Source organism: Streptomyces sp. SCA2-17, from assembly GCF_044336695.1.
In genome coordinates this window covers 1-227,922 of the sequence record NZ_CP117521.1, presented here as the reverse complement: position 1 = coordinate 227,922, position 227,922 = coordinate 1, and the positions used below count along the sequence as shown (strand labels likewise).

The 227,922-nt window shown below is 73.2% G+C and carries 197 protein-coding genes, 8 pseudogenes and 1 riboswitch (1 of these 206 only partly in view); of the genes and pseudogenes, 97 read left to right on the top strand and 108 right to left on the bottom strand.

All coding sequences use genetic code 11. The features are described from left to right. A protein-coding gene (locus PS271_RS01020; RefSeq protein ID WP_398379202.1) for an NACHT domain-containing protein crosses the window boundary here: on the top strand, positions 1-2,818 show its 3' portion. It extends 536 nt beyond the left edge of the window; only the last 2,818 of its 3,354 coding nucleotides appear in the window; its start codon lies beyond the left edge, outside the window; it ends in the stop codon at positions 2,816-2,818. 23 nt (positions 2,819-2,841) lie between these two features. Here PS271_RS01020 and PS271_RS01015 read toward each other — a convergent pair whose 3' ends face one another. From PS271_RS01015 to PS271_RS01005, 3 genes are all read right to left on the bottom strand, one after another. Further along, positions 2,842-4,182, bottom strand: coding sequence for a SpoIIE family protein phosphatase (locus tag PS271_RS01015; RefSeq protein ID WP_398379200.1), 1,341 nt, complete (start codon positions 4,180-4,182; stop codon positions 2,842-2,844). An 88-nt stretch (positions 4,183-4,270) separates the two neighbouring features. Then, positions 4,271-4,699, bottom strand: coding sequence for a hypothetical protein (locus PS271_RS01010; RefSeq protein ID WP_398379198.1), 429 nt, complete (start codon positions 4,697-4,699; stop codon positions 4,271-4,273). 167 nt (positions 4,700-4,866) lie between these two features. Then, entirely contained in the window at positions 4,867-5,793 is a 927-nt protein-coding gene (locus tag PS271_RS01005; protein ID WP_398379196.1) for a LysR family transcriptional regulator, read from the bottom strand. A gap of 71 nt (positions 5,794-5,864) precedes the next feature. Between PS271_RS01005 and PS271_RS01000 the strand changes: the two genes are divergently transcribed. Next, positions 5,865-6,611: an SDR family oxidoreductase gene (locus PS271_RS01000; protein WP_398379194.1), complete on the top strand. Its 747-nt coding sequence runs from the start codon at positions 5,865-5,867 to the stop codon at positions 6,609-6,611. Between the two features lie 162 nt (positions 6,612-6,773). Here the strand turns inward: PS271_RS01000 and PS271_RS00995 are convergent, their stop codons facing one another. From PS271_RS00995 to PS271_RS00970, 6 genes are all read right to left on the bottom strand, one after another. Beyond that, positions 6,774-9,431: a condensation domain-containing protein gene (locus PS271_RS00995; RefSeq protein ID WP_398379192.1), complete on the bottom strand. Its 2,658-nt coding sequence runs from the start codon at positions 9,429-9,431 to the stop codon at positions 6,774-6,776. Beyond that, positions 9,428-13,246, bottom strand: a complete 3,819-nt coding sequence (locus tag PS271_RS00990) for an amino acid adenylation domain-containing protein (protein ID WP_398379190.1) — start codon at positions 13,244-13,246, stop codon at positions 9,428-9,430. Before PS271_RS00990 ends, PS271_RS00995 begins: the two co-directional genes overlap by 4 nt. Positions 13,247-13,319: 73 nt before the next feature. Then, positions 13,320-14,501 carry an acyl-CoA dehydrogenase family protein gene (locus PS271_RS00985; RefSeq protein ID WP_398379188.1) on the bottom strand — a complete coding sequence of 394 codons (1,182 nt, stop codon included), beginning with the start codon at positions 14,499-14,501 and terminating at the stop codon, positions 13,320-13,322. Further along, positions 14,498-17,656 (bottom strand): non-ribosomal peptide synthetase, encoded by a 3,159-nt coding sequence (locus tag PS271_RS00980; protein ID WP_398379186.1) that lies wholly within the window; start codon positions 17,654-17,656, stop codon positions 14,498-14,500. Before PS271_RS00980 ends, PS271_RS00985 begins: the two co-directional genes overlap by 4 nt. A 146-nt stretch (positions 17,657-17,802) precedes the next feature. Beyond that, complete coding sequence (locus tag PS271_RS00975; protein WP_398379184.1) at positions 17,803-19,173, bottom strand: amino acid adenylation domain-containing protein; 1,371 nt, start codon at positions 19,171-19,173, stop codon at positions 17,803-17,805. A gap of 383 nt (positions 19,174-19,556) precedes the next feature. After that, the gene (locus tag PS271_RS00970) at positions 19,557-20,741 is read right to left on the bottom strand and encodes an MFS transporter (RefSeq protein WP_398379182.1); all 1,185 of its coding nucleotides are present in this window, start codon (positions 20,739-20,741) and stop codon (positions 19,557-19,559) included. Between the two features lie 348 nt (positions 20,742-21,089). Here PS271_RS00970 and PS271_RS00965 point away from each other — a divergent pair, with 348 nt between their 5' ends. From PS271_RS00965 to PS271_RS00950, 4 genes are all read left to right on the top strand, one after another. Beyond that, positions 21,090-21,785 (top strand): ribonuclease H family protein, encoded by a 696-nt coding sequence (locus PS271_RS00965; protein ID WP_398379180.1) that lies wholly within the window; start codon positions 21,090-21,092, stop codon positions 21,783-21,785. A 299-nt stretch (positions 21,786-22,084) separates the two neighbouring features. Continuing rightward, positions 22,085-22,567: a GNAT family N-acetyltransferase gene (locus PS271_RS00960; RefSeq protein ID WP_398379178.1), complete on the top strand. Its 483-nt coding sequence runs from the start codon at positions 22,085-22,087 to the stop codon at positions 22,565-22,567. Between the two features lie 159 nt (positions 22,568-22,726). Beyond that, positions 22,727-23,374, top strand: coding sequence for a DUF4360 domain-containing protein (locus PS271_RS00955; RefSeq protein ID WP_398379177.1), 648 nt, complete (start codon positions 22,727-22,729; stop codon positions 23,372-23,374). Positions 23,375-23,441: 67 nt separating this feature from the next. Beyond that, positions 23,442-24,092, top strand: a complete 651-nt coding sequence (locus PS271_RS00950) for a DUF4360 domain-containing protein (RefSeq protein WP_398379175.1) — start codon at positions 23,442-23,444, stop codon at positions 24,090-24,092. Between the two features lie 24 nt (positions 24,093-24,116). Here PS271_RS00950 and PS271_RS00945 read toward each other — a convergent pair whose 3' ends face one another. From PS271_RS00945 to PS271_RS00930, 4 genes are all read right to left on the bottom strand, one after another. Continuing rightward, entirely contained in the window at positions 24,117-24,797 is a 681-nt protein-coding gene (locus tag PS271_RS00945; RefSeq protein ID WP_398379174.1) for a response regulator, read from the bottom strand. Beyond that, a complete protein-coding gene (locus PS271_RS00940) occupies positions 24,794-26,074 on the bottom strand; it encodes a sensor histidine kinase (protein WP_398379172.1) in 1,281 nt (426 codons plus the stop codon). The genes PS271_RS00945 and PS271_RS00940 overlap by 4 nt, the downstream gene beginning before the upstream one ends. A gap of 53 nt (positions 26,075-26,127) precedes the next feature. Beyond that, positions 26,128-27,330: an acyltransferase family protein gene (locus tag PS271_RS00935; protein ID WP_398379170.1), complete on the bottom strand. Its 1,203-nt coding sequence runs from the start codon at positions 27,328-27,330 to the stop codon at positions 26,128-26,130. 182 nt (positions 27,331-27,512) lie between these two features. Then, the gene (locus PS271_RS00930) at positions 27,513-28,517 is read right to left on the bottom strand and encodes a TetR/AcrR family transcriptional regulator C-terminal domain-containing protein (RefSeq protein ID WP_398379169.1); all 1,005 of its coding nucleotides are present in this window, start codon (positions 28,515-28,517) and stop codon (positions 27,513-27,515) included. 209 nt (positions 28,518-28,726) lie between these two features. On the opposite strand from PS271_RS00930, the gene PS271_RS00925 reads away from it, so the two are divergent. The 6 genes from PS271_RS00925 (at position 28,727) to PS271_RS00900 (ending at position 34,794) form a co-directional block, all read left to right on the top strand. After that, on the top strand, positions 28,727-29,854 hold the full coding sequence (locus PS271_RS00925; RefSeq protein ID WP_398379167.1) for an FAD-dependent monooxygenase: 1,128 nt from the start codon (positions 28,727-28,729) through the stop codon (positions 29,852-29,854). 71 nt (positions 29,855-29,925) lie between these two features. Then, positions 29,926-30,318, top strand: coding sequence for a thiol-disulfide oxidoreductase DCC family protein (locus PS271_RS00920; protein ID WP_398379166.1), 393 nt, complete (start codon positions 29,926-29,928; stop codon positions 30,316-30,318). 183 nt (positions 30,319-30,501) lie between these two features. Next, the gene (locus PS271_RS00915; RefSeq protein ID WP_398386614.1) at positions 30,502-32,916 is read left to right on the top strand and encodes a SpoIIE family protein phosphatase; all 2,415 of its coding nucleotides are present in this window, start codon (positions 30,502-30,504) and stop codon (positions 32,914-32,916) included. 133 nt (positions 32,917-33,049) lie between these two features. Beyond that, positions 33,050-33,637 (top strand): carbonic anhydrase, encoded by a 588-nt coding sequence (locus PS271_RS00910; RefSeq protein WP_398379165.1) that lies wholly within the window; start codon positions 33,050-33,052, stop codon positions 33,635-33,637. A gap of 81 nt (positions 33,638-33,718) precedes the next feature. Further along, on the top strand, positions 33,719-34,189 hold the full coding sequence (gene cynS, locus PS271_RS00905) for a cyanase (RefSeq protein WP_398379163.1): 471 nt from the start codon (positions 33,719-33,721) through the stop codon (positions 34,187-34,189). Between the two features lie 107 nt (positions 34,190-34,296). Beyond that, on the top strand, positions 34,297-34,794 hold the full coding sequence (locus PS271_RS00900; RefSeq protein ID WP_398379161.1) for a nucleoside deaminase: 498 nt from the start codon (positions 34,297-34,299) through the stop codon (positions 34,792-34,794). Between the two features lie 2 nt (positions 34,795-34,796). On the opposite strand, the gene PS271_RS00895 is transcribed toward PS271_RS00900, so the two are convergent. From PS271_RS00895 to PS271_RS00865, 7 genes are all read right to left on the bottom strand, one after another. Continuing rightward, entirely contained in the window at positions 34,797-36,086 is a 1,290-nt protein-coding gene (locus PS271_RS00895; protein ID WP_398379160.1) for a benzoate/H(+) symporter BenE family transporter, read from the bottom strand. Between the two features lie 586 nt (positions 36,087-36,672). Next, entirely contained in the window at positions 36,673-37,335 is a 663-nt protein-coding gene (locus PS271_RS00890; protein WP_398379158.1) for a lysophospholipid acyltransferase family protein, read from the bottom strand. Positions 37,336-37,340: 5 nt separating this feature from the next. Continuing rightward, the gene (locus tag PS271_RS00885) at positions 37,341-38,018 is read right to left on the bottom strand and encodes an AIM24 family protein (protein ID WP_398379157.1); all 678 of its coding nucleotides are present in this window, start codon (positions 38,016-38,018) and stop codon (positions 37,341-37,343) included. An 11-nt stretch (positions 38,019-38,029) separates the two neighbouring features. Beyond that, a complete protein-coding gene (locus tag PS271_RS00880; protein ID WP_398379155.1) occupies positions 38,030-38,254 on the bottom strand; it encodes a hypothetical protein in 225 nt (74 codons plus the stop codon). A gap of 56 nt (positions 38,255-38,310) precedes the next feature. After that, positions 38,311-39,075: a CHAP domain-containing protein gene (locus PS271_RS00875; protein WP_398379153.1), complete on the bottom strand. Its 765-nt coding sequence runs from the start codon at positions 39,073-39,075 to the stop codon at positions 38,311-38,313. A gap of 207 nt (positions 39,076-39,282) precedes the next feature. Continuing rightward, the gene (locus tag PS271_RS00870) at positions 39,283-43,173 is read right to left on the bottom strand and encodes an nSTAND1 domain-containing NTPase (protein ID WP_398379151.1); all 3,891 of its coding nucleotides are present in this window, start codon (positions 43,171-43,173) and stop codon (positions 39,283-39,285) included. Between the two features lie 232 nt (positions 43,174-43,405). Continuing rightward, a complete protein-coding gene (locus PS271_RS00865; protein WP_398379149.1) occupies positions 43,406-43,846 on the bottom strand; it encodes a MarR family winged helix-turn-helix transcriptional regulator in 441 nt (146 codons plus the stop codon). Positions 43,847-43,934: 88 nt separating this feature from the next. Here PS271_RS00865 and PS271_RS00860 point away from each other — a divergent pair, with 88 nt between their 5' ends. Further along, entirely contained in the window at positions 43,935-44,972 is a 1,038-nt protein-coding gene (locus PS271_RS00860) for a hypothetical protein (RefSeq protein WP_398379147.1), read from the top strand. 51 nt (positions 44,973-45,023) lie between these two features. Here PS271_RS00860 and PS271_RS00855 read toward each other — a convergent pair whose 3' ends face one another. Continuing rightward, entirely contained in the window at positions 45,024-45,314 is a 291-nt protein-coding gene (locus PS271_RS00855; protein ID WP_356289626.1) for a dsRBD fold-containing protein, read from the bottom strand. A 132-nt stretch (positions 45,315-45,446) separates the two neighbouring features. Between PS271_RS00855 and PS271_RS00850 the strand changes: the two genes are divergently transcribed. The 4 genes from PS271_RS00850 to PS271_RS00835 all read left to right on the top strand — a co-directional run bounded on the left by PS271_RS00850 (position 45,447) and on the right by PS271_RS00835 (position 48,308). Then, the gene (locus PS271_RS00850; protein WP_398379144.1) at positions 45,447-46,376 is read left to right on the top strand and encodes an ABC transporter ATP-binding protein; all 930 of its coding nucleotides are present in this window, start codon (positions 45,447-45,449) and stop codon (positions 46,374-46,376) included. Beyond that, complete coding sequence (locus tag PS271_RS00845; RefSeq protein ID WP_398379142.1) at positions 46,373-47,212, top strand: ABC transporter permease subunit; 840 nt, start codon at positions 46,373-46,375, stop codon at positions 47,210-47,212. The genes PS271_RS00850 and PS271_RS00845 overlap by 4 nt, the downstream gene beginning before the upstream one ends. 43 nt (positions 47,213-47,255) lie before the next feature. Beyond that, positions 47,256-48,053, top strand: coding sequence for an alpha/beta fold hydrolase (locus tag PS271_RS00840; RefSeq protein WP_398379140.1), 798 nt, complete (start codon positions 47,256-47,258; stop codon positions 48,051-48,053). A 129-nt stretch (positions 48,054-48,182) separates the two neighbouring features. After that, positions 48,183-48,308, top strand: a complete 126-nt coding sequence (locus PS271_RS00835; protein ID WP_398379139.1) for a DUF6126 family protein — start codon at positions 48,183-48,185, stop codon at positions 48,306-48,308. 93 nt (positions 48,309-48,401) lie between these two features. Here PS271_RS00835 and PS271_RS00830 read toward each other — a convergent pair whose 3' ends face one another. The 4 genes from PS271_RS00830 to PS271_RS00815 form a co-directional block, all read right to left on the bottom strand. Beyond that, entirely contained in the window at positions 48,402-50,483 is a 2,082-nt protein-coding gene (locus tag PS271_RS00830; protein WP_398379137.1) for a xanthine dehydrogenase family protein molybdopterin-binding subunit, read from the bottom strand. Continuing rightward, positions 50,480-51,481, bottom strand: coding sequence for an FAD binding domain-containing protein (locus PS271_RS00825; RefSeq protein WP_398379135.1), 1,002 nt, complete (start codon positions 51,479-51,481; stop codon positions 50,480-50,482). Before PS271_RS00825 ends, PS271_RS00830 begins: the two co-directional genes overlap by 4 nt. Further along, positions 51,478-52,011 carry a 2Fe-2S iron-sulfur cluster-binding protein gene (locus tag PS271_RS00820; protein WP_398379133.1) on the bottom strand — a complete coding sequence of 178 codons (534 nt, stop codon included), beginning with the start codon at positions 52,009-52,011 and terminating at the stop codon, positions 51,478-51,480. The genes PS271_RS00825 and PS271_RS00820 overlap by 4 nt, the downstream gene beginning before the upstream one ends. Positions 52,012-52,185: 174 nt before the next feature. Then, positions 52,186-52,704 (bottom strand): hypothetical protein, encoded by a 519-nt coding sequence (locus PS271_RS00815; protein ID WP_398379131.1) that lies wholly within the window; start codon positions 52,702-52,704, stop codon positions 52,186-52,188. Positions 52,705-52,853: 149 nt separating this feature from the next. On the opposite strand from PS271_RS00815, the gene PS271_RS00810 reads away from it, so the two are divergent. The 3 genes from PS271_RS00810 to PS271_RS00800 all read left to right on the top strand — a co-directional run bounded on the left by PS271_RS00810 (position 52,854) and on the right by PS271_RS00800 (position 57,275). Then, complete coding sequence (locus tag PS271_RS00810) at positions 52,854-53,606, top strand: HAD family hydrolase (protein ID WP_398379129.1); 753 nt, start codon at positions 52,854-52,856, stop codon at positions 53,604-53,606. Next, positions 53,603-55,987: a glycoside hydrolase family 65 protein gene (locus PS271_RS00805; RefSeq protein ID WP_398379127.1), complete on the top strand. Its 2,385-nt coding sequence runs from the start codon at positions 53,603-53,605 to the stop codon at positions 55,985-55,987. Before PS271_RS00810 ends, PS271_RS00805 begins: the two co-directional genes overlap by 4 nt. Before the next feature lie 103 nt (positions 55,988-56,090). Next, on the top strand, positions 56,091-57,275 hold the full coding sequence (locus PS271_RS00800; RefSeq protein WP_398379125.1) for a MalY/PatB family protein: 1,185 nt from the start codon (positions 56,091-56,093) through the stop codon (positions 57,273-57,275). Positions 57,276-57,312: 37 nt separating this feature from the next. Here PS271_RS00800 and PS271_RS00795 read toward each other — a convergent pair whose 3' ends face one another. Continuing rightward, complete coding sequence (locus PS271_RS00795; protein ID WP_398379123.1) at positions 57,313-57,519, bottom strand: cold-shock protein; 207 nt, start codon at positions 57,517-57,519, stop codon at positions 57,313-57,315. 250 nt (positions 57,520-57,769) lie between these two features. Here PS271_RS00795 and PS271_RS00790 point away from each other — a divergent pair, with 250 nt between their 5' ends. The 3 genes from PS271_RS00790 to PS271_RS00780 are packed head-to-tail and all read left to right on the top strand — an operon-like array spanning position 57,770 to position 59,949. Further along, positions 57,770-58,888 carry a GNAT family N-acetyltransferase gene (locus tag PS271_RS00790; RefSeq protein ID WP_398379121.1) on the top strand — a complete coding sequence of 373 codons (1,119 nt, stop codon included), beginning with the start codon at positions 57,770-57,772 and terminating at the stop codon, positions 58,886-58,888. A 38-nt stretch (positions 58,889-58,926) separates the two neighbouring features. Continuing rightward, entirely contained in the window at positions 58,927-59,166 is a 240-nt protein-coding gene (locus PS271_RS00785) for a DUF6372 family protein (RefSeq protein ID WP_398379119.1), read from the top strand. 39 nt (positions 59,167-59,205) lie between these two features. Beyond that, complete coding sequence (locus PS271_RS00780; RefSeq protein WP_398379117.1) at positions 59,206-59,949, top strand: dienelactone hydrolase family protein; 744 nt, start codon at positions 59,206-59,208, stop codon at positions 59,947-59,949. An 88-nt stretch (positions 59,950-60,037) separates the two neighbouring features. On the opposite strand, the gene PS271_RS00775 is transcribed toward PS271_RS00780, so the two are convergent. After that, the gene (locus PS271_RS00775; protein WP_398379115.1) at positions 60,038-60,589 is read right to left on the bottom strand and encodes a hypothetical protein; all 552 of its coding nucleotides are present in this window, start codon (positions 60,587-60,589) and stop codon (positions 60,038-60,040) included. A 312-nt stretch (positions 60,590-60,901) separates the two neighbouring features. Between PS271_RS00775 and PS271_RS00770 the strand changes: the two genes are divergently transcribed. The 4 genes from PS271_RS00770 (at position 60,902) to PS271_RS00755 (ending at position 64,153) form a co-directional block, all read left to right on the top strand. After that, positions 60,902-61,783, top strand: a complete 882-nt coding sequence (locus tag PS271_RS00770; RefSeq protein WP_398379113.1) for a LysR family transcriptional regulator — start codon at positions 60,902-60,904, stop codon at positions 61,781-61,783. A 115-nt stretch (positions 61,784-61,898) separates the two neighbouring features. Continuing rightward, a complete protein-coding gene (locus tag PS271_RS00765) occupies positions 61,899-62,984 on the top strand; it encodes an S-(hydroxymethyl)mycothiol dehydrogenase (RefSeq protein ID WP_398379111.1) in 1,086 nt (361 codons plus the stop codon). Beyond that, the gene (locus PS271_RS00760; protein ID WP_398379109.1) at positions 62,981-63,610 is read left to right on the top strand and encodes an MBL fold metallo-hydrolase; all 630 of its coding nucleotides are present in this window, start codon (positions 62,981-62,983) and stop codon (positions 63,608-63,610) included. The genes PS271_RS00765 and PS271_RS00760 overlap by 4 nt, the downstream gene beginning before the upstream one ends. A 153-nt stretch (positions 63,611-63,763) precedes the next feature. Continuing rightward, on the top strand, positions 63,764-64,153 hold the full coding sequence (locus PS271_RS00755) for a VOC family protein (RefSeq protein ID WP_356289184.1): 390 nt from the start codon (positions 63,764-63,766) through the stop codon (positions 64,151-64,153). 59 nt (positions 64,154-64,212) lie between these two features. Here the strand turns inward: PS271_RS00755 and PS271_RS00750 are convergent, their stop codons facing one another. From PS271_RS00750 to PS271_RS00715, 9 genes and pseudogenes are all read right to left on the bottom strand, one after another. Then, positions 64,213-64,983 (bottom strand): SDR family oxidoreductase, encoded by a 771-nt coding sequence (locus PS271_RS00750; protein WP_398379107.1) that lies wholly within the window; start codon positions 64,981-64,983, stop codon positions 64,213-64,215. A gap of 78 nt (positions 64,984-65,061) precedes the next feature. Next, positions 65,062-67,296 carry a HelD family protein gene (locus PS271_RS00745; RefSeq protein WP_398379105.1) on the bottom strand — a complete coding sequence of 745 codons (2,235 nt, stop codon included), beginning with the start codon at positions 67,294-67,296 and terminating at the stop codon, positions 65,062-65,064. A gap of 176 nt (positions 67,297-67,472) precedes the next feature. Beyond that, entirely contained in the window at positions 67,473-67,559 is an 87-nt protein-coding gene (locus PS271_RS31340) for an MFS transporter small subunit (protein ID WP_495656768.1), read from the bottom strand. 23 nt (positions 67,560-67,582) lie between these two features. Further along, positions 67,583-68,959, bottom strand: coding sequence for an OFA family MFS transporter (locus PS271_RS00740; protein ID WP_398379103.1), 1,377 nt, complete (start codon positions 68,957-68,959; stop codon positions 67,583-67,585). 78 nt (positions 68,960-69,037) lie between these two features. Further along, a complete protein-coding gene (locus tag PS271_RS00735) occupies positions 69,038-70,195 on the bottom strand; it encodes a thioredoxin family protein (RefSeq protein ID WP_398379102.1) in 1,158 nt (385 codons plus the stop codon). A 61-nt stretch (positions 70,196-70,256) separates the two neighbouring features. Further along, on the bottom strand, positions 70,257-71,141 hold the full coding sequence (locus tag PS271_RS00730) for a hypothetical protein (protein ID WP_398379101.1): 885 nt from the start codon (positions 71,139-71,141) through the stop codon (positions 70,257-70,259). Continuing rightward, positions 71,138-71,752 (bottom strand): RNA polymerase sigma factor, encoded by a 615-nt coding sequence (locus PS271_RS00725; protein WP_398379099.1) that lies wholly within the window; start codon positions 71,750-71,752, stop codon positions 71,138-71,140. The genes PS271_RS00730 and PS271_RS00725 overlap by 4 nt, the downstream gene beginning before the upstream one ends. A 226-nt stretch (positions 71,753-71,978) precedes the next feature. Beyond that, positions 71,979-72,974, bottom strand: a pseudogene (locus PS271_RS00720) (chitinase); the annotation flags it as partial. 315 nt (positions 72,975-73,289) lie between these two features. Next, positions 73,290-73,715 (bottom strand): hypothetical protein, encoded by a 426-nt coding sequence (locus tag PS271_RS00715; protein ID WP_398379097.1) that lies wholly within the window; start codon positions 73,713-73,715, stop codon positions 73,290-73,292. A gap of 315 nt (positions 73,716-74,030) precedes the next feature. On the opposite strand from PS271_RS00715, the gene PS271_RS00710 reads away from it, so the two are divergent. After that, positions 74,031-74,456, top strand: coding sequence for a DUF6542 domain-containing protein (locus tag PS271_RS00710; protein WP_398379096.1), 426 nt, complete (start codon positions 74,031-74,033; stop codon positions 74,454-74,456). After that, positions 74,449-75,909: an LCP family protein gene (locus tag PS271_RS00705; protein WP_398379094.1), complete on the top strand. Its 1,461-nt coding sequence runs from the start codon at positions 74,449-74,451 to the stop codon at positions 75,907-75,909. Before PS271_RS00710 ends, PS271_RS00705 begins: the two co-directional genes overlap by 8 nt. 21 nt (positions 75,910-75,930) lie before the next feature. On the opposite strand, the gene PS271_RS00700 is transcribed toward PS271_RS00705, so the two are convergent. Both PS271_RS00700 and PS271_RS00695 read right to left on the bottom strand, forming a co-directional pair. Beyond that, positions 75,931-76,245 carry a putative quinol monooxygenase gene (locus PS271_RS00700; protein WP_398379092.1) on the bottom strand — a complete coding sequence of 105 codons (315 nt, stop codon included), beginning with the start codon at positions 76,243-76,245 and terminating at the stop codon, positions 75,931-75,933. A gap of 32 nt (positions 76,246-76,277) precedes the next feature. Continuing rightward, positions 76,278-77,297 (bottom strand): hypothetical protein, encoded by a 1,020-nt coding sequence (locus tag PS271_RS00695; protein ID WP_398379090.1) that lies wholly within the window; start codon positions 77,295-77,297, stop codon positions 76,278-76,280. Between the two features lie 456 nt (positions 77,298-77,753). Between PS271_RS00695 and PS271_RS00690 the strand changes: the two genes are divergently transcribed. The 12 genes from PS271_RS00690 to PS271_RS00635 all read left to right on the top strand — a co-directional run bounded on the left by PS271_RS00690 (position 77,754) and on the right by PS271_RS00635 (position 91,561). Next, a complete protein-coding gene (locus PS271_RS00690) occupies positions 77,754-78,725 on the top strand; it encodes a glycosyltransferase family 2 protein (protein WP_398379089.1) in 972 nt (323 codons plus the stop codon). After that, positions 78,725-80,134: an NAD(P)/FAD-dependent oxidoreductase gene (locus tag PS271_RS00685; protein WP_398379087.1), complete on the top strand. Its 1,410-nt coding sequence runs from the start codon at positions 78,725-78,727 to the stop codon at positions 80,132-80,134. The genes PS271_RS00690 and PS271_RS00685 overlap by 1 nt, the downstream gene beginning before the upstream one ends. Positions 80,135-80,244: 110 nt before the next feature. After that, positions 80,245-81,660 (top strand): aspartate aminotransferase family protein, encoded by a 1,416-nt coding sequence (locus PS271_RS00680; protein ID WP_398379085.1) that lies wholly within the window; start codon positions 80,245-80,247, stop codon positions 81,658-81,660. 22 nt (positions 81,661-81,682) lie between these two features. Further along, complete coding sequence (locus tag PS271_RS00675; protein WP_398379083.1) at positions 81,683-82,066, top strand: hypothetical protein; 384 nt, start codon at positions 81,683-81,685, stop codon at positions 82,064-82,066. After that, complete coding sequence (locus PS271_RS00670) at positions 82,063-83,592, top strand: FAD-dependent oxidoreductase (protein WP_398379081.1); 1,530 nt, start codon at positions 82,063-82,065, stop codon at positions 83,590-83,592. The genes PS271_RS00675 and PS271_RS00670 overlap by 4 nt, the downstream gene beginning before the upstream one ends. Then, positions 83,589-84,836 (top strand): MFS transporter, encoded by a 1,248-nt coding sequence (locus tag PS271_RS00665; protein ID WP_398379079.1) that lies wholly within the window; start codon positions 83,589-83,591, stop codon positions 84,834-84,836. Before PS271_RS00670 ends, PS271_RS00665 begins: the two co-directional genes overlap by 4 nt. Positions 84,837-84,960: 124 nt before the next feature. Further along, positions 84,961-85,377: a hypothetical protein gene (locus tag PS271_RS00660; protein ID WP_120757409.1), complete on the top strand. Its 417-nt coding sequence runs from the start codon at positions 84,961-84,963 to the stop codon at positions 85,375-85,377. A gap of 187 nt (positions 85,378-85,564) precedes the next feature. Beyond that, complete coding sequence (locus tag PS271_RS00655; RefSeq protein WP_398379076.1) at positions 85,565-87,172, top strand: M48 family metalloprotease; 1,608 nt, start codon at positions 85,565-85,567, stop codon at positions 87,170-87,172. Positions 87,173-87,223: 51 nt separating this feature from the next. Continuing rightward, entirely contained in the window at positions 87,224-88,312 is a 1,089-nt protein-coding gene (locus PS271_RS00650; RefSeq protein ID WP_398379074.1) for a hypothetical protein, read from the top strand. Positions 88,313-88,535: 223 nt separating this feature from the next. Further along, positions 88,536-89,054: a cupin domain-containing protein gene (locus PS271_RS00645; protein WP_398379072.1), complete on the top strand. Its 519-nt coding sequence runs from the start codon at positions 88,536-88,538 to the stop codon at positions 89,052-89,054. A 34-nt stretch (positions 89,055-89,088) separates the two neighbouring features. Continuing rightward, a complete protein-coding gene (locus PS271_RS00640; protein ID WP_398379070.1) occupies positions 89,089-90,777 on the top strand; it encodes an FAD-binding oxidoreductase in 1,689 nt (562 codons plus the stop codon). A 22-nt stretch (positions 90,778-90,799) separates the two neighbouring features. Then, positions 90,800-91,561, top strand: a complete 762-nt coding sequence (locus PS271_RS00635; protein WP_120757507.1) for an SDR family NAD(P)-dependent oxidoreductase — start codon at positions 90,800-90,802, stop codon at positions 91,559-91,561. Positions 91,562-91,613: 52 nt separating this feature from the next. Here PS271_RS00635 and PS271_RS00630 read toward each other — a convergent pair whose 3' ends face one another. The 5 genes from PS271_RS00630 to PS271_RS00610 all read right to left on the bottom strand — a co-directional run bounded on the left by PS271_RS00630 (position 91,614) and on the right by PS271_RS00610 (position 96,723). Then, complete coding sequence (locus tag PS271_RS00630) at positions 91,614-92,762, bottom strand: ferritin-like domain-containing protein (RefSeq protein WP_398379068.1); 1,149 nt, start codon at positions 92,760-92,762, stop codon at positions 91,614-91,616. Next, positions 92,759-94,657 (bottom strand): GMC family oxidoreductase, encoded by a 1,899-nt coding sequence (locus PS271_RS00625; protein WP_398379066.1) that lies wholly within the window; start codon positions 94,655-94,657, stop codon positions 92,759-92,761. The genes PS271_RS00630 and PS271_RS00625 overlap by 4 nt, the downstream gene beginning before the upstream one ends. Further along, positions 94,654-95,160, bottom strand: a complete 507-nt coding sequence (locus tag PS271_RS00620) for a hypothetical protein (RefSeq protein WP_398379064.1) — start codon at positions 95,158-95,160, stop codon at positions 94,654-94,656. Before PS271_RS00620 ends, PS271_RS00625 begins: the two co-directional genes overlap by 4 nt. Before the next feature lie 191 nt (positions 95,161-95,351). Continuing rightward, on the bottom strand, positions 95,352-96,065 hold the full coding sequence (locus PS271_RS00615) for a L,D-transpeptidase family protein (RefSeq protein ID WP_398379062.1): 714 nt from the start codon (positions 96,063-96,065) through the stop codon (positions 95,352-95,354). A gap of 151 nt (positions 96,066-96,216) precedes the next feature. After that, a complete protein-coding gene (locus PS271_RS00610) occupies positions 96,217-96,723 on the bottom strand; it encodes a hypothetical protein (RefSeq protein ID WP_398379060.1) in 507 nt (168 codons plus the stop codon). A gap of 279 nt (positions 96,724-97,002) precedes the next feature. Here PS271_RS00610 and PS271_RS00605 point away from each other — a divergent pair, with 279 nt between their 5' ends. Then, positions 97,003-97,887, top strand: a complete 885-nt coding sequence (locus PS271_RS00605) for a DMT family transporter (RefSeq protein WP_398379058.1) — start codon at positions 97,003-97,005, stop codon at positions 97,885-97,887. A gap of 72 nt (positions 97,888-97,959) precedes the next feature. Here the strand turns inward: PS271_RS00605 and PS271_RS00600 are convergent, their stop codons facing one another. Both PS271_RS00600 and PS271_RS00595 read right to left on the bottom strand, forming a co-directional pair. After that, complete coding sequence (locus PS271_RS00600) at positions 97,960-98,289, bottom strand: putative quinol monooxygenase (protein ID WP_398379057.1); 330 nt, start codon at positions 98,287-98,289, stop codon at positions 97,960-97,962. Between the two features lie 250 nt (positions 98,290-98,539). After that, positions 98,540-99,418: an ATP nucleotide 3'-pyrophosphokinase gene (locus tag PS271_RS00595; protein WP_398379055.1), complete on the bottom strand. Its 879-nt coding sequence runs from the start codon at positions 99,416-99,418 to the stop codon at positions 98,540-98,542. A 232-nt stretch (positions 99,419-99,650) separates the two neighbouring features. Here PS271_RS00595 and PS271_RS00590 point away from each other — a divergent pair, with 232 nt between their 5' ends. Both PS271_RS00590 and PS271_RS00585 read left to right on the top strand, forming a co-directional pair. Further along, positions 99,651-101,579 (top strand): glycosyltransferase family 2 protein, encoded by a 1,929-nt coding sequence (locus PS271_RS00590; protein ID WP_398379054.1) that lies wholly within the window; start codon positions 99,651-99,653, stop codon positions 101,577-101,579. A 1-nt stretch (position 101,580) separates the two neighbouring features. Continuing rightward, positions 101,581-102,243: an NADPH-dependent FMN reductase gene (locus tag PS271_RS00585; RefSeq protein ID WP_398379053.1), complete on the top strand. Its 663-nt coding sequence runs from the start codon at positions 101,581-101,583 to the stop codon at positions 102,241-102,243. Here the strand turns inward: PS271_RS00585 and PS271_RS00580 are convergent. After that, a complete protein-coding gene (locus PS271_RS00580; protein WP_398379051.1) occupies positions 102,221-103,216 on the bottom strand; it encodes an FAD-dependent oxidoreductase in 996 nt (331 codons plus the stop codon). The two genes, PS271_RS00585 and PS271_RS00580, sit on opposite strands and share 23 nt — an antisense overlap. A 144-nt stretch (positions 103,217-103,360) precedes the next feature. On the opposite strand from PS271_RS00580, the gene PS271_RS00575 reads away from it, so the two are divergent. The 4 genes from PS271_RS00575 (at position 103,361) to PS271_RS00560 (ending at position 107,126) form a co-directional block, all read left to right on the top strand. Further along, positions 103,361-104,026 (top strand): DUF4360 domain-containing protein, encoded by a 666-nt coding sequence (locus PS271_RS00575; protein WP_398379050.1) that lies wholly within the window; start codon positions 103,361-103,363, stop codon positions 104,024-104,026. Between the two features lie 96 nt (positions 104,027-104,122). After that, positions 104,123-105,379, top strand: coding sequence for a cytochrome P450 family protein (locus PS271_RS00570; protein WP_398379048.1), 1,257 nt, complete (start codon positions 104,123-104,125; stop codon positions 105,377-105,379). Between the two features lie 123 nt (positions 105,380-105,502). Further along, positions 105,503-106,780 carry a hypothetical protein gene (locus PS271_RS00565; protein ID WP_398379047.1) on the top strand — a complete coding sequence of 426 codons (1,278 nt, stop codon included), beginning with the start codon at positions 105,503-105,505 and terminating at the stop codon, positions 106,778-106,780. Positions 106,781-106,916: 136 nt separating this feature from the next. Then, positions 106,917-107,126, top strand: a complete 210-nt coding sequence (locus tag PS271_RS00560; protein ID WP_398379045.1) for a hypothetical protein — start codon at positions 106,917-106,919, stop codon at positions 107,124-107,126. 4 nt (positions 107,127-107,130) lie between these two features. Here PS271_RS00560 and PS271_RS00555 read toward each other — a convergent pair whose 3' ends face one another. The 3 genes from PS271_RS00555 to PS271_RS00545 form a co-directional block, all read right to left on the bottom strand. Next, positions 107,131-108,249 carry an amidohydrolase family protein gene (locus PS271_RS00555; protein WP_398379043.1) on the bottom strand — a complete coding sequence of 373 codons (1,119 nt, stop codon included), beginning with the start codon at positions 108,247-108,249 and terminating at the stop codon, positions 107,131-107,133. A 73-nt stretch (positions 108,250-108,322) separates the two neighbouring features. Continuing rightward, complete coding sequence (locus PS271_RS00550) at positions 108,323-109,732, bottom strand: glutamine synthetase family protein (protein ID WP_398379041.1); 1,410 nt, start codon at positions 109,730-109,732, stop codon at positions 108,323-108,325. A 137-nt stretch (positions 109,733-109,869) separates the two neighbouring features. Further along, entirely contained in the window at positions 109,870-110,025 is a 156-nt protein-coding gene (locus PS271_RS00545; protein WP_398379039.1) for a DUF5670 family protein, read from the bottom strand. 239 nt (positions 110,026-110,264) lie between these two features. Between PS271_RS00545 and ctaD the strand changes: the two genes are divergently transcribed. Together ctaD and ctaF are read left to right on the top strand one after the other, a co-directional pair. Continuing rightward, positions 110,265-111,869 (top strand): aa3-type cytochrome oxidase subunit I, encoded by a 1,605-nt coding sequence (gene ctaD / locus PS271_RS00540; RefSeq protein ID WP_398386612.1) that lies wholly within the window; start codon positions 110,265-110,267, stop codon positions 111,867-111,869. 77 nt (positions 111,870-111,946) lie between these two features. Next, on the top strand, positions 111,947-112,339 hold the full coding sequence (gene ctaF / locus PS271_RS00535) for an aa3-type cytochrome oxidase subunit IV (RefSeq protein ID WP_398379037.1): 393 nt from the start codon (positions 111,947-111,949) through the stop codon (positions 112,337-112,339). Positions 112,340-112,373: 34 nt separating this feature from the next. Here the strand turns inward: ctaF and qcrB are convergent, their stop codons facing one another. Then, on the bottom strand, positions 112,374-114,116 hold the full coding sequence (gene qcrB / locus PS271_RS00530) for a cytochrome bc1 complex cytochrome b subunit (protein ID WP_398379035.1): 1,743 nt from the start codon (positions 114,114-114,116) through the stop codon (positions 112,374-112,376). Positions 114,117-114,150: 34 nt separating this feature from the next. Continuing rightward, positions 114,151-114,417 (bottom strand): hypothetical protein, encoded by a 267-nt coding sequence (locus PS271_RS00525; RefSeq protein WP_398379034.1) that lies wholly within the window; start codon positions 114,415-114,417, stop codon positions 114,151-114,153. A 106-nt stretch (positions 114,418-114,523) separates the two neighbouring features. Here PS271_RS00525 and PS271_RS00520 point away from each other — a divergent pair, with 106 nt between their 5' ends. Continuing rightward, on the top strand, positions 114,524-115,285 hold the full coding sequence (locus PS271_RS00520) for a TetR/AcrR family transcriptional regulator (RefSeq protein WP_398379032.1): 762 nt from the start codon (positions 114,524-114,526) through the stop codon (positions 115,283-115,285). A gap of 84 nt (positions 115,286-115,369) precedes the next feature. Here PS271_RS00520 and metE read toward each other — a convergent pair whose 3' ends face one another. Further along, entirely contained in the window at positions 115,370-117,694 is a 2,325-nt protein-coding gene (gene metE, locus PS271_RS00515) for a 5-methyltetrahydropteroyltriglutamate--homocysteine S-methyltransferase (RefSeq protein WP_398379030.1), read from the bottom strand. A gap of 182 nt (positions 117,695-117,876) precedes the next feature. Then, positions 117,877-118,086: riboswitch (cobalamin riboswitch) on the bottom strand. A 40-nt stretch (positions 118,087-118,126) separates the two neighbouring features. After that, complete coding sequence (locus PS271_RS00510) at positions 118,127-118,519, bottom strand: hypothetical protein (protein WP_398379029.1); 393 nt, start codon at positions 118,517-118,519, stop codon at positions 118,127-118,129. A 217-nt stretch (positions 118,520-118,736) separates the two neighbouring features. Here PS271_RS00510 and PS271_RS00505 point away from each other — a divergent pair, with 217 nt between their 5' ends. The 7 genes from PS271_RS00505 (at position 118,737) to PS271_RS00475 (ending at position 124,134) form a co-directional block, all read left to right on the top strand. Further along, a complete protein-coding gene (locus tag PS271_RS00505; protein ID WP_398379027.1) occupies positions 118,737-119,093 on the top strand; it encodes a hypothetical protein in 357 nt (118 codons plus the stop codon). 100 nt (positions 119,094-119,193) lie between these two features. Further along, positions 119,194-119,514 carry a hypothetical protein gene (locus PS271_RS00500; RefSeq protein WP_398379025.1) on the top strand — a complete coding sequence of 107 codons (321 nt, stop codon included), beginning with the start codon at positions 119,194-119,196 and terminating at the stop codon, positions 119,512-119,514. Positions 119,515-119,691: 177 nt separating this feature from the next. Then, positions 119,692-119,907: a hypothetical protein gene (locus tag PS271_RS00495; protein ID WP_398379023.1), complete on the top strand. Its 216-nt coding sequence runs from the start codon at positions 119,692-119,694 to the stop codon at positions 119,905-119,907. A gap of 127 nt (positions 119,908-120,034) precedes the next feature. Next, positions 120,035-121,279, top strand: coding sequence for a sulfite oxidase (locus PS271_RS00490; protein WP_398379021.1), 1,245 nt, complete (start codon positions 120,035-120,037; stop codon positions 121,277-121,279). Positions 121,280-121,353: 74 nt separating this feature from the next. Beyond that, positions 121,354-122,025: a class I SAM-dependent DNA methyltransferase gene (locus PS271_RS00485; RefSeq protein ID WP_398386611.1), complete on the top strand. Its 672-nt coding sequence runs from the start codon at positions 121,354-121,356 to the stop codon at positions 122,023-122,025. Between the two features lie 262 nt (positions 122,026-122,287). After that, positions 122,288-122,719: a protein-tyrosine phosphatase family protein gene (locus PS271_RS00480; RefSeq protein WP_398379020.1), complete on the top strand. Its 432-nt coding sequence runs from the start codon at positions 122,288-122,290 to the stop codon at positions 122,717-122,719. A gap of 146 nt (positions 122,720-122,865) precedes the next feature. Further along, positions 122,866-124,134: a DUF1266 domain-containing protein gene (locus tag PS271_RS00475; RefSeq protein ID WP_398379018.1), complete on the top strand. Its 1,269-nt coding sequence runs from the start codon at positions 122,866-122,868 to the stop codon at positions 124,132-124,134. Positions 124,135-124,158: 24 nt separating this feature from the next. Here PS271_RS00475 and PS271_RS00470 read toward each other — a convergent pair whose 3' ends face one another. Next, entirely contained in the window at positions 124,159-124,959 is an 801-nt protein-coding gene (locus PS271_RS00470) for a LysR family substrate-binding domain-containing protein (RefSeq protein WP_398379016.1), read from the bottom strand. A 58-nt stretch (positions 124,960-125,017) separates the two neighbouring features. Between PS271_RS00470 and PS271_RS00465 the strand changes: the two genes are divergently transcribed. After that, positions 125,018-125,410 (top strand): DUF5997 family protein, encoded by a 393-nt coding sequence (locus PS271_RS00465; RefSeq protein ID WP_398379014.1) that lies wholly within the window; start codon positions 125,018-125,020, stop codon positions 125,408-125,410. Here the strand turns inward: PS271_RS00465 and PS271_RS00460 are convergent. Then, positions 125,370-125,981 (bottom strand): GNAT family N-acetyltransferase, encoded by a 612-nt coding sequence (locus PS271_RS00460; RefSeq protein WP_398379012.1) that lies wholly within the window; start codon positions 125,979-125,981, stop codon positions 125,370-125,372. The two genes, PS271_RS00465 and PS271_RS00460, sit on opposite strands and share 41 nt — an antisense overlap. A gap of 199 nt (positions 125,982-126,180) precedes the next feature. Between PS271_RS00460 and PS271_RS00455 the strand changes: the two genes are divergently transcribed. After that, entirely contained in the window at positions 126,181-126,459 is a 279-nt protein-coding gene (locus tag PS271_RS00455; RefSeq protein WP_228774164.1) for a DUF1540 domain-containing protein, read from the top strand. Here the strand turns inward: PS271_RS00455 and PS271_RS00450 are convergent. The 5 genes and pseudogenes from PS271_RS00450 to PS271_RS00430 form a co-directional block, all read right to left on the bottom strand. Then, positions 126,446-127,265: pseudogene (locus tag PS271_RS00450) on the bottom strand (class I SAM-dependent methyltransferase). The gene PS271_RS00455 and the pseudogene PS271_RS00450 overlap by 14 nt on opposite strands. A 71-nt stretch (positions 127,266-127,336) precedes the next feature. Next, complete coding sequence (locus PS271_RS00445) at positions 127,337-127,861, bottom strand: GNAT family N-acetyltransferase (RefSeq protein WP_398379010.1); 525 nt, start codon at positions 127,859-127,861, stop codon at positions 127,337-127,339. A 9-nt stretch (positions 127,862-127,870) separates the two neighbouring features. Further along, entirely contained in the window at positions 127,871-128,767 is an 897-nt protein-coding gene (locus tag PS271_RS00440; RefSeq protein WP_398379008.1) for an ATP-grasp domain-containing protein, read from the bottom strand. A 127-nt stretch (positions 128,768-128,894) separates the two neighbouring features. Next, complete coding sequence (locus tag PS271_RS00435) at positions 128,895-130,004, bottom strand: PP2C family protein-serine/threonine phosphatase (protein ID WP_398379007.1); 1,110 nt, start codon at positions 130,002-130,004, stop codon at positions 128,895-128,897. A gap of 133 nt (positions 130,005-130,137) precedes the next feature. Further along, positions 130,138-131,241, bottom strand: coding sequence for a polyprenyl synthetase family protein (locus PS271_RS00430; protein ID WP_398379005.1), 1,104 nt, complete (start codon positions 131,239-131,241; stop codon positions 130,138-130,140). 117 nt (positions 131,242-131,358) lie between these two features. Between PS271_RS00430 and PS271_RS00425 the strand changes: the two genes are divergently transcribed. Next, entirely contained in the window at positions 131,359-131,811 is a 453-nt protein-coding gene (locus tag PS271_RS00425; protein WP_398379003.1) for a hypothetical protein, read from the top strand. A 92-nt stretch (positions 131,812-131,903) separates the two neighbouring features. On the opposite strand, the gene PS271_RS00420 is transcribed toward PS271_RS00425, so the two are convergent. The 3 genes from PS271_RS00420 to PS271_RS00410 form a co-directional block, all read right to left on the bottom strand. After that, entirely contained in the window at positions 131,904-132,314 is a 411-nt protein-coding gene (locus PS271_RS00420; RefSeq protein ID WP_398379002.1) for an ATP-binding protein, read from the bottom strand. A gap of 201 nt (positions 132,315-132,515) precedes the next feature. Next, the gene (locus PS271_RS00415) at positions 132,516-133,175 is read right to left on the bottom strand and encodes a dienelactone hydrolase family protein (RefSeq protein ID WP_398379001.1); all 660 of its coding nucleotides are present in this window, start codon (positions 133,173-133,175) and stop codon (positions 132,516-132,518) included. Between the two features lie 121 nt (positions 133,176-133,296). Next, positions 133,297-133,917, bottom strand: a complete 621-nt coding sequence (locus PS271_RS00410; RefSeq protein WP_398379000.1) for a TetR/AcrR family transcriptional regulator — start codon at positions 133,915-133,917, stop codon at positions 133,297-133,299. 94 nt (positions 133,918-134,011) lie between these two features. On the opposite strand from PS271_RS00410, the gene PS271_RS00405 reads away from it, so the two are divergent. Next, complete coding sequence (locus PS271_RS00405) at positions 134,012-135,064, top strand: aldo/keto reductase (RefSeq protein ID WP_398378999.1); 1,053 nt, start codon at positions 134,012-134,014, stop codon at positions 135,062-135,064. Between the two features lie 85 nt (positions 135,065-135,149). On the opposite strand, the pseudogene PS271_RS00400 reads toward PS271_RS00405, so the two are convergent. Further along, positions 135,150-135,260, bottom strand: a pseudogene (locus PS271_RS00400) (glutathione peroxidase); the annotation flags it as partial. 512 nt (positions 135,261-135,772) lie between these two features. Here PS271_RS00400 and PS271_RS00395 point away from each other — a divergent pair. Beyond that, positions 135,773-136,507, top strand: a complete 735-nt coding sequence (locus PS271_RS00395; RefSeq protein ID WP_398378997.1) for a dienelactone hydrolase family protein — start codon at positions 135,773-135,775, stop codon at positions 136,505-136,507. A gap of 418 nt (positions 136,508-136,925) precedes the next feature. Here the strand turns inward: PS271_RS00395 and PS271_RS00390 are convergent, their stop codons facing one another. The 3 genes from PS271_RS00390 to PS271_RS00380 form a co-directional block, all read right to left on the bottom strand. After that, a complete protein-coding gene (locus PS271_RS00390) occupies positions 136,926-138,065 on the bottom strand; it encodes a methyltransferase domain-containing protein (RefSeq protein WP_398378996.1) in 1,140 nt (379 codons plus the stop codon). Continuing rightward, positions 138,062-139,081 (bottom strand): radical SAM/SPASM domain-containing protein, encoded by a 1,020-nt coding sequence (locus tag PS271_RS00385; RefSeq protein WP_398378994.1) that lies wholly within the window; start codon positions 139,079-139,081, stop codon positions 138,062-138,064. Before PS271_RS00385 ends, PS271_RS00390 begins: the two co-directional genes overlap by 4 nt. Before the next feature lie 290 nt (positions 139,082-139,371). Further along, positions 139,372-139,599 carry a DUF7848 domain-containing protein gene (locus tag PS271_RS00380; protein WP_398378992.1) on the bottom strand — a complete coding sequence of 76 codons (228 nt, stop codon included), beginning with the start codon at positions 139,597-139,599 and terminating at the stop codon, positions 139,372-139,374. A gap of 960 nt (positions 139,600-140,559) precedes the next feature. On the opposite strand from PS271_RS00380, the gene PS271_RS00375 reads away from it, so the two are divergent. Then, positions 140,560-141,714, top strand: coding sequence for a helix-turn-helix domain-containing protein (locus PS271_RS00375; RefSeq protein ID WP_398378990.1), 1,155 nt, complete (start codon positions 140,560-140,562; stop codon positions 141,712-141,714). A 21-nt stretch (positions 141,715-141,735) separates the two neighbouring features. Further along, complete coding sequence (locus PS271_RS00370; protein WP_398378988.1) at positions 141,736-142,311, top strand: HD domain-containing protein; 576 nt, start codon at positions 141,736-141,738, stop codon at positions 142,309-142,311. Between the two features lie 56 nt (positions 142,312-142,367). Here PS271_RS00370 and PS271_RS00365 read toward each other — a convergent pair whose 3' ends face one another. The 5 genes and pseudogenes from PS271_RS00365 to PS271_RS00345 form a co-directional block, all read right to left on the bottom strand. Next, on the bottom strand, positions 142,368-142,673 hold the full coding sequence (locus tag PS271_RS00365) for a hypothetical protein (RefSeq protein ID WP_398378986.1): 306 nt from the start codon (positions 142,671-142,673) through the stop codon (positions 142,368-142,370). Next, positions 142,670-142,861: pseudogene (locus PS271_RS00360) on the bottom strand (hypothetical protein). The gene PS271_RS00365 and the pseudogene PS271_RS00360 overlap by 4 nt, the downstream one beginning before the upstream one ends. Next, the gene (locus PS271_RS00355; protein ID WP_398378984.1) at positions 142,854-143,204 is read right to left on the bottom strand and encodes a peptidoglycan-binding protein; all 351 of its coding nucleotides are present in this window, start codon (positions 143,202-143,204) and stop codon (positions 142,854-142,856) included. Before PS271_RS00355 ends, PS271_RS00360 begins: the two are co-directional and overlap by 8 nt. A 241-nt stretch (positions 143,205-143,445) precedes the next feature. After that, positions 143,446-143,703, bottom strand: coding sequence for a hypothetical protein (locus PS271_RS00350; protein WP_398378982.1), 258 nt, complete (start codon positions 143,701-143,703; stop codon positions 143,446-143,448). 572 nt (positions 143,704-144,275) lie between these two features. After that, on the bottom strand, positions 144,276-144,764 hold the full coding sequence (locus PS271_RS00345; RefSeq protein WP_398378981.1) for a phage capsid protein: 489 nt from the start codon (positions 144,762-144,764) through the stop codon (positions 144,276-144,278). Positions 144,765-146,027: 1,263 nt separating this feature from the next. Here PS271_RS00345 and PS271_RS00340 point away from each other — a divergent pair. Next, a pseudogene (locus PS271_RS00340) lies at positions 146,028-146,183 on the top strand (aldo/keto reductase); the annotation flags it as partial. An 85-nt stretch (positions 146,184-146,268) separates the two neighbouring features. Here the strand turns inward: PS271_RS00340 and PS271_RS00335 are convergent. Next, positions 146,269-146,796, bottom strand: coding sequence for a glutathione peroxidase (locus PS271_RS00335; RefSeq protein ID WP_398378979.1), 528 nt, complete (start codon positions 146,794-146,796; stop codon positions 146,269-146,271). Between the two features lie 589 nt (positions 146,797-147,385). Between PS271_RS00335 and PS271_RS00330 the strand changes: the two genes are divergently transcribed. After that, positions 147,386-148,945, top strand: coding sequence for an ADP-ribosylating toxin (locus PS271_RS00330; RefSeq protein WP_398386608.1), 1,560 nt, complete (start codon positions 147,386-147,388; stop codon positions 148,943-148,945). 112 nt (positions 148,946-149,057) lie between these two features. On the opposite strand, the gene PS271_RS00325 is transcribed toward PS271_RS00330, so the two are convergent. The 9 genes from PS271_RS00325 to PS271_RS00285 form a co-directional block, all read right to left on the bottom strand. Next, positions 149,058-150,143 (bottom strand): 2-aminoethylphosphonate ABC transporter substrate-binding protein, encoded by a 1,086-nt coding sequence (locus PS271_RS00325; RefSeq protein ID WP_398378977.1) that lies wholly within the window; start codon positions 150,141-150,143, stop codon positions 149,058-149,060. 64 nt (positions 150,144-150,207) lie between these two features. Further along, positions 150,208-150,999 (bottom strand): ABC transporter permease, encoded by a 792-nt coding sequence (locus PS271_RS00320; protein WP_398378975.1) that lies wholly within the window; start codon positions 150,997-150,999, stop codon positions 150,208-150,210. Then, entirely contained in the window at positions 150,986-151,876 is an 891-nt protein-coding gene (locus tag PS271_RS00315; RefSeq protein ID WP_398378973.1) for a 2-aminoethylphosphonate ABC transporter permease subunit, read from the bottom strand. The genes PS271_RS00320 and PS271_RS00315 overlap by 14 nt, the downstream gene beginning before the upstream one ends. Beyond that, positions 151,869-152,936: an ABC transporter ATP-binding protein gene (locus tag PS271_RS00310; RefSeq protein ID WP_398378971.1), complete on the bottom strand. Its 1,068-nt coding sequence runs from the start codon at positions 152,934-152,936 to the stop codon at positions 151,869-151,871. The genes PS271_RS00315 and PS271_RS00310 overlap by 8 nt, the downstream gene beginning before the upstream one ends. Then, positions 152,933-153,661, bottom strand: a complete 729-nt coding sequence (locus tag PS271_RS00305) for a phosphonatase-like hydrolase (RefSeq protein ID WP_398378969.1) — start codon at positions 153,659-153,661, stop codon at positions 152,933-152,935. The genes PS271_RS00310 and PS271_RS00305 overlap by 4 nt, the downstream gene beginning before the upstream one ends. Positions 153,662-153,666: 5 nt before the next feature. Next, a complete protein-coding gene (locus PS271_RS00300; protein WP_398378967.1) occupies positions 153,667-154,788 on the bottom strand; it encodes a TIGR03364 family FAD-dependent oxidoreductase in 1,122 nt (373 codons plus the stop codon). Positions 154,789-154,921: 133 nt separating this feature from the next. Continuing rightward, positions 154,922-155,707, bottom strand: a complete 786-nt coding sequence (locus PS271_RS00295; protein ID WP_398378965.1) for a GntR family transcriptional regulator — start codon at positions 155,705-155,707, stop codon at positions 154,922-154,924. 28 nt (positions 155,708-155,735) lie between these two features. After that, positions 155,736-156,239, bottom strand: a complete 504-nt coding sequence (locus PS271_RS00290; RefSeq protein WP_398378963.1) for a hypothetical protein — start codon at positions 156,237-156,239, stop codon at positions 155,736-155,738. 130 nt (positions 156,240-156,369) lie between these two features. Beyond that, positions 156,370-157,896 (bottom strand): SDR family oxidoreductase, encoded by a 1,527-nt coding sequence (locus PS271_RS00285; RefSeq protein ID WP_398378962.1) that lies wholly within the window; start codon positions 157,894-157,896, stop codon positions 156,370-156,372. 336 nt (positions 157,897-158,232) lie between these two features. On the opposite strand from PS271_RS00285, the gene PS271_RS00280 reads away from it, so the two are divergent. The 4 genes from PS271_RS00280 (at position 158,233) to PS271_RS00265 (ending at position 167,956) form a co-directional block, all read left to right on the top strand. Continuing rightward, positions 158,233-158,919: a transglycosylase SLT domain-containing protein gene (locus PS271_RS00280; protein ID WP_398378960.1), complete on the top strand. Its 687-nt coding sequence runs from the start codon at positions 158,233-158,235 to the stop codon at positions 158,917-158,919. Positions 158,920-159,087: 168 nt separating this feature from the next. Then, positions 159,088-159,630 (top strand): DUF4232 domain-containing protein, encoded by a 543-nt coding sequence (locus PS271_RS00275; RefSeq protein ID WP_398378958.1) that lies wholly within the window; start codon positions 159,088-159,090, stop codon positions 159,628-159,630. A gap of 301 nt (positions 159,631-159,931) precedes the next feature. After that, a complete protein-coding gene (locus PS271_RS00270) occupies positions 159,932-163,669 on the top strand; it encodes a hypothetical protein (RefSeq protein ID WP_398378957.1) in 3,738 nt (1,245 codons plus the stop codon). 3 nt (positions 163,670-163,672) lie between these two features. After that, a complete protein-coding gene (locus tag PS271_RS00265; RefSeq protein WP_398378955.1) occupies positions 163,673-167,956 on the top strand; it encodes a hypothetical protein in 4,284 nt (1,427 codons plus the stop codon). Here the strand turns inward: PS271_RS00265 and PS271_RS00260 are convergent. Continuing rightward, positions 167,892-176,165 (bottom strand): type I polyketide synthase, encoded by an 8,274-nt coding sequence (locus PS271_RS00260; protein ID WP_398378953.1) that lies wholly within the window; start codon positions 176,163-176,165, stop codon positions 167,892-167,894. The two genes, PS271_RS00265 and PS271_RS00260, sit on opposite strands and share 65 nt — an antisense overlap. A 287-nt stretch (positions 176,166-176,452) precedes the next feature. On the opposite strand from PS271_RS00260, the gene PS271_RS00255 reads away from it, so the two are divergent. Further along, positions 176,453-177,205, top strand: a complete 753-nt coding sequence (locus PS271_RS00255; RefSeq protein WP_398386606.1) for an HNH endonuclease family protein — start codon at positions 176,453-176,455, stop codon at positions 177,203-177,205. A gap of 20 nt (positions 177,206-177,225) precedes the next feature. Here the strand turns inward: PS271_RS00255 and PS271_RS00250 are convergent, their stop codons facing one another. Further along, complete coding sequence (locus PS271_RS00250; protein ID WP_398378952.1) at positions 177,226-179,022, bottom strand: protein-arginine deiminase family protein; 1,797 nt, start codon at positions 179,020-179,022, stop codon at positions 177,226-177,228. Positions 179,023-179,293: 271 nt separating this feature from the next. Then, positions 179,294-179,809: a GNAT family N-acetyltransferase gene (locus PS271_RS00245; protein WP_398378950.1), complete on the bottom strand. Its 516-nt coding sequence runs from the start codon at positions 179,807-179,809 to the stop codon at positions 179,294-179,296. A 458-nt stretch (positions 179,810-180,267) separates the two neighbouring features. Here PS271_RS00245 and PS271_RS00240 point away from each other — a divergent pair, with 458 nt between their 5' ends. After that, positions 180,268-181,896, top strand: a complete 1,629-nt coding sequence (locus PS271_RS00240) for an FAD-binding oxidoreductase (RefSeq protein ID WP_398378948.1) — start codon at positions 180,268-180,270, stop codon at positions 181,894-181,896. A 36-nt stretch (positions 181,897-181,932) separates the two neighbouring features. On the opposite strand, the gene PS271_RS00235 is transcribed toward PS271_RS00240, so the two are convergent. Next, entirely contained in the window at positions 181,933-182,559 is a 627-nt protein-coding gene (locus tag PS271_RS00235; protein WP_495656742.1) for a TetR/AcrR family transcriptional regulator, read from the bottom strand. 134 nt (positions 182,560-182,693) lie between these two features. Here PS271_RS00235 and PS271_RS00230 point away from each other — a divergent pair, with 134 nt between their 5' ends. Together PS271_RS00230 and PS271_RS00225 are read left to right on the top strand one after the other, a co-directional pair. Continuing rightward, positions 182,694-183,380 (top strand): DUF5701 family protein, encoded by a 687-nt coding sequence (locus PS271_RS00230; protein WP_398378946.1) that lies wholly within the window; start codon positions 182,694-182,696, stop codon positions 183,378-183,380. A 54-nt stretch (positions 183,381-183,434) separates the two neighbouring features. Continuing rightward, positions 183,435-183,590 carry a glycohydrolase toxin TNT-related protein gene (locus tag PS271_RS00225; RefSeq protein ID WP_398378944.1) on the top strand — a complete coding sequence of 52 codons (156 nt, stop codon included), beginning with the start codon at positions 183,435-183,437 and terminating at the stop codon, positions 183,588-183,590. Here the strand turns inward: PS271_RS00225 and PS271_RS00220 are convergent. Then, a pseudogene (locus PS271_RS00220) lies at positions 183,580-184,251 on the bottom strand (NADPH-dependent F420 reductase); the annotation flags it as partial. The gene PS271_RS00225 and the pseudogene PS271_RS00220 overlap by 11 nt on opposite strands. A 184-nt stretch (positions 184,252-184,435) precedes the next feature. Between PS271_RS00220 and PS271_RS00215 the strand changes: the two are divergent. Then, on the top strand, positions 184,436-184,921 hold the full coding sequence (locus PS271_RS00215) for a ribonuclease domain-containing protein (RefSeq protein ID WP_398378942.1): 486 nt from the start codon (positions 184,436-184,438) through the stop codon (positions 184,919-184,921). A gap of 75 nt (positions 184,922-184,996) precedes the next feature. Here the strand turns inward: PS271_RS00215 and PS271_RS00210 are convergent, their stop codons facing one another. Next, positions 184,997-185,479, bottom strand: coding sequence for a hypothetical protein (locus PS271_RS00210; protein WP_398378940.1), 483 nt, complete (start codon positions 185,477-185,479; stop codon positions 184,997-184,999). A gap of 272 nt (positions 185,480-185,751) precedes the next feature. On the opposite strand from PS271_RS00210, the gene PS271_RS00205 reads away from it, so the two are divergent. The 3 genes from PS271_RS00205 (at position 185,752) to PS271_RS00195 (ending at position 188,108) form a co-directional block, all read left to right on the top strand. Then, entirely contained in the window at positions 185,752-186,963 is a 1,212-nt protein-coding gene (locus PS271_RS00205; RefSeq protein WP_398378938.1) for a cytochrome P450, read from the top strand. 219 nt (positions 186,964-187,182) lie between these two features. After that, positions 187,183-187,740, top strand: coding sequence for a hypothetical protein (locus tag PS271_RS00200; RefSeq protein ID WP_398378936.1), 558 nt, complete (start codon positions 187,183-187,185; stop codon positions 187,738-187,740). After that, positions 187,737-188,108, top strand: a complete 372-nt coding sequence (locus tag PS271_RS00195) for a peptidase inhibitor family I36 protein (protein ID WP_398378934.1) — start codon at positions 187,737-187,739, stop codon at positions 188,106-188,108. Before PS271_RS00200 ends, PS271_RS00195 begins: the two co-directional genes overlap by 4 nt. An 87-nt stretch (positions 188,109-188,195) precedes the next feature. On the opposite strand, the pseudogene PS271_RS00190 reads toward PS271_RS00195, so the two are convergent. Both PS271_RS00190 and PS271_RS00185 read right to left on the bottom strand, forming a co-directional pair. Beyond that, positions 188,196-189,118: pseudogene (locus PS271_RS00190) on the bottom strand (phosphotransferase family protein). 151 nt (positions 189,119-189,269) lie between these two features. Further along, a complete protein-coding gene (locus PS271_RS00185; RefSeq protein WP_398378932.1) occupies positions 189,270-189,770 on the bottom strand; it encodes a macro domain-containing protein in 501 nt (166 codons plus the stop codon). Between the two features lie 97 nt (positions 189,771-189,867). On the opposite strand from PS271_RS00185, the gene PS271_RS00180 reads away from it, so the two are divergent. Beyond that, positions 189,868-190,758: a TIGR03619 family F420-dependent LLM class oxidoreductase gene (locus tag PS271_RS00180; RefSeq protein WP_398378930.1), complete on the top strand. Its 891-nt coding sequence runs from the start codon at positions 189,868-189,870 to the stop codon at positions 190,756-190,758. Here PS271_RS00180 and PS271_RS00175 read toward each other — a convergent pair. Then, positions 190,755-192,074: a tetratricopeptide repeat protein gene (locus PS271_RS00175; RefSeq protein ID WP_398378928.1), complete on the bottom strand. Its 1,320-nt coding sequence runs from the start codon at positions 192,072-192,074 to the stop codon at positions 190,755-190,757. The genes PS271_RS00180 and PS271_RS00175 overlap by 4 nt on opposite strands. A 222-nt stretch (positions 192,075-192,296) precedes the next feature. Here PS271_RS00175 and PS271_RS00170 point away from each other — a divergent pair, with 222 nt between their 5' ends. Then, a complete protein-coding gene (locus PS271_RS00170; RefSeq protein WP_398378926.1) occupies positions 192,297-192,920 on the top strand; it encodes a dihydrofolate reductase family protein in 624 nt (207 codons plus the stop codon). A 70-nt stretch (positions 192,921-192,990) separates the two neighbouring features. On the opposite strand, the gene PS271_RS00165 is transcribed toward PS271_RS00170, so the two are convergent. The 6 genes from PS271_RS00165 to PS271_RS00140 form a co-directional block, all read right to left on the bottom strand. Continuing rightward, complete coding sequence (locus PS271_RS00165; RefSeq protein ID WP_398378924.1) at positions 192,991-195,402, bottom strand: collagenase; 2,412 nt, start codon at positions 195,400-195,402, stop codon at positions 192,991-192,993. Between the two features lie 215 nt (positions 195,403-195,617). Next, positions 195,618-196,676, bottom strand: coding sequence for an ABC transporter ATP-binding protein (locus PS271_RS00160; protein ID WP_398378922.1), 1,059 nt, complete (start codon positions 196,674-196,676; stop codon positions 195,618-195,620). Beyond that, complete coding sequence (locus tag PS271_RS00155; protein WP_398378920.1) at positions 196,673-197,743, bottom strand: ABC transporter ATP-binding protein; 1,071 nt, start codon at positions 197,741-197,743, stop codon at positions 196,673-196,675. The genes PS271_RS00160 and PS271_RS00155 overlap by 4 nt, the downstream gene beginning before the upstream one ends. Continuing rightward, positions 197,743-198,729 (bottom strand): ABC transporter permease, encoded by a 987-nt coding sequence (locus tag PS271_RS00150; RefSeq protein WP_398378918.1) that lies wholly within the window; start codon positions 198,727-198,729, stop codon positions 197,743-197,745. Before PS271_RS00150 ends, PS271_RS00155 begins: the two co-directional genes overlap by 1 nt. After that, positions 198,726-199,661, bottom strand: a complete 936-nt coding sequence (locus tag PS271_RS00145; RefSeq protein ID WP_398378916.1) for an ABC transporter permease — start codon at positions 199,659-199,661, stop codon at positions 198,726-198,728. Before PS271_RS00145 ends, PS271_RS00150 begins: the two co-directional genes overlap by 4 nt. A 7-nt stretch (positions 199,662-199,668) precedes the next feature. Then, positions 199,669-201,405 (bottom strand): ABC transporter substrate-binding protein, encoded by a 1,737-nt coding sequence (locus PS271_RS00140; RefSeq protein WP_398378914.1) that lies wholly within the window; start codon positions 201,403-201,405, stop codon positions 199,669-199,671. A gap of 192 nt (positions 201,406-201,597) precedes the next feature. On the opposite strand from PS271_RS00140, the gene PS271_RS00135 reads away from it, so the two are divergent. The 8 genes from PS271_RS00135 (at position 201,598) to PS271_RS00100 (ending at position 210,349) form a co-directional block, all read left to right on the top strand. Further along, complete coding sequence (locus PS271_RS00135) at positions 201,598-202,968, top strand: aminopeptidase P family protein (RefSeq protein WP_398378912.1); 1,371 nt, start codon at positions 201,598-201,600, stop codon at positions 202,966-202,968. A gap of 76 nt (positions 202,969-203,044) precedes the next feature. Then, the gene (locus tag PS271_RS00130; RefSeq protein WP_398378909.1) at positions 203,045-204,205 is read left to right on the top strand and encodes an NAD(P)/FAD-dependent oxidoreductase; all 1,161 of its coding nucleotides are present in this window, start codon (positions 203,045-203,047) and stop codon (positions 204,203-204,205) included. A gap of 92 nt (positions 204,206-204,297) precedes the next feature. After that, complete coding sequence (locus PS271_RS00125; RefSeq protein ID WP_398378907.1) at positions 204,298-204,612, top strand: (2Fe-2S)-binding protein; 315 nt, start codon at positions 204,298-204,300, stop codon at positions 204,610-204,612. Beyond that, positions 204,593-206,167, top strand: a complete 1,575-nt coding sequence (locus PS271_RS00120) for an FAD-dependent oxidoreductase (RefSeq protein WP_398378905.1) — start codon at positions 204,593-204,595, stop codon at positions 206,165-206,167. The genes PS271_RS00125 and PS271_RS00120 overlap by 20 nt, the downstream gene beginning before the upstream one ends. A gap of 85 nt (positions 206,168-206,252) precedes the next feature. After that, the gene (locus PS271_RS00115) at positions 206,253-207,164 is read left to right on the top strand and encodes a dihydrodipicolinate synthase family protein (protein WP_398378903.1); all 912 of its coding nucleotides are present in this window, start codon (positions 206,253-206,255) and stop codon (positions 207,162-207,164) included. 51 nt (positions 207,165-207,215) lie between these two features. Beyond that, entirely contained in the window at positions 207,216-208,220 is a 1,005-nt protein-coding gene (locus PS271_RS00110) for a proline racemase family protein (RefSeq protein ID WP_398378901.1), read from the top strand. Then, the gene (locus tag PS271_RS00105) at positions 208,217-209,617 is read left to right on the top strand and encodes an aldehyde dehydrogenase family protein (RefSeq protein WP_398378899.1); all 1,401 of its coding nucleotides are present in this window, start codon (positions 208,217-208,219) and stop codon (positions 209,615-209,617) included. Before PS271_RS00110 ends, PS271_RS00105 begins: the two co-directional genes overlap by 4 nt. A 57-nt stretch (positions 209,618-209,674) precedes the next feature. Then, positions 209,675-210,349, top strand: a complete 675-nt coding sequence (locus tag PS271_RS00100; RefSeq protein ID WP_398378897.1) for a GntR family transcriptional regulator — start codon at positions 209,675-209,677, stop codon at positions 210,347-210,349. A gap of 19 nt (positions 210,350-210,368) precedes the next feature. Here the strand turns inward: PS271_RS00100 and PS271_RS00095 are convergent, their stop codons facing one another. Further along, positions 210,369-210,893 (bottom strand): hypothetical protein, encoded by a 525-nt coding sequence (locus PS271_RS00095; protein ID WP_398378895.1) that lies wholly within the window; start codon positions 210,891-210,893, stop codon positions 210,369-210,371. Positions 210,894-210,926: 33 nt separating this feature from the next. Between PS271_RS00095 and PS271_RS00090 the strand changes: the two genes are divergently transcribed. The 4 genes from PS271_RS00090 (at position 210,927) to PS271_RS00075 (ending at position 215,718) form a co-directional block, all read left to right on the top strand. Continuing rightward, positions 210,927-211,637, top strand: coding sequence for a response regulator transcription factor (locus PS271_RS00090; RefSeq protein WP_356282669.1), 711 nt, complete (start codon positions 210,927-210,929; stop codon positions 211,635-211,637). Then, positions 211,634-213,052 (top strand): sensor histidine kinase, encoded by a 1,419-nt coding sequence (locus PS271_RS00085; protein ID WP_398378892.1) that lies wholly within the window; start codon positions 211,634-211,636, stop codon positions 213,050-213,052. The genes PS271_RS00090 and PS271_RS00085 overlap by 4 nt, the downstream gene beginning before the upstream one ends. Positions 213,053-213,183: 131 nt before the next feature. Continuing rightward, on the top strand, positions 213,184-214,614 hold the full coding sequence (locus PS271_RS00080) for a glycoside hydrolase family 18 protein (protein WP_398378890.1): 1,431 nt from the start codon (positions 213,184-213,186) through the stop codon (positions 214,612-214,614). Between the two features lie 93 nt (positions 214,615-214,707). After that, entirely contained in the window at positions 214,708-215,718 is a 1,011-nt protein-coding gene (locus PS271_RS00075; protein WP_398378888.1) for a lytic polysaccharide monooxygenase auxiliary activity family 9 protein, read from the top strand. A gap of 78 nt (positions 215,719-215,796) precedes the next feature. Here PS271_RS00075 and PS271_RS00070 read toward each other — a convergent pair whose 3' ends face one another. Beyond that, entirely contained in the window at positions 215,797-216,420 is a 624-nt protein-coding gene (locus tag PS271_RS00070) for a hypothetical protein (protein WP_398378886.1), read from the bottom strand. A gap of 502 nt (positions 216,421-216,922) precedes the next feature. Here PS271_RS00070 and PS271_RS00065 point away from each other — a divergent pair. From PS271_RS00065 to PS271_RS00050, 4 genes are all read left to right on the top strand, one after another. Beyond that, positions 216,923-217,636: a transglycosylase SLT domain-containing protein gene (locus tag PS271_RS00065; RefSeq protein WP_398378884.1), complete on the top strand. Its 714-nt coding sequence runs from the start codon at positions 216,923-216,925 to the stop codon at positions 217,634-217,636. A gap of 42 nt (positions 217,637-217,678) precedes the next feature. Continuing rightward, positions 217,679-218,200, top strand: coding sequence for a PadR family transcriptional regulator (locus tag PS271_RS00060; RefSeq protein WP_398378882.1), 522 nt, complete (start codon positions 217,679-217,681; stop codon positions 218,198-218,200). Further along, complete coding sequence (locus PS271_RS00055; RefSeq protein WP_398378880.1) at positions 218,197-219,183, top strand: hypothetical protein; 987 nt, start codon at positions 218,197-218,199, stop codon at positions 219,181-219,183. The genes PS271_RS00060 and PS271_RS00055 overlap by 4 nt, the downstream gene beginning before the upstream one ends. Positions 219,184-219,295: 112 nt before the next feature. After that, positions 219,296-219,865, top strand: coding sequence for a hypothetical protein (locus PS271_RS00050; RefSeq protein WP_398378878.1), 570 nt, complete (start codon positions 219,296-219,298; stop codon positions 219,863-219,865). Positions 219,866-219,919: 54 nt separating this feature from the next. Here the strand turns inward: PS271_RS00050 and PS271_RS00045 are convergent, their stop codons facing one another. The 9 genes and pseudogenes from PS271_RS00045 to PS271_RS00005 all read right to left on the bottom strand — a co-directional run. Continuing rightward, complete coding sequence (locus PS271_RS00045; protein ID WP_398378876.1) at positions 219,920-220,936, bottom strand: NAD-dependent epimerase/dehydratase family protein; 1,017 nt, start codon at positions 220,934-220,936, stop codon at positions 219,920-219,922. Beyond that, on the bottom strand, positions 220,933-221,373 hold the full coding sequence (locus PS271_RS00040) for a type II toxin-antitoxin system RatA family toxin (protein WP_398378874.1): 441 nt from the start codon (positions 221,371-221,373) through the stop codon (positions 220,933-220,935). The genes PS271_RS00045 and PS271_RS00040 overlap by 4 nt, the downstream gene beginning before the upstream one ends. A 74-nt stretch (positions 221,374-221,447) precedes the next feature. After that, complete coding sequence (locus PS271_RS00035) at positions 221,448-222,596, bottom strand: acyl-CoA dehydrogenase family protein (protein ID WP_398378872.1); 1,149 nt, start codon at positions 222,594-222,596, stop codon at positions 221,448-221,450. 2 nt (positions 222,597-222,598) lie between these two features. Continuing rightward, entirely contained in the window at positions 222,599-223,327 is a 729-nt protein-coding gene (locus tag PS271_RS00030) for a P-loop NTPase family protein (RefSeq protein WP_398378870.1), read from the bottom strand. A gap of 8 nt (positions 223,328-223,335) precedes the next feature. Next, entirely contained in the window at positions 223,336-224,457 is a 1,122-nt protein-coding gene (locus PS271_RS00025; RefSeq protein ID WP_398378868.1) for an aminotransferase class I/II-fold pyridoxal phosphate-dependent enzyme, read from the bottom strand. Beyond that, positions 224,454-225,782 (bottom strand): B12-binding domain-containing radical SAM protein, encoded by a 1,329-nt coding sequence (locus PS271_RS00020; protein ID WP_398378866.1) that lies wholly within the window; start codon positions 225,780-225,782, stop codon positions 224,454-224,456. The genes PS271_RS00025 and PS271_RS00020 overlap by 4 nt, the downstream gene beginning before the upstream one ends. A gap of 178 nt (positions 225,783-225,960) precedes the next feature. Beyond that, on the bottom strand, positions 225,961-226,668 hold the full coding sequence (locus PS271_RS00015; protein ID WP_398378864.1) for an HAD family hydrolase: 708 nt from the start codon (positions 226,666-226,668) through the stop codon (positions 225,961-225,963). Between the two features lie 35 nt (positions 226,669-226,703). After that, positions 226,704-227,486, bottom strand: coding sequence for an ABC transporter permease (locus PS271_RS00010; RefSeq protein WP_398378861.1), 783 nt, complete (start codon positions 227,484-227,486; stop codon positions 226,704-226,706). After that, a pseudogene (locus PS271_RS00005) lies at positions 227,479-227,922 on the bottom strand (ABC transporter ATP-binding protein); the annotation flags it as partial. The pseudogene PS271_RS00005 and the gene PS271_RS00010, both read right to left, overlap by 8 nt.

Here is a 227,922-nt window from a genome sequence, read left to right as displayed (position 1 = left end):
CCTGCTCGTGGGCGGCGTGGGAGCCGGGAAGACGACGGTCCTCGTGCAGCTCACCCGGATGCTCGCCGAGAAGGGGGCCGTCCCCGTCCCGATCAGACTGCGGGACGTCGACATGGACGCGGGACGGCTCGACTTCCGTGAAGCGGCCATGAAGCGCTTCGGGGAGATGGCGGACCGCAATGTGCTCTCCGACCGGCACAGCGAGAGGGTGTGGCGCCAGCTGTGCATGGACGACAAGGCCGTCGTCCTCGCCGACGGCCTGGAGGAGACCTTCGCCGACGGCAGGAAGCAGAAGCAGCGGGACGTCCTCATCCGCCGGGCGATCGAGCGGGCGGAGCAGCAGGGGCTTCCCCTCGTCATCGCCTCCCGCCCCCACGCGCCGCTGGAGCACACCCGGGCCGCGGTCGTCGACCTGGAGCCGCTGAGCGAAGAGGCGGCGCTGGAGTACCTGCGGGAGGACCGGCCGGACCACGACTGCCTCCGCATGGACCGCGTCGCCGAAGCGGCGGGTGCGGCCGAGTCCCCGCTGTACCTGCGGATCGCGCGGGAGCTGCGGGAGCACCCCCCGCGCGAAGCCGTGACGGACGCCGAGCGCTGGGCGGTGCTGGACCCGTGCGGCGGCGACCGGACGGCGACGCAGCGGCGCCTGCTCGACGAATGGCGGGAGGCGCTGGTCACCGGGCGCCTCCGCGGCGAAGTGGCGCTGGCCCCGGGGGACCGCGAAAAGGTCATCGAACTCGTCTCCGCGCTGGCCGGGATCGGACTGCTGCGCGATCAGCTGGAGGTCCGGATCGGTGATCTGAGGAGGCAGCCGGACGTGCTGAACCGGCTCATGGAACGGCTCGGCGAGGGATGCCGCAGCGGCAGCATCGACAAGCAGAGGCAGCGCGAGCTCATGGCGCTGTGCGTGACGCAGGGAGAGCAGCTGGGTCTGATCGAGACCCGGGGGGAGAAGGTCCGTTTCCAGCACAGCGTCCTCCAGGCGTACCTGGGTTCCGCATACCTCGACGCCAAGGAGTGCGCGCTCCTGGCCGATGCCCTGGGCAAGGAGGCGGGCCCCGGCCGCGAACTCCTCATAGGGCTGGGCCTGGACTCCCGGTCGCGGCAACCCGGTCCGCAGGAGCCCGTCGTCGAGCAACTCATCAAAGCGGCCGGTGCCCGCAAGGACCCCAAGGCCCTCGACATGTACGCCGTCGCCCTCGACATCGACAGGGCTGCGGGAGCCGCCCACCACGGTCGCATCGCCGAGACGCTTCGCGAGCGGTGGGCGGACATCACGGCCGGCGACCGCAGGACGATCGAAGAGGCGAAGGAACGCCTGGTGCACCGGTTCGGGGAAGTCCTGAGGGCGGTCGCGTGCCCGGCCTACGAGCAGTTCTTCACCATCGCCACCGTCGAGCCCTCGTATCAGATCAGGCTGGCCGTCGCCCAGGAGATCGGCGCCGGCGGGGACGAGGCCTTCGATGCCCTGCGGGCCATGTTCCCCCTGCCCCGGGATGACGAACACGGCAGGGACGACCCCTGGCGGCAGTACGAGAAGGAACTCCGCGAACAGTTGAACGCGGAGCGCTGGACCCGCGAGAACCTCGTCAGGCGGGCTGGTGTGCTGGGCGACGCCTACGAGAAGCAGGCCAAGGAGGCCGCCGCGGCAGGGGACGAGCAGCGGCTGCGGATCTGGCGGAAGTTCGTCATGCGGGCCTGGCTCGTGCCGATGGTGGTCGGATCGGTGAGCAGGAAGCACAGGGAACAGGCGAAGGAGAGGCTCCAGCTCTGGCTCCGCCACCTGCAGCCGGAGCACGACCGCCCGCACGGGGCGGACCTGCCCATCTCACTGGAGATCGCCCTGGCCCAGGGGTTCATCAGCGCGGCCAACCGGAGACGCCGGCACCCGCAGAACAATGAGGAAGCGCGGGAGTTCCTGGTCGCCCAAGCAGAGATCATGCTGGCCCAGGCCCGCTACTGGTACTCGCAGATGACGCTCATCCAGGCCCTGTGCCTGTGGGAGCTCCCCGACCCCACGGAAGGAGCCCCCCACGGCGATTCCGGAAGCGGCCGGCCGGCGCGGAAGACCGATCCGACGAAGGCGGTCAAGCGCTGGCTGGCTCTGGCGGGCAGCAAACAGGACCCGCGGGCCCTGCACCCGGGGGACCGGACCCGTAAGGGCGACCGCGTGCACCCGTTCGTCGCCGAGGCGGCGAGCCTCGCCGTCTTCGCCCTGGAGAGCGGCGACCCCGAGCGATTCGTCTGGATCGACGAGATCGGCGTCATGAACACCATCGGATCGTCCTCCGCCGATCCCCGGGTCCATCGCAAGCACCGCCTCTGGATTCCGCCGTCGGTGGGCTGGAGCAACCTGCACCCGCGCGCCCAGCAACTGCTCGCCGACGTCTTCCTGCTGCGCAACCTCACCGAACGGGACTCGCAGCAGCCGGACGAACTGGAGGCGTGCCTGGAGAGGGCGGACCGCACCGACCTGCCGCCGTGTCTCGCCAAGCACCGGCGTACGCTCCGGCCCGGGCGGACCGTGGGCATGGCCGGGGACGCGACACCGGGAAGCGCCTGCCGCTCGGAAAGCGCCTGCCGCGACTGCCCCTTCGAGCTGTGCCCCTACCCCGCCATGGGCGTGCAGCCGCGGGCCGAAGTGCGCGAGGTCTTCTGCCGGCAACAGCAGGCGCTCCTGCGCCGCTATCGCTGGAGGAGCTACTTCAACCCCTTGTCCTGGACGCGCAAGAAGGCGCCGTGGCAGGCCATGACGGCCCGTGAACTGCGCGAGTTCTGGGGAGCCATGGCGGACCGGTCACGAACCCCCTCCTCCTGAGGGCCGTCCTCGACCGCCACGGCTCACTCCGCCTCCGGGGCCCGCAGGACGAGCAGGGCCAGGTCGTCGTGCCCGTCGCTGGGGCGGGCCTCGGCGACGGCCCGGCCGAGCACGTCGAGCGGAGCCCCCGCGTGGGCCGCGGCGACCTCGGCGATGGCGTGCAGGCCCTCGTCCAGACCGTGGCCCGGGTGCTCCACCAGCCCGTCGGTGAACATCAGGACCGTCGCCCCCGCGGGCAGCGTGTAGCGGTGGTCGTGGCGCGCGAACCGGGCGTCGACGCCGATCGGCACGTCGGGCTCCGCGTCGAGGAAGCGCGTCGTGCCGTCCGCGGTCACCACCAGGGGCGGCGGATGCCCCGCGCTGCTCCAGACCAGGGACCACGCGTTCCCCCGGGGCACGAGGCGGACCAGGCAGGCGGTCGCCATCGTCGGCTCGGCGACCGCCTCCAGGGTGCGGTCCAGGCGGCTCAGCAGCTCGCTGGGCAGGGCGTCCGAGTCGTAGGCGAGGGCGCGCAGCATGTTGCGGATCTGGGCCATGGTGGCGGCCGCCCGCACGTCGTGGCCGAGCACGTCCCCGACGATCATCACGCGGGTGTCGTCGGGCAGCACCATCGCGTCGTACCAGTCGCCGCCCAGCAGCGCCGGGTCCGCCGCGGGCTGGTACACCGCCCAGGCGTCGAAGGGGGAGAGGTCGGGCAGGCTCGGCAGGAGCAGCCGCTGGAACTGCTCCGCGCCGGAGCGGACGCGGCCGTAGAGGCGGGCGTTCTCGATGGCGACACCGGCCGCGCCGGCCAGCGCGACCACCACGGACTCGTCGTCGCCGTCGAAGGAGCCGCCGCCCTGCCGGTCGGCGAGGTAGAGGTTGCCGTAGATCCTGCCCCGTACGGTGATGGCGACGCCGAGCAGCGAACGCATCGGCGGGTGCCCCGGCGGGAACTGAGCGGCCTGCGGGTGGTCGGCGATGCTGTCCACGCGCAGCGGACGGGGGTCGGTGATGAGCAGTCCGAGGAGGCCCTCGCCGTGGGGGAGCGCCACCCCGGTCAGCCGTTCCTCCTCCTCGCCGTGCAGGCCCACGGGGATGAACTCGGCGAGCTTGGTGCCCTCCTCGTCCAGCACGCCGAGGGCGCCGTAGCGCGCGCCCACGAGCTCCATCGCCGTCGTCACGATGCGGCGGAGCACCACGGGGAGCTCCAGCTCCCCGCTGATCGTGAGTATGGCCTCCAATAAGCCCCGCATCCGCTCCTGGGCGCGGGCGAACTCGGCCAGCTGATCCCCGAGCCGGTCGAGGTCCGCGTGCAGGCTCGGCCGCCTGCGGGCAGGGCTGCGCGGGGGACGGCCGTCATGATCTGTCTCGCTTGCTGCCACCGGGCACAGGCTAGTGACTCGGCGTCCGGAGCGTGGCCAATACTCGTATGTCTGTCCCGTGTCGGCCGCACCCGGTTCCCCGCCCGGGTCACAGCGCCGCGACGGTCTCCTGGCGGGCGTAGCTGAACCCCTCGTCGTCGAAGTAGAAGACCGTGACCTTCACCCGGTCCCCCTTCGCGAAGTGCGAGCCGACGGCGGCGCGCAGGGCCATCCGGGCGGAGTGGCTCGCGTAGTCGCAGGTGAGCTTGTCGACCTTGATCGTCCCGGCGGCGACGGACTCGTCGTGGTCGTTCGTGCTCAGCTTGGCCGCGTTGGCCACCAGCTGGTGGTTCATGCCCGGGTCGCACGAGTACGTGACGTCCACCTGGAGGCCGGGGTCGTGGAGCGCCACCTTCCCGATCGTCAGAAGATTGGCCTTGGCGGCAGCGGACGGAGCGGTGGCGAGCGCACCCGCACCGATCACGAGCGCGGCGGCCGCGGCACCGGCGAGGCGACGCGCGAAGCGGGACGACGTCATGGAGTTTCCTTCCCCCTGGAGCGCAGCGGAGCCTGACTGAACCGAGCGCTGCAACGTTTGTTCGCATGTCATGCGAGATCACGGATGCTACGTGAAGTCCCCGCCGTCCAGCATCGGTTTCAGGCCACGCCCGGGGCGCGGCGCACCGCCGGCTGCGGCGCCGGATTTCACCGGCACTCGCCGCACACGTCCCCGGGCCCGCCCTGCTTCCGTACCACCTCGGCTGCCGCGTCGGCGAAGGCGCGGACACGGCCGGTCTCCGCCGCCGCGCGCCAGACCAGGCCGTACTCCAGCGGCGGGGCGTCGGCGAAGGGGACGTACGCGATGTTGGGGCGGGCGTAGTACCGGGCCTCGTGCGCGGGCGCCGGATGCACACCCCGCCCCGCGCCCACGAGCGCGAGGAGCTCCTGCCGGGTGGCGGCTTCCTCGCCGCGCTCGACGGGGAGACCGCCGGGGGTGGTGCGGGGCAGCAGGGCGTCGAGCCAGTAGTCCGGTACGGGCCCCGAGAGGCTGAGCACCTTGTCCCTGGCGAGGTCGTCGAGGCTCACCGAGGGGCGGCGCGCGAAGGGGTGCCGGGTGGAAACGGTGAGGACACGGCGGTCGGAGATGAGGACGGGCCCGGTGGACAGGTCGGTCTCCACGACGGGGAACTGGGCGAGCAGCAGGTCGAGTTCACCCTCGCGGAGCAGCCGGAAGGGGTCGGAGAGCGGAGCCTCGTGCAGGGCGACCTCGCCGGCTTCCGGGTGGTTCGCGCGGTACGCGGAGGCGGCGAAGAGCACCAGTTCGCCGGAGAGGGGACTGGTGAACCCGACGCGCAGCGGCTCGGCCAGACCGCGCCCGGCGGCGACGGCACGGGCGACACCGTCCTTGATCAGCTGGTAGCCGGGGCGTACGTCGTCGAGGAGTCGCTGCCCGATCGGCGTCAACTCCACGCGCCTGCTGGTCCGTTCGAAGAGCGCGGCACCGATCCGCCGCTCCAGCTGCTTGATGGTCTGGCTGACCCGGGCCTGGGAGACGTGCAGCCGTTCGGCGGTGCGCCCGAAGTGCAGCTCGTCGGCGAGCGTCAGGAAGATCTCAAGGTCACGGCGTTCCATAACCCTGAAGTTATCAATCGCTCCGGACTCCGTCGTTGTTCGTCCCCGCGGAACCCCCGAAGCTGAACGACATGACCACCACGAACACCGCACCCACCGCCCCCCGCCCCCTCGCCGTCATCACCGGAGCGAGTTCCGGCATAGGCGCCGCCACCGCCCGGACCCTCTCCGCCCTCGGCCACCCCCTGCTCCTGCTGGCCCGCAGGGTCGAGCGGATCGAGGCGCTGGCCCTTCCCGGCACCCTCGCCCGCTCCGTCGACGTGACCGACGCCAAGGGGATGGCCGCCGCCGTGGCGGAGGCCGAGGCGCAGTACGGCCCCGCCGATCTGATCGTCAACAACGCGGGCGTGATGCTGCTCGGCGAGGTCGCCCGGCAGCCCGCCGATGAGTGGGAGCGGATGTTCGACGTCAATGTGCGGGGTCTGCTGAACGGGATACGGGTGGTCCTGCCCGGCATGATCGAGCGCGGGCGCGGCACGGTGATCAACGTCAGCTCGGTCGCGGGCCGCAGGACCTACGCCAACCACACGGTGTACAGCGGCAGCAAGTTCGCGGTGCACGGCATCTCCGAGAGCCTGCGCGAAGAGGTCGCGGGCCACGGGGTGCGCGTCGTCACCATCGCCCCGGGAGCCGTCGAGACCGAACTGCTCTCGCACACCACCGACGAGGCCGTGAAGGCCGACTACCAGGCGTTCAAGGACTCCATCGAGGTGCTCGCCCCCGAGGACGTGGCGACGGCGATCGGCTACGCGTACCAGCAGCCCCAGCGGGTCACCGTCCGCGAACTGGTCCTGGCGGCCACGGCCCAGGCCGCGTGACGTCCAGGACCGTGCCTCGGGCGGCCTTCGGCGGGCGGTTGTCCGGATTGAGGGCGTGACGTCCGGCGGGCTTCGTCGTTCTTCACGGTGGGTGCACGTAATACCGTCGGGCCACCAGGACGATGTCCTGGTGGCCCGACGGTTTTCCGGGGTGCGCGCGGGTCAGAGCGCCAGCATGGCGGCGATCGCCGAGCGCCAGTCCTCGCCCGGGCGCGCCACCAGTTCCTCGGCCAGGGCCTCGGCGCGGTAGCGGTGGCGGTGCAGGAGGCCGGGCGCGGCTCCGCCGGGGACGAGGGTGCTGGGGCTGCCGAGGAGCCGGATCAGCTCGGCGGCGAACTCCTCCCAGCCGACGTGGCCGCCGATGGCGTTGACCGTGCCGTGCGGGGGCCGTTCGGCGCACGTCACCAGGGTCCGGGCCAGGGCCGCGGCGTGGATCCAGGGCACGCCGCACCACGGGTCGCCCGAGGCGGGGGCGGCGCCCGCCGCCGGCAGGACGACCGGCTCTCCGGCGCGGGCCGCCTGGTAGAGCGCGCCCGTCGCACCCCAGCGCAGCTGGTCGCGCAGCCGGGCGTGCGGGCCCCACACGATCGGGGCGCGGACCGCGGCGGCCCCGCCCCGGCCCGCCGTGCCCGCCGCCTCCCACAGCATCCGCTCGCAGTCGAGCTTCGCCCGCCCGTACGCCGTGAGCGGCTCCTCCGGCGCGGTGTCCTCGGCGACGTCGGCCACCGACGGCCGCCCGTACGCGTCCACGCTGCTCACGAAGACGAACGAGCCGCGCCGCCAGCCGGCCAGCAGGGCGCGCATCGCCGCGACGTCCACCTCCGGTGAGGTGAACGTGCAGGCCGCGTGGATGATCGCGGTCACGTCGTCCGTGACCGCCGCGCGCAGGCTGTCCGCGTCGGCCAGGTCGCCCTCGGCCACCTCCACCCCGTCGGCTGCCACCAAGTGTGCCGACTCGGGCCGTACGAGCGCCCGGACCTGCCGGCCGCGGGCCGCCAGCTCTTGCAGCACGAACGCCCCGACGCCGCCGGTGCCGCCCGTCACGAGGACAGTGCGGGTGGCGGAGGGCCGCGCGGCCCCGGGGGACGTACGGGTCGCCGGGCGCTGCCGCGCTTGCGTCCGTGTCCGTTCCTGTTCCTCCAGCAGTGCCCCCAGTGCGCGCGGGGTGCGCTGCTCCAGGACGTCGAGCCCCGTCAGCGGCACCCGCAGCCGCTCCCGGAGCCGCTCGGCGACCCGGACGGCGAGCAGGGAGTGCCCACCGAGCAGGAAGAAGTCCCCGTCGGGGCCCGGCCGCTCGCCGAGCAGCTCGGCGAAGACCTCCACGACGGCGGTGGCGGAGGCGGGGAGGTGCGCGGGCCCACCGGCCTCGTCCGGTTCACCGGCCCCCTCCGGCGCCGGGCGCCGCCCGCCACCCGTACGCAGCGGGCGGCTCTCGCCCGCCGCCAGCGACCTCAGCGTCTCCGCGAAGGCGGACAGCAGGCGGCCGGCCGTGCGTTCGCCCAGGCCGGCGCGGTCGTAGCGGACCAGGCAGCGCGGCGCGCTGCCGGCCGTGCCCTCTTCCAGGTAGAGGCCCAGGCCGAACTTGGCGCCGTTCAGTTCGACGTCGACGGGCTCGCAGTCCGCCCCGGCCAGCCGCAGGCCGGGGGGCGGGGACAGGACGTCCGCCGTGACGCCCACCAAGGGGTTGCCGCCGGCATCGCGGGCGGCCGTGGCGCCGAGGCGTTCGACCATGAGGTCGAACGGGACGTGGCGGTGGCGCTGCGCCTCCAGGAGCGCGTCCCGCACGCGCGCGAGCAGCGCGCCCGTGTCCGCGGCTCCGGCGAGTCCGGGCCGGACCGGGAGGGTGTTCACGCACAGGCCCACCAAGTCGCGCGCGCCCGCCGTGTCGCGGTGGCTGCTGGCGCAGCCGATGACGAGGTCGTCCTCGCCGGTCGCCTCCCGGAGCGCCGCGAACGCCGCGGACAGCACGACCGTGAACAGCGTCGCCCGGTGGGCACGGCCCGCCGCCCGCAGCCCCTCGACCGCGCCGGGCTCCAGCGGCACGGACAGCACCCGCGCCTCGCCCCGGGCGCCGGGCTCCGCGCCGTCGCGGGGCAGGGGAACCGGGCGGGCGCCCGCCAACTGCGCGGTCCAGTACGCGAGGCCCTCGTCGAGCGCGTCCGAACCGGCCCGCTCCCGCCGGGCGAAGTCCGCGTACCGCGGCGCGGCGTGCTCCGGTTCCGCGGCGCGCCCCTCCAGCTCCGCGCGGTAGCGGTCGCCGAGCTCGCGGGCGATCACGTCCAGGGAACCGCCGTCCACAGCAATGTGATGGAACGTCAGCATGAGCGTGTGGTCGTTGTCGGCGTGCCGGACGTGCAAAGCCCGCAGCGCAGGGCCGGTCGCGAGGTCGAAACCGCGGGCCGCCTCCTCGCCGAGCACCTTGCGCGCGGCGTCCCCGGCGGCGGCGTCCACCGTACGGACCGGAACCCGCCGCGCCGCCGTCACCTCCTGATACGGCTCGCCGTCCCGCTGCCCGTAGCGCGTCCGCAGCACCTCGTGGCGGCGCACCAGGCCGGTGAGGGCCCGGCCGAACGCCTCCGCGTCGAAGGGGCCGCGCACCCGGGTCGCGAACGGCACGTTGTAGACCGTGCCGCCCTGCCCCAGGCGCTCCATCAGCCACATCCGGTGCTGGGCGTGGGACAGCGGCGCGGTGCCGTCGCCGTCCGCGGCAGGCGCCGGACGCTCCTGCCTGCGGGCCGCCCGGGCGTCCGCGCTGCGGCGGCGGGCAAGCCGCAGCAGCGCCTCCTGCCGGGCGACCTCCGAAGCCGTACCGCTGCTCACTGCCCCGCTCCGTTCCGCTCGGCGTCCGGCTCCACGCCGTACGTCTCCGCCAGCGCCTCCTCGATGAGGGCCGCCTGTCCCGCCACCGTGGGCGCCGCGAAGAACGCGGCCAGCGTCAGCTCCACGCCGAGGTCCTCGCGCAGGTCGTCCACGACGCCCAGCGCGAGCAGCGAATGCCCGCCCAGGTCCAGGAAGTCGGCGTCCGGGTCGCCGACCTCGCACTCCAGCGCCCGGCTCCAGGCGTCCGCGACCGCCCGCTGAAGCGGCGTCAGCTCACGGCGTACGGGCCCGGGCGCGCCCGCGGACCGCGGCAGACCGGGCACCGGCCGCGCGGCGAGCGCCCGGCGGTCCACCTTTCCGTTGCTCGTCAGCGGCAGCGCGTCGACCACGGACCACGCGTTGGGCAGCAGGTGCGCCGGCAGCCGCCCGGCCAGGTGGTCGCGCAGGGCCGCCACGGCGGGCTGCCCGTCGCCGTCGGGCACGACGAAGGCGACCAGGCGCGCGTCGTCCTCGCCGGCCCGTACGACGGTCACGGCGGCGTCCGCCACGCGCGGGTGGTCACGCAGGGCGTGCTCGATCTCGCCCGGCTCGATCCGGAAGCCGCGGACCTTGACCTGGTCGTCCACGCGGCCGTGGAAGTCCAGCGTCCCGTCCGGGCGCGCCGATACGACATCGCCCGTGCGGTACAGCCGCCCCGCCGAGGGGTGCGTGACGAAGCGCTCCTCCGTCAGGGCCTCCTGGCCGAGGTAGCCCGCCGCGAGGCGGGGGCCGCCCACCCACAGCTCGCCGCGGGTGCCCGGGGGCACCGCCTCGCCGTGCTCGTCCAGGACGTGCGCCGTCGCCCCGGCCAAGGGGCGCCCGATCGGTGGCGGGGCGTCACAGTCGGCGTCGTCCCGTACGCGGTGGGCCGTGGCGAACGACGTCGTCTCGGTCGGCCCGTAGCCGTTGACCAGCTCCAGCCACGGGTGGGCGCGCAGGACGGCGCGCGCGTGCCGCGCCGACAGGGCCTCGCCGCCGACGACCACCGAGCGCAGGACGGAGAAGACCTGCGAGCGGCGCGCCGCCAGGTGGTGGAAGAGCGCCGTCGTCAGGAACGCCACGGTGGCACCCAGCCGTTCCACGTCCCGCGCCAGGCTCTCCAGCGACTGCCGTCCCGCGGTGGAGACGGCCACGGCCGCGCCGTTGGCCAGGGCCACCCACAGTTCGAACGGCGAGCCGTCGAAGGTCAGCGCCGAGTGGAACAGCACCCGGTCCCGCGGGGTGACCGTCAGGAAGTCCGGGTCGGCGGTCAGTCCCGCGACGCCCCGGTGGGTGATCGCCACGCCCTTCGGGCGGCCGGTCGAGCCGGAGGTGTACATCACGTACGCCGTCGCGCCGGGGTCGTGGGCGGGCGGCTCCGGCAGGTCGCCCTCTGCGGCGTCGGGGCCGCAGCAGCCGGCGAGCCCGCCCGCGGTCAGGGCGAGCGTCCGGACGGCCGGTATGCCGGCGGCTTCGAGCAGGTCCTTCTCGCCGACGACGAGGGAGACGCCGGCGTCGGTGAGCATCGCCTCGGTACGGGTGCGCGGGTACGCGGCGTCCAGCGGTACGTAGTGACCGCCGGCCCACCAGACGGCCACCTTCGCCACGACGACGCCCACGGAATGCGGCAGCAGCAGTCCCACCGGCGTGCCGCGCCCGACGCCGCGGGCTTGCAGCGCGCCCGCCAGCCGGCGGGCGGCAGCGGCCAGTTCCCCGTAGGTGAGGGTGAGCTCGCCGTCGGTCACGGCGAGGGCCGAGGGGTCGGCGGCGGCGTGGGCGAGTATGCGCCCGAGGACGCCGCCGGGGGCGGCGGGAAGGGCGGTGTCTTCAGGGGCGCTTGCCGCCTTCGGCGTGTGTCCCTCGCGGGAGGCTGCGTACGCTGCCGAGGCCGGGACGCCGGCGGAAGCGCCCTTGTCGGCACGTCCCGCCGTCACCGCCGCGCCGTTCTCCCGGCGGGAGTCCACCAGCGCCGCCAAGCTGCGCAGGTCCGGCTGGCGCAGGAGTTGAGGGGCCCGGAGGCGGACTCCGAAGCGTTCCTCCAGGGCGGTCAGCAGCCGGGCCGCCGTCAGGGAATCGCCGCCCGAGGCCAGGAAGTTGTCGCCGGGGCCGGTCTCCGGGCGGCCGAGGAGGCCGCGGCACAGCTCGACCACGGTGCGCTCTGTGTCCGTCCCCGCACCCGCGCCTGCCGTCGCGGGGCCGGGCGCCGTCGCCAGCAGTCCCGCCCGGTCCACCTTGCCGTTGGCGTCCAGCGGGAACGTCTCCACGTAGCGCAGCGCCGACGGCACCGCCTGCTCGGGCAGCCGGCCGCGGACCGCCTCCAGCAGCTCCGCCGCCGGCACGGCGCCCGCATCCGGCGCGAGCCGGACGAAGGCGATCAGCCGGACGTCGCCCCCGGCCGAGGACTCCGCCGCGACGACGGCACGCAGGACACGCGGATCGTCCTCGAACGCGGCCTCCGCCTCGGCCGGTTCGATGCGCGCGCCGCGCACCTTCACCTGGTCGTCCAAGCGGCCGAGGAACTCCAGGACGCCGTCCGGCCGCATCCGCACCCGGTCCCCGGTGCGGTACACGCGCTCAGTGCCGCCGGCCAGCTCCGGCGGCGGGGCGACGAAGCGGCGGGCGGTGAGGGCCTCGTCCAGGTAGCCGGTCGCGAGGCCCGCGCCGCCGATCCGCAGCTCGCCCGGCTCGCCGCGCGGCACGACGTGCCCGTCCGGGCCGGTGACGCACACGACGGTGCCGTCGGCGGGCGTGCCGATCGGCGGGGGAGTGCCGGGCGCGTCGCCGCCGGAGCCGTCGCCGGAGCCGAGGAGGCCGTGGGCGGTCGCCACGACCGTGGCCTCGGCCGGCCCGTACGCGTTGTCCACGCGGGCGGTGACGTCCGGCCCGGGCCGGCGGCGCAGCCGGTCGCCGCCGATGCTGAGGTGACGCAGCGCCGGCAGGTCCGGCCAGGGGCGTTCGAGGACGATCTCGGCCAGGGGCGTGGGCAGGATGGCCACGTTCACGCCCGCCCGCCGCCACCACGCGGTGAGCACCTCGGGGTCCCAGCGCACGTCGTCCGGGGGGACGGCGAGGGCCGCGCCGGAGGTCAGGGCGGCCCACAGCTCCAGGACGTGCGGGTCGAAGGAGACGCCGACCAGCAGGCTGTGCCGGTCGCCGGGCCGGGCGTCGGTGCGCGCCGCGTACCAGCGCAGCCGGGCGGCGAGCGCCGTGCCCGGCACCGCGACGGCCTTGGGCACGCCGGTCGAGCCGGAGGTGAGCACCGCGTAGAACGTGCCGCCGGGAACGGCGGGCCGCCCGGCGCCCGGGGCGGCGGCGGGGAATGCCGCGACGGCCCCGCCGCGCGCGTTGGCGCCCTCGGCGGGCAGTGGCAGCGACAGCCGCTCGGCGCCCGCGTACGCCTCGGGCAGCGCGTCCGGCGCGCCGATCAAGCAGGCGACGCGCAGCCCGTCCGCCACCGCGGCCAGCCGCCGCTCGCCGGGGCGCGGCCCGAGCGGGAGGTAGACGGCGCCGAGCCGGGCCACGGCGACGGCCGTGGCGACGAGGGCGGCGGAGCGGTCCAGGCAGACGGCGACGAGGTCGCCGGGCCGCACCCGGTCGCGCAGCGCGTCGGCCGTCCGGCCGGCGAGGACGTCCAGTTCGGCGTAGGTCCAGGTGAGTTCGCCGTCTTCGACGGCGGGCGCGTCCGGGGCCGCGGAGACGTGGTGCGCGTACCGGGCCAGGACGTCGTCCCAGCCCTCCGCGGTGGCGGTGCCGCCGTAGGCGATGGACAGGTCTGCGGCAACAGGTGAAGAAGTCATGGTTCCTCCGTGATCACGTAGGAAGGAGAGGGGGAGGAGAGGAGAGGGGATGCGGAGGCAGGGGCGGGCGCGGTCAGCCCAGCCCCATGGCCCGGGCGACGATCACCTTCTGGATCTCGGAGGTCCCCTCGATGATCGTCATCATCCGGACGTACCGGTACAGGAACTCCAGGGGGTGCCCGCGCACCCACCCCGTCGCCCCGTGCACCTGAAGCGCCCGGTCCACGACGCGGACCGCGGTCTCGGACGACGTCAGCTTGGCGAGCGCCGCGTTCTCCGGGGCCTCCACGCCGTCGTCCACCAGCCGCGCGCACGCCAGCGTCAGCAGCTTGGCCGCCTCCACCTCCGCCCGGCTGCTGACCAGGTGCTCCTGCACGTGCTGGTACGCGCCGATGCGCTCCCCGAACGCCTTCCGCTCGCGCGCGTACGCGATCCCGAGCTCCAGCGCGTACTCGGCGATGCCGTTGCACATCGCCGCCACCACGAGCCGGCCCCGCGAGAGGCTGTCGATGCCGTTGCCGAGCGCCGCGCCCACGCCCGCCTCGCCGCCGATGACGGCGCCGGCGGGCAGCCGCACCTCGTCCAGCACGAGCTCGTACAGCTCCTCGCCGGACATGCCCTCGTAGCGCTGGCCGATGCGCAGCCGCGGTACGTCCATGCCCATGACGAACGCCGTCGGCCCGCCGTCCTTGCCGTCGCCGTCCACCGCCCGGGCCACGACGATGACGAAGTCGGCATGCCCTGCGTTGCTCACGAACGTCTTGCGCCCCGACAGCACCCAGCCGCCGCCGTCCGCGTCCCGCCGGGCGGTCGTGGTGAGGTGGAAGGCGTCCGACCCGGCGTTCGGCTCGGTCAGCGCGAGGCAGCGCGTCGCCTCACCCCGCACGAGCGGCTTCAGGTACTGCTCGATCTGCTGCTCCGTGCCCTGGCGCAGCAGCGGGCTCGGGCCGTCCGACCCGGCCAGCGCGTACGGCGCGAGCGGGCAGCCGCTGCGCCCGGCGGCGTGGTGCAGCATGACCACGGCGCTGAACGGCATGCCGGAGCCGCCGAGTTCCTCGGGGTGGTCGCCGGCGTAGAAGCCCAGCTTGGCGGAGCGGCGGCGGACGTACGCGCGGAGCTCGGCCGGCGGCATGCCCCCGTCCTCGGGGAGCTCGGCGGCCAGCGGCACCAGCTCCCGGTGGACGAACGCCGTGAAGGCGGCGGCGATCTCGCGGTGCTCCGTCTCCAGGACGGACGAAGGAGTCGTGTTGCTCATCGGGCGGCCTCCGTCAGGGCGCGGGCCTGGTCGGCGAGGACGGGGTGCTGGAAGAGGACGCGCAGCGGCGGGCGCGCGCCGAGCCGGGGCTCCAGCCACGCGGCGAGGTGCGCGGCGAGCAGGGAGTGCCCGCCGACCTGGAAGAAGTGGGACGACGGCGAGAACCGGTCGTGCCCCAGCACCTCCCGCCAGCCCTCGGCCAGCAGGGCGACGGCCGGGTCGGTGCTCTCCTCCTCCTGGGGGGTCGCCGGACCGCCCGCCGCCACCGCTTCGGCGGCGAGCCGGGCCAGCGCGGCGCGGTCCGGCTTGCCGCCGGGCAGCACCGGCATCGCGGCCGGCCGGAGCCAGCGCGCGGGGACGAGCGCGGCGGGCAGCCGCTCGGACAGCGCCTTGTGCAGCAGGGGCTGGTCCGGCTCCTCCCCGCCGTCGACGAAGCCGGTCAGGCAGGGGCCGCCGGCCGCGTCGTGACCGAGGACGACCGCACACGAGCGCCCGCCCAGCACGTCGGAGGCCACGGCCTCGATCTCCTCCGGCTCGATGCGGTAGCCGCGCAGCTTGACCTGGTTGTCCCGGCGGCCGAGGAACCACAGCAGGCCGTCGCGGTCCCGGTAGCCGAGGTCGCCGGTCAGGTAGACGCGCGCCCCGCCGAGCGCGGGCACGGCGACGAACCGGGCCGCGGTCGCCGCAGCGGCCTCTTCGCCGCCGAGGTAGCCGTCGGCGAGCGCCTTGCCCGAGACGGCGAGTTCACCGACCGCGCCCACGGGCAGCGGGTGCAGCCCCGCGTCCAGGACGTGGACCCTGATCCCCGGCAGCGCCGTTCCCAGCGGCACCTCACCACCCTGGCCACTGCCTTCGGCCCCCTCGCGGGACACCTCGTGGACCGTGGAGGTGATGGTCGCCTCGGTCACCCCGTACGCGTTGAGGACCGTCGCGTCCGTCGCGGCCAGGACGTCCCGCAGGGCGGCGGCCGGCAGCCGCTCGCCGCCGGCGACCAGCAGCCGCGGCTCCCACATCCCGTCGCGGAGCGCCTCGCACAGCTCCTCCCGTACGGCCAGGAGGTAGCTCGTCGGCAGGTTGGCGACGGTGACCCGGCGAGCCGCCAGGACGGCGATCAGCTCGGCCGCCGTCGGCACCTCCCGCTGCGGCACCACCAGGCACGCGCCGGCCAGCAGCGACGGCAGCACCTCCTCCAGCGCCACGTCGAACGAGGGCTGGGCGAACAGCAGCGCCCTGTCGTCGGAGCGCATCCCGAACCGCCCGGCGACGGCCGTCATGTGGTGGGCGAGCGCGGCGCGGCCGACGGCCACGGCCTTGGGCAGCCCCGTCGAACCGGACGTGTGGATGACGTACGCGGCACCGTCGAGGCACGCGGCCGGCGCCGCGGCGGGGAAGGGCCCGTCGGCGCCGAGCAGCGCGACCGGCGCGGTCAGGCCCTCCGCGGGCAGCGCGAGGGCGGTCTCGCGGTCCGCCAGGACCAGGGCCGGGGCCAGCCGGTGCAGCAGCGTCTCCAGGCGGCTCGCCGGGTCGTTGGGCGACAGCGGGCAGTAGACCGCGCCCGTGCGCAGGCACGCGAGCAGCGTCACGACGGTGTCCACGCCGCGCGGCAGGACGGCAGCGACGGGCTGACCGGCGGTGACGCCCGCCGCGCGCAGCCGCGCCGCCAGCTCCTCGACGAGCCGGTCGAGTTCGCCGTAAGTGACCTTCCGGGCGCCGCTGACGAGGGCGGGGAGGCCGGGGTCGTGCCGGGTGACGGGGTCGAGGACGGCGTCGGGGGCGTCCGTGCCCCCGGACTCGGGGGCCTCCTCCGGCGCGGGGGCCGACCGCGCGCCGAGCGCCGCGAGAGGCGCCGCCGGATCCTCCAAGTAGGCCCGTACGAGGCCGAGGAAGCGGTCCGCCAGCAGCCGGGCGGCGTCCTCGTCGAACAAGTCACGGTCGTAGTCCCAGACCAGCGTCATGCCGGCCGGGCCGCGCCGCGGGCCGACCGTGCGCCGGTCGTCCGGGAGCAGCACCAGGTCGAGGTCGAAGCGCGTGGTGCCGGTGTTGAAACCCTCGAACAGCGACACCTCCAGGCCCGGCACCTCGATCTCCGGCAGCGCCGCGTCGTGCGCGCTGAACATGACGCTGAACAGTGGGTTGTCCGCGCCGGACGTGTGCAGGCCGAGCTCGCGGGTGAGCACCTGCACGGGGACGTCCTGGTAGGGCAGGGCACGGATGAGGCTGTCGGTGACCTCGTCCACCGTCTCGTCCGTACCGGCCGCCGGGTCGAGGCGCAGCCGCAGCGGGATGGTGTTGACGAACATGCCGGTGGCCGACTCGAAGCCCTCGGGGCGGTTGCCGACCGCGGTGCCGACGACGAGGTCGGCGCGCCCGCTGTGGCGGCGCAGCAGCTCCGCGAAGAGAGCGAGCAGCGTGGAGAACGGTGTGTGGCCCTGGGTGCGGCTGTGGGCGCGCAGGCGCTCGGCGAGCTCCGCGTCCACGGCCTGGCGCAGCTGCCCGCCCGCGTGCCGGCGCCGCGCCCCGGGCCGGGCGAGGCCGGGCAGCGGCAGGTCGAACGCCGCGTCGCCCAGCTCGCGCTGCCAGTACGCCAGGCCCTCCGCGCGCCGTGCCTCCCGCTCGGGGCTGCCGGCGGCCTCGATGTGATCGGTGTACGAGGCGGCGGGCGGCAGCACCGCCCGCTCGCCGAGCACGCGCGCCCGGTAGACGGTGAACACGTCGTTCAGCAGGATCGCGAAGGAGTGCCCGTCGTGGACGAGATGGTGCTCGACGTGGACGAGCCGGTGGTGGTCCGGGCCGAGCCGGACGAGGTTCCAGCGCAGCAGCGGTGCCTCGTACACGTCGAGGGGCGTCTCGGCCTCGGTGCGCAGCAGCGCGGCGAACGCCGCCTCCGGGTCCGCCTCGCCGTCGAGGCCGGTCGTCCGCAGCCGGGGCGCGCAGTGCTCGCGCACGCGCTGGCCGGGCAGGCCGCCGGGGGAGTCGACGAGTTCGAGGCGCAGGCCGGGGTGCCGGCCGAGCGCGGCCGCCAGGCCCTCGCGGAGCGCGTCCTCGTCGAGGGTGCCCCGCAGGTCCACGGTGGCGGTGAAGTTGTAGGCGCGACTGCCGGGCAGCATCTGCTCGTGCAGCCAGACGATCTCCTGGGATGTGGAGAGTCCGAACATGGCCAGCCTTTCGGGTTCTGGTTCGGGAGTTCACGGACCGGGCGGCCGGGTGGGCCGGTGCGGCCGGTGGGGGGCGCCCCGGAGGCCGCGCGCCGGTCGGGCAGCGCGGCATGGGGCCGGTGTGCGGTGTGTGGCGTGTGGTGGGCTCAGCCCGCGGGGGCGGGGTGCGCCGCCGGGGGCGCGGTCCGCGAGCCCAGCGCGCCGGTCAGGTGGTCGAAGGCCTCTTCCGCGCGGTGGTCCGGTACGGCCGACCGGTCCCAGGCCATGCGGACGAGCAGATCGGTGCCGTACGAGACGGAGACGGCGAACGGGGCCTGGACGGGGCGGCCGTCGACGTGGGTCTCGTGCCCGGTGGCGCCGCCGAGCCGCAGCGGCGGGCGGCGGCCGAGGTCCTCGAAGGTGAGGAGCCCGTCGAGCCGCCCGGACCAGGGCGCCCCGGCCCGCCTCGCCGCGTGGACGACCTCGTCGAACGGGGTGTCGGCCCGGTCGAGGTCGTCCCACCAGGCGGCGGCCCGTCCCGCCAGGTCGCCGGCGTCCGCCGGGTGGGCGACCGTGTTCAGGAAGCAGCCGAGCACCGGGGCCGCGCCGGGGGGCCGGCCGCCCCACGGGTAGCCCAGCACCGGCACGGAGCCCGGGCCGTGGAGCGTACGGGCAGCCGCCGCGCAGGCGTCGAGGAGGACGGGGAAGGCCGTGGCCCGCCCGCTGTCCGCTCCGAGGGGGAGACGGCGCAGAGCCGTACCGGTACCGGAGTTTGACGAGACGTCAGCCACGGCGGGGCTGCCGCTGCGGATGCCGGACAGGCGCTGCGCCCAGTACGCGAGGGCGTCCGGGTGCGACGCCCGCTCCTCGGTGGCGAGTTGCCGGTGGACGGCGTCGCGGTACGCGGCGAGGCCGTCGGCCGCCATGTCCGCCGGTACGTCCTGGGGGCCGAGCCCGTCGCGGTAGGCGTCGGTGAGGCCGGCGGTGATCAGGCCCAGCGACTGCTCGTCGCAGGCGGCGTGGTCCAGGACCAGCGCGAGGAGGTCACGGCCGCCGCCGGCTGCGTCGGTCGCGTCAGATGTATCGGCTGCATCGGCGGTGTCGGCGGTGTCGGCGGTGTCGGCTGCGAGGAAGAACCGCAGCGGCGGCCCGTCGGCGGACCACTCGCCCAGGGTCCGCCGCAGGGCGTCGCGCGCAGTCTCACCGGGGCGCGGCCGGACGCGCTCGACGTGCCCGGCGGGCGCGCCGGGCACGTGCAGCGGTACTCCGCGCAGCACCAGCTGCCGCGACCGCAACGCCGGGTGCAGGGCGGCGAGATGGCCCGCGGCCGCCCGCAGCCGCTCCGGGTCGACCGCCCCCGCGGGGAACGCGAAGAACAGCGGTACGAGCGTGGGCCGCCCCGCGGGGTCGAGCCGCCGGGCGAGCAGGAACCGGCGCTGGGCACCGGTGACGGGCAGGGCGCCTTCTGGGGCGCCGGCGCCGTCGGTGAGGTGCCGGTAGCGGGCGAGGTAGGACGAGGTGATGTTGCTGGGTTGCACGATGACCTCCCGTGCGCCGAAGGGCGCGACGACTCGTAGGACGAGAGAGGGGGGTGAGGGGTATGGGTGGTCGTACGGGGCGGGGCTGATGTCCGAGGACCGGGCCACGGGCCCGAGCCGGACAGACCGGACAGACCAGTGCGGGTGGCCGGGGTGGCCGGGGGCGGCCGAGGTGGCGGGGCCGGTCGGCAGCCGGGCCGGTGGGCGCACCCCGGTGGGCCGGGGGCCCGCCCGATGCCGGGCGCATCGCCCACTCCTGTCGCCCCGGCGACCCACCCCCGCCGCAACGGCGGGCAACCACTGCGATGGAGTCCGGCGGTGCCCGGCCGCCCTCAGGCAGCGGTCCGAACCCGGACGCCCCGCCGGCGGGCGAGCCCGCCCCGTCAGCCCGTGACCGCCTCCGCGGCCGGCAGGTCGCGCAGCCCCCGCAGCGGCGACGCCAGGAGCGGCACCGGCACCAGCAGGATCCCCGCGGCGCACACCCACACCGCCGTACGGGCTCCGGCCGCTTCCGCGATCGCCCCGCCGGCCAGCGCGCCGAGCGGCATCGTGCCCCACATCATGAAGCGCAGCGTGGCGTTCATGCGGCCCAGCAGCTCGTCCGGGCAGAGCAGTTGGCGGAAGCTGACCTGGGCGACGTTGTAGACGACGGCGCCGAAGAAGACGACCGCGGAGGCGAGGGCGAACCAGGCGGCGGACGCGCCCCGCCCGGACAGCGGCCACAGCAGGGCGAACGGGCCGGTGACCACGGTCGACAGCCAGATTACTCTCGCCTGGCCGGCCGCGCGCGCGAGCGCTCCCGCGCACAGGGCACCGGCCAGGCCGCCGACGGCCGAGGCGGACATCATCAGGCCCAGGACGCCCGGCGGCAGCTCCAGCACGCGCACCAGGAACACCGTCTGGACCGCCATGAGCATCGCGGTGAAGAAGTTCGCGAGCGCCGTGGCGCAAGCGATCATGCGCAGGACGGGGTGCCGGAAGACGAAGGCGAGCCCTTCCGCGACCTGGGCGCGCAGCGGCACGCCCGGCGCGGGGACGGGCTCCGGCTCGCGGGCCCGTATGCCGCGCAGGAAGACGGCGGACAGCAGGTAGCCGAGCGCGTCGGCGAGCAGGGCGAAGGGCGCCCCGAGGAGCTGTACCAGGGCGCCGCCCAGCCCGGGGCCCGCCACCTGCGCGGACGAACGGGCGGTCTCCAGGGCGCCGTTGCCCGAGACCAGCTGCTCGCGGGGGAGCAGGGACGGCAGGTAGCTCTGGTGGGCGATGTCGAAGAAGACGGTGGCCACGCCGGTGACCAGGGCGACCGCGTAGAGCTGCGCCATGGTGAGCGCTCCGGCCCAGGCGGCGAGCGGCAGGGTCGCCATCGCCGCGGCCCGGACGACGTCGGCGCGGATGAGGACCGGCAGCCGGCGCATCCGGTCCAGCCACGCCCCGGCCGGCAGGCCGACCAGCAGGAACGCCGCGGTCTCGGCGGCCGTCAGCAGGCCGGCCTCCAGGGCGGAGGCGTCGAGCACGACCACGGCGACCAGCGGCAGCGCCACCACGGTGACCTGAGCGCCGATCTGGCTCACGGCGGCACCGGTCAGAAGCAGACGGAAGTCCCCATTCCGTAAGATGCCGCCGCCATGAGTCTTCATTGACAACATTTGGCAGACATTTGGGCATGACGTGGCCCTCAGTCAAAAATGACGGGCATTTTCGGTCATTACTATTCTCAATATGGACAACTCCCGTCGGCTGTCCGGTGAACCGGCGGTGCCTGTGATCTGAACGGCACTCGCTGTGACCTGCGGCGGCCCGGCCGGCCGCCCCGCGGGCGCGGTACGGGGGGCTCCGCAGGGCTCACTGGACGAATGTCCGGTATTCGGTGCCCGCACACCGCAGAACGGGGGCCTCCGGATTCCTGGCATCATCGAGGGATGTCTGAACTGATCATCGCCGCCTGTGACGGGGCATCGAAGGGCAACCCGGGGCCCGCCGCCTGGGCCTGGGTCGTCGCCGACGCGACGGGCGCGCCCGAGCGCTGGGAGGCCGGCCCGCTGGGCAGGGCGACCAACAACATCGCGGAGCTGACCGCCCTGGAGCAGCTCCTGGAGGCCACGGACCCGGCCGTTCCGATGCAGGTGCGGATGGACTCGCAGTACGCGATGAACGCCGTGACCAAGTGGCTGCCCGGCTGGAAGCGCAACGGGTGGAAGACCTCGTCCGGTTCGCCGGTGGCCAACCGCGAGCTCGTCATCCGCATCGACGCGCTCCTCGCGGGCCGCGCCGTCGAGTTCCGGTACGTGCCGGCCCACCAGGAGAACGGCGATCCCCTGAACGCGATCGCCGACCAGGCGGCCAGCGACGCGGCGGTGCAGCAGCAGGCGGCGGGCACCGCGCACGGGGCCGAGGGCCTGCCGGTGCCGGCGCCGCGCGAGCCGTCGGCGGCCCGGCGCGCCGGGCCGCCGAAGAGCCGCAAGCCGCGCTCCGCCGGGGCGGCCGGCTCGCCGACGATCAAGGCGAAGTTCGCGGGCCGCTGCCCGTGCGGGCAGGCCTACGCGGCCGGCGAGAAGATCTCCAAGGGCGAGCGGGGGTGGGGGCACCCCGCTTGCGCCATCACGGCTGCGCCGTGATCCCGGGGAACGGGCGGTTGCGGTGACCGCGCATTCCGCCGGACCCTCGCCGCGGAGCGTCCCGCCGCTGCGGCGGCCAGTTTCCTTCGGCCGTACCGAGGGTGCCGCGACGGGCGGTGCGGGTGGTGCCTGATAGGCCCGGCCGGTGCGTTGTGACGTGCCGGCCGCCCTGCCCGGCCAGGGGCCCTGGGGCGTAACCCCAGGCAAGCGCAGCCGCGGCGGCGCCGAGCCGCCGTGGCGGGCCGGCGGTGCAAGCGCGCACCGCAAACACCCGTGAAGACCGCAGGCAAGGCCGCGCCTTGCCGCGTGCGCGGAGCCGCCGTCCGGAGCCGGGTACCAGCTCCGTACCGCCCGCCGCGAGGCGGATCGTAGACCTGGACGCGATCCGGGACCCCCTCACCCGAAGCTGGCACCGTTTCCTGCCGGACGCCGGCGAGGACGTCGTGCGGCACCTGGTCGAGCGGCGCGCGGCCAGACGGGGCGGGGCGCCCGTCGTCCACGTCGTCGGCTCGCGCGGCGAGGACGGCGCGGTCGCGTCCTGGGCCGACCTCTACCTGGATCCGGCGTCCGGACTGGCGCAGATCGAGGACCTGGTGACGGCGCCGGACCGGCTCCGGCGCGGCCACGCCGACGCCGTGCTCGCCACGGCCCTGCGCCTGGCCGTCGGCGCCGGCTGCGGTACACGCTTCCTGACCGCCGACGCGGCCGGCCGGCCGCGCCGGTGGTACGCCCGCCGCGGCTTCCGGGAGATCGGCCGCGTGCACGTCTTCGAGCGCGCGTAGGCGCGAGCCCGGTGGTGCGCGTGGGTCTGCCCGGGCTCCTGGGGCGGTCCGGACGCGCCGCCGGGGTGGCTCAACCTGACCTGTACATGTCCCTCCCCTGGTGGTGGCATGGGGCCGCGCGCACCGCGTCCCCGTGCACGGCAAGGAAAGGGGAATCCCATGTTCAGACCGGTGTTGACCGCCGGCGCGGCTGTGGCCCTGATGGCCGCCGCGTCCTTCGCACCGTCGTCCGCGTCGTCGGAGGGGGTGCCTCCGCCGGACAGGGTCGTCATCGACGTCGTGGCGGTCAACGGCTCGGGCTGCCCCGCGGGGACGGCCGCCGTGGCCGTGGCCCCCGACAACACCGCCTTCACGGTGACCTACAGCAGGTACCTCGCCCAGGTGGGCGTCGGCGCCCGGCCGACCGACTTCCGCAAGAACTGCCAGCTCGGCCTGAACGTCCACGTCCCGCAGGGCTTCACGTACGCCGTCGCCCAGGCGGACTACCGCGGCTTCGCGCACCTGGAGAGCGGCGCGTCGGGCATGGAGCGGGCCAGCTACTACTTCCAGGGCATGTCCCAGACCACCTCCGTCAGCCACCGCTTCGCGGGCCCGGTCAGCGACGACTGGCAGACGACGGACGTGACGAGCGCCGCCGACCTCGTCTACGCTCCCTGCGGCGTGTCGCGGATCCTCAACGTCAACACCGAGCTCCGCGTGGGCGCCGGCTCCTCGGACCCGGCGACGACCACCAGCTTCATGGCCATGGACTCGACCGACGGCAGTGTCAGCACGGTCTACCACTTCTCGTGGAAGGAATGTCCCTGACCGCTGACCGGCCGCCTCCGGCGGCACGCGTCCGTCCGTGGAACCCGAAGCAGGGGGAGGTACCACCATGTTGGGACCGGTGGCGATCGGCTGGGCCGCCGTGGCAATGCTCGCCGCTCCGGTGGCACCGTCACCGGCCTCCCCGTACGGGGAGCCTCCGCCCGACCGGATCGTGATCGACGTCGTGGCGGTCAACGGCTCCGGCTGCCCCGCCGGGACGGCCAACGTGACCGTCGCTCCGGACAACCAGGCTTTCACTGTGACCTACAGCAATTACATCGCGCAGGTGGGCGTCGGTGCGAAGCCGACCGACTTCCGCAAGAACTGCCAGCTCAGCCTGAACGTCCACGTCCCGCAGGGCTTCACGTACGCCGTCGCCAGCGCGGACTACCGGGGCTTCGCCCACCTGGAGAAGGGGGCCACCGGCCTGGAGCGGGCCAACTACTACTTCCAGGGCATGCAGCAGACCACGTACGTGAACCACCACTTCACCGGCCCGCTCCACGACAACTGGCAGGCGTCCGACACCACCGACATCGACGCACTGGTCTACGCCCCCTGCGGGGCGGTCCGCTACTTCAACATCAACACGGAACTGCGGGCGGACGCCGGCACGTCGGACCCCGCGCGCACCACCAGCTTCGTGGCGATGGACTCGACGGACGGCACCATCAACACGCTCTACCACTTCGCCTGGAAGCAGTGTCCTCGCGGGTGACGCGGTCGCGGGTGACGCGTGGCCTCAGCAGCTCGCCGGCCGGACCAGCCCCGTCTCGTACGCGAAGACCGCGGCCTGCGTCCGGTCGCGCAGGCCCAGCTTGACCAGGATCCGGCTCACGTGGGTCTTCACGGTCTGCTCGGCCAGGAAGAGCCGGCCGGCGATCTCCGCGTTCGACAGGCCCTGCGCGACCAGGGACAGCACCTCCGTCTCGCGCTCGGTCAGGCTCCCCACCCGCGCCCTGAGCGGCGCGCGGGGGGCGCTCGTCATCCGGGAGAACTCGGAGATCAGCCGCTTGGTGATGTTCGGCGAGAGCAGCGCGTCGCCGGCCGCCACCACCCGCACCGCCTGCGCGAGGTCCGCCGCCGAGGCGTCCTTCAGCAGGAACCCGGACGCCCCCGCGCGCAGCGCCTCGTACACGTACTCGTCGAGGTCGAACGTGGTCAGGACGAGGACCTTGGCGGTCGCGTCCGGCGCGCCGGTGATCCGGCGGGTCGCCTCGATGCCGCCGAGCTCCGGCATGCGGATGTCCATCAGGACGACGTCGGGCACCAGCTCGGCGGTCTTCGCCACGGCGTCGAGGCCGTCCACGGCCTGGCCCACCACCTCGATCCCGGGCTCGGCGCCGAGCAGCACCGTGAAGCCCTGGCGGACCATCACCTGGTCGTCGGCTATCAGGACGCGGATGTCGCGGTCGGTCTTCACGGAGTGTCCTCGGCAGGGTCGACGGGAAGGACGGCGGTGACGTCGTAGCCACCGCCCGGGGTGGGGCCCACGGCCAGGTCGCCGCCCAGCATCGCGGCCCGCTCGCGCATGCCCAGCAGCCCGTGCCCGGCACCCCTCGACGGCGGAGCGGGACCGTCCGGGGCGGAGTTGACGACCCGTACGGTCAGGCTGTCCGCCCCGTACCCGATCCCCACCTCCACCGACGCCCCGGGCGCGTGGCGCATCGCATTGCTGAGCGCCTCCTGGACGATGCGGAACGCGGACAGCTCCACGCCCGGCGGCAGCGCGCGCCGCACCCCCGTGACCGAGACGGCCACGTCCGGACCCGCGGCGCGGACCTTGCCGACCAGTTCGTCCAGCCGGTCGAGGGTGGGCTGCGGCGCGTGCCGCACCCCGTCGGCCCGGGCGTCCTCCGAGCGCAGCACGCCCAGGACCCGCCGCAGCTCCGCCAGGGCCTCCACGGCGTTCTCGCGGATGCCCGCGAGGTTCTCCCGCAGCTCCGGCGACGGGTCGGCCACGAGGTGCGGAGCGACCTGCGCCTGAATGGAGATCACCGACATGTGGTGGGCGACGACGTCGTGCAGCTCGCGCGCTATCCGGTTGCGCTCCTCCAGCAGCGTGCGCCGGGCCCGCTCCCCGGCGGTGAGCACCTCCTGCTCGACCAGCCGCTCCTTGGCCACCCGGCCGGTGCGCCGCGCGGCACCGATCACCACCGCGATGACGAAGGCCATGGAGCCCCGGCCGATGACCTGGTTGTGCTCCTGCGTCGCCAGGGCCGTGTCGGCGAATCCCGACAGCACGGTGATGCCCAGCGCCACGGCCGCGCTCTGCGGGCGGACGCGCAGCGCGAGGAGGAGCAGGACGAGGGCGTGCAGACTGATTCCGGCCACGCTCCAGGGCCACAGCCTGCCGTGGTCGATCGTGTCCTCGCCGATCAGCGCGGACACGAAGAGCAGGGCCGTCGACAGCCACCAGGCGGGCACCGGGCGCACCATGGCGAAGAGGACGACCGCCGTCTGGAGCACGATGACCAGCAGGCCGAGCTCCGTGTCCGGCCCGAACCTGCCGCGGTGGGACTCGTTGGCGTTGAGCAGGCCCAGGAGCGCCGCGAGCAGCGCCAGGTGGACGTGCGGCAGCCGGCCCAGGTACGTCCCGCGCGGCATCGGGTCGCGGGCCACCGACCAGAGGTCCTCGGCAACCGAGCGCGGGCCCTCCGCCCACGCTCTCCGCAGCGCTCTCAACAGCCGTCTTCCCACGTGTTTTCCGCCCCCCCGTGCCCCCTGCGCCTCCGGCGCTCACAAGATCCATTCTAGGGACGGCGCGCCGCCGCGACCGGCGCCGGCCGGTGCTCCCGCACGACCCGCGAACGCCCTCCGCCCCGTGGACGCCCGTGCTCGAAGCGGTGGAACAGCGCCCAGCACCCGAGCAGCGCCGCGCCGAAGACCGGCAGCCACGCGAGGCGCGCGACGATCCAGAGGGGGCCGTCGGGGACGGTGTGCAGGCCCGGCAGGTGCGCGCCGGTGAGCAGGCCGGCCATGGTCACGGCCATCATCGAGGTCTGGTGCCAGAGGAAGACCGTCATGGCGAAGAGGTTCACCACGGCCACCGCCGCCCAGGCCGCCGGGCGCCGCAGCACCCGCCGCAGCGGACCGAGCAGCAGGAGCGCCGCACCGCACTGGGCGAGGCCGAACGCGACGGCCGCGAGCGTCGGCGGGCTGAGGTTGGAGACCGCCGCGCCGGGCACGCCGACCATCGAGGCCGGATAGCCGGCGAACGCGACGAGCAGCGCGGCGGCGAGCGCACCGCCGGCCAGCAGCGCCCAGCCGGTCCTGCGGCTCTGCAGCCTGCCCTGGGCCCAGGCCGCGCCCAGGCAGTACGGGACCAGCCAGCCCGCCGCCACGTTCACCCAGCCCAGCCAGGCGGGACCGCCCAGGCCGAACCGGACCAGGTCGACCAGCGCGACCGCGGCGAGCGACCACCAGGGCCGTACCTTCGCGGCCGGCGGAGTCATGGCCGTCAGCGCGGCGAACACCAGCAGGAACCACAGCGGCGAGCACACCAGGCTGACCAGCGTCCGCACGGTCTGCGGCGCCGCTCCCGACGCGAGCAGCACGCCCGTCACGGCGGCCCAGACGGCCAGTACCGCGGCGACCGGGCGGAACAGCCGCTTCAGCCGGCCTCCGAGCCACTGCCCGTAGGTGGTGCCCCGGGCCCGCGCCGAGGCGTAGCCCTTGGCGCCCACCAGCCCGCCCACCAGGAAGAAGACGGCCAGGGTCTGGAACACCCAGGACACCGGGGCGAGCCCGGGCACGTAGGCGAGCGGGCTCGTGCTGTGGACCCCGCCCCCGTCCGCGACCAGGGCCGTCACCAGCCAGTGGCCGAGCACCACGCCGAGCACGGCGAAGGCCCGGAGGGCGTCGACGGCCCGGTCCCGGCCGGGCGGGGTGGCGAGCAGGATGCGCTGCGCGAGGCCGCTGCCGCGGCGCGCGGTGTCGAGCGTGCTGGACGCCATGGGGTCGGGCCTTCCGTGCCGGAGATGGTGGTGCTTCGCTTCCGGCACGGAAGCTATGGAGGAGACGCCGTGGTCGGCGTCGTACCGGGGAGCCCTTTGCGGGGTAGCTCTGAAGTACTACGGGTAGGGGGTGCGCGGGCGCCGGGCGGGCCGCGGGGCGGTGCCGGGCCCGCGCCGGGCCGTCACCGGACCGGGTCCGCGCCCCCGATCCGCAGGGCCAGGCCGTCCAGCATCGACGTCAGGCCGAGCGCGAAGACCTCGTCCAGGCGCAGGTCGTAGCCGTTGTCGCCGTCGAACGACCCGGTCACCTCGGCGAAGACGGGGTAGCGCCCGGAGGCGGTGAGGGCGTCGAAGGCCGCGGACTGGGCGTCCATCCACTGCTCGCCGGAGAGCCCGGTGTCGCCCGCGGCCTGCTTCTCCCTCTCCAGGTGGACCGCGGTGCCCTGGACGTAGCTGTAGAGCAGCACGTTCACGTCGAGCATCGTCGCCGGCGTCAGGCCGAGGCCGCGGAGGGCGGTGAGCATCCACTCGGAGTACGCGATCAGGTGCGGCAGGGCCAGTGGGCGGGTGAGGGGGCCGATGTGCGCGAGCCAGGGGTGCGCGCGGTGGACCGCCCACAGCGCGCGGGCCCCCAGTTCGAGGCGCCGGCGCCAGTCCGCGGGGGCGTCCGCGGGATAGGGCAGCTCCGCGAACGCGGCGTCCGCCATGAGCCACACCAGGTCGTCCTTGCTGTTCACGTAGCGGTAGGGCGACATGGCCGCGACGCCGAGCCGGCCGGCGATCCCGCGCATGGACAGGGCGGACAGCCCCTCGGCGTCGGCGACGGCGATGGCGGCGCGGACGATCCTGTCGCGGGTCAGCTCGTGGTCGGTGGCCCCGCCGGCGCTCCCGCCCGCTTCGGCGGGAGCGGCCACGGCTGCGGAGCCGGCCGCGGCCGTGGCCGGCTCCGGCCGGTCGTGCCCGTCCGGGCCCGCGACCACGGTCCCCACGCGCGGCCGGGCCCGTACAAGCCCCTCTTGGCGCAGGGTCGTCAGCACCTTGGTGGCCGTGGCGAGCGCGACGTTCCACTCCTGGGCGATCTGCCGGGTGGACGGGACGCGGTCACCGGGCGCGAGCTCGCCGCCGGCGATGCGCCCGCGCAGCTCGGCGGCGATGCGCAGATACGGCGGGACCGATTTTCCGGCCAAGGGACGGCCTCCTCTTCCTTGTACTAGTACACAGGCTAGCAGGGGCGATGGGGGTGCAGAGGCCCTCTGTACTAGTTCACGACTACGGGAAGCCCTTGAAATCAGCGCTTGGCAAGCGTGCGCGTACGCCGTACATTCAGTTCTGCGTACAGCGTACAGACAGTGCGTACAGGCCATCCGTACAGACCGCTCAGCGAAGGTGATCCCCCATGCAGACCGTCCTCGTCTCCGGCGCAAGCGTCGCCGGCCTCACGCTCGCCTACTGGCTCCGCCGCAACGGCTTCGCCGCGACCGTCGTCGAGCGAGCCCCCGCCGTCCGCCCCGGCGGCCAGGCGATCGACGTCCGCGGCGCCGCCCTCGGCGTGCTCGACCGGTCAGGGATCCTCGGCGAGGCCCGCGGCGCCCGCACCCGCCTGCGCGGCATGGCCATGCTCGACGGCGAAGGCAACGAGACGTGGCGCTCCACCGAGATGACCCTGAGCGGCGGCCGCCTGGACAGCCCGGACATCGAGCTGCTGCGCGAAGACCTCACGGCACTGCTGCACCGTCAGGCGCTGGACGCCGGCGTGGAGTTCGTCTACGGCGACTCCGTCACCACGCTCGACGACGGCCCGGACGGCGTACGGGTGGGCTTCGAGCGGAGCGCGGAGCGGACGTTCGGCCTTGTGGTGGGGGCCGACGGCCTGCACTCGAAGGTGCGGCGGCTGGCCTTCGGCCCCGAAGAGGACTACGTCCGCCACCTCGGCGCCTACCTGACCGTCTTCAGCGCGCCCAACTTCCTCGGCCTCGACGACTGGGAGGTCTGGCTCAACCACGAGTCCGCCGCCGGCGCCGCGACCTACTGCGTCTACCCCGTGCGCGACAACAGCGAGATCAGGGTCACCCTCGGCTTCAAGGCCGGCCCGCTCGCCTACGACTACCGCGACACCGTGCGGCAGAAGGCCCTCATGGCCGAGCGGCTGGCGCACGTGGGCTGGGAGACACCGCGGCTGCTGAAGGCCATGCACGAGGCCCCCGACTTCTACTTCGACCAGATGGCCCAGATCCACATGGACCGCTGGACCGGCGGCAGGACGGCCCTGGTCGGCGACGCCGGCTACTGCCCCTCGCCGCTCTCCGGGCAGGGCACGAGCCTGGCGCTCGTCGGCGCCTACGTCCTGGCCTGCGAGCTCGGCAAGCGGGACGGCGGCGGGCACGCCGCCGCGTTCGCCCGCTACGAGACCCGTATGCGCCCGTACGTCGCCCTCAACCAGGCCGTCGCGCACGAGAACGCCTCCGGCAACCCCTCGGAGGAGTCGATGGAGAAGGCGAAGAACGGCATCGCGCTCGACGGCTGACCCGCCGGCCCCCGGCGGCCCCGCCGTCACCCCGCCGTCCCCCTCCGCACCGGCCCCGGCATGATGGGCCCATGAGAACCCGACCTGTGCTCGTCTACGACGGCGACTGCGCCTTCTGCACCACCGCGGTGCGGTTCGCCGAGAAATATGTCCGGCCCAACTGCGCCGTCGTGGCCTGGCAGTTCGCCGCCCTGGACGAGCTGGGCGTCACCCGGGAACGGGCCGAGCACGAGCTGCTGTGGATCGCCCCCGGCGGCACCGTCCACGGCGGTGCCCAGGCCGTCGCCAAGCTCCTGCTCAGCGCGCCCGGAGCGTGGGCCGTCCCCGGCGCGGTGCTCACCCTGCCGCCGGCCCGCTGGGCCGGTCACGGCCTGTACCGCCTGATCGCGGACAACCGGCACCGGCTCCCCGGCGGAACGGCCGCCTGCGCGCTCCCCGCGGACCGCCGGCCCGGCTCCCGGTAGGCACCGCCCGCACCGGGCGGCCCGGTCCTCCTTCCGCCGTCCGGGGGAGCGCCCCGCACCCGTGTGCGCCGCCCCCGGCCCGGCGGCCGGCAAGCGCCGACGCCCCGCACGCATCACTGTGGAAGGAGAAGACGGCAGCCGCGGCGCGTCCGGCGGAAGGAGGCCCCGTTGACGGACGAACCCATGACGCGCTTCCACGAGAGCCCCGAGGACCCCTTCTCGGTCGGCACCTCGGTCTCGGCCGTGCTGGACCACCGGGGGACCGTCGTGGGATGGGGCGACCGCGCCGAGGCGCTCCTCGGCCACCGCGACGCGGACGTGCTCGGCCGGCCCGCGCTCGACGTGCTGGTGGACCCCGCCGACCGGGAACAGGTCGCGGCCGCGGCGGCCGCGTGCCTCCGGGCCTCCGGCTGGTTCGGCGTCGTGTCCGTCCGGCACCGCGACGGCCGGCGCATCCCCGTGGGCGTCCGGGCCCGCTGCGTCACCCGTGGCAGCCCCGACTGCGAATGGTTCCTGGTCGGCGCCCCCGCGCAGGACGTGGTCCAGTGGGAGACGGACCGGTCGGTCCTGGACGGGCTGTTCCGGCGCGCACCCATCGGCCTGGCCGTGCACGCCCCCGACCTCAGCATCCTGCGGGTCAACCGGGCCGTCGCCCGGATCGGCGGCATCACCACGGAGCAGGCGCGCGGCCACAGGACGGGCGACTTCATCGTGGCGGCCGACACCGAGACCGTGGAGCGCGGCCTCCAGCACGTCCTGGACACCGGACACCCGATGATCTTCACCGATCAGCCGTGCCGGCTGCTCAGCGACCCCTCCCGCATCCGTTACGTCTCCGTCTCCGCGTTCCGTATGGAGGATTCCGCAGGAAAGATCCTCGGCGTCACCCAATTGGTCGAAGACGTCACCGAACGGGAACGGGCCCGGCTCCGGCTGGCCCTGCTCAACGAAGCGGGCGCCCGCATCGGCACCACCCTGGACGTCACCACCACCGCCCGCGAGCTCGCCGAGGTCCTCGTCCCCGAACTCGCCGACTGCGTCACCGTCGACCTCCTCGACCCCGTCAGCCGCGGCGAGGAGCCCTCGCAGGACGGCTTCGGGCCCGTCCGCCGCACGGCCATCAGGACCGACACCCCGGGCGCGGAGGAGGCCCTCCACCCGCTCGGCGGCCTCATCCGTTTCGGCCCGGAGACTCCCCAGGGCCGGTGTCTCGCCGAGCAGACACCCCTCCTCGTACCGGAGCTGCGCACCCCCGAGGACCTGGACGTCGTCGCGCAGGAACGTGCCGAGCGCGCCAGGTCCCTGGGCCCCCACTCCGTCATGATGCTGCCGCTGGCCGCCCGCGGCCTCGTCCTCGGGCTCGTCACCCTCTGGCGCTCCGGCTCCCCCGAGCCGTTCGAGGAGGACGACCTCACCCTCGCGGGGGAGTTCGCCGCCCGCGCCGCCGTCTGCATCGACAACGCCCGCCGCTACACCCGCCAGCACCACGCGGCGCTCACCCTCCAAGTGCGCCTGCTGCCCGGCGAACTGCCCGAGCTGCCCGCCGCCGAGATCGCCCACCAGTACATCCCCGCGGGCGCGGTGGAAGGCGTCGGCGGGGACTGGTTCGACGTCATCCCGCTGTCCGGGGCCCGCGTCGCCCTCGTCGTCGGCGACGTGATCGGGCACGGCCTCGACGCCGCGGCCACCATGGGCCGCCTGCGCACCGCCGTCCACACCCTGGCCGAGCTCGACCTCGACCCCGACGAGGTCCTCTCCCACCTCGACGACCTCGTGCACGGCCTCGCCGCCGAACAGGAGCACAACAGCCGCGACTTCCCCCTCGACCAGGTCACCGGCGCGAGCTGCCTCTACGCGGTCTACGACCCGGTCTCCCGCTGCTGCTCCTTCGCGCGCGCCGGGCACCCGCCCCCCGCCATCGTCACCCCCGACGGGAAGGTGAGCTTCCCGGACCTGCCCGCCGGGCCCCCGCTCGGCCTCGGCGGGCTGCCCTTCGAAGCGGCCGAGCTCGAACTGCCCGAAGGCAGCCTCCTGGCCCTCTTCACCAACGGCCTCATCCAGATCCCGGCCCTCGACGTCGACGCCGCGCTCGAGCGCCTCTCGCAGGAACTCGCCCGTCCCGGCTGCCGGGTGGACGAGACGGCCAAGGCCGTCGTGGACGCCCTCCTGCCCGCCGAGCCGGCCGACGACGTCGCCCTCCTCCTGGCCCGCACCCGCGTGCTGCCGGAGCACTGCGTCGCCACCTGGACGCTGCCGGCCGATCCGCGCGCCGCCGGGCAGGCCCGCACCCTGATGTCCGACCAGCTCAGCGCCTGGGGGCTCGACGAACTGGTCTTCACCACCGAGCTCATCGTCAGCGAACTCGTCACCAACGCCTACCGCTACGCCGGCGGGCCGGTCACCCTGCGGCTCATCCGCGGCCCCCGCCTCATCTGCGAGGTCTCCGACACCAGCAACACCGCCCCCCACCTGCGCCGGGCCCGGAGCACCGACGAGGGCGGCCGCGGCCTCTTCCTCGTCGCCCAGATCACCGAGCGCTGGGGCACGCGCTACGGGCGCGAGGGCAAGACGGTCTGGACGGAGCAGCAGCTGCCGTGAAAGCACGCCCACGGCGCACCTATAGATGAGGTCTATAGGTTTCATGGGTTCCAGCTCTTGGACTCTATAGAGCCAGGTCATGCATGGTGGATCTCGTCAGCCCGACGGGCCGGCAACCACCGAAGGAGTGACCATGCAAGATCTCGCCCAGGGCGTTGCGCGTTTCCAGCGGGACGTCTACCCCGCCAAGGCGGAGCTCTTCGCCGGCCTCGCCACGACGCACCGGCCGACGACGCTGTTCATCAGCTGCTCCGACGCCCGCGTGGTGCCGGAGCTGATCACCCAGAGCGAGCCCGGCGAGCTGTTCGTCATCCGCACGGCCGGCAACCTCGTTCCCGCCTACGCGCCCCGTACGGACGGCATCGCGGCCAGCATCGAGTACGCGGTCGCCGCTCTGGGCGTCAGCGACATCGTCGTCTGCGGGCACTCCGCCTGCGGCGCGATGACCGCCTTGGCCGAAGGCCACGACCTGGGCGCCCTGCCGACGACCGCCGACTGGCTGCGCCACGCGGATGCCGCACGAGCCCGCACCACGGTCGCCGGGGTGGACGCCCTCGTGCGGAGCAATGTCCGCGCCCAGCTGGCGAATCTGGTCACCCACCCGTCGGTGGCCCGTGCCCTCGCACAGGGCACCGTCACGCTGCACGGCTGGTGTTACGACATCGGCAGCGGCACCGTCGAGGAACTCGACGTCGCGGGCCCCTTCACCGCAGCGGCCTGATCACCCGTCCGTCCCTCCCCACCACGCATGCACGCATGACTCGTCATGCGCTGCTTCTCACCCACGGAAGGAACCCCTCCCATGATCCACGCCCAGTTCGACCCCGCCACCCGTCAGGCCCTGGCCGCCAAGGCCGTTGAGGCCAAGGTCCGCAAGGACCTGTCCTGGCAGCAGATCGCCGACGCCGCGGGCCTCTCGGTCGCCTTCGTCACCGCCGCCGTCCTCGGCCAGCACCCGCTTCCCGAGGCCTCGGCCGAGGCCGTCGCCGGACTCCTGGACCTGGACGCGGACGACACGATGGTGCTGCGGACCATTCCCACCCGCGGCTCCATCCCCGGCGGCATCCCGACCGACCCGACCATCTACCGCTTCTACGAGATGCTCCAGGTCTACGGCACGACCCTCAAGGCCCTGGTCCACGAGCAGTTCGGCGACGGCATCATCAGCGCGATCAACTTCAAGCTGGACGTGAAGAAGGTCGCGGACCCCGAGGGCGGCGAGCGCGCCGTGATCACCCTCGACGGCAAGTACCTGCCGACGAAGCCCTTCTGACGAAGCCGCTCCGACCGAGCCTTCCGCGACCTGATCCTCCCCGCGACCCCCGCGCCCGGCGCTCCGCCGGGCGCGGGGGACCGCGTCACCCCAGGAGCACGCACCCCATGGACTTCATCCAGCGCACCATCGACATCGCCCGCAAGAACGTCGAGGAGGGCGGCCGCCCCTTCGCGACCGTCATCGTCAGGGACGGCGAGATCCTCGCCGAGAGCCCCAACCTCGTCGCCCAGACCTCCGACCCGACCGCGCACGCCGAGATCCTCGCGATCCGCGAGGCCTGCACCCGGCTCGGCACCGAGCACCTCACCGGCACCACCATCTACGTGCTCGCCCACCCCTGCCCGATGTGCCTGGGCTCGCTCTACTACTGCAGCCCCGACGAGGTCGTCTTCCTCACCGGGCGCGAGGACTACGAGCCCCACTACGTGGACGACCGCAAGTACTTCGAGCTGAACACCTTCTACGCGGAGTTCGCCAAGGACTGGAGCGAGCGCCGGCTGCCGATGCGCCACGAGCCGCGCGACGCCGCCACCGACGTCTACCGCGCCTGGCAGAAGCGCAACGGCGGCGAGCGCCGCGTGTCCGGGGCGCCCACCGCCTGACCTCAGCGGGGCACGGCCTCCGGCTCCTTCACCGGCTCTTCCGCCCCTTCCCCGTCCTGCGGCGCCGCGGTCCTCCCGCGGCGCCGCCGTCCGTTGAGGACGAACATCGCCAGCACCCCGGCCAGCAGCCCCCAGAACGTCGAGCCGATCCCGGCCAGGGTCATGCCCGACGCCGTGGCCAGGAAGGTGACGACCGCGGGCTCCCGCATGCGCTCGTCCGCCACGGCGGCCGTGAGGGAGGAGCCGATCGTGCCCAGCAGGCCCAGCCCGGCGATCCCCATCACCAGGGCGGCCGGCATGGCGGTCAGCAGCCAGCCCACGACACCGCCGAACAGGCCCACCGTCACGTAGAACAGGCCGGCCCAGACGGAGGCCAGGTAGCGCCTGCGGGGATCGCGGTGGGCGTCCGGGCCCGTGCAGATCGCGGCGGTGATGGCGGCCAGGTTCAGCCCGAAGCAGCCGAACGGGGCCAGCACCGCGTTGACGATCCCGGTCCAGGTCAGCAGCGGCGAGACCGGCGTGCGGTAGCCGGCGCCGCGCAGCACGGCCACGCCCGGCAGGTTCTGCGAGGCCATCGTGACCACGAACAGCGGCAGCCCCACGCCGATCAGCACCTGCCAGGAGAACTCGGGGCGCACGAAGACGGGTTCGGCGAGCGCCACGTGCAGCCCTTGCAGCCGCCACTGGCCCCGGACCGCGCTCACCGCGGCGCCCACGGCCAGCGCGCCGATCACCGCGTACCGCGGAAGCCACCGCTTGCAGGCCAGGTACACCGCGAACATCGGGAACACCACGATGACGTCCTGCTGCATCTTCGTGAACAGACCGGTGCCGAACTGCACGAGGACACCGGCCAGGAGCGCAGACGCCAGCGGCACCGGAATCCGGTCCATGACGCGCTCGAACCAGCCGGTCGCGCCGCTGACGATCACCAGGACCGCCGAGAGCAGGAACGCGCCCACGGCCTCCGCCATCGACACGCCGTGCAGGCCGGTCGCCAGCAGCGCCGCCCCCGGCGTGGACCACGCCGTGACCACCGGCGCGCGGTAGCGCAGCGAGAGCCCTGCGCAGGTGACCCCCATGCCGATGCCCAGGGCGAACATCCACGAGGTGATCTGGGCGCTGGTGGCCCCCGCCGCCTGCGCGGCGGTGATGACAATGGCCACGGAGCTCGTGATGCCGATGAGCACGGCGAGGAAGCCCGCCGTGACCGCGTCCGCGGGGGCGGCGGAGCGTACGCGCCGGGAGAGCTTGGTGAGCCTTGTGGGGCTGCTGAGTTGAGGGGTGTGCACGGTGGCGAATCCACTACAGGGGCCGGTCTTTGTCAACCGGCTTATGGAGGCACCGGGGGCACCGGACGGGGCCGGCCGCCACCGCTCGGCATCGCGCTTATCACACTTCGGGCGCGGTGTCTGGTGCCTTCGCCCCGGTTGGCCGATGGTGAAGGCAACCAAGGCTCAACTCAGGCCGGGCGACCGGCTTTTGACTGCTGCTCGGCAGGCGCCGCAGGCAGGAAGGGGGGTCATGAACTGTCCCGAATGTGGCGCGTCGACCATCAACGGTCCCGACGGGAAGTCCTCGTGCTCACAGTGTTCATGGCAGTCTGGGTGACATGGAAGAGCAGGCATGGCGCTCACACGCCGCACCCGGCGAGCCCTACTACACCACCAACACCTGTAGTGGCTGCGGGTCCGTCGTCCTCGGGGTACACGGCAGGTGGACGTGTGCCTCGTGCGGGACCTGCAGCCCGTACCAGGAGCCTCCCGAGGGCTGGGCCTCGGAGATCGCTCCGGAAGGGAAGGGCGGCACCGGCCAGGGGTGCGACGACCCCCAGGCCAGACGCTAGGGACCTGCGGCCGGACGTGGCCCGTGCGGCTCTCACGCCGCCAGGCCGACCGGCTCTCCTATGCGTTCCGCGGCGGTGCGCCAGGCGCTGGTCACCGCCGCGTGGGCACGCACGGTGGCCGACGCCCGGTCGCCGCTCAGCCGGACGGGTGCGCCGATGTGCACGTGCAGGGCCGGCCGGCGCACGGGCGCGGTGACCAGTCCGGCGAGCTGCTTGGGGCGGCTGCCGGAGGTGACGCGCCGGGCCCCCGCCTGGCCGAGCGGCACGACGGGGGCGCCGGTGGCGAGGGCGAGGTGGGCGAGCCCGCCGCGGAAGGGGCGGGGCGCCGCCTCGCCCGCGTCCTTGCGGCGGGGTACGGCGCCCTCCCCGTAGATGAGCACGAGCCGCCCGTCCGCGAGCGCGGCCGCCGCGCCGTCGAGGGCCTGCACCGCCCGCGGGTCGTTGCGGTGGACGGGCACGAAGCCCTCGCGGGTGAGCATCCGTCCGAGCAGCGGGATCCGCCACAGCCCGGCGGCGGCCAGGACGACGGGCGCCGCCCCCAGCCGGTGGAGCGCGGCGAGCACCACCGCGGGGTCGGCCAGCGAGGTGTGATTGGCCGCGATGATGCTGCCGGGCGCCAGCGCGGCGCCGGCGTCGGACGTGACGGTGAGCCGCCCGAGGGCGGGCACCACGGCGGAGGCCAGCCGGCCGAGCATCCGCCTCAGCCGTTCTGCGGCTTCTGCGGCTTCGCCTCGCTGGGCCGTACGATCACGAAGCCCTCGCCCTCCAGCTTGAGCTGGACGGCCTCGCCCGAGCCGCCGCGCAGCATCGAGCCCAGGCTCTGGGAGCGGTGCAGCGAGGTGCGCAGGGCGGTGGACCAGCCGACGACGGCGTCGGTGTCCACGTACACCGGGGCCTGCGCGGAGACGGGGATGACGATGGGGTTGCCCTCGCACATCACCCCGAGCTTGCCCTGGCCGGTGAAGACGGAGTTGAAGAGCCCGCCGCCCGTCATGCCCGCGCCCTTCACGGTCTGGATCTCGTAGGACAGGGTCGGGTCGAAGCACAGCACGTTGCGGCCGTTGAGGGTGAGGCTCTCGCCGGGCGCTATCTCGACGATGAAGCAGTTGGCCGCCTCGTGCGCGAACCAGACCTCGCCGCGGCCCCGCACGGTCATCAGGGCGAGGCCCTCGCCGGTCACGGCGCGCTTGAGGAAATTGCCGACGCCCTGGCCGTGCTTCTCGAACTGAAGGTCCCCGCGGTAGGCGACCATCGAGCCCTGGCGTGCGTAGCACTCGCCGTCGACCGCGTAGACGATGGACTTGGCGTTGTGGACGGCCATGCCGGGGGCGGTGGCCGGCTTGGCCATGTTCTGGTGGGCGAAGAGGTCGCTGTGCATGAACCGCATGATCACCCATGGACAGGCCGGGAGGCAACGGCGCGAACCGGGACGGCCGGCGCGGGCGGACACGCCCCGGGGGCGCCGTCCGTGCCACCGGTGGCCGTCGCCGTGGCCGTGACGGTCACGCTCGCCGTGCACGTGGCGGCGACGGCGCTGCCGGCGAGCGTGAGGGCGGTGAGGAGCGCCGCGCCGGTACGGCGGAGACCGGTGAGAGCTGCGGGGCGAGTGTCCATGACGGTGTCCTTTGCGGAGGCGGAGGCGGATGGGGTGACGGAGGGGGAGAAGGAGCTCAGAAGCGGGAGGCGAAGCCCTGGATGGTCTTGGACCGGTCCTTCAGCACCGGCCCCGCGCCCGTCCACGCGTAGTACTGCCGGGCGATGCTGTCGCTGTGGTAGCCGGTGTTGCCCTCGACGGTCGTGACCCGCGTGCCGGAGACGGCGGCCACGACGCCGACGTGCCCGGCGGTGCCCCGGCCCGCCCAGACCAGCACGTCGCCCGGCTTCGGCGGACGGCCCGCCGCGTACGGGTGCCAGCGGTGGCCGACGCCGGTGCGCCAGGCCCGGCTGCTGCCCGGGTCCGCGGGCACGCCGCGCCGGCCCCACATCGCCTCTGCGAAGAAACCGCACCACTGGCTGTGGTTCGGGTTCCGCGCGAAGTCGTTGTACTCGTTCATGTTGGCGTTGCTGCTGCCCTTGCCCAGGTAGTTGGTGTCCCGGTCCGGGCGGCCCGGCACGCTGCGGAGCACGGGGCCGCCGCGCTTGAGGCGGAAGCGCTTGGGGGTGGTGAGGGCGTCGGTGGTGCGGTCGACGATCCGCTGCCGTTCGGCGGCCTCGTCCACGGCCGCGTCGACGGCGTCGTCCACGCCCTCGTCCACCGCGTCGGGCCCGGCGTCTGTCCCGGGCTCGGGGTCGGTGCCGGCGCGGGTGCCGGAGTGGGCGGCGAAGGGCGGTGCGGCGAGGGCCGGTGCGGTCGTGACGCCGATGAGGGCCGGGAGCGCGGTGGTGAGGAACAGGAGCGCGGCGGTGACCGGAGCGATGACGTGGCGGTTGTCCATGGCGGTTCCCTGTCGCGGACTCGGAGGAATGCACTGCATGGGGTGGGTTCGTCCCGTTTCCCATGATTCGAGTCTCGGAGCGGGGCAGCCGTGCGGAACAGGGGTTGTCCGTTGCCTCGGTGGACGAGGCGGCGGGCAACCGCCCCCCACCGGCCGTGATGCGCAAGTGGGGGAGGGGCTGCCTGAGGGAGCGTCAGGGGCGGAGTGTCAGGGGCATCCGGGGGCGTACGGCACGTCCGGCAGGAGGCGCTCCCAGAGCCGCCGGTCCGTGGCGCTGCCCAGCGCCCGGCACGTGCGCGCGAGGACGCCGGGCACGTCCAGGTCCCACCAGCGCACCGTGCCGTCCTCCGCCACGGACACCACCGGCCCGTCGTCGCCGAGGAAGGCCGCGGAGCGGACGCGGCCGGTGTGGCCGGTGAGCGTCAGCAGCGGCCGGCCGGTGGCCGGGTCCCAGATCCGTACGGTGTTGTCGCGGCCGGTGCTCACCAGCCGGGTGCCGGCCGGGTTGAAGGCCACCGAGGTGACGGGGCCGGTGTGCCCGGCGAGGGTGCGCAGGCTCCTGGTGCTCGCAGGGTCCCAGAGCTTGACGGTGTGGTCGCGGCCGGCCGTGGCCAGCATGCCGTGCCCGTCCGCGGCCAGGCCCAGGACGGTGTCCTCGTGCTCGGCCAGCCGGCGCAGCTCGCGGCCGTCGGAGAGCCGCCAGATCCGGGCGGTGTTGTCGAGGCTGCCGGTGGCGAGGGTCGCCCGGTCGAGGAACAGCACGCGGTAGACGGCGTCGTCGTGGCCCACCAGCGACTGCTCCGCCAGCGCCCCGTCCCCGGCGAGCCGCCACACCTTCGCGCTGTGGTCCTCGCTCGCCGTCGCGAGGGCCCCGGCGTCCCCGGGGCGGAAAGCCACCGAGGTGACCGCCCGCTCGTGGGCCCGCCAGCGGTGGACCGGCCGCCGGGGGTCGGCGGTGCGCCACACGGTGGTGGTGCCGTGCTCGTCGCCCGCCGCGAAGAGCGCCCCGTCGGGGCTGAACGCCACCGCGCGCACCGGCTCCTGTCCCGCCGTCACCGTGCGCAGGCCGCGGTCGGCGGTGCGCAGCAGCCGCACGGTGCCGTCCCGGCCCGCGACGGCGAGGAGGGAGCGGTCCGGGCTGAGGGCCCCGTCCTGCCAGGCCGAGCCCGGCAGCGGGGTGGTGACGGCGGCCTGCGGGGTCCACAGGCGCACCGAGCCGTCCTCGCCGGACGTCGCCAGCGTGCGGCCGTCGGGGGAGTAGGCGATGCCGTGGACGGGGCCGATGTGGCTGGCGAGCTGGGCGACGCGGCGGCCCTCGGCGATGTCCCAGATGCCGGCGGTGTCGTCCTGGCTGGCCGCGGCCAGCTGCCTGCCGTCCGGCGAGAACGCCACACCGAACACGGAGTCGGAAAGACCTTCGAGGGCGGCTTCCCGCCGGCCGGTCCGGGTGTCCCACAGGCCGATGCGGTCCTGCCACTCGCCGGTGGCCAGCCGGCGCCCGTCCGGCGAGAAGGCCAGGGCCCGCACGCGGCCGAACTCCCGGGTGCCGACGACCCTCGCGCGCCCGCCGGGCACGTCGAGCAGCCACACCCGCCCGTCCCGGCCGGCGGCCGCCACCTGCCGGCCGTCGCCGCTGACGGCCACGGCGTACAGCAACCCCAGGCCTGCGTCCCGCACTTCCGTACGGGGCCGGCCGCCGCCCAGGTGCGTCAGCCGTACCGTGCCGTCCTCGCCCGCCGAGGCCAGCAGGTCCCCGCGGTCCGAGAGGGCCACGCCGCGGACGGCGCCGCCGTGCCTGCTCGCCCCGGGCAGGGCGAGCGGTGCGGGGCGGCCGCCCGCACGGTCCTGGAGCGTCACGGCGCCCGCCTCGTCGCCCCACGCGACCGTGCCGCGGACCCGCGCCGCGGCCAGCGCCCGGACAGCGGCCCCGGTCGCCGTCACCGCCGCCTGCCGGTGCGTACCGGCGTCCCACTCCCGTACGGTCGCGTCCGCGCCCGCCGACAGCAGCCGTTTCCCGCCGGGCAGCCAGGCCACGGCAAAGGCGCGCCCGCGGTGGCCGGTCAGCCGCCCGGCGTACGGCAGCGCCTGCGTGCTCAGCACGGCGCTGGCCGCGGCCGCGGTGTGGGCGTCGCGCCACGCGCCCGTCGCGAGGAGCATCGCCACCTCGGGGCGGGGCGCGCCGCCCGCGACGGCGCGGAAGGCCAGCTCCTGGGAGTGGGCCACGTGCCGCTCGGCCTCCGCCCGCAGGCTCTGGTGCACCGACGTCGCCCCGCCGGCCAGCGTGAGCACCAGCAGCACGGCCAGCGACACCAGCAGGCGGCGGAGGCGGCCGGCCCGGCGGCGTTCGGTCTCCCGCTCGGCCGCGGCCAGCGCCGTCGCCGCGTCCAGGAACGCCCGCTCGGCCCGGCCCACGGCGGCCAGGGGATGCCCGGCCACGTCGCGGGCGGCCGCCAGCCTGCTGCCCCGCGGCAGCAGCGCGGGGTCGCGCCCCTCCGCCTCCCACTGCCCGGCCGCCGCGCTGAGCTGCTGCAAGCCGTGCAGCGCCGCGGCGTCGGCCTCGATCCACCCGTGCAGCCGCGGCCACGCCCGCAGCACCGCCTCGTGGGCCAGCGTGACCCGGTCGGCGTCGACGGACAGCAGCCGCGCCCGCGTGAAGGCCTCCACGACCTCCAGCGCCGCCCCGGCCTGCGCGCCGAGGTCCCGCGACAGCCGCTCCTGCGACACCCTCCGGCGCGCGGACCGCCCGTCCTGGTCGACCCGTACGAGCTGGAGCAGTACGGCCCGCGCGGCGTCCCGGCAGCCGGGGGACAGCCGCCCGTACGCCCGTTCCGCCGTCGCCGCGACGGCCCCGGCGATGCCGCCCGCCTGCTGGTAGCCCTCGACGGTCAGCAGCCTGCCGCGGCGCCGCTGCCACGTCGCCAGCAGGGCGTGGGACAGCAGCGGCAGCGCACCGGGCTCGTACGCGCCGCCGTCCTCCCCGCCGCTCTCCCCCTGACCGTCGCCGCCCGCCCCCAGATCGCGCAGGATCAGCTCGGCCAGGCCCGGCTCCAGCTCCAGGCCCACCGCCTGCGCCGGCCGCACCACGGCCTCCCGCAGCTCCTGCGCCCGCATCGGCTCCAGGGGCAGCTGGCCCGTGCGCAGCGCGGCCGCCAGCTCGGGGAACGCCAGGCACTTGCCGTAGAAGTCGGCCCGCATGCCCAGGATCACCAGCGCCGCGGAGCCGCCGCGGCCGCCCGCGTGCTCCGGGACCGTCGCCAGCGCGTGCACGGCGCGGACGAAATCCGCGCGCTCCCGGGCGTCCGGGCACAGCGTGAAGACCTCCTCGAACTGGTCGACGACGAGCACGGCCCGCTTCGGGGCTGCCGTCGCACCGTCCGGATCCGCTCCGCCCGGCCGCCGGTTCGCCTGCCGGGGGCGGCGGTTGAGGGCGGCGTGCGCGGCCCGGGCCAGGGCCTCCGCCCCGCCGCCGGCCAGTGCCCGGCGCAGGTGGTCCCGGTCCGCCCCGGAGGCGTCCGCCAGCCGGGCCAGGAGCTCCCCGACCGGCTGCTCGCCGGGGTGCATCGTCACCACCGGCCAGCGGCTCGACCCGGGCACCGGCAGCACGCCGCGCCGCAGCTCGGGCACCAGCCCGGCGTGCAGCAGCGACGTCTTGCCCGTGCCCGACGCCGCGACCACGGCGACCGGCCCGGAGCCGTCCAGGCGCTCGGTCAGCTGACGGACGAGCGCGGCCGTCGCCCGGTCCCGGCCGAAGAACCAGCCCGCGTCGGCGGCGTCGAAGGCGGCCAGGCCGCGGTACGGGCACACCTCCAGCAGCCCGGAGCGCGCCGTCCGGCGTCCGCCGTCCGGCTCCGGCACCAGGCGGGTCAGCGCGCCGCCGGCCCCGAGGACCTCCTCGCACCGCCGGGCCACCTCCGGCGTCATCGGCTTCTCGCCGGTCTCGACCCGGCTCAGATAGCCCTTGGTGTAGTGCACGAGCCGGGACAGCCCGGCCAGCGACATGCCCCGCTGCTGCCGCAGCCGGCGCAGCTCCTCGCCGGGGGCGACGGCCGTCGAGGGGGAAGGGCCGCCCTGGTCACGGCCGTCTCCGCGTGGGTGCACGGTCCCCCCCCACCCTTCCGTTCTCCGTCTTCCGTACTTCCCGTCCGAGCCCGCCGGCAGGTCGTTTCGTTTCGCTCAGGCCTGCATAGCGGCCCGGGGGAGGCAGGCCCACCCATCGGGGCGACAAAACAGCCCAACGAGTGACTAAATGCCCAGGTTTCGGGAGGGAGAGTGGGTTTTCGGAGCGGTGCGGGTACGGGGGTGCGCCGGGTTCCGGGCCTTCCGGGGAGCGTCAGCGCCGGCCGGGCATCCCCGCCGAGGCGTTGTAGCGCAGCAGGTAGGCGGCGAAGCGGTCGAGGTCGGCGCCGTCCCAGTCGCCGAGGCGCTCCCGGAAGGCGTCGCGGCGGTTGGCGGCGACCTGGGCGAGCGTCTCGGTGCCGCGGGCCGTCAGGTGCAGCACCTGGGCGCGCTGGTCCTCGGGGGCGGGCCGCCGCTCGATCAGGCCGAGCCGTTCCAGGGCCGCGATCTGCCGGCTGACCGTGGACTTGTCCAGCAGGTAGTGCGCCGCCAGGTCCGTGGCGCGGCATCCGCCCTGCTCCTCCAGGTGGGCGAGGAGGGTGTACGAGACCAGCGACAGCTCGGGGTGCAGGCGGGCCGCGGCGGCCCGGGCGCGGCGGGCGAAGGCGGTCAGTTCGCGCTGGATCGTCTCCAGGGACGCGTCACGGTCGGGCACGGCACTTCCTTTCGGGTCTGGTTGTATAGTACAACTTAAGAGTGAAGTTGTATAAGTCAACTATTTTCCAGGGAGTCGACGAAGCACCATGGGACCCGACACCCGCGGCGCGCTGCGCCACGTACTGACCCACCTGCTGACCCCGCTGCTGATGTGCATCGGCATGGGCCTCGCCTACCTCGGCGCGTTCTCGCAGCCCACGCCGCACGACCTCCCCGTCGCCGTCGTGGGGTCCGGGCCGGGCGCGAGCACCCTGGCGCGCGGCATCGCCGACAAGGCGGGCGACAAGCTCGCCGTCCGCACCGTCGCCGACCGCGACGCCGCCGTCAGCGCCCTCCGCCACCAGGAGGTATTCGGCGCCTACGTGCCCGACCGGCACGCCCCCGAGCTGCTGGTCGCCACGGCCGGCTCCGACACCACCGCCGTGGCCGTGCAGAAGGTCTTCACGCCCGTCGCGGCCCGCACCGGCGCCCCGCTCAAGGTGACCGACGTCGCGCGGCCCGCCGACGGCGACCCGACCGGCCAGGGCATCTTCTTCCTGCTGGTCGCGCTCAGCATCGGCTCGTACGCCTCCGTCGCCGTGCTCGGCGCCGCGGGCGCCACCCTGCCGATGCGGCTACGGGCCGCGCTGGCGGTGGCGACGTCGCTGGTCGTCAGCGTCTTCGGCGCGGTCCTGGCCGGGCCCGTCTTCCACCTCGTCGACCACGGCCTCGCCGGCCTGTGGGGCATGGCCTGGGCCTACTCGGCCGGCATCCTCCTCGTCGGCGTCGGGCTGCACACCTTCCTCAAGCGCTGGACGACGCTGGGCATGATGGTGCTCTTCGTGATGCTCAACTTCACCAGCGCGGGCGGCGTGTACCGGCCCGAGCTGCAGAACGGCTTCTTCGCCGGGCTGCACTCCTTCTGGAACGGCGCCGGCTTCGTCGAGGGCACCCGCAGCCTCGTCTACTTCGACAGCAACGGACTCGGCGGGCACGTGGTGACGCTGGCGCTGTGGCTGCTCGTGGGCATGGCCGTGACCGCCGCCGCGTGGTACGCGGAGACGCGCAAGCGCCGGCCGGCGGCGAAGCACCGGGACGCCGGGCCCGCGGCGGAGGAGGAGATGGAGGAGACGGTCGGGGTGTGAGGCACCCCGGCCCCGGGCCGGGCGCGGGGCCCGGTCCGGCGGCCGGAGCTCCTACAACGGCCACCCGTACATCGGCGACCGCCGGGGCTCGGGCGCCGCCCCCACCGCGGCGACGTCGTGCTCCGCGGTGTGCAGCAGCTGCTCGCCGAGGTCGCGCAGGGCCCGGCCGGCCGCGAACTCGTCGCCGATCTCCGGGATGTCCCTGTCGCCCGGCGCGCACGTCGCCGCCCCGCGGCCCGTGACGGTCGTCGTCCCGGTGTCGAGCGTGGCGCGGGCCCTCGTCCTGCCCTCGGCGTCCTCGACCAGGTCGACGTGAACGTTCCACTCCACTGTGTGCGGCATGGCCGGCTCCTCTGCTGCCTTCTGCTCGCGTCTCCCTCCAGCTTCGCCCCACCGCGGACGCTTCCGCGAGCCCTGGCGGCCCGGCCCCGGCGGGACCAAGCTGGAGGGGAGCACGCCGCACGGGAGACAGCCTTGGGGACACCGACGGGCAACGCCATCGACATCGTCTCGCTGACCAAGCGCTACGGCCGCACGGTCGGCGTCGAAGGCCTCGACATCAGCGTCGCCGAGGGCGAGGTCTTCGGCTTCCTCGGGCCCAACGGCGCGGGCAAGACCACCACCATGCGCTGCCTCGTCGGCCTGCTGCGGCCCACGGAGGGCAGCGTCCGCGTCCTCGGCCGCGACCCGGTCGCCGAGCACCTGAGCCTCGCCCCGTGCCTCGGCTACCTCCCCGGGGAACTGCGGCTCTACCCCGAGCTGACCGGCCGCGAGACCCTGCGGCTGCTCGCGACGCTGCAAGGCGCCCCCGCGCCCCGCCAGGAGGAGCTGTGCGCGCGCCTGGAGCTCACCGGGGCGGACCTCGACCGCACCGTGCGCGCGTACTCGCGCGGCATGAAGCAGAAGCTCGGCCTCGTCCAGGCCCTCCAGCACGAACCCGAACTCGTCGTCCTCGACGAGCCCACCGAAGGCCTCGACCCGCTCGTCCAGGAGACCTTCTACGCCCTCCTGGCCGAGCTCGGCCGCTCCGGCCGCACCGTCCTGCTCTCCAGCCACGTCCTGCCCGAGGTGCAGCGGACGTGCCGGCGGGTGGCGATCATCCGGGCCGGCCGCCTGGTGACCACCGCGACCGTCGCCGCCCTGCGCGAGGCCCGGGCCCGCAAGGTGCGGCTGACCTTCGCCGACGGCCTCGGCCGGCGGCCCCTCGGCGCCGCCGACCACTGGTCGCCCGACTGGCACGGCGACCAAGCCGTCCTCATGATCCCCCCGGACCGCACGGTCGCCGCCCTCCGCGAGCTCCTGGCCCTGCCGGTGCGGGACGTCACCGTCGAGGAGGCCGGCCTGGACGAGGCGTTCCTCGACCTCTACCGCAGCACCGCGCCCGCGCAGGAGCCGCCGCCATGACCGGCCGCCGGTTCCGTTCCTCCGGCTTCCCTCTCATGAGGCTGGCCCTGCACCGCCGCCGCCGGATGATCGCCGCCCTCACCCTCGGCATGGCCGTCTTCGAGGCCCTCATCGTCGTGATCACGACCACCGTGTCGGCGGAACAGATCTTCGGCGCGGGCGGGCGCAACCCGCCGGGTGCGTTCAAGGCGTTCAGCGGCTCGAACGGCGACGTGTCGATCGCCAGCTACCCCGGCCTGCTGGGCGCCGGGCTCACCCACCCGTTCTGGATCGCCCTGCAGCTGACCGCCATCGGCTCACTGGCCGCCGCCGCGGTCGCCGCCGACGTCGAGGCGGGCACCGTCGAGCTGCTCATGGTCCGGCCGGTGTCCCGGGCCCGGCTGCTGGCCGAGCGGACCGGCGCGCTCGTCCTGGTCTCCCTGCTGCTCAACGCGGCCGCGACGCTCGCCGTGGCCGCGGGCGTCGCGCTGTCGCCGGACCTGCACGCGGACGTCCCGCTCAGCGGCGTCTTCGCGGCCGGACTGCTGGGCTTCGGCTTCTGCCTGTGCCTGACCGGGCCCGCGCTGGCCGTCTCCGCCGCGGGCCGCAGCCGGGCGCACGTCGTCGGAGCGACCATCGCCTTCGGCGCCGTCGGCTTCGCGGTCAACTTCGTCGCCCTGGCCTGGTCGAAGGCGGCGCCCCTGCGCTTCGTCAGCCCCTTCCACTACTACGCGCCGGGTGACGTGCTCGCCCACGGCTCCGTCCCCTGGGGTCAGTTCGCGGTCCTCGCCGGTGTCGGTGCCGCGGGCATCGCCCTGGCCTTCCGCCTCCTGGCGCGCCGCGATCTGGCCCCGTGACGCGCTCCTGGTGGAACGGCGGCCCCGGCCGCAGACTTGGCGCATGGAGCAGATGGTGTCGGTCAGAGACGGTGAGGTCTGGGCGGACGACTCGGAAGGGGGAGGGGGCGGCCCGCGGGCGGGCGGCCTGCCGCTGGTGCTGCTGCACCCCGGTGTCGGGGACTCGCGGATCTGGGACCCGGTCCTCCCGCGCCTCGTGGAGCGGCACCGGGTCATCCGCTTCGACGTGCGCGGGTACGGGCGGTCCCCGGCGCCCACGGCGACGTACTCCCTGGCGGAGGACCTGGCGGCGGTCCTCGACCACTTCGGCCTGAGCCGGGCCGCCCTGGCCGGCTCCAGCATGGGCGGGGGCGCCGCCGTGAACCTCGCGCTGGCCGACACCGCGCGGGTCGCGGCGCTCGCGCTGCTGGTCCCGGACGTGACGGGCTACGAGGGGCTCGCCTCGTCCGCCTTCATGGCCGAGGTCGAGCGGCTGGCCGGCGCGGGCGACATGGACGGCCTGGTGGCCCTCACCCTGCGGGCCTGCGGCGCCGCGGGCCGGGACGGCGACGCGGAGGCCGCGGCCCACCTGCGGTCGGCGATCCCGGCGTGGTTCACCAACTACCCCTACCAGGTGCCGGACGCACCCGCCTTCGACCGGCTCGGCGAACTGTCCGTGCCGTGCGTGCTGGCCCTCGGCGAGAAGGACCGCCCCGAGGTGATCCGCTGCAACGAGGAAATGGCGGCCCGCATCCCCGGCTGCCGCCTGACCAGACTGCGGGACAGCGACCACTTCCCGACCCTCCGCGAACCGGAAGCGGTGGCCCGCCTGATCCTGGACTCCTGCGAGGACGCGAGCTGACGGTGCGGGCGCCCCTGAAGTTCCCGGCGAGGGGGGCACCCTCCGTGAGCCCATGGCCGTACCCGGCCGGTAGAATCGCGTTCCCACAGCGGTAGCTGCGCCGCACGTCGGTCAGGAAGAGGTTCGTCCATGGACGGCGAGAAGCGGGCGGAGCGCCAGATCGCCCTCCGAGTGCTGGTCTACGTGTTCATCACGCACCTCTTCGCCGGCTTCATCTGGCTGCTCTTCTACCTCGGCGGGCACGCCGACCAGTGATCGTCCGCGGCCCCGAAGGGGCGCGGGGAACTGCGCGACCAGCCCCCACCGGCCCGCAGATGACGCACTCCACTTCCCGCTCCCGCGCAGCGCTTAGCCGGCCCCGCCCCCGAGCAGCTTCTCCGGAGTGATCGGCAGGTCCCGTACCCGCACCCCCGTCGCGTGGTGGACCGCGTTCGCGACCGCCGCCGCCGTGCCGACGATGCCGATCTCGCCGATGCCCTTGCTCCCCATCGGGTTGAGCAGGGGATCGGTCTCGTCGATCCAGTGCGCCTCGATGCCGTGGATGTCCGCGTGCGTCGGCACGTGGTACGAGGCGAGGTCCCGCTCGGCGAAGTCGCCGAACCGCGGATCCATGGTGCTGCCCTCCAGCAGCGCCATGCCCACCCCCATCGTCATCCCGCCGATGAACTGGCTGCGGGCCGTGCGGGCGTTGAGGATCCGGCCCGCGGCGAAGACGCCGAGGAGGCGGCGTACCCGTACCTCCCCGGTGTCCGTGTCGACCGTCACCTCCGCGAACTGCGCGCCGAAAGACGCCATCGCGTGCGGCGGATCGGAAGGGATGTCGTCCGTGGTGTCGGCCGTGGCGGTCAGGCCGCCGGGCGGCACCGTGCCGCCGTGCCCGTCGACCCTCTCGATCAGCGTGCGGCAGGCCTTGTGCACGGCCCACCCCCACGAGCCGGTGCCCCCGGAGCCCCCGGCGAGCCACGCCGAGGGCAGGTCGCTGCTGCCGATCTCGACGGCGACCCGGTCGAGGGCCACGCCGAGCGCCTCGGCCGCGATCAGCGCGACGACGGTGCGGGCGCCCGTGCCGATGTCGGTGGCGTTGATCCGGACCCGGTAGCGGCCGGCCTCGTTGACGTGCGCCTCCGCGGAGGACGGCATGTGGAAGACGGGGTAGTAGGAGGAGGCCACCCCGGTGCCGACGAGCAGCCGCCCCTCGGCGCGCGAGCGCGGCCGGGGATCGCGCGCGTCCCAGCCGAAGCGGCGCGCCCCCTCGCGCAGGCACTCCACGAGGTGCCGGCTGCTGTACGGCTTCCCGCTGTCCGGTTCGGACGCGGAGTCGTTGCGCACCCGCAGCTCGACGGGGTCGACCCCGGCGGCGTACGCGAGCTCGTCCATCGCGCACTCCAGCGCGTACATCCCGGGGGCCTCGCCCGGTGCCCGCATCCACGACGGGCTCGGGACGTCGAGCGCGGCGACCCGGTGCGTGGTGCGGCTGTTCGGCGAGACGTACATGGCGCGCGACGGGGCCGCCGCCTGCTCCACGAACTCCCGCACGGTGGAGGTGTGCGTGGTGACCTCGTGCGCGAGCGCGCTGATCGCACCGTCCTCGCCCGCCCCGAGCCGCAGCCGCTGCACGAGCGGCGCCCGGTGGCCCACGACGGCCGCGAGCTGGGCCCGCGGCAGCGCGAGCCGGACGGGCCGGCCCGTGTGCCGGGCGGCCATCGCGGCCAGCACGACCTGCGGGCGGGGCGTGCCCTTGCAGCCGAAGCCGCCGCCCACGTGCTCGGCGACGACCGTGATCCGCTCCTTGTCCATGCCGAACACCTCGGCCAGCGCCTCCTGCACGGCATTCGCGCCCTGGCAGGAGTCGTACGCGACGAGCCGGCCGTCCTCCCAGCGGGCCGTCGTGGCGTGCGGCTCCATGGGGTGGTTGTGCAGGGCGCGCGTCGTGTACGTGGCGTCGACGCGCACGGGCGCGCTCGCGTACGCACCGTCGAAGTCGCCCCGCTCCCGGCTGCCCGGGATCCCGGGGTTGACCACGTCGGGGGCGAAGAGGCGCGGGTGGCCGGGCGTGAGCACGACGTCGTGGTCCTCGGGCGCGTACGAGACGCGCACCGCGGCCGCCATGGCCCGGGCGGCCTCCGTCGTGTCGGCGACCGCCAGCGCCACGTACCAGCCGCGGTGCGGCACCCGGTCGTCCTGCAGCACCAGCAGGGCGCCGTCTTCCGTCTCCTTCAGGCGCGGCGCGTTCTCGTGCGTCAGGACGGCCACGGCGCCGGGCTCGGCGAGCGCCGCGTCGGCATCGATCGCCACGACCCTGCCGCGCGGGACCGTGGCGGGGACGGGCCACGCGTACGCCATGCGGGGCGGCGCGTGCTCGGCGGCGTACCGGGCCGTGCCGGTGACCTTCTCGCGGCCTTCGAGCCGTACGGGTCCAGGAGTGCTCATGATCCGTTCCCCTCCCCGGCCGGCGCGGCGAGATCGCCGAGCATCCGTACCGCCAGGTTCCGGGCCAGCCGCACCTTGAAGCCGTTCTCGCGCAGCGGCTCGGCCGCCGCCAGCTCGGCCTCCGCGGCCCGCGCGAACGACTCCTCCGTGGCCGGGGCGCCGCGCAGCGCCTCCTCCGCCACCCGCGCCCGCCACGGCTTGTGGGCCAGCCCCCCGAAGGCCAGCCGGACGTCCTCCACGGCTCCGGCGCGCACGTCGAGCACCGCGGCGACGGAGGCGAGCGCGAAGGCGTACGAGGCGCGGTCGCGCGCCTTCCGGTACGCCGAGCGCCCCGGGGGCGGCGCCGGCAGCCCGACGGCCACGATGAGCTCGGCGGGCTCGATGACCGTGTCGCGGTGCGGTTCGTCGCCGGGCAGCCGGTGGAAGTCGCAGAGCAGCACGCTGCGTTCGCCGCCGGGGCCGCGCAGGTGCACGACCGCGTCGAGCGCCGCGAGGGCCACGGCCATGTCGGAGGGGTTCGTGGCGACGCACATCGGCGAGTGGCCGAGCACGGCGAGGTCGCGGTGGACGCCCTCGCGGGCGGGGCAGCCGCTGCCCGGCTCCCGCTTGTTGCACGGCTTGGCCACGTCCTGGAAGTACAGGCAGCGGGTGCGCTGGAGGAGGTTCCCGCCCGTGGTGGCCGTGTTGCGGATCTGCCCGGAGGCGCCCGCCAGCACCGCCTGGGACAGCGCGGGGTAGCGGGTCCGCACGGCGGGGTGGGCGGCGAGGTCGCTGTTGCGGACGTTCGCGCCGATGCGCAGCCCGCCGTCCGGCGTCTCCCGGACCTCCGTGAGCGGCAGCCGCCCGATGTCCACCAGCAGACCGGGGGAGGCGACCCCCAGCTTCATCAGGTCCACCAGGTTCGTGCCGCCGCCGAGGAACATCCCGCCGGGCGAGGCCGCGACGGCCGCGATCGCCTCGTCGACGCCGCCGGCGCGCTCGTACGCGAACGTCTTCACCGCGTCACGTCCTCGATCGCCGCGACGATGTTCCCGTACGCGCCGCACCGGCACAGGTTCCCGCTCATCCGCTCGCGGATCTCCTCGGGGGAGAGGGCGACGGGTGCATCGGAGGGCGCCGCCCCGACGGGCGGTGTCACCAGGGACGGCGCGCCCGCGCCCGCCTCGGCGATCATCCCCAGCGCGGAACAGAGCTGCCCCGGCGTGCAGTAGCCGCACTGGAACCCGTCGCGCTCCAGGAACGCCTCCTGGAGCGGGTGCAGCGCGTTCCCTTCGGCCAGGCCCTCCACGGTGGTGACCTCCGCACCGTCGTGCGCGACGGCCAGCAGCAGACAGCTGTTCGTACGCCGCCCGTCGACCAGCACCGTGCACGCCCCGCACTGCGCGTGATCGCACCCCTTCTTGGCCCCGGTCAGCCCCAGGTGCTCCCGCAGCGCGTCGAGCACGGTCGTCCGGTGATCGAGGTCCAGGCTGTGCTGCACACCGTTGACACGCAGCGTCACGGTGGAGGTGGTCTCCGGTGGCTCCACGGCGCCTCGCCTTCCCAGTTCTCCCGCCGGCACCGTCACGAAGTCCCCGCTCCCCGCACCGGCTAACGCCCCGGCGCCGCGGTACACCCGTTCGCTTCAGGCGGGCTGGGCTGGATGGATCTCAGGCGAGGACGCCGACGCGGGAGGCGAGTCGTCGCGCCGTCCCCGCCACCCTCAGACCTCCTGCGCCGCCTCCCCGTGCCACGCCCCCGTGACCGCCGCGACGACCACCGAGCCGATGACGATCAGGCGGTGGGTCAGCGCGTCGAGCTGCTGCCGCTGGGCGGGCGGGAGGTGCCAGTCCTCCCACCACGTGACCTGCTCCTGCGTGCGGGGCGTGGGCGACTCGGCCGCCCAGGCGTCGCGCAGATGGGCGGCGAGCGGGGTCACGGCGCGGGCGTGCTCGGCGTAGGCCGAGATCAGGGCCGTCATATGACTGGCCGGCAGGTGGCTGTACCACTGGTTGCGGAGGTTCTCGGCGAGGGCCGCCACGTCCTCCAGCCACAGCACGTGCTGGGTGATCCACCCCTGCGGGTCGGCGCTGCGCGGCATGTCCGGCAGCAGGCGCGGCTCCAGCGCGTCGCGGTGGGCGAGGAACGTCCGGCCGAGGGCCAGCTCGTCGTCGTGGGGCATCCAGACGCGCTCGCCCAGGGCGACCGCGGCGGCATCGACAGCATCAACAGGATGGGTCATTTGATCACTTTACGGGTCTGAACGGAGCGCTCCGCACGCCCCTGCCCGGGCGTACGCGGCCGTTGGGTGGACGGGGCGGGCGGTGGGCGACGGGCGCAAGCGAGTGTATGCGCCGGGCGCACGCTCGCCCGACGGGGCATCATGGCCGCATGACGAGCCTCGGCCTGCCCGGATCCATTCGCGCATGTCTGTTCGATCTCGACGGGGTGCTGACGCGGACGGCGACCGTCCACGCGGCCGCCTGGAAGGAGATGTTCGACGCCTTTCTGAAGGCACGGGACGGCGCCGGCTTCCGTCCCTTCGACGCGGTGGAGGACTACGACCAGTACGTGGACGGCATGCCCCGGGCCGACGGCGTGCGTTCGTTCCTCGCCTCGCGGGGTATCCGCCTGCCCGAGGGGGCCCCGGACGACCCGCCGGAGCGGGACACCGTCCAGGGCCTCGGCACACGCAAGAACGCAATCGTCCTGGAGAAGATCAAGGAGATGGGCGTGGAGGCGTACGAGGGTTCGGTGCGCTACGTGCACGCGGCCCGCGCCGCCGGGCTGCGCCGGGCCGTCGTCTCCTCCAGCGCCAACTGCCACGACGTGCTCGTCGCCGCCGGCATCGACGACCTGTTCGAGGTGCGTATCGACGGCCTGGTCGCGGCCGAGCGCAAGCTGCCCGGAAAACCGCACCCGGACACCTTTCTGGAGGCGGCCCGGGAGCTCGGGGCGGAGCCGGGGCAGGCCGCCGTCTTCGAGGACGCGCTGGCGGGCATGGAGGCGGGCCGGTCGGGTTCCTTCGGCTACGTCGTGGGCGTCGACCGCGTCGGCCAGGCCGACGCCCTGCGCAGCCACGGCGCGGACGTGGTGGTCCAGGATCTGGAGCAACTGCTGGGAGAGGCGGGCGAACACACGTGATCACCCATCCGGCCTATGCCGTAGAGCCCTGGTGCCTGCGCGAGACCGCGCTCAATCTGGAGGTGCTGCCGCAGAGCGAGTCCGTCTTCGCCCTCGCCAACGGGCACATCGGCTGGCGCGGAAACCTGGACGAGGGCGAGCCGCACGGCCTGCCGGGCGCCTATCTGAACGGGGTGTACGAGCTGCGGCCGCTGCCGTACGCCGAGGCCGGCTACGGCTATCCGGAGTCCGGGCAGACCGTCATCGACGTCACCAACGGCAAGGTGATCCGGCTGCTCGTCGACGACGAGCCCTTCGACCTGCGCTACGGACGGCTCGTCCACCACGAGCGGGAACTGGACTTCCGCACCGGCCTGCTCAAGCGCACCGTCGAGTGGACCTCTCCCTCCGGCCGCACGGTGCGGGTGCGCTCGACGCGGCTCGTGTCCTTCACCCAGCGGGCGGTCGCCGCCATCGCCTACGAGGTCGAGCCGGTCGACGGCGACGCGCGCATCGTCCTCCAGTCGGAGCTCGTGGCTAACGAGCAGCTGCCCAGCGCCGGCGGGGACCCGCGGGTGGCGGCCGTGCTGGAGTCGCCGCTGGTGGCGGAGGAGCACTCGGCCGAGGAGGGCGTCCTGCGCCTGGTGCACCGCACCCAGCGCAGCGGGCTGCGGATCGCGACCGCCGCCGTCCACACCGTGGACGGGCCCGAGAGCACGCGCACGTACGCGAAGAGCACGGAGGACCTGAGCCGCTTCACCGTCACCTCGGTGCTGCGGCCCGGGCAGCGGCTGCGGCTGGAGAAGACCGTCGCCTACGGCTGGTCGGGCGCCCGCTCCCTGCCGGCGATGCACGACCAGGTGGACGCGGCGCTGGCGGGCGCGACCAGCACCGGCTGGGAGGGGCTGCGCGCCGAGCAGGAGCAGTTCCTGCGGGAGTTCTGGGAGCGCGCGGACGTGGAGGTCGACGGCGACGCCGAGATCCAGCAGGCCGTGCGGTTCGCGCTGTTCCACGTGCTCCAGGCGGGGGCCCGCGCGGAGTGCCGAGCCATCGCCGCCAAGGGGCTGACCGGCCCGGGCTACGACGGGCACAGCTTCTGGGACACCGAGACGTTCGTCCTGCCCGTGCTCACGTGCACGGCCCCGCTGGCTGCCGCGCAGCCGCTGCGCTGGCGCCACGCCACCCTGCCGGCCGCGCTCAACCGCGCCCAGCAGCTGGGGCTGAAGGGCGCGGCCTTCCCCTGGCGGACCCTCAACGGCGACGAGTGCTCGGCGTACTGGCCGGCCGGCACGGCCGCGTTCCACGTCAACGCCGACATCGCGGACGCCGTGGTGCGCTACCTCCACGCCACGGGCGACGTGGTCTTCGAGCGGGAGGTCGGCCTGGAGCTGCTGATCCACACGGCGCGGCTGTGGCGCTCCCTGGGCCACCACGACCACCAGGGGCGGTTCCACATCGACGGGGTGACGGGCCCGGACGAGTACAGCGCCATCGCCGACGACAACGTCTACACGAACCTGATGGCCCAGCAGAACCTGCGGGCCGCGGCGGACGCCGCCGAGCGCCACCCGGACCTGGCGGGGGGCTTCGGGGTGGACGACGAGGAGACGGCCGAGTGGCGGGACGCCGCGGAGCGGATGAACCTGCCGTACAACGACGCGCTCGGTGTCCACGAGCAGTCCAACGGCTTCACGGGCCACCAGCTGTGGGACTTCGCGGGCACCCGCCCCGACCAGTACCCGCTGATGCTGCACTTCCCCTACTTCGACATCTACCGCAAGCAGGTCATCAAGCAGGCGGACCTGGTCATGGCCATGTACCTGCGCGGGGACGCCTTCACCGAGGACGAGAAGGCCCGCAACTTCGCCTACTACGAGCCGCTGACGGTGCGCGACTCCTCCCTGTCGGCGTGCGTCCAGGCCGTCATGGCCGCCGAGGTGGGCCAGCTGCGGCTCGCGTACGACTACCTCGGCGAGGCCGCGATGATGGACCTCTCCGACCTGGAGAGCAACACGCGCGACGGCCTGCACATCGCCTCCCTCGCGGGCACCTGGATCGCCCTCGTCGCGGGCTTCGGCGGGCTGCGCCACTTCGACGGCTCGGTCGGCTTCGCGCCGAAGCTCCCGGAGCAGCTGGGCCGGCTCGCGTTCACGGTGCAGGTGCTCCAGCGCCGGCTGCGGGTCGAGATCACGGGGCTCACCGCCACGTACGAACTGGTGGACGGCGACACGCTGGACATCGAGCACTACGGCGAGCAGGTGACGCTGAAGCAGGGCGCGGTGGTGACCCGCAAGGTGCCGCACACCCCCGAGGCCCCGGCGGTCGGGCAGCCCGCGCACCGGCAGCCCGCGCACCGGGGCTGGGCGGCGGGCCACCGCGAGCGCGGGGCGGCGGAGACGTGAGCGCGCGCCTGCTTCCGGTGCGCCCCGAACGGCCCACCACCGGTCGGCGCGGACCGGATCGGCCCGAACGCCCCTCTACCGGCCCCGCACCCGCGTTCGCACAATGACCTGCATGCCCTACGACCACGTGCCCGGTGACGGGCCGAACCCCCTGCGCAGACTCTCCCTCGCCGATCTGCGGCGCCGTACGAGCGCGAAGTGGCGCGCCTACCCGCCGGACGTCCTGCCGCTGTGGGTGGCCGAGATGGACGTGATGCCCGCCCCGCCGGTGGCACGCGCGCTCACCGAAGCGATCGCCCTCGGCGACACGGGCTACGACAACGGGACGGGCTACGCCGAGGCGCTGGACGCCTTCGCCAGGAAGCGCTGGGGCTGGGACGGCGTGGCCGTCGAGCGCACGGCGACCGTCGCGGACGTGATGCGCGGCTCGGTCGAGATGCTGAAGCTGGTGACCGGGGCGGGCGACGCCGTCGTCGTCAACCCGCCCGTGTACCCGCCCTTCTTCGGCTTCCTGGAGCACGAGGACCGGCGCGTCGTCGAGGCCCCGCTGGGCCCCGCCGGGCGGATCGACACCCCGGCCCTGGAAGCGGCGTTCCGGCAGGCCGCGGCGGGCGGGCGGCGGGCCGCGTACCTGCTGTGCAACCCGCACAACCCCACCGGCACGGTCCACACGCGCGCGGAACTGGCGGCGGTGGCGGAGCTGGCGGGCGCGTACGGCATACGGGTCGTGGCCGACGAGATCCACGCCCCGCTGGTGCTGCCGGGCGCGGAGTACGTGCCGTACCTGTCGGTGCCCGGCACGGAGGACGCCTTCGCCCTGCTCTCCGCGTCGAAGGCCTGGAACCTGGCCGGGCTCAAGGCGGCCGTCGCCATCGCCGGCCGGGGCGCCGCGGACGACCTGGCGCGGCTGCCCGAGATCGCCGGCCACGGCCCCAGCCACTTCGGGGTCCTCGCCCACACCGCGGCGCTGCGGGACGGCGGCGAGTGGCTCGACGCCGTCCTGGCGGGGCTGGACGAGAACCGGCGGCTGCTGGGCGAACTGCTGGAGCGCCACCTGCCCGGGGTCCGCCACCTGCGCCCGGAGGGCACCTACCTGGCGTGGCTGGACTGCCGGGCGCTCGGGCTGGGGGACGACCCGGCCGCGGTGTTCCTGGAGCGCGGCCGGGTCGCGCTGACCGGCGGACTGCCGTTCCGCACCGGCGGGGCGGGCCACGTGCGGCTGAACTTCGCCACCTCGCCGGAGCTGCTCACCGAGGGGGTGCGCAGGATGGCGGCGGCCCTGCCGTAGGGCCGCCGGGGGATGTCACGGCCTCACCGCCGGACGCTCACCGCTGGACCGTGACGTTCTCCGCCTGGGGCCCCTTGGGGCCCTGCGTGACGTCGTATTCGACCTTGTCTTCCTCGTGCAGTTCCTTGAACCCCTGCGTCTGGATGGCGGAGAAGTGGACGAACACGTCCGGGCCGCCGTCGTCCTGCGTGATGAAGCCGAAGCCCTTGTCCGCGTTGAACCACTTCACCGTGCCTGTTGCCATGTGATTCCAGTCCTTCGTCCTTCTCGCGCGGCGCGACGGGATCGGCGCGCCGGCCGTGCCGGTGACGGACCGGCCCGGTCCCTCACCTTTCCCCGCCGTGCGGGCGGAGATGCCCTCCGTCCTCCCCTCTTCACCCCTTCGGAGGGAAAGCCGCCGCTTCCCGGCACCTCTCCTCGTTTGCCCCCATTTGGCGGCACGGCACCGCTATATTCGTCGGTGTCCGTGACCGCGAGGCGGCGGAAAGGACCACGTGATCGGCTCGTACGCGTACGCATCACTGCCGGAAGCGACCGCGCGCCATCCCATGGCCCCGGCGCGCGGCCTGTACAGCAGCGACTCCTGGCTGGAGCTGCTGCGGGAGCACGGACACCGGTACCGCTGGCTGCTGATGTGCGCGCAGGAGCGCGCGGCGGCCCTCGCCCCGGTCACCGCCGGCCCTGCCGTGCAGTCCGGGCGCTACCGCCCGGGGTTCCTCCTCGACGAGCGGCTCCCGGCCGAGCGCTGCGTCGTCGCCGGGCCGCGCACCGGCTATCTCAACGAACTCCGCTACGGACCGGAGCGGCTGCCGGCCGCCGAGGTCGCCGAGGGCCTGCTCGCCGCGGAGGACCGGGAGCCCCCGCCCGCCGTCGCCCTCCTGCCGTACCTGCCGAGCGGGCCCGCCGCCGCCTTCGAGGCCGAGGGCCACCCGGCGGGCCTGATCGCGTGGGACGCCTGGCTGGACGTGCCCGGCACCGGCTTCGACGGCTATCTCGCCGGCCTGGAGAAGACCCACCGCCACCAGGTCAAGGACGACCTGCGGCGCTACACCATGGCGGGCGTCGCCTTCTCCACCCGCCCGCTGACCGGCCTCGACGACGAGATCAGCGACCTGCTGGTGCTGCACGAGCGCATGTACGGCACCGGCTACGACCGGCCCGGCGGGCGCTTCTCCCGCTATCTGGCCCGCTGCGCCGAGCTTCCCGGCGCGTACGTCGTACGGGCCCGGCTGGCGGGCCGCACGGTCGGCTGCCACCTGGTCTTCCACTACCGCGACGTGCTGTGGGTGCGGCTGATCGGCGTGGACGAGTCCCGGCCCGGGACGCGCGGCTGCTACTTCGGCCTGATGTTCTACGAGCCGCTGCGGCTGGCCCACGAGCTGGGGGCCCGCGCCGTGCACCTGGGCATCGGCACGTCCCGGGCCAAGTCGCGGCGCGGTGCGCGGCTGGAGCCGCTGTGGACGGTGGCGGTCACCGCGGGGGGCCGGGCGCGCGGCCTGGCGCGCGAGGGCCTCGCGGCCAGGGCGCTGGACCTCCCGGATCCGGCGCCTGAGGCGGACGGGCCGGTGCCGGATTCCCCATCGGCGTGGGGAAGACCGTCATGGACGGTCTGAGACGAGCCGGCGCGGGAGGTGTGGGATAAAATCCCTATATGCCAGTTTTCGGGAGTCTGAAACGGGCACCCGCACCTCCGGCGGGCTCGGCGGAGCAGATCGAGCCGTGTCACTGCGTGTGCGCCCTGGCGCACCGCGGCATGCTGCACATCTGCTCGGACGAGGCCTATCCGGATCTCGCCCTGACCCTCCGGGTCCCCGCGCTGGGCAGCGTGTCGTTCCCTGTCTGCGAAGCCTGCTACGACGCGGCGTCGCCGCGCTGGCACTACCGTTCCTGATCTCGTTTACGCGGGCCGGAGTTGACGTAACGTTCAGGAATGACCGAACACGTTGATCTCTCCGAGTTCAGTGCCCGGTACGGCGGGCTTCCCGGGCTCCGGGGCTTCCTCGCGCGGCCTCCAGGGGACGGGCCGCGGCCGGGAGTGGTCGTCCTCTTCGAGGCGTCGGGCGCGGACGCGGTCAACAAGAGGCTCAACGAGCGGATGGCCGAGGCGGGGTACCTGGCGCTGATGCCCGACCTCTACCACGGCCGGTCCCCGTACCGCTGCCTGGTGCCGACGATGCGGTCCGCCTTCTCCGGCCGCGGCCGGGTGTACGGCGACATCGAGGCGGCCCGGCAGTGGCTGCTGGCCGACCCCGGCTGCACGGGCAAGGTCGGGGTCATCGGCTTCTGCATGGGCGGCGGCTTCGCCCTCGTGCTGGCCGGGCAGGGGCGGTTCGACGCGGCGGCGGCCAACTACGGCCGGGCGCCCTCGGACGCGGACGCGGCGATGAAGGGCGCTTGCCCCGTGGTGGCCAGCTACGGCGCCAAGGACCGGGCCTTCCGCGGCTACGCGGCCACGATCAGGACGGCGCTGGAGCGCGCCGGCGTCGAGCACGACGTCAAGCTCTATCCGGAGGCCGGGCACTCGTTCTTCAACGAGGCCGACAACGTGCCGCCCGCGCTGCGGCCGGTCATGCGCGCGGTCATGGGCATCGGGCCCGAGCCGGCCGCCGCGGCGGACGCCTGGCAGCGGATCGAGACGTTCTTCGGCAAGCACTTGGCCGCGGACCGGACCTAGGGGCGGGGCCGGGTGGACCGGGCCCGGCCAGGGCGCGCTCCTGGCCGGGCCGGACCTACGGCGTGGTGCTGCGGTGGTCCGGCGGGGGTCAGTGCCCGGCGCGGGCAGCCTTCTCCGGGGCCGCCGGCGTCTTGCAGGCGATGTCCGTGCCCACCGAGTTGACGCCGTCCTTCTTGGCCTGGCCGCCCTGGTACTCGTAGTACAGGTACGTGTAGAACTCGATGCGCCGGCTCGGGCCGCACGCCGAGTCCGCGGCGACGGTGTACTTCAGGGTGACGGTGCGGCTGGCGCCGGGGAGGACCGGCACGTTGTAGTTCATCGAGCCGCTCTGCTTGCCCGTGACGTCGCAGCGGGTCACGTCGCCCGTGCAGGAGGTGAACGCGTACTTGAGCGCGGGGTCCTGCGACGTGTTCCACGTCGGCTGGATCGACTGGTACACGAACTGGGTGTTCGTGGTCTGGTCGTTGGTGAACTTCAGGGTGACCGTGACCGTGTCGCCCGGCGAGGCGGACGCCTTGTCGGCGGTGACCGTCATCGGAGGGGTGTCCGCGGCGGAGGCCGACGGAGCCATGCCCATCAGGGCGACGACAGAGGCGAGAGTGGCGGACAGCCCGAGGCGTCCGAACGTGTGTCTGCGCATGGCGACGGAGATTAGACAGACACCTCGCGTCCTGACTGCACCACGGGTAGAGGATTGGCCATGGTTTGAGCGGCTGCCGGACCCTCCTGACCAGGTACAGGCCGTGAGGCAGTGGTTCCGCCAGTGACGTAGTTGGCCGGGAAGTGTCCTCGGGGCGGGTGTGACAGGCGGGTCGGCTGGCCGACTCGCGGTGCTGGAAGGCCCCGTATCGGCCAGGGACGGGTGCGTCTGAGAGGAGAGACGCCACGGCGGGGCCGGATGGTTCCCGGCGCGGGGGAAGGCCTTCCCATCCAGCACTTACGATGCTGAATCATGGAACTCCGACACCTTGAGCACTTCGTGGCGGTCGCCGAGGAGCAGCACTTCACGCACGCGGCCGAGCGGCTGCGTGTCGCCCAGTCCGGTGTGTCGGCCTCGGTGCGGGCGCTGGAGCGGGAGCTGGGCGCCGAGCTGTTCTTCCGTACGACGCGGCGGGTGGGGCTCACGGACGCGGGGCGGGCGCTGCTGGTGGAGGCGCGGCGGACCCTGGCCTGCGCCGCGGCCGCCCGGGAGGCCGTCGCGGCGGTGCAGGGCCTGATGGGCGGCACGCTGGCGGTGGGCACCGAGCAGTGCATGGGCACGGTCGACGCCGCCGCGCTGCTGGCCTCCTTCCACGCGCGCCACCCGCAGGTGGAGGTGCACATGGAGCAGGCGGGTTCGGGCAGGCTGCTGGAGCAGGTGCGGCGCGGGGAGCTCGACGTGGCGTTCGTGGTGCACGACGGCCTGCACGAGGGCGTGCGGCTGCGGCGGGTCGCTGAGGAGCCGCTGATGCTGCTCTGCCGGGCGGACCACCCGCTGGCGGGGACCGGCGGGCCGGTGCCGGCGGCGCGGCTGGCCGGCGAGGTGTTCGTGGACCTCCACCCGGACTGGGGAGCGCGCCGGGCCGCGGACCTCGCGTTCGCCGACGCGGGCGTGGCGCGGAAGGTCGCCCTCCAGGTCAACGACGTCTACACGCTGCTCGACCTGGTCTCGCGGGGTCTGGGCGCGGCGGTCGTGCCGCGCCCGGTGACGCTCAAGGAGCAGGCGCGCGGGCTCAGCTCCGTACCGCTGGCGGGACCCACGCGGTGGAAGGTGGCCGTGGCCGTGCCGGCGGCGGGTCAGCCGACGGCCGCCGCCCGGGCCCTGCTGGCCATGCTCGATCAACAGGATGATTGATCGTCAGGGCTGCTGAATGTGATCGGGAAGGGATGTTGGACACCGCACCGATTCCCGCGCAGAGTGGAGGGCGGTCCGACGCAGAGATCCGACCACCGAGAAAGGCAGCACCCCCATGGCGCAAGAAGTACGCGGTGTCATCGCCCGAGGCAAGGGCGATCCGGTACGGGTCGAGACGATCCTGGTCCCGGATCCCGGGCCGGGCGAGGCCGTCGTGAAGATCCAGGCGTGCGGGGTGTGCCACACCGATCTGCACTACCGGGAAGGCGGAATCAACGACGAGTTCCCGTTCCTCCTCGGCCACGAGGCCGCCGGTGTGGTCGAGTCGGTCGGTGACGGAGTGACCGAAGTGGCTCCGGGCGACTTCGTCATCCTCAACTGGCGTGCCGTGTGCGGGCAGTGCCGGGCGTGTCTGCGCGGCCGCCCCTGGTACTGCTTCAACACGCACAACGCCCGGCAGAAGATGACGCTGACCGACGGGACGGAGCTCTCGCCCGCGCTGGGCATCGGGGCCTTCGCCGAGAAGACCCTGGTGGCCGCCGGGCAGTGCACCAAGGTCGACCCGGCCGCGTCGCCGGCCGCCGCCGGGCTGCTGGGCTGCGGCGTGATGGCCGGCCTGGGCGCCGCGATCAACACCGGTGCCGTGGGCCGGGGCGACTCCGTCGCGGTCATCGGCTGCGGCGGCGTCGGCAACGCCGCGGTCGCCGGAGCGCGGCTGGCCGGCGCCGCGAAGATCATCGCGGTGGACCTCTCCGACGCCAAGCTGGAGCAGGCCAAGGGCCTGGGCGCCACCCACACCGTCAACTCCTCCTCGGCCGACGCCGTCGAGGCGATCCGCTCGCTGACCGGCGGCTTCGGCGCCGACGTCGTCATCGACGCGGTCGGCCGCCCGGAGACCTACCGCCAGGCGTTCTACGCCCGCGACCTGGCCGGGACCGTGGTCATGGTGGGCGTGCCCACCCCGGAGATGAAGCTGGAGCTGCCGCTGCTGGACGTCTTCGGGCGCGGCGGCGCGCTGAAGTCGTCCTGGTACGGCGACTGCCTGCCCTCCCGCGACTTCCCCATGCTGATCGACCTCTACCTCCAGGGCCGTCTCGACCTCGACGCGTTCGTCAGCGAGACCATCGCGCTGGACGAGGTGGAGGAGGCCTTCCACCGGATGGAGAAGGGCGAGGTGCTGCGCTCGGTGGTGCTGCTGTGACCGCCCGCATCGAACACCTCGTCACATCGGGCCTGTTCGCGCTCGACGGCGGCGTCTGGGACGTCGAGAACAACGTGTGGCTCGTGGGCGACGACCAGGAGGTCCTCGTCATCGACGCCGCCCACGACGCGGACGCGATCGAGAAGGCCGTCGGCGGCCGCCGGCTGACCGCGATCGTCTGCACCCACGCGCACAACGACCACATCGACGCTGCGCCGGAACTCGCGACGCGTACGGGCGCGCCCGTGCTCCTCCACCCGGCCGACCGCGAACTGTGGGAGCAGACCCACCCCGGCACCGCCCCCGGCGGGGAGCTGACGGACGGTCAGGTGCTGACCGTCGCGGGCACCGCGCTGACGGTGCTGCACACGCCCGGCCACTCCCCGGGCGGCGTGTGCCTGTACGCGCCGGAGCTCGGCACGGTGTTCACGGGCGACACCCTCTTCCACGGCGGGCCGGGCGCGACCGGCCGGTCCTTCTCCGACTTCCCGACCATCGTCGACTCGATCCGGGAACGACTGCTGTCGCTGCCGCCCGAGACCGTGGTGCGCACGGGGCACGGGGAGAACACGACCGTCGGCGGCGAAGCGCCCGCCCTGCCCGAGTGGATCGCGCGCGGGCACTGAGGCGGACCTCCCGGCGTAGGCCCCGGAGTAGGTCGGAAGTCTCATGACATCTCACGGGACGGCCGCTTATGGTCGATGCCGGGCACCGGTCGTTCTCACCATCCGGGTGGGAGCGGGGCCGGTGTCCGGGAGATGCCTGTGGAGGCATTGATCGTGTCAGTCGAGCTGAATCACACCATCGTTCATTCCCGGGACAAGCGGGAGTCCGCCGAGTTCCTGGCGCACATCCTGGGCCTGGAAGTCGCACCGGAGATGGGGCCGTTCGTCCCCGTCGTCACCGGCAACGGCGTCGCGCTGGACTTCGCCACCAGCGACCAGCCCGAGAACATCGTCCCGCAGCACTACGCGTTCCTGGTGCCGGAAGAGTCCTTCGACGGCATCTTCGCCCGGATCAAGGACGCCGGGCTGCCCTACTGGGCCGATCCGTACCGCACCCGCCCGGACGAGATCAACCACAACGACGGCGGACGGGGCGTCTACTTCCCCGACCCCTCCGGCCACTACCTGGAGGTGCTCACCCGCCCCTACGGCAGCGGTTCGTAGGACCGCGTGAACGGCTGGGGCCCCGGACCGGCATGGTCCGGGGCCCCAGCCGTTCATGGTCAGCGCAGGGCGTAGCCGCCGTCCGGGTAGAGCGTCGAGCCGGTCATGAACGTGTTCGTGAAGAGGAAGAGCACCGCGTCGGCGACCTCGCCCTCGGTGCCGGGCCGGCGCAGCAGCGCGTCCCGGCCGTACTGCCCGAAGCTCGCCTCGCGCACCTCGGCCGGGCGCTGCGCCCACAGGTTGCCGTCGACCGTGCCGGGCGAGACGACGTTGACGCGTACGGGCGCGAGCTCCACGGCGAGCCCGCGCCCGAGCCCCTCGATCGCCGCGTTGCAGGCCACGTAGGCGGGCGCGGCGGCCGGAGGACGGACGCTCGCCGCCCCGGACATCAGCACGACCGAGGCGTCCGCCGTCAGCTTCGGAGCGGCGTGCTTGACCGCGTGGTACTGCCCCCAGAACTTCGACACGAAGGGGCTCTCGGCCTCACTGTCGGTCAGCTCCCGCATGGGGCCGACCTGGTAGGAGGCGGCAGGCGTGAACAGGTGGTCGATCCGGTCGATGGCACGGAAGAACGCGGCCAGCGACTCCGTGTCGGTGGTGTCGACCACGCCCCCGCGCGCCCGTTCACCGAGCTCGTCCACGGCGGCCGCCAGCTTTTCCGGATTCCGCCCGCCGATCACGACACGCGCCCCGACAGCGACGGCACGCCGCGCGACCTCCAGTCCGATGCCGGAACCTCCGCCGACGATGACGACGTCGCGGCCGGCGAGCGGGGTGGCGGGAGTGGGAGTGGGAGCGGGTGCCGGGGCGGGAGACGAGTGGGCAGTCATGCGGTTCGCCTTTCGGTGGTACGCGGGCTCTGCCCGGCCGAACCCCACCGTTGATCATTTCATTCCGGCACGCCGGCCTCACGAGGCCGCCGGAACGCCCTGCGGCAGGGCCTGCAAACCCTCCGGCAGTGCCCCCGTGTGGATGATCGCGAGGGACTGTGTCGCGCGGGTGAGGGCGACGTAGAGGTCGCTCACGGTGAATTCCGCCGGTTCCGCCACGATCACCGCGTCGAACTCCAGGCCCTTGGCCTGCCGGGGGTCCAGCAGGACGACCGGCCGGGTCAGGTCCGGTGCCGGGCCGTACGAGGCGCCGGGGAGCGCGGCGGACAGGGCCGCGTGGTGGGCCCGCGGGGCGATCACGGCCAGGCGGCCGTCCTCCGGCAGCTCCCGGGCCACGGCCGCGGCGACCGCGCCCGGCAGGTCGCCGGTGCGCTGCGCCCAGGGGCGCACGTCCGTGGAGCGGATCGAGCTCGGCGGCTCGAACGACGGGTCCGCGGTGCGCAGCACGTCCGCCGCGACCGCCATGATCTCGGCCGGCGTGCGGTAGTTGACGCCGAGCCGCACGTGTTCCCAGCGGTCCCCGACGTACGGCTCCAGGATCGGGGCCCACGCCCCGCAGCCGCCGGGCTCGGAGGTCTGTGCCGGGTCGCCCACCAGCGTCATGGAGCGGGTCGGGCACCGGCGCATCAGCAGCCGCCACGCCATCGGGGACAGCTCCTGCGCCTCGTCCACGATGATGTGGCCGAACGCCCAGGTGCGGTCCGCGGCGGCGCGCTCGGCGGCGCTGCGGTGGTCCTCCTCCTCGTGCCGCTCCGCGAGCCGCTCGGCGTCGACGAGGTCGTGTGCGGCCAGCACCTCCGAATCGTCGTCCTCGCGGTCCTCGAACTCCTGGGTGCGCGAGCCGTACGACAGGTCGAGCACGCCCTGGGCGTACGCGATCCGCCGCTGCCGCTCGGCCTCGGCGGCGGCGCGGGCGGCCGAGTCGTCCTCGCCGAGCAGTTCGGCGGCCTCGTCGAGGAGCGGGACGTCCGCCGGGGTCCACGGACCGCCCGTGCGCCGGATCGCCTCGGCGTCCGCGGCGGGCAGGTGGGCGGGCTCGGCGAGGAAGTCCGCCACCAGCTGACGGGGCGTGAGCTGCGGCCACAGCTCGTCGATCGCCGCGTGCACCTCCCGGGCGGCCGCGATGCCCTTGCCGAGCTGGGCGATGTCGTCCGGGCCGAGGAAGTTCGGCCCGCCGTACGGGTCCGCGCCTATGCGGTCGGCGAGCTGCCGGGTGAGGGCGTCGATGACGTGGAAGGCGAAGTACGGGCGGGCGAGGTTGTGCGGCAGCTTCGTCGCGCGGGCGTGGTGGCGCGCGTCGGACGCGATGTCCGCGTCCAGCAGCAGCTCGCCGTCCTCGTGGTCGATCACGAGAGCCGGGTCGGGCAGGACCTGCCGGTCGCGGACGTACGCGGCCAGGGCGTCCGCCATCGCGGCGGCGCCCTTGACCGCGGCGGCCCGCGGCGTGTCGGTGCCGGTCGCCGTCACGCCGGGGAAGAGCTCGCCGGGCGTGGCGAGCAGCACGCCCGTCTCGCCGAGCGAGGGCAGCACCTCGCCGATGTAGCCGAGGAAGGCGGGGTTGGGGCCCACGATGAGGACGGCGCGCCGGGACAGCTGCTCGCGGTGGGCGTAGAGCAGATAGGCGGCGCGGTGCAGGGCGACGACGGTCTTGCCGGTGCCCGGCCCGCCCTCGACGACGAGGACGCCGCGCTGCGGGGCGCGGATGATGCGGTCCTGCTCGGCCTGGATGGTCTGCACGATGTCGTGCATCCGGCCGGTGCGTGCCGCGTCGAGCGCGGCGAGCAGCACGGCGTCCGCGTCGGAGCCCTCGTGCCCGGTGCGCTCGGTGTCGGTGAGGTCGAGGATCTCGTCGTGCAGGGCGGTGACCCGGCGGCCCTCGGTGGTGATGTGGCGCCTGCGGCGCAGCCCCATGGGGGTGTGGCCGGTGGCGAGGTAGAAGGGGCGGGCGACCTCGGCCCGCCAGTCGATGACGAGCGGGGTGCGCTCCGCGTCGTCGCGCCGGATGCCGATGCGGCCGATGTGGTGGTCGCGGCCGTCGCGGAACGCCAGCCGGCCGAAGCACAGGCCGCGCTCGCCCGCGTTGAAGGCGGAGAGGAGCCCGGACTGCTCGGCCACCATGACATCGCGTTCCAGCCGCGCCTGGAAGGTGCTGCCTCCCTGGGCCAGGGCCTGCGCCACGGCCGTCTCGGCACCGGCACGCAGTTCGGCGAGCCGCTCGTGGAGCAGATCGATGAATTCTTGCTCGTTGCGCATGTCCGCGATTGACAATTCAGCTCCCGCCGGGATATGATGGCCTCATAAAGCTTCTCCTTGCCCTGTTTTGAGCAGAACAAGGAAACCCCCAATATACGCAGAGAAATCCCCCGGACGTCAATACGTCCGGGGGATTTCTCATGCTCCGGCGGAGTCCTGCCGAATTCCCCGCGCGCTCACCCGGTGAACAATTGCCGAAGCCGTAGGGTGAGTTCGTACACTCCGTAGGCGAAAGGCGCTCCCACCCACAGCCAGCTCGCCACGAGCACCGCCTTGCGGACAGGGGTCACGAGCCCGCTCCCTTCTCCGGTACGGCCGCCGCGGGCCGCTCGCCGCCGTCGTCGCCGGCCGGCTCGTGGTGGCGCGGGTGCACCGGCCGTACGAGCTCGTTGGCGGCGAAGCCGACGGCCAGCAGCCCGATCATGATGAGGAACGATGTGGTGTAGAGGCCGGGACCGGTCCGGCCCGCGGACTTCCCGGCGTCGGCGACCGCGTTGACGATGAGCGGCCCGAGCACCCCGGCCGTGGACCAGGCCGTCAGCAGCCGACCGTGGATCGCACCGACCTGGTACGTGCCGAACAGGTCCTTCAGATAGGCGGGCACGGTCGCGAAGCCGCCGCCGTAGAACGACAGCACCACCGCCGCGCACGCGATGAACAACGGCTTCGCGGAATCGCCCGCGAGTGCGAGCAGGAGGTACATCAGCGCACCCGCCCCGAGATACAGGCGATAGATGTTCTTCCGCCCCACGGCGTCGGAGACGGAGGACCACACGATCCGGCCGAGCATATTGGCGAGCGAGAGCAGGCCGACGAAGCCCGCGGCGGCGGCCGGGCCGACGGGGGAGGAGGAGCCGGCGAAGAAGTCCGTGATCATCGGGGCGGCCTTTTCCAGAATGCCGATGCCCGCGGTGACATTCGTGCACAGGACCACCCACAGACACCAGAACTGCGGCGTGCGCAGGGCATTGCGCGCCGACACCTGCCCCGTCGTGACGAACCCGCGGGACGGCGCTCCCGCCGCGCGTCCGGCCGCCGCCCCCGGCGGGGCTTCGGGCGGCACCCGGACCAGCAGCACGCCGAGCGTCATGAAGACGGCGTACGCACCGCCCATCACCAGGAACGTCCGGGCGATTCCCGGCGCGTCCGCGCCGAAGGCCGACAGCAGCTCCGCCGACCACGGCGAGGCGATGAGGGCGCCGCCGCCGAAGCCCATGATGGCGATGCCCGTGGCCATGCCCGGACGGTCGGGGAACCACTTGATGAGCGTGGACACCGGCGAGATGTAGCCGATGCCCAGCCCCGTACCGCCGATGAGGCCGTAGCCCGCCACCACGAGCCAGTACTCGCGCGTCGCCGCCCCCAGAGCGGCCACCAGGAAACCGGACGAGAAGCACACGGCCGACACGGCCATCGCCCAGCGCGGGCCCTTGCGCTCCACGAGCGTGCCGCCGAACGCCGCCGACAGACCGAGCATCACGATCGCCACCTGGAACGGCAGCGCCGAAGCCGTACCGGACAGGCCGAGCGAGGACTCCAGCGGCGGCTTGAACACGCTCCAGGCGTACGCCTGGCCGATGGCCAGGTGGATGGACAGCGCGGCGGGCGGGACCAGCCAGCGGCTCCACCCCGGCGGCGCGACGACACCGGATCGGGCAGGCATGCCCGGACGCTACAGTGCCCGGCGGCTTCCGGACAGACCGCGCGCACCCCCGGGGCCGGCGGACGGTGACCCCCGCCCCTAGCGGGCGGCGACCCCCGGCAGCCCGGCCGTGGCCAGCCACTCCTCGATCCGCCGGCGCGGGGCGGCGCCGCTGAAGCGGAAGACCTCGCGGCCGTCGCGCAGCAGCAGCACGGTGGGGACGCCCAGGACGCCGAACCGCTCCTGCGCCCACGCGGCCCGGTCGACGTCGACCTTCACGCCGGTCAGGGCGGCTCCGCGGGCCTCGACCACGTCCTCCAGGACGGGCGCGAGGAAGGCGCACGGGCCGCACCACGGAGCCGTCAGGCCGACGAGTACGGGCACGGGACCGGCCAGCAGCCGCTCCAGCTCGTCCTCCTCCACGACCTCGCGCAGGACGCCGCGCTCCTCCGGGGCCTCTTCGCCGTCCATGCCGCCGTCCAAGTCGTCTTCGTCTTCGCCTTGACCGGCGCCGGCGGAGGCGGCCGCCCCGGCGAAGAGGGCCGCGTACTCGGCCGGCGCGGCGATCCCGTTGACGCAGAGCCCCGCGGCCAGCAGCCGCTCCAGCACGCCCGGGTCGAGCGCGTGCCCGGGGCGCTCGGCCACCGACACCTCGGCCACCTGCGGGAGGTGCGCGAGCACGGCACCGGCCAGGGCGTGATCCACGGGCATGCCCTCGAAGGTGAGGGACGCGAGGTGCGGCGCCTCCGTGAGCGCGCGGAGGTACTCCGGCCGGAAGGCCGTTGCCTCACTGAGGACGAGGGAGTCGAGGCAGGCGGCCGTCCGCGACCCCGTGAGCGCGGCCAGCCCCGCGCCGGTGAACCGCGGGGACTCCAGGACGAGGTCGGCCAGTTCGGGCATGTCGCCCAGCGCGGCGACCCCCTCGTCGGTGAAGTCGCCCGCCAGTACGAGCGTCCGGAGCGCCCGCTGTCCCGCGATCGCCCGGACCATGGCGTCCGTCGCCCCGGACAGGTCGGCGACGACGAACGCGTCGGAGGGCAACTGCGCGAGGGCGGAGGCGAGGGCGTCCCGGTCCCAATCCTGGTCGCTGTTGCCGTCCTCGTCCGTCGCGTCCACCACGTACACGAGGCGGGAGCCGGACGACAGCGCCACCGGGCCGCACGCGTCCAGCTCCACGGGCTCCCCGCCGCCCTCCGTGTAGCGGACGAGGGTGCCGGGGATGCCCTGTTCCGGGAACTCGATCACACGTGCGCTCATGCCTCCATGCTAGGCGCGGCCAGGCGGCGCGGAGCCGGCCGGCCGCCGCGGGCCGTACGGCTCAGGCCGGTGTCCCCGCGCAGTCCTCCAGCTTCGCGGCGAGGTACGGCGCGGGCCGGGGGACCGTGCCGTAGTCGGCGTCGCTGTGCGCCTCCAGCTTCCCTACGGCGGCGGTGAGACGGGCCGTCACCGCCCGCCACCACCGCTCGTCGGGCGAGGGCGCGGCGGGCGTGCCCTGACAGGCCGGCCGGTCCGGGCCCTCCTCGCGCTCCTCGTGCTCCTCCCAGAAGAAGCGGGCCGAGGACTCGACGACGCCGTAGCGGCTCGGCCGCCGGTCGCCGCGGATGGGGGTGGGCGGCGTGCCGAGGATCCGGTCGCCGTCCTGCGCGTACAGCCCGGCCGCCTGCTGCAGCCACCACTGTGCGGCCTGCCGCTCGCTGTGTTCCAAGTGGTGCAGGTACAGGCAGCGGGCCGCCGTCGCGGAGCCGGCGCCGGCGGCGAACCGCCACCAGAACGCCGCGCCTTCGTGGCGCCCCGCGAGGTGCAGCAGACAGGCGAAGGCCAGCGCGCCGCGCGGCTCGATCGCCGGGTCGTCGACCAGCCGGGCCATCGCAGCGACCGCGGAACGGTCGTGGACGACGCGGGCCGAGAGCGAGCTCAGCTCCGTGGCCGCCCGCTCGTGCAGGGCGGTGCGCCGGGCCGTGCCCAGAGGCGGGACGGCGGGGACCGTACGGCCGGCGCGGTCGTGGTCGTGACGGATGCTCTGGGCGCGGCGGTCCATGGTGTCGGCCCGGTTCCACACGACGCGGCCGGCGATCCGCGTGAGGGCGGCCTGCTCGTCGTAGCCGTCGAACGGGCCGGGCGGTACGGCGGCTTCCGCGAGCACCTGGTCGATGGCGGCCGGCCGGTCGCTTCCCTGCCCGTGTCCCTGGCGCATGTGGTTCACGCCTCCTCTTCTCCTTCCGGGGCTTCCGGGGTCCATGCGATCTCCAGATCGCGGGCCAGGTGCCGTCTCGCTCCCCGGATGTGCGAGCGCACCGTGGCGGGCGTGATGCCCATGATCGCGGCGACGCGGTGCGCGGGATAGCCGAGCACGTAGCGCAGCAGGACCACGTCGTACTGGCGGTCGGGGAGCCGGTTGATGGCCCCGTACACCCCGAGCCGCGACTCCAGCACGTCCAGCACCTCAAGACGCGCCCGGCTGGCCTCCCGGACCGCCGCGAAGGCCGCCGTCTCGACGAGGGCCGTGGCGCCGCGCCGCCTGGCCGCCAGCAGCTTGGTGATCTTCTCCTTGAGGGCAGCCAGGGCGTACGCGGCGGGGTTCGGCTGCTGCCGCACCTCGCCCCAGGCCAGCGCCAGCTGGTAGAAGACCTCCTCCACGACCCACTCGGCGTCCGGCGCGCTGTCCAGCTGGAGGTGGGCGTAGCGGAGGTAGGGCCGGTGGTGGAGCGAGAAGAAGGCGACGAAGTCGGCCGGCAGGCCCTCCGACAGGTCCTCCCGCAGCGCCGGCCAGAGCCCGGGCTCGGGCGGCCGACCACCGCATGCATGTACCTGCACCTGAACGTCCTCTCGCCGCATGGACGGTGCCGCTCTCCCGGCACCCGGGGCCACAGGGCCCTCACCCATCAGCCAAGCGAAACGGAGCCCCTGGCGTGCAGGCCGATCGTCCGAATGTCGTGCGGAAAGGGACGCGCGGTGGGCGCGCGGCGGCGGCCGCGCGCCCCGGGCGCGGGCGGAGGGGCGGGCGGCCTCCGTGCGCGCCGCTCATGATGAGCTGTCAGCTCGTGAACGGCGCGAACGCCCGGCTGAAGGCCCACGTGTCCTGTTCGATCCCCGAGCAGGAGTCGGAACCCTTCGTTCCAGGGCAGCCGCCGTTGTCCCGTTGCAGTGCCCAGAACGAGAGGGTGCTGATGCCCCGGGAGACCGCCCAGTCGCGGACGCGGACCGCGTCCTGCACGGTGAACGTCTCGGCCGGGCCGTAGTCGTCGATGCCGGGCATCTCGGTGACGCCGGTCATCGCCCACAGCTCCGCCTGCGACTTCGCCGGGTAGAGCCGCGCGAGCTGGGCGTGGAGGCCGTTCGCGGCGCTGATCGTGTCCGCGGCCATGTCGTGCGCGGCACCGTCGTAGTAGTCGAACGTCATGATGTTGACGACGTCGACGCGCGCGCCGTTCGCGACGGCGTTGCGCAGCACCGCCAGTCCGCTGTCGGCCAGGCCGTGGGTCGTGGTCGGCAGCGTGTACGAGAACTGCACGGTGCGGCCGGTGCTCGCGGCCCAGTCCTGCACTTGTTTGACGGCCTTGTTGCGGCGGTCGGTCCCGGCGGTGTTCGTCAGGGAGTTGTCCTCGATGTCGAGGTCGATGCGGGTGACGCCGTACGTGGTGATGACGTTCTCGAACGCGGCGGCGATCCGGGCGGGGTCGGGGCAGCTGTCCGCCAGTTCCGTCCCGCCGTTGTCAGCGGCGTATCCGCCGAAGGAGGGAATGACGTCGCCGCCGCGGGCGCGGATGGTGGCGACGTCGGCGCCGAAGACGGACGCGGAGACCGGCTTGCCGGTGTCGCCGTTCCAGTAGGGCGTGCAGGAGCCCGGCGCCTCGGTCTGCAAGAACGCCATGGTCAGGTGCTCGGCCCCGGACTGCGCGGAGAGGTCCGCGGGGCTTTCGGGGCTGTAGGTCTCGAAGTAGGGCGCGAAGACGTGCGGCGGCAGGGGTGCCGCGGCGGCGCGGGCGGTACCGCTCCCGCCCAGGACGAGCCCGGCGGCCGTGGCTGCTGCGGCCAGTGAGGTCAGGAGGGGGTGGCGTGTGCCGCGAGCACGGCGTGAGCCGTGTATGCGGCTACAGCGTAGGTGACGTATGTGACGTATGCGGTGGACGCGGTGTCGTCTCACGGAAGCTCCCGATGGTCCGGACGGGGCCGGACACGCGCGAGGGGCGGGGGACCGGTTGCGCGCTGAACATCGTTGGACTGGACCAGGGTTGCGTCAAGGCTTCCGGCAGGACTCGTTCCGGGGGCTCCCAGGGCTTCCGGGCTTCCAGGGCTTCCGGGGCTTCCGGGGCAGGGCGGGGGCCGCGGGGTGGGCCGGCCGATTCGGGCGCTAGTGGATGCGGACCATCCGCACGGTGGAGCTGCGCACCACGTCCGGGTGCGTGTCTCCCGGCGCGTCAAGGCCGTAGAGGACGCCCCGGAGCTGGAGCGCGCCGCGGCGCCGGGCCCGTACCAGTGTCTCGACGGTCGCGCCATCGCCCGAGGCCACGGTCCGGCCGCAGCCCACCGTGCGCCAGGTGCCCGCGCCGAGGGTGCGTTCCTGGACGCACGCGCGCAGGTACCGCGCGGCGTCGTCATCGCCGTCCCCGCTGATGCGCAGGGCCTGTCCGGTGCGGAGGGGATGCCCGGGAGCGGTGATCTCCATCGCCCCCTTGGCGGCCGCGGGGACGGAGAGGAGGAGGGACGCGGTGGCGGCGGTGAGAAGTGCCGCCGTGGCGGCGGCGCGGGGGAGACGGCGCTTGGGGACGAGTGTCATGGCCCACCCTTCTGCGGTTCCGGTCGTGCTGCTGGGTTCCGGTCGTGCCGGCGATTCCGTCGTGCACATGGAATTTTTCCGGGGAATTCATATTTTCCGCGCCAACTCCCCTTTGAACCACTGTTATTGGTACGGTCCCGGCGAATGAGACGATACGTCTCCGGGTGGCGTCCGCCGTGGACGTCCCGCCCTCCGGCGGCCGGGGAGGCGGGGTCCGTGCGGCAGTCCGGAAATAACACTTGCTATATTGCGCAACTGTGAAAGTTGCGAGGTTGCCGTGGGTAGCGCGGCGGCCGGATCCGATGGGGAGCACGCATGGGCCGTAGGCGGACCGAGACACCGGGGAGGCCGCGACAGCGGGCGCGGCGCGCCGGAGCGGCGTCGGCCGCCCCGGCAGCACTGCTCGTGGCGGGCGCCGGCGTGGACGAGGCGGCCGGAGCCGGCCTCGGCCTGATCTTCGTGCTCACCGCCGCGGGCGCCGCCGCCCTCGCTGCGGCCCTCTGTCCCCGCGGCCGTACGTGGTGGGTGCTCGCCGCCCCGCCCCTGGTCATCGCCGTGGTGGCCGTCGGCGCACAGCTTGCCGCGGGCGCGGACAGGAGCGGCGGCAGCACCGTGATGGCCGTCGTGCACTGGGCCCTCGACACCTTCCCCGCCATGGCGGCGGCCGAGGTCACGGCGGCCGTCGTCCTGGCCGGGCGTGCGCTGCGCCCCGGCCGGGGGAGGAGGGCCTGCCATGCCTGAGCCGTACCGCCGCGACCGCAGCCGCGAGCCCGTCCGCAGCCGGGACCGTGAGCCCGCCCGCAGCCGTGGCCGCGAGCGTGACGGCGACCGCGCCCGTAGCCGCGACAGGGAACGGGACCGCGCCCGCAGCCGGGACAGGCAGCGCCCCGGCGCCCGGCCCCGCCCGCAGAACGCCGGCCGCGGCCGCCCCGCCGGCGGGCCGCGCTCCCGCGGGCGCCGCGCCGGCTCCACTCTGAAGCCCGGGCGCGCGGCCCGCCTCGCGGTCTGCCTCACCTCCGCGCTCGTCATGCTCACCAGCGGCGTGGGCTGGTGCGCGTACCACTGGCTGGACCGCGGCGTGAACACCTCCAGCGCGCTGGACGCCCTGCGCGACGGCGCGCCGCCCAAGCGCGGCGACGCGGTGAACCTGCTCCTGATCGGCCTCGACAGCCGCAAGGACATGAACGGCAACGACCTGCCGAAGGAGTTCGTCCAGGACGAACTGCACGCCGGCTCCAGCGGCATCGGCGGCTACAACACCAACACCCTCATCCTCATGCACATCCCGGCCGGCGGCGGCAAGGTGACGGCCTTCTCGATACCGCGCGACGACTACGTCGAGATCGCCGGCGGGCGCGGCGAGCACAAGATCAAGGAGGCGTACGGGATCGCCAAGGCCGAGGCCGAGGAGAAGCTGTCGGCCGAGGGCGTCAAGGGCGCCGAGCTGGAGCACCGCGGCCGCGAGGCCGGCCGCGAGGCCACGCTGGCCACCGTCCAGAGCTTCCTCGGCGTGCCCATCGACCACTTCGCCGAGGTCAACCTGCTGGGCTTCTACGACATCGCCAAGGTGGTCCAGCCCGTCCCGGTGTGCCTGAAGCACCCCGTGCGCGACCGGTACTCCGGCGCCGACTTCCCCGCCGGGCCGCAGCAGCTCGACGCCCGCCAGGCGCTGTCCTTCGTCCGGCAGCGGCACGGCCTGCCCGGCGGCGACCTCGACCGCACCCACCGCCAGCAGGCGTTCCTGTCGTCGGTCACGCACAAGCTCCAGGAACAGGGCGTGTGGAGCGACTTCGGGAAACTGCAAGGGCTGTTCGACGTCATCAAGAAGGACATCGTCATCGACAACCGGTGGAACATCCTGGACTTCGCCCGGCAGGCCCCCAACCTGACCGGCGGCAACGCCGAGTTCCACACCCTCCCCATCGAGGGCTTCGCCACCCGCAAGGGAGAGGCCGTCAACCTCGTCGACCCGGCCAAGGTCAAGTCCCTCGTCCAGGCGATGACGGGGCGCAAGGAGAAGCAGAGCGACGCGCCGGCCGCCGCACCGCAGCGCCAGGGACAGGGGAAGACCTCGGGCAGCGGTGGCGGTGGTGGCGGTAGCGGTGACGCCAAGCCGGGCGGGTCGGATCCCGTCTCCTCCGGCTCCTTCCAGGGTCCGCCGGTCAAGATGGGCGGCGTCCCCTGCGTCGACTGACGCCGGATCCTGCCCTTGACGTCAGATCCTGCCCTTGGCCACGACGAGGAGCCGCTCGTAGTGCTTCATCTCCTCGATGTCGCCGGCGAACGGGCGGACCTCGGCGAGGAACGGCCGGAAGTGCGGCCCCTCGCGGAATCCCTGCTCGTGGTCGTGCACCGACGTCCACTCGATGCGCAGGACGAACCGCTCCGGCTCCTCCACCCCGCGCGAGAGCTCGTAGCCCAGGCACTGCGGCGCCGCGTACAGGTGTTCGGCGGCGGCCGCGTACGCCTTCTCGAAGGCGGCGCGCCGCTCCGGGTCGGTGATGCGGTAGCGGATGTACTCGACGGTCACGGGGCCTCCTCTTGCCGCGTTATGGGTGACGTTCAGCCGGTGAAGCCGACGTGCACGTGGTCGTGGTGGGTGTCGTCGGTGAAGAACTGCCGCCCGGCGCCCGCCCCCGCCGGCAGCAGCGGGCCCCCGACGTTGTACGAGCCGGCCGCGGCGGCGTCGCGCATGAACGCCTCGACGAGCGCGCGCGGCGTCGCCCGGTCGACCACGGCCCGGCCGTCGATCCGCCACACGTCGAAGGCCCGGCCCGGCGGGTGGTCGCTGGGCCGGCCGGTGCCGAACACGTTCAGGGGATGGCCGGAACGTACGACGCTGACGTCCATGCGGTAGCGCTCCGCGAGCCGGAGCATCGCCCGCAGCACGCTCGCGTGGACACCGCCGTTCCGGATGTCGGCCGCGGCGGCCGCGGGCAGCCGGATCCGGGCGTCGCCCAGGACCCGCCGCGCCGGCTCCGGCAGGCTGCCCGCCGCGGGCCCGGGCTCGGCCGGGTGCAGCTCGCCCACCGTCCAGCGCGGCGCGCCCTCGGTCAGGCGCACGTCCACGGTCGTCCCGCCCGCCACCACGGGCCCGCCGCCCGTGCGCGTCCACTGCCGGCAGACGACCAGGACGCTCGCGGAGCCGGCCAGGATCCCGCCGTACTGGGCGTCGGTCACCTCGACGACGGCCGCGTCCGCGCCGGACAGCAGCGGCCCGGCCTGCCCGGCGAGCGCGGGCGGCAGGCCGAGCGCGGCCACCCGCTCCCGCGCCTTCGCAACGCCCCCGCCGCCGTCGCGCCAGGTGCCCAGCGCCTCGACGAGCTGTACGGCGCGCAGCTTCACCTCCGGCCGGACGTCGGAGGGATCGGGGCGCCACGCCGCCGGGCGGGGGAGCCCGGCGGGTGACGGCGGTGGGCTGCCCATGGCGTTGCGCGGGGGCGCCGTCCCGCACGCGCACGCGCACGCGCCGAGGGCGAGGCCCGCGGCCCCGGCCAGGACGGCCCGGCGGCCCGGGGCCGCAGGCCTCGTGGGAGCGGCCGCGGGAGCCTCCGGGCCGTGGGGCACGCCGTGTCCGGGCACGCGCCGTCCCCTTCCTCCGGACGTCCGGGCCGTGTCCCGTCCGGGTCTCCTCCGCCCGGACAGGGGGCGGCGGCCGGCCGGGGCCCGGCTCCAGTCTCGGCCCCGGGCACCGGCGCCGCACGCGGCACTGCGCCACCCGGGAAATTCGGTCCGGAAGCCGGTATTTCGCGGGCCACGGTCCCTTGCTGCCGGGATCTTGCCCGCCCGCTCGGCCGTCGGCTACCGTCGATCGGTGCAGGGGGAAAGTATCGAAAATGCGCGGCAATGAAGGCGGTTGCGAGGCAGCTGCAAGGAATCTGCAAGGAATCTGCAAGGCAGCGCGAAGAAGCCCGCGCGGCGAAAAGCGCAGCACGGAGACAATCCCTGCGACGACAATCCCGTACGGCCCCGTACGGGACGGCACGGTTCCGCAAGACCCCGCACGGCGACAACCGGCTCCCGGCACAGGAGAGGCCCATGCCTGCCAGCCAGACCAGCCCACCGTCCCCGACCACCCACCTGATCAGCGTCGTCCTGCCCTGTTACAACGAGGAAGCGGTGCTCGCCCGCACCCACGACCGCATCGCCCTGGCCCTGCGCCCCGTGGAGGACGTCCGCTACGAGGTCATCTACGTGGACGACGGCAGCACCGACGCCACCTGGAACCTCATACGGACCTTCACCCGCGAGTCCCCGATGGTGCGGGCCGTCCGCTTCAGCCGGAACTTCGGCCACCAGGCGGCCTGCCTCGGCGGGCTCAGGGAGGCCCGGGGCGACGCGGTCGTCGTCATCGACGCCGACCTCCAGGACCCTCCCGAACTCATCCCGGAAATGGTGGCCCGCTGGCGCCGGGGATGGCACGTGGTCTCCGCCCGGCGCACCGCCCGGCACGGCGAGACCGCCTTCAAGAACTTATCGGCCTTCGCCTTCTACCGGCTCCTCGGCAGGATTTCCGACCACCCCGTGGCATTCGACACCGGAGACTTCCGGCTGCTCGACCGGGAAGTCGTCGACCTCCTCACCGGGCTGGCGGACCGGGAGCTCTTCCTGCGCGGCGCCGTCGGCTGGGCGGGATTCCCCGAGACGACCATCGAATACCAGCGGGACCCGCGCGCCGCGGGCGAATCCAAATACACCCTTCCCAAAATGCTCGCCCTCTCCCGCAGCGCCTTCCTCACCAGCGGCTCCGCCCTCCCGCTGCGGCTTCCCCTGTGGACCGGCAGCGCCTCCCTCGCCGCCTCCCTTGTCACGGCGCTCACCCGCCGCGGCCGCGCCGAGGCCCTGCCGCTCGCCCTGTTCGGACTGGAGTCGCTGGCCGTCGCCGCCCTGGGGGAGTACCTCCACGCGGTCCTGCGCCAGGTGCAGGGCAGGCCCGCCTACGTGATCAGCGAACGGATGACGAGCACCATCCCCGGGGCCGTCCTCGCCTCGGTCGAGGAGGTCGCGTGATGCAGCACCAGCATCAGCATCAGTACCAGCACCTGCACCCGGACGTCATCGTCGTCGGCGCCGGCTTCACCGGCCTGTCCGCCGCGCTGGAGCTCGCGGAGCTCGGCCACACCGTACGGCTCCTCGAACGCGACGCCGACATCGGCGGCCTCGCCGGCAGCTTCACCGTGGGCGACCGCCGCCTGGAACGCTTCTACCACCACTGGTTCGCCTCCGACGAGGAGATGCTGCGGCTCTGCGCCCGGCTCGGCATCGCCGACCTGATGGAACCGCACCTCACGCGCACCGGCATGTACTACGCCAACTCCGTCTACCGCCTGTCCAAACCCCTCGACCTGCTCCGCTTCGCCCCGCTGCCCCTCCTCGACCGGCTCCGGCTCGGCCTGCTGACCGTGCGCGCCCAGCGCGTGCGCGACTGGCGGCTGCTGGAGCACCGCACCGCCGAGGAGTGGCTGGTCTCCCTCGGCGGCCGCCGTGTCTACGACGTCGTGTGGCGGCCGCTGCTGGAGGGGAAGTTCGGCGACCACGCGGCGGAGGTCGGCGCCACCTGGATGTGGACCAAGCTGCACCTCCGCGGCGGCAGCCGCACCCGCTCGGGCAGCGAGACCCTCTACTACCTGCGCGGCGGCAGCGACGCCCTCCTCACCGCTCTCCGCAAGCGCCTCGCCGACCACGGCGTCGACATCCGTACGGACACCGCCGTGCGGTCCGTCACCACCGACGGCCGCCGCGTCACCGGCGTCCGCACCGCCGACGGCGAGCTCCACTCCGCCGGCCAGGTCCTCCTGACCGTCGCCCCCGCCCTGGCCGCCGGCATGCTGGAGGACGAGAGCGACAACCACCCCTCCGTGCCGCCCCTCCTGCGCCGGCTCCGCAGCATCCGCTACCTCGCGAACCTCTGCCTGGTCCTGGAGAACAACCGCCCGCTCTCCGACACGTACTGGCTCAACGTCAACGACCCGGCGTTCCCGTACGTCGGCGTGATCGAGCACACCAACATGGACGATCCCGCGCGCTACGGCGGCCGGCACATCGCGTACCTCTCCAAGTACCTGCCCGCCGACGCGGAGCTGTACCGGATGGAGGGCGCGCAGGTGTTCGAACACAGCCTGCCGTACCTGCGGCGGATGTTCCCCGGCTTCGACCGCACCTGGGTCGACGCCTACCACGTGTGGCGCGCCGAGCACGCCCAGCCCGTCATCACCCCCGGCTACACCCGCGTCATGCCCCCCGTGCAGAGCCGCGTGACCGGCCTCTACCTCGCCGGAATGGCCCAGGTCTTCCCCGAGGACCGCGGCACCAACTACGCCGTGCGCGACGGCCGCCGCGCCGGGCGGCTCATCGCCGACCGGCTGCGCACCGCACCCGGCGGCCGGAACCGGAACTTCCCCGAGGACTCGCACGCCTGACCAAGGTGCCGCGCCCGCCCGCCTCCGCGCCTGAACCCGTGCCCTCGCACGCCCGGACGCGGCCCCGTACGCCCGGACCCGCGGACTCCCTGAACCCCCCGAGGACCCCCATGCCCGAACTCATCTCCCTGGACCAGGCCGAACACCTCGGCATCGACCAGGTCCACGACCTCTACGAGAAGTACGTCAGCCGCAGCCAGGTCTCCCTCATCGGCTCCTTCGGCTTCGGCCGCGACCTCGTCGACAGCGCCGAAGGCGCGTGGATCACCCTCCGCGACGGCCGCCGCATCCTCGACTTCACCGGCGGCATCGGCGTCCTCAACCACGGCCACAACCACCCGCGCGTCCTCGCCGCCCGCGACCGCTTCCGGCAGCGCCGCCGCATGGAGGTCCACAAGAACTTCTTCTCGCCCTACGTCGCCGCCCTCAGCCACAACCTGGCCGCGCTGCTCCCCGGCGACCTCGACATCTGCTACTTCCCCAACTCCGGCGCGGAAGCCGTCGAAGGCGCGGTCAAACTGGCGTACAAATACCACGGCGGCCGGCGCGGCACCGTCCTCCACACGGACATCGCCTTCCACGGCAAGCTCCTCGGCGCCGGCAGCCTCACCGCCTCCCCCGAGATCCACTTCGAGTTCCCGCGGATCCCCGGGACCGACTCCTTCGCCTTCGGCGACCTCGCCTCCTTCGAGCTGGCCCTGGAACGCCACCGCGACTCCACGGGCCGCAGCGACGTCTACGCCGTCGTGCTCGAACCCTTCAGCGCCTCCGCCCTGCGCGAGTGCCCGCCCGCGTTCCTGCGCGAGGTCCGGCGGCTGTGCACCGCGCACGACATCGTCCTCGTCTTCGACGAGGTGTACACCGGCTGGGGCAAGACCGGCGAGCTCTTCCACTTCATGCGCTGCCCCGGCCTCGTCCCCGACATCCTCGCCATGTCGAAGTCCTTCGGCGGCGGGAAGTCCTCCATCTCCGGGTACGTGGCCCGCGAACCCGTCTTCCGCAAGGCCTACGACAACCTCGCCGACGCCACTCTGCACAGCACCACCTACTACGGATTCGGCGAGGAGACCGCCACCGCGCTCGAAGCGGTCCTGGTCGCCGTGGAGGAGGACTTCCCCGGCCGCGCCCGCGCCCTCGGCGAGCACCTGTCCGCCGGCCTCGCCCGCATCGCCGCACGCCACCCGCGCCTCGTTGCCTCCACCACGGGGCGCGGCGCCCTCCACGGCGTCTTCCTGCGGCCCGGCCCGGAGCTCCCGGACCGCGTCCGCACCCTGCTCCCCGCCGCCGTCCGCGACCCGCAGGCCGTACCGAAGCTGCTCACCGCCGCCGTGATCGCCGCCCTGTACCGGGAGCACGGGATCCTGACCTTCTTCGGCTCCAACCGGGACATCGCCCTCATCGTCTCCCCGCCCCTGGTCGCGGGCGAGGAGGAGGCCCGCCTCTTCCTGGACGCCCTCGACGCCGTGCTCGCCAAGGGCGCGACCCGCCTGCTGACCGCGTTCCTCAAGGAAAAGGTGACCGCCTGATGCGTGAAAAGGTGACCGCCTGATGGACGGCTTGATGCGCGGCGCACTGCGCGCGAGCGGCCTGCGCTCGTACTGGCTGCGGCAGTACGGCTGCTTGCACACCCTCCAGGCCCGTACCGCCGCCGAAGCTCACGTGACCGGCACTCTCCACACCCTGCCGCTGCCCTACCGGGCCGCCTACGCCCTCACCCTGCGCCTGCTCCCGGCGGCCTTCCTCCTCGCCTCGGGGCACGGCCTGCGCAACGCCTCCGCGGCCGAGGGCCGCCGCGGCATGCAGCGGCTGGCCGCCCTGCCCGGCTTCGGGGACGTCGTCCGGGCGAGCACGGCTCTGGCCCTGCTCGGCGCCCTCGACGGCAGCCCGGGGCAGCAGCCGCCGCCGGCGCCGCACCGGGGAGCGGGCCGGTGAAACCGTTGAACGGGCCGCAAAACGGAGCCCTGAGCCGGCGCCCCTTCCGTACGCCTCGCCCCCGCGGCACCCACAGCGACGTCCTGGTCATCGGATCCGGCGCCGGCGGCAGCGTCGTCGCGCGGGAACTCGCGGCCGCCGGGCGGCAGGTGACCGTGCTCGAAGAGGGCCCGCGCGTCGGCACCGGCAGCATCGCCGCCGCCACGCCCGCCGAGAACATGCGCCGCCTCTACCGGCAGGGCGGCCTGATCCCCGTCTTCGGCACCCCGACCCTCGCCTACGGGGAAGGGCGCTGCGTCGGCGGCACCACCGTCGTCAACGGCGGGCTGCTGTGGGAGCCTCCGCCCGCCCTGCTGAGCCGCTGGGCCGCCGAGTCCGGCGTGGCCGGGTACCGCGCCGCCGACCTCGCCGCGCACCTCGCCCTCATCGCCCGCCGCCTCGGCGTCGCCGCCCAGCCGCACGGGGCCGGAAACCACGACTCCCGCCTGCTCGCGGCCGGGGCCGAGCAGCTCGGCTGGAGTTGGCAGCCCGCCCACCGGGCCGTCCACGGCTGCCGCCACAGCAACCGCTGCACCACCGGCTGCCCCACCGGCGCCAAACAGAGCATGGCCGTCAGCTACCTCCCCGAAGCCGAGGCGCTGGGCGCCCGGATCGTCCCCGGCACCCGCGTCCTGCGGATCCTGCACGAGGACGGCGCGGTCACCGGCGTCGTCGCGGCCGGGCCCGGCGGGCGCGCCGTCGTCCACCGGGCCGGCGAGGTCTTCCTCGCCGCGGGGCCGCTCCAGACGCCCGCGCTCCTGCAACGCAGCCGCATCCACCGCCGGACGGCCGGCCGCGAGCTGTCCCTGCACGTCAACCTCCGTACCGTCGCCCGCTTCGACGAGCCCGTCCACGCGGACCGGGGCACCATCTTCACCGCACAGGTCCACGAATTCGCCGCCGACGGAGTGCTGATGATGCCGTCCAACGTCACGCGCGGGGCGCTGGCCGCCGCGCTCGCGAGCCGCCCCCCGCAGCTCCTCGACCGGCTGCTCGCCGCCTTCGGGACGCTCGGGTCGTACACCACCCAGGTCCGCCTGCAGGGCAAGGCCCGGATCCTGGCCACGCCGCGCGGCGGGCTCCTACTCCGGCACGGCATGACGTCCGCCGACCACAGCCTCCTGCGCGAGGCGTTCCGGCGCACCAGCGAGGTGCTGTTCGCCGCGGGCGCCCGGGAGCTGATCCCGCCGGTGGCCGGCGCGCGCCCGCTCCACTCCCGCGCCGAGGCCGAGGAGTTCTGCCGCCGCGTCCGGCCCGGCGACTGGGAACTGGTGTCCGTGCACGGCATGGCGTCCGCCCGCATGGGCCTCGCCGAGCGCGGCGGCATCTGTGACGAGCACGGCCGCCCCCACGGCTTCCGGAGGCTGCGCGTGTGCGACGCGAGCGTCCTGCCCGGCGTCACCGGCATCAGCCCGCAGGGCACCGTCATGGCGTTCGCCCACGAGATCGCCGAACGCTTCCTGAGCGCGGCCCCGGGGCGCCCATGACCGAGCCGATCACCGGAGTGCGCACCCCCGCGCGGCCGGGCAGTTCTCCCGGGCGCCTCTTCACGCGCACCGCCGTCGCCGCCTCCTGCGTGGGGTTCGTCCTCATCGGCGCCCTCCAGTCCCTCTACGGGCCCGCGATCCCCGCCCTGCGCGAGGAGTTCGGGCTGTCCCCCTCCGCGGCGGGGCTCGGGCTGAGCGCCCACTTCGTCGGCGGCGTGACCGGCGTCCTGGCCTTCAACCGCATCCACGGCCGGGCCGGCAACCGCGTCCTCCTCGGCTCCTCCTACGCCCTCATGGCCCTAGGCAGCATCGCCTTCGCCCTCGCCCCCGCCTGGCCGGCCGCGCTGGTGGCCGCCCTCGTCGCCGGATTCGGCTTCGGCGGCATCGACTACGGCCTCAACCAGCTGTTCGCCACCGGCTTCGGCCGCCGCAGCACCGCCATGCTCAACGTCCTCAACGCTCACTTCGGCATCGGCGCGGTCGCCGGCCCCGCCCTCATCGGCCTCCTCGGACCGGACCGCTACCCCGTGGCCTTCCTCGCCTGCGGAGCCCTCGCCGCGGCCCTCCTCCTCTTCCTCAAGGGAGTCCGCGACCGGGACGCGCCCTCGAACGCCGAAAGCCCGGCCGGGCCGCCCGCACCCCCTCCGCGAGCCGGCCGGACGGTGCTGCTCATGGGCGCGTTCGTCCTCCTGTACGTCGTGCACGTCGGCGTCGAAGCGGGCGTCGGCGGCTGGGAGCCCACCCACCTCGAAACCGTCGGCTACGGGACGGCGGCGGCCGCCTCCGCCACCTCCGTCTACTGGCTGATGCTGACGGCCGGCCGCTTCCTCGTGGTGCCGCTGGCCGTCCGCCTGCCCGAACCGGTGATCGTCGCCGTCAGCTGCGCCGGCATGCTGCTGTGCACGGGCGCGGCCGCCGTACCGGGCCTCGCCCCGTACGCGTACGCGGGCGTGGGCCTGTTCATCGCGCCGATCTTCCCCACCGGCCTGCCCTGGCTGCACCGCACCGTCCCCACCGCCCGCCGCGCCGCCGCCTACGTGATCGCCGCGTCCATGGTGGGCGGCGTCGCCGCGGGCCCCGCGCTGGGCAGAGCGATCGAGCTGTCGGGCGTACGGGCCGTGCCGGTGGTGCTGTGCGCCATGACGGCGGTCTGCCTGCTCGCGACCGTGTGGCTCGCCCGGGCGACCCGGCCGCCGCGGTCCCCCGGCCCGCGGCGCCACCGCCCCGCTCGCCCGTGCGAGTGATATATCGCCGACCGGTGACGGTGGAGAGCCGCGGTCGGCCCCGCGGCGCGCGACGATGCCGGGGCGGGGGTTTCGTACGCATCCGCCCCGGCCTTTGAACCGTTTCCCCTTGCGTGGAGGTGCCGTGTACACCACCGAGCCAGTCGCCAACACCCTTGCCCCGTCCCCCCAGGAGGACCAGCTGGCCGAGGACTACGCCAGCATCCTCGGCACCCTCTCCCGCATCGACGAGGCGGTGCGCGAGGGCGCCTGGCAGGGGGTGCGCGACGAACTCGACCAGCTCATCAGCGCGGCCGAGGACATGTGGTCGACCCTGACCGACCCCGACCCCAGCGCGGACGACGCCGACGCCGACCGCCGCCGCTTCCCGGTGACGGCCGACCCCGCCACCGTCCGCCGCCTGGTCACCACCTACGCCGAGCCCTACCCCCTCGGCCGCCTGCTCTACCCGTCGAACGGCGCCACCCCGCCCGACCTCCGCCCCCGCCAAACCCCCGAAGACCCGGCCCTCCACGACCCCCACCCGGAAACCTGGACCTGACCCACCCCGGGGACCTCACCCGGACCCGCCCGGCACCCGGCAGCGGCGGCCCCCTTCGGGCCGCCGCTGTCGCATGTGTTGCCGCATTTCCTAATCTTTTGCCGATTCAAAACCTTGTGCGGCATACTGGCGATTCTCCCCCCGGTGCACCGACCATTCCTTATTTCTGTGTGAGGGCCCCTGCCCCATGGGCGTTTTTCTGCGTGCCCTGCGTGCACTCGTCGTGCTCGCGGGTTTCTATCTGCTGTGCCTTGTCGTCCTCGGCGTCTTCGCCGGAATCGGAGTCGCCGCTTATTGGCGGGGTGTCAATCCCCTCGCCCTCAAAGTCACCGTCGTCCTCGCGCTCCTGGCCTTCCCCGTCATCCGCGGAATGCTTCTCCTCCGCACCCCCGAGGACGACGGCAGCGAAGGCATGCCCGTCACCGAGCAGCAGCAGCCGCGGCTCTGGGCGGCCGTGCGCGACGTGGCCGGCGCCGCCGGCACCCGCATGCCCGACGAGATCCTCCTCACCGGCACCGTCAACGCGGCCGTCAGCGAGAACGCCCGCCTGCTCGGGCTCCTGCCCGGCCACCGCCGGCTCTACATCGGCGTCCCCCTGATGACCGGCCTTGACGAGGCGCAGCTGCGCGCCGTCCTCGCCCACGAGTTCGGCCACTACGGAAACGCCGACACCCGCCTCTCCGCCCTCACCGCCCGCGGCCGGCACACCGTCGCCCGCACGGTGAACGCCTTCGCGGAGCGGGCCGAGCAGCAGGTGGAGAAGGAGCGGCTGCGCCAGGAGAAGGCCGCCGAGAAGGCCTTGCGCAAGGGTCGCAAGGCCAAGGAGGTGGACACCCGCGGCGCCGGGTGGAGCTACCGCCGCATGAGCAAGCTCTTCATCGCCTACGGCAAGTTCGCCCTGCGGGCCACCCGGAGCGACGCCCGCCGCCAGGAGCTCGCCGCCGACCGGCTCGCCGTCCGGATCGCGGGCCGCGACGCCACCGCCGCCGCCCTGCGCGAAACCGTCGTCCTCGACGCCGCCCACGGCTTCTACCTCCGCGGATACGCCTCCGTGGGCGCGGCCGCCGGACTCCTGCCCCCGTACGGCCAGTTCTACGGCGGGCTGGCCCGGCTGCTCGCCGAACCGGCCCGCCAGGAAGAGCTCGACGCGCTGCGCCGCGACCTGCCGCCGGGCGACCCGTCCCCGTACGACGCGCACCCCCCGACCGCGGAGCGGATCCGCCTCATCGAGGCCATGCCGGACGACGGCCGCGGCGGGCGGCCCGCGGGCCCCGCCATGGCCCTGCTGGACGACCCCGGACGTGTCCACGCCGAGCTCGAAGCGGCCACCCTCACCCAGGAAGCGCTGCACATGCCCCGCGCCGACTGGCCCGAGCTCGTCCACCACGGCATCCGCGCCGGCCACGAGGCCGACGCGGAGCCGCTCCGGGACGCCATCGCCCGCGTCACCGGCGGCCGCACCACCGTGCACGCCCTGCTCGACGCGGCCGACCACGGCAGCCTGTGGCAGATAGCCGCCGGCCTCCCGCACCCGCCGGCCGCACAGCGGGTCAGCGGCCGGGCCGCGCGCGAATTCCTGCGCCCGGCGCTCCTCGACGGCCTGTCCAGCCTCGTCCTGCTGGAGCTCGTGGACGCCCGGACGGCCTGGTGGGAACTGTCCTGGGCGGAGAGCGCCCGGCTGCACCTGCCGGACGGCTACGACACCCTCCTGCCGCAGGCACTGGAGGCGGCCGTCGCCGACACCCCCGACACCGGCCCGCTGCGCCGGCTGCTGCCGCAGGCCGCACCCGCGTGACCTCCGCGCCCAGTCTCCTTCTCCCGTTCTCACGAATCGAGCCGAACCCCCGTGGCACGACTGCTGCCCCTCCTCGTCATAGCCGTCTGGATCTACTTCTGGTACCGGAACCGCAAGGGCGCCGCCGCACGGCCCGCGCGCGAGAAGGCGACCACCTCGACCACCACCTCGCCCGCCCGGCTCTCCAAGGAAGCGGCCGCCCTCGGCCTGCTCCCGCAGGACCGGCAGGACGCCGAGCGGCTCCTGCACGACCCGCAGACCGACGGTGCACGTGAGGCGGCGGAGCGCGGCGCATGGGAGCCCGCGGCTGACGCCATGACCGCCATCGGCAAGGACTGGGAGCGCCGGACCGCGCTCGTCATCTCGCTCGCGCAGGCCGCGGCCGACGAGGACGCCTGGCTCACGGCCTGGGAAGCCGCACGCCCGGGCGACCCCGACGCCGCGGCCGTGCGTGCCCGGTCCACCGTCTTCCTCGCCTGGGAACTGCGGGGCGCGAGCACGGCGGACCGGACCTCGGCCGAGCAGTTCGAGGGCTTCCACCGCGTCCTGCTGCGGGCCCGCGAAGACATCGCCCGAGCGGTCGAGCTCAACCCCGAGGATCCCTCCCCGTACGTCTCCGACCTCTGGGCGGGCCTCGGCCTCGGCTACCCGCACGCGTACGTGCACGAGCTCTGGGCCGAGATCGCCGGCCGCGCGCCGTTCCACTACGAGGCGCACTACAGCGCCCTCCAGTACTGGTGCGCCAAATGGCGCGGCTCGGAGGAACTGGCCCGCGAGTTCGCGGACAAGGCCGCCTCCGGCGCACCGGCCGGCACCCTGCTGCCCGCCCTGCGGCTCGTCGCCCACTTCGAGCACCTCGACCGGCCGTTCAACGGCAAGCACTACCGCACCCCCGAGGTCACGGCCATGGTCGACGCCCTGCTCGCCGACCTCCCGGCCGTCCGGCCCGACCACCCCCGCCTGCCCGAGGCCCGGCACCTGCTGGCCTTCTTCCTGGTGAAGCAGAAGCGCCACGCCGAGGCCCTCGAACAATTCCGGCTCGTCGACGGCTGCGTCGGATCGATCCCCTGGAGTTACTTCGAAGACCCCGCGGAAAAGTACTGCGATTACCGGGAACGAGCCGTTCAGGGCGCCCGGTAGTCACTTCCCGTTCAGCCGGGCACAACCCGCGCCCACTTCCGCCACAACCGAATAAAAAAGCAGAGCCCCATCCGATTCCGGTCTCGCGCAGCGTGAACTCGCCGCTGCGCAGTGCCACTTGACGGATTGGGCTCTGCTGCGTTGCCGGTCCGCGGTTTGCTGGGGAAGGCTCGGAGCCAGCCGGTCGGGCGCTGCCCGGTGCCGCGAAGGATCTGGAGGAGAAATGACGACAGCGCCGCACGGGCGGGAAGAACTCCCCTTCGGTGAGGACGACGTTCTGCCGGCGGTCCTCAGACCGGGCGACGGGGCGCAGCGGCTGTGGGGAAAGGGCTCCCTGGTGACCGTGAAGCTCACGGCCGAGCAGACCAGGGGCGCCATGGGAATGACTCATTTCGCGGCGAAGCTCGGCGAGCGTTCCCCGAGCCACATCCACACGCTCGAGGACGAGATCTTCATGATCGGCAGCGGGGGCGTACGGGCCACCGTGGGCGACCGCACCGAACTCCTCGAAGGCGGCAGCGTGCTCTTCCTGCCGCGCGGAATCCCGCATTCGTATCTGGTGGAGAGCGAGACGGCCGACCTGTACGTGCTCACCTGCCCCGGCGGATTCGAGCGGTTCTTCCTGGACGGCGGATATCCCGTGCACATGGGGGCCGCCGCGCCGGTCGGCGACCGCTGGTCCGTCGAGCGCACGCGGGAGGTCGCGGAGAAGCTCGGCCTCGGCATCATCTGGGGCAGCTGACCGGCGAAAACACTGGTACCGCACAGAGAGAACCATGGGCATGCTGAACAGACGAACCATGCTGACCGGCACCGCCGCCGTTGTGGCGGGCGCCGCCGTGACACAGACGGGCCTCGTGCCCACCCGGGCCGCCGCGGCGGGCACCGGCGCCGGGGCGGAGGCCGGCGCGGGTGCACCTGCGGCAGTCACCGTCCTGCCGGACGACCCGCGCTACGCCGACCTCGTCGTCGGCAACAACACCCGCTGGGTCGGCCGCCCCGAGTCCGTGCGCATCGTGCACACCACCGAACAGGTCGTCCAGACCGTCCAGGAGGCGGTCCGCGCCGGAAAGCGGATATCCATACGCGGCGGCGGCCACTGCTACGCCGACTTCGTCTACAACCCCGACGTCCGGATCGTCATCGACATGACGGCCATGGACCAGGTCGGCTACGACGAGCAGCGCAAGGCGTTCGTCGTCGAGGCCGGGGCCACGCTGCTGCACGTCTACGAAGCCCTCTACAAGGGCTGGGGCGTCGCCCTGCCCGGCGGCATGTGCTACTCCGTGGGCGTCGGGGGCCACATCAGCGGCGGCGGCTACGGCATGCTCTCGCGCCGGCACGGCCTGACCATCGACCACCTCTACGCCGTCGAGGTCGTCGTCGTGAACGCCGACGGCACCGCGCGGGCCGTCGTGGCGACCCGCGAGGCTGATGACCCGCACCGCGACCTGTGGTGGGCGCACACGGGCGCGGGCGGTGGCAACTACGGCGTGATCACCCGCTACTGGTTCCGCTCCCCGGACGCGACCGGCAGCGACCCCGCCAAGCAGCTGATGCACCCGCCGAAGGACGTCTACGTCAGCGCGATCTCCCTGCCGTGGAGCAAGCTGGACAAGGCGCGCTTCGCCACCCTGGTGAAGAACTTCGGGACCTGGCACGAGAAGAACGGCAGCCCCGACTCGCCGTACGCCTCGCTGTGCAGCTTCCTGATGATCAACCACCGGGCGAACAACAGCATCGGGCTGCTCACGCAGATGGACGCCACCGTGCCCGACGCGGAGAAGCTCATCAACGCCTACGTCGCCTCGATCACCTCGGCCCTCGGCGTCAAGGCCGAGCCGCTGACCTCCGCGGTCGGCGAACAGGGCCCGATGCCCGACTTCTTCACTCCCCAGCGCGTGCCCTGGCTGGCCTCCGTCCGCTTCCTCGGCACCAACAACCCCACGCTCACCAACCCCACCCTGCGCGGCATCCACAAGTCCGCCTACCTGCGCAAGGGCTTCAACGACGCCCAGATCGCCGCCCTGTACAAGCACCTGACGCGCACCGACGTGCAGAACCCCGGCTCGATGGTCGTCCTGCTCTCCTACGGCGGGAAGATCAACACGGTGCGCTCGGGCGACACGGCCTCCGCCCAGCGCGACTCCATCTTCAAGGGCCTCTTCCAGAGCTTCTGGCCCGACAAGAACCAGGACCCGCAGAACCTCGCCTGGACCCGCGAGATCTACGCCGACGTCTTCGCCTCCACGGGCGGCTATCCCGTCCCCGGCCCGGCCGCCGACGGCTGCTACATCAACTACCCCGACAGCGACATCACCGACCCGCAGCAGAACAAGTCCGGGGTGCCCTGGACCACGCTCTACTACAAGGACAACTACCCCCGTCTGCAGCGCGTGAAGGCCGCCTACGACCCGCGCAACGTCTTCCGCCACTCGCAGTCCATCGCCCTGCCCAAGCAGTGACCCCCTCATGGAGGAGAACCAGATGACCGCACAGTTCGAAGGCAAGGTCGCCCTCGTCACCGGGGCGGGCTCCGGCATAGGCCGGTCCAGTGCCCTGGCCTTCGCACGCCAGGGCGCCACCGTCGTGGCCGTCGACGTCGCGCTGGAGCCCGCCACGGAGACCGTGCGGCTCATCGAGGAGGAGGGCGGCAAGGCCAGCGCCGTCGCCGCCGACGTCACCAGCGCGCCGGACGTCGAGGCGATGGTCGCCACGGTGGTCGCCCGCCACGGCGGTCTGCACATCGCGCACAACAACGCCGGTCTCTTCGCCCCGCCCGCGCCGCTGGCCGACACCGACCTCGCCACCTGGCACCGGCTCGTCGGCGTCAACCTCACCGGCGTGATGCTGTGCATGAAGTACGAGATCGCCCACATGCGCGAGCACGGCGGCGGAGTGATCGTCAACGCCTCCTCCAACATCGGCTTCCACGGCCGCCGCCCCGGCATGGCCGCCTACGTCGCCTCCAAGGCCGGCGTCAGCGCCCTGACGCGGGTGGCCGCGCTGGACCACATCAAGGACGGCATCCGCATCAACGCCGTCAGCCCCGGCGCCTCCAACACCTCGATGTCCTTCCGCCCCGGCGAGAGCGAGGCGGACCGGAACGCCCGGGTGGCCGGAACGGTGCCGATCGGCAGGGTCGCGGAGACGGAGGAGATCGTCGCCGCGGTGCAGTGGCTCGCCTCGGACGCCGCGAGCTTCGTCGTCGGCCACGACCTGGTGGCGGACGGCGGCATGACGGCCTGACCGGCCGCAGAAGGGGGGCGGGGTGCCCGGCGCCCCGCCCCTTTCTGCACGTTCACCGCAGGCTCCGGCGGGCCCGGCCGAGGAGTTCCTCGGTGATCTCGTACGTGGCGGAGGCGTGCAGGCCCCGGGCGCGCCGGGCCGGGTCGGGGTGCGGATTGCGGTACAGCTGCACGGACAGCTCGCGCAGCCGCAGCATGGCCGGCACCGCGGCGTGGAGGACGGCCGGATCCCGGGTGTAGGCCCTCTCCAGCACGCACAGCAGCCGGGCGTAGGCCTCGTTGAAGCGCTCGGCGGCGCGCCGCACGGCGCTCCCGGGCGGATAGTCGGTGACTCTGGCCGCGGGGTCGATGGGATAGGCGTCCTCCCAGCTGACCTCGATCGCGGGGCCCGTCGGGCCGGAGGCCGGGGTGTCGTGCGGGCCGTAGGCGCGCCGGCGGCGGATCTCGTGGAACCGGAAGTAGTGCGCGGGCTCCCGGGCCTCGCCGAAGAGCAGGTCGTCGGAGTCGTAGACGCTGCGGCTGACGCCCTCGCCCTGCTCGGTGATGACCCGCAGGGCCTTGAGGGCGGAGGCCAGGCCGGTCACGGGGAAGACCTCTCCTCCCGAGTTGTAGAAGTCCTCCGGGCCGGCCTGCCGCCGCGGGTCACCGTTGAAGAGCCCGGCCTCGCCCAGCTCCGCGGTCAGCCGGACCAGGCCCGCGCGGATGGTGTTGTAGAACTGGCCGATGGACGTCCAGCCCGTGTCGCCGGCCACGGACGGATGGCCGGGCGGCTCCGCCACGTACTCCGGCCGCTCGATGTACAAGAACGTGTCCAGCGCTTCGGTGCCGAAGTGGCGCAGGGCCACCGGCATCTTGTCGCGGCTGTAGGGCAGCAGGGCCGGATAGCTGGTGACGAACCGGGAGCGGGCCACCAGGGGCGTGCCGCCGACCGCGTTGAGCAGGTTGGCGACGAGGGTCATGTGCAGCATCTCTTCGAGCACGACGGCCCGGATCGCGTAGAAGGCGGGCCGGTTGGTGCCGGGCCGCAGCGTGTACATCGCCGTCAGGTAGGGCGGGATGGTGAGGTGTTCGAGCGTGAGTGCGGCTTGCAGGAAGACGTGCAGGTCGGCGCGGTCGCGCGGGACCCGGAACGGCGGCTCCTCGACCCGGGCCGGCTCCGCCGCGGCCCCTGCGGGGGCGTCCGGCGGCGGTGCGGTGCTCATGGGCGTCCCTCCTGCGGGTGTACGGAGGCGGGCCGGTGAGCCGCCGTCAGGTCGCGGTGGATGCGCTCGCTGCTGCGCAGGGCGAGGGCGGCCATGGTCAGCGAGGGGTTGGAGGTGCCCATCGAGGGCATGCTGCCGCAGCCGACGGCGTAGAGGTTGGGGTGGTCCCAGCAGCGCTGCCAGGAGTCGACCACGGAGGTGCCGGGCGCGTCGCCCATGACGTGCGTGCCGCCGCCGTGCCCGGCGCCGTTGAAGGAGAAGTCCCGGCCCTGGAAGCGGAACCAGCCGGGGGAGAGCGGCCCCGGCCCGTACGCCGTGCGGTCCTCGGCGCCCAGCAGGCCGAAGATCTGGTCGGAGACGGCCTTCGCGGCGGCCATGCCGCTCTTGACCCGGTCGGAGAGGTCGTACGTGAGGACCGGGCGGGGAATGCCGAGCCGGTCGGGCCGGCGCCGGTCGACGGTGACGCGGTTGCGCTCCTCGGCCTCCTGCTCCATGAGGAACTGCACGGAGACCTGCCGGCCGATCTCCCGGCCCAGCGCGGCCCGCAGCCGGGGCCCGAACAGGCCCTTGCCGCGGGGCTGTGCGGGGTCCGCCCCCATGCCCAGCAGGCGGGCCACGTCGCTGCCGGGCGAGCCCGCCGGCCAGCTCCAGCCCCAGTTGCTGATCTCGATGCGGAACGGGGACCGGGAGCGCCGGGCGGGCCCGGTGCGGAAGCACTCCAGGCCCGCGGTGGAAGCGGGCCCGCGGAATGGTCCGACCGGGTGGTCCAGGAGCCCCCAGCCGAGCAGGACCGGGTGGTCCATCAGATTCCGCCCGACCTGATCGCTATGGTTGGCGAGCCCGGAGACCAGGAGCAGCCGGGCGTTCTCGATCGCGTGGGCGGCGAGGACGACGACGTCCGCCTCGGCCGTACGGGTGGTGGGGGCGGGGGCCGCCGGGTCCTCGTACTCCAGGTACTCGACGCCGAGCGCACGGCCCGTCCCGTCGGCCAGGACGCGGCTGACGACGGCCCGGGTGAGGAGCCGGACCCGGCGGCGGTCCCACGCGGCCTGCGTCTTGAGCGGCGTGTACTTGGCCTGTACGGGGCAGATGGGCACGCAGGAGGCGTTTCCCACGCAGCGCTCCCCGTAGTTGGGCAGGCCCGCCGCGCCCACCGGGCGGTAGCCGCGGCCGCCGTCGTAGCGCGGATCGGGGGTGCTGTTGCGGGCGTGGGGGACGCCGACGACGCGCAGCGTGGTGGCGGGGGCGCCGGGCGCCTCCCGGACGGCGGCGCCGTCGAGGCGGGAGGCGAAGACGTCGTCCACGTAGCTGCGGGGGATCGCGCGCATCGGATAGACGTAGCCGTCGGGGAACGGCAGCCCGATGGCCTCGGCCTGCTCGGCGGCGTCACCGGCGACGCCGAGGGCCCGTTCGGCGGCGCGGTAGTGGGGCTCCAGGTCGTCGTAGCCGATGGGCCAGTCCCGGCCGTAGCCGTAGGTGCGACGGGTGCGGAAGTCCTCCGGGTGCATGCGCGGGGTGAGCCCGAGCCAGTGCAGGACGGTGCCGCCGCCGGCGCGCAGATAGTCGCTGCCGTAGGGCAAGGGGCCCTGCTGGAGGAAATAGCCGTGGGCGCGGTAGCCCCCGGAGGGCAGACCGGTGAGATCGAGGACGTCGGGGGAGGGGGCCGCGGCGTTGGGCCGGTAGGGGGAGTTGGGCACCTTGGCCAGGGCCGCGTAGTACGTGTCCAGGGCGCCGAGGTGGGCGGGCCAGCTGCCGAGGGTGCCGGTGCCGGCCTCCAGGACGAGGACGCGCCAGCCCTTGTCCCCGAGCTCCTTGGCGACGAGGGAGCCGGACAGGCCGGCGCCGACGACGACCACGTCGTACCGCGCGCGGCCGTGGCGCGGGGCCGGGCTCACGAGCCGGCCTCTCGCTGCGAGGGGAGGCCGGTCCGCTCGCTCGCCCGGGCGACGGCAGGAGCGCCGGGAGGCGGCTCGGCCCAGGTGCCGAAGCCGGGCGGCTTGGCGCCCGCCGGGTGGCCGTCGAAGGTGCGCCACACGAGACCTTCGGTGTACGCCTCGGGGGAGACGGTGAACGCGGTGTTGGCGCGCTCGCGGCCCAGCGCGGTGTGGACGGGCGCGGCGAGCTGCGGCCACACCCCCAGGTACCACATGTGGGCGATGGCGCGGGCGATGTCCCGGGCGGTCTCGTCGGTGATGCGGTCCGGGTCGCCCCCGGCGGCGTCGAGGGCGTCGAGGAAGCGGCCGACGGCCGGGCCGCCCACCTGCTCCAGCGCGGTCCGGTGATAGAGGCCGGCCATGCCCGTGCCGTGGAGGTCGAAGGCGTCGAAGCCGGTGAGGGCGGCCGAGGCGGTGAGGAAATCGTCGAGGGAACGTGCGGACGTGCTCGTCTTCGGTGTCATCCGTGCCCACCCATGCGTGACCACCCCTCCGTGGGACCTGACGCATGTCTATCGGAGACTCCACGGTGAGTGAAGAGGAAACAAATCCCCTTCACTCGTATGAGTGTTCGGCGGCATGGGGACGGCCCCCGCGCTCGGGGGAGCGGGGGCCGTCCGGACCGCGGAGTGGAGGGGTGGTCCTCCGGGTCCGCTCAGGTGCCGGGCTTGCGGCCGTAGACGAAGACGTTGTCGCCGTTGCCCAGCATGGACCAGTACGTCCTGGCGTCACCGGTGCGCATGTTCACACAGCCGTGCGAGCCGGGCGGGGACCAGACGCTGCCGTCGATGGCGTGGAAGGCCTGCCCGCCGTCGAAGAACTGCGCGTAGGGCATCCGCACCTTGTAGATCGTCGACCAGTGGTCGATCGACCGCCAGTAGATCTTCTTGGCGCCGGTCCGCGTCTCGTAGCCGTCCCGCCCCGTGCGCACCGGCACGGGGCCGAACCGCACGGACCTGCCGTCCTGTATCCAGCTGATCTGGCGGGTGAGGTCGACGCAGGCTATCCGGCCCTTGTTCACGGGGCACTTCCCGGCGGCGTTCGGATCCCGCCGGGTGATCTCGTCCTGCATCGCCGCCCAGGTGACGGGCCCCGCGAAGCCGATGTTCGGCGTGATGCGGTGACTGGTCTGGAAGTCCTGGATCGCCTTGCAGTCGGCGGGCGACTGCCGCCCGTCCACCGGTCTGCCCAGGAACTTCTCGGCCTCCTTCTGGTAGGGCCCGGTCCGGGTCGTGCAGGCGGGGGCGGCCTCGGCCGGCCCGCTCAACGCCAGCGTCAGCGGCGCCGTCAGCCCGAGCGTGCCCAGCAGCACCCCGAGCCGGCGTGCCGTGACCGGGCGCACCGTCTTGTTCCTGCTAAGTGTTCCCATGTGACGTAAGACTGATAGCACCGGCCGGTGGTTGCAGCCGGGATCGGAGGGCCGGCCGGGAAGGCCGGAAGGCCGAGGGGGCCGGGGCCGCCGGGGAGGGGCCGCCGCCACTGCGGACGGTGACCCCTCGAACGGAGCAGCGGGCGCACCGCTAGGAGATGGAGGCGCCCGTGGGGATCGCGTTCAGGGCGACGGGCGAGACGCTCACGATCTTGTTCCAGTCGAAGTAGTACTTGTCCATCGCGGCCGGGCTGGTGATCCAGCGCTTGACGCCGTTGCTCACGAGGTAAACCGCGGGCCCGCTGGGCGACTTCGCGAGAATAGCGCCGTCGGACAGCTGCCCGCCGTCGTCAATGGCACCGATGTCGACGACGGACTGAATTCCGTTCCAGTTACGGAACAGGTTGTTGTACGTGGCCGGGTTGGGGATCCAGCGGCGTTTGCCGTCGAGGATCAGATAGACGGCCGGGCTGTTCACGCCCTTGAGCCGGGCGCCGTCGAGTTCGGGATGTCTGCCGCGGAGCTCCGCGGCGCCGGATTGTGAGGCGGAGGCCGATTCCTGTGCGGTGCCGGAGGCCTGGGCGGCGGGTGCCGCCGCGAGACCGGAAACGGATGCGGCCACGAGGGCCAGGGCGGCGAACCACGAGCGCTTGGACACATTTCCTCCTGCTGCGGAGAAGGGGATGAGTTCAACTCGCCTGCATTCCCGTGCCTTTCGCTTGCAACGGCCAACCCTTGCGGCGCCGCCCCCGCTTGTCAACGCCCGCTCACTTCTCCGTACGGACGGCCAGCGATTCTCCGCCATGGGTGCCGCGGGCTCCTGTCGGTGCGCCTGGTCCGCTTTCACCCGCGACCGGCGGAAGATAGCAGTGAGCATTCCGGATCCACCGCCCAGGAATACCCGATTCCGGCCGTGGGGCCCGAAAGGAACGGCACCGTGCGGAGTTTTCCCGCGATCCTCTTCGCCCTGCTCGCCGCGGTCAGCAACGCCCTGGCGGTCGTCCTCCAGCGCCGCGCGGCCCGCACCGTCCCCCTCGCCCCGGGCCTGCGCCTGAACCTCTTCGCCCAACTGCTGCGCCGCAAGGCCTGGCTCGGCGGCATGGCCGCCGTCATGGCCGCCGCCTGCCTCCAGGCGCTCGCGCTGTCGCAGGGCGCCATGGCCGTCGTCCAGCCCGTCTTCGTGCTGGAGCTGCCCTTCGCCCTCCTGCTCGGCGGGATCATGCTGGGTCGCAAGGTCACGTCGCCCGCCTGGCGCGGAGCCGTCTGCATCGCGGCCGGACTCGGCCTGGCCCTCGCCGCCGCCGCGCCCACCTCCGGCACCGTGCAGCCGCCCGCGGACCGCTGGATGCTCGCCCTCGTCTGCTGCCTCGCGCTCATCGGGGTGCTGACCGCCACGGCCCTGCGCCACCCCGAAGGCGGCCTGCGCGCCGCGTGCTTCGGCACCACGGCGGCCGTCGGCTACGCCCTCACCGCCGCCCTGATGAAGGACGCGACGCACGCGTGGCAGGACGGCGGCGCCACCGCCTTCTTCCTGTCCTGGCAGACGTACGGGTTCGCCGTCACCGGCGTCATGGCCCTCTTCCTGCTGGAGAACGCCATGCAGTCCGGCCCGCTCACCGCCTCCCAGCCCGCCCTCACCCTCGGCGACGCCCTGGTGAGCCTCTCGCTGGGCATCACCCTGTACGAGGAGCGGGTCCGCAGCGGCTGGTGGATCCTCCCGGAGGCCGCCGGAGCCGCCCTGGTGCTGTACGGGGCGGTGACGATCTCCCGCGTCGCCCTCGCGCGGGACCTGGTGACGACGGCTCCCGCCGGAGCCGACTGACACGCGCCGCCCGGGCCCGGGTACGCCCCGGTGGCGGAACGGCCGTGCCGTTCCGCCACCGGACTGCGCGGCTCAGAGGTTGCGCGGCGTGAGCTCCGCCATCGCGGACCAGCCGTTGCCGGGGGCCTCGGTGCTGATGATCTGCGGCGTGATGGCGATGGCCTCGGCCATCTCGTCCATGGCGGTCTTGAAGTGCGCGGAGTTCACGTGCGCGTCACCGGCCTCGCGGGAGGCGAAGCCCTCCACGAGGACGAACTGGTTCGGGTTGTCGACGCTGCGGGACCACTCGAAGAACAGGTTGCCCGGCTCGTCCCGGGTGGCCCGGGTGAAGTCCCCGACGAGGTCGAGCCACTTGTCGGTGAACTCGGGGCGGACGGTCATCTTGACGACAATCAAGATCATGGCGGCTCCTGTCGTGTTCGGGCGGTGGTCCGGGGCGGCGGGCCGGTCCCGGTCCCTGCCGGCGGCGGGCGGGAGCGCCCGCGCCGGTGCCCACGCTGGCGGAGGCGGGGGCACCCGGTGAAGCAGGGACGACAGCGATTCCGGCCCTCCCGGAAAATTCCACCCCGGTTACGGCGGGACGGCCAGTCGGGCGGGCGTCCGCCCGGCCGAACTCACCCCCCCGGGCCGCGGCTCCGTCCGACAGAGCGCCCTACGCGGCCGCGACGGGCTGCTCGACCGGCGCCGGCAGCGTTCGCGCGGGCTCCGGCCGGCCCTGCGCGGGCGCCGCGGGGAGGGTGAGGTCCTCCGCGCCGTCGGGGACGGGCACGGACTCGAAGATGGCGTTCTGCTGCTCCTGGAGCTCGCGGGCCCGCTCGGGCGAGGTGGTGGGCAGCCGCTGCTCCTCGTACAGCTTGTGGGTGGCCTCCTGGGCCCACTTGCTCGACGGGGTGTGGAACTGCACCTCGAAGACGTGCTGGGAGTGCGGGTCGCGCCAGGCCGCGTTGATGGCCTTGTAGCCGTGCTTCCGGCCCCAGGTGTTGGACCACTTGACGCTGTCGTTGCCCCACAGGGACAGGGCCGAGGAGGCGATCGTCACTCCGTTGGTGTAGCTGCCGTCAGGCCACTGGAGGGTGTAGCGGACGGAGTCGCTGATCCTGGCGAGGGTGGCGTCCACGGTCTGCCCGGGCTCCTCCTTCATGGCCGTGGCGACCTTGCGCTTGAGCGAGTCCGGCGACTTCAGGCGGTGGTCGAAGCCGATGAGGGTGGCGTGGCTGATGCGGGCCACCGCCTGCATCTCGGGGCTGACCGTCTGCTCGGCGGAGCGGGCGCGGGCGAGGAACTCGTCGACCTTCTTGTTGTCCGCGGCGTTGAGCGACAGGCCGTCGCCCTTCCACCCGCCCTTGTCGTCACGGAGCCGGTCCGCCCGGTCCGGCCCGTCCGCTCCGGCTGCGGCGACCGTCTTGCCTGTGGACCCGGGGTGCGCTCCGGCCCTGCCGTCGGCCAGGGCGCTCTGCACCGGTCCGGCGCTCAGGGCGGCGGCGAGCGCCGCGACGGCGGCGAGTCGGGGGGCAGTGCGGTTGGTGATCACCGTGTGATTCGTCCTTCGGCGCGTGAGGTGATGTCCGGCGCCTCATACAACCGGCGGGGGCCCGCACCGGTAACTGAACGGCACGCTCCACGGCCCGCCTTTGGCCGGATCGCGGCGGTTCCGGGGCGAAATGTGGCCGTACGAGTCCTGTGAGCCGTGCGGGTGACGAGGGGGTGTGTTGGCCGCATTCTTCGGATGATCGCTCCAGTGCGTTGTTACGTTTTGCGGACTAATGACCCCTTTGGGGGTGGTTCCGGTGGTGGGGGAATGGGCGGTGGTTGCGGTGGTGGGTGGAGTGCAGGTGTCGGGGCGCGGCGTCGTCGCCGAAGAGGGAGCCGGTGAGGGCGAAAGCGCAGGCGGCGGGAGCGCCGTACCGGGGCCTGCGGGGGAGCGGGGTGCGGCGGGTCCCCTGACGGGCGCGGCACCGGGTGGCGACTACGACTACGAGGGCTTCAGCCGCCTGGCGGGGGCGATGGAGGAGCCCGTGCCGCCGGGGGCCTACCGGGTGGCGTACCAGGGGCTGCGGGGCCGGGCGGGTGTGACGGGGGTGTGGGTGGGGCTGCTGGTGGCACTCGCGCCCCTGATGGCGGCGGGGGTGCTGGTGTGGCTGCTGTGGCCGGGCCACTGGGTGGTGCGGGACGGGTGGCCGGGGTCGGTGGACGCGGTGATGCTCGCGTCGGTCGGGCTGGTCGAGGTGTTCCGGGTGGTGAACGTGGTCTCCGTGGCCCACGCCTCGTGCGTGGCGCGGGACCCCGTGCCGGTGCGCGCGCAGCCCGGCGCGCGGGTGGCCTTCTGCACGACGTTCGTGCCGGGCAAGGAGCCCCTCGCCATGGTGGCGGCGACGCTGGAGGGCGCGGTGCGGGTCGGCTACGACGGCCTGGTGGACGTGTGGCTGCTGGACGAGGGCGACGACCCGGGCGCGCGGGCGCTGTGCGGGCGGCTGGGCGTGCGGCACTTCTCCCGGAAGGGCGTGGCGCGCTACAATCGGCCGTCGGGAAAGTACCGGGCCCGCACGAAGCACGGCAACTACAACGCCTGGCTGGACGCGCACGGCCACGGCTACGACTTCGTGGCGTGCGTGGACACCGACCACGTGCCCCTGCCGAACTTCCTGGAGCGCATGCTGGGCTACTTCCGCGATCCGGACGTGGCCTTCGTGGTGGGCCCGCAGGTGTACGGGAACTACTCGGCCCGGGTGACGAAGGCCGCCGAGAGCCAGCAGTTCCTCTTCCACGCCCTGGTGCAGCGCGCGGGTAACCGCTACGGCTCGCCGATGTTCGTGGGGACGTCCAACTGCGTGCGGGTGAGCGTCCTCCAGCAGATCGGCGGCTTCTACGACTCGATCACCGAGGACATGGCGACGGGCCTGGAGATCCACCGGCGGAAGAACCCGGCGACGGGCCGCCGCTGGCGCTCGGTCTACACCCCCGACGTCCTGGCCGTGGGCGAGGGCCCCTCGTCGTGGACGGACTTCTTCTCCCAGCAGCTGCGCTGGTCGCGCGGGACGTTCGAGACCCTCCTGCGGCAGTTCGGGCGCGCCGTGTGGTCCCTGTCCCCGGGCCGTCTGTGGAACTACTGCCTCCTGGTCGCCTACTACCCCATGGCCGCCATGACCTGGGTCCTCGGCGGCGTCTCCTGCTTCCTCTTCCTCGGCCTCGGGGCCACGGGGATCAACGTGCCCTCGCAGGTGTGGCTGATGCTCTACGGCGACGCGGCCGTCCTCCAGATCTGCCTGTACGTCATCAACCGCCGCCACAACGTCAGCCCGCACGAGCCGGAGGGTTCATCGGGCGTGGCCGGGATGGTCATGTCGGCGGTATCCGCCCCGCTGTACGCGCGGGCCATGGGCCAGGCCCTGCTGCGCCGCCGCTCGGGCTTCGTGGTGACCCCGAAGGGCGCGTCGGCGTCCGGGGACTGCACCGCGACGTTTCGTACGCACCTGTGGTGGGCCTGCATGTTCGCGGTGTGCCTGGTGGCGTCGGTGTTCCTGGGCCACTCCTCGCTCGCCATGCGCGTGTGGGCCGGCATGGCGCTGATCACCGCGCTGGGCCCGGCGGCGGTGTGGCTGGCGGACCGGGCGCGCGAACGCCGGCCCAGCGGCCGGGGCGCCGGCGACGGCCCGGCGGTCTCCCGCCCCCGCACCCAGCACAGTGCGGCCTGACATGGCCGGCGAGACCGCTCCCGGCCCCATGCGGGTGCTCGTGCTCGGCGCGTCCCTGCGGGCCGACTCGCTCAACGCCCGGCTGGCCTCGCTGGTGGCCCGCCTGGTCCGGGACGAGGCGGGCGCGGAGGTCGACCACGCCCGCCTGGACGAGTTCGCCATGCCGCTCTACAACGGTGACACCGAGGACGCCGAGGGCGTGCCGCCCGGGGCGCTCGCGCTGCGCGAGCGGCTGTCCGCGTGCCAGGCGCTTGTCATCTCCTCCCCGGAGTACAACGCCTCGATGCCCGGCGTGCTGAAGAACGCCATCGACTGGGTCTCCCGCGTCCGCCCCCAGCCGTTCAAGGACAAGCACGCCCTCCTGGTCTCCGCGTCGCCGTCCATGATCGGCGGCAACCGCGGGCTGTGGTCCCTGCGCGTCCCCCTCGAACACCTGGGCACGCGCGTCTACCCCGACATGTTCAGCCTCGCCAAGGCGCACGAGGGGTTCACCGGCGACGGGGACCTCGCCGACAGCGGGCTCCACGCCCGCCTGGTGGAGTCGGTGACGTCGTTCCTGCGACTGGTCGAGGCGGACGCCCGCTACGTGTGCCTGCGCCGCCGCTGGTACGAGTTCCTGGGCGACTGCACGGACGCCCCGGTCACCCAGCGCGCCCAGGACTGACGGGGTCCTTCCGGGGGTCGTCCCCGTCCGCGAGCGCGGCCGCGGCGAGGGCGCAGCCCCACGACACCGTCACCCCCGCCCCGCCGTGGCCGTAGTTGTGGACCAGCCGTGCCCCGCCCGGCAGCCGGCCGGCGTCCAGCCGCGCGGGGGAGCGGGCCGGGCGCAGGCCCACCCGGTGGGCCAGGACCCGGGCTCCGGCCAGCCGGGGGTCCACGCGGGCGCAGCGGCTGATGATCGACCCGGCCGTGCCGGGCGAGGGGGTGCGGTCCCAGACGTGCTCGCGCGCGGTCCCGCCGAGGACCACCCCGTAAGGCTGCGGGAAGATGCTGAGGATCTCGCCGGTCGCGCGGTTCTCAGCGGCGAGCCACTCGCTCACGCCCGGGTTCTCCACGACGACGACCTGTCCCTGTACGGGGTGCACCGCCGGGTCGGGGACCAGGTCGCGGGCGCCGAGGCCGGTGCAGTTGACGACGAGGGGTGCGGCGCGGCCCGCCTCGGCCAGATCCTCCACGGCCCGGTGGATGACCGTGCCGCCCGCCGCGGCGAACCTCCGCTCCAGATACCCGAGATATGCCGGCATGTCCACCAGTGGCGTACGGGCGCGGACGCCGTGGCCGTAGCCCGCGGGCAGCTCGCCGGCCGCGGCCGGCCGGAGCCCGGGAACGCCCGCGGCCCAGCCGCTCCGCTCCTCCTGCTCCGTGCACGCGTACGTGCCGCCGACGAGCCGGACGCCCGTCTCGTCCGGCCGGTCCGCCAGGCGGGACAGCTGCCGGAAGGACTCCAGGGCCCAGGCGGTGACCGCCTCCCGGGGCTCGATCCGGTACGGCCACCAGAGGCCGCCGGCCACGGCGGAGGTGGTCTCCGCGGGCCGCTCCCGGCTCCGCACCTCCACCCGCCGCCCGGCCTCCGCCAGGACCACCGCGGTGGTCAGCCCGATGACCCCGGCCCCCACGACGATCGCGTCGCTCGTCATGCCGACACCGTACCGGTGCCGGCCCCGCACCGCCGTGTCCGGAACTCCTTTCCCCGGTTATCGGTGCTGTTGACTTCTTTATTGCCCTGTGGAATTGATGCCCCACCCGGATCCGGTCGTCCGCCGATCCTCCATAGGAGCGCCATGCCCAGATCCAGAATTCCCCTCATCTGTAGTACGGCCGCCCTGGCGGCGTTGTGCGGCCCCGTGCTGCCGGCGCACGCGGCGGCCCCGGCGATCGCCGTGCCACCCGACAAAATAGTGATCGAAGTCGCGACGGTGAACGGTTCCGGCTGCCCCGCGGGCACCGCCGCGGTGGCCGTCTCCCTGGACAACACGGCCTTCACCGTCACCTACAGCGAGTACCTCGCCCAGGTGGGAAAGGGAACAAAGCCGACCGACTCCCGTAAGAACTGCCAATTGAATCTGATCGTCCATGTCCCGCACGGATTCACCTATGCGATTGCGAGCGTCGACTACCGCGGATACGCCCACCTCGAACCCGGTGCCACGGGCGAGCAGAAGGCCTCGTACTACTTCCAGGGACAATCGCAGACCGCCGTCAAGTCGCACCAGTTCCAGGGCGCGCTGGACGACAGCTGGCAGGCGACCGACAGCAATGAGGTCGCGCAGTACGTGTACGCGCCCTGCGGCGAGCAGCGCAACTTCAACGTCAACACCGAGCTGAGCGTCGGAGCGGGCACCTCCGACCCCACGAAGACCACCAGCTTCATGGCCATGGACTCCACCGACGGCGCCATCAACACCGTCTACCGCATCGCCTGGAAGGAGTGCCCGCCCAAGCCGTAGCCGCTCCGGGGTTGTGGGAACCGTACAGGTACCCCTCGCCAGCACTGGTATCGGCCCCGCTGTCCGGAAACCAGGGGGACGGACGAGGATGAACAGGTGCTCGACACCCTCGACCCCGCGGACCCGGCCTTCGCACGCGACCCCTACCCCTACTACGCACGCCTGCGCACCACCGGTCCCGCAGCGCGGGTGGCGCTGGCCAACGGCACGGACGCCTGGCTGGTCACCGGCTACCGGCAGGCCCGGGAAGTGCTGGCCGACCCGCGCTTCTCCAACGTGCCCCCGCACGCCGCGGGCCGCCCCAAGCCGGACTCGCCGGCCCGGAGCGCCCGCGGCTGCCTCGCCCGCCACATGCTCAACACCGACGCACCCGACCACACCCGGCTGCGCCGGCTGACCACCGCCGCCTTCACCCCGCGCCGGGTCGACGCCCTCCGTCCCCGCATCGAGCAGCTCACCGCGGAGCTGGTGACGGACGTCGCGGACCGGCTGACCCGCTGGGGCGCCGCCGACCTCGTCGACGCCTTCGCCTTCCCCCTGCCCGTCCTCGTCATCGGCGAGGTGCTCGGCGTGCCCACCGCCGACCGGGCCGACCTGCGCACCTGGACCTACCAGGTCGGATCGCCCGCGGACGCCCTCCCCGCCGGCGCCGTCGACCGGGCGTGGACCAGCCTCCACGCCTACTTCACCTCGCTCATCGCGCAGAAGCGGCGGACGCCCGGCGACGACCTCTTCAGCGCCCTCGTCCACGACGAGGCCGAGGGCGGGCTGGACGACGGCGAACTGCTCGCGATGGCCTTCCTGCTGCTCTTCGCCGGCTACGAGACGACCATGAACCTGATCGCCTCCGCCTCGCTCCTCCTGCTCACCCACCCCGGGGAACTGGCAGCGGCCCGGCAGGGCGGGCCCGCGCGCTGGGCCGCCGTCGCCGAGGAGGCCCTGCGCCACGCCAGCCCGCTGGAGGGGACGACGTGGCGGCGCACGACCGAGGAGGTCGACCTGGGCGACGGCGTGGTCATACCCGCGGAAGCCTCGGTCCTCGTGGTCCTCGCCGCGGCCAACCGCGACCCCGGCGTCTTCCCGGAGCCCGACGCCTTCCGGCCCGGCCGCTACGCCGCCTCCGGCGAACGGGCGGCGCCCCACGCGGCCTTCGGGCACGGCCCGCACTTCTGCCTCGGCTCCCGGCTCGCCCGCCTGGAGGCGGAGGTGGCCCTTCCGATGCTCTTCGGCGCGGACTCCCGGATACCGGACCTCGCCCTCGCCGCCGACCCCGCCGGCCTTCCCTACCGCCCCGGCCTCCTCGTCCGCGGCCCGCGGCGCCTCCCGGTGGTCCGCGCCGGCTCCGCCGGCTGACCCGGGCGCCCGCGGTCCCGTAGGCCTGCCGGCCGGGTGGCCGGAGGGACTTCCTCCCCCGGCCGCACCCATGGGCTCTACAGTGGCCTGTGCCTTTGTGTGCTGCCAGGGAGGAAGTGCGTAGTGGTCGAGACGGTCCGGGGTTGTGTGCTGTTACTGGACGGTACGCCTGACCGGCGGCGAGGTGTCCTGCCGAATCCGACCGCGCACGCCGTCGCGGGCGCCCACCCCCGCCGCTTCCTCGCCGCGGGCGCCGTGGACGTCGTGCAACTGCCCGCAGTGGAAGGCCCGCAGAGCGCCCTGGCGTATTTGCAGCACGCCGCGGCCGTGCCCGGCCCGCTCCTGGTCTGGGTGACGGGGCGGCTGATGGTCCCCGCCCGCCGCGGCGGCGAGCTGCACCTGGCCCTGCCCGGCAGCACCCCGGCCACCGTCCGCTACACCGGGCTGCCTTGGGCGTGGCTGCTGCGCACCTTGCAGGCCCACGCGGGGCCGGTGGTGCTGATGGCGGATCTGGAGGCCGACACGGCCGCGTGGCCGCACGTCGTGAGCGGGTCCGGCTCCGGCGAAATCGCCCAGGGCGTGCCCCTGTTCGGCGTCGTCAACCCCGTCCCGCCGGTGCCCGCGCGCGAAGCCGGCCCGTACACGCGGGCACTCCTCGAAGCCCTGGAGACCGGCGACCCCCACGCCGGCCCCGTGCTCGACGTGCCCACCATCCACCGGCGCGCCCTGCTCGCGGCGGGCCAGGGCCCGGACACCGTGCCCTTGCAGTGGGGAACGCCCGGCCCGGTCCTGGCCAACGCCGCGGCCGCGGCCCGCCCGCATCCGCACCCCCAGCCCCGGGCCGCCGGCAGACCGGATCCCTTGCAGCAACCGGCCCCTTTGCAGCAACCGGCGCCCGCCCCGGTCCGGCTTCCGGACCCCGATCCCGCACCCGCCGCGGCCCCCGTCCCCGCGCAGGACGATCTCCTGCCCGGCATCCTGGCCGCCGCGCACGCCGGCCGGCACAACGAAGCCGCGGCCATGGCCGCCGCGGCCGAGCAGCAGGCCCTGCGCCACTACGGGCCCGACAGCCCCGAGGCGGGCCTGTGGGTCGAAGTCCGCGCGGACCTCGCCCGCATGGCCGGCGACCACGCCCGGGCCGCCGAGCTGTGGATGACGGCTGCCGGCGCCCGCCTCGGCCGCAGCGGACCCGCCGACGGGGAGGCCATGGCGGCGCTGAAGCGCGCGCACTACTGCTGGCAGCACAGCGGCGATCAGGCCCCCCGCCTCGCTCCCGCCCTGCTCGCCCTGTGGGAGCGGGTCCCGGGCGGCGAGGGCGCGGCCGATCACATCCGTGCACGCTTGCAAGAAGCACGCGTGCACGGAGCGGAGGAGAACGCCCCGCCCACAGTGGCCCGTTGACGCCCTGCCGGGAGCGCAAGTCCGCATGAGGGGCGTGCGGGGGTGCGCTTCGGCGCGTGCGGGCAGGACGGGGGTGGTTGCTGTGCCGGGGAGGTATCAGCTGGGTGACAGTTCCCCACCTAGCGAGGAGTTCGCGATGAAGCGCCTGCGCTCCGCCCTGACGACGGCCGCCGCCACCGCCCTGCTGACCGTGTGCGGGGTGGCGCTGGCGGCACCGGCCCACGCGGAGGCCGATGTCAACCTCCTGGGCGGCACCGCCACAGTCCTGGCGGACGGAGTGATTGCAGTGGGCCTCTTCGGTGGCACCGTCGTGAGCCTTCAGAACCCGATCGAGGGCATTGTCTGACGGCTCAGGGCGCCAGCCCGTACAGCCGCCGCGCGTTCCCGGAGCCGATCAGTGCGGCGATCCGGGGCGCGTCGGCGGCGGGCCACGCCCCCTCGCCCACCCACGGCCGCGTCAACTGGCCGAGCGCTTGCGTGAACAGGCGGCTGCCGGCCACGTACAGCTCGGGCAGCCCGTAGGCGTCGGTGGAGAACATGACCTTCCCGAACGGGGCCAGTTCCAGCACCTCGGCGAGGACGGCCGCGGCGCTCGCCCCGGTGTAGGAGAGCGTCAGCCCGACGTCGGCGTAGACGTGCGGGAAGACGTGGGCGAGGTAGGCCGCGTTGCGGTGGTACGGGTAGGCGTGCAGGAGGACCAGCGGGCAGCCCGTCGGCCGGACGGCCTTGATGAAGTCGGTGAGCAGCGCGGGGTCGCTGCGGTGCAGGCGCAGGTCGGGGTCGCCGAACCCCGTGTGGATCTGCAGCGGCAGCGCGGTGCCGGCGGCCGTCCACAGCAGGTGCCGGAGGAGGACGGGGTCGTGGAGGCGGCGGCCGGCGTCCCGCGCGGCCAGCAGCCGGTCCACGGCGGCGCCGAGCTCCCCGGGGCCCGGCGGCCCTGGATCGAAGTCGAGGCCGTGGCGGTAGGCGGCCACCGACTTGAAGCCCACCACCGTACGGGCCGCCTCGTGCACGGCCTCCTGGAAGGCGCCGAGGAACTCCCGGCTGCTGCCGGCCTTTTCCGCGGCGCGCTCGGCGAGGGTCTCCAGCCGGGCGATCTCGTGGGCGCGCCCGCCGCCCGCCGCGGCGAGCTCCCCGGGTGTGGTGAGGCCGTCGGCGAGTCCGGTGTCGACGACGTAGTCGGTGATGCCGGTGGCGCGCAGCAGCCGCCGCCCGGTCTCCTCCTCTCCCAGCTCGGCGCGGCGGGCCAGGTACTCGGCGGGCGGGCAGTGGGCGGGGAGCCCCAGCAGCGGCGGGCACCAGCGGCGCACGGCGAAGCCCAGCTGGCTGTCGAAGAAGGTGGTGCCGTCGGCGGCCGGGGCGTCGGACTCCGTCAGGTAGGACAGGAACCCGGCCTCATCGAGGGGGCCGCGGGCCACGCCGTGGCAGTGATGGTCCACCAAGTTCGCCGAGTTCGCCGAGTTCGCCAAGTCCGCCGGCTCCGGCGGTCCGTCACCGTGCGACTCCGTTCCCGCCGGGTTCACCATGCGCGCAGCCCCCTCGTCAGTACCGGTGCCGGAGACCGGCGACGACCGCCTCCGGGGAGTCGTGCCGCAGGCGCGCGTGCTCGCCTTCGCGGACGGCCAGGAACGCCTCGTAGAGCGGCTCCCCGAGGGCCTCCCGCAGCACTTGCGAGCCGCGGAGGCGCTCAAGCGCCTCCGGCAGGCTCCTCGGCAGCCGGGGCACGGCGGCGCCCGTGACGGCCGGGTCGCCGCTGACGGGGTCGGGCAGGCTGTACTTCTGCTCCATGCCGTTGAGGCCCGCGGCGATGACCGCGCCCGCCGTCAGGTACGGATTGGCCGTCGCGTCGACGCACTTGATCTCGGCGTTGGCGCTGTCCGCGTCCAGGGCCGCGCCGGGGATGAAGCGCAGCGCCGCCTCGCGGTTCTCCGGGCCCCAGCACTGGAAGACGCCCGCCCACCGGGAGGGGGCGAGGCGAAGGTAGCCCGCGGGGTGCGGGGCGGTGATGGCCACCAGGGCGGGGAGCTCGTGGAGGATGCCGGCGAGGAACGCCTCGCCGGGCCGGGTCATGCCGGACGGACCGTCGCCGCCGCGGAACAGGTTGCCGCCGTCCTGCCGGAGGCTGAGGTGGAGGTGCGCGCCGTTGCCCACGGTGTCCGGCTCGACCAGGGGCGCGAACGTGGCGTGCAGGCCGTGGCGCGCGGACACGGCACGGATGGTCTCGCGGACGAGCACCACGTGGTCGGCGGCGGTGACGGGGTCGGCCGCGGCGGTGGAGATCTCGAACTGGCCGGGGGAGTACTCCGGGTGGATCTGGAGCACGTCGATGTCCTGTGCGGCCAGGGCCTGGAGGACGTCGCGCACGTAGTCGGATAGGCCGACCATGCGGGTCATGCCGTAGGCGGGGCCAGGAGCGGCGTAGCGCGGTGCACTGTGCGCCGCGCGGGGCCCGTCCCCCGTGGCGGCCTTCTCGCCCGCCCCTTCCCCTTCCCCGGCATGGGTGACGACCCACTCGGTCTCGTACCCCATGCGCAGTTCGAGGCCGGCCCGCGCGGCCCGCTCGGTCATGCGCCGCGCGAAGCCGCGCTGGCAGGCCGCGTACGGCGTGCCGTCCTGTTCGTTGCGGTCGGCCGGGGCCCAGGCCCAGCCCGGCTGCGCGGCGAGCACGGTGAGCCGGTCGAGGTCGGGGAAGAGGCGCAGGTCCCCGTCGGGGCCGCCGATGTGGCGGCTGGTGACGGCGGAGTCGTCGCTGAGGTACACGTCGAAGACGGGCGACATGCCCACACCCCACTGCGCCGCGTGGGCGAGCCGGGCGGTGGGGACGGCCTTGACGCGGGTGATGCCCGCGTTGTCGACCCAGGTCAGGATGATGCCGTGCACGTCCATGGCCGTCAGCCGCGCGGCTTCCTGACGCGCGGCCGAGGCCGCGGCTTCGTGCAGTGGTGTGTCCACGCTTGCTCCTGGGGGATGCCGGTGTGTCGCCACTCTTGTGGGCCATTACACCGCACGAGGGCGCGTCCGGTGACGGAACGCCCTATCCCCCCGCCCGGTCAGGTCACCGGCGGCGGAGCCGAAGCCGGGCCCGGCTGCTACCAGCGGTACCAGCGGCCCCCGCCGGAGCGGACGAGGAAGCCGAGGAGCCAGAGGACCAGTACGACGATAGCCACCCACCAGAGGATCTTGATGGCGAAGCCGGCGCCGAAGAGGAGCAGGGCGAGGAGAAGAACGATCAGCAGTGGAACCATGGGGGTTACCTCCTTTTCCTTCGTCTGCCCGCATGCGGGCAGGTCATTACAGGCGTGCTTCCAGCCGCCCGTCCGAATGGCCCAGTCGTGGTTTGCGCTCCGGCGCACACGGCTACACACGAGGCGCCCGCCCGCAACGGGCACGGGCCCACGGAGGGGCGATGCCGCAGCTGGAGCAGGAGAGAACCGACGGGGCGACGGAGACCGCCGACGGCCCTCCGGCCCGGCTGGGCAGCAGAATGCTGACGTACCTCACCACCACCGATCACAAGGTGATCGGGAACATGTATCTGGTGACCGCCTTCTGCTTCTTCCTTTTCGCGGGGCTCATGGCGATGGTCATGCGGGCGGAACTGGCGCGGCCGGGCCTGCAAATCGTCAGCACCGCGCAGTACAACCAGCTGGTCACCATGCACGGCACGGTCATGATGCTGCTGTTCGCGACCCCGATGTTCGCCGGATTCGCCAATGCCGTGATGCCTTTGCAGATCGGCTCCCCGGACGTGGCGTTCCCGCGGCTGAACGCCATGACGTACTGGCTGTTCCTCTTCGGCGCTCTGATCGTCGTCTCCGGCTTCGTCGTCCCCGGCGGTGCCGCGCCCTTCGGCTGGTTCGCCTACGCCCCGCTCAACAGCGCCGTGTACTCGCCCGGTGCCGGTGGTGACCTGTGGGCGATGGGCCTGGTCGTGGCGGGCCTCAGTACGGTCCTGGGGTCGGTGAACTTCATCACCACCATCGTCTGCCTGCGCGCGCCGGGCCTGACGATGTTCCGCATGCCGGTGTTCACCTGGAACATCCTCTTCACCTCCATCCTGGCGCTGCTCGCCTTTCCCGTCCTCACCGCCGCCCTGCTGTGCCTGGAGGCGGACCGGAAGTTCGGCGCCCACGTCTTCGACGCGGCCAACGGCGGCGCCCTGCTGTGGCAGCACTTGTTCTGGTTCTTCGGCCATCCCGAGGTCTACATCGTCGCGCTGCCGTTCTTCGGCGTGATCACCGAGATCATCCCGGTGTTCAGCCGCAAACCGCTCTTCGGCTATGCCGGAATGGTGGGCGCCACCATCGCCATCACCATGCTGTCGGCGTCCGTGTGGGCGCACCACATGTTCGCGACCGGCGCCGTCCTGCTGCCGTTCTTCTCGCTGATGTCCTTCCTGATCGCCGTCCCCACCGGGGTGAAGTTCTTCAACTGGATCGGCACGATGTGGCGCGGCAGCGTCTCCTTCGAGACGCCCATGCTGTGGGCGGTCGGCTTCCTCGTCACCTTCCTGCTCGGCGGCCTCAGCGGCGTCCTCATCGCCTCGCCGCCGCTCGACTTCCACGTCACCGACACGTACTTCATCGTCGCGCACCTGCACTACGTGCTCTTCGGCACCGTCGTCTTCGCCATGTTCGGCGGCTTCTACTTCTGGTGGCCCAAATGGACGGGCCGCATGCTCGGCGAACGGCTCGGGAGGGTCCACTTCTTCACGCTCTTCGCCGGATTCCAGATCACCTTCCTGGTGCAGCACTGGCTCGGCCAGTCCGGCATGCCCCGGCGTTACGCCGACTACCTCGCCGCCGACGGATTCACCCTCATGAACACCGTCTCGTCCATCGGCGCGTTCCTGCTCGGCCTCTCGACCCTGCCGTTCCTGTACAACGTGTGGCACACCGCCCGGCACGCCCCGAAAGTGACCGTCGACGACCCCTGGGGCTACGGCCGTTCCCTCGAATGGGCCACGAGCTGCCCGCCGCCGCGCCACAACTTCCACGCACTGCCGCGGGTGCGGTCCGATTCCCCGGCCTTCGACCTGCATCATCCCGAAGCGCTGGAGGCGGCGGAGGAGAAGAGCCTTCCCCGATAGGCGCAGCAGCCCGAGGAGCATTTCCCATGAAGACCGAGAACGGATGAAGACCGAGAACGTATGAAAACCGAGGCCGTATGAAGACCGAGGCCGTCCTCTTCGCCGGCGTGGCCGGCTTCTTCCTCGCCACCGGGGCCGTCTACGTCTGGCTGTCCGGCCGCGAACCCGCGGGGAGCGCCGCGCTGACGGTCTCCTTCATCATGGCGTCGCTGATGGCCTTCTTCTTCGCCGTGAACTACCGCCGCCGGGGCCCCCGGCCGGAGGACGACAAGAAGGCCGCCATCGCCGACCGCGCGGGCCCGCTGGACTTCTTCCCGCCGCGCAGCGCCTATCCGGCGCTGACCGCCCTGGGCGCCGCCGTCAGCGCCCTCGGCATCGTCTTCGGGCTGTGGCTGTTCATCATCGGCTTCGGCGTTCTGGCCGCCGGGGTCGGCGGCATGGCCTTCCAGTACGTGCAGCGCGACGCCTGACCGGCCCCGCCGTCAGCGGCCCCGGCCTCCGCCGTCATCTGCCGCGCCCGGCCGGCTCGCCCTTCCCGGCGGCCGTGCCCGGCTCCTCCGGTTCGATCGGCGCGGCCGTCCGCTCCTCGACGGCGCGCCGCTGCTCGGGCGTCACCGGGACCTCGATGCGGTGACCGTAGTACCAGGAGCTCAGGGCGAGCCGCAGCCGCTGCCGGCGCGGCAGCTCCGCGCGGGGCCGGGGCGCCGTCAGGGGCTCCGGCACCTCACGCACCATCAGGCGGTAGCCCTGCGCGGCGGACAGCGCCTCGTGGCCCTCGCCGAGCCCGCCCTGGACGTTCTGCTCGACGTTCCCGCTCTCGTGGCCCTCGGCCAGCAGCCTGCGGTCGTGCGCTTGGAGGGCCAGGCAGATGCGCCGGGTGACCCAGAACGCGAGCACCGGGCCGAGGACCACCGCGATGCGGAAGATCCAGGTCAGGGCGTTGACGGAGACCCGGAAGGAGAACGCGATGACGTCGTTGCCGCCGGCCGCCAGCAGGACCGCGTAGAAGACGATGCCGGCCACGCCCAGCGCCGTCCGGGCGGCCTGGTTGCGGGGGCGGTCGGCCAGGTGGTGCTCCGAGCGGTCCCCGGCGATCCACTTCTCCAGGAACGGATACAGGTAGAGGCCCGTGAACAGCAGGCCCGGCAGGACGACCGTCGGGATCAGCACGTTCCACATGAAGGTGTGCCCCCACAACACCGTCTCCCACGGGGGCATCACGCGCAGGGCGCCCTCCAGGAACCCCACGTACCAGTCGGGCTGGGCGTCGGTGGCCACCTGGTCGGCCCGGTAGGGCCCGTACGCCCAGACGGGGTTGATCTGGGCGAGCCCGCCGAGCGCGGTCAGCAGGCCGAAGAGCATCAGGAACAGGCCCGTGGACTTCGTGATGAACTGCGGGAACATGGGCTGCCCGACGGCGTTGCGGTTCGTCCGGCCGCGCTCCGCCCAGTGCGTGTGCTTGAGGTAGACCACCAGGATCAGGTGCACGGTGATCAGGGCGATCAGCACCCCGGGCACGAACAGCACGTGCACGACGTACAGCCGGGGAATGATCAGGTGCCCCGGGAACGCCCCGCGCCAGATGAACGAGCTCAGGTACGTGCCCACCACGGGGATCGACATCACGATCGTGTTCGCCGTCCGCATCCCCGTCCCCGAGAGCAGGTCGTCCGGCAGCGAGTAGCCGGCGAACCCTTCGAGGAGCGCGAGGACGAACAGCGTCAGCCCCACGATCCAGTTGGCCTCCCGGGGCCTGCGGAAGGCGCCCGTGAAGAACACCCGGAGCATGTGGACCGCGATCGCCGCGATGAAGACGAGCGCGGCCCAGTGGTGGACCTGCCGGATGAGCAGCCCGCCCCGCACCTCGAAGCTCAGGTCGAGCGTCGACAGGTACGCCTGCGACATCCGCAGGCCGCGCAGCGGCTCGTACGGCCCGGCGTACACGCTCTGCGTCATGCCCGGGTCGAAGAAGAGCGTCAGATAGGAGCCGGTGAGCACCAGGACGGCGAAGCTGTAGAGGGCGAGCTCCCCCAGCAGGAACGTCCAGTGGTCGGGGAACGCCTTGCGCAGCAGCGCCTTCGCGGCCTCGGCGGCCGGCAGCCGCCGGTCCAGCGCCACGAAGCCGGTCAGGGCCGCCTCCCGGACCTTCTCTTTCACCCGCACGCTCCCTGTCGGCTCGCCGGCACCCGCGTCCTCGCACGGGGCCGCGGCTGATGGGTAACCGGCGCGCCGGGAGCTCAACCGCATGATCGCCGGGTGTCACCCGGACCGCGCGGACGGGCTACGCGGCGCTGCGGGCGTCGCTCTGCGCCTCCTGCCGGGCCAGCGCCTTCTTGCGCCCGGCGTCGAGGACGGCCAGCACGGCGTACGCGAGGAGCCCCGCCGCGACCGCGACGACGTAGCACCAGGGGGAGGAGAGGTAGTTCGCCGCCCGCATGACGGTCCCGCCGTCGTCGCTTGCGAGGCGGAAGATGATCGCCAGCGGGCCCTCCCAGATGCCCGCGACGCACACCACGATGGACATGACCCTGTACCAGGCCTCGTGCACGACGCCCCCTCCGATCAGCGTTCGGTTTCTTGATACGACCGTATCAATGAAATGAGGGGAGAATGTCGGGTTTCGTCACGCATTTTTCCGGGAGTAGACTGCATTTGTGCGTGACGAAAATCAGGACCGGTGCCGCGTCTGTTCCGTGCCGCTCGCCGTGGCCGTCCGCGGCCGCCCGCCCGTCTACTGCTCGCGGAGCTGCCAGGCCAAGGCGTACCGGCGGCGGGCCGGCGAGCGCAGCCGTACGCCGCCGGCCCCGCCCGCGGCCGTCGAGGGCGCCGCCCGCATGACCGAGGGGGGATCGCGGCGTCAGCAGATCGCCGAGGCCGTCTGGCGGATCGCCGCGGAGCGGGGCCTGGAAGCGGCGAGCATGCGCGAGGTCGCGGCCGCGGCGGGGGTCTCCCTGCGCGTCGTCCAGTACCACTTCGGGAGCAAGCACGGCCTCCTCGTCTCGGCGCTGCACCTGCTGCACGAGGAGAACGACCGGCGCGCCCGCGCCCGCATGGCCGCGCTGCACGACCCGGCGGACCTGCGGGCGGTGCTGGGAGCCGTCCTGAACGAGTTCCTGCCCCTGGACGAGCAGCGCCGCAGCGCCCTGCGCGTCTTCGTCGCGTACTACGTGCGCAGCCTGAACGACCCGGCGCTCGCCGAGGTGTTCCTGCACGCCTCCCAGCCCGTCGAGCAGCTCGTCGCCGGGCTGATCCGGCAGGCGGGGGCGGCGCCCGGCGTCGACCCCGAGCGGGAGGCGGACCTGCTGGTGTCCGGGGTGACCGGGCTGGGCATGGACGTGCTCCACGGCCGGCGCACCCTCGCCGACGTGCGGACGACGCTGGACTACCACCTCGACCGGATCCTGCCCGCGCGCTGACCGCACGGCAGGAGGGACGAGACAGGAGGGGCGGACGCCGTGTCGTGCCGGCGTCCGCCCCCCTTTCACTCCGTCACTTCAGCGTCAGGAAGCGCCGCCGGGAAGCTCCGCGCGGACCTCCCGCGCTGCCGTGACCAGGTTGTCCAGCGAGGCCCGGACCTCGGGCCAGCCGCGGGTCTTCAGTCCGCAGTCCGGGTTGACCCACAGGCGCTCACCGGGGATCGCCTCCAGCCCCTTGCGCAGCAGCGCCGCGGCCTCGTCCGCGCCGGGGATGCGCGGGGAGTGGATGTCGTAGACGCCGGGCCCGACCTCGCGCGGGTAGCCCGCCGTGGCCAGCTCGGTGGCGACCTGCATGTGCGAGCGGGCCGCCTCCAGGCTGATGACGTCGGCGTCGAGGTCGTCGATGGCCCGGAGGATGTCGCCGAACTCCGCGTAGCACATGTGCGTGTGGATCTGGGTGTCCGGCCGGACGCCCGCGGTGGAGAGGCGGAACGCCTCGGTCGCCCACGCCAGGTACGCGGCGCGGTCGGCGGCGCGCAGCGGCAGCGTCTCGCGCAGGGCCGGCTCGTCCACCTGGATCACCGACGTGCCCGCGGCCTCCAGGTCGGCGACCTCGTCGCGCAGGGCGAGGGCCACTTGGCGGGCGGTGTCGCCGAGCGGCTGGTCGTCGCGGACGAACGACCAGGCCAGCATGGTCACCGGGCCGGTCAGCATGCCCTTGACGGGCTTGCCGGCCACCGACTGGGCGTACTGGGTCCAGCGGACGGTCATCGGCTCCGGGCGGGAGATGTCCCCGGCGAGGATCGGCGGGCGGACGTAGCGCGTGCCGTACGACTGGACCCAGCCGTGCTGCGTGGCCAGATAGCCCGTCAGCTGCTCGGCGAAGTACTGCACCATGTCGTTGCGCTCGGGCTCGCCGTGCACGAGGACGTCGATGCCCGCCTTCTCCTGGTAGGAGATGACCTCGCGGATCTCGGCCTTGATGCGCTCCTCGTACGCCGCGGTGTCGATCCGCCCGGCGCGCAGGTCGGCGCGGGCGGTGCGCAGCTCGCTCGTCTGCGGGAAGGAGCCGATCGTGGTGACCGGCAGCAGGGGCAGGCCGAGGTGGGCCCGCTGGGCGGCGGCCCGCTGCTCGTACGGCTGCGAGCGGCGGCCGTCGGACCCGGTGACGGCGGCGGCGCGGGAGCGGACGGCCGGGTCGCGGGTGATGGCCGAGCCGGCCCGCGAGGCCAGGTCGGCGCGGTTGGCGGCCAGGGCGGCCGCGATGGTGTCGGGGCCCTGCGCCAGGCCGCGGGCCAGCGTGACCACCTCGGTGGTCTTCTGGCGGGCGAAGGCGAGCCAGCGGGCGATCTGCGGGTCGATGTCCCGCTCGGCCGCCGCGTCGAGCGGCACGTGCAGCAGGGAGCAGGACGAGGAGACGTCGACCCGGTCGGCGAGGCCGAGGAGCGTGCCGAGCACGGACAGGGACTTCTCGAAGTCGTTGATCCACACGTTGCGGCCGTTGACGACGCCGGCGAGGAGGCGCTTGCCGGGCAGCCCGCCCGCGGCCGCGAGGTCGCCGAGGTTGGCGGCGGCGGGGCCGGTGAAGTCCAGGGCGAGGCCCTCGACCGGCGCCTTGGCGAGGACCGGGAGGGCCTCGCCGAGCCGGTCGAAGTAGGAGGCGACCAGCAGCTTGGGCCGGTCGGTGCGGCCGCCCAGATCGCGGTAGGCGCGGGCGGCGGCGTTCAGCTCGGCGGGGGAGCGGTCCTGGACCAGGGCGGGCTCGTCGAGCTGCACCCACGCGGCGCCCGCGGCCCGCAGGTCGGCGAGCACCTCGGCGTACACCGGCAGCAGCCGGTCGAGGAGGGTGAGCGGCTCGAAGCCCGGGGCGACGCCCGGCGCGGGCTTGGCCAGCAGCAGGTACGTGACGGGGCCGACGAGCACCGGACGGGCCGTCAGGCCCAGCGCCAGAGCCTCCTTCAGCTCCGCGACCTGCTTGGTGGAGTCCGCGGAGAAGACCGTGTCGGGGCCGAGTTCGGGGACCAGATAGTGGTAGTTGGTGTCGAACCACTTGGTCATCTCAAGCGGTGCCACCTCCTGCGTGCCACGGGCCATGGCGAAGTAGCCGTCCAGGGCGTCGGCGTCGACGGCCGCGCGGTGCCGCGCGGGAATCGCCCCGACCATCACACTGGTGTCCAGGACGTGGTCGTAGAACGAGAAGTCTCCGGTGGGCACTTCGTGCACACCGGCCCCGGCCAGCTGCTGCCAGTTCGTACGGCGCAGTGCAGCGGCCGTGTCCCGCAGGGCACCGGCCGTGACGCGGCCCTTCCAGTACCCCTCGATCGCCTTCTTCAGTTCACGGCCCTGCCCCTGCCGGGGATAGCCGTGGACGGTGGCCTGTGCTGCCGCGGCTGCGGACTTGCTGGTCACGGAACTCTCCTTCGCGAGCGTGCGTGCGTCCATGACCCCGGGACGGGCGGAAGGCGCGAAGGAACGGCAGACCTGACGGGACACTGCCTGCCGCGGTGCGGTCGCCATTGCGCCGCCGCGTCGTGCCCGCCTGATGTGTGCGCCGACCCGCCCTCGAGGTCACCGGGATCTCCGTGCGCTCGGCAGCGCACGGGCAGTCGGCAGGTCTTCGGACTCGCGGGCACGCCACATGGCACCTAATGGCCGTCGCTTCCCGGACCCTTGCGGATCCAGTGCGTATGACGGCGGTCGTTCCCGCTCACCGCTGCGGGGCAGTCCCGGATTCCCACCGGGTTCCCTCTTGCGACGCGCCTGCCTGGCGAGCAGGGCGAACCAGCTGCACCGTCACTCTAGGCTGCGGGGCAGGGTCACGGAAGAGTGAAGTGGCGCGCCTCACGAGCCGGTTCGCGTGGCCAGGCGCAGCCGCAGCTCCATTTCGTGCTCGCCGGAGACGTGACCGCGGTGCTCGGCGGCGAAGGCGCGCTCCAGTTCTTCCTTGACCTGGCGGACCGGGTCGGCGGCCCCGAACAGGTCGGCCGTGACCGTGCCCGACAGGGGAGCCCGCCCCGGCTCTGCCGCGCCCTCGCCCCGCCGCGTGCGGGTGTCGACGGTCATGCACCAGATCATGGGGCCCGCGCCGGGCGCGCCCGGGCTGGTCTCGCTGCGCGGCGGTCCCGCTTCGGGGAAGACGGCCTCCAGGACGCCGAAGACGGCACCCGCGTCCTGATGGCCGCAGTCCGTCAGATGCACGCTGACGTGGTCCGCACTCTCCCGGGCATCCGTCACCTGCTCCTCCTCCGCCGTCGTTGCCGTGACCGGGGGCCGCCGCCGTGCGAGGGGAAGCCCTGCTCCGACCGTACGGCGCACCCGGGTTCCGTGCCGCGGGCTGTGCGACCATACGGGCCAGGTGCCCCGTTCCCGCCGGGAGATGCCGTCCCGGCTCCCGCGCCCTCACCCGAACGGTGGAATGCGCCCAAAGTAATTGACTGATTACGCTTGGTGCATGACCCTGTGGAGCCCCGCACCGCCGCCCTCGCAGTCCGCGTTGCGGGCCGCCGTGGCCGTGCTGGTCTCCGTCCTGCTGCTCTTCTCCGGAGGCAGCGGCACGGTGCTGGCCCTGGGCTCCGGCCCGGAAGAGAGCCCCGTGTCCGTGGAGTTCGCCAGTGCGGACGACTGCGTCGCGGACAACCGCACGCCCCGCGTCCAGGCCTCTCCCGGCAGGCGCACGTGCCTGCCCTCCTCACAGGACTCCGAGGGATCCGGATCCCCATGGGCATCCGGCTGCCGGCTGACACCGCCGGCACCCGAAGGCCCCGCGGCCACCGCGGGCCACGCGCGCAACGACGTCCTGCGCTGCTGAGAGGAACCCCCGCCCGTCCCGCCCCGTACGGGACGGGCCGTCGCGTCCGGCACGCCCGGAACTTCCCTCACACCACAGGCACGAGAAGCAGAGAGACGTCATGCCCCTCGATCCCGCGCGCGTCCTGAGCGCCTATCTGCGCGCCCAGGTCTACCGCGCCCCCGAGCCCGACCCCGAGCACGCCTCCGCCGCAGGCGCGCGGCCCCCGGCCGCCGCCCCGAACCCGCCGGCCCCGCCGGACTCCACGCACCCGTCGAACCCGCCGAGCCCTTCGGCCCCGGAGGTCCTCCCGCGCACCGCGCCCCTCGCGGACCCGGACGCGGAGAAGCCGCCCGCCGCCCCCGGCCCGGCCGCGCCCCGCGGCGCGCCGCGCCGGCCCGGCCTGTTCGCCCGCCTGCTGCTGTACGTACGGCAGGAGTAGCCGTTGCCGCCGCGCGGCTGCCCGCCTCCGCCGAAGGGGGCGGGTAGCCGCCCGGCCACGGCTCCGCCTGCCGGCGCCCGCCCTGCCCCCTTTCAGGTGAAGGGGAAGGCCCGGTGGGTCCGGGGGCCGCCGGCAGTGGGAAGGGGGAAGGCTGTCGACGCAGACGAGGGAGAACCCATGCCGACCGACGATGTCGAGCGATTCCTGGAGGCCCTGAGCCCGGCCCACCGCGACGAGGTCCGCAAGCAGCCGCGCCCGCAGCAGGAGAAGCTGGCCGCCGCCTGGGAGACCGAACTCCGGGAGGACACCGACCTCGACACGCTGAGCGAGCTGTCACCGGCCGCCGCGGAGAGCGAGGCGGCCCGGCGCGTCGTCGAGGGCAAGGACTCGTAGGAGCTCCTCACGGCCGCCGGGCCGCGGGGAGCGCCGCGGCCGAATTGTGGTGGGGACAGGGCCGTCCGGCGTGGCCTACCGTGAAGGGGAGGCTGCGGCCTGCTCCTGGGTTCGGGGAGGTCAGGGAATGTCCGAGCGCGCCTACGACCGCGACAGGCTCCGGCAGTTCCTGTCGGGTGAGGCAACGGGCGAAGGGCTCTCGCGCCGGGTCGTGCTGCGCCTGATGGGCGCCGCGGCAGGGCTCGCCGCCGCCGGGGCCGGCATCGGAGCGGGCACCGCGGCGGCCGCGGGGAGGCCTGGGATCGTCAAGCCCCTGCCCGCCGAGCTGTTCACCGTACGCGACACCAACGCGGAGACGAACTGGGCGGCGCTGCGGGGGACCGGCTATTACACGCCGATCGACCGGTTCTTCGTCCGTAACCACACGGCGACCCCCGTCCTCGACCCCGCACGGTGGCGCCTGACGGTGTGGGGCGGCGGACTGCGCGGCCGGGCGGTGGAGTTCTCGTACGAGGACCTGCGGTCCTTCCCGGCCGTGACCCTGAGCGAGTGCCTGGAGTGCGCGGGGAACGGCCGCAGTTATTTTGCCGCCCAGCAGGGCGATGCGGTCACCGGCACTCCCTGGACGATGGGCGCGGTCGGCGCGGCGCGCTGGCGGGGCGCGCGCCTGTCGGACGTCCTGCGGGCGGCGGGCCTGTCGCGGCGGGCGGTGGACGTGATGCCGCGCGGCCTCGACCCGGTGTACACCGCGCACGGGACGGACTACGGCCACGTGCGCCGGCCGATGCCCGTGGCGAAGGCCCTCGGCGACGTCCTGCTGGCCTACGAGATGAACGGGCAGCCGCTCCTGCCCGACCACGGCTGCCCGGCGCGCCTGGTGGTGCCCTCCTGGGTGGGCATCGCCTCCGTGAAGTGGGTCGGGGACATCGAGGTGTCCGACCGCCCGCTGTTCTCCCCGTGGAACACCGTGTTCTACCGCCTCTTCGGCTCCGCCTACCCGCCCGGCGGCAGCGCTCCGATCACGCGCCAGCCCGTGCGCAGCGCCTTCGAGCTGGCCCCCGGGGCGGTGTTCGCCGCGGGCCGGGGGCACCGGCTGACGGGCCGGTCGTGGTCCGGGGGCGGGAGCATACGCCGGGTGGAGGTCAGCACGGACGACGGCGCCACCTGGCAGGAGGCCCGTCTGCACGACGTCCCGCGGCCGGGCGGCTGGGTGCGCTGGAGCACCCGCTGGCACCCGTACGAGCCCGGGCCCGCCCGCCTCCTGGCCCGGGCGACGGACACGGCAGGCACCACCCAGCCCCTCCACGCCGTCCCCAATGAGCAGGGCTTCTTCTTCGACGCGGTGGTCCGCCACCCCGTCCGCGTCGTCTGAGGCGCGGGCCGGGGCCCGGGGCCCGGAGGCGTCCGTGCGCCCGGGTAGGGTGCGCGGTCGTGACCGAACCCGAGATGACCGGATCCGACCGGCTGGAGCCCGGATTCCTGACCACGACCCGGGCGTTCTACGACGCCGTGGCCGCCGACTACGCCGACCGCTACCGCGACGAGCTCGACGGCAGCCCGCTGTGCCGCGCGATGCTCGGCGCGTTCGCCGACCTCGTCCACGCCGACGGCGGCGGGCCCGTCGCCGACATCGGCTGCGGCGAGGGCCGCGTCACGGCGCACCTGAGCCGCCTCGGGCTGTCCGTGTCCGGGATCGACCTGTCGCCGGGGATGCTCGCCCAGGCCAGGAAGTCGCACCCGCACCTGCGATTTACCGAGGGCTCGATGCTCTCCCTCGACCTCCCGGACGCCGCCCTCGCCGGCGTGGTGGCCTGGTACTCGGTCATCCACACCCCCCAGGAGCGGCTCCCGGAGGTGTTCGCCGAGTTCCACCGGGTCCTGGCGCCGGGCGGCCACCTGCTGATCGCCTTCCAGGTGGGCGACGTCCCGCTGCACGTGGCGCGCCCGTTCGGCCACGACGTGGCCCTCGACTTCCGCAGGCGGCAGCCGGACCGCATCGCGGGAATGCTGCGCGACGCGGGCCTGGCCGTGCACGCCCGCACGCTCCACGAGCCGGGCGCGGACGAGACACCGCAGGCCTACCTGCTCGCCCGCAGGCCGGCCGCCGTCACCGGCTGACCGGGCCTCGCCCCGACCGCGCCGGCCCGCCGCGGGCTCAGCGCTTCGGGCGGCCGCGCCGGAATCCCAGGACGGCCGCCCGCGGCGTGCGCCCAGTGGTGACCGTGGACGTGGCGTGCCTGCCGGAGGAGCGGAGGCGACGACCGTGCCGGCGGCGGGCGGCAGGGAACGTACGGGCGCGGTCGTGGGGTTGTGCGAGGCACGGACCTCGAAGTGCCCGCCGCCGTCGGCGTCCTGAGTGCCCGGGCGTAACCTCGACGGCGTGACCGAGACGTGGACGGCCGGCTCCGCCGGGATCCTGCACCTGCCCTCCGGCCGCCTCATCCGGGGCCGCGGCCTGCTCCGCCCCCTCCCCGCGGGCCCGGAGCCCGCTTTCGCGGTCTACCTGCTCGGAAAGCGGCCTCCCGAAGTCCCCTGGGAGGCCGCCTGGCTGCGCTGGCCCGACTTCCGCCTGCCCAGCAGCCCGGCCGAGGCCCGCGCGGTCCTCGCCGAGGCGTGGGAACGGTCCGCGGCCGAACGCGTCGAGATCGCCTGCGCCGGCGGCCGAGGCCGCACCGGCACGGCCCTGGCCTGCCTGGCGATCCTGGACGGCGTCCCCGCCACCCGAGCCGTGCGGTACGTCCGCGACCACTACGACCCCCATGCCGTGGAAACCCCCTGGCAAAAACGCTACGTCCGCCGCTTCACGGCCTGATCCGGCCCGGCATCACGCGCCGCCGGCCCCGTGACGGCTCGTCACGACCGGAAGCCGGGCGGGTCGGCGAGGACCCTCTCCGTGGGCATGACATCGGCACCGTTACCGTACTCGGGCGATCTTGAGCCGAACTGTTGAGGAGCCCCATGTACGCCGCTGCCCAGGACGAGGCGCACGACGAGTTGTTCCCCTTCGTCCCGGCGCCGGAGGACGGCGTTCGCTGGCAGGCTCCCACCGACGTGGAGCAGTACCTGTACAAGGTGACGAGGTCGGACGACTCCTACGCCTACCTGCGCACCCTCGCGATCGAGGGCGTCTACTACCCGGTGCGCCTCGACGAGGCACAGGCCGCCGGCGGCGACACGCACCCCATGCTGACCATCGAGACGCCGGACGGGCGGACCGTCCTCCAGGTGTACACGCCCGGCCTGCTGCCGCGCCCGCACCCGTTCCTCGTCTACGAGTACGCGACGCTCGGCGCGCTCGCACAGATCGTCCCCGACGGCGTGGACGTCCTCGCCGTCAACGCGGCCACGCCCTGCGAGCAGTACTTCCTGGTCAGCGACGAGGAACGCGAGGTGTGGCTGGACCTGCACCACGAGCTGTTCCGCCCGGACGAGCTGATGGACCGCGTCGTGACCCGCTGCACCGGCGCCCCCGCCCCCGGCCCGCTGCTGCACGGCCTGGCCTGCGGCGCGCACCTGTGCTTCCGCAACGGCGACGCGTGGAACACCCTCCACTGGCACGGCATGGGCTACCGCGGCGAGACCGAGCGGATCGCCGACGACTGGGGCGTGCACAGCCGCGAAGACTGGATCAGCACGGAGGAGCGCCTCCTCGCCCAGGACGTGAGCCCCTGGTACTGGGACTTCGTCCTGGGCGCGCGGACCGCGCTGCTCCGCGCGCAGGGCGGCGGCCGCCCCGACCCGGGGCAGTGGCGCGACACCGTCGAGGCCACGGCCCGTGCCCGCGCCCATGAGAGCGGCACTTCCGCCGGCGACCCCGACCTGGCCGGGTTCGTGGCGCACCTGCGCGGCATCGTGGGCCAGGTGCTGCGCTACGAGGCCCGGTTCCGCGCCGACGGCCTCCTGCCTCCCGACGGCCTCGTGCGTACGGTCGCGGCCTGGGACATCGGCAGGGCCTCGAAGATGGCCCGCTGGGGCCGGGGCGCGCGCTACGCCACCGAGGCCGAGATGCACGCGGCGATCGAGCGCGCGTCCGGTGCCGCACAGGCCGCGTACGACTCCTGGGAGGAGTTCTCCGCCGGTTACATACTCGGCCGGTGCCTGCACTTCGACGAAGAAGAGTTCGGCCCCTGGTACACGACGGTCCTCGACGCGCACCGCGCCCTGACCACCGACCCGGACAGCCTGTGGCGGACGGTGCCCTTCAAAGATCCCGCACCCGGGGCGTGACCTCCGCCACGCGGCGGCCCGCCGCTACGAGCGGCGGCGGGGCTTGCCGCGCTTGGCGGCGCCGGATCCGCCCCGCGAGCTCTTGCCGGCCGCGGCCTTGCGCTGGCCGCCGCCCGAACCGGGACGCTTCCCCTTCGGCTGCGCCTTGGCCTGGCCACCCTTGGCCGGGGCCTTCGACGCCTTGGCCTGGGCCTTGGCGTCGGGCTGCGTGCGGCCGCGCGAGCTGTTGACCGTGCGCCCGCGGACGATCCCGATGAAATCCTCGACCATGTCGGTGGTCGCGTCCTCGGGCCACGACAGGGCGACCCGCGACTGCGGGGCATCCGTGAGCGGCCGGTACGTGAGGTCCTTGCGGTGGTGCAGGCGGGCCAGCGACTGCGGGACGGCGAGGACGCCCACCCCCGCCGCCACCAGCTCGATGGCGTCCGCGGTCGTGGCCGGGCGCTCGATCGCCGCCCGCCCAGGCAGCTCCTCCCAGCCGAGCACGTCGTCGAGGGGGTGCAGCACGATCTCGTCGGCCAGCTCCTCCGAGGTGACCTCCTCGACCGCCGCCACGACGTGGTCCTTCGGGATCACGACGACCGTGGTCTCGGTGTAAAGGGGGATCGCGCTGAGGTCCGTACGCTCGGCCGGCAGCGGCAGCCGGACGAAACCCGCGTCGGCGCCGCCGCCCCGCAGGACGTCGCACGCTTCGGCGGCGGTGACCGCGACGAGGTGCAGAGGGATGTCGGGCAGCCGCTCGTTCCAGATTCGCACCCACTTGGCGGGCGTCACTCCCGGGACATAGGCGAGCCGGAACGAAGGGGAAACTTCCGAGCCTGTCACTCCGCCAGGCTACCGGTCGTGGTCGAGGTAGCGCACATGCTCGAATACCCTTGACGTCATGACGTCGCACAAGACCACCCAGACGATGAAGCCCGCGACCGCGGCGAAGAAGCTGGGTGTGTACCTCCAGGCCACCCCCGCCGAGTTCCAGGAGGGGGTCGTCACGCGCAACGAGCTGAACGCGCTCCAGGCCGACCCGCCCGCGTGGCTGCAGGACCTGCGGCGCAACGGCCCGCACCCCCGCCCGGTGGTCGCTTCGAAGCTGGGCGTCTCCATCGCGGGCCTCGCCCGGGGCGGCATCACCGACCCCCTCACCACCGAGCAGATCGACGCGCTGAAGGACGAGATGCCCGAGTGGCTCCAGCGCGAGCGTGCCACCCAGGCCGAGGTCCGCAAGGAAGCCGCGCGCATCAAGGAGAAGCAGGAGCAGCAGGAGCAGCAGGGGAAGTAGGCGAAGGAGTCGGAGCAGGGCGCCTGACGCCTGCCCCCGTCCCGCCCTCGCTGAACGAGATCCACACGTCGGGCGGCAGGTCCGGCCGTCCCGGCACGGGCCTGCGCTCCTCCGTCCACGCGCTGCCCGCGACCTCGGCGGCCACGCGCCGCCAGAAGCGCACCGCGACCGCGTTCGCGTCCTGGAACGGAATCTCCCACCGGCCCGGGTGACGGGCCACGACCTCCCGGGCGGCCCCCAGCCCCGCCCCCGTCCCGCGCGCCCCGCGCACCACGAAGAAGCTGTTCATCACGCGCACCGGACCGCCCAGCCCGCGCACGAAGGCCAGGCCGGCGGGGGAGGGGCCGCTGCGCAGCAGGTACGGCGCCCAGCCGGCGCCGGCGAGCGCCGCTTCGAGCCGGTCGCTGCGGAACGTCCCGTCGCGGGCGGGCACCGAGCCGTCGAACGCCGACATGTCGTGGCGGAACATCAGCCACAGACGCTCCAGTACGGGGCGGTCGGCGTCGCTCGCAAGGTGTACGGATACGGGTGCGGGTGCGGCTACGGGCGCGTCTGATCGGTATGCAGGCATGAAAAAAGCCTCCGCGCGGAATGGAGCCGCGGCCGGAGGCTGAAGTGACGACGGACAACGTAGCACGCCGCCGTCCGCCGATCCCGCTTCCGGGTGAACCCCCGGGGCCACCGGTGTCACCCTCCGGCACCCGAGGAAGGCGTCGGGGGAACGGACCGTGGCCGGCCGGGACGTCATGCCGAGGAGAAGCGCCGTGGAAATGCCCCAGGTGAGCGTATGTCAGGTGGACGAGTGCGCCTACAACCAGGACAGCGCCTGCCACGCACTCGCGATCACCGTGGGCGACTCCGCCCACGCCCACTGCGACACCTACTTCGTCTTTCCCTCGAAGGGCGGCGACTCCTCGTCCGTCGGCCGGGTCGGCGCCTGCAAGATGGCCGGGTGCCTGCACAACGTCGGACTGGAGTGCCAGGCTCCCGGCATCACGGTGGCCGCCCTGGGGGCCTCGGCGGACTGCCTCACCTTCACGGCGAGGTAGCGGCGCGGGGTGAGGCGGAGGGCCGCCGCCCCACCACGAACAGGTCGGTCACGTAGGTCTCCTCGATCTCCTCGCCGGGGAAGAGCGCCCGCAGGCGGCCCCTCTCGGCGGTGAGGAACTCCCGGGCGGCGGTCTCGCCGAGCACCAGGAACGCCGAGTGGCTGCCGATGTTGGCGAGGTGCACGCCGAGGGGGACGGTCCGGCTCCAGCGCACGTGGCGGCGCACGCAGGGCAGCCCCTCGAAGCCCGCGAGCCGGGCGGCACGGCGGTCGTCGGGCTCCCTGGACGGCGGCTCCGTTCCGGTGTGGCGCGCGATCCGCTCGTGCTGGGCGGCGATCCACGGCACGTCGAGCGCGGTCGTGTTCCACCAGACGGCGAGCGCACCGCCGGGCCGCAGCACCCGCAGCGCTTCGGGGACGGAGCGGGACCCGCAGCGCTTCGGGGACGGAGCGGGCGGTGTCCGTCCAGTGCCAGGACTGTGCGTACGTGAGGAGGTCGACGGACGCGTCGGCGAGCGGCAGGGCATTGCCGTCACCCCGGACGACCGGCACACCGGGGAGCTCGCGGCGGAACCGGGCCGCCATGCCGTCCCCCGGCTCGACCGCGACGACCTCCGCGCCGCGCTCGCGCAGCAGGGCCGTGGCGATCCCGGTGCCCGCGCCGACGTCCGCGACCCGCGCACCGGCGAGGGGACGGCCCGCGAGCTCTTCGACGGCGTCCAGGAGGGCGGGCGGGTAGGAGGGGCGGTTCGCGGCGTACTGGTCGGCGGCCGCATTGAACGACTGTGCGCGCAGCTGGACATCCATCAGCCCATCCTCGCTCCTGCCTCCTCTTTCACGCCAGGATTTCCGGGGCGCTGCCGGAGCGGCCGTCGCGGTCAGCGCAGTTCGCCTTCGAGGAGCCCCATGAGGATCATGTCGTGCCACGTGCCGTCGCGGCGGAAGCACTCCCGCTGCCGCCCCTCCTCGACGAAGCCGGTCTTGTCGTATACGCGGCGGGCGGATTCGTTGTCCGCGACGACCGTCAGGGAGATGCGGTGCAGGCGCAGCTCGTCGAACCCGAACCGGCAGATCACGCGCACGGTGTCGGTCGCGTAGCCGCGCCCCCAGTAGTCCTTGTCGCCGATGCGGAGGTCGAGTTCGGCCGAGCCGGTCTCGGGAGCGGCGTCGCGCAGCCGCACCGAGCCGATCAGCCGCTGCTCGCCGAGCGGCTCGACGCCGAGGAACGTGCTCGCGTACGAGTTCCGGGGGAGGGACGCGAAGCGCTCGGTGATCTGCGCCAGAGACTCCGGGTAGCCGCCGAACATCCAGCGCCCGATCGCGGGGTCGTTATTCCACCGCCACATCGTCTCGGCGTCGGACGGTTCGAGGGCCCGGAGCCGTACAAGATCACCAGTCAGCATGGCGGAAGGCTACTGGTGTGCGGCATCTCCGGACAGGGCGGTGTCCGCCGAGGCCAGCGCCTCGAACAGCGGCTCCGGGCCGGCATCCCTGGGCAGGTCGCTGACCTGGCCGTCGCCTACCTCCACCACTCGCCACACCCCGTCCTCGCGCCGGGCGAGGTCGGTCGTCACGAAGCGGCAGTCGAGGGCCGCCACGAGGGGCGCTACGGCGTCGAGTGACGGTGACGGCCGCCGGTCGGGGTGGTCGGGGTGGGCCGTGACGAGGACGGGGCGGCCGTCCACCCACCACACGCGGGCCTCGCCGGCGCCGGTGAAGCGCTCGAAGGCGCGGAGCACCACGCCGCCCGCGAGGAAGGGGCCCTGGAGCTCGACGAAGCGGGCCACCACCGTGGCCAGCCGGTCCGTGTCGGCGAGATCGGGTACGTAACAGGCCTTGTGCCACTCGTGCTTGCGGGACTTCACGAAGTCCTTGACGATGCCGGGCCCGCCGCCGAGCGGTGCCGCGAGAGCGGCGAGCGCCGGGGCGCCCGGCGCCCGGCCGGCCCGGGCGGGGAGCCACACGCTGGCCGGTGTGACGGAGGCGAAGGCGGCGTACCAGCCGGGGAGTTCGTGCGCGCGCCGGTAGGCGTCCGGCGGGGTCAGCAGCGTGACCCCGCGGGCGGCGAGCGCGCCCGCCAGCTCCGCGTACCGCACGGAGGGGACCATCCAGCCCCGGTACCAGGCGGCGCCCGCCCCGCGCGGCACGCCGCGCACCGCGTCGCCGGCGTCCCCGGCGAGCAGCGCGTCGTGGTCGATGAGGGCGGTCCGCAGCCCTGCCTCGCGGGCGGCCCGTATGTCGTCCGCGAAGTGCGGGTCCGCCCGCCGGGGGTGGAGCGGGTCGCAGCAGAAAAGGATCACGGGTGCCATGCGGGCACCCTAATGGGTGACGAGTAGGGCTCGCCCGCAGGAGTGACGGCGCCCCGAAGGGGCGCGGGGAACTGCGCGGCCAGCCCCCACCGGCCCGGGGATGACGCACTCCGCTTCCCGCGGAGCGTCAGGCGTCCTCCGGGCCGTCGCGGGTGATGGCGAGCAGGACCAGGTCGTCGGTGATGCGCCCGCCGGTGTGGCGGCCGACATCGGCGAGGAGCGCGTCGAGCAGGGCGTCCGGGCCGGAGAACTCCCGCCCGGACAGCCTCGCGCCGGGGTCGTAGAAGACCCCGGCGCGGTCCCGTGCCTCGGTGAGGCCGTCGGTGTACAGCAGGAGCGTCGCCCCCGGCGGAAAGGGCACGGTGTCGGTGCGGTCCTCGGCGGCGCCCAGGTCGGCCAGGGCCAGGGGGAGGGCGGGCCGGGACGGTTCCGCGTAGCGCGCCCGCCCGCCGTGCAGCAGCAGGGGTGCCGGGTGGCCGCGGTTGAGCAGTTGCAGCTCGTCGCCGGAGTGCGGGATGCCGGCCAGCACGCTCGTGACGAACCCCTCGGTCCGCTCGACCCCTGTCCGCCGGTCCGCCTCCCGGCGCAGCGCCCGCTCCAGCCTGGCCGCGACCGCGGTGATCGCGGGCTCGTCGTCGGCGGCCTCCCGGAACACCCCCAGGGCGACGTCCACGGCCTTGACCGCGTCCATGCCCTTGCCCCGCACGTCACCGACCAGGCACCGCACGCCGTACGGGGTGTCCTGCACGCCGTAGAGGTCACCACCGATCTGCGCCTCCTTCACGGCCGACTGGTAGCGCACGGCGATGCGCAGGGGCCCGATCGAGGCGGGCGGCTGCGGCAGCACGGCGCGCTGCACGGCGAGGGCGATCCTGCGCGCGGACTGCAGCCGTACGTCGCTGAAGTACATGAGGCGGTTGACGACGACGGCGAAGGCCGAGACCGTCGCGACGGTCGCCAGCTCGCTCCGCCCGCTCGAGTCCCCGAGGAAGCCGAAGTGGATCAGCAGCGCGATGTCGGCCGTGCAGGCGCCGAGGGCCGCAAGGATCGTCGCCCGCAGCGACAGCAGTGCGGCGGCCGACATGGGCGCGGCCGTGTAGAAGGCCTCGGCGCTGAAGTGGGGAGGCGTGTTGTAGTCGAGAGCGGCGCCCCCGACGAGCAGGAAGGCGGGCAGCCACTGGAGGTGGCGCAGGCACCAGCGCCCGACGGTGGTGCGCTCCGTGCCCGCTGCCCTCACGTGCCCGCTCCCGCTCTCCCGTGCCGTACGACACGCTCCAGCATCCTCGGGCCCGGTGAGGGCTGCCAGTCATGGGGCGCCCGTATGGCTCAGCCGTTCCCGGCGCGCCCCCGCGCTCAGATGCCGCCTGCCGTCACTGCGTGCGCTGCACGTTCCACAAGGGCAGTCCTTCGAAGAAGGACACGGCTTCCGCGCGCCAGTGCGGCCGCCAGGCGGACGCCTCGGCGGCGGCGTCCTCGGCGTAGCGCCGCATGGCGGAGCGGAGTTCGGCGTCGGCGCCGCGGTCCCGGGCGATGCCGCGTATGCGGTCGATCGTGGCGGCCGTGCAGCCCGGGTCGCCCAGCGCGGACTCCAGCACCGCGCGCTCCGCGCCGGTCGCGGTGGCCAGCACGGCGCGGACGGCGTAGCTGCGCCGCCCGGACCGGATGTCGGAGCCCGGGGACTTGCCGATGGTGTGCTCGTCGCCGAAGAGGTCGAGGTAGTCGTCGCGCATCTGCCCGCTGATGCCGGCCAGGGTCGCGTACCGGCGCAGTCGTTCGTCGTGGCCGGCCAGGTCCTCTCCCGCGGCCAGCAGACCCAGCCGCAAGGGGGCGAGGAGGGAGTACCGGGTGGACTTGTATTCGGTGACGGTGTGCAGCAGTTCCTCGGAGGGCAGGAGCTCGAAGTCGCGTTCCAGGTCGGCGATCTGGCCGGCGACGGTCTCCGCACCGGCGCCCAACTGCACCTCCAGCATGGCCTGCTTGAGCGCGGCGGGCGCGTCGCCCTCCAGCAGGATCCGCATCGACAGGAAGGCGGCGAGATCGCCCGCCAGCACGGCGAGGCCCAGCGCGGTCCGGGGGTCTTCGGGGAACTCCCGGCGGTAGGCGTCGTACGTGGACGGGCCGCCGCGGCGCACGGGGGAGTCGTCGATGATGTCGTCGTGGACCAGCCCGTGCGTCTGGAGCAGTTCGATGCTCAGCGCGGCTTCCGCCAGGCCGGCCGGTTCCTCGTCGGTCACCAGCCGGGCCGCCTCGTACAGCAGGGCGACGCGCAGCCGCTTGCCGCCGCGCAGGGAGAGGTCCCGCAGGAGGCCCAGGCAGCGCGGGGTGAAGCGGCTGAGCGGCGGGGTGTCCAGGGTCCCGGCGAGGGAGTCGAAGTACGCCTCGAAGCGGGCGTCGAAGCGGCGCCGGTATCCGGCGAGCCGCTCCCGGGCGGCGGCCGCGGTCGCCTGCTGCGCTTGGTGGTTCGTGGTGCTCATGGGGTCCACCCTTCCAGCAGTCCGGGAAGGGAGGGACCGTCACTACGTCTTGTCACCGCCGCAACACTCTACGTAGCATTGTGGAATCAGTGGTTCCGGGCGTTTGAGGGGGTCAGGATGAAACGTATCGCCAGCCTTGCGTGTGCGGCTGCGGCCGCCCTTGTCTGTGGTGTGGCGACCGCCGACGCGCACAGCGAGCAAGGTGCGCACAGCGGGCAGGGTGCGTACGGCGAGCAAGGCGCGTACAGCGAGCACGAAAAGGCGCAGGGCTTCGCCTCCACGCCCCACGCGGGTCCGCAGCAGGCCGTCGATGCCGGGGCGGAGGAGTCAGGGGGGTTCCTGCACGTCTTCGGCGATCCCGTCGAAGTCGGTCCGGGGGCGAATGCCCCCGCCGTGGCGGTCTGTCCGGCCGGGCACGTGCCGGTCGGTGGTGGTGGCGAGACCTCGGCGCACCGCATCTACCTCACCGACTCCTTTGCGCAGGGCCCGCAATGGGTCACGCGCGGCACGAACACCAGTACCGGCAGCGAGTCGATGCGGGCGTTCGTGGTGTGCGCGACCCGCGGGTGAGGCCTGACGCCTCCGGGTCGCGGCGGGCGCCGAGGGCCGGGGCTGAGGCCCGCACGCGGACGGCTCCGGTGCGGGCGGTTCCGCGCGAGGCGTCAGCCCGTCGGCAGGCCGGCGATCGGGAGCGGGCCCGCCGCGTGCGGGCCGGGTGCCGACCTGGCCTGCGAAGCGGACGCGGACATCGTGTCGCCCACGCTGCGGCCCGCGGCCCCGGCGGCGGTGCCGATGGTCCGCTGGACCGGGTCCGTCGTGTTCTTCACCGCCGCACCGGCGGCCTTGCCCGCCGCGGGAACGGCCTGCTTCACCAGCTCGGCTCCCGACGCTCCCGCGAGCACGGTCGCCTTCTGGGTGACTCCGGCGACGCTGTCGCCCAGGTTGCCGGGGTCGACGGCGGCGAGCTCGCCGAGGTCCGGGGGCTTCGGCCGGTCGGCGGCGTGGGAGGCGGCGGCCGATCCCATCGTCAGGGCGGCTGCGGCCAGCGCGGCGGTGGCAATGGCTCGGCGCATCGGGTCTCCTCCGGGGATGCGAGCGGGCGGGGATGTGCGTGGGTGGGATGCGAGCGGGCTCTCGTCACGAGAACGACCGGCGGGGCCTCCCGGACACGCATAAGCCTCACAGCCCCGCATATGGGCAGAGCTTCACCGTTCTCGGCCCGACTCTGACCCGTACTCGCGACCCGCGCTCGCGACCGTACTCACGACCCGTACTCACGCTCCGTCAGGGGGTGGCGGCGGCCGGAGGAACCAGCGGCCTGCCACCTCGGCCACCTCCTCCAGCGCGCCCGGCTCCTCGAACAAATGGGTCGCACCGGGGACGACGTGGACCTCGTGGGGCGCCTGCAGCCGGGCCGCGGCCTCGTGGTTCAGCCGCAGCACCTCGTGGTCCGCGCCGCCCACGATCAGCAGGACGGGCGCCCGCACGCGGCTGAGCGCCTCGTCCGCGAGGTCGGGGCGCCCGCCGCGTGAGACCACCGAGCGCACCTGGTCCGGCCGCTCGGCCGCCGCCGTCAGCGCTGCCGCCGCGCCCGTGCTCGCCCCGAACAGGTGCACCGGCAGGCTCGCCGTGTCCGGGTGGTGGCCGAGCCAGTCGACCGCCGCCGTCAGGCGGCCGCTCAGCAGGGCGATGTCGAAGCGGTGACCGGCCGTGAGGGCGTCCACGGCCTCTTCGTGCTCGGTCAGGAGGTCCATCAGCAAGGTGGCCAGGCCGGAGTGCTGGAGCGCGGTGGCGACCGCCCGGTTGCGCGGGCTCAGCCGCGAACTGCCGCTGCCGTGGGCGAACAGCACCACCGCCCGGGCGGAGCCGGGAACGGCGAGGTCGCCGGCGAGCACGGCGTCGTGGGCGGGGATGAGCACTGCCTCGGAGGCCATCGGCACCCACCCTCTCCCAGCGGTTTCCCGGTCCCTTCCAGCCTCTCTCTGTACGGGCGTCACGACCAGCCGGGCGCCGTCGCGCAGGCCTGGCCGGTCGTGGTCCCCGCCGTTCGCGCCCTCAGGGGGCGTCGCTGACGAAGGCTCCCGCCTGCGCGGCGGCTGCTGCGGCCACTGCGGCGCGCTCCGCCGCCGCCTCGTCGAGCGGCTCGCCGGTGGTCAGCAGGCGGTAATAGAGGGGGGCGGAAACGGCGCGGACGACCTCCCGGGTGTCGGTCCCCGCGGGCAGCTCGCCCCGCTCGACGGCCTGCCGCGCGCAGGGCTCCCATTCCGTGACCCGGGTGTCGTAGAAGCGGCGCAGGGCCGCGGCCGCCTGGTCGTCGCAGGTCGCCGCCGCGATCACCGCCTTGAACAGCGCCCCCTGCCGGGGGTCGGCCAGCGTGCGCTGCACGAGGCGGGCGTTGGCGCGCAGGTCGCCCAGCAGCGTGCCCGTCTCGGTGCGGGGGAGCGACTGCTCGGCCATGTCCGCGAGCAGGTCGGCGACGAGGGTGGCGGGCGTTCCCCAGCGGCGGTAGACGGTCGTCCGGCCGACTTCCGCCCGCCGGGCCACGTCGGCGAGGTCCAGGCCGGCCAGCCCGCCCTCGGCCAGAGCGTCCCCGGCGGCCTGGAGGACGGCGGCCCGCACGCGCGCGGTGCGGCCGCCCGGGCGCAGGGTGCCGGGGTCGGCGCTGCTGGAGGTCATAACGGGACTCCCATTCCATTAGTGGCTGGCCTCTGTTACGGTGAACCCATCTTAACGGGATGCAAGTCCCAATAGTGAGGGGAAGGGAACCGCTATGGAATACCGACGACTGGGCGCCTCAGGACTGATGGTTCCGGCGCTGAGCTTCGGCGCAGGCACCTTCGGCGGGCGCGGCGAGCTCTTCGGCGCCTGGGGCGACACCGACGCCGCCGAGGCGCGCCGCCTCATCGACATCTGCCTCGACGCGGGCCTCAACATGTTCGACACCGCCGACGTGTACTCCGCCGGGGCTTCCGAAGAGGTGCTCGGCGCCGCCCTCAAGGGCCGTCGCGACCGGGTCATCCTCTCCACCAAGGCGGGGCTGCCGATGGGCGACGGCCCGGCCGACGCCGGAACCTCCCGCTCACGCCTCGTCAAGTCCGTCGACGACGCCCTGCGCCGCCTCGGCACCGACTACATCGACCTCTTCCAGCTCCACGCCTTCGACGCGGGAACCCCCGTCGAGGAGGTCCTCTCCACCCTCGACGACCTCGTACGGGCCGGGAAGCTGCGCTACACCGGCGTCTCCAACTTCTCCGGCTGGCAGCTGATGAAGTCCCTCGACGCCGCCGACCGGCACGGCCGCCCGCGCTACGCCGCCCACCAGGTCTACTACTCCCTCGTCGGCCGCGACTACGAGTGGGAGCTCATGCCCCTCGGGCTCGACCAGGGCGTCGGCGCCGTCGTCTGGAGCCCCCTGGGCTGGGGACGGCTCACCGGCAAGATCCGCCGCGGCCGGCCCCTCCCGGCCGGCAGCCGCCTGCACGCCACCGCGGACTACGGCCCGCCCGTGGACGACGAGCTCCTCTACCGCGTCGTCGACGCGCTCGACGAGATCGCCGGCGAAACCGGCAGGACCGTCCCGCAGATCGCCCTGAACTGGCTGTTGCAGCGCCCGACGGTCTCCTCCGTCATCATCGGCGCCCGCAACGAGGAGCAGCTGCGGCAGAACCTCGGTGCCGTCGGCTGGAACCTGACCGCCGATCAGGTGGCACGGCTCGACGCGGCGAGCGCCAAGGAGGCTCCGTACCCCTACTTCCCCTACGAGCGCCAGGAAGGCTTCACCCGCCTCAACCCGCACCCGCTGCGGCGCGCGGAGAGCGTGTAACGCGGACTTGCCCGCTGCCCGGTCAAGGGCGGCGGACGAGGACGGGCCGGCGGTCTGTCTGTTCGCCTGTTCGTATCGGCCGCCGTCAGGTGGGCAGTGCGGCCTCGACGGCCGACAGGACCTCGGGGGCGTCGGGCTCCGTCTGCGGGCTGAAGCGGGCGACGACGCTTCCGCCGGCGCCGACGAGGAACTTCTCGGGTTTCTTCTCCGATGAACTTCGCCCCTGTTCGGCGTTGTGCCGTTCCGCCATCGCACGTCAGTGCATCCAAGGGGCACTACAGACGGGGCGCCGATAACATCCTCGCCGACCAGGCATGATGTGGGGTCTCAGATTTCGCGGCACAATCTCAGCCCTGATGGCACATTGGTGGCACTTATGCCGTCTTCGTGAGACTCGGTGGTGTCCTGTCGCACTGAAGCTGTCGGATTCTCACTGTGTCGCATGCGGCGCGTGTTGGTTCTCATCCAATCGAGGCATCCGCTCGGTCTGGAGTGCCGGCGTCGGCTCGTATCCGGTGGGCTACGCTGGTGGCTATGAATACCGGGACGGCCTTGCGCCACACACGGATCGGTGACCCGGGGCTCTTCTGAGCGCCGTACGGGCCGGTTTGGGCCCGCTGTTGGATCGATGCTCTTGCGCTGCTGCGCGGGCTCCGCCTCCGTCGTGTTGATCACAGGCTCTGCACATCAACCACGACAGGAGCATTCATGCCCACCAAGACGCTGCGGATTCCCACCACGGACGGCCAGGCCGACGCCTTCGCCGCCTTCCCCGACCACAGCAAGCGGCACCCAGGGGTGCTGATGTACGCGGACGGCTTCGGCATCCGGCCCGTGCTGCGGGAGATGGCCCGCGAACTGGCCGGGCACGGCTACTACGTGCTCGTCCCCAACTCCTTCTACCGGCACGGCCCGGCACCGCTGGTCGAGCTTCCCGAGTACATCGGAGAAGAGGTCCGGCCCGCGGTCTTCGCCGAGCTAATGCCCCTGATCGAGGCGCACACCGCCGAACGTGTCCTGAGCGACGCCGACGCCTACCTCAGGTTCCTTACCACCCAGCCCGAGGTCGGCGCCGGACCGGTCGCGGTGACCGGCTACTGCATAGGCGGCCTCTACGCGATGCGCACCGCCGCGGCCCACCCCGACCAGGTAGCGGCCGTCGCCGCGTTCCACGGCCCCGTGGGTGTCGATGGGGCCGACCTCTTCTCCAAGCTCACCGCCCAGGTCCACCTCGGCCACGCCGAAGGCGACATGACTCCTGAGGCCCTCGGTGAGCTCAACCAGGCCCTGGATGCGGCAGGCGTCGGCTACACCTCCGAGATCTACCCCGGCACCATCCACGGCTTCACCATGTCCGACACTGACGCTTTTAGCGCCTCCGGGCTCAAGTGCCACTGGGATCGCCTGCTCCCCCTTCTGGACCGCACCCTGGCCAACAGCTGAGGCTCCAGCCCGGGAAACCAGGCCTGAAACGGCCGCGACCAGCAGACGGCATGGCGGTCCGCACCGCTGTCTCCATGGTCGTGGCCCGCCTCTATTGCGAACGGGACTTCCGTAAAAGCCAGGTCGCTTGAGAACGCCGAGCCTCCGCGGTCGCAAACGAGGTGGCATCCCAGCTCGTCAATGGCCCACCATCTGACAGCCTCAGTCCGACAGGACAAGCGGGTTGTGCCGCTCGCCGTCCGTACAAGCGTGCTGAGGAAGTGCCACGGTTCGTGAGACTGAATCCTGTGCCATCGCCGTGAGACAACGGAAAGCCTGCTGGTCAGGAGTCCGGCTCATGCCACGAGCGGCGAGACCCTACACATGATGCGGCCCCGGCACTCCAAGGAGTGCCGGGGCCGCATCATGTGCGGGCACGTCAGGTGAGCTTTACGTGCCATCCGCCGCGGGCGAGGATCGTGCGCCCTTCGGCGCCGATGAGGACGCGGGCGCCCCGCACGGGGAGCTCGCCGTGACTGAGCCAGTAGGCGCGTACTTCGTCAAGGATGTCCCAGAGGCGCCGCGGTCCGCCTTGGTGCACGGTGGGGCGCTCGCTGTCGGCTGCGGTGGCGCGGGCCCATGATCCGTCGGGGTGGGCCATGATCGCGGTTCGCTTGTCTCCGTCTTCGAGGTAGTGGTGGACGATGCCGGGGGCGGTGACGCTGAGCATGGAATCGAGGTCCCATGCCTGTTCGACGTTCACGACCGGGTACGGCCCGGTGGTGATGTCCTCGCCGTCCTGGTGCTCGGCAGCGGCGAGCAGGGCGGCGAGGCCGGGCGGGTAGTCCTCGCCGTGCCGGACGGGCATGAAGCCGGCCCGGTCCCACTGCACGCGGCCCGTCGCGCCGGCGTCCGCGTTCTTCTCCGCGGTGACGAGCAGGGACGTCCCGGCAATGGTCGTCACCAGTCGGCCGCCGGGGCGCAGGGCCTCAAGCCAACTCGGCGGGATCGTGCGGACCGAGACCATGGACACGATGCGATCGACGGACCCCGGCTCGATGGGCAGAGGGCCGGTTGCATCGACGGTCTCGACTCGGGGGCGCAGGCTGATCTCGCCGAGGCGGTTCCGTGCGGCCTCGACGAGGTAGGAGTCGACGTCCAGGCTCGTCACTTGCTCGGGACGGGCCAGGTAGCGGGCGGCGAGGGCGGTTCCGTACCCCGAACCGGTGCCGACGTACAGCAGCGTGTCGGCGGGGTCGAGATAGGCGTGCCGGTGCATGTTAACGACGAGGCCCGGCAAGGTGGCCGAGGACGTCGGCCGGCCTTTCGGGCGGTCGTCGGGGTGGGCGTGGTCGGCGTGCAGGGGACCGACGCGGGTCACGAGGGACTTGTCGGCGTAGGCGGTCGGCAGCCACTCGTCTTCGCTCTGCGGTGTGCGCAGGGTGTAGGCGTCGCCGTCGCGTTCCCACCATCGGGGGATGAAGATGTGCCGGGGTGTCTCGGCGACGAGGGGGCGCCATCGTGACGAGCGGTGTGTGACTGCTTCGGCGAGTGCTTCGGCGTGGTGCTGCCAGTTCACGCGGTGGCCTCCAAGGTAGTTGGGGCGGGGGCGGTGCCGAACTTGGGGAAGGCCGGGAGGCAGGCCGGGGCCGAGGCGGGGTCACAGTCGCTGGAGTCGGCCGGCGTGCAGGCACCGCTCGCCGTGGCTGGGGCGAACTCTTCCTCGTACGCGGGGTCGCAGGCTTCCGTCGATGCCGGGTCGCAGTCGTTGGAGTCGTCCGGCCCGCATGCGGCGCGCGGCATGGGAATGGTCGTGGTGATCTCCTCCCATCGGTCACTGCTGAGGATCTCGACGAGTCGCTGCTGCCGGACGTTACCGGCAACGAGGAAGCGCGAGAGGATGCATCCCGATACGGCTCCGTCCGGATTGACGGAGACGCGGTATCGGAAACAGCGTCCGCACAAGTCGGCGGTGGTGGGTGCGCCGGCGGCGGGGTCCGCGGCGCGCCCGATAGGCCGGGCCTTGTCGATGTTGATCACGCGGACGCCGAGGGCGCGCAGTTCGGCCTCGGCTTCCTTGACGCGCTGCCCCTCGTGCACCTTGACGATTCCGACGCGGAGGGGAATTCCGCGGTCAAGCGCGGAGATGATGTTTGCGCGGGTGCGGGCGTGGCTGCCCTTGCCCCCAGTGATCTTTTCGTGTTCCTCGGCCTGGTCGGAGTAGTACGAGGTGGCGAGGCGGACGCCGGGGCGGCCGAGGGCGGCCCACACGGCGGGGCGGAGGTGGGTGAGGTTGCTGTACACCTCGACGCGCACGCCGGCGTCGAGGGCCTGCGCGATGTAGTGGGGAAGATAGGGCGAGAGGGCCGGTTCCCCGCCGATCAGTTGGACGGTGGGGATGCCGAGGGCCGCCACGTCGGCGATGACCTGCTGCCAGTCGTGATGGGTCATGGCGCCGGGGCCGACCTTGGGGCCGGAGTCGGTGCAGCAGTGAGTGCACTGGAGCTGACAGGTTCCGGTGATCTCCAACTCAACAGAGCGGATGCCGGCGAGGGCAGTGATGGGCTTGCCGGTCTCAGGGGTGACGACGCTCATGGGTACCACTCCTGTGTCCGGTGGTGCGCCTGGTGTGGTGGGAACCCGCCCCGGCGGAACGGACGTTGAGCCGTGCGCCGGGGCGGGTGTGGTTCCCGCCCTCTGCCGGGGTAGGGGTGTGGGGAGGTGACACCCGGGAGAGGGCGGAATCTAGGGGTGGCTCGGGCCTCCGTGGACGGCGAGCCAGATCACGGCGCAGCATGCGGACACGAGGCCCAGGCCGACCATGAGCGTCTGGCTGATGTCTCCCCAGCTGGCCCAGGGTCGGGAGTGGGCGGCGCGGTGCCGGCTCACTGTGCGTCCTTCCGGAAGACGTATGACAGGCCCTGGCAGATGGTTCGGAACTCGGTGTGCCCGCTGATGGCGGCGTGCTGCATGCACGCGAGCTGTACGGGGTCGGGCACCGGTTTGCCCTTGATCTTCCAGGTGCACCCGAGGCAGTCAGCGCCGTATGTCACGGTGTCGAGATGCGTGGTGATCTTGTGGGTGGCGTGGCGGAATTTGGCGCGGGTTACCACGAGTGCTCCCGGCGGTCTCGATTGATCACCGAGACGCGGGCCCTGAGTCGGTCATGAGGGGTGGCGGGGCGGTATGTGGTGGTGTGCCACGGCTCCCCGCCATCCAGCGGAGCGATGCTCACGGTCTCGCCGTCCCAGCCGACTGCCTTACCTACGCGGTCGCATGACGTGTCGGTGACCAAGTCGCCGATGTTCGGCGACCACTTCACGGTGCCGCGCCGGGATACGACGAACGTCGGACGCTGCTCGCTGCCGACGGGGGGGTTCCTCGGTGTCACCCATGGTGCACCTGCCTTTCGTGGTAGGCGCGGACGATGGTTGCCTGCTGCGTTCGCCACGTCACCCTGAAGAGCGGCCTGGTGCTGAACGGCGCGAATCGTGCCGCAGGTGTGGCATCCGGCGGCCGTGAACTTGATCTTCCGTGGTCTACCTCTGGCCACGGTGCACCGCTCCCCAATGCCGGTGAAAGGCGATGCGGGACCGCTCCTCAAGGCCCCAGTCCCTCGTCATCCACGCCCGGCGTCGATCGGCGTTCAGGCGGGTGCACTCAGGGCACTCGGCCACTTCCTTACCGACGGTGATACCGGCCGGTCCGGACGAGTGCGGTAGAGAGATCACTTCCGGGCTGCCATCCCGGCGTACCACGAGGGCGCCGTCGGCCCTGTAGGCGGTGACACGGACGAGGGAGGCCCGTGCGCTGGCCGAAGGCTGTGGTTGAGGACTTGCGGCCCCCGGTGATCTGTCGTGTCTGGAGTCAGTCATAGGTACCCGCTTACGAACTGGAGTAGGTGATCTTCCGGGCAGCAAGGTGGCGGTCCACTTTTTCAATCACTCCGCACGGCTAAGCTCGACGCACACCCGCCAAAGTCGTCGTCTGCTCCGAACCTACGGCGAGCGCGCTGGTGAAAGAACTGACACTGGGTACGGGTTACTTGAGGCCAGGCGATCGGGGAGCAGGCCATGACTCCAGCACGGTCAGCAGGACGGCAGGAAGCACTGACCACCGGTCAGCGTTCGCGAACTCGACCGCACGAAGGCGCCGTCACTGGACACCTCTTCAAGATCATTCGCGAGCGCATGCCCATGACTCAGGTGCGGCTCGCCGAACTGCTAGGGGTGGACACAACCACTGTGCAGGGGTGGGAGTCAGGGCGACGCCCCTTAACCGCTGTTCCCTACTCGCATCTCCTGACCCTTCGGCGGCGCCTACTTAGAAGAGGCGCCCACCCGGCCCTCCTGGTACTGCTCGACGATGCGATGGACGCTGATTCGATCATCGCGCACGCGTTGAGCGGTGAGCCCTCGTCGGCTACCACTGCCGCTCATCCACTGGCCTGTTGGGTGTTCAACCGCACCACGACCCACATGATCGCCTGGGCTTTGACCGGCACCCCGCCGGCGGCGCTCCCGGCCACTCCAGTCGACGCTCCACGTCGCCGCGGCCCGTCTCCAGACTCGCCGCTCTTGACGGGCGCCGAGCGCCTTCAGTTCTTCTCCCGCATGAGGCGATCAGCCGAGCTGGCCGATCACGCGGGCGAAGACGGAGCACTGCTGCGCCGGCAGGCCCTTTACCTGTGCAGCTATGACACAGCCCCTGATACCCGTGACTGGCTCGCACACATACAGAGTCGCAAGACCGTGCGATTCGATCGTGCTTCGTGGTCACCTGGATGGGCTGATACCCGGTCTCTGGCGACTTCCCTCACCAGATACGGAGACCTTGATCTGCTGCATGACTTCATCAAGCAAGGCATGAACGATGACGTAGGGGAAAGAGCGAACCTCAACTACTGGGCCTACTGGCTGGGGCTGGACACCCTGCCGCGGTCGGATGACTCGTTCATGGCAGACCAGTCCCCGGGGCGATGGGATGCTAGCGCCCTCCTCCGAAGCATCGCCGATCGGCTCGACCCTGCGCTTGGTTGTGTGGACCTCAACATCCACTCCGTCTGGTCACTGCTCGCTCATCGCCCCGGGTTGCCGAGCGCCGACCAAGGGTTGACGGATGACCTGCGGCGCAGGGTCGCGTGTCTACTCGACAGCGGCGCCGTGTCGCAGCAAGCCCGTCGTGAGCTTGACCAGGTGTATTACGGTCTAAGGCTGAGCACCCATTGATCCATCGGAAGGACAGGCCGCATGACTGATGATCAGCACGCCAAGGGTTCCGTCAGCTACCTCATGGAGATGGGTGTACTCAAGCGGGCCAAGCGCTCGGGCTGGTGGATCGCGGGAGTCAAGGACCCCGAAACGATCGCCGAGCACAGCTTCAGGACCGCGATCATTGGGTCTGTCCTGGCGATGATGGAAGGGGCGGACCCAGCCAAGGTCGCGCTTCTGTGTACCTTCCACGACACCCAGGAGACCCGTGTCGGCGATATCCCTTGGGTTGGCCGCCGCTACCTGAAAGCATCTAAGAACGAAGCGGTTACCGCCGATCAGGTAGCCGAGGCTCACCCGAAGGTCGCGGCTGGTATTCAGGCCGTCGTGGACGAGTACGAGACCGGCGACTCGCCGGAGGTCGTGATCGCCCATGACGCCGACAAGCTCGAATGCATGATCCAGGGCCTGGAGTACCTGGAACAGGGCTACAGCAACGCTCAGGAATGGGTCGATAGCACCCGGGCCAAGCTGAAGACAGCGTCTGCGATCGCACTCGCAGACGCTGCACAGACCATGTCCTCCCTTGAATGGCAGCGGGTCTACCTGCCATAGCGGCAACGCAAAAGCGCCCCCGCACCGGCCACAGGCCGGTGCGGGGGCGAGTCGTTTCAGTGGGCGAGGGTTGCCTGCCATACGGCGACGATCACTGCGGCGAGGTTGACCAGAGCGGCGAGGGATGGGAGGGGCCACCGGGCCCGTTCGAGGGTGTCGAGGCGGGCCTCGTGGTCGGCTAGCCGGGCGTCGGACTGGTCGGACCGCTGGACCAGGAGGGCGAGGGAGCCGTCGACGCGGGCGAAACCAACCTCGACGACGCCGCGGAGCCGCTCCAGTTCGAGGGCGACGTCGCTCGGGTCGGGTCGGTCACACGGTCCCCTTGCCCATGGGGTCAGGGGGCAGGGTCGGTGCGCAGTCATCGGGGCAAGAGGGCCTGTACGCCTGGAAGGCCATGACGCGGGTAAGTCCGCCGGCCACGGCCAGGGCGCCGACGACCCACTGCAGGGATGCGAGGGCCGGAGGCATCGACGATGGCGGGCAGCATGAGGGCCAGGGCGACGGCGGTTTGGATGACGGTGCGGACGGTTCGCTGTGCGGTGTCAGTCAAGGGGGGGTCTCCGTTCAGGAAGAGCCGGGGTGCCTTGGGGACCCTGAGGGCGTCCGGCTGCGCCGGCCGGGGAGCCGTCGTAGCACTTCGTGTCGTCGCCGAGCTTCTTCTGCCACAGCCGGAAGGACGCGACATCGGCCGGGGCCCACTGCGGCCTGGGACCGTCGGCGTAGGTCGAACACCCTTGCTCGACCAGGCGGCGGCGCACGGCGGTCACGATGGGGCTCCAGGGGTAGATTTTGAAGGGCTCGACGCCGGGGAACGGTTCGTGCGTCGGTGCCGGCACATCCGCGTCGGGATCGTGGCCGAGCCGGCGGTCGATCCGCTCGCGCATCATCTGCATGGAGAACCCGCGCGGGTCGATCTTGTCGGACGTCCCCTTGTCTCTCCTGAGCCCGCAGAACAGGCTCTGGCGGACGCAGACTCCTTCACCATAGGTGCCCGTCAGCTCGTCGTGGGGCGAGCTACCAGCCCGGAGGAGAAGGAGCGTCTGAGTGAGGCGCGCCGTCGTCTGGGGCGGTCGTAAGCGGACGAGCCTTGGCGTAGCCGCGCATCGCGTGCTACGCCGCAGGTCCTCCGGGTAGTCAGCGCTTGCGGCGCTGGTCGTGGGCGGCGCGGCGGGCGATCTCTGCCGCGTCGCTGGCGACGCCGGTCATCTGCCCGGGGAACTCGCTCAAGGTCACCCGCGGTGAGACGTTTTCCCAGAACCTGATCAGGTTGTCGCTTGCGCGGGCGTATGCCACGTGTGCTGGGCCGTCGAAGAGCGACAGGCGGTCGACATCGGCGTACAGGTCGGCCGGCGTCGCGGCGAGGTACTCGACCATGCGGGGGTTGATGGGCATGCCAACACCTCCGGTTGCACTTTGGTCATACCGCTTGAGGCGCTTAGCCCATGTTGGGAAGCTGCTGGTTCACACGCTTGACGCGTGTGACAACACTCAACTACCTATTTGGAGGCAGAGATGAGAAGTTCGCCCGAATCCGGTCATAGGTGGGCCCGGCGGCTACTGAGGTGCGTAGGTGACGCGTTCCGAGGGTGCCGCGGCGGGGCGCCCACCACACCTGGCACAAGTCGGTGGCTTACGTCCGTTGTGATCGCCTTCTATCTCACGGGCATCACCAACTCCCTGGTGACCATCACGTATCACGCGGTAGTCGGCGTGATCAAGGTCGATCAAAGTTGTGTAGCTGCTGAGCATTCGATCAAGCAGGTTGAGACGGTGTGCCAGCGTCTCGCTAAATAACTGTAGGTAATTACCACCCTGAGGCACTCGGCGATTTTCTAGCGCTAGTCGTCGCCTGACTCAATTCCATGGCGGATCTATGAGCCGCCAACAGTTACCGGGCAGGCGGTTGGAAGTGGTCTGCCCACCAGTCACCAGAGAGCGGGTCGCCATGTGGCGGCCCGCTTTTCTTACAGTGGGAAGCTCCCCACCGGGTCGGGTGCTGTCTGTCCGGACTCGGCGAGGAAGCGTGTGACTTCCTCGGCGATGTCGTGGTCGTCCCAGTCCGGATGCAGGGTCCGTACCTTCGTATCGGTGTTCACGGCCTGCGCCTCCTGAAGCAGGGTGAGCGTCTGCGCGACGCTCTGCGGGGCCTCGCTCACCGAGTCACCGAACACGATCGTCGGGCGCTCCGGTGTCACTGCCGGGGTGTACAGGGCCCGGTCGAGTTCGAGCATGACGAGCAGCATATCGGCCAGTGCCGGCGCCCAGTAACGAGCCTTCTTGTCGCGCGTGATCACGCTGCGTCGCTCGGGAGCGGTGACCTCGGTTGCGGTCGCTGCGGTGGCCTCCCCCATGCCGAAGAACTGCGCGGAGTATCCGGCGAGCTCCACCGCCTGCCGCATGATGGCCGCGGTGGTGCGCTCGTGCTCATCCACCCGGATGGCGAACTGCGACAAGGTGATGCCGCCGCCGGGGTCGCCCGGCGGAATAGCGAGGGACTGCCGGATTTCGCGGTCATCGTCGAAGCTCGCGCCCCGGCCCGCGCCGTTGCTGCGCAGGTAATCGTCAGGGACGATCAGCCGCGCGCGGGCGGAGCCTGATGTCGCGGAGCCAACTGCTCCATGTCTCGTCGAGCGCGTCGAACCGATTGTGGGCGCCCTGGAAATCGGAGCGTCCGAACGGGGATCGGCGGTGGGCGCCTGTTGGGCCGGATGTTCGGCACGTATGCGGCGGTCAGCCGGTCGGGATGCTATCGCCCTCGGGGCCGAGGGAGTCGGCAAGGCCGGCGGTTTCGAGGTGCTTGGTGAGCGGCACGCGGGTGCCGAGGTTGTCGGCGGTGGCCTGGTAGAGAGGCTGTGAACGATGTGCCCGGCTCCATGCCGCTCAAGGTGGCGGCACACGGTTTCGGAGTCGCCCGTAAGTTCACGCCAGAACGTAATTGCTGTCATATGCCCCCACTGGAATTCGGGGGCGGCGTGGTCGGGGTGAATCGTGGTGAGCAGCGGCTGGGGCGCTAGCGCGGTATCCCAGGTGACGCGCAGGAAGAGCCGCCCAGCGCGGCCCCCACCTCCGCGGCCTCAAGAAGGGCGCTCGCGATGCCGCCGGCCTCGGTGATCTCGGCGAGGCGCGCCTGTATCCAGATCGGACACGGTGACACCGACGGTTCGCTGAACAGCAAATCAGAGGGGCTCGCGGCGAGGTCCGCGGGCAACAGGATGTGTAGACGGGTGTCGTACCGGCCGGGCTGCGTGACGGGCCCACAGCCGGCGGCGGCTGTCCTCGCGGTGCTGCTGTCCTCGGCAGATGGTGGTGAGGCGGTTCCGCTCGCCGGAGTACCAGGCATCGGCGATGCGCATCTCGCGGTACGGGGCGCTGTGCTGGTTCGGGGGCCAGATGGCGCCGTTGTCGGGCAGGGGTACCGTGTGACCCCTGCGAGTTGATGAGGTCAAGAGCTCATGGCAAGCGTCGGCGGGCGAGCAGGGGTACGCGGCGGCGAGTGCGGCCGGCGTGGGGTTGAGGCCGGCCCTCGACGCGGCTGTCGCTCGCGCCGATCAGGTGCACCATGCGGCCGAGCACGACTGCTGTGGCCGCGCCGTGTGTGTGCCGGATCTGCCTGGCGACGGGCCCGAAAAGCGCCTCGTCCTGGAGCGGTCCAAGGCAGTCGCGTTCGATCATCTCGAGCGTCTGGTCACTGACGATGATCAGCTCGGATGGGGCGCCTCGGTGCCGTCGGCTGGAACCTGACCGCCGATCAGGTGGCACGGCTCGACGCGGCGAGCGCCAAGGAGGCCCCGTACCCCTACTTCCCCTACGAGCGCCAGGAAGGCTTCACCCGCCTCAACCCGCACCCGCTGCGGCGCGCGGAGAGCGCGTAACGCGGACTTGCCCGCTGCCCGGTCAAGGGCGGCGGGCAAGGACGGGCCGGCGGTCTGTCTGTTCGCCTGTTCGTACCGGTCGCCGTCAGGCGGGCAGTGCGGCCTCGACGGCCGACAGGACCTCGGGGGCGTCGGGCTCCGTCTGCGGGCTGAAGCGGGCGACGACGCTTCCGTCGGCGCCGACGAGGAACTTCTCGAAGTTCCAGCGGATGTCACCGCTGTGCCCCTCGGCGTCCGGCGTGCCGACGAGGGCGGCGTACAGGGGGTGCCGGCCCGCGCCGTTGACGTCGGTCTTCTCGGTCATGGGGAACGTCACGCCGTACGTGGCCGAGCAGAAGGAGGCGATCTCCTCGGCGGATCCGGGCTCCTGCCCCATGAACTGGTTGCACGGCACGCCCAGCACGGTGAAGCCGCGCGGGGCGTAGTCCGCGTGCAGCTTCTCCAGCGCCGCGTACTGCGGGGTCAGGCCGCACTTCGAGGCGACGTTGACGATCAGGACGGCCTTGCCGCGGTACTGCGCGAGATTCGCGGGGCCGCCCTGAAGGGCGCCGATTTCCACTTCGTGGACGGACACGTCGTGCTCCTTGGTCTCTGCATGATCAGGTCGGGTCATCCGCGGCCCAGTATGCCCGCGACGCATCCGCCGGAGGCGCGCGCCCTTGCCGCTTCCGTGCCCTACGACTGCCCGGCGGGGCGGTGGCGGCCGGCGAGGAAGCGGCATTGGCCGCCCCGCCCCGGCCGCCCCCGCTTCCTGCCCGCGCAGGGCGTCCGAGTCGAGGAGCCGGAAGGCCTGGTTGAGATCGTGCCCCGACGAGCCCTCCGGTGGTGCCGGCCTGCGGGGCGTCGGCGACTTCGCCGGCGGCGAGCACCATCCGCAGATGCATCTGCGCGCCGCCCGAGGCCGGCCGGTTGTGATCGTGGAGGAGCCCGGGCGTGACGGTGAGGAGCGCGCGCAGGACCGCCCGCCGGGATCGGTCCGTACGCGGGAAGACGGAGAGTACGGCCGCGGGTGCGGACTGAACCCCTCCGGTTGGCGGGGGTGAGCCGTGCTCCGGGCGGGGGTCGCGGTGCGGACTGCCCTACTTGAGACCAATGTTCCCGGTCTCGTCCCCTACGGCAGGATCATCCTCAACTTCCGCATCACCCCTCCTGTCCCCCCCCGCAAGCCGGGTTCCCCGTCACACATGAGGAGCAGCATGCGTATGCGCATATCGACCCAGCGCGTCTTCGCCACCACGGCCTTCGCCGGCATGATGGCCGCCGCCTCCGCCGAACTGGCCCACGCCGCCCCCACTCCGGGCCCCGGCGGCGACCGGATCACCCAGGCGACGCAGACCGGCCTGGAGGCGTTCCACGGCTACAAGCCCGGCCACCTCGACTCGATCCTCGAAGGGCTGCGCCCGGTCGGCAGCGCCGGGAACGACGACCCCAACTGGAAGGGCCTCTACCTGGCCGAGACCACCGGCCACGCCGCCGGCTACAGCACCAACGAAGCGGGCACGGCCGCCGGCGGAGTGGTCCGCGTGACGCTTCCCGACGAGGTGAACGTGGCCACGGTCCACCTCGCCCACAGAGCCGACGAGACCGGTGAGGCCTTCCTCGACCGCCAGCTGAGATTCGTCAAGGACGAGTTCGGCGTTCCCGCGGACAAGCCGCTGATGGACGCCCTCGGGGAGAAGAACACCGTCCTGAAGATCGCCGATGACGGCACCGGGCAGAGCGAGTTCATCGTCCCCTGGAAGATGGCGGAGCGCGCCAAGGCGGAGAAGGCCGTCGAGTTCCGCGGGAAGAACTCGGCCATGGACGCCGCGATCTACGCGGCCGCCCCGGCCAACTGCCTCGCCCCCACCGGCCGTGTCAAGCGGTCGGCCGACCGCTGCCTGCCCGTGGACTGGGACAAGGTCGAGGAGAAGGCCAAGGCCACGGCGAAGAAGGTCGCGCAGGACGCCGAGCACGTGGAGCGGCTCCCCAAGCGCAGCCCCAAGGGGCCGACGTGGGGCGAGGCGCACTCCACCGCGGAGCTGAGCCACGCCAAGGTCCGCGAGGTGAGCGGCGCGCATGTGGCCGCTTCCGCCGCCGGCGTCGGGACCTGGGTCTACGGCATGGCGAAGACGTTCTCTGACAAGGACGCCACCACGCTCGACAAGGTCGCCGTCACCGGCGCGGTCGTCCCCGGCCTCGGCCAGGCGCTCGGCATCGCCGACGGGATCCAGCACGGCGACCCGGAGGCGATCGCCGTCAACGCCGTGGCCCTCGCCGCGCTCGCTGCCGCCCAGGTCGTCCCCGTCGTCGGCGAGGTCGTCGACGCCGTCCTCCTCACCGAGCAGCTCGTCGAAGTGCTCGTGGACGTCTTCCGCACCGCGACGGCCGACCCGCCGCCGGCGCCGCGCCTGGACGCCGGAGCCCTGCCGATCCTGCCCGTGCCGAGGGCGTCCCTGCCGTGCAGCGTGTGGTGGACGTACATGGACGTCCTCTGGAAGACGGCCGGGGAGGTGCCCGCGGGCGAGAAGGTCCCCTCGAAGACGCAGGTCGTGGTGCGCGAGCGGGGCGGCAGCGAGTACACGTACCCGGTGGCCGACGGGAAGTCCCCCGGCTGGCTCGTCCCCCACGGGCTCGGCTCCAGCCGCACCTTCGACGTCTTCTACCGCCTGAAGACCGACCAGGGCCGGGTCCTGGAGTCGAAGCAGCGGGCCGTGGTCCAGGCGAAGGCCGAGGTCGCGCAGTGCAACACCCTGATCTGGAACGAGGACTGGGACCGCTGACGCTCGCGCGAAGGGGTGCCCCCGCCGTCCGCGGTCCGCCGCCGGGCCCGTCCGTCGCCGTGCGCACCCGGGCCCGTCCGTCACCGTCCACACCCGGATCCGTCCGCCACCGTCAGCTGCCGGTGGCGGACTTCCAGGCGTCCACGTACGAGGGCAGGTTCTTGCCGACCTCGGCCCAGTCGGGGCGGAAGACCTCCACGCCCCGCATGATTCGGGCGAGGGCGATGGCGTTCGGGTCGGTCGCCTTGATGTCCGTACGGGCCGAGAAGCCGCCGCCGACGGCCGAGACGTCGCGCTGCACGTCCTCGCTGAGGAGGTAGTCCAGGAACTTCCTGGCGTTCTCGGCGTGCGGGGCGTTCTTCACCAGGCCGGCGGCGTAGGGGAGGGCGAACGTGGTGGGCTTCCCGTCGTCCCCCGCCGGGAAGAAGATGCCCTGGTTCGGCATCGTCCCGGTGTTGGCGAAGTTCATCTGGACGTCCCCGTTGGCGACGAGGAGTTCGCCCTTGTTGACCTTCGGGGCGAGCTGGCCGGTGGAGCGCGACGGGCCGGCGTTGTTCTTCTGGAGCTCCTTGAGGTAGGCCATGGCGGGCTCCTTGCCGCCGAAGTCGTGCACGGCCTTGACGAGGACGGCCGTGCCGTCGCCCGCCACACCGGGCGTCGAGTACTGGAGCTTGCCCTTGAAGCGCGGGGCGAGGAGGTCCTTCCAGGTCTTGGGCGGGGCCTCCTTGAGCTCCCTGGTGTTGTAGATGAAGCAGAGGTAGTTGCCGGCGATCGTGGTCCAGTTGCCGGAGGGGGCTTTGTCGCCGTCCGCGACCTTGTCCGAGCCCTGCGGGCGGTGGGAGGCGAGCAGGCCCTTGCCGTCGGCCTGCTGGATGAAGGGCGGCAGCGTCACGACGACGTCCGCCTTGGTGTTGGACTTCTCCCGGGCCAGGCGCTGCACCATCTCGCCGGAGCCGCCTTCGACGTACCGGACCTTGATGCCGGTCTCCTTCTCGAAGTCCTTGAAGACCTTGTCGTAGAAGCCGGAGCCGTCCTCGGCCTTGAGGCCGTCGGCGCTGTAGAGGGTGAGTTCCTGCTTTCCGGCGCCGTCCGTTCCGCCGCACGCGGTGAGCGGGAGGGCGAGGAGGAGAGCGGCGGCGGACGGGAGCAGGACGCGCGGGGAGCGGCAAGCACGGCGGGAACGGGGGGTACAGGGCATGGGATCGCGCTCCTTCGAGAGCGTGCGGGGGACGTACGGGGGAGGGGGCCGGTCAGGGAGGGGCTCAGCGGTAGGCGGCCTTGGTGCGGATCCGGGAGACCGCGAACAGGGCGAGGAGCGTGGTGACCATGAGCACGACGGCGAGCGCGGCACCGGGGAAGAGCGCGCCGCGGTCGGTGGAGGCGAAGACCTTGACGGGCAGGGGCAGCCAGTCCGGCGGGTAGAGCATCATCGTGGCGCTGAGCTCGCCCATGGACAGGGCGAAGCAGAGCCCCGCGGCGGCGGACAGGGACGGCAGCAGCAGCGGCAGCTTCACCTGTACGAGCACGCGCAGGGGGCTTGCGCCCAGGCTCGCGGCGGCCTGCTCGCAGGCGGGGTCGAGGCGGTCCAGCGCCGCGGCCACCGACTGGTAGGCGAAGGCGGTCACCAGGATCGTGTGGGCCAGGACGACGATCGCCGGGGTGCCGTTGAGGAGGAACGGCGGCTTGGAGAAGGCGACCAGAAGCGAGAGCCCCACGACCACGGAGGGCACGGCCACGGGCAGCACGAACAGTACGTCGATGACCCGGCGGGCGCGCGTGCCCCTGGCCGCGAGGGCCGCCCACGTGCCGGTGACGAGGGCGGCGGCGGAGGCCGCGAGGGCGGTCAGCACGCTCGTGGTGAGCGCTTCGAGGGCGTCCCCGTGGGTGACGGCCCGGTAGTGGCCGAGGGTCGCGCCCGAAGGGAACGCCCCGCTCCACCCGGTGGCCAGGGACGCGGTCACGATGACGAGGAACGGCAGCGCGAAGACGGGCAGGAAGAGGGCGAAGAAGGCGGCCTGGACCGCCAGGCGGGCACGAGGGCTATGCACGAGCACGGCGGACTCCGTCCATGCGGGTGGTGAGCATCCGGTAGAGCCCGTACAGCGCCAGCGAGAGGGCGATGTTGACGACGGCCACGACGCAGGCGCCGGTGTAGTCGCCGTCGAGGATCGCCTTGCCGTAGACGAGCACGGGCAGGGTCGTCACGCCCTTCGCCCCGGTGAAGAGGACGATGCCGAATTCGTTGAGGCACATCACCAGGACGAGGGAGCCGCCCGCCGCCAGCGCGGGCAGGGCCTCCGGCAGGATCACCTGCCGGACGATCCGCGGCGCCGTGGCCCCGAGCGAGGCCGCGACGTCGAGCTGGGCCGTCTCCAGCTGCGAGAAGGCGCCGAGCAGCGGCCGCATGACGAACGGCGTGAAGTACGTGATCTCCGCGAGCAGCACGCCCCAGGGCGTGTGCAGGAAGTCGAGGGGGCCGGTGGCGGCGCCGGTCACCCCCGTCCACATGCCGTTGGCCATGCCGGCGCTGCCGTAGACGAAGAGCAGTGCGAGGGTGATGAGGAAGGAGGGGAAGGACAGGAAGACGTCGATGAACCGGCCGACGGCCTTGCCGCCGGGGAACGGCACGAACGCGATGACCAGGGCGAGGCCGAAGCCGAGGACGAGCGACCCCGCCGTGGAGCCGGCGGCGATCAGCACGGTGTTGAGCAGGGCGTCGCGGAACGCCGCCTGGGCGAACACGTCGGCGTAGGCGGAGAAGCCGTGCCCGCCGCCCTCCGGCGACACCGACTGCCACAGGACGAGCGCGAGGGGGTGCAGGAAGACGAGGCCCAGGGCGGCGACGGGAGGCAGGACCAGCGTCCACGCCGGCACCCTCACCCGGAGCAGGGCCGCGGGCGGGCGGCCGGAGACCGCTTCGGTGCTAGCCACGGCCCGCACCCCCGCCCGCGCCCGCCGGCAGCAGCACCGCGTCGTGTGCGGCGAAGTGCAGGGTGACCTCGCTGCCGAGCGGCGGCGTCTCGCGTAGTTCGCGCAGGTCGGCCGTGACCCGGTGGCCGGCGACGTCGACGCACAGGCGGTGCGTCGCACCGCGCCACTGGACCTCCGCGACCGTCCCGCGCAGGGCGTTCGGTCCCTCTCCCAGCCCGACCAGGTGCGGGCGGACGCACAGCGTGGCCGGCGCACCCGCCGCGGCGCCGCCGGCCGCCACGTCCAGCCGCGTCCCGCCGAGGCGTACGCCGCCGCCGTCGGCGACCGTCACCGGCAGGAGGTTGGCGCTGCCCACGAAGGAGGCCGTGAACGCGCTGCCCGGCCGCCGGTAGAGGTCCTGCGGGGTGCCGCAGTCCCGCAGCCGCCCGCCCTCCATGACCGTGATCCGGTCGGCGAGCGTGAGCGCCTCGATCTGGTCGTGGGTGACGTACAGCATGCTGACGTCCGGCAGTTCGCGGTGCAGGCGGGCCAGCTCGGCGAGCATCCCGGAGCGCAGCTGCGCGTCCAGGGCGGACAGCGGCTCGTCCAGGAGGAGCACGCCCGGCCGGATGGCCAGCGCCCGCGCGATGGCCACGCGCTGCTGCTGGCCGCCGGAGAGCTCGCGCGGATACCGCCCCGCGTACGCGGACATGCCCGTCATCTCCAGCGCCTCCGCGACGCGCGCGGCGATCTCGCCGCGCGGCGCCTTGCGCGCCTTGAGGCCGAAGGCGACGTTCGCCTCGACCTTCATGTGGGGGAAGAGCGCGTACTGCTGCACCACCATGCCGACGCCGCGCCGGCGCGGCGGCAGGTCGGTGACATCGCGGTCGCCGATGAACACCCGCCCGGCCGTCGGCCGGACGAAGCCCGCGACGGCGCGCAGGGCGGTCGTCTTGCCCGAGCCGGAGGGGCCGAGGAGCGCCATGAACTCGCCCGGCTCGACGGTGAGGCCGAACGATTCGAGTACGGTGCTGCCGCCGTAGGCGACGCTGACGCCGTCGAACCGGATGCCCGTACTCACCCGGCGGCCTCCGTACGGGCCAGGAGGCCGGGCAGCTCCGCCACGGAGCCCAGGACGTGGGTCGCCCCCGCCGCGAGCAGCGCTGCCTCGTCGTGGGCGCCGGTCAGGACACCGGCTACCACGCCGGCCCCCGCCCGGGTACCGGAGCGCATGTCGTAGGAGGTGTCGCCGGCGACCGCGACCTGCCGCACGTCGTCCGCGGCGCGGGTGCGCAGCAGCGCGGTGAGCACCATGTCGGGGTACGGGCGGCCGCGCCCGCCCGCGTCGGCGGGGCACAGCGTGAGGTCGGCCAGGCCGGTCCAGCCGAGGGCGGTGAGGATCGCGTCCTGGGTAACGCGGGCGAAGCCGGTGGTGAGGACCACGGTGCGGCCCTCGCCGCGGAGTTGCTCGACGGCTTCGCGGGCGCCCGGCAGCGGCTCGCAGCGGCCGTCGGCCACCTGGCGCCCGTAGGCCCGCTCGAAGGCGGCGTTGGCGCGCTGCGCCGACTCCTCGTCGCCGGCGAAGAGGTGCCGGAAGACGGAGATCTTGGACTCTCCCATCGTGGCCCGTACGTAGGCGAGCTGTTCGGCGTGGCGCGCGGTGCCCGGCTCGACGCCGAGCTCCCGGGCGGCGGCGGTGAAGGCCTGTTCGACGAGGCCGTCGTCGGCGACGGTGGTGCCGGCCATGTCGAGGACGACGAGGGAGGACGTACGGGGCGTCATGCGGAGGGTCTCTCGGGAAGTCATGCGGTTCACCAGCCCAGTTCGTTCGCGGTGGTCTCGGCGATCGCGGGCGAGCACGTCATGCCGCGCCCGCCGGGGCCGGTTACCAGCCAGACGCCGTCGCGCACGCGCTCGCGGTGCACGACGCGCGTGGTGTCCGTGCACTGCGCGTACACCCCGGCCCAGCGCCGGCGGATCTGCGGCAGGGGGCGGCCGAGGAGCGCCTCGGCGACGGAGGCGAGGTGCCCGTACGGGGCTTCGTCGACGTCGAAGGAGAACGGCTCGGCGTACTCGTGGGTGTCGCCGATCGTCAGCCCGCCGTCGGCGCGCTGGACCATGAGCAGCTGCATCTTGTGCTCGGCCGCGGCCGGCGGCCGGGCCTGGGCGGCGGCCATCGCGTCGAGGGCCGTGCCGCCGTAGGCGGGGTAGTAGCGGAAGCTGTCGGCGTCGGCGACGGAGGTGGTGAGCCGCTCGCCCAGCGGCGCGGTCTGCATCATCTGCAGCCGTACGCGGCGCACGGGCAGCTCCGGGGCGAGCTCGCGGGCGAGCCCGCCCAGCCAGGCGCCGGTGCACAGCACGACCGCGTCGCCGCTGTGCGGCTCGCCGTGGTCGTCGCGGACGGTGTTCCCGCCGATGACGTCGCGGACCTCGCGCCCGCCGAGGAAGGTGTAGCGGCCCGAGCGGAGGAGGGCCTCCTTCAGGGCCCGCTGGGCCGTGCGCGGTTCGACGGCGGCGTCGCGGTCGCAGGCCAGGGCACCGAGGAGCGCGCCGCGCAGGGCCGGGTTGGCTTCCCGGACCTCGCCGGGCGTGAGGAGGCGGAAGCCGCGTTCGGCGGCGTCGGGCCGGTCCAGGGCGGCGCGGGCGACGGCCAGCTCGGCCTCGGTGGTGACGGCCGTCAGCGAACCGTTGGCCCGGAAGCCGAGGCCGGGGACGGCGGCGCCGATCTCCTCCCACAGCTCGCGGGCCCGCAGCGCGGTGGCCAGCTCCTCTCCCGCCGCACGGCCGCTGACCCAGATCAGGCCGAAGTTGCGGACGGAGGCCCCGCGGGCCTCCGCCTCGCGCTCGATGTGCACGACCTCGTGGCCGCGTTGGACTGCCTGCCAGGCGTGCATGCTTCCCAGCACGCCGGCTCCGATGACGATGACTCGCATGATGTGAACGGTCGTCGGGGCAGGTGACGGAGAAGGGGCCGAACAGCGAACCGGAGGGAAACCCGCCGCCAAACTTGGACTAGACCCGTTATCTATCCGTGATATTTGAAGGTGAGGGCGGGGTCGTGTGTCTTCAGCCCTCGCCGCGCAGGTGTGCGGTGAACGAGAAGCGATCGCCCCGGTAGAGCGACCGCACCCGCTCCAGCGGCCTGCCGCCGGTGTCGCGGGAGACGCGGTGGATCAGCAGCATCGGCAGCGCGGGCGGCGTGCCGACCAGCAGGGCCTCGCGCGGCGTGGCCAGTACCGTCTCCAGCCGCTCGTCCGCGTCACCGAAAACGATGCCGAGGCGCTCGCGCAGATAGCCGTAGAAGGAGGAGTCCGGCTCGAAGTCCGTATCCAGGCGCGGCGCCCGCTCCACCGCCACGTACGTGCTCTCCAGCCCCACCCGCTCGTCGTCCGCGAGCAGCACCCGCTCCAGGTGCCAGACGGGGGCCAGGGGTTCCACACCGAGGTCGGGGGCCAGGGCGGCCGGGCAGGCGAGCCGGTCCAGGCCGACCAGGCTGCGCCCCGGCCGCCGGCCCTGGCGGCGCACGCCCTCGGTGTAGCTGGCGAGCGCGAGCGGCTGCTCCAGCTTCGGGCCCGCCACGACCGTGCCGCGCCCCTGGCGCCGCAGCCGCCCCTCCAGCAGCAGTTCGCGCAGGGCCTGGCGTACGGTCTCGCGCGCCACCTCGAAGCGCGCGGCGAGCTCCCGCTCGGTGGGCAGCAGCCCGCCCTCGCCGAGTTCGTCGAGGAGCCCGGCGACCTGCGCCTTCACCGCGTAGTACTTGGGAATCCGCCCGTGCTCGGGGATGCCGGCCCGCACCGGGGCGCCGGGAGACCGGCCGGGCAGGCCGTGCGTGTGCAGGTGCGTAGGGTCCACGGCGAGATCCTCGCATCCCGCCGCGAGTTCACTCGCCGCACGTCACGTCGTACAGCTTCATCGGCAGGTCGCCCTTCAGGCCCACGTACGCCGTGAAGTGCTTGTCCGGTCCGGCCTTCCAGCGCGTGGTGACCGGGGCCCAGCCCACGGCCGACGGCTCGGTCGTGACCTTGCCGACGATGATGCGCCGCGGGGCGTTCTGGGCGCAGAGCAGCGCGTCGTGGCCCTTGGCCGCGGCGGCCTTCTTCCGGAGCTCCGGATCGACCTTGTGGATACGGTCGTACGCGGTCGGGCCGTGCTGGCCGTAGAACTTCACGAGGAAGCCGCGCACCTGCGCCGCCGTGTACAGCTTCGGTGCCTTGGGGGGCTTGGGGGCCGCGGCTGTGTCCGTGACTGCGGCCGCGGCCGTGGCTTCGGCCGCCGGAGCCGGGCCGGCGACGCCCGCGGCGGTCAGCGCGAGGGCCAGCGCGCAGCCGGCGGCGGCGCCGGTGAGGCGCGAACGGTACGTGGGCAGGGGCATGCGCGTGGGCACGGATCGGTCTCCTCTTCCCGTTTTGTCCCTATCAGACACGGGACGGTGCCCGAATGGTGCGGTACGGCTCGGGCGAACGGTGGTGCGGCGGACGGCGCGCGCCCCCCGGCCCCGCAGGGCGCCGGGCCGCTCACGAGCCGGGGACGGAGGTGCCCTCGGCGGCCCGCCCCGCGATGTTGCGCGCCATGCCGCCGAACACGACGGCGTGGAAGGGCGCCACGCTCCACCAGTAGGCGTGCCCGGCCAGGCCGTGCGGCCGGAACAAGGCCCGCTGCCGGTAGACGGCGCGCGAGGGCCCGTCGGGGGTGACCGTCAGCTCCAGCCAGGCACGCCCGGGCAGGCGCATCTCCGCGCGCAGCCGCAGCAGGCGGCCGCGCTCGATCTCCTCCACGCGCCAGAAGTCGAGGGAGTCGCCGATGCGCAGCGAGTGCGGGTCCCGCCGGCCGCGCCGCAGCCCGACACCGCCGAGCAGCCGGTCCAGGAGCCCGCGCACCGACCACGCCAGCGGGAACGAGTACCAGCCGTTGTCGCCCCCGATGCCCTCGACCACCCGCCACAGCTCCCCGGCCGGCGCCTCCACGGCCACCTCGCGGCGGTCCTCGTAGAGGCTGCCCCCGGACCACTCGGGAACCGACGGCAAAGGGTCGCTCGGGGCGCCGGGCAGCGACGCGGAGGACCAGCGGGTGGCCACGTCCGCGTCCCGTACGCGCTTGAGGGCCAGGCGGACGGCCTCGTCGAAGCCCAGCAGCCCTCCGGGCGGATCCGGGGCGTAGCGCGCGAAGTCGTGCTCGCGGCACACCACCTCGTGGCGCAGCGACTCCACCAGCGGCCGGGCGACGCTGCCGGGCACCGGCGTCACCAGACCGACCCAGAGGCCGGACAGCGCCGGCGAGAGCACCGGCACCGGCAGGACCAGGCGCCGCGGAAGACGGGCGACGGCCGCGTAGCGCTCCATCATCTGCCGGTACGACAGGACCTCGGGGCCGCCGATGTCGAAGCCCCGGTTGAGCTCGTCCGGCAGCCCGGCCGCGGCCAGCAGGCAGCGCAGCACGTCGCGGACGGCGATCGGCTGGACGCGTGTGCGCACCCAGCGTGGGGTGATCATCACGGGCAGTCGCTCGGTGAGGTGGCGCAGCATCTCGAAGGACGCCGAACCCGAGCCGATGACGACCGCGGCGCGCAGGTGCGCCGTGGGCACGCCGCTGTTGAGCAGGATGCGGCCGACCTCGGCGCGCGAGCGCAGGTGCGGCGACAGTTCCCGCTCGGGAACCTGGCGGGGAGCGAGCCCGCCGAGGTAGACGATCCGCCGTACGCCGGCCGCCTTCGCCGTCCGGGCCACCGCGAGCGCGGCCCGCCGGTCCGTCTCCTCGAAGCCCGCGCCGGTGCCGAGGGCGTGCACGAGGTAGTAGACGACGTCCACGCCCTCGAACGCCGGGGGAAGGGTGGCGGGGCTGGTGACGTCCGCCTTGACGGTCTCGATCCGGTCGGCCCACGGCTGGTCCCGCAGGCGGCGCGGTTCGCGGACCAGGCACCGCACCCGGTAGCCGGCCCCGAGCAGCACGGGCACGAGCCGCCCGCCGATGTAGCCCGTCGCACCGATGACGAGCACGCGGGACGGGGCCGCTCCGGTGCCGGGGACGTGCGCGCTGGTGTCCATGGGCTCCACGCTTCCGCACCCGCCGCCGCGATGGTTGACGCCACGCAGGAGAACGCTCGCTCTGCGTGACAACCGGGCCCGCTCTGTGTGAGGCCGCCCATGAGGCCCGGGTCACTTACGAAACGTGTTAGTGGATACGGGGGCGGAATGAGGGGGATGGGGCGGGGTTTTTGCTGTGTCTATGAGTGGGGGTAGTAGGTCACAGTGCTTGTCAGGGGTTTTGGCTGCCGCTAACAATTGCGGGGTCGCTGGGCGCCGTCGACCGAGAAACGGCGCTTCGTTTTTGCGCCGCTTCAGGGCCGGGCGACATCCGCGATTGGAAGGTTCAGCTCAGACATGCGCTCCACCATCTCCGGCTATACGCGTCTCCCGAAGATTCACAAGTTCTCCGTCGCCGGCCTTGCCGCGACCGGTGCCGCCGTCGTCGCGGTCGCCGTCGCCCCGCACGCTTTCGCCGCCGGCACCGCTCACGCTCCGGCTTCCGCTGCCGCGGTGAAGCCGGTGGCCTGGAGCGCCGATGCTTTCGGTGAGACGCAGCAGGACGCGCTGGAGCAGCACACCACCGCCGCGGTCACGGCCGCCAAGGCCGACGCCGGCAAGGTGAGCGCTGACAAGGAGCGTGCTGAGAAGCAGGCCGCCAACCGTTCCACCGAGCGCAAGGCCCTTGAGGCCAAGCCCGCCGCTCCGGCGAAGAAGACGTACGCCAATAACGTCGACGGCTGGATCAATGAGGCCCTGGACATTCTGCGGGCCAAGGGCATTCCGGCCTCCTATGACGGCATCAAGAAGAATCTGATGCGTGAGTCGGCCGGTAACCCGCGGGCGATCAATGACTGGGACGTCAACGCCGTGAACGGTGTCCCGTCGAAGGGTCTGCTCCAGGTGATCGACCCGACGTTCAAGGCGTACCACGTCGAGGGCACGTCCTGGGACATCTACGACCCGGTCGCCAACATCACCGCCGCCTGTAACTACGCGGCCGACAAGTACGGCTCGATGGACAACGTCAACTCCGCGTACTGATCCGGAGCCGGCAGCAGACGGCTGACGGCAGACAGCTGATCACCCCCGTGAGGGCGGTGGCACCCTTGAGAAAGGGCGCCACCGCCCTCACGCATGTGCGAGGAGGCATGGACGGCTCCGGAAGTGGCAAGCGGTGGATAGACGACCGATGAATACCGGAGGCACGAGATGTTAAGGAACAGCCTGCCCCTGAAGGCAGCCGCCTCGGCCGCGGCGATAGCGGCGGTGGCCGCCCTCGGCACCGCGGGCACCGCCTCGGCCGCCCCGCCGGCCGCCGGAAAGACGCCGACCTGCGACGTCTCCGGCCTCAAGGCCTCGCTGACGGACAAGGGCGGTCACCAGAACGGCATGTCCCACGAGGGGACCGTGCTGGTGCTGACGAACACGTCCGCCCGCACGTGCGCCCTGCGCGGCTACCCCGGCCTGCAACTGGAGGACGCCCAGCACAAGGCCGTCACGACGAACACCACGTGGGGGAGCACCTACTTCATCCCCGACCCCGGCAAGAGCACGCTCCTCCTCCGCCCCGGCGCTTCCGCGGAGGCCGCGCTGGCGTGGGCGCACGCCGATGCCCCGCGCATGGTGCAGGCCGGCTACCTGCGGGTCACGCCGCCCGCCTCCCGCGGCTTCCTCACGGTCCCGTTCGACAGGATCGTGACCAACGGGGATCTGTCCGTCACCGCCTTCGCGCGCAGCATTGACGTTTCCTGACAGCGGAGCCTGACCCCGGGCGCTCCCTGTTGCCGTAGATCTGCCGGCCCGTAGATCTGCCCAGCGGTAGGCCTGCTCAGCCGTAGGTCTGCCGTCTCGTAGAGATCCGCCGGCCCGCAAAGCCGCCGCCTCGCGGCCCGCCGGCCCGGCGTCAGGCCGAAAGGGCACTCGTTCGGCCTAACGCGCGGTGCGCCGTCCGGGGTAAGTGACTGGTGATACCCCACGGGTATCGGCGGCGTCCCGGATCCGCGATGCTCGCTTTCGCGAGCACCCGGCCCGGCGTACGGCAACAGGGGGCGAGATGAGCACACCCGCATCGATCCGCATTCTGCGCAGCACCGATCTGATGGACCTCTCCTTCGGCTTTCCCGGGCTGCGGCTCGACGACACGGCGGGCAGGCGGCGCCTGGTCCGCGCGGATCCGCAACGGGACGGCCTGCTGGTCGTCACCTTCGGGCCGCAGCACGTGGTGGAACACGCATTCAACGACCAAGTGCCGGGCGAATCCCGGGACCTGCCGGTGGACTCCCGGATCAGCGGCCGCAGCGTGCTGGTCTTCGAGGTCGGCCCGCAGGAGGCGATCGACTACACCGAGGACGGGCTGCTCGCCGCCATGGGCCGACTGCCCCTGCGCGTCGTCGACGCGGCCCGGGAGCCCGAACGGCAGCCCCTCACCGTGACCGTCCGGCCCGCCGGCGCGGAGGGGACGCCCGGTGCGGACGGCAACGGCCGGGAGTCCACGGCCAGGACCCTCGCGCTCGTACGCCTGCTGCGCACCACCGCCGAACTCACGGCGCGCTACGGCCTCCGGCCCACCCTCGAAGCGGCCGCCGCGGCAGGAGCGGTGATCGAGCCGTCCGGTGCCGGTGCCGGTGCCGGTGCCGAAGACGATGCCGATGCAGATGCCGAAGACGATGCCGGTTCAGAGGTGGCGGCGGCCGGCCCCCAGGACCCGCTCGCCGACCCCGACCACCCCGCCACGGGCATTGAACTGCCCTACCGGCTCTACCTCTCGCCCTCCCAGAAGGGCCGCTGGATCCACCGCGGGGCGGTTCCCGAGCCCGGGCCGGGCGAGCGCGTCGAACTGTGGCACACCAGGCTGGACGGCACCGGAGTGCGCGCCCTGTGGGACAGGGAGGGCGGCCGGGGGCCCGGCCCCGTCGAACCCCCGCCCTTCCGGCAGGCGCTCCTGCCCGAGGACCGGCACGACATCGTCGACCTCACCTCGAACGCCGGTCTCCGCAAGCCCGGCGGGCAGCCCTACGTCCCGAAGCCCGTCGACGTGAGCGTGCTGATGCTCTCGGCCGTCGGCGGCTGGCTGGACAGCCTCGGGACCTGGCCCGAGCGCCCCGCCGGCATCTCGCTCTCGGAGTGGCGCAACCGCACGTCGATGGGCCGGGACCACTACGTCCGGGTCATGCGCGAGGGATTCCTGTGCCCCTTCGGGCACAAGGCGGTCCTCGTCACGGTCACCGAGCGGAAATTCAGCGATCCCCGCGCCGCCTATCTCAACCAGCGGGAATTCGTCGTGGTCCGCGAGCCCTTGCGTACGTACGACCCTTCGGTTCCCCTCCCGGGCAGTGCCGATCCGGGCAGCCCGCTGACGAACATGCTGTTCCCGTTCCGCAGCGTCCGCATCGACACGGTGGTGACGCCGGACATCGTCCCGCCCGCCGACCGGAAGAAGTTCTTTCCCGCGACACGGACCGAGGATCCGTTCCGGTTCGCGGTCACCGCGGTGGACCACAGCGGGCGCATCGTGGAATTCCGTACGCCCCTGCAATTTCTCGACGAGGCCAAGGCGTCCGGCGGCGAACTCGCCCGCGCTGTCGACGAGTACAACGCCCTGGACAGCAACCCGCCCAAGCCCACCACCCCCGCCGCGGCCGTCGAAGTCCCCACCCTCACCGGCGCAGACCTGCTCGGGCAGACCGTGGCGCTCGCGCCCACACAACTGGCCGACGACACCAGCCTCGACGTGGCACAGATGGTGTGGGGCATGGCGGCCCCGCCCGCCCTCGCCGACCCGGCACCCGGCGATCCGGCCCGCTCGAAGAACGCCCAGTTCCTCCCGCAGCTGCGCTGGGCCCACGCCACCGTGCCCGCCGTCAAGGCACTCGCCGGCGGGGACGCCACCGTGCCCGTCGCCTACGCCAATCGCTACGCCCTTTCCGGCTTCTCGCAGGCCGCCGACCCCGTCCGCCTGCCCAACAAGGGCCAGGTCTTCCTCAGCCTGCTCACGCCCACCGGCAATCCGCTCACGATGGACTTCCAGCAGCAGAGCGACCGCTCGGGCGGGCTCTCGGCGCCCAGCATCGCCGTGGCCGGGCTGTCGCGCCTGACCGGACCCGTCTCCGGCGTCGTGGACGAGCACCACGCGGACCCTCTGGACCTCATCGCCAACGGCACCTTCCAGCCGGACAAATACTTCCGGCCGCTGGACCTCCTCGACAAGATCGGCCCCAGGCTGCTGGGCCTGATCCCGCTCGCCCAGGTGATCAAGCTGGTGGACGGGCTGGACAAGCCCCTGAAGGTGCCGAACTTCTTCACCGAGACCATCACCGCCGTCACCGGCTTCCTCTCCGATCTGCAACGCGTCCGCGACCTGCTCACCCATGAGATCGACCGCTACCCGGCCGCCGCGCGCCGCGTCGCCGACACCGCGGAGGTGTTCGTCAGGACCGTCGGCGACTTCATCGCGCAGCGGCTCCCCGGCCGCACCGCGCCCCCCACCACTTCGATGCAGGACGTCGACAACGCCTTCAACGCCTTCAGCGCCGCCCTGACCGACCTCCTGAACGCCCTGCCCGCCGACGCCGACCCCGGGGTCCGGGCCCTGCTGGCCCGCGTACGGCAGCAGATCGCGACGTGGACCACCGGCGCAGGCCAGGCGATCGCGCTCCGCGAGGCCGTCCAGCGGGCGGCCCAGGGCGCCAAGCTGCCCGAAACCGTCAACGCCCGCCTGGAGTGGAACCCCGAGATCCAGCAGTACCCGGCGAGCGACCCCGTGTTCGTGCCCGAGCCCGGCGGCCGCTTCTCGATCGTCGTCGACGTCCGCGGATCCCTGCGCTCCGACCTGACCGTGGGCGCGGACATCACGTGCAGCCTGGAGAAGTTCAGCCTGCTGCTGATCCCGCCGCCGTTCCGGGTCCTCAAACTCACCTTCAAACACGTCCGCTTCAGCATGCGCGCCGGCAAGAAGCCCGACATCGACGTCGTCCTCGACAGCATCGACTTCATCGGGCCCCTCTCCTTCGTGCAGACCCTGCGCCGGCTCATCCCGGTCGACGGCTTCAGCGACCCGCCGGGCATCCAGGTCACCCCCTCGGGCATCACCGCCCGCTACGCCCTGCCGCTGCCCAACCTCGCCATCGGCGTGTTCAGCCTGGAGAACCTGCGCCTGGGCGCCTACCTCGACCTGCCGTTCATCGGCCGCACGGTCGAGATCGGCTTCTTCTTCTGCACCCGCCAGGCACCCTTCCGGCTCACCGTCTCCCTCCTCGGCGGCGGGGGCTTCTTCGGCATCGTGCTGACCCCGGAGCGGGTGGCCGTGCTGGAGGGCGCCCTGGAGTTCGGCGCCGCGCTGTCGATGAACTTCGGCGTCGCGAGCGGCAGCCTGTCGGTGATGGCGGGCATCTACTTCCGCCTGGAGCTCGGCACGGGCGAATCCCGGCTGACGGGCTACTTCAGGGCCCGGGGCGAGGTCGACATCCTCGGCATCGTCTCCGCCTCCATCGAGATCTGCCTGGAGCTCACCTTCGAGCCGCCGAACACGGTCTCCGGACGCGCCCGGATCTCCGTCAGCGTCCACATCGGCTTCTGGTCGCAGTCCGTCACGATCGAGTGCGAGAAGCGGTTCGTGGGCTCCGGGAGCTCCCTGGCCCCGCTGACCGCGGCGAGCGCGGCGAGCGCCGAGGCGGCCGGCGCCGGCCGGCCCGTCACCTTCGCCGAAATGATGGCGCCCTACACCGACCCGGTCACCGGCGCCCGGCGCGACCCCGTCGCCGAGTACTGCACCGCCTTCGCGGAAGTGAGCTGACCCATGCCCGAGACGATCCGGTGGACCGTACTGCCCGACGGGACGGCGCCCGGCGGAAAGCTCCGGCTGACCGTCCTCGTGAGCCCGCGCCTGACCGGAGCCGACACCCTCAAGTCCTTCCCCGGCTTCAAGGACGACTGGCCGAAGACCCTGCGCGACTACGCGGCCGCCCTCCAAGTGGAGTTCCGGAGCCCCGGCGGCACCACCGTGTCCGTGCCCACCCAGCCGCAGACCGACCGCTTCCCGCCCGCCGACAGCGCCCTGTGGCCGCAGCTGTTCGGCCCCGACACGAAGGTGAGCCCGCCCCCCGGCGCCCTCGCCGCAGCCCCCACCGGGCCGCCCACCCTGCGCTCGTTCCCCAGCAGGGCCGTCCACGAGCAGATCACGTCGCTGTACGAGGCGGCGGCGACCGCCACGGCCCACCGCCGGGCGTTCCCCGGCACCGGCGGCGATCCGCAGCTCGGAGCGGCCGCCGCTGCTGGGGACGGAGCCGGTGACGCTCCGGGCGCCGAGGCTCCGGGGAGCTGGGACCATCCGCGGACACAGGACCTCACGGGCAACCTCACCCGGACCGTCCGGGCCTTCTCCAGCGACGTCGCCACCCTCTACAGCCGGCTCGACCGGCTGATCCAGGAGCCGCCCGGCGGCGGAGGCCCGCACGCCGCCGCGCCCCCCGACCCGTTCAGGCCGCTGTGCATCGACCGCACCGGGCCGGAGTACAAGAACGACCGCGACCTGCTCGCCCTCGCCGAGACGTACCGCTTCTACGACCGCGCGACCCCCGCGAAGCCCCCCGTACCACCGGCCCGGCAGGCCGGCGACACCGCTCCCGCCGCGCCGCCCCCTCCGCCTCCACCGGCCCCTCCGCCCACGTCGCCCGACCTCGACTTCCACGCGGCCTGCGCCCTCCTCGCCGACTACCCGGAGCTCCTGCGCCGCTTCGGCCTGGCCCTCGACCTCCTGGTCACGCCCCCGCCCGGGCTCGCCGACCAGTGGCAGGCCCGGGTCTCCTTCACCGCCGCGCACGAGGAGCTCAACACCGACAAGAAGCTGCGCCCGTGGACCGTCCTGCGCCACGCGGAGGGCCGGCGCTTCGAGGCGTACGCGGCCGACGACGGGCTCCACGGCCACCGGATGCTCAAGCTGGGCGCCGACGAGGTCCACACCCTCGACCTCGACGTCGACGGCGCCGCGATGAAGTACGTGGAGTTCTCCCGCATCGTCGACCAGGTGCTCACCGGCGTGAGCGAGCCGGGCCACGCCGCCTCCGGCGAGCCCACCGCCCTGCCGGCCCTGCACGGCGCGGGCCTCACCGTCCTCTACGAGGGCCGCGACGCCTCCCTGGCCGACCAGATGGCCGCCGACGCCCATCACACCGCCGGAGTCGGCCCGGACGGCCAGCCGGTCGAAGCCGCCGTCCTCGACGCCTCCCACCTCGTCCGCGGCTATCGCGTGGACGTCGGCGTCGTCGACACCGCCACGGGCCGCGTCACCACCTGGTATCCGCTCTGCGCCCGCACCGGCGACTACGCCCTCAGACCGCCAGGCAAGCCCGCCGTCCCCATCGCGGCCGCCCCCGACGAAGGCAGCGTCAAGGCCACCGCCGTCACCGGCGACAAGACCGGCGCCAACCAGCTCTTCGTCCACCAGGCCCTGTTCGGCTGGCACGGCTGGAGCCTGGCCGCGCCGCCGCCCGGCCGGACGATCGGCGCCGACAACGAACCCCAGGTGCCCAACCCGGAGGTGTCGGCCGCATTCCCGCTGGACGCCACGTTCCGGCCGACCGCCGGCACCTTGCCCGCCCTGCGCTACCGCCGCACCTACCGGCTGCGCGCCCGGCTCGTCGACCTCGCCGGCAACAGCCTCGCCCCCGGGGCCCCTGCCGTCGAGGGCACCGCGACCGACCCCGTCACCTACGCGCGGTGGGAGCCCGTACCGCCGCCCGTGATCGTCCCGAAGTGGCCGTTCCTGGAGGGCGAGTCCGAGCCGCGGCTGGTCATCCGCAGCACCGTCGACGAGCACGGCACGCCCATGTCCCCGCTGGAGTGGTCGACGCGGAGGAACGGCGAAGTCCCCGACCACGGGCCGGGCGACCCCTTCGACGGCCCCGACCGGCGCTACCGCTCCTTCGACGAGCGGCACGTCAGCCCGCCCAAGACCTCCCTGATCATGGCCGAGCAGCACGGGCAGTACGACGGCGTCTTCGGCCCCGGAAAATCCGCGGACGTGCGCAGCGAGTACTTCGTCGCGGCTTCCCGCGAGGCCGGCACGTACCTCGACACGGTCGTCCGCCTCGCCGAGAACCCGCGCATCGCCCGCGACCTGAAGGCCGCCCACGCCATCCACGTCGTCAAGCACAACCCGCACGACACCTCGGCCCTCACCGAGCTCCCCGTGGCCCGCGGCGCCGGCCTCAAACAGGGCGAGTACGTCATCCACAGCGCCGATCAGCTGCTCCTGCCCTACCTGCCCGACGTCCTTGCGCGCGGCGTCTCCTTGCGCGGGCTGCCGGGCGCCCGCCCCAACGAGACGTACGCGTTCACCGGGCCCTGGCCGCAGGCGCGTCCGCTGCGGCTGAGGATCGAGGAGGGCGACGGCCCGCCGTCCCAGGGGGCGGGCGGCGTCGTGACCGTCTTCCTGCCCAAGGGCGAGACCGCGACCGTCCGCATGAGCTGCCGGGTCGACGCCGCCGACCTCGACCTCTTCCGCGCCTGGCGGATCCTGACCGGCTCGGCCCTGTGGAACGACCCCGCGCGGCTGCCGCAGCCGCAGAAGGACGAGCTGACGGCCGCGGCCGCCGCCGGCGAGAACTGGATGATCACCCCGTGGGTGGAGGTCACCCTCGTCCACGCCGTGGAACGGCCGCTGGAAGCCCCGGTGCTGGGAGACCTGACGTTCTCCCGGGAGGCCGGCCGGACCTTCGCCGCGCTCTCCGGCTCCCTGCGCACCCACGCCAAGAGCACCGGCCGGGTCGACCTCGACGCCACGTGGACGGAGTGGCACGACGACGCCACCGAGCCGGAGCCCCGGCGGATCACCGGGCACGACCACATCGGCGAGATCACGGTGGAGCCGGCCGAGAACGACATCAGACTCGGCGACTTCCGGCACGGCGAGATCCGCCACGAGTTCCGCGACACCCGGCACCGCAACGTCACCTACACCCCGACCGCGACGACCCGCTTCCGGGAGTACTTCCACCCGGCCATCACCGACCGCACCGAGCTCATCACCAGCCCGGGCCCCGGCAGCACCGGGCCCTCCGGCAACGGCTGGGCCGTGCCCAGCACGCGGCGTCCCGAACCGCCCGTGATCAGCCATCTCGTGCCCACCTTCAGCCGGCAGCGCACCGTCGACCACGCCCTCCACCGCGTCACCCGGGCCCGCCGGCACGCCGGCGTCCGCGTCTACCTCAAGCGCCCCTGGTTCTCCTCCGGCGACGACGAACTCCTCGCCGTCGTCCTCGACCCCGGCAGCAAGCTGCCCGCCGAACTGGTCACCCGCTGCGGCACCGATCCCGTATGGGCCGACGACTCCGTCCTGCCCCGCCTGAAGCCGGCCAACTTCCCGAACGCCGAACGCACCGCCACCGGCGTGCTCGCCGAGCAGGCCGGCGACGCGCCCGTGACCGTCCCGCTGGCTCTCTTCCCGCCCGTGTTCGACCGCCGGCTGGGCCTGTGGTCCTGCGACATCGACGTCGACCTCGGCGACCTCGCCGACAGCCCGGCCTACTTTCCCTACGTGCGCCTGGCCCTCGCCCGCTACCAGCCCTATTCCCTCGACCCCCTGCACATGTCGAAGGTCGCCCTCGCGGAGTTCATCCAGCTGCTGCCCGACCGCACCGTCACCGCCGCCATGGCCGCCACCGGCAACCAGATCCACCTCGAACTGACCGGTCCGGCCGCCCCCAACGCGCTGGGCGCGCTCGCGGGCACGGGCCGGGCCGCGATGGCGGCGAGCCGCCGCGTCGTCGCCACGGTGCAGAAGCGCGGCCGGGGCGCCGGCGACCTCGAATGGGCGGCCGCCGCCCCGGCCGTCGAACTGACCTGCACCGCCCGCGGCACCGGCTTCGCCTGGACCGGCGACCTCACCCCGCCGGCCATCGCCCTGTTCACCGACTACCGGCTCCTGATCGAGGAACACGAGACCTACCTCACCGACCGCGCCACGGCCACCGGCACGGTCACGGCCGGGGGAGCCGATCGGCCGGTGGCGCGGCGGCTCATCCATGCCGACTACTTCGGTCTGACGGTGACGTTGCTCGGCCGGATCGTCTTGGAGGAGTGAGGGGGAGGGCTGGCTGACGGGGTGAGGTGCTCAGCCAGGTCCGGATCGTCTCGGCCGTCGTGGGGGCGTGCTCCTCGTTGATGCTCCAGTGGTCGCCGGGGACGGTCACGGCGACGTGCGGTGACGGCCAGGACGCCGGAGGGAACTCCGGGAGCCGGTCGGCGGCGCGTATCAGCAGCGTGGGAACGTCCGCCGGCTCCGGGTGCCAGCCGCGGGTCATGCGGGTGTAAGCGCCCAGGGCGGCCATGGCCATGTCGTCCACGGCGGTGTCGAACGGCTCGCCCATGCCCAGCGGGAGGCGGGCGAGCATGCCGGACAGCCACGGCTCGGCCTCGTGCTCGGTGGTGACGGGGTAGGTGTCGACGAGGACGAGGCCGGCCGGCGGCCTGCCGGAGGCGGCGAGCCGCGCGGCCACCGCGTGCGCGGGGCAGCCGCCCATCGAATAGCCGAGGACGGCGTACGGGCTGTCGCCTACGCGCTCGCGCACGGTGGCTGCGTGGAGTTCCACGAAGGTCTGCCAGTCCCGCGGTACGGCCTCCCCTTCGGTGACTCCGGGGTGCCGGACCTCGACGACCTCGCGCTCGCCCGCGAAGCAGGAGGCCAGCGCGCCGTACCAGGGTGCGCCGAAGGTGGGGGAGAAGCCCGGGAAGCACACCAGCAGCGGACTGCCGCTGCCTTCCGCCAGTTCGAGCGGAGCGAGCGCGTGCCGCGCAGCGGCGGTGCGATCGAAGGCGGGGAGGGCGAGCGACGCGGTCATCAGCAGGCGCATCGCCGCGACGGCGTCGCCGGTCTCGCACACCCGCCGGTAGAGGGAGGCGAGGGTCTGCGGCGGGCGCGCGGCCGTCTGCTGCGGGCGCGGTGCGGCAGGCGGTGCGGCTTGGGGCGCGGCAGCGGTCCCTTCCGGTAGGGCCGGGGCGAGTTCCTCGTACAAACGGCCGGCCAGCTCCGCCGTGCTGGGGTGATCGAACGTGATGGTCGCGGGCAGCGGCAGGCCGGTCAGCATGCCGAGCCGGTTGCGCAGCAGTACCCCCGTCAGTGAGTCGAAACCCAGCTCGGCGAAGGCCCGTCCGGCAGCCACGGCCGACGCCTCCGGATGCCCGAGTACGGCGGCGACCTCCGCCCGGACCAGCTCCAGCAGGGCGGGGGCCCGTCCGGGCACGGGCAGCGCCGCGAGCCGTTCGCGCCACGCGCCGGGTGTCTCCGCAGGGCCGTCGTCCATCGTTCCGCTCGCGGACTGCGCGGCGACGGGGCGGGCCGCGCGCAGCAGCCCACGCAGCGGCGGTGGGACGGAGGCCTGCCCGGAACGGTTCAGCAGGAGCGGCGCGAGCACCGGCTCGCCGCTGCCCAGCGCGGCGTCGAACAGCGCCAGCCCTTGCGCGGGGGACACCGCGTCCAGCACGCCGCGGTTTTGCTGGGCTTCGGGGCGGTTGGTGCGCGCCGCCATGCCTGCCTCGTCCGCCCATGGTCCCCAGACGAGGGAGAGCGCGGGGAGGCCGAGGGCCGCGCGGTGCTGTGCGAGGGCGTCCAGGAAGGCGTTCGCCGCGGCGTAGGCGGCCTGGCCGGGGTTGCCCAGCAGGGCAGCCGCCGAGGAGAACAGGACGAAGTGCGCCGGCGGCAGCTGCCGCGTCAGCTCGTGCAGAAGCCAGGCCGCGTCGGCCTTGGGCCGCAGCACCGCCGCCAGCCGCCCGGGCGTCAGCCCTTCCAGCACCCCGTCGTCCAGGACCCCGGCGGCGTGCACGACGGCGGTCAGCCGGGCGGCGTACGTCCGGACCACGGCCGCCGTCTGGTCGCGGTCGGCGGTGTCGCAGGCGAGGACGTCCACGCGGGCGCCCGCTTCCTCCAGCACGGCTTGCAGCCGCCGTGCGCCCGGAGCCTGGAGGCCGTGGCGGCTGAGGAGCACCAGGTGCCGGACACGGTGCCGGTCGGCCAAGTGCCGCGCGAGGAGCCCGCCGAGGGACCCGGTGCCGCCGGTGATCAGCACGGTGCCGGCACCGAGGGACGCCTGGGCGACGGGCCCCTCGCGGTGTGCCGTCAGGCGGGGAACCTTCACAGCGCCTGCGACGAGGGAGAGCTGCGGCTCACCGGTGGCGAGGGCCGCAGGCAGCAGCCGCAGGGACTCGGCCCGCCCGTCGGTGTCCACGAGCACGACCCGCCCGGGATACTCCCCCTGCGCCGACCGCACCAGCCCCCACACGGCAGCAGCGGCCAGATCCGGCACGGGCGCGGTGGCACCCTGCGTCACGATGACCAGCCGCGCCCCGGGAGCCGCCGGCCCGGACAGCCGATCTTGCAGAAGAGCAAGCGCCCGGGTGGTCAGGCCGTGCGTCTCGGCGACCGGATCATCGCCCTCGGGCGAGACGGAGAGGGAGACGACGACTGTCTCGGGGCCGGCCCCTGACCGGACGGAAGACGAGCCGGGGAAGGCGGAACGGAGATCCAGATCGTCGGGCAGGCCTACGGAGAAGGCTGGTGCGGGAGTGGCGGCGGCTTGCCCGGAGGGGGCTGGCGCAGCCGGGGGCGGGGCTTCCGCACAGGGGGCTGATGCCGTCGCGGCGGGGGTGCCCGCTGTGAGGGCCGGCGCCGCAGCGTCGGGGGCCTGCTCGGCACTTGTGGGGAGCGCGACCCACCGTAGAGCGTAGAGCTCCCCGGACTGGCCCGCGCCCGCGCCCACGGCGGCGGATTCGGCCGGGCTCCGCACCGGCCTCGTGGTCAGTGAGTCCACCCGGGCCACCGGCCGCCCCGCGGGATCCGCGAGGTCCACAGTGACGGTGTCCGGACCGGTGGCGCGGACCCGTACGCGGAGGGCCGTCGCGCCGACGGCGTACACGCTCACGCCCCGCCAGGCGAACGGCATCCGTGCGGGTCCGGCGCCCGGCGCGGCGAGGAGCGTGGCGTGCAACGCGCAGTCCAGCAGGACGGGATGGATGCCGTACCGCCCGGTCTCTTCCCCCGCACCCTCCGGCAGCCGCACCTCCGCGAACACCTCACCGTCCGGCCCCTTCCAGAGGGCCGTGACCCCCTGGAAGGCGGGCCCGTACGCGTAACCGGCACAGGCCAGGCGCGCGTAAGCGGCAGTGAGGTCCACGGGCACAGCGCCCGCGGGCGGCCAGGCACCGACGCCGCTCCCGCGCTGCCCGCCGGGTCGCCCGGCAGCAGGGCCGAGCCGCCCGGTCGCATGGTGCGTCCAGGTGCCCAGCGCACCCGTCTCCTCCGGACGGGAGTGGACGTCGGCGGTACGGCGACCGGACCCGTCCGGCTCGCTCAAAGACACCTGCACCTGGACACGGCCACCGCCACCGCGCAGCGGCAGGGGCAGTGGCAGTGGCAGCGGGGCTAGTTGGGCGAAGTCCTCCAGGACCTCCAGCCCGCACGCGTCCCCGGCATGGAGCGCCATCTCGGCGAACACGGAGGCCGGCACGAGCGCTTGCCCCGCGACGACGTGATCGCCTAGCCACGGCTGGACCGCGGCCGACAACAGACCGGTGCACAACAAGCGTTCCGTGCCGGGCAGACTCGTCGCCTGTGTGAGCACAGGGTGGCCGTGGGCGCCGCCCGAGGCAGGTGAAGGGGCGACGGGGCCGGTCAGCCAGTAGCGCCGCCGCTGGAACGGATACGTCGGCAGCTCCACCCGCCGCGCGCCGCTGTCCGCGTACACCTCCTGCCAGTCCACCGGCAGACCGTGCACGTGCAGCCGCCCGAGCGCTGCCAGGACCGCGTCCGGCTCCCGCGTACCGGATCGCACGGTGGCCGTGAACATCCGCCCCTCACCGGCGAAGGCGCCCGCGGCCGCCGCGGTGAGCTGCGCCCCGGGGCCGACCTCGGCGAACGCGGTCACCCGCTCCTCGTCCACGAGCCGCCGTACGACGTCCCCGAACCGTACGGTCTCGCGGGCGTGACGCACCCAGTACGCCGCGGTGCGCAGATCGTCCCCGGCAGCCGGACGGCCCGTCAGCGCCGACATCACAGGGATGCGCGGCGGCTGGTACGCCGGCCGGGCTGCGACCCGGCCGAACTCGGCGAGCATCGGCCCCACCAGCGGCGAATGGAAGGCGTGACCGGTCCGCAGCCGCGCCGTACGGCGTCCGCGCGCGACGAAGCGGGCCGCGACGGCGAGCACGGCCGTCTCCTCCCCGGAGAGGACGACCGACCGCGGACCGTTCACCGCGGCAATGGCAACGCCTTCGCCCGGCCCGCGGGAGGCCGCCGACGACTCCAATGCCTCCACCGCCTCCTTCTCGGAAGCATCGACCGCCACCATGGCCCCGTTGCCGGGCAGCTCCCGCATCAGCCGACCCCGTGCCGCGACCAGCATCACGGCATCCTCCTCGGACAGGACGCCCGCCGCGTACGCGGCCGCCACCTCCCCGACGGAGTGCCCGGCCAGGACGTCCGGCCGAACGCCCCACGACTCCAGCAGCCGGAACAGCGCCACCTCGAAGGCGAACAGGCCCGCCTGCGCGACATCGGGACGCTCCAGCAGCGCGGCGTCGCTGCTGCCCTCCTCCGCCCACAGCACGGCACGCAGGGGCCGCCCGAAGCCCCCGGCGCGCCCGGCTTCCTGCTCGGCGTCGAACCGTTCGCACAGCACGTCAAAGGCGGCGGCGAAAGCCGGGAACGCAGCATGCAGTTCCCGCCCCATGCCGGGCCGCTGCGCCCCCTGGCCGGTGAACAGCAGCGCCAGCCGCCCCGGGGCCCCCGGCTCTTCCCCGGCGCCGGCCGCGCCGCCCCCGCCGAGCGCGTCCAGCGCGCTCAGCAGCGCCGCGCGGTCACCCGCCGGCACAGCCGCCCGGTGCGCGAGCGCGGCCCGGGTCGTGGCCAGGGAGAACGCGACGTCCAGCGGGCGCAGCCCCGGCCGCTGCCGCAGCAGGGAGGCGGTCCGGCGGGCCTGCGCGCGCAGGGCCTGCGGGCCGGCACCCGACAGCACGAGCGGCGGCACCGCCTTCCACGGCTCCACCTGCTGAGGCTCCGGCCCGGGAAGCTCCGGCCCGGCGGTCTCTTCGACGGCCTCCTCCAGGATGACGTGGGCGTTGGTCCCGCCGATGCCGAACGCCGACACCCCGGCCCGCCGCGGCATCCCGGGCGCGGGCCGCCACTCCTCCTCCCGCACCGGCAGCCGTACGCCGCCCGGCGACCAGTCCACGTGCGGGGACGGCTCCTCGCAGTGCAGGATGCGCGGCAGCCGCCCGTGGCGCATCGCCTGGACGGTCTTGATGACACCGCCGACCCCGGCCGCGGCCTGACTGTGCCCGATGTTGGACTTCAGCGCACCGAGCCACAACGGCCGGTCGCCGGGCCGCCCTTGCCCGTACACGGCCAGCAGAGCCCGCGCCTCCACGGGGTCGCCGAGGGCCGTGCCGGTGCCGTGCGTCTCGACCGTGTCGATGTCGGCCGGAGACAGCCCGGCGTCGGCCAGGGCCCGGCGGATCACCTGCTGCTGCGCCGGACCACTGGGCGCGGTCAGGCCGTTGGAGGCGCCGTCGGATCCGACGGCCGATCCGCGGAGCAGGGCCAGGACCGGGTGGCCGTTGCGCCGTGCGTCGGACAGCCGCTCCAGCAGCACCACGCCCGCGCCTTCGGCCCATGCGGTGCCGTCCGCCGCGGCGGCGAACGGTTTGCACCGGCCGTCCGGCGCCAGGCCGCGCAGCCTGCTGAACGCGACGAACGGCGCCGGCGTGGCCATCACGGTGACACCCCCGGCCACGGCCAGCGCGCACTCGCCGGAGCGCAGCGCCCGCGCGGCCTGGTCCATCGCCACCAGCGACGACGAGCAGGCGGTGTCCAGCGTCACGGCGGGCCCGTGCAGACCCAGGGTGTACGCGATGCGGCCCGAGGCCACGCTGCCGGACGAGCCCAGCGCGAGATGCGCCTCCAGGGCGTGCGGACCGTGGTGCAGCAAGCGGCCCGCGTAGTCGTCGTGCATCACGCCGACGAAGACGCCGGTGTCGCTGCCGCGCAGGCTCGCGGGATCGATGCCCGCCCGTTCACAGAGCTCCCACGTGGTCTCCAGCAGCAGCCGCTGCTGCGGGTCCGTGGCCAGCGCCTCGCGCGGCGACATCCCGAAGAACGCGGCGTCGAAGTCGGCCGCCCGGCGCAGGAAGCCGCCGCGCCGGGTGACGGACGTGCCGGGCCGGTCCGGGTCGGGGGAGTGGAGGGAGCCGAGGTCCCAGTCACGGTCCTCGGGGAAGTCCGAGGTCGCGTCGGCTCCGTCCGCGACCAGCTGCCACAGCTCCTCTGGGGAGGTGACGTCCTCCCCGTCTCCCGGGTACCGGCACGCCATGGCGACGATGGCCACGGGCTCCTGCGAGGGCGTACGCGGCGCCCTGCCGGTGGACGGGGACGCGGATCGTCCCGGCAACGGCCCGCCGGGCAGTGCCGAATTGAGGAACCCGGCCACGGCGGCAGGCGTCGGGTGGTCGAACACCAGGGTGACCGGGAGATCCAGGCCGGTGGCCGCGCCGAGCCGGTCGCGCAGCAGCACGCCCAGGAGCGACGTGAACCCGAAGGCGGTGAAGGGCCGGTGCGCTGCCAGGTCCTGCACGGGAGCTCCGCACGCATCCGCCGTCGCCGCGAGCACGAGACGCAGGACGGCGTCGTACCGCGCGGACGGTGCCAGGTCGCGCAGGCTCCGGCCGAGGGCGGCCGCAGCGTCCTCGCGGGCCGCCACCAGCCGCTCGGCCAGCTCCCGGGCCAGCGCCGGGCGGTCGGTCTTGCCGGTGGCGGTACGGGGCACGGCACCTGTCTCGTACACCTCGTCGGGCACCTTGAAGCCCGACAGCCGCTCCCGGCACTCCGCTCGCAGCCGGCCGGCCTCCACGCCCTCGGGACCGGGGACCACGAACGCGACCGGCACCTCGCCCAGCACATCGTGCGGCCTGCCGACGACGGCCGCGTCGGCGACACCGGCGCAGCCGAGCAACACCTGCTCGACCTCGACCGGGTTGATGTTCTCGCCGCCCCGGATGATCAGTTCCTTGACGCGGCCCGTGACCCGCAGGCCGCCGCGGTCGGTACGGCGCCCCAGGTCCCCCGTACGGAACCAGCTGTCCTTGAACGCCCGGGCGGTGTCCTCCGGGCGGCCGTGGTAGCCGAGCATGAGGTTCGGGCCCCGGACCCAGATCTCCCCTTCCTCCCCGCCGGTCACCTCGCCGCCGCTCACGGGATCGGCCAGCCGCACCTCGACGCCGGGCAGCGGCCTGGCGGAGCCGTCGTCCCGGGGGCCGCCGAGCCGGGCGACCGCGATCTTCCCGCAGGTCTCGGTGCTGCCGTAGCCGTCGAGCAGCGGAGCGCCCAGCAGCAGCTCAGCGTCCGCCCGCAGCGCCGGGGGACAGGGGGCGCCCGCGGTGACGCACAGCCGCAGGCCGGGCCGCGGCCGCCGGCCCTCACGCCCGGCCTCCGCCAGCAGGTGGTAGGTGGCGGGCACGCCGGCCAGGACAGTGAACGCCCCTTCGCCGAGCGCATCCGTAACGCTCGCGCCCCGTTCGAGGAGGTACGCGCCCGCCCCCACGGCGACCACTCCCAGCAGACCCAGGGAGAGCGCGTAGGCGTGGGAGACCGGCAGCGGCCACAGCAGCCGGTCCTGCGGCCCCAGCCCCCACAGTGGCGCGTAGGCCGCCGCCACCGACCAGAGCGCGGCGCGCTGACTGGAGACCACGCCCTTGCTCCGCCCCGTGATACCCGACGTGTAGAGGATCCAGGCGGGCTCATCCAGGCCCAGGTCGTCCCGGGGAGACGCGCCGGGATCCGTCCGCGCGAGCTGCTCGAAGAAGTGCGTGCCCAGAGGCAGTGCGTCAGGGACGACGCCCGTGTCCACGGCCACGGTCAGCGACAGGCCGGAGGCCGTCCGGGCGACCCGGGGGAGCAACGTGTCCTCAGCGATGACCGCGACTGCGCCGCTGTCGCCGAGGAGATGGGCCAGCTCCTCATCCGCCGCCCCGGGATCGAGCAGAACGCCCACTGCCCCCGACCGCAGCACCGCGAGAAGGCCCTCCGCCACCTCGACCCGGTTGCCTAACAGGAGTGCCACCCGGTCTCCGCGCCGCACCCCCAGTCGTACGAGATGACCGGCCAGCCGTGCCGTCCACTCCTCCAGCTCCCGGTACGTCACGCCCCGCCGGGCGTCCTGGAAAGCGGTCCTTCCCCCGGTCCGTGCCGCGTGATCCCGCAGCATGCCGGGCACCGCACGGATCAACTCGCCGCGTACGTCCGCCATCCCCACCCACCTCTTCGGCCACCGGGTCGAACGCCATCACTCGCGCCCGCACACCGTACCGATCTGTCTTGGCCAAGGCCGCCTGAAGGCGGCTCTGCTGTCTGCGGCCGTCACCTTGGGCGAGACCCGTACCAGGAAGCCCACTTGGCCCGGTACACGCACCGTCACCCTGAGTGCCGGATTTGCCGAATAAAGAGATCGATGGCATTTTCGTTCCGTTTGCGGCAATGCCTGGCGGGAAGCCTGGCAGCGGGCGATCCGGCGATGGGTGGGGGAGTGCGGGAATGATGGGGCATCAGTTGCGGGTCGGGACGGGTGTGGCGCTGGTGTGTGCGGCCGGGCTGGCGCTGGCCGGCTGCGGCGGGAACAGCTCGGACAGCAAGGCCGGCGGCTCGAAGTCGCCGTCCCGGAGCGCGTCCCCGTCCCGTTCGGCCTCGGCCTCGGCACCGTCCCCGGGGGACGGCAAGGGCAGCGGCGGCCGTGACGTCCTGCCGGGGCTGCCGTCGGCGGGCGAGGCACGCAAGGAGCTGTCCGGCCTGACGGTGGCCAAGCCCCGGCCGATGACCGGCTACAGCCGCGACAAGTTCCCGCACTGGGCCCAGCAGGGCAACAAGTGTGACACCCGCGAGACGGCCCTGGAGCGCGACGGCCGGGACGTGAAGCGCGACGACCAGTGCCGGGCGGTGTCCGGCACGTGGCAGAGCCTCTACGACGGCAAGACCTTCTCGGCCGCCTCCCAGGTCGACATCGACCACATCGTCCCGCTGGCCAACGCCTGGCGCTCCGGCGCCGACCAGTGGACCACGGACAAGCGCAAGGCCTTCGCCAACGACCTCACGCACCCCCAGGTACTCACCGTCTCCGCGGCGTCGAACCGCAGCAAGGGCGACCAGAGCCCCGACCAGTGGCAGCCCCCGTCGAAGGCCGCCTGGTGCGTGTACAGCCGGGCCTGGACCTCGGTGAAGTCCACCTACGGCCTGACCGTCACCGACGACGAGAAGAAGATGCTCACCACCATGCTGGACACCTGCACTTCCTGACCCGTCGTCCGCCCCTTCCGTCATGTGATCTCCCGCAGGGCGTTCGTGGCGCAGTGCACTTCGCCCCCGCTGAGGTGCGCCCAGGAGAAGTCCTCCACCCAGCGGACGCGCACGCCGCCGGTCGCCAGCGCCTGTTCGGCCTCCACCCGGAAGAGGTCACGCCCGGCGACCCGCGGGCCGTGCGGGACGGGCGCGGCGTAGTCGCGCGAGGTCAGGGACAGGCCGTTGGCGAGGGCGGGGGAGAGCGCGATGTGGCGCTTCGGCAGGCCCTTGCCCACGTCAGTCCTGAAGTAGAGCACCGGCAGCCGGACGATCTCCCGGGGCTTCAGCCCCGTCTCCCGCAGCAGCACCGACAACTGCCCGTCGATGTGCCGGGCGGCGTCCTCGTTGTCACCGGCGTGCTCCTCGTAGCGCAGGAGCTGATCCACGGTCGGCTTGTTTTCGGCGTCCGTGCCGGCGAAGAGACGCTGTCCGCCCTCACCGGCTCGCCGGGCCTCCTTGAGCAGCTCCACGGCCTTGCGGGGGTCGGACACGGCCAGGGTCCAGCCGCGCGCATTGTCCGCCCGGACGACGTGGACGGTCTCGTCGACATGGCCGACCAGAAGCCAGGACGTGTCCAGCACGACCGGCGGCTGCTGCCCCTGGGCGGTCAGCATGCCCACGAACGACGGGTCCGGGCGGCGCTCCGCGCTGCTGCCGTAGAGGATCCGGCCCTGCGGGTGACCGGCGTACGGCGGCAGGGACTCGAAGTTGCCCGTGAAGTTCAGCAGCTCGTCGACGTTCTTCTCGCGCTGCGCGGTGGGCGTGTACTGCTGGACCACGCCCACGCCGGGACCGCGCAGGTCGCGGTAGAGCAGCCGGCCGGCCCGGCGCAGGCTCGCGGAGCGGCCGTCGGCGGCCGTCCAGTAGTTGGGGGAGCGCAGCAGGATGCGCAAGGTCTGCGGACCGTGGGGCGTCGGCCTGGTGACGTACCCGGGCTCGGCGATGTCCTGGCGCCAGATGTCACGCCACCACTGCGACGTGCCGGGCTGGAACCTCAGCTCGCTCTCCGGCAGGCCGGACTCCTTCGCCGCCTTGCGCAGGGAGTCCGCGAACTCCTGCCACTGCCCCGGAGGCCGGCTCGCCGCCGGAACCTCGACGGGCTGCCCTACACCCGGCCCGGGCGCCGCGGCGAAGACGTGCTGCGCACGCTGCAAATCGTGCTGCAACAGCACCGGCGCCACGTGCATGCCGGCACGGGCGGACCGAGTGACCCCGCGCTCCGTCACGGACAGCGTCACCTCTATGCGCCCGTCCCACCGCTTCCGGTCGCGCACGATGTCACGGGCCTCCACGGCCAGCCGCACCCCGCGCCGCACCTCCTCCGCGCCGAGACGGCCGTCCGACCCCAGCGAGACGTACTTCCCGTCGCGCACGACGAACACGCGCGCGTAAGGGCTCTGGGAGGCGGGCAGGGAGACCCGGGCCTGGGCGTTCCTGCCCACGGCCATGGGCGCCACCGTCAGCGGGGTGAGGTCCTTGGCGTCGTCGGCGCCGTTGACCACGTCGTCAGCGGCGTCATTGCACGCGGCGAGCCGTTCGTCGACGGCCACGTCCAGCCGGTCCAGATCGCCCGGGCGCATGGTGCAGCGGCGTGCGTCGTCATCAAGATTCGGCAGCACGACCGGACCCTCGGGCATACGCAACCCGGGCCGCGCGGCCGGGGAAGCGGACAGAGAAGCGGACCGGGCCGCGGCCGGAGACGCCGACGCGGCGACGACCGCCGTACAGGCGAGCACGCCGACCAGCGAAGTCCGTGTGAACAGTGCTCTCTTCATGCCGCTTACTCTCGCGCCGCCGGGCACCGTGCCGCATCGGCCACCGGGTGGAGCGCGGGTTGAATCCTTCGGTGCAGCCCGGGGTGGAGACGCCTCCACTCACGGGTGGAGACGGGGGCAGCCGACCCCGACTTCCCGCCGCCGGGGGTGCCCTGGGGATGGAGCAGTGCCCTCGCAACGGACTTTTCCCCAGGCCGTTGCGGATGCCGGCGGGTGCCCCACCGGGCGAGGAGGAGCCGGGCTCCTGCCCCGCACGGCGGGTGCCGGGACGTCAGATTCCGAAGGGAGCCGCGTAGCGGACGGTGCCGCTCGGCAGTGGGTGGGCCTCGTCCAGCGACATGGCCATCATGGCCTCGTCCGGGACGTCGATCATCAGACCGATGCCGTACGCGGAAGCGCGGCCGAAGCCGAACCGCGGGTAGTACGCCGGATGCCCGAGGACGGTGACGAAGCGCTCGCCCATGTCCCTGGCCGCGGCGAGCGACGCGCGGATGGCGGCCGAGCCCGCGCCGCTGCCCTGGTGCTCGGGCAGTACGGAGACGGGGGCCAGGCACAGGGCCGGGGTGTCGCCGATGTGGCAGCGGGTCAGCAGCGCGTGGCCGACGGGCTTGCCGTCCTCGCCTGTGCTGACGACGGACAGTCCGTCGATCCACGCCGGGTCGTTGCGCAGGGCGTCGACGAGATCGGCTTCCAGCGGCGTCCCGAAGGCCGCGAGGACGATCTCGCGGACGGCGGGGATGTCGGTGCCGGTTTCGGCGCGGGTGATCCAGTTGCTGTGGGTACGCATGACGGGATGAAGATCCGTTTCATGGTCGGAAAACGTGCAGGGACGGGCCCCGCGGGCTCACGCTTCGTGCGCGTGCGAGGCGGGGTGCCTGGGTCAGGCCGTCGCCCGGGACGCGGGGGCGGTCCGGGCGCTGCTCGTCGCAGTGGCCTTGAGCGCGGTCATCAACCCCACCTCCCTGTTCGTCCTCGATCCGGATCAACACGTACGTCCCATGTCTACCACACCGACCGGAAATCTCCGCTCCCCATATTGCGGCCGCTGAATGCGGCCACCACGGACATCGCGGCGCTCTCCTCCTTCCGGATGGACCGCCGCCTTCCCGTCCTTCTTCCGGTGGAGGCCGTGCTGGTCATCGTGGACGATGCCCGGCCGCACGACGAGCCTGATCGTGGAGGGGACCATTCATCTTCGGTGGCAGGCACCGCGGGAGCAGGTGCCGGGGCGGGAGCAGCAGAACCATGACGGACGTGACGCGGCGCGGGGTACTGGCAGGCGCGGCAGGGTTAGGCGGGGCGGCGGCCGCCGGGCTGGGAGTGCCGGGGCTCGCCGTACCCGCGGCGGCAGCGGCGGCGAAGGAGGCGGGGGCCGCCGCCCCGCCCCGGCAGAGCCCGGCCAAGGCCGGTCCGGACGACGTGCGCTACCGCTCGCTCACCCACCGCGGCTGCAACGCGCGCTTCGTCGGCTCACCCGACTACGTACGCGTGGCCGCGTCGACCGAGCAGGTCGTCGAAGCCGTACAGCAGGCCGTACGCGAGGGCAGGCGCATCGCCGTCCGCAGCGGCGGCCACTGCTTCGAGAACTTCGTCGACGACCCCGCAGTGCGCGCCCTCATCGACCTCTCACCCATGACCGCCGTCCACTACGACGAGGAGCGACGGGCCTTCGCCGTCGAGCCCGGCGCGTCGCTCGGCGAGACGTACCGGAAGCTGTTCCTCGGCTGGGGCGTGGTCATTCCGGCGGGCGCCACCGCGGAGGTGGGCGTGGGCGGGCACATCCTCGGCGGCGGTTACGGGGCCCTGTCGCGCCGACACGGCCTGGGCGTGGACCATCTGTACGCCGTCGAGGTCGTGGTGGTGAACAAGCAGGGCGAGGCCTCCGCGGTCGTGGCCACGCGGGAGGCGGACGATCCCCACCGCGACCTGTGGTGGGCGCACACCGGCGGCGGGGGCGGCAACTTCGGCATCGTCACCCGATACTGGTTCCGCTCTCCCGGCGCCGAGGGCTCCGACCCGGCGCGGCTGCTGCCCCGGGCCCCTTCGTCCGCGCTCAGCTTCAGCGCTTCGTGGTCCTGGAAGGACCTCGACAAGGAATCGCTCACCCGGCTGGTGCGCAACCACGGCAGCTGGCACGAGCAGAACAGCGCCCCCGGCTCCGCCTACGCGGGGCTGTTCAGCGTCTTCATGCTCAACAGCCGCAAGGCCGGCACCGTCGATCTCGCCGGCCTGGTCGACTCCACCGGGTCCCGCGCCCGGAAGCTGGTGGACGACTACGTGGCCGCGGTCGGCAGAGGCGTGCGGGCGCGGCCCACCCGTAGCCATCTGGACCAGCCGTGGCTGCAGGCCGCCGCGACCGTGCAGGAGTCCACACCGGCGTTCTTCAAGGCCAAGGCCGCCTACCTGCGCAAGCGCTTCACGGACCGGCAGACCGACGCGCTCCACGACCACTTGGCGAGCGCGGACGGCGACCGGGTTGGTGGTTCGCTCTGGCTCGTCTCCTACGGCGGGCAGGTGGCCTCCGTCGCCTCCGGCGCGACGGCCGTCGCGCAGCGCGACTCCATCCTCAAGGCGGCCTATCTCGCCGGCTGGGAGAACCCGGACGAGGAGAGCGCCTCCCTGGCATGGGTGCGGGGGCTCTACCGCGCCGTGTACGCCGATACCGGCGGCGTGCCGGTACCGGGCGCCGTCAGCGACGGGTCCTTCGTCAACTATCCCGACACCGATCTCGCGGACCCGGCCCTGAACACCTCCGGCACGCCCTGGCAGACCCTCTATTACAAGCAGCACTACCCGCGTCTCCAGCAGATCAAGGCGCGCTGGGATCCCCGCAACGAATTCCGCCACGCGCTGTCGATCCAGCCGCCCCGGTAGTCACCGGCCCTCCGGATCTCACCGGCCCTCCGGCCCTCACCTGTAGGCGGCGAGGGCCGGTGCGAGCAGGCCGAACGCCCGGAGGGCCTCCCCTTCGAGGACTTCGGCGATCTCGGGGTTGCTGTGCCCGGCCAGGGTGAGCTCCTGGATGCGCTGGAAGAGGACGCGGTGCACCCCGCCCAGCAGAGCCGCGGCCGCGCGCGGGGTGATGTCCCCGGCGGACGCCCCGGTGGCCTCGGCGAGGGCCGCGGCCAGGGCCTCCTCGCGCTGGTCGTGCAGACCGCGCAGGCACGCCGACAGGGTGGGACTCTCGACGATCATGCGGGTGAACTCCGCTCCGGCGAATCCGGCGACCGGGTCCTGCGCGGCGACGGCGGAGAGGAACGCGCGCCGCAGGGCGGCGAAGGGGGACTCGCCGGGTTCCCGGCCGGAGACCGTACGCGCCAGGCCGGCGACGAACTCGTCCTGGTGGTCCAGCGCCATGTCCTCCTTGCGCGGGAAGTAGTTCGTGACGGTCTTCTTGGCGACGCGGGCGGCGTCGGCGATCTCCGCGAGGGTGGTGGCCTCGAAGCCCTGCCGCAGGAAGAGCCTGGTGGCGTGGTCGGAGATCAGCTGCCGCGTCTCCCGCTTCTTGGTCTCCCGCAGGCCTGTCCTCATGTCCATGGGGCGAATCTTACCCCGGACGTATTTTTACGTTGACTCCCTCGGACGGCTGCGCGTAAAGTTGCTCTCGACGTAAATTTCCCCCGAGGGGAAGATTGTTTCAGGTGCGGGCTCTCGCGTACCAGGAGGACTGTTTGAAGATCACCCATGCCGGAGCCGAGTTCGACCGCCAGGTCCGTACGCTGACCGACCTCGGCTATCCGGCCATGGCGGGCCTCGCTCCGGAGGAGTTCGGTGCCCTCGTCGCGCCCCTGCGCGCCGACGCCGTCGCCCACGGAGCCGCTGACGGCCCGCAGCCGTACGACCCCGAAGGCGGCCGCGTCCCCTTCCTCCTGGTCGTCCCCCGGAACCTGGCGCCCATCGAGGGGACGATGCCGCGCACCGTCCTCCACGGCGGAAACCGCCCCGGCTTCGTCGACCGTTCCTTCGAGCCGGGCGCCCTCGAACGCTTCGTCGCCACCCCGGACACCGGGCTTCCACGCGGCCAGGATGCCGGCCCCTACCTGCTGTTCGGCATCGAGCGCGGTGAGGAGTTCTGCGGCGCCGTACCCCACGAGGCCATGGACACCCTCGCCGGACGGGGACGCACCCTGCTCACCATCGAGGAGGGCATCGCGCTCATCACCCTCTTCCCCTCGGTCCTCGTGAAGAACAAGTGTTTCTCCCTCGGTGGTTCGCGCTCCGGTGACCGCCGGGTCCCGGCCCTCTGGATCAGCGAGAAAGCCCCGAAGCTCGGCTGGTGCTGGCAGGGCAACCCCCACACCTGGCTCGGCATGGCCTCGGCGAGCGCCCGCAGCGCCGCCGCCGCGCCGCCGCGGTAGGGGAAGGCCACAGGACCCGAGCGCGACGCCCAGGGCCGTCCGGGCTCGCTGCCGATGCCTCCGCGCCTCGTGCGCCGTCACGACCGCTTCGGCCGCGAAGACGGCAGCTTCCTCGCCCCGGCCGGAGCGTGCTCCTCGCAGCGCGCCCTGCCGCCGGAGGACAACCTGCGGGCCATCGACGACAGGGCCCTCCGCCGCGTTACGCCTTGAACGCCTCCGGACGCTCGCGCGACGCCTCGGCCAGCGCCTTGGTGACCGCCTCGACGCCTGCCCGGAGCCCGTAGACGGGCGTGGCGGGCTGCTGGCGCCAGGAGTCGTCGATGCCGCCCGCGTCGACCGTGTCGAAGCCGAGCTCGTCGATGAGGCGGCGGACGGCCTCCTTGGCCGCCTCGTCGTCACCGGCCACCGGCACGGCGAGCCGCTCCGGGTGGCCGACGGGCAGCGGCCTGTCGAGGATGTCCTGCGCGTAGGTGCCGTTGAACGCCTTGATGACCGGATGGCCGACATGCTGCTCGGTCCACCGGCTCTCCGGCAGGCCGTCCTCGATGGCGGCGATCCGCCCGTCGCGCTCCTTGGGGTAGTAGTTGCCGGTGTCGATGACGACGGCGCCCGGCGCGGCCTCGTCGAAGAGGCCGGACGGCAGGTCGGGGACCGCCTTCAGCGGGACGGTCACCACGACGACCTCCGCGCCCCGCGCCGCTTCGGCGGCGGTGACGGGGGTCGCGCCGGTCTCCGCGGCGAGTCCGGCGAGGGTGTGCGGGCCGCGCGAGTTGGCCACGGACACGTCGTGGCCCAGGGCCGTGAGCCGGCGAGTGAGGTTGCCGCCGATGTTTCCGGCGCCGATGATGCCGATTTTCATGGAGGGTCCTTCGAGGGCTGGTGATGTGCCGGCGGTGTCGCCGTGTTCGTGCCCAACTCCGGGGTTTCAGGGTCTATTCCGGTGCGTTCCCGTGAGGTGCTGCTCCTGAAGGCCGGCGTCCACCACACGGCCCAAGGGAGGACGCCGGCAGGGTGATCCCCTGCACCCCCGGGCACCCGGCCCCGTTGACCACGGCGTGACCGCACTCCGAGACCCCTGGCGCACGGCCGCCGGCGCCCTCCTCCTGCCGGCCCTCGGCCTTCTTACCTCCGCACCCCCGGCTCCCGTCCCCAAGGCCTCCGTGCATCCCGCCCCCGCGGCCCTCGTGCACGCGGTGGCGCGGCAGGCCGGTGCCCAGGATCCGCCGTGGCCGGTCGAGCGGTTCCCGTCCCAGGTCAAGAACGCGTGCGGGATCTGGAAGGGGCTCGACTGGCCGCGAGCGGAACGCGCCACCGACTACACCGCCGGCCCGGGCCTGGTCATCCGCGGCAGCAACGTCTACCGCAACCTCAACCGCGCCCTCCCGGCGGCCGGCCACTACCGCGAGTACGACGTCAACCCGCGCCCCGCGGGCCGGCACCGGGACGCGGAACGGCTCGTACGCGACACGACCGCCCGCACCGTCTGGTACAGCGGCGACCACTACGCCACCTTCCGGCAGATCTCCGCGGGCTGCCCCTGACGTACGGACGGGCCGGGCCCCTTCCGGGACCCGGCCTCTTTCGGTGGCTCAGGTGGCTCAGGCGGCTCAGATGGTTCAGTGGCTCGTGCGGGACGACCAGATCGCCTGGCTGCCGTCGTAGATGACGACGTTGCCGTCGTCCTGGACGGCCAGCCGCGAACCCGGGTGGCCCGCCGTCCTGGACGACCAGACGGCACGGCCCGAGGCGGTGTAGACGACGAAGTTGCCGTCCTCCTGGAACACGGCTCTCCAGCCCTGGCCAACGGTTCCGGTGGCCCAGCGGGCTCTGCCGAACTCGTCGTAGATGACGAGGTTGCCGTCCGACTGCATGACGAGCTGGGCCGTGTTGGAGGTCACCGACTGGTTCCGCTCCAGGGAGAACGGCGCGTAGAGCGTCTGCGTGGCCGTGGTGCCCGGCTGTACCGGCTTCACCGTCTTGGCCGCGACGGTCCCGGCGGCCGGGGCGGCGTTGCCGGAAGTCGCTGCGGTCGCCTGTCCGGCGAGTGCCAGCACGGAGAGCGCGGCGGCTGCGACGAGTGTGGTGGTCCGCTTCCTCACGAAAGATCCTTTCGTTGAGTGGTGCATCCACAGGAGTCCCCGGAGCCGGGGGCGCCGCATGTGACATTGGCATCCCCGTACGCAGGTTGACCGCTGTATGACCGGGGATGACGCATTCGCAACACCTTTTGGCGGGGCCGCGCCGGTTTCGCCCAGCCCTCCAGCCCCTGCCCCTGCCCAGCCCCCTGCCCCAGCACCCCAGCACCCCAGCCTCCGGGCGATCGCTCCGGGCCCGCAGCCCACCCGTACGCCCCCACCGCTAGCATCCGCACATGGATGCGAACACCGGTTTCGACCCGTGGTCCCCCCGGTTCGTCGCCGACCCGTACCCGGGATACGCCCGGTTGCGGGCCGCCGGGCGCGTGCACTGGTTCGGGCCGAGCCGCCAGTGGCTGGTACCGCACTACGAGGACGTACGGGCGCTCCTGCGCGACCGGCGGCTGGGGCGTACGTACCTCCACCGCTTCTCTCACGAGGAGTTCGGGCGCACCGCGCCCCTGGCGGCCCACGAGCCGTTCCACGTCCTCAACGGCCACGGCCTGCTGGACCTCGAACCCCCGGACCACACCCGCATCCGGCGCCTGGTGTCCAAGGCGTTCACCCCGCGCACCGTCGAGAACCTGGCGCCCGTCGTGGCGCGGCTGGCCGGCGAGCTGGTGGACGCACTGCTCGCCGCGGGCGGCGGTGACCTGATCGGCGCGGTCGCCGAGCCGCTGCCCGTGGCCGTCATCGCGGAAATGCTGGGCATCCCGGCGGCCGACCGGAAGCTGCTGCGGCCCTGGTCGGCCGCGATCTGCGGGATGTACGAGCTCAACCCGGACGAGGAAACGGCGCGGAACGCGGTGCGCGCCTCGCTCGACTTCTCCGCCTATCTGCGGGAGCTGATCGCCGACCGCCGCGCCCGCCCCGGCAGCGACCTGATCAGCGCCCTCGTCCTGGCACACGACGAGGGGGAGCGGCTCACCGAGCAGGAGATGGTGTCCACCTGCGTCCTGCTGCTCAACGCGGGCCACGAGGCCACCGTCAACACCACGGGCAACGGCTGGTGGGCACTCTTCCGCAACCCCGGTCAGCTCGCCGCCCTGCGCGCCGACCCCGGCTTGCTGCCGAGCGCGATCGAGGAACTGATGCGGTACGACACGCCGTTGCAGCTCTTCGAACGGTGGGTGCTCGACGACATCGAGATCGCCGGTACCGTCATCCCGCGCGGCAGCGAAGTGGCCCTGCTCTTCGGCTCCGCCAACCGCGACCCCGCCCGCTTCCCCGCGCCGGACCGCCTGGACATCACCCGTACCGACAACCCCCACATCAGCCTCGGAGCGGGCATCCACTACTGCCTGGGCGCGCCCCTCGCCCGCCTGGAACTCCACTCCTCCTTCGGTGCGTTGCTGCGCCGGGCGCCGCGGCTCCGGCTCGTCGCGGAGCCGGAGTGGAAACCGGGGTTCGTCATCCGGGGGCTGCGGGAGCTGCGAGTCGCCTGCTGAGCGGGCGCGACGCGCGGCAACGCACCATCCGCACATCCAGTCCCTATGGTCGCCTTTTCGGGTGATACGGCGCATGGGGCGCATGGCTGGGCACACGGTGGAGAGGGTGACCATGCCCGGACCGATCACCGTCACCCGGAGACCCACTCGCATGCGCCGACTCCCCGCGTTCCTGGAACAACCGAATCGCCCGGGCGGCGAGGCCTGACGGCACCAGTGATGCACTTCCGTACGCCGGCGGCCCGGTCCCTGACCGCCGCCGCCCCGCCCATCACCGGTCTCGTCACCGGTCTCGTCCTCCTGACCGGCTGCACGACCTCACCACCCCGCCCCGCCGCCCCGGACGACGTGATCAAGGCGGCCACTCAGCGCCTCACCGACGCGTGCCTCACCCGGCAGGGCCTCACCCCCTACCGCGCCGGGCAGAGCCCGCCGCCGGCCGCCGAACAGCAGCGGGTCACCGACGCGCTCTTCGGCGCGGGCCCGGCGGAGCTGTCCGTCGCCCTGCCCACCGGGCACGTCGTACGCGCCCACACCGACGGCTGCCTGGCCGCCGCCCAGCAGCGCCTCTACGGCGACCAGCCCCGCTGGTTCCGGACATCCGTGATCGTCAACAACCTGGAGCCCGAAGCCGGCCACACCCACCGCAGCCTCGCCGAAGTCCGCGACCGGCACCGCGCAGAGATCGCCGACTGGCGGCGGCTGCGCGAACACGCCCTCGCCGCAGCCACCACTTTGCTCCGCACCCCACCAACGACGGGAGACACCCGACCATGAAGCGCCTGACCGCCCTCCTCGCCGCCGCCCTGATCTGCACCGGCACCGTCCTGGCCACGTCGGCCGACGCCGAGGCGGCCTCCTGCCGCCGCGGCTACTTCTGCGTCTGGACGCACGCGAACTTCGACGGCATGAAGATCGAGCACAGCGGCGACGACCACTGGTGGGAGGGCAACATGAACAACCAGGACTCGTCCTGGGCGAACCACGGCGTCTCCGGGCCGGGGGTCAAGGACCACGTCAAGATCTACGACGGCCGCGAGCTGACGGGCGGCGTCACCCTCTGCCTGGCTCCTGGGCAGGAGGTCGGCTACAACGGGGGCGCGAACGACAGGGGCGGCTCCCACACGTGGACCTCCGGCTGCTGACGTCCTACGGAGGCCGTCCCGTAGACCGGGCCGCGCGCCCCGCCTCGCCGTTGCAGTGCGGCGGGGTGGGGTGGGGTGGGGTGGGCATCAGGCCACGCCGAACCAGGCCTCGGCCAGTGAGGGCAGCGTCCTGTCTGCGGGAGCGGGCAGTTCCCGCAGGTACCAGGGGAGATTGCTGTACACGTGCAGCAAGGTGTACGCGAGCAGTTCGGCCGGCGCGAACGTCCGGCCGTACGCCGTGGCGAGCCGGGCCAGCAGGTCCGGGTCGCCCCGGGTGACGAACAGGCCGACCCCGACGAAGTCGTAGGCGCGGTCACCGATCATGGCCGGCTCGAAGTCGAAGAGCCCCGTCAGGCGCCGGCCGTCCGGATCGACCAGAAAGTGCTGCCGCATCACTTCGGTGTGCAGCAGGGAGCGGTGCGGTGCACGCGGCAGCGGGACCGAGTCCAGGAACTCCGGGATCTGTTCCAGCCAGTCCGCCGGCAGGCCGCGTGCGCGCTGCTGTGCCACGGCGCCCGCGCGCCGGCGGCCAGGAAGGCGCCCCAGCCCCCGGGGCCCAGCACGTCCTCCAGGGGGCCGGGGTCGAGGGAGTGGAGCTCGGCCAGCGCCTCGCCGATCTCCTCAACGAGCCGTTCACGGCCCGCCCGCGGTATCCGGTCCCAGGCGCCGGCCAGGCTCTCGCCGCCCAGGCGGGACATCAGGACGTACTGCCAGCCGTTCTCGTACGGACCGAACGCGCGCACCTGCGGCGTCGCGACAGGCAGCCGCCCGTGGACGTACGACAGCACCCGCCCCTCGACGACGCCGTCCCGGGCGGCGGACCCGGGAAACAGCTTGAGCACGTGCTCATCGCCCACCGCGTAGACCGGCTGCGTCCCTTCCGCGAACCGGACCAGCGGCGCACCGCCCAGCCCGAGCCGCCCGCAGAGATCCTCCACCCCGGGCCGCATCACGGACTCGTCCGGTACGACCGCATCCCACTGTTCGTCTGTTTCCACGGTCGGCAGCATGATCAGGACCGTAGGCCGACGGCCGGAGAGGGGCAACGGGGTTTTACGGCCGGATCCCTTACGGGGTTCCGCGGTGACGGGCCGCCAGGCGGCCGAGGGTCGCAGCGGGTATCGGCCTGTGCCTCGCCGGCACGGACGGCAAGCCGCCTGCCTACGCCGCGTCGTAGTCGTAGACCGTCACGGCGATCCCGCGTCCGGTCAGGTGCCGGGTGACGAACGGCTCGATGCGGTCCCACCGGCCGCCGGCCAGTCCGCAGCCGATCCGGGGCATGTGGACCGACGCGCCCAGGGCCGCTGCCTCGTCCGCGAGTGACGCCAGTGCTTCGGCTATGGCCTCGTAGCGAACGGGCGCCTCGCCGGACGTGCGGGTGCGGGAGCGCGTACGGATCCCGTGCTGGCCGATCATGTTGGCTACCCACAGCTCGTCCTCGACCTGGACGAGCTGTACCGCGCCCAGGGCGAAGCCACTGGTCGCCCGGTCGCGGTACCACGCACGAAACGCGGCCTCCGGCTGCCGCCACCGCTGCGAGACAGCGCCGACGAAGCCCGCGCCCCATCCGCCCGCGTCGTTGCAGACATGGGCGATGACCTTCGGCCCGGGGCCGTGCGGCAGAGTCGCGTCACCGCGCACGTATGCGATCTCAGTGCTCATGTACGCAAGCTACTGCCCGGGTCTGACAACCGGCCCGGCTCCGGCGGCCACGGCCGTAAACCTTGGCCTTGGGGCCCGGGCTCGTCAGGATGAGGGCATGAAGATTGGGATCGCTCTTCCTCAGTTCGGGAGTCATGCCCGCGCCGACCTGGTCGCCGGGTTCGCGCGGGATGCCGAGGCTGCCGGGTTCGACTCCTTGTGGGTCGGGGATCGTGCGCTGGCGCCCGTCGCGCCCAGTGACCTGTATCCGGGGTACACCCCCGACAACCCCTACCCGCCCGGCTTCAAGACCGCCCTGGACCCGCTCACCGTGCTCACCGTCGCCGCCGCGGCCACGAGCCGCGTGCGGCTCGGGACCAGTACGCTCAACGCGCCCTGGTACCCGCCGCTGCTGCTCGCGCGGACGCTCACGTCGGTCGACCAGGTCAGCAACGGCCGGCTGGACGCGGGGCTGGGGATCGGGTGGATGCGGGACGAGCACGCCGCCGTCAACTCCGACTTCGGCAAGCGGGGTGCCCGACTCGACGAGATTCTTGACATTCTTCATGGCATTTGGAGTGAGGATGTCTTCGGTCATGAAGGGGGTCACTGGACCATCCCCCGCTCGTACTTCGGCCTGCACCCCGTCCAGCGGCCCGGCCCGCCCGTCCTCCTGGGCGGCGTCTCCGCCGCCGCCATGCGCCGCATCGGCAGCCGCGCCGACGGCTGGGTCGGCATCACCCTGCCGCCCGAGGCCCGCGCCGGGCTGTGGGCGACGGCCCGGCGCGCTGCCGAGGAAGCCGGGCGCGACCCGGACGCGCTCCAGCAGCACATCCGTCACAACCCGGGCGCGGACGCCTCCTGCGAGGACATCGCGGCGGTCCTCGCCGACGTACGGGACTCCGGCGCCGACGGCTGCTTCATCGACCTCCAGCAGTCCGTACCGACGCCGGACCGGGCGCTGGAGCTCGGCATCAAAGTTCTCGAACGCGTGCGCTCCGGCTTCTAGCCGGCGAGGCGGGCGCGGACGCCCATGTCGTACGGGCACTGCGGGCGCAGGCTGACGCGTTCGCTCAGCAGGGTGCGCGCCAGGTCCAGGCGGCCCGCGTGCAGGGCGGCCTCTACCAGGGTCTTCTGGAGGGCGTCGCGCTGGGCGTGGCTGCCGCCGAAGAGGTGGAAGCGGTGCCGGAGGGGAAGCAGCAGGTCGACGGCCGCGTCGTACTGCTGCTTCCCGTACGCCACGAGGGCCCGGGAGACGGGCAGGCCGATCTCGGCCGTCATCGGGACGTTGGACGGAGCGGAAGACGCACCCGGCCCGGCGTCCCGGAGCCACGCCTCACGGTCGCGGATGAGCCGTTCGGCGTCGGCGAGGCGGTCCGCCCCGACGTAGGCCATCACGGCGTGGACGTCGTTGAAGGCGTAGTAGGCGCCGTCCCGCCGCTGCTCCCAGGCGTCGGCGAGGGCGGGCCAGCGGTCGCCGGTGCCGGCCCCCGCGAGGTGCAGCCGCCACAGCAGTGCCGCCGCGTCGAGCAGTTCCATCGCCGCGCCGGCCGAGTTCTTGTGGTGCAGGGCGGTGTCGTAGACGGCCAGGACCCGGTCCGTGCGCCCCGTCTCCAGGACGTACAGGGCGTAGTGCCACCAGTTGTGCACGTTGAGGTAGTTGCCGTCGGACCAGTCGTCCCTGCGGGCATCGAGGTAGCGGATGCCGTCCTCGTACCGGCCCTGCATCTCGTACGCGTGCACGACGGCATGGATGCCCCACACGTCGCGCGCGTTGCGCTCCACGGCCTCCAGGGCCACGCGCTCGGCGAGGCCGTAGTGGCCGGCTTCTTCGAGGCCGAAGGCGTACATGCCCCGGAGCAGGCCGTAGTGGGGGTCGTTCGCGTCCCAGGCGCTCAGCGCGCCGCCGATGCGGTCGCGCAGCAGGACGGCGTTGCCGGTGAAGAAGTCGGTCTGGTGCCCCACCGCGAGGGCGAGTACGTCCTTCGGGTGCGCCACGGCCAACTCGGCGAGCACCCCGCCGGCCCGGTGGATGTCGCCGCCGAGCCACGCGGCGGCGGCCTCGGCGTGCATGCGCTCCCGGGGTGTCAGGTCCGCGTCGGGTACGGCCTGCCGGAACTCCCGGAACGCCTTCGCCGCCCCGGCCGCGTCCTTCTCCTCCGTGCCCAGCAGCCCCAGGTACGCCATGAGGACGTTTCCCATGGGGGAGCGGGGCGCGGCGTCGAGCACCGCCCGGGCCTCCGTGGTCACCTCTTCGCGGAAGAAGAGCAGATGGTCCAGCGCCTTCTCGTAGTGCCGCACCGCGTCGGCGCCGGTGTGCGTCATCGCATGGGCGTGCCGGTCCGCTCCCACAGCCTCAACCGTCCTTCCGCAGGGATCTCGTGTGCATGCTGGAGCCTGCCCCGCCGGGCCCGCCGGAAGCGCGTCGCCCGTCACCGGAGGCGTTGTCAGTGGTGGGTGCGATGCTGCGTTCGTGCGACGCGAGTACGTGTTGCAACGCTGTGACGTGCTGCCGGACAGCAGTACTGAGAACGAGGAGAACCTCCTGTGCGCATCGTGGTGAGTGAGTTCATGAGTCTGGACGGTGTCGTGCAGGCGCCGGGCGGCCCCGAGGAGGACACCGACGGCGGCTTCGCCCACGGCGGCTGGTCGCACCCGTTCTTCGACCCGGAGGTGGTGGGCGGAGCCTTCGCCGGTGCGCTGGCGCAGGCCGAGGCGCTGCTGTTCGGGCGCCGCACGTGGCAGACGATGGCCGCGGCGTGGCCCGAGCGGGCCGGGGACCCGTTCGCCGACCGTATGAACGCCATCCCGAAGTACGTGGTGTCCCGCACGCTGAACGACGAGGACCTGACGTGGGACAACACCACGCGCATCCCCGGCGGCGAGGCCGTCTCCCGCATCCGGCAGCTGCGCGATTCCGGCGACGGCGATCTGCTGGTCATGGGGAGCCCCTCGCTCGTGCGGGCGCTCCTGCGGGAGGGCATGGTCGACGAGCTCCGGCTCGTGATCATGCCGGTGCTCCTCGGCGGTGGTAAGTCGATCTTCCCCGGCGACGGTGCGCAGCGCCCGCTCGAACTGGTCTCCACGGCCACCAGCCCCGCCGGCGTACAGGTGTCCACCTACCGGCCGGTCAGCGGGAAAGAGAAGGGGAAAGAGAAGGGGGAGGAGTAGGAGTAAGCGGGGGCCCCGGTCCTGCCCTGCGCTCCGGCGCAGAACCGAAGCCCCTCGCCATGAGTGGGCGTCAGCCCCTCAGCGGTCCCTCGCAGCTGAAGTCCGCCGACCCGGCGGGCCGGTCTTTCCAGAGGTCGACCTTGCCGAAGTCGCAGTTCATGTCGGCGAAGTTGTTGGTGCCCTTCTTCGCACGGTCGAGTATGAAGTAGTCGACCGTCTCGGACATGTCCTTGAAGACGAGGTCGGAGTTGCCCGGGTCACTGAGGTTGGCGGTGATGCGGCCCGTGCAGACGAACCGGGGGCGGTCCGGGGAGCCGGCCGCGCGGCAGTCGGGCTGCATGCCGGTCGTCGCCTTGAAGGAGGCGCGCACGGTGGCGGGGTGCCCGGCGTCGAGCCGGTCCACGGGCGTGAACGAGGTCGCCGGGACGTAGAGGTCGCCGACCTTGGCGATCTGCTGGTCGAGGAAGGTGTCGTACGCGCGCTGCACGTTGCCGTCCCGGCCGAGGCGGCTGCGCCAGGCGTCGAAGCCGGCCACGTCGTCGGCGCGGAGGTAGCCGTACATCTCCTTGAGCAGCGACGGGTGCTCGTTCCAGAGGAACTCGAAGAACGTGCCGGCGTAGTTGTAGAAGCGGAAGCCGTCCCGGTCGTACTCGGCGTGCAGGAACTGGTCGACGGTCATGCGCGGCTTGCCACCGGCCGTGTCGTTGATGATGCCCTGCACCAGCGACTTGCGGACCTTGATGCCGTCGTCGCGGGTGGAGCCGTCGAAGAACTCCGCCGTGCCCTCGTCCATCGCCGTGGTGCGGTCGCCCTGGTACCAGGGGCCCTCGCCGAAGAAGCCGGGCACCGCCCAGCGGCCGTTGAGGTAGTGCGTGTACTCGTGGCGGAAGAGTTCCTCCAGCGTCAGCGTGGAGTCCTGCGGGACGCGCCGCTCGTACGTGTAGAAGGTGGCGCCCTTCTCGATGTAGACGCCGCCGTTGTTGGTGCCCATGCCGGTCAGCAGCGGGTGGTAGATCTCATAGTCGGCGCGCGAGGCGTACAGCACGATGTTCAGGGTCACATTGGTGTCGCCCGCAAGCGGCTCCTCGGTGCCGAGGACCCGGTGGAACTGGGCCTTCACCTGCTTGCTCGCGTAGTAGAGCTTGTCGACGGTGGCCCGGGGCAGGGCGGTGCGGACGCTGATGCCGCCCTTGTCGTACGTGTACGTCTGCGGGAAGAGGCGGGCTTCGATGTCCGCTTTGCACACGCCGTACTGCTTGCACGCGCCGAGTTCGTTGAGCCAGGTGACGACCTTGCCCCACGGCTCGCTGCCCTCGCCGAAGTTGCCGACGACCGTGGAGAGCACGCCGCCGAGACCGGCCGTGATCTCGCTCTTCAGCGCGTCGACCTGGCCCAGCCGCCCGTACTCGCCGACGGCGTCGCGCACCACCCACGCGTTGGGCGTGCCCTTGAGATGGGTGTAGCCGGCGAAGGCCTTGAGGGCAGCGCGGTAGGCGGAGTCGGAGGCGACGGCGGCCTGGAAAGCGCTGTCGTGGTTGCCGGGGTAGACGCCGAGGTAGCTGAGGGAGAGCGTGGCGAGCGCGGCGCCGGCCCAGGAGGCGTCCTTGGCGGTCGCCGGGTGAGCTGCGTCCATCGTGGCGAGGACGCGCTTCATCAGGGGGAGCTGGTACTGGCGCAGCCCGGGCGCGCTTGCCGCGTAGAGGGCCTCGCGCAGGGATTCGGCGTTGCTGCGGGTGACGTCGAAGGTGCGGGCGGCGCTGCCGAAGGCGTCCACAGCGCGCCGCATGGCTTCGACGGTCGGTGCGTCGGTGATGTCGATCTCGGTGCGCGAGAAGTCGTGGTACGCGACCGCGTGGAGGTAGGTGAACATCTCCAGCAGGTGGCTGCCGTTCTTCCCGTCGTGGGCGGAGGCGAGGCCCTCGATGCGGCGGGAGACGGCCTGGACGTGCTCCCGCGACATGACGGGGGCCAGCCGCTGGTCCCAGGTCCACAGGATGCTGCGCAGGCAGCCGTCCGCGGTGACCGCCTGGTCGGCGAGGAAGTCCGCGAACTGCTCGGGTGAGAGGCGGGTGATGCCGTCGAGGGTGCACGGGACGGCGGTGGAGCCGAGGGTGGCGTGCGGGGCGGGGGAGACGGCTTTGCCCTTGCCGTCCTTCTTGCCCTTGCCGTCCGCCGGCTTGTCCGTACGGGGCGGGCCGGGAACGCGTCCGTCGGTGAGGCCGCCCGGCGCGGAGGGGGTCCGGGCCTCCGGCCGGGGGGCCTCGGCGAGGCGGGTGACCTCGTCGAAGGGGTTGGGTGTGGGGGTGTCGGCACGGGTGGCCGCCCGCGGTGCCGCGGCGGAGGCCTTGGCCGGGGTCGCGGACGCGGGGGAAGGAGAGTCCGCGTGACCGGGCTGTACGGCCGTGGCGCAGAGCGCGGTTGCTATGGCAGCGGTGAGGAGAGACGCGCGCAGGGGTCTGCGCGAGGTTCTGGAGCGGTACACCGATGTACTCCTGTGTGTGGGAGGTGTGAGTACGCGGCGCGGACCGGGCTTCAACTGCCGTCGGTTGGGCGGCAGGTGGGGGAGCGGTTGTCCGCGCCATGTCATGTGTAACGTAGTAATGTGAAATGGTACTGACAACCCCTCAGACACCAAGGGTTGTCCAAAGTGTCAGCCGGAAGACCCCGGGAAGCGTCCTCCGGAGACGCCGCCCGGCCTCAGCCGGAAGACTCCGGCTCCGGGAAGTGGCAGGCGACCTCCCGCGCCTCGCCCGGCGCCGCGACCCGCAGCAGCGGCACCTCGCTCCGGCACACGTCCTGCGCCTTGGGGCAGCGCGGGTGGAAGGTGCAGCCGGGCGGGGGAGCCGCCGGGCTCGGGAGAGCACCGGACAGCGTGATGCGCTCCCGGGCCCGTTCCGCCGCCGGATCCGGCAGCGGAACGGCGGACAACAGGGCCCGCGTGTACGGATGGGCCGGGGCCCCGTACACCCGCTCCTTGACGCCGGCCTCGACGATGCGCCCCAGGTACATCACGGCCACCCGGTCGCACACCCGCTTCACCACCGACAAGTCGTGGGAGATGAAGAGGAAGGCCGGACCGAGCTCCTCCTGCAACCGCGCCATCAGATGGATGATCTGCGCCTGCACGGAGACGTCGAGCGCCGACACCGGTTCGTCGGCGACGATCAGGCGGGGACCGGTGGCCAGGGCCCGCGCGATGCCGACGCGCTGCGCCTGGCCGCCGGAGAACTCGTGCGGATAGCGGTCCAGGTGCTGGGGGAGCAGCCCGACCAGCTCCAGCAGCTCCGCCGCCCGCCTCCGCGCGTCCGTTGCGGAACCGCCCTGCACCAGCAGCGGGTCGGCGATGATCCGGGCCGCGGTCCAGCGCGGGTTGAGGGAGGAGTGCGGGTCCTGGAAGACCATCTGCACCTCCCGCCGCAGCGGCTTGAGCGCGCGCTGCCGCAGACGGCTGATGTCCCGCCCGTCGTAGACGACCGACCCGGCGGTCGGCTCCAGCAGCCGTACGATCAGGCGCCCGGTCGTGGACTTGCCGCAGCCGGACTCGCCCACCAGGCCCAGGGTCTCGCCCGCCGCCAGGTCGAAGGAGACGCCGTCGACGGCCCGGACGGCGGCGGAACGCGCCCGCCGGCCGGGAACGGCCAGGCCGGGAAAGACCGTCCGGCCGGGGAAGGTCATCTTCAGGTCCCGCACGGAGAGCAGGGGAGCCGGGGGAGCAGGCGGGGAAGCAACGGGAGCAGCAGCATCGGCGGCGGTCATCGGGTGCCTCTCCGGGCGTGGGCGGCGGTGTGCGGGGACAGGTGGCAGGCGACCGGGTGTCCCCCGGCGGAAGGCAGTTCGGGCCTGGGTCCCCTGGTGGAGCGCAGTTCGGGTCTGGTGTCCTCGCAGTGCGCGCGCTCGGCCGGCGCCGCGGCCGCCGCGAGCGGGCAGCGCGGCGCGAACGCGCACCCCGGCGCCGGATCCAGCAGGGAGGGCGGGCTGCCGGGGATGGCCCGCAGGGGCTCGTCGTCCCCGTCGTCGAGGCGGGGGAGCGAGTCGAGCAGCCCGCGGGTGTAGGGGTGGGCCGGCGTGGCGAACAGGTCGTCCACCGGCGCCTGTTCGACGGCCCTCCCCCCGTACATCACCAGGACCTCGTGGGCCACGCGGGCCACGACGCCGAGGTCGTGGGTGATCAGGACGACGGCGAGCGCGCGCTGCTCCTGCAGCCGGGCGATCAGCTCCAGGATCTGGGCCTGGACGGTGACGTCGAGGGCGGTGGTCGGCTCGTCCGCGATGAGCAGCTCGGGTTCGCAGGCGAGCGCCATGGCGATCATCACGCGCTGGCGCATGCCGCCGGAGAACTGGTGCGGGTACGCGCCCGCGCGCCGCGCGGGCTCGGGGATGCCGACCTCGCCGAGCAGTTCGGCGGCCACTCTGCGGGCCGCGGCCCGGCGGGAGCCGAAGTGGACGCGATGGTGCTCGGCTATCTGCTCGCCCACCGTGTAGTACGGGTGGAGGGCGGACAGCGGGTCCTGGAAGATCATCGCCATGCGGCGGCCGCGCAGCCGGTTGAGCTCCCGCTCGGACAGCCCGGTGAGCTCCTGTCCGTCCAGCTTCACCGAGCCGCCGACCTCGGCCCCGGTGTGCAGGCCCATCACGGCCAGGGAGGTGACGGACTTGCCGGAGCCGGACTCGCCGACGATGCCGAGCGTCCGCCCGCGGTGCACCGCGAACGACAGGGAGTCCACCGCCCGCACGGGGCCGCGCCGGGTGGGGAAGGTGACCGTGAGGTCCCGTACGGCCAGAAAGGGTGCTTCAGCGGGCGGAAGGAGAGCCTCGGCGGCCATCAGTACCTCACTCGCGGGTCGACGACGGCGTAGAGCAGGTCGACGGCCAGGTTGGCGACGACGATGAAGGCGGCCGCCAGCAGCGTGACGCCGAGGATGACCGGCTGGTCGCCGGTGGACAGCGCGCCGTAGAAGAGGCGGCCGATGCCGGGCAGGCCGAAGATGGACTCGGTGATGACCGCGCCCGCGAGCAGCCCGCCCAGGTCCATGCCGAACAGGGTGAGGACCGGAGTCATGCCCGCCCGCAGCCCGTGCTTGACGACGACGGTGCGGCGCGGCAGGCCCTTGGCGCGGGCGGTGCGGATGTACGGCTCCGCCATCGTCTCGATCATCGAACTGCGGCTCTGGCGTGCGTACATGGCGGCGTACAGCACGGCCAGCGCGAGCCAGGGCAGGAGCAGGTTGGAGGCCCAGTGCACGGGATCGCCGGTGAGGGGCACGTACTGCGGGTAAGGCAGCAGGCCTGCCGTCCGGATGAGGCCGTAGATCAGCATCATCGAGGTGAAGTAGACCGGCAGGGAGGCCGCGGCGACGGCGCCGACCATCAGGGCGCGGTCGGTGAGGGTGTCCTTGCGCAGGGCGGCGGTGACCCCGGCGCCCAGGCCGAGGACCAGCCACAGCACGGCCGCGCCCAGCGCCAGCGAGGCGGAGACGGGCAGCCGGTCCATGAGCAGGTCCCAGACGGCCTCGGAGTTCTCGTAGGAGTAGCCGAGGCAGGGGAAGGCGCAGTGCAGGGCGTACCGGCCGCTGCCCATGGTCCGGCCGGTGAAGATGCCGGTGACGAAGTCGGCGAACTGCCGCCACAGCGGCTGGTCCAGGCCCATGTGGGCGCGGATCGCCGCGAGCCGCTCCACGCTGCACGCCTTGCCGCAGGCGGCGGCCGCGGGGTCGGAGGGCAGGACGTAGAAGATGGTGAAGGTGACGGCGGCGACGGCTGTCAGGACGCCGGTGACGGCGAGGAGCCGGCGGGCGAGGTAGAGGATCATGCGCGGGCGCTCCTCGGGTCGAGGACGTCGCGCAGGGCGTCGCCGAGCAGGGTGAAGGCGAGCACGGTCAGGAACAGGCAGGTGCTCGGGATGACGAAGTACATGGGGTCGGTGTCGTAGAAGGCGACGCTCTCGGCGATCATCTGGCCCCAGGAGGGGGTGGGCGGGCGGACGCCGACGCCCAGGTAGCTCAGGGCCGCCTCGGTGGCGATCATGCCGGGGACGATCAGGGTGGTGTACGCGATGACGGGCCCGGTGACGCCGGGCAGGACGCTGCGGGTGAGGATGCGCCAGGGCCCGGCGCCGGTGAGGCGGGCGGCGTCGACGTGCTCGCGGTGCTTGAGCGAGAGGGTCTGGCCGCGCACGACGCGGGCGATGCCGGGCCAGCCGAACAGGCCGATGACGGCGGTCATCAGCAGGATGCGGTTGACGTCCTTGGCGACCGACAGCATGGCGATCATGAAGATGAGGGCGGGGAAGGACATGGTGAGGTCCATGAGGCGGGAGAGCACGGCGTCGGTGCGGCCGCCGAAGTAGCCCGCCGCGATGCCGGCGGCCGTGCCGGCGACGACGACGATCGCGGTGGCGGTCAGGGCGATGAGCAGGGAGACCTGGGCGCCGTGCACGACGCGGGCGAACAGGTCGCGGCCGGTGACGGGTTCGACGCCGAGCCAGTGGTGGGGGGAGATGCCGCCGAGCGGGCCGAGGGGCCGGCCGCCGAGGTAGGGGTCGACGGCGGTCTTGTCGAACTCCTCGGGCGTCCGGCCGGCGAGCGAGCTCAGCAGCGGGGCGCCCGCCGCCATGAGCAGGAACAGGACGACGACGGCGAGGGAGACCTTCACGGAGGTGCGGCGGCGCAGCTCGGCGCGGGCGAGCTGCCAGGGGCCGGTGCCGGCGGAAGCCCCAGCAGAAACGGGGGAGGCGGTGGTCATGGCGGCCTCAGCCCCGGCTCTTCGCGGGGTCCTTGAGGCCGGCCGTCGCGTAGTCGAGCTGGCCGCCGAAGGACGGGTGCCCGTACGCCCCGGCGACGTTGCTGCCCAGGACCAGTGGCCACCGCCGCACCAGCACCGGCACGGCCGGCGCTGCGGCGAGGATCTGGCCGTCCAGGTGCTGCCAGGCCTTGGCGGCGGCTTCGGTTTCGGTCATGGCCGCGATCTCGTCCATCCGCTTCATCGTCAGGTCGTCGCGGAAGAGGGAGTGGTTGCCGGAGTTGCCCTTCTCCTTGATGAAGCGGCCGTCGAAGACGAAGGGCAGGAAGGTGGAGCCGGATGGGTAGTCCGGGCACCAGCCGGTGTACACCAGGTCGGTGCGGTTCTTGGTGTCGCCGATGGTGGCGTAGAACGCGGACGGGTCGACCGTCTCGATGGTGACTTTGATCCCCGCCTTGGCGAGGGACTGCTGGATCGCCTCGGCCCGGCCCTTGTCCCCGGTCGAGACCGTCATGCTGGTCGCGAAGCCGTCCGGCTTCCCGGCCTCCTTGAGCAGCTTCCGGGCCTTGTCCGTGTCGCCGGCGACGGGGATCCCGAGGGTGTCCGGCTGCTTGCCGCCGAAGAGGGAGGCGGGCATGTACGCGGTCGACAGCTCGTTGAAGGCGGGGCCTCCGGAGGCGGTCAGGACGGCGTCCCGGTCGAGGGCGTACTGCACGGCCCGGCGGACCCTGACGTCGTCGAAGGGGGCGCGGCCCGTGTGCATCTGCACCATGTCGGTGCAGTTGGTGGACTCGGCGATGAGCCGCTGCCTGACCTCCTTGTCGGGCAGCACCTTGGCGCCGCTCTCGGGGCGCAGGGCGCTCCAGGAGACGGCGGAGGCGTCCGTGCCGCGGCTCTCCGTCAGCCGGTCGTCGATCTGGCCGGCCTTGAGGCCCATCACGACGACGATCCTGTCCGGGTACGCCTTGCGGACGTCGTCCGTCGCCGGGTCCCAGTGGCCGTTGCGCACGAGGACGAGCTTCTTGCCGCGCGCGTAGGACTCGATCTTGTAGGGGCCGGAGGAGAACGGCCGGTTGTCGTACTGCGGGCCCTTGTCCCGCGCCTGCGGGACGGGCGCGAAGGTGGGCATGACGGTGGCGTAGGGGAACTCGGCGAACGGTTTGCGCAACTCGAAGACGAGGGTGCGGTCGTCCGGCGCCCGGACCGAGTCCAGGTGCTTGCCCTCGGCGGGGCCCCGGTAGCCCTCGGCGCCGGCGAGGTAGCGGGCGGCGTAGTCGGCGCCGCCCGGCAGGTCGGGGGAGAAGGACCGCTCGACGTTGTACTTGACGTCCTGCGCGGTGACGGGTGAGCCGTCCTCGTACTTCACGCCCTGCCTGAGGCGGAACGTCCAGGTCCTGGCGTCGGCGGACGGTGTGCCCAGGTCGGTGGCGAGGTCGGGGGTCAGCTCACTGCCCTGATGGCCGGGCGCGGCCTTGTACGTGACGAGGGTGCGGTAGAGCAGCCGGGTGCCGAAGTCCATGACGTTCATCACCCAGTTGCGTGCCGGGTCGAGGTGGGTGAAGTCCTGGTCGGACAGCACGGTGAGGGTGCCGCCCTTCCGCGGAGTGCCGCCGATCACCGTGCCCTCGCGGACGGCGGCGCGGTCTTCGCCGTGCGCCGGCTGCTGGGGGACGGAACAGCCGGTCGCCCCGAGGGCGATGGCGGCCGCCGTGACGGCGGCCAGGGCAGTACCCGTGCGCTTGTTCATCAGTGGTCACTCCGTGAACGGTCGAACAGCCGCGAGGCAGCCGGAAGGCAACCGAAGGCAACCGAAAGGCAGTCAGGAGGCCGCCCGAGGCTGAAATGTGACCCGTAACATAGTAATGTGAAATTGCACTGACAAGACGTCAGTCGCCTGACGGTGGCTCCGTTACCCACCTGTGCCCGAGGAGGACACCCCGTGAAGGAAGCCGAAGGTGCCACGATCCGTACGGCCGGCCACGACCTGCCGGTCTCGGCGGAGTTCCAGGCCTTCATGGCCGGCAACTGGGCGCCGACCCCGCTGCCCGGCGACATCCGGCTGCCCGTCGCGGACCTCGCCACCGCGCGCCGGGCGAAGCTCTCGGCGCGCTTCCCCGGCGAGCGCCTGATCGTCCCCGCCGGCGAGCTCGCCGTGCGCTCCAACGACTGCGACTACCGCTTCCGGCCGCACAGCGCGTACGCCTGGCTGACCGGGCTCACCGGCGAGGAGCAGGCCGGCCACGTGCTCGTCATGGAGCCCGACGGGCCGCACGGGCACGAGGCGGTGCTGTACGCGCGGCCGCGCTCGGCCCGCAACGGCACGGAGCTCTACCGCGACCGCCGCTACGGCGAGTTCTGGGTCGGCCGCCGCCCCGACCTCGGCGAGGCCGAGCGCATGACCGGCATCCGCTGCGCGCACCTGGACGCCTACGGCACGCTGCCGCCGGGCCGCGACGCGTCCCGAGACGCCGGCCTCGCCACCGCGCTCAGTGAACTGCGGCTGGTCAAGGACGCCTGGGAGATCGGGCAGTTGCAGCAGGCCGTGGACCACACCGTCGCCGGGTTCGAGGACGTCGTACGGGCGCTTCCGCGTGCCCTCGCCCACCCGCGCGGCGAGCGGTGGATCGAGGGCGTCTTCGGCCTGCGCGCCCGGGCGGAGGGCAACGGCACCGGCTACGAGACCATCGCCGCCGCGGGCGCGCACGCCTGCTACCTGCACTGGATACGCAACGAGGGGCGTCTCGACCGCAGCGAACTCCTGCTCCTGGACGCGGGCGTGGAGACCGACAGCCTCTACACCGCCGACCTCACCCGCACCCTGCCGCTCTCGGGGCGCTTCTCGCCCGTCCAGCGGCAGGTCTACGAACTCGTCCTCGCCGCCCAGGAGGCGGGCATGGCGGCCCTCAAGCCCGGTGCGAGCTTCCGCGACTTCCACCGGGCCGGGATGCGCGTCATTGCCGAAGGGCTCGCCGAGTGGGGCGTGCTCCAGCACGCCGAAGGCGACTTCCACCGCCGGTACACCCTGTGCAGCAGCGGCCACATGCTCGGCCTGGACGTCCACGACTGCGCCCAGGCGCGCGCGGACGCCTACCTCGACGGCGTCCTGGAGGAGGGTCAGGTGCTCACCGTCGAGCCCGGGCTCTACCTCCAGCCCGACGACGAGACGCTGCCCGCCGAACTCCGTGGCATCGGCGTGCGCATCGAGGACGACCTGGTCATCACCGCCGACGGGGCCCGGTTGATGTCGCACGCGCTGCCGCGCACGCCCGACGCGGTCGAGGCGTGGATGGGTGAACTCCTCAGCAACTGAAGGAAGGTGGCGGGCAGTCAGGTCCGGACCAGCTCTTGGCAGCGGCAGTGCAATGTGAAATATTACTGACGTGCCCATGAGTAACCCCCCGGGCGTCAGTGACGCCTGCGACCTCATCGTCGTCGGAGCGGGAGTGGTCGGTGCCGCCTGCGCCTACTACGCCGCCCGCTCCGGCCTCACCGTCACCGTGCTCGACCGCGGCCCCGTCGCCGGCGGGACCACGGGCGCCGGCGAAGGCAACCTCCTGGTCTCCGACAAGGAACCCGGCCCGGAGCTCGAACTGGCCCTGCTCTCCACCCGGTTGTGGCAGGAGCTGGCGGCGGAGCTCCCGGCCGGGATCGAGTACGAGGCCAAGGGCGGCCTCGTCGTCGCCTCCGACGCCGCCGGCATGGCGGCGCTGCGGAAGTTCGCCGCCGCCCAGGCCGAGGCGGGCGTCACCGCCGAGGAGGTGTCCGCCGGCCGGCTCCACGACCTGGAGCCGCACCTGGCGCCGGGGCTCGGGGGCGGCTTCCACTACCCGCAGGACGCCCAGGTCCAGCCCGCCCTCGCCGCGGCCCACCTGCTGCGTGCCTCGGGCGCCAGGGTGCGCACCGGCGAGGAGGTCACCGCCGTCCTCACCGGTGCGCACGGCGAAGTGCGGGGCGTACGCACGGCCGCGGGTGACCTGCATGCACCGTACGTCGTCAACGCCGCCGGTACGTGGGGCGGTGAGGTGGCCCGGCTCGCCGGCGGGCACCTGCCCGTGCTGCCCCGCCGCGGCTTCGTGCTCGTCACCGAACCGCTGCCGCGCGTGGTGCGGCACAAGGTCTACGCGGCCGACTACGTCGCCGACGTGGCCAGCGGATCCGCCGCGCTCCAGACCTCCGCCGTGGTCGAGGGCACCCCGGCGGGCCCGGTCCTCATCGGCGCCAGCCGCGAGCGGGTCGGCTTCGACCGCACACTGCCGGTGGAGGTGCTCCGCCGCCTCGCCGCCCAGGCCACCGCGCTCTTCCCGGTGCTGGCGACGGTACGGGCCATCCGCACGTACGCCGGATTCCGCCCGTACCTGCCCGACCACCTGCCCGCCATCGGCCCCGACCCCCGCGTCCCCGGGCTGCTGCACGCCTGCGGCCACGAGGGCGCGGGCATCGGGCTCGCCCCGGCCACGGGCCTGACGATCGCCCGCCTGCTCACGGACGCCGAACCACCGGTCGACGTCACCCCTTTCCGCCCCGGACGCTTCGGCCCGGCAGCGTGAGCGCCGTGGCCTTGTGGATCCCGGCGCGGGAACCCGATGCCCTGCCGTCCCCGGCCAGCGGTCCGCTGGCGTTCCCCGAGAGGAGTCCCGCAGTGGACCGTACCCCCGCCGCTCTGGTCAGGGCGGAGCCAGGACCGGCCTTCGAGATCACCTTTGACGGCCGTACGGTCACCGCCCTGCCCGGCCAGTCCGTCGCCGCCGCCCTGTGGGGCGCGGGCATCCTCGCCTGGCGCACCACCCGGAACGGCGGCCGCCCGCGCGGCGCCTTCTGCGGCATCGGGCAGTGCTACGACTGCCTCGCCACCGTCAACGGACAGCCCAACCGACGGGCCTGCCTCGTACCCGCGCGGCCCGGCGACGCGGTCACCACCCAGGAGGGACACGGCCATGCCGGGCTCGCCGTCTGAACCGTACGAGCCTTCCGAGCCGTACGAGCCTTCCGAGTCGTACGAGTCCTTCGCCCCGTACTCCGATCCGTACGACCTCGCCGTGATCGGCGCCGGTCCCGCGGGCCTCGCGGGAGCCGTCACCGCCTGCGAACTCGGCCTGTCCGTCGCCGTCCTGGACGCCGCCCCGCACACCGGCGGCCAGTACTTCCGCCACCCGGCCCCGGCCCTGGGCGCCGCGCGCCCGCAGGCCCTGCACCACGACTGGACCGAGTTCACCACACTCCGCGGCCGCTTCGAGGCGAGCGAGGCCACGCACCTCGCACACCACCACGTCTGGACCGTCGCTCCGCCGGACGACGACGGCATATGGACCGTGCACGCCCTCACCGGACCCGACGCCCACGACGGCACCCCGGCCCGGATCCGGGCCCGTGCGGTCCTCCTCGCGACCGGCGCGTACGAGCGGCAACTCCCCTTCCCCGGCTGGACCCTGCCCGGCGTCATCGGCGCCGGCGGCGCCCAGGCCATGCTCAAGTCCGGGCTCGTGCTGCCCGGCCGGCGGATCGTCGTCGCGGGCAGCGGCCCCCTCCTGCTCGCCGTCGCCTCCTCGCTCGCCGCCGCGGGCGCCCGCGTCCCCGCCGTGGTCGAGGCCTCCGGCTACCTCGGCTACGCCCGCAGCCCGTACGTCCTCGCCACAAGCCCGCACAAGCTCCTCGAAGCAGCCGTCCACGGCTCCGCGCTGCTGCGTCACCGCACACCGCTGCGCACCCGCAGCGCCGTCACCGAAGTGCACGGCAGCGACCGCGTCGAGGCCGTCACCGTCTCCCGGCTCGACCGCGCCTGGCGGCCCGTGCCGGGCACGGGCCGCCGCATCACCTGCGACGCGCTGGCCGTGGGACACGGACTCGTGCCGCAGACGGAGCTCGCCACCGGACTGGGCTGCGCGACCCGCTCCACCCCCGACGGCACGCACGCCCTCGCCCTGGACGCCCTCCAGGAGACCTCGGTGCCCGGCCTGTGGGCCGCGGGCGAGACCGGCGGCACCGGCGGCTGGGACCTCGCCCGCACCGAGGGCGAACTGGCGGGCATCGCCGTGGCCGCCCGGCTGCGCGGCCTCCCGGCCCTCACCCGCAGCCGGCGCGCCCGGGCCCTGGCCCGCCGCCGCGACCGCCTGCGCGCCTTCGCCGACGCCATGGCCGCCGCCCACGCACCCGGTCCCGGCTGGACCGCCTGGCTCCCCGACGACACCGACGTCTGCCGCTGCGAGGAGGTCACCGCCGGCAGCATCCGCGGCGCGGCCGGCGCGCTCGGCGCCCGCGACGCCCGGACCGTCAAGCTCCTCACCCGGGCCGGCATGGGCTGGTGCCAGGGCCGGATGTGCGGAGCGGCCGTGGCGTGCCTCGCGGCGGAAGGCGGGCGAAGAGGCGGCACCGGCGGCAGCGCGGAGGGCGGTACAGCGCAGGGGACCGTACCGCCCTCCGCCGAACGCCGGCCCCTCGCCGTACCCGTGCCGCTCGGGGCCCTGGCCGAACTGCCGGAGGAGACCGGGCGGCGGCCCCGGACTCCCGGCTGACGAGCCGACGAGCCGACGGGCCCACGGGCCGACGGGCCGGCCGGCCTTGAAACACCGACCGATCGCATCACGAAGGGCTACGGACATGACCACCACCGCCTCCTGGACCACCGACCGCCCCTGGCGCGGCATCATGGTCGCGACCGCGCTCCCGCTGCGCGCGGACCTCTCCGTCGACCACGACGCCTACGCCGCACACGTCCGCCACCTCCTGGACAACGGCTGCGACGGCGTCGTCCCCAACGGCTCCCTCGGCGAATACCAGACCCTCACCCCGGAGGAGCGCGCCCGCGTGGTGCGCACCGCCGTCGAGGCCGCCGGCGACCCGGCTCGGGTGATGCCCGGCGTCGCCGCCTACGGCAGCGCCGAGGCCCGCCGCTGGGCCGAGCAGGCCGCCGAGGCCGGCTGCGGCTCCGTCCTGCTGCTCCCGCCCAACGCCTACCGCGCCGGCGAGCAGGCGGTACGCGCCCACTACGCGGACGTCGCCCGCGCCGGAATACCCGTCGTCGCCTACAACAACCCCCTCGACACCAAGGTCGACCTGACCCCCGGCCTGCTCGCCCGGCTGCACGCCGACGGCAGCATCGTGGCCGTCAAGGAGTTCAGCGGCGACGTCCGGCGCGCCTACGAGATCGCCGAACTCGCCCCCGACCTCGACCTGCTGATCGGCGCCGACGACGTCCTCCTGGAGCTCGCCACCGCGGGCGCCGCCGGCTGGATCGCCGGCTACCCCAACGCCTTCCCCGCCACCTGCGCCGCCCTCTACCGCGCCGCCGTCGCCGGTGACCTGCCGACGGCCCTGCCGCTCTACCGCTCGCTGCACCCCCTGCTGCGCTGGGACTCCAGGACGGAGTTCGTGCAGGCCATCAAGCTCTCCATGGACCTCACCGGACGCCACGGCGGCCCCACCCGGCCGCCGCGCCTGCCGCTCGCGGGCGAGGCGGAGGCCGCGGTGCGCGCCGCCACGGAGAAGGCCGTCGCCGACGGCCACCACTGACCCGGCTCCCTCTTTCCCCCTGTCCGGCAGAGCCGAAAGGAACGGACGTCCGTGCGAACCCGCCACATCTTCCATGCCGTCGACTCGCACACCGAGGGCATGCCCACGCGCGTCATCACCGGTGGCGTCGGCGTGATCCCCGGCGCCACCATGGCCGAGCGCCGGCTCCACTTCATCGAGCACATGGACCACGTCCGCACGCTCCTGATGTACGAGCCGCGCGGCCACGCCTCCATGAGCGGCGCGATCCTCCAGCCCCCCACCCGGCCCGACGCGGACTACGGCGTCCTCTACATCGAGGTCTCCGGGGTGCTGCCCATGTGCGGGCACGGCACCATCGGGGTCGCGACCGTGCTCGTCGAGACCGGCATGGTGCCCGTCACCGAGCCCGTCACCACCGTGCGCCTCGACACCCCCGCCGGCCTGATCACCGTCGACGTGCAGGTGGAGGACGGCGCCGCCAAGGCCGTCACGCTCACCAACGTGCCCTCCTTCTGCCTCGGCCTCGACCGCAAGGCGGACGTGCCGGGATACGGGACGGTCACCTACGACCTCGCCTTCGGCGGCAACTTCTACGCCTTCGTCGAACTCGGCGCCCTGGGGCTGCCCTTCGACCGCGACCGCAAGGACGACCTGCTCGCCGCCGGGCTCGCCGTCATGGACGCGATCAACGCCTCGCCCGACCGGCCCGTCCACCCCGAGCACCCCGAGATCAACGGCCTCAAGCACGTCTACCTCGCGGCCCCCGGCTCGGACGCCCGCCGCTCCCGGCACGCCATGGCCATCCACCCCGGCTGGTTCGACCGGTCCCCCTGCGGCACCGGCACCTCCGCCCGCATGGCACAGCTGCACGCCCGCGGCGCGCTCCCGCTGGAGCGCGACTTCGTCAACGAGTCCTTCATCGGCACCCGGTTCACCGGCCGCCTGGTGGGGGAGACGCAGGTCGCGGGCCTCCCGGCGGTCGTGCCCGCCGTCACCGGGCGCGCCTGGATCACCGGCACCGCCCAGTACTTCCTCAACCCGGACGACCCCTTCCCCGGAGGATTCCTCCTGTGACCGCCAAGCCGACCGGCCCCTTCGCATCCGCCGAACCCGGCACCCCCCTCGTCTCCGTCAACCCGGCCGACCCCGCCGACGTCGTCACCGAGATCGCCGCGCCCGGCGCCCCGGCCGCCGTCGAGGCCGTCGAACGGGCCCGCGCCGCCCAGCCCGGCTGGGCCCGCGCCGGGGCCGCCGCCCGCTCCACGGCGCTCGGGGCCGTCGCCTCGGCCGTCGAGGCCGCGGCCGCGGAACTGGCCGCCCTCGCCGTGCGCGAGACGGGCAAACCCCTCGCCGAGGCGCGGGCCGAGGTCGCGCGGACGGCCGCGATCTGGCGGTACTACGCCCAGGCCCCCTACGAAGCGGCCGGCACGGTCCACGAGACGGCCGCCGGCCCCGGGCTGCTGCTGACCCGCCGCCGCCCGCACGGCGTCGCCGGCCTGATCACGCCCTGGAACTTCCCCTTCGCCATCCCGGCGTGGAAGGCCGCACCGGCGCTGGCGGTGGGCAACACGGTCGTCCTCAAGCCGGCGCCCGAGGCCACCGCCTGCGCCCGCCGCCTGGCCGCACTCGTCCAAGCGGCCGTGCCCGAGGACGTGTTCACGGTGGTGACCGGTGGCGCGACGGAAGGCGCGGCCGTCGTCTCGGCCGCCGACGTCGTCTCCTTCACCGGCTCCACCGCGGCAGGCGGCACCGTCGCCCGGGCGGCCGCCGCCCGCGGCGTCCCCGTCCAGGCCGAGACGGGCGGGCTGAACGCGGCGATCGTCCTGCCCGACGCCGACATCGGGCGGGCCGCCGCCCACATCGCCGCCGCCCTCGCCGGCTACGCGGGGCAGAAGTGCACCGCCACCAGCCGCGTGATCGCCGTCGGCGCCGCCCTCGACCCGCTCCGCGAAGCCCTCGCGGAGGCGGTGCGCGCACTGCCCGTGGGCGACCCGGGCGACCCCGCGACGGTGTGCGGCCCCCTCATCTCGGGCCGGGCCCGCGACCGCTTCGACCAAGCGCTGTCCGGCGTCCCCGTCCTCGCCGCGGGCGGCACCGTGGACGGCCCGGGCTGGTACGCGGCCCCCACGCTCGCCGAGAAGGTGCCGGACGGCCACCCGCTGCTCACCGAAGAGGTCTTCGCGCCCGTCGCCGCCCTGCTGCCCGCGGACGACCTCCCGCACGCCGTACGGATCAGCAACGCGGTCCCGTACGGGCTGGTGACGTCCGTCCACACCGCCGGCCTGGAGGCGGTGCTGGAGGGTCTCGACCACCTCGACACCGGCATGATCCGCATCAACGCGCCGTCCACCGGCGCCGACTTCCACGTGCCGTTCGGCGGCACCAAGGCCTCCAGCCACGGGCCCCGCGAACAGGGCCGCGCCGTACTGGACTTCTACACCTCCAGCCGCACCTACACCCTCGCCCCCTGAGCAAGATGTGACATTGTACGCTGGTGGTCCAGTCCATCGGGGCACGAAAGGGACACCATGGGCCACCTCAAGCAGCGCAACCTCATCACCGCCACCGAGCGGCTGCGCGATCAGGTCGCCCACGCCCTGCGCGCCGCCCTCATCTCCGGCGAACTCCGCCCCGGCGAGGTCTACTCCGCACCGCAGCTCGCGGAGGACTTCGGCATCTCCGCGACCCCGGTGCGCGAGGCCATGCTCGACCTCGCCCGCGAGGGCCTGGTCGAGCCGGTCCGCAACAAGGGCTTCCGGGTCACCGAGGTCAACGAGCGCGACCTCGACCAGTACACCGAGATCCGCACGCTCATCGAGGTCCCCATGACCGGGCGGATCACCCGCACCGCGGCGCGCGAGGACCTCGAAGCGCTCCGCCCGGTCGCCGAGGAGATCGTGCGCGCCGCCCGCGACCACGACCTCATCGGCTATCTGGAGGCCGACCGGCAGTTCCACCTCACGCTGCTGGCCCTCTCCGGCAACGAACGCCTCGTCGAGACGGTCGGCGACCTGCGCAAGCGCTCGCGCCTGTACGGGCTGACCGCGCTCGACGAGCGCGGCGACCTCATCCCCTCCGCCGAGGAACACCTCGAACTCCTGGAGCTGATGCTCGCGGGCGACGCCAAGGGCGCCGAGAAGTGCATGGCCCGCCACCTCGGCCACGTGCGCTCCCTGTGGGCGCAGGGCAGCGACAAGGGCTAGGCCCGCCCTCCGCCTTCGGTCAGTTCTCCACCGTTCGGACCTGCGGCGGATGGCCGTTCCAGGTGACGAACAGCGACGTCGTCCTCGTGCCGGACATGAAGTCCACCCGGATCCAGGCGCTCTGCTTCCACACGCGCATCTGCCAGCCCTCGTCCGGCGTCGCCGAGACGAGCGCGGCCGAGGACTCGCCCAGGTCGAAGACCGCCCGCCCGCCCCGGACGGGGAAGCTCTTCACCTCGCCGTTGTCGCCGGGCGGCGGCGTCGACGGGGCGTCAGATCGAGAGGAGGCCGAGGGGGAGGGCGCAGCGCTCCTCGGAGCCGGCGGGGAAGGGGACGGCCGCTCCCGGCCGCTCGGCGGGGGAGCCGACCCACGCGCCGCCGGTTCGAGCGGTGGCGTCGTGCCGGAGATCGGCAGCGCGCGCGGCGGCTCGTAGGCCGTGCCCGTCAGGACGGTCCGCACCCCGTACCAGGACACCGCCATGGCCGCCGTCGTCGCCAGCACCCACGCCAGGGCCTGCATGATTCCTCGCCTCACCTGGCTCATGGTGCCTCACCCGTATGGCGTACGGTGCGGCCCATGGCAAGACTGCTCGTAGTCGAGGACGATCCGTTCGTGCGCTCCGCCCTCATCCGGGAGCTGACCGAGGCCGCGCACACCGTACGCAGCGTCGGGACCGCTCTCGAAGCGCTGCGCGAAGTCGCCCAGGTCGGCTTCGACCTCGTCATCCTCGACCTCGGCCTGCCGGACCTCGACGGGGCGCAGGCCCTGAAGATGCTGCGCGGCATCACCGACGTGCCCGTCATCGTCGCCACCGCGCGCGACGACGAAGCGGAGATCATCCGGCTGCTCACCGACGGCGCCGACGACTACCTCGTCAAACCCTTCTCCGTGGCGCACCTGACCGCGCGCATGGCCGCCGTCCTGCGCCGCACGGGCAGGGGCGGCGGCGCGGCGGGCGACCCGGCGCCTTCCGGGGCCCTGCGCGTCGGCGGGCTGGCCGTCGACCCGCTGCGCCGCATCGCCGAACTGGACGGCGCCGCCCTGGATCTGACCCGGCGTGAGTTCGACCTGCTCGCCTACCTGGCCGGCCGCCCCGGCGTCGTCGTGCCCCGCAAGGAGCTCCTCGCCGAGGTCTGGCAGCAGTCCTACGGCGACGACCAGACCATCGACGTGCACCTGTCGTGGCTGCGCCGCAAGCTCGGCGAGACGGCCGCCAGCCCGCGCTACCTGCACACCGTGCGCGGGGTCGGGGTGAAGCTGGAACAGCCCCCGGCGGAACCGGCATGAGATGGGCGCTCGTCAGGGTGTCCCTGGCCGTCACGGTCATGGTGGTGCTGGCCTTCGCCGTGCCCCTCGGACTGGTCGTCAGGGAACTCGCCCGCGACCGCGCCTTCGCCGACGCCGAACGGCAGGCCGCCCAGATCCGGCCCGCGCTCGCCATCACCACCGACCGCGACCAGCTGGAACGCGCCGTCGCCAGCTCCCAGGCCGGCGGGGACGAGCGGATGGCCGTCCACGTACCGGGCGACGGCGCCGCGCGCCGCGGAACAGACACCAGCAGCCGCGACGCCGGCTCCGCGCCCGCGCGCGAGGCCTTCGGCATCGGCCGCAGCCGGGCCGACCCGCGCGACGTGGAGACCGCCCGCCGCGGCCGCTCCGCCGTCACCTCCGTGCCCGGCGGCTACGCCCTGCTCCAGCCGACGGCCCTGAGCACCGGCGAGTTCGCGGTCGTCGAGGTCTACGTGCCGCACCGCGCGGTCACCAACGGCGTCACCACGTCCTGGGCGATCCTCGCCGCCGTGGGCCTCGGCCTCGTCGTCGGATCCGTCGCCCTCGCCGACCGCCTCGGCCTGCGCCTCGTACGCCCGGCGGAGCGGCTCGCACGGGCCGCCGCCGAGCTGGGGGAGGGGAAGCTGGGCGTGCGCGTCCGCGAGGGCGGGCCGGCCGAACTGCGTGCCGCGGCCGTCGCGTTCAACTCCATGGCCGACAAGATCGTGCAGCTCCTCGCCGCCGAACGCGAACTCGCCGCCGACCTCTCGCACCGCCTCCGCACCCCCCTCACCGTCCTCCGCCTCAACGCCGCGTCCCTCGGCGACGGCCCCGCCGCCGACCAGACCCGCGCCGCCGTCGCCCAGCTGGAACGCGAGGTCGACCAGCTCATCCGCGCCGCCCGCGAGCAGGGCGAGCAGAAGGAGCGGCCCCCGCTCGGCTGCGACGCCTGCGAAGTGATCCGCGACCGCATGGACTTCTGGTCCGCGCTCGCCGAGGACGAGGGGCGCGCGGCCGGGCTCGCCGGCGTCGACGCGACCGTACGCGTCCCCGTCTCCCGCCCCGAACTCGTCGCCGCGCTCGACGCGATGCTCGGCAACGTCTTCCGGCACACCCCGGAAGGCACCGCCTTCGCCGTGGACGTCCACCGCAGCGAGGACGCCGTGATCGTCCTCGTCTCCGACGCGGGCCCCGGCATCGCGGACCCCGACGCCGCGCTGCGCCGCGGCCACGGCGACGGAGGGCCCGGCTCCACCGGGCTCGGCCTGGACATCGTGCGCCGGGTCGCCGAGTCCACGGGCGGCGACGTACGCATCGGCCGGTCGGTGCTCGGCGGCACGGAGGTGCGGGTGTGGCTCGCGCTGGACGGCGGGGACGGGCCGCGGCGCCGCGCGCGCCGCCGCCGGGTGCGGCGCGGCCGGGCCCGGCATTAACGCCCGCCCATGCGTTCCTTAAGGGGGCCATAAGAAGCCGGTCCCCGAGGGTGGTTGGGGGATTTGCCCGGTTCGCTCTCGCTAGCGTGCCGCCTGTACCCACCCCCCAAGTGAGAACAGGCAGGCACGCGATGGGTTCCTCCGCACACCGCCGGCGAGTCGGCCGCACGGCACGGCTCGCCGGCATCGGGGCCGCCGCGGCGCTCGCGACCGGCGCCGCGTTCACCCTCACCGGCACGGCACAGGCCACGACCGTCGGCGCGGCCTTCTCCACCACCGGCTCCTGGTCCGGCGGCTACACCGGGCAGTACGTCCTCACCAACGGCACCGGCAAGGAACTGACCGGCTGGAAGCTGACGTTCGACCTTCCCGAGGGCGCGAAGATCACGTCCCTGTGGAACGGCAAGCACACCGTCAGCGGCCGCGGCGTCACCGTCGAGCCGGAGAGCTGGAACGGGACCATCGCCCCGGGCGCTTCCGTGACCGTCGGCTTCGTGGCCACCGGCGCCGCGGCCGGCGCCGCCCCGGCCAACTGCCGGATCAACGGAGCCAAGTGCTCGACGGACAAGGACCCCGGCCCGCAGCCGACCGGGCCGAGTCCCTCTCATCCGGCACCGAGCCCCTCCCGCCCCGGCCCGACCGGGGGCACCCCCGCCCCCGGCGGCGCGAAGGCCGCGTTCGCCCCGTACGTCGACACCCTCCTCCACCCCTCGTACGACCTCCTGGCCACCGCCGGGAAGACGGGCGTCAAGGACTTCACCCTCGCCTTCGTCACCGCCGGCGGCGGCTGCACCCCCAAGTGGGGCGGTGTCAGCGACCTCGACAGCAATCCCGTCGCCCAGCAGATCGGCCGGCTGCGCGAGGCGGGCGGCGACGTACGCGTCTCCTTCGGCGGCGCCGCCGGGTCCGAACTGGGCCTCGCCTGCTCCTCCGCCGGCGACCTCGCCGCCGCGTACGGAAAGGTCGTGGACGCCTACAAGCTCACCAAGGTCGACTTCGACATCGAAGGCAGCGCTCTGCCGAACACCGCCGCCAACACGCGCCGCGCCCAGGCCATTGCGCAGTTGCAGAAGAGCCATCCCGGCCTCGACGTCTCCTTCACGCTCCCGGTGATGCCCACGGGCCTCACCCAGGACGGCGTCGACCTCGTCGGGAACGCCAAGAAGAACGGCGTGTCCGTCTCCACGGTCAACATCATGGCCATGGACTACGGCTCGTCCTTCACCGGCGACATGGGGCAGTACGCGATCGACGCCGCCACGGCCACGCAGGCCCAGGTCAAGGGCGTGCTGGGGCTGAGCGACGCGGCCGCGTGGAAGGCCGTCGCGGTCACCCCGATGATCGGCGTCAACGACGTGGCCAGCGAGGTGTTCAAGACCGATGACGCGGATCAGCTCGTGAAGTTCGCCCGCTCCAAGGGCCTCGGGTGGTTCTCCATGTGGTCCGCCACGCGCGACAAGCAGTGCCCGGGCGGTGCGCAGAACTCCGCGTCCGCCACCTGTAGCTCCGTCCTCCAGGACGAATTCGCCTTCACCAGGGCCTTCGGCGCCTTCAAGGGCTGAGCGCTTCCCGTTCCCCCCTTCAGATTCCCCCCACCCCCCACATTTCCCCCCACATCTCCCCCCACCGATGAAGACGATGAAGGAGACACCCCCATGCCCACGCGCCGCAAGGCTGCCCGCATCTCCGCACTCGGCATCGCCCCCCTCACCCTCGGCCTCGCCCTCACCGGGCTGGCCGCCGGGCCGGCCGCCGCGCACGGCTCCATGACGGATCCGGTCAGCCGGGTCTCCGCCTGTTTCGCCGAGGGCCCGGAGCACCCGCGCTCGGCGGCCTGCAAGGCGATGGTCGCGGCCGGCGGCACGCAACCGCTCTACGACTGGAACGAGGTCAACATCGGCACCGCCGCCGGCCGCCACCGCCAGATCATCCCGGACGGCAAGCTGTGCAGCGCCGGACGCGACAAGTACAAGGGGCTGGACGCGGCCCGCGCCGACTGGCCGGGGACGAAGCTCGCCCCGGGCAAGCACACCTTCACGTACCGGGCGACCGCCGCGCACCGCGGCACGTTCGAGCTGTACGTCACCAAGGACGGATACGATCCGCGGAAGCCGCTGAAGTGGTCGGACCTGGAGGCGAAGCCCTTCGCCAAGGTCACGAACCCGGCGCTGAAGAACGGGAGCTACGTCTTCGACGGGACGGTCCCGAAGAAGTCCGGCCGCCACCTCGTCTACAGCATCTGGCAGCGCTCGGACAGCCCCGAGGCGTTCTACACCTGCTCCGACGTGGACTTCGGCGGGAAGCCGGCGGCGGCGAAGGCCGCTGCCGCCGCCCCCGCCGCGTCCGCACCGAGCGAGGCGCAGATCAGCCAGGAGGCCGCCAAGTCGACCGTCGATCACGGCGGGCACGGGGGTGACGGCCCGGGCGAGGAGGGACACGAGGGCGCGCACGCCGAGAACGCGCACGCCATGGGCGGGCACGAGCCGCAGGCCGCGGTGAAGGGCGAGGGCGACGGCGCCCCCTCCGCCCAGGGCGGGCGGCTGGCCGAGACCGGCGGCGACAGCCGCACGGCGATGCTGGCCGTCGCCGGCGCCGGGACCCTGGCGGCCGGTTCGGCCGTCTTGTTCCTGACCATGCGGCGGCGCGCGGCCCGGAGCCGCGCTTGAGCATCTGACGGCTGCCTCGCGCAGACATGAACACGGTCAGCAGTCGTAGGACTGCTGACCGTGTTCCTGTGGGCGTGCTCAGCTCTGGGTGTTGAGGAAGCCGATGACGACGGCGCCCCACCAGCAGATCTGGGAGACGAGCGCGGTGGCTCCGCCCCAGGCGAGGATGCCCGTCGAGGGGGAGGCGGAGGTCTGCTCGGCCATGCGCCGGTTGAGGAGGCCCGCCTGCAGGCCGTTGAGGCTGAGGACGAGGACCATCACCAGCTTGACAGCGGTGAGGGTGGCGGAGGGGTTGGGGTGGAGCAGCATGCCGCTCGCGACGAGGCCCACGAGTCCGGCCCAGATGGGCGCGTGCAGGCGGCCCGCGCTGCCGAGGGCCTCGCGGAGGGTGCAGCGGCCGGTCATCCACAGGAGTCCGTAGTAGTCGGCGACGAGCACGGCGCCGAAGCCGAGCACGAGGCTGGCCAGGTGGACGAAGAGCGCGGCGGTGTGGAGCGTCGCGTCGGCCTGGAGGTGCACGGATATCCACACGGAGACGGCCCAGGCCCCGCAGATCGCCACTCCGGCTGCGGCGACCGTCCACCAGGAGTCGTAGAGGGCCAGAGGCTTCGCGTGCCGGGCACCCGACGAGGGGGCGACGGCGCGGACGGGGCCTCGTGGATGGACGACGGACAGGGGCGGTTCGGACGGCAGAGCGGACACGCGATTCTCCAAACGCAGACCCTTACGGCGGTAAGGCTGACTCATTACTGGGTCATGGAAATTTCCCCGGGAAGCGGGCTTAAGTGCGGGATAAGCCTGAACACTCCGGTAGGGAAATGGCAAGCTTTGCAGGTCACGGCCGTATTCGCGCTCAATTCCGGCCGGGGTTGCCGGTAATTGATCAATATCCGCGGTCCGGCTGACGCTGCGCTCGGGATCACTCGCTCCCCGTCACCCTCGCGTCCCGCCGATGTGAGGCCGCCCATGAGGCCTGGATCACTTACTAAGGGTCTTAGTGGTCGAAATGCCGAACGGTAAAGGCTGAGCGGCCGTGGCCGGTCCATTCAATGAATGCCGGTAGTAGGTCACAGTGCTTGTCAGGGGTTTTGGCCGCCGCTAACAATTGCGGAGTCGCTGGGCGCCGTCGACCGAGAAACGGCGCTTCGTTATTGCGCCGCTTCAGGGCCGGGCGACATCCGCGATCGGAAGGTTCAGCTCTCTCATGCGCTCCACCATCTCCCGCTATAACCGTCTCCCGAAGATTCACAAGTTCTCCGTTGCCGGCCTTGCCGCGACCGGTGCCGCCGTCGTCGCGGTGGCCGTCGCCCCGCACGCTTTCGCCGCCGGCACCGCTTCCGCTGCTTCGGTGAAGCCGGTGGCGTGGAGCGCCGAGTCCTTCGGTGAGACGCAGCAGGGTGCGCTGGAGGCGCAGACCGCCGCCGCGGTCACGGCTGCCAAGGCCGACGCCGGCAAGGCGCAGGCCGACAAGGCGCGTGCCGAGAAGCAGGCCGCCAACCGGTCCACCGAGCGCAAGGCCCTCGCGGCCAAGCCCGCCGCGGCTGCCAAGCCCGCCGCCCCGGCCGCCAAGCCTGCCGCTCCGGTGAAGAAGGCTTACGCGAACGACGTGGACGGCTGGATCAGCGAGGCTCTGGACATCCTGCGTGCGAAGGGCATCCCCGCCTCCTACGAGGGCATCAAGAAGAACGTGATGCGTGAGTCGACCGGTAACCCGCGGGCGATCAACGGCTGGGACGTCAACGCCGCCAACGGTGTGCCGTCGAAGGGCCTGCTCCAGATGATCGACCCGACGTTCAAGGCGTACCACGTCGAGGGCACGTCCTGGGACATCTACGACCCGGTCGCCAACATCACCGCCGCCTGCAACTACGCCGCCGACAAGTACGGCTCGATGGACAACGTCAACTCCGCGTACTGATCCGGAGCCGACAGCAGACAGCTGAACACCATCGCGAGGGCGGTGGCACCCCGGAACGCAACCCGGGGCGCCACCGCCCTTCGCGCGTTCGTGCTGGCGGTGCTGGGCCTGTTGCTGGAGCAGGCCTCGTACCCGTACCAGATGCTCGCCGAGCTGTGGCAGCGCAGTGACAGCCACGCGGTCGCCATCACGCGCGGCACGCTCTACAACACCGTCGCCGCCCTCAAAGAGGCGGGGTGGATGGCCGTTCAGGGCCGGCAGCGCTCGGGAAACCGTCCGGAGCGGACCGTCTACGCGCTCACGGAGGCGGGACGCGAAGAACTCGTACGACGGCTGGACGGCCGGATCCGTAACCCCGAGCGGGAGTTCACCCGCTTCCTCGGAGCCGTCACCTACCTCGGCGCGCTCGGTCCGGACGGTACCGTGGCAGCCCTCACCGAGCGGGCGCAGCGGCTCCGGCAGCGCACGGCGGCCGACGAGGAGCGCCTGGCTTCCGCACGGGCGGCCGGCGGGGCCCTTCGCCGCGCCCTGCTCGAAACCCGGTCGAGAGGAATCGCCCCATGACGCCGACAGTGCACGACGGAATGCTCTTCGGGATATACCCGGGCGGTGTCGCCGGTGACGACACCGGAGGCCTGGCAGCAGGCCCGCCCGACGACCCGTCCCGCATCACCGCCGCGCTCGACCTGCTCCAGGGGAGGCCCGGCCGCCCCTTCCTCGTCCGCGCCTACACCCGCTTCAACGACACCACCGCGCTCGGCCGCCCTCATGCCACGTCCGCGCCGGCCGACGCGGCCCGGTACGCCGTGCGGGGCCGCCGCCTGGATCTCGTCGCCCAGTACCAGTCCGCCGCCGGTGACATCGAGGGCTACTGCGCCTTCCTTCGCGAACTGGTCGAGCAGTACGGGGCCGTCACGAGCACCCTGCAAGTGACGGAAGAGCCGAACATGACGTCGATGCCCACCCTGGACGGCGCCTACCCCGGCGTGCAGGAGGCGATCGTCCGCGGGGTGACCGCGGCCAAGGAGCGCGCACGCGCCCTCGGGCACACCCACCTGCGGGTCGGCTTCAACACCACCCCGCTCTTCGGGCCGGCCGCCTCCTTCGTCACCGACCTGACCCGCCGGGCAGGCGACGCCTTCCTCGCCGACCTGGACTACGTCGGCCTGGACTTCTTCCCCGACGTCTTCCGGCCCGTCGCCGCGCCCGCCCTCCCGGACGCCGTCGAGGGGCTGCTGCGCCACCACCGCCGTACGGTCCTGGACCCTGCCGGCCTCGGGCACCTGCCCCTGCACATCACGGAGAACGGCTGGCCCACCGGCCCCGGCAGGCCCGTCCACCGGCAGGCCGAAGTCGTCGAGACCGTGGTCGGAGTGGTCGCCGCCCAGGTCGGGACGCTCGGACTGAGCGGCTACACGCACTTCGCCCTGCGCGACGCCGACAGTGAGCAGCCCGGCCTGTTCCACCGGTTCGGGCTCATGACCGACGACTACGCGCCCAAGCCCGCCTTCTCCGCCTTCGCCGGACTCGTCGAACGCTTCGGCTGAAAGCCGGGGACGGGGTGTCCGGTTCCGGGCTTGGAGGCCCTGTGAAGAGCGTGGAGAATCCGCACCGTCACGTCACGCCATGCATCTCAAGTCACATCAGTGAGGAGAAGTCATGCGCTCGGTGAAATCCCCGGTGAAGTCGGTGAAGTCGGTGAAGGCAGCCCTCGCGCTCGGCGTCGCGGCGCTCGCCGCGGCCGGAAGCCTCGCCGCGCCCGCCACCGCAGCCGCGCCCGCCACCCACTCCGGCGGCAAGGCCATGACCTGGACGCTGATGGCGGACGGCCCCAGCGGGACCGTGCAGGTCGGCGGCGGCGCCCTGAGCAACCCGTACCAGGGCGACACCGCCACGACCACGGCCCTGCCCGTGCTCTGCCTCAGGATCGACGGCCGGGCCGCCCCCGCCGGCATCACCCCCGGCTTCTACGCGGGCTGGGCCCGCGGAGCCGTCGCCGCCACCAACCCGATCCGCGGCACCCGCCTGACCAGCCGCGCCGCCGCCGACGGCGTCTGCGCGAACACCTTCGGCGAGGGCTGGCGCATGGCCGAGTTCCACGACGGCAGATACGGCCCCAACCTGGAGAGCTCGGGAGGCTGGAGCTTCTGGGCCTACGGTGACGTCCCCGCCGGCACGCGCTTCTGGACGGCCATCAACGACCAGCCGGCCAACCCCTGGAACAACTGACCGCCCCCGTCCCGGCCCCCGCCCTGCCGGGGGCCGGGCAACCGGCCGGGCGGATTACGCGCGCCATGCTCTGGGGATGCGGCGGGCGGATGGGGCGTGGTGTTCGGCCCATCCTCGTATGGAGCGGTACAGGGTGGGCAGGATGGGGTCCACCCTGTGCGTCACCTCGAACGGGTCGGTCATCGACAAGTAGCCTTGGTAGGCCTGGAAGGCCGTGACGCGCAGCAGCTGCGCCCGGTCCAAGTGCTCCCGCGCGAACGGCAGGTAGAACCGGTTCCACTGGCTCACCGACACGTAGGGCAGCGGCTGGAGCGCCGGCACGCCGTTGTCCGCGCGCCAGTCGTTGAGGGCGGACAGGATCGTGTCGAAGACCTCCGCGACGCGCGGGGCGCCGTCGCCGCGGCCCAGCACCGAGAGCCTGATCCCGTCGGGCCGGTCCCCTTCCACCAGCTTCCGGACGTGCCCGGCGATGTCGTCGGTGCTGACGATGTCCATGTACGCGCTCTCGTCGCCGACCAGCGCGGGGACGGCCCCGGTGCACAGCGAGGACGGCAGCCAGAAGAAGCCGCTGTAGCGGTCCAGGGAGCCGTCCCGGCGCGTGCCCATCACGATCGGGAAACGGACTACGTCCGCCGACGCGGACTCGGCGGCGATCAGCCGCTCGCCGGCTGCCTTGGACCACTCGTACGTGTTGCGGTAGGCGTCCGGCGACGTGGGCTCCACGCTGCCCGTCAGCCCGGTCGCGTAGGACGACGACAGATGGACGAGGCGGACGTCATCGCCCATCCACTTCAGCAGGGCGCGCAGCGGAGCCACGTTCGCCGCCTCCGCTTCCGCGGCCGAGAGGTTCCAGCGGGTGTCGGCCGCACAGTGGACCACCGCGTGCCAGGGGCCGCGCAGCGCTTCCGGGGGCTCCTCGGCGCCGATCCGCCAGGCGAACTGGCGGGAGCCGGAGCCGCCGCGGTTGCTCACCCCGTACACGTCGTGGCCCGCCGCGGCCAGCCGGCACAGGACCGCGCCGCCGACCGCGCCGGTGGCACCCGTGACGAGAATGCGTGCGGGGGGAGTCACGAGACGACGAGCCGCCTCTCGATCGCCCGGAGCATCTGCTCGGAGTTCTCCCGCAGCGCCTTCGTGGCGACCGGGTTGAGCATGTCGGCAAGGAGCGGGATGCCGATCTCGAAGTCGACCGAGAACGTCACGAGGGACGCGCCCCGGCCCTGCGGGTCCACCCGCCAGTAGCCGGTGAACCGGTCCAGGTCCCCCGAGATCTGATCGAACGTCATCGTGCGGGACGGCTCGTCGAGCTGATCCTCCTCGACCCACTCCAGCACCGAGCCCTTGAGAAGCACCGACCACTCGCTCACGCGCTTGCCGTGCGACTCGCCCCGCACCGTCACGGACTCGACGTTGTCCATGTAGGCCGCATAGTCCTCCAGGCGCGTGACGGCGCGCCACGTCTCTTCGACCGGTGCCTCGATCCGCAGGTTCACTTCGACTTGGGGCATGGCGGGTGCTCTCCTCTTGGGACGGTTCTCTCGGCGTGCGGTCCGGTTCGGAGGGTGCGGACGGTGCGGACCGCTCAGCCGGCCGGGTCGAAGCTGATCTCACGTCCTGTGCAGTGGTCCCCGACGACCTGGTCGCAGACGAGCAGGCTCGGCGGATGGTGGTGCGCGGCCAGGGAGTCGACGAGGAGCCGCGCCGCGGGGTGCCCCCGGGTGTACAGGCGACTCCCGATCACCGGGGTGACGGCCGACGTGACGCGGTCCCGTACGTCGCTGAGAGTGGCGCGCAGTGCGATCGCCGCGGCCAGGGCCGCGCGGCCACGGAGGACGCCGTCCTCGAAGTCCCGGCCGAGCTGGCGGCAGGCACCGCCGAGCGTCAGCACCTCCCGGGTCGCGCGGCCCAGGAGGGCGACGCGCGGACCGTACTGGCCGGAACCGGTCACCTGCGTGAAGGCCAGGTCGAGAAGGGCGCTGAGCACGCCGTGGTAGGTGGCGCTCAGCAGCACCGAGAACCAGACCATCCCGGAGATCACGTTGTCGTCGATGACGTCGGCCGGTCCGCGGTGGAAGACGAGACGGTCATCGAGCTCCACGTCCCGGAGCACGATCTTGGCCGTGTCCGAGCCGGTCATGCCCAGGGACGGCCAGTCGCCCTCCACCGTGAGCCCGGGGGAGGCGGCGGGACAGAGGGCGAGGATCGTCTCGTCCGTCGCCTCGACGCGGGCCGTCAGGCACACCAGGGTGGCGCTGGACGCCAGTGAGCAGGGGTACTTGACCCCGGAGACCAGATAGCCCTTGCCGGTCTCGACCGCCGACGACCGGCTGCTCATGAAGTTGGGGCTGCCGCCCGGCTCCGCGAATGCGGACGCGACGAGGGCGTGCGATCCGGCCATGCCCTCCAGCAGCATCCAGCTGGTGTCCCGGTGACGCCGCCAGTAGTCGGCCATCAGCCCCACGGTGAACGAGTGCATGTTCAGGGCGATGGCGACGGACGGGTCGGCGGCTCCCAGGGCGCGCTGCGCGGAGGCCACTTCGACCAGGTCGGCGCCGCCGCCGCCGAACTCCCGGGGGATGCCCAGCGCGGCGAAGCCGCTCGCCGCCACCTGCCGTATCCGGTCCGGGCCCGAGGCGCCGTCCGGCGCGGGGTCCGGCACCCAGCCGGCACGCCAGCCGGAGGCGAGCAGTGCCGCATGGGGCGGCTGCTCCCGATCTGCGGGCTTGCCCATGCTCAGGTGCTCCTCTCGTGGACCGGACGGGCCGGGGACGACGGTTGGTCCGGATGCGGCGGCTGACCGGGACACAGCGGCTGACCGGGTGGATCCGGCACCGGGCCACCACCATCGCGGCTCCGCCGCCGGGCACATGTGCACACCAGTGCCTGATCCTTCCCGGCAAGGCCGGCCGGCAGCGGCCGGGCCTGCGCCGACAGCTGCCTGAGCAGCCGCGCCGACGCCCGGCGACTGCGGCAGCGCAGGACCGGGGCGGAGCAGGATGCCAGCACGGGACGCATCCTGCGCAGCTCGCGGCACCGGAAGCCGGCGGCCTTGCGGACGAGGGCGGTCAGGCTGCGTACCGGGGGGTCGTCCGCCGCCAGCCCGGCCGGCACGTAGTCCCGGGGCCGGCGCCCCCGCAGCGCGTCCCGGCGCAGCCGCAGAGAGCGGCGTACGAGAGCGCCCGCGCACAGCCAGGGGTGCCGGTCGAGCAGGATCACGGTGTCCGCCTGCTCGACGCGCTGCCGCACGGTGCCGGCGAAGTTGCCGTCGATGATCCAGCGCGGTCCGGCGGCGAGCCGCTCCACCGTCCGCTCCCACTCCTGCGCAGGAGGCCTGCGCCAGCCCGCTCGCCAGTACAGGTCGTCGAGGTGGATCAGCGGCAGCCCCGTACCGGCCGCGAGGGCGTGGCTGAAGGTCGACTTTCCGCTGCCGGGGCTGCCCAGCACCACGATCCTGTGCGGCACGGCGCGCGTCATCGCGGGGCCGCCGGGCCGGTCATCAGCGCGGCCACCTTCCGCATCGCGGGCGCATCCGCGAGGGAGACCCGCAGGCACCCCTCCAGCCCCGGGAGGCCGTCGAGCGGGCGGATACGAACGTCGTGCTCGTCCAGATGGCGTGTCATCCGCCCGGGCAGGGAGCGGTCGCCGGTCCGGAACGTCACGTAGTTGCCGCCGGGGTCGAGAGCCTGCCACCCCGGGTGCCCCGCGCGCACCTCCCGGATGAATTCGGCACGCACGGCCCGTACGTCGCGCCATACGTCCGCGAACCGGTCGTGGTCCTGTAGAAGGGCGTGCAGCAGCGCCAGCGCCGTGGCCGAGACCGTGCTGTCCGGCCGGAACCGCGACAGGTAGGACACCAGCGCCGGTGAGCCGAACACGGCGGCGATGCGCGCCCCGGCGAGCCCGAAGGTCTTGGAGTACGAGCGGACGACCAGCAGGTGCGGTGACGCGGCGACGAGCGGGACATGGGTGATGCCGGTGAAGGCGCCGTAGCACTCGTCGACGACGAGCAGATGGCCCGCGCGCCGCGCCAGCCCGGCCGTCTCGCGGATCTCCTCCGGTGCCAGGGCGAGTCCCGACGGGCTCGCCGGGTTGGTGACCACCACCACCGCCGGGGGGTGGTCCGCCATGGTGGCGTGCAGCCCGGCCGGGTCGAGGCGGGACGCCCCGGCATCCGGTGCGGCGCAGCCCGTGACGGGCACGGCGCGCAGGGCCGCGTAGTAGCGCCAGCTCTCGAACGCCGGCTCGTGCAGGATCAGGCCTCCCGCGCCGCCGGCCGCGAGGGCGTCCACGACGAGGCCGACGGCGCAGTCGGAGCCGGCGGTGAGCAGGATGCCGGACGGGTCGTGGCCGTGATAGCCGCCGAGTGCGGCCAGCAGGGCCTGCTGGTAGGGGTAGTGCATCAGGTCCGCGACGGTGAGCCGGCGGGCCGCCGCGCGGACGAGTTCGGCGGCCGCGGGGTGGCGCAGTTCGCAGCTCTTCAGGTTCAGGACCCCGGGCCGCTGCCGCCGGGGCTCCCACGGCAGGTCCCATACGGCCCGCCGGGTGGGGAACGGCACGGCGCTCGCCGACGTCGCGCCCGGCGGGGCGCTCATACCCTGCTCCGGGCCGCGGCCACGACGGGGATCTGCTCGTGTACGGACGTCACCCGGGTCTCGCGGCCGAACAGGAAGTCGTAGAGCCCGTCGTCCGGCGCGTGGCCGGGGTCGGCGATCAGGTGCCGGTTGAACCTGCTGATCTCCAGCGGCGTCATGGCGGGAGTCATGTCGTGCAGCCGTGTGTACATCGTGGGGCGGAAGCGCGCGCCGACCCGCTCCACCAGTTCCCGGGTGCGTCGCGCCCCCTCCGGCCCGGTGCCGGGCAGGCCGATGATCACGAAGGCATTGAGTTCGATGCCCGCCCCGGCGCACTGCTCCGCGAGCTCCCGGAACCGCTCCTCCTCGATCCGCTTGGCCCGGGGCAGCGCGCCATGACCGTCGGGTTCGAGGGTTTCCAGGCCCACGGAGATGCGCACGCAGCCCGCTCTGCCCATCAGCTCCACGAGGCCGGCGTCGAGGTGATGGACCGTCGTGGCGCACTTCCACCGCGGCGACACGGGGCCGGCCAGGAACCGTTCGCACAGCTCGCGGACCCACCGCTTGTCGAGCGTGAACGTAGGCGCGTAGAAGGAGACGTACTCGAACGGCAGGGCGCTCAGGCATTCCTCGATGTACGCGACGACGGCGTCGGTGGACAGCCGCCGCTCGCGGAGCCCGAAGATCTCGTGCACCTCGCAGAACTCGCAGCCGATGGGGCAGCCGCGGGCCGCCGGGACCACCAGTTCCCGGCGGAAGGGGATGCCGCAGAACTTGTCCTCGTCCCGCGCGTAGAGCCGGTCGTAATGCTCGTACGGGATCTCCCGGACGTCGGGCAGCGTCCACTCCGCGGGAGGCAGGCTGTCCCCGTCGCGCGACGGCGGCTGCCATTGCTCCCCATGGCGTACGGCGACGCCGGGCAGCGCGCGGTGGGGTGTGCCCGCGGCGAGCGCGCGGACGTAGTGGGCGACGCCCGCCTCGTAGTCGCCGGACCGCACGATCGCGTCCAGTCCGTACCGCTGGAAGAAGCCGGGGTTCATGCTGCTCAGGCGGCCGAAGGTGATCAGCCGGCTGTCCGGGGACAGTTCGCGGGCGTAGGCCGTGAACCGCTCGAAGCCGTCGATGGCGTCGAAGTCGTTCATCATCGCGATGACGTCGTACCGGCCCTGGTGGAGGAGGTCGCCGACCGCCTTCCAGTGCGTGTTCAGCACGCCGGCGTCCCGTACGTCGACCCGTTCCACCGCCGGCAGCCGGCGCAGGTGACCGGCCGTCATGTACAGCGGGGTGTGGTGGCCGGCGTTGAAGTAACCGGGGACGTGGGGAGGCCAGATGACCAGGACTCTCACAGGGGGCTCCTTCGGCATGGTGCACAGAGGAGGGCGGAGGGCCGCGCGTCGCGGCGCGTCGCCGTGAAACGCTATCCGCGGACGACCGGCCGGTGAGCGGGTGTTCCTCTGGGCGGAACGGTTTTCCGGCCTGTCACAGGTCCGCGCGTCACGGATGCACGCGGCACGGATCCGTGCGTCACAGGCTCAGCAGCGTGTAGAGCCCGGCGAACCGGGGGCGGGCGGGATCCACCGGGACCACCTCCCAGCCGAGCCGGCGGGCCGGGACGATGTCGTTGGCGTCGGAGTCGCCGACCATGATCCTGCGCCGGAAGGGGCCGGCCGAGATCAGCTCGAAGGCGCGCGCGTCCGGCTTCTTCGGTCCTCCGTCGGCGGTGAACAGAGCGCGGTCGAAGACCTCGGGGACCTTGAGATCGCGCAGGAGGCGGCGCATCAGGTTGCCGGGAAGGTAGCAGTTCGACATCAGGCGGACCGCGTGGCCGGCCGCGGCGGTGCGCCGCAGGGCGTCGGCGGCCGGCTCGCACAGCTCGTACCGGTCGTCGTCCTCGCACCCGAGAGCCCGCCACAGGGCCCGGTCGACGTCTTCCGCCGGGCGGACCACTCCCCGTTCCCCCAGGGCGGTGACCAGCAGGTCGCGGGTCCCCGGCTGGACGGCGGCCTTGTCGACGAGCGCGGTGTACAGCGTGGTGAACACCGTCTCCACGACCTCCCCGGCCAGCCGCCGGTCCAGGGCGAGCACGTCGGCGACCGCCCGTGCGAAGTCGTCCGGGCCCGGCATGGGGCGCCGCTCGGTGACGACCGTGCCGAAGCAGTCGAAGACCACCACTGTCCCGCCGCCGGCCGTGCCGCCCCGGGAATCCGCCTTCTGAGCCGTTTTACGATCCATCTCCCGACCCGTCTCTTGACCCGTCTCTCGATCCGTCATGACCACGAGACCTTCTGGTGCTCGAAGCGGAAGAAGACCAGCGTCACGGCGGAGAAGCCGGCGGAGAAGCCCAGCAGGACCACCACCGGCAGCAGCACCGCGCCGGCTCCGCCCCCGTCGATGACGACCGACGTGAAGCCGCGCATGGCCCAGTAGCTGGGCACCGCGGGCGCCAGCGGGCGCGCCCAGTCCGGCAGGGCGGACAGCGGCGTCAGCGCACCGCCGAGGCCCGCGAACAACAGCGCCGCGAGGTTGGCGAACACGGCCTGCTGGGAGACCGTGCGGCAGAGCGACACGAGCGCCATGCCGAACATGACCACGCACAGTGCCAGTGCCGCCCCGACCGCGACGAGCGCCGGCCACGAGCCGGTGATCCGCAGGTCGTACAGGAGCCCGCCGGCGAGAAACACCACCGCGAGTTGCAGTACGGCGATGCCCAGCGGGACGACGACACGGCCGGCGACGACCTCGCCGGGCCGGGCGAGGCTCGCCCGGAGCCGGTCCCAGGTCTTCCAGCCGTGCTCCCGGAAGACCGCGAAGCCGACCAGGTTCACCAGGAAGAAGGTGAACATGACGGCCATGCCGGGCACCGCCTGCTCCGCACCTGTGGCGCCCTCCACCCGGTCCGCCCTGAGCGCTGTACGGAACAGCGGCTGCATGAAGCCCATGAGCAGCAGGGGCATGACGGTACGGACGATCAGGGGGGCCGGGTCGCGCAGTTGGAGCCGGATGTCCTGGCGGATCAGTGCGGCGATCCGCCCGGGCGCACCGTCACGCATGGGGTTCCTCCTCCGTGGCCGCGTCGTACCGGCGTCCTGTGACCCGCAAGAACACGCTGTCCAGGCTCGGCTGGACGATCCGCAGGTTGACCAGCTCCCCGGCCGCCTCGCCCAGGGACTCCATCACCCGGGGCACCGCCAGGTGCGGCTGCTCCACAGTCACCGACAGGACCCGGCCGTCCCGCGCCACGGGCCAGGGCAGGAGCAGGTCGGGCGGTCCTCCGGAGAAGGTGAGCTCGACGCCGCTGCCGCCGTACTGCCGCACCAGCTCCTTCAGCGTGCCGCGGGCGGCCATGCGGCCGTCGCTGAGCACGGCGACGGAGCCGTCGAGGGACTCCACTTCGGGCAGGTAATGCGTCGAGTAGCAGACGGCGGTGCCCTCGGCGGCCATGGTGCGGACCATCTCCAGCAGCTGTTCACGGGTCTGCACGTCGAC

Coding starts and splice junctions, on each gene's coding strand:
- PS271_RS01010 (WP_398379198.1), bottom strand. CDS start 4,699: ATGACGTCGTCCCGCTTCGCGCGTCGCCTCGCCGGTGCCGCGGCCGCC.
- PS271_RS01005 (WP_398379196.1), bottom strand. CDS start 5,793: ATGGAACGCCGTGACCTTGAGATCTTCCTGACGCTCGCCGACGAGCTG.
- PS271_RS01000 (WP_398379194.1), top strand. CDS start 5,865: ATGACCACCACGAACACCGCACCCACCGCCCCCCGCCCCCTCGCCGTC.
- PS271_RS00990 (WP_398379190.1), bottom strand. CDS start 13,246: ATGACTTCTTCACCTGTTGCCGCAGACCTGTCCATCGCCTACGGCGGC.
- PS271_RS00985 (WP_398379188.1), bottom strand. CDS start 14,501: ATGAGCAACACGACTCCTTCGTCCGTCCTGGAGACGGAGCACCGCGAG.
- PS271_RS00980 (WP_398379186.1), bottom strand. CDS start 17,656: ATGTTCGGACTCTCCACATCCCAGGAGATCGTCTGGCTGCACGAGCAG.
- PS271_RS00965 (WP_398379180.1), top strand. CDS start 21,090: ATGTCTGAACTGATCATCGCCGCCTGTGACGGGGCATCGAAGGGCAAC.
- PS271_RS00955 (WP_398379177.1), top strand. CDS start 22,727: ATGTTCAGACCGGTGTTGACCGCCGGCGCGGCTGTGGCCCTGATGGCC.
- PS271_RS00950 (WP_398379175.1), top strand. CDS start 23,442: ATGTTGGGACCGGTGGCGATCGGCTGGGCCGCCGTGGCAATGCTCGCC.
- PS271_RS00935 (WP_398379170.1), bottom strand. CDS start 27,330: ATGGCGTCCAGCACGCTCGACACCGCGCGCCGCGGCAGCGGCCTCGCG.
- PS271_RS00925 (WP_398379167.1), top strand. CDS start 28,727: ATGCAGACCGTCCTCGTCTCCGGCGCAAGCGTCGCCGGCCTCACGCTC.
- PS271_RS00920 (WP_398379166.1), top strand. CDS start 29,926: ATGAGAACCCGACCTGTGCTCGTCTACGACGGCGACTGCGCCTTCTGC.
- PS271_RS00915 (WP_398386614.1), top strand. CDS start 30,502: ATGACGCGCTTCCACGAGAGCCCCGAGGACCCCTTCTCGGTCGGCACC.
- PS271_RS00910 (WP_398379165.1), top strand. CDS start 33,050: ATGCAAGATCTCGCCCAGGGCGTTGCGCGTTTCCAGCGGGACGTCTAC.
- cynS (WP_398379163.1), top strand. CDS start 33,719: ATGATCCACGCCCAGTTCGACCCCGCCACCCGTCAGGCCCTGGCCGCC.
- PS271_RS00900 (WP_398379161.1), top strand. CDS start 34,297: ATGGACTTCATCCAGCGCACCATCGACATCGCCCGCAAGAACGTCGAG.
- PS271_RS00890 (WP_398379158.1), bottom strand. CDS start 37,335: ATGCTCGGCCGGCTGGCCTCCGCCGTGGTGCCCGCCCTCGGGCGGCTC.
- PS271_RS00885 (WP_398379157.1), bottom strand. CDS start 38,018: ATGCACAGCGACCTCTTCGCCCACCAGAACATGGCCAAGCCGGCCACC.
- PS271_RS00880 (WP_398379155.1), bottom strand. CDS start 38,254: ATGGACACTCGCCCCGCAGCTCTCACCGGTCTCCGCCGTACCGGCGCG.
- PS271_RS00875 (WP_398379153.1), bottom strand. CDS start 39,075: ATGGACAACCGCCACGTCATCGCTCCGGTCACCGCCGCGCTCCTGTTC.
- PS271_RS00860 (WP_398379147.1), top strand. CDS start 43,935: ATGGGACCCGACACCCGCGGCGCGCTGCGCCACGTACTGACCCACCTG.
- PS271_RS00855 (WP_356289626.1), bottom strand. CDS start 45,314: ATGCCGCACACAGTGGAGTGGAACGTTCACGTCGACCTGGTCGAGGAC.
- PS271_RS00845 (WP_398379142.1), top strand. CDS start 46,373: ATGACCGGCCGCCGGTTCCGTTCCTCCGGCTTCCCTCTCATGAGGCTG.
- PS271_RS00840 (WP_398379140.1), top strand. CDS start 47,256: ATGGAGCAGATGGTGTCGGTCAGAGACGGTGAGGTCTGGGCGGACGAC.
- PS271_RS00835 (WP_398379139.1), top strand. CDS start 48,183: ATGGACGGCGAGAAGCGGGCGGAGCGCCAGATCGCCCTCCGAGTGCTG.
- PS271_RS00830 (WP_398379137.1), bottom strand. CDS start 50,483: ATGAGCACTCCTGGACCCGTACGGCTCGAAGGCCGCGAGAAGGTCACC.
- PS271_RS00815 (WP_398379131.1), bottom strand. CDS start 52,704: ATGACCCATCCTGTTGATGCTGTCGATGCCGCCGCGGTCGCCCTGGGC.
- PS271_RS00810 (WP_398379129.1), top strand. CDS start 52,854: ATGACGAGCCTCGGCCTGCCCGGATCCATTCGCGCATGTCTGTTCGAT.
- PS271_RS00800 (WP_398379125.1), top strand. CDS start 56,091: ATGACCTGCATGCCCTACGACCACGTGCCCGGTGACGGGCCGAACCCC.
- PS271_RS00795 (WP_398379123.1), bottom strand. CDS start 57,519: ATGGCAACAGGCACGGTGAAGTGGTTCAACGCGGACAAGGGCTTCGGC.
- PS271_RS00785 (WP_398379119.1), top strand. CDS start 58,927: ATGCCAGTTTTCGGGAGTCTGAAACGGGCACCCGCACCTCCGGCGGGC.
- PS271_RS00780 (WP_398379117.1), top strand. CDS start 59,206: ATGACCGAACACGTTGATCTCTCCGAGTTCAGTGCCCGGTACGGCGGG.
- PS271_RS00775 (WP_398379115.1), bottom strand. CDS start 60,589: ATGCGCAGACACACGTTCGGACGCCTCGGGCTGTCCGCCACTCTCGCC.
- PS271_RS00770 (WP_398379113.1), top strand. CDS start 60,902: ATGGAACTCCGACACCTTGAGCACTTCGTGGCGGTCGCCGAGGAGCAG.
- PS271_RS00765 (WP_398379111.1), top strand. CDS start 61,899: ATGGCGCAAGAAGTACGCGGTGTCATCGCCCGAGGCAAGGGCGATCCG.
- PS271_RS00750 (WP_398379107.1), bottom strand. CDS start 64,983: ATGACTGCCCACTCGTCTCCCGCCCCGGCACCCGCTCCCACTCCCACT.
- PS271_RS00745 (WP_398379105.1), bottom strand. CDS start 67,296: ATGCGCAACGAGCAAGAATTCATCGATCTGCTCCACGAGCGGCTCGCC.
- PS271_RS00740 (WP_398379103.1), bottom strand. CDS start 68,959: ATGCCTGCCCGATCCGGTGTCGTCGCGCCGCCGGGGTGGAGCCGCTGG.
- PS271_RS00735 (WP_398379102.1), bottom strand. CDS start 70,195: ATGAGCGCACGTGTGATCGAGTTCCCGGAACAGGGCATCCCCGGCACC.
- PS271_RS00715 (WP_398379097.1), bottom strand. CDS start 73,715: ATGACACTCGTCCCCAAGCGCCGTCTCCCCCGCGCCGCCGCCACGGCG.
- PS271_RS00710 (WP_398379096.1), top strand. CDS start 74,031: ATGGGCCGTAGGCGGACCGAGACACCGGGGAGGCCGCGACAGCGGGCG.
- PS271_RS00705 (WP_398379094.1), top strand. CDS start 74,449: ATGCCTGAGCCGTACCGCCGCGACCGCAGCCGCGAGCCCGTCCGCAGC.
- PS271_RS00690 (WP_398379089.1), top strand. CDS start 77,754: ATGCCTGCCAGCCAGACCAGCCCACCGTCCCCGACCACCCACCTGATC.
- PS271_RS00685 (WP_398379087.1), top strand. CDS start 78,725: ATGCAGCACCAGCATCAGCATCAGTACCAGCACCTGCACCCGGACGTC.
- PS271_RS00680 (WP_398379085.1), top strand. CDS start 80,245: ATGCCCGAACTCATCTCCCTGGACCAGGCCGAACACCTCGGCATCGAC.
- PS271_RS00675 (WP_398379083.1), top strand. CDS start 81,683: ATGGACGGCTTGATGCGCGGCGCACTGCGCGCGAGCGGCCTGCGCTCG.
- PS271_RS00665 (WP_398379079.1), top strand. CDS start 83,589: ATGACCGAGCCGATCACCGGAGTGCGCACCCCCGCGCGGCCGGGCAGT.
- PS271_RS00655 (WP_398379076.1), top strand. CDS start 85,565: ATGGGCGTTTTTCTGCGTGCCCTGCGTGCACTCGTCGTGCTCGCGGGT.
- PS271_RS00645 (WP_398379072.1), top strand. CDS start 88,536: ATGACGACAGCGCCGCACGGGCGGGAAGAACTCCCCTTCGGTGAGGAC.
- PS271_RS00640 (WP_398379070.1), top strand. CDS start 89,089: ATGGGCATGCTGAACAGACGAACCATGCTGACCGGCACCGCCGCCGTT.
- PS271_RS00635 (WP_120757507.1), top strand. CDS start 90,800: ATGACCGCACAGTTCGAAGGCAAGGTCGCCCTCGTCACCGGGGCGGGC.
- PS271_RS00630 (WP_398379068.1), bottom strand. CDS start 92,762: ATGAGCACCGCACCGCCGCCGGACGCCCCCGCAGGGGCCGCGGCGGAG.
- PS271_RS00620 (WP_398379064.1), bottom strand. CDS start 95,160: ATGACACCGAAGACGAGCACGTCCGCACGTTCCCTCGACGATTTCCTC.
- PS271_RS00615 (WP_398379062.1), bottom strand. CDS start 96,065: ATGGGAACACTTAGCAGGAACAAGACGGTGCGCCCGGTCACGGCACGC.
- PS271_RS00600 (WP_398379057.1), bottom strand. CDS start 98,289: ATGATCTTGATTGTCGTCAAGATGACCGTCCGCCCCGAGTTCACCGAC.
- PS271_RS00590 (WP_398379054.1), top strand. CDS start 99,651: ATGACCCCTTTGGGGGTGGTTCCGGTGGTGGGGGAATGGGCGGTGGTT.
- PS271_RS00585 (WP_398379053.1), top strand. CDS start 101,581: ATGGCCGGCGAGACCGCTCCCGGCCCCATGCGGGTGCTCGTGCTCGGC.
- PS271_RS00580 (WP_398379051.1), bottom strand. CDS start 103,216: ATGACGAGCGACGCGATCGTCGTGGGGGCCGGGGTCATCGGGCTGACC.
- PS271_RS00575 (WP_398379050.1), top strand. CDS start 103,361: ATGCCCAGATCCAGAATTCCCCTCATCTGTAGTACGGCCGCCCTGGCG.
- PS271_RS00560 (WP_398379045.1), top strand. CDS start 106,917: ATGAAGCGCCTGCGCTCCGCCCTGACGACGGCCGCCGCCACCGCCCTG.
- PS271_RS00545 (WP_398379039.1), bottom strand. CDS start 110,025: ATGGTTCCACTGCTGATCGTTCTTCTCCTCGCCCTGCTCCTCTTCGGC.
- ctaD (WP_398386612.1), top strand. CDS start 110,265: ATGCTGACGTACCTCACCACCACCGATCACAAGGTGATCGGGAACATG.
- ctaF (WP_398379037.1), top strand. CDS start 111,947: ATGAAGACCGAGGCCGTCCTCTTCGCCGGCGTGGCCGGCTTCTTCCTC.
- qcrB (WP_398379035.1), bottom strand. CDS start 114,116: ATGCGGTTGAGCTCCCGGCGCGCCGGTTACCCATCAGCCGCGGCCCCG.
- PS271_RS00505 (WP_398379027.1), top strand. CDS start 118,737: ATGACCCTGTGGAGCCCCGCACCGCCGCCCTCGCAGTCCGCGTTGCGG.
- PS271_RS00500 (WP_398379025.1), top strand. CDS start 119,194: ATGCCCCTCGATCCCGCGCGCGTCCTGAGCGCCTATCTGCGCGCCCAG.
- PS271_RS00495 (WP_398379023.1), top strand. CDS start 119,692: ATGCCGACCGACGATGTCGAGCGATTCCTGGAGGCCCTGAGCCCGGCC.
- PS271_RS00490 (WP_398379021.1), top strand. CDS start 120,035: ATGTCCGAGCGCGCCTACGACCGCGACAGGCTCCGGCAGTTCCTGTCG.
- PS271_RS00485 (WP_398386611.1), top strand. CDS start 121,354: ATGACCGGATCCGACCGGCTGGAGCCCGGATTCCTGACCACGACCCGG.
- PS271_RS00475 (WP_398379018.1), top strand. CDS start 122,866: ATGTACGCCGCTGCCCAGGACGAGGCGCACGACGAGTTGTTCCCCTTC.
- PS271_RS00465 (WP_398379014.1), top strand. CDS start 125,018: ATGACGTCGCACAAGACCACCCAGACGATGAAGCCCGCGACCGCGGCG.
- PS271_RS00460 (WP_398379012.1), bottom strand. CDS start 125,981: ATGCCTGCATACCGATCAGACGCGCCCGTAGCCGCACCCGCACCCGTA.
- PS271_RS00455 (WP_228774164.1), top strand. CDS start 126,181: ATGCCCCAGGTGAGCGTATGTCAGGTGGACGAGTGCGCCTACAACCAG.
- PS271_RS00445 (WP_398379010.1), bottom strand. CDS start 127,861: ATGCTGACTGGTGATCTTGTACGGCTCCGGGCCCTCGAACCGTCCGAC.
- PS271_RS00440 (WP_398379008.1), bottom strand. CDS start 128,767: ATGGCACCCGTGATCCTTTTCTGCTGCGACCCGCTCCACCCCCGGCGG.
- PS271_RS00430 (WP_398379005.1), bottom strand. CDS start 131,241: ATGAGCACCACGAACCACCAAGCGCAGCAGGCGACCGCGGCCGCCGCC.
- PS271_RS00425 (WP_398379003.1), top strand. CDS start 131,359: ATGAAACGTATCGCCAGCCTTGCGTGTGCGGCTGCGGCCGCCCTTGTC.
- PS271_RS00420 (WP_398379002.1), bottom strand. CDS start 132,314: ATGCGCCGAGCCATTGCCACCGCCGCGCTGGCCGCAGCCGCCCTGACG.
- PS271_RS00415 (WP_398379001.1), bottom strand. CDS start 133,175: ATGGCCTCCGAGGCAGTGCTCATCCCCGCCCACGACGCCGTGCTCGCC.
- PS271_RS00410 (WP_398379000.1), bottom strand. CDS start 133,917: ATGACCTCCAGCAGCGCCGACCCCGGCACCCTGCGCCCGGGCGGCCGC.
- PS271_RS00405 (WP_398378999.1), top strand. CDS start 134,012: ATGGAATACCGACGACTGGGCGCCTCAGGACTGATGGTTCCGGCGCTG.
- PS271_RS00395 (WP_398378997.1), top strand. CDS start 135,773: ATGCCCACCAAGACGCTGCGGATTCCCACCACGGACGGCCAGGCCGAC.
- PS271_RS00385 (WP_398378994.1), bottom strand. CDS start 139,081: ATGAGCGTCGTCACCCCTGAGACCGGCAAGCCCATCACTGCCCTCGCC.
- PS271_RS00375 (WP_398378990.1), top strand. CDS start 140,560: ATGACTCCAGCACGGTCAGCAGGACGGCAGGAAGCACTGACCACCGGT.
- PS271_RS00370 (WP_398378988.1), top strand. CDS start 141,736: ATGACTGATGATCAGCACGCCAAGGGTTCCGTCAGCTACCTCATGGAG.
- PS271_RS00365 (WP_398378986.1), bottom strand. CDS start 142,673: ATGACTGCGCACCGACCCTGCCCCCTGACCCCATGGGCAAGGGGACCG.
- PS271_RS00355 (WP_398378984.1), bottom strand. CDS start 143,204: ATGCAGATGATGCGCGAGCGGATCGACCGCCGGCTCGGCCACGATCCC.
- PS271_RS00350 (WP_398378982.1), bottom strand. CDS start 143,703: ATGCCCATCAACCCCCGCATGGTCGAGTACCTCGCCGCGACGCCGGCC.
- PS271_RS00335 (WP_398378979.1), bottom strand. CDS start 146,796: ATGACCCGACCTGATCATGCAGAGACCAAGGAGCACGACGTGTCCGTC.
- PS271_RS00330 (WP_398386608.1), top strand. CDS start 147,386: ATGCGCATATCGACCCAGCGCGTCTTCGCCACCACGGCCTTCGCCGGC.
- PS271_RS00325 (WP_398378977.1), bottom strand. CDS start 150,143: ATGCCCTGTACCCCCCGTTCCCGCCGTGCTTGCCGCTCCCCGCGCGTC.
- PS271_RS00305 (WP_398378969.1), bottom strand. CDS start 153,661: ATGACTTCCCGAGAGACCCTCCGCATGACGCCCCGTACGTCCTCCCTC.
- PS271_RS00300 (WP_398378967.1), bottom strand. CDS start 154,788: ATGCGAGTCATCGTCATCGGAGCCGGCGTGCTGGGAAGCATGCACGCC.
- PS271_RS00285 (WP_398378962.1), bottom strand. CDS start 157,896: ATGGACACCAGCGCGCACGTCCCCGGCACCGGAGCGGCCCCGTCCCGC.
- PS271_RS00280 (WP_398378960.1), top strand. CDS start 158,233: ATGCGCTCCACCATCTCCGGCTATACGCGTCTCCCGAAGATTCACAAG.
- PS271_RS00275 (WP_398378958.1), top strand. CDS start 159,088: ATGTTAAGGAACAGCCTGCCCCTGAAGGCAGCCGCCTCGGCCGCGGCG.
- PS271_RS00270 (WP_398378957.1), top strand. CDS start 159,932: ATGAGCACACCCGCATCGATCCGCATTCTGCGCAGCACCGATCTGATG.
- PS271_RS00265 (WP_398378955.1), top strand. CDS start 163,673: ATGCCCGAGACGATCCGGTGGACCGTACTGCCCGACGGGACGGCGCCC.
- PS271_RS00260 (WP_398378953.1), bottom strand. CDS start 176,165: ATGGCGGACGTACGCGGCGAGTTGATCCGTGCGGTGCCCGGCATGCTG.
- PS271_RS00255 (WP_398386606.1), top strand. CDS start 176,453: ATGGGGCATCAGTTGCGGGTCGGGACGGGTGTGGCGCTGGTGTGTGCG.
- PS271_RS00250 (WP_398378952.1), bottom strand. CDS start 179,022: ATGAAGAGAGCACTGTTCACACGGACTTCGCTGGTCGGCGTGCTCGCC.
- PS271_RS00245 (WP_398378950.1), bottom strand. CDS start 179,809: ATGCGTACCCACAGCAACTGGATCACCCGCGCCGAAACCGGCACCGAC.
- PS271_RS00240 (WP_398378948.1), top strand. CDS start 180,268: ATGACGGACGTGACGCGGCGCGGGGTACTGGCAGGCGCGGCAGGGTTA.
- PS271_RS00235 (WP_495656742.1), bottom strand. CDS start 182,559: ATGGACATGAGGACAGGCCTGCGGGAGACCAAGAAGCGGGAGACGCGG.
- PS271_RS00225 (WP_398378944.1), top strand. CDS start 183,435: ATGCCTCCGCGCCTCGTGCGCCGTCACGACCGCTTCGGCCGCGAAGAC.
- PS271_RS00205 (WP_398378938.1), top strand. CDS start 185,752: ATGGATGCGAACACCGGTTTCGACCCGTGGTCCCCCCGGTTCGTCGCC.
- PS271_RS00200 (WP_398378936.1), top strand. CDS start 187,183: ATGCACTTCCGTACGCCGGCGGCCCGGTCCCTGACCGCCGCCGCCCCG.
- PS271_RS00195 (WP_398378934.1), top strand. CDS start 187,737: ATGAAGCGCCTGACCGCCCTCCTCGCCGCCGCCCTGATCTGCACCGGC.
- PS271_RS00185 (WP_398378932.1), bottom strand. CDS start 189,770: ATGAGCACTGAGATCGCATACGTGCGCGGTGACGCGACTCTGCCGCAC.
- PS271_RS00180 (WP_398378930.1), top strand. CDS start 189,868: ATGAAGATTGGGATCGCTCTTCCTCAGTTCGGGAGTCATGCCCGCGCC.
- PS271_RS00175 (WP_398378928.1), bottom strand. CDS start 192,074: ATGACGCACACCGGCGCCGACGCGGTGCGGCACTACGAGAAGGCGCTG.
- PS271_RS00160 (WP_398378922.1), bottom strand. CDS start 196,676: ATGACCGCCGCCGATGCTGCTGCTCCCGTTGCTTCCCCGCCTGCTCCC.
- PS271_RS00155 (WP_398378920.1), bottom strand. CDS start 197,743: ATGGCCGCCGAGGCTCTCCTTCCGCCCGCTGAAGCACCCTTTCTGGCC.
- PS271_RS00150 (WP_398378918.1), bottom strand. CDS start 198,729: ATGATCCTCTACCTCGCCCGCCGGCTCCTCGCCGTCACCGGCGTCCTG.
- PS271_RS00145 (WP_398378916.1), bottom strand. CDS start 199,661: ATGACCACCGCCTCCCCCGTTTCTGCTGGGGCTTCCGCCGGCACCGGC.
- PS271_RS00140 (WP_398378914.1), bottom strand. CDS start 201,405: ATGAACAAGCGCACGGGTACTGCCCTGGCCGCCGTCACGGCGGCCGCC.
- PS271_RS00130 (WP_398378909.1), top strand. CDS start 203,045: ATGAGTAACCCCCCGGGCGTCAGTGACGCCTGCGACCTCATCGTCGTC.
- PS271_RS00120 (WP_398378905.1), top strand. CDS start 204,593: ATGCCGGGCTCGCCGTCTGAACCGTACGAGCCTTCCGAGCCGTACGAG.
- PS271_RS00115 (WP_398378903.1), top strand. CDS start 206,253: ATGACCACCACCGCCTCCTGGACCACCGACCGCCCCTGGCGCGGCATC.
- PS271_RS00100 (WP_398378897.1), top strand. CDS start 209,675: ATGGGCCACCTCAAGCAGCGCAACCTCATCACCGCCACCGAGCGGCTG.
- PS271_RS00095 (WP_398378895.1), bottom strand. CDS start 210,893: ATGAGCCAGGTGAGGCGAGGAATCATGCAGGCCCTGGCGTGGGTGCTG.
- PS271_RS00090 (WP_356282669.1), top strand. CDS start 210,927: ATGGCAAGACTGCTCGTAGTCGAGGACGATCCGTTCGTGCGCTCCGCC.
- PS271_RS00085 (WP_398378892.1), top strand. CDS start 211,634: ATGAGATGGGCGCTCGTCAGGGTGTCCCTGGCCGTCACGGTCATGGTG.
- PS271_RS00080 (WP_398378890.1), top strand. CDS start 213,184: ATGGGTTCCTCCGCACACCGCCGGCGAGTCGGCCGCACGGCACGGCTC.
- PS271_RS00075 (WP_398378888.1), top strand. CDS start 214,708: ATGCCCACGCGCCGCAAGGCTGCCCGCATCTCCGCACTCGGCATCGCC.
- PS271_RS00065 (WP_398378884.1), top strand. CDS start 216,923: ATGCGCTCCACCATCTCCCGCTATAACCGTCTCCCGAAGATTCACAAG.
- PS271_RS00055 (WP_398378880.1), top strand. CDS start 218,197: ATGACGCCGACAGTGCACGACGGAATGCTCTTCGGGATATACCCGGGC.
- PS271_RS00050 (WP_398378878.1), top strand. CDS start 219,296: ATGCGCTCGGTGAAATCCCCGGTGAAGTCGGTGAAGTCGGTGAAGGCA.
- PS271_RS00040 (WP_398378874.1), bottom strand. CDS start 221,373: ATGCCCCAAGTCGAAGTGAACCTGCGGATCGAGGCACCGGTCGAAGAG.
- PS271_RS00035 (WP_398378872.1), bottom strand. CDS start 222,596: ATGGGCAAGCCCGCAGATCGGGAGCAGCCGCCCCATGCGGCACTGCTC.
- PS271_RS00025 (WP_398378868.1), bottom strand. CDS start 224,457: ATGAGCGCCCCGCCGGGCGCGACGTCGGCGAGCGCCGTGCCGTTCCCC.
- PS271_RS00015 (WP_398378864.1), bottom strand. CDS start 226,668: ATGGATCGTAAAACGGCTCAGAAGGCGGATTCCCGGGGCGGCACGGCC.
- PS271_RS00010 (WP_398378861.1), bottom strand. CDS start 227,486: ATGCGTGACGGTGCGCCCGGGCGGATCGCCGCACTGATCCGCCAGGAC.